The sequence below is a fragment of the Micromonospora sp. WMMD1076 genome (assembly GCF_029581475.1).
Lineage (GTDB): Bacteria > Actinomycetota > Actinomycetes > Mycobacteriales > Micromonosporaceae > Micromonospora > Micromonospora aurantiaca.
In genome coordinates this window covers 665,001-895,137 of record NZ_CP120862.1, presented here as the reverse complement: position 1 = coordinate 895,137, position 230,137 = coordinate 665,001, and the positions used below count along the sequence as shown (strand labels likewise).

At 72.1% G+C, this 230,137-nt stretch carries 207 protein-coding genes, 5 tRNA genes and 1 pseudogene (2 of these 213 only partly in view); 80 read left to right on the top strand and 133 right to left on the bottom strand.

All coding sequences use genetic code 11. The features are described from left to right. Positions 1-1,351: the 5' portion of an MFS transporter gene (locus O7622_RS04400; RefSeq protein WP_282311970.1), read on the bottom strand. The gene continues 26 nt to the left of window position 1, outside the view; only the first 1,351 of its 1,377 coding nucleotides appear in the window; it begins with the start codon at positions 1,349-1,351; its stop codon lies beyond the left edge, outside the window. A gap of 55 nt (positions 1,352-1,406) precedes the next feature. Then, positions 1,407-1,706 (bottom strand): hypothetical protein, encoded by a 300-nt coding sequence (locus O7622_RS04395; protein ID WP_282311969.1) that lies wholly within the window; start codon positions 1,704-1,706, stop codon positions 1,407-1,409. 115 nt (positions 1,707-1,821) lie between these two features. On the opposite strand from O7622_RS04395, the gene O7622_RS04390 reads away from it, so the two are divergent. Continuing rightward, positions 1,822-6,315: a cation-translocating P-type ATPase gene (locus tag O7622_RS04390; protein WP_282311968.1), complete on the top strand. Its 4,494-nt coding sequence runs from the start codon at positions 1,822-1,824 to the stop codon at positions 6,313-6,315. On the opposite strand, the gene O7622_RS04385 is transcribed toward O7622_RS04390, so the two are convergent. Both O7622_RS04385 and O7622_RS04380 read right to left on the bottom strand, forming a co-directional pair. Next, positions 6,312-7,259: an L-threonylcarbamoyladenylate synthase gene (locus O7622_RS04385; protein ID WP_282314034.1), complete on the bottom strand. Its 948-nt coding sequence runs from the start codon at positions 7,257-7,259 to the stop codon at positions 6,312-6,314. The genes O7622_RS04390 and O7622_RS04385 overlap by 4 nt on opposite strands. A gap of 90 nt (positions 7,260-7,349) precedes the next feature. Next, positions 7,350-7,940 (bottom strand): helix-turn-helix domain-containing protein, encoded by a 591-nt coding sequence (locus O7622_RS04380; RefSeq protein ID WP_282311967.1) that lies wholly within the window; start codon positions 7,938-7,940, stop codon positions 7,350-7,352. A 65-nt stretch (positions 7,941-8,005) separates the two neighbouring features. Here O7622_RS04380 and O7622_RS04375 point away from each other — a divergent pair, with 65 nt between their 5' ends. Continuing rightward, positions 8,006-8,596: a dienelactone hydrolase family protein gene (locus tag O7622_RS04375; RefSeq protein ID WP_282311966.1), complete on the top strand. Its 591-nt coding sequence runs from the start codon at positions 8,006-8,008 to the stop codon at positions 8,594-8,596. Between the two features lie 60 nt (positions 8,597-8,656). On the opposite strand, the gene O7622_RS04370 is transcribed toward O7622_RS04375, so the two are convergent. Continuing rightward, on the bottom strand, positions 8,657-9,043 hold the full coding sequence (locus O7622_RS04370) for a VOC family protein (RefSeq protein ID WP_282311965.1): 387 nt from the start codon (positions 9,041-9,043) through the stop codon (positions 8,657-8,659). Then, a complete protein-coding gene (locus tag O7622_RS04365; protein ID WP_282311964.1) occupies positions 9,040-9,345 on the bottom strand; it encodes a metalloregulator ArsR/SmtB family transcription factor in 306 nt (101 codons plus the stop codon). The genes O7622_RS04370 and O7622_RS04365 overlap by 4 nt, the downstream gene beginning before the upstream one ends. A 49-nt stretch (positions 9,346-9,394) precedes the next feature. Here O7622_RS04365 and O7622_RS04360 point away from each other — a divergent pair, with 49 nt between their 5' ends. Further along, positions 9,395-10,015 carry an AAA family ATPase gene (locus O7622_RS04360; protein ID WP_282311963.1) on the top strand — a complete coding sequence of 207 codons (621 nt, stop codon included), beginning with the start codon at positions 9,395-9,397 and terminating at the stop codon, positions 10,013-10,015. Between the two features lie 73 nt (positions 10,016-10,088). Continuing rightward, entirely contained in the window at positions 10,089-10,454 is a 366-nt protein-coding gene (locus tag O7622_RS04355) for a hypothetical protein (RefSeq protein WP_282311962.1), read from the top strand. A gap of 117 nt (positions 10,455-10,571) precedes the next feature. Here O7622_RS04355 and O7622_RS04350 read toward each other — a convergent pair whose 3' ends face one another. From O7622_RS04350 to O7622_RS04310, 9 genes are all read right to left on the bottom strand, one after another. Next, complete coding sequence (locus O7622_RS04350) at positions 10,572-10,988, bottom strand: type II toxin-antitoxin system VapC family toxin (RefSeq protein ID WP_282311961.1); 417 nt, start codon at positions 10,986-10,988, stop codon at positions 10,572-10,574. Further along, entirely contained in the window at positions 10,970-11,221 is a 252-nt protein-coding gene (locus O7622_RS04345) for a hypothetical protein (protein ID WP_282311960.1), read from the bottom strand. Before O7622_RS04345 ends, O7622_RS04350 begins: the two co-directional genes overlap by 19 nt. A 1,351-nt stretch (positions 11,222-12,572) precedes the next feature. Continuing rightward, positions 12,573-14,078 carry an ISL3 family transposase gene (locus O7622_RS04340; RefSeq protein WP_282314033.1) on the bottom strand — a complete coding sequence of 502 codons (1,506 nt, stop codon included), beginning with the start codon at positions 14,076-14,078 and terminating at the stop codon, positions 12,573-12,575. 156 nt (positions 14,079-14,234) lie between these two features. Continuing rightward, entirely contained in the window at positions 14,235-15,173 is a 939-nt protein-coding gene (locus O7622_RS04335; protein ID WP_282311959.1) for an NAD-dependent epimerase/dehydratase family protein, read from the bottom strand. A 44-nt stretch (positions 15,174-15,217) separates the two neighbouring features. Next, a complete protein-coding gene (locus tag O7622_RS04330) occupies positions 15,218-15,904 on the bottom strand; it encodes a type 1 glutamine amidotransferase domain-containing protein (RefSeq protein WP_282311958.1) in 687 nt (228 codons plus the stop codon). Next, the gene (locus O7622_RS04325; protein ID WP_282311957.1) at positions 15,901-16,500 is read right to left on the bottom strand and encodes a TetR/AcrR family transcriptional regulator; all 600 of its coding nucleotides are present in this window, start codon (positions 16,498-16,500) and stop codon (positions 15,901-15,903) included. The genes O7622_RS04330 and O7622_RS04325 overlap by 4 nt, the downstream gene beginning before the upstream one ends. 634 nt (positions 16,501-17,134) lie before the next feature. After that, positions 17,135-17,902 (bottom strand): glucose 1-dehydrogenase, encoded by a 768-nt coding sequence (locus tag O7622_RS04320; RefSeq protein ID WP_282311956.1) that lies wholly within the window; start codon positions 17,900-17,902, stop codon positions 17,135-17,137. Positions 17,903-17,933: 31 nt separating this feature from the next. Continuing rightward, positions 17,934-18,290, bottom strand: a complete 357-nt coding sequence (locus tag O7622_RS04315) for a cyclophilin-like fold protein (RefSeq protein ID WP_282311955.1) — start codon at positions 18,288-18,290, stop codon at positions 17,934-17,936. 223 nt (positions 18,291-18,513) lie between these two features. After that, complete coding sequence (locus O7622_RS04310; RefSeq protein ID WP_282311954.1) at positions 18,514-19,533, bottom strand: zinc-dependent alcohol dehydrogenase family protein; 1,020 nt, start codon at positions 19,531-19,533, stop codon at positions 18,514-18,516. 149 nt (positions 19,534-19,682) lie between these two features. On the opposite strand from O7622_RS04310, the gene O7622_RS04305 reads away from it, so the two are divergent. Next, positions 19,683-20,573: a helix-turn-helix transcriptional regulator gene (locus O7622_RS04305; RefSeq protein WP_282311953.1), complete on the top strand. Its 891-nt coding sequence runs from the start codon at positions 19,683-19,685 to the stop codon at positions 20,571-20,573. Next, positions 20,573-20,983, top strand: coding sequence for a cupin domain-containing protein (locus O7622_RS04300; protein ID WP_282311952.1), 411 nt, complete (start codon positions 20,573-20,575; stop codon positions 20,981-20,983). The genes O7622_RS04305 and O7622_RS04300 overlap by 1 nt, the downstream gene beginning before the upstream one ends. Before the next feature lie 152 nt (positions 20,984-21,135). On the opposite strand, the gene O7622_RS04295 is transcribed toward O7622_RS04300, so the two are convergent. From O7622_RS04295 to gyrB, 6 genes are all read right to left on the bottom strand, one after another. Further along, positions 21,136-21,211, bottom strand: a tRNA-Ala gene (locus O7622_RS04295). Positions 21,212-21,221: 10 nt separating this feature from the next. After that, positions 21,222-21,350 (bottom strand): DLW-39 family protein, encoded by a 129-nt coding sequence (locus tag O7622_RS04290; RefSeq protein ID WP_013283222.1) that lies wholly within the window; start codon positions 21,348-21,350, stop codon positions 21,222-21,224. A gap of 43 nt (positions 21,351-21,393) precedes the next feature. Next, positions 21,394-21,467 (bottom strand) — tRNA-Ile (locus tag O7622_RS04285). Positions 21,468-21,611: 144 nt separating this feature from the next. Next, positions 21,612-22,538, bottom strand: a complete 927-nt coding sequence (locus tag O7622_RS04280) for a DUF3566 domain-containing protein (protein ID WP_282311951.1) — start codon at positions 22,536-22,538, stop codon at positions 21,612-21,614. Between the two features lie 3 nt (positions 22,539-22,541). After that, positions 22,542-26,318, bottom strand: a complete 3,777-nt coding sequence (gyrA, locus tag O7622_RS04275) for an intein-containing DNA gyrase subunit A (RefSeq protein ID WP_282311950.1) — start codon at positions 26,316-26,318, stop codon at positions 22,542-22,544. A gap of 131 nt (positions 26,319-26,449) precedes the next feature. Continuing rightward, on the bottom strand, positions 26,450-28,396 hold the full coding sequence (gyrB, locus tag O7622_RS04270) for a DNA topoisomerase (ATP-hydrolyzing) subunit B (protein ID WP_282311949.1): 1,947 nt from the start codon (positions 28,394-28,396) through the stop codon (positions 26,450-26,452). Between the two features lie 547 nt (positions 28,397-28,943). On the opposite strand from gyrB, the gene O7622_RS04265 reads away from it, so the two are divergent. Next, the gene (locus O7622_RS04265) at positions 28,944-29,498 is read left to right on the top strand and encodes a hypothetical protein (RefSeq protein ID WP_282311948.1); all 555 of its coding nucleotides are present in this window, start codon (positions 28,944-28,946) and stop codon (positions 29,496-29,498) included. On the opposite strand, the gene O7622_RS04260 is transcribed toward O7622_RS04265, so the two are convergent. After that, positions 29,483-29,986: a MarR family transcriptional regulator gene (locus O7622_RS04260; RefSeq protein WP_282311947.1), complete on the bottom strand. Its 504-nt coding sequence runs from the start codon at positions 29,984-29,986 to the stop codon at positions 29,483-29,485. The genes O7622_RS04265 and O7622_RS04260 overlap by 16 nt on opposite strands. 82 nt (positions 29,987-30,068) lie before the next feature. On the opposite strand from O7622_RS04260, the gene O7622_RS04255 reads away from it, so the two are divergent. Continuing rightward, the gene (locus tag O7622_RS04255) at positions 30,069-30,308 is read left to right on the top strand and encodes a hypothetical protein (RefSeq protein ID WP_216927903.1); all 240 of its coding nucleotides are present in this window, start codon (positions 30,069-30,071) and stop codon (positions 30,306-30,308) included. Here the strand turns inward: O7622_RS04255 and O7622_RS04250 are convergent. The 5 genes from O7622_RS04250 to dnaA form a co-directional block, all read right to left on the bottom strand. Further along, the gene (locus O7622_RS04250) at positions 30,299-30,805 is read right to left on the bottom strand and encodes a DciA family protein (RefSeq protein WP_282314032.1); all 507 of its coding nucleotides are present in this window, start codon (positions 30,803-30,805) and stop codon (positions 30,299-30,301) included. The two genes, O7622_RS04255 and O7622_RS04250, sit on opposite strands and share 10 nt — an antisense overlap. An 88-nt stretch (positions 30,806-30,893) precedes the next feature. Then, on the bottom strand, positions 30,894-32,027 hold the full coding sequence (gene recF, locus O7622_RS04245; protein WP_282311946.1) for a DNA replication/repair protein RecF: 1,134 nt from the start codon (positions 32,025-32,027) through the stop codon (positions 30,894-30,896). A gap of 16 nt (positions 32,028-32,043) precedes the next feature. Further along, positions 32,044-32,916 (bottom strand): phosphogluconate dehydrogenase (NAD(+)-dependent, decarboxylating), encoded by an 873-nt coding sequence (gnd, locus tag O7622_RS04240; protein WP_282311945.1) that lies wholly within the window; start codon positions 32,914-32,916, stop codon positions 32,044-32,046. Positions 32,917-32,955: 39 nt separating this feature from the next. Then, complete coding sequence (gene dnaN / locus O7622_RS04235; protein ID WP_282311944.1) at positions 32,956-34,089, bottom strand: DNA polymerase III subunit beta; 1,134 nt, start codon at positions 34,087-34,089, stop codon at positions 32,956-32,958. A 1,091-nt stretch (positions 34,090-35,180) separates the two neighbouring features. Further along, positions 35,181-37,004, bottom strand: a complete 1,824-nt coding sequence (gene dnaA, locus O7622_RS04230) for a chromosomal replication initiator protein DnaA (RefSeq protein ID WP_282311943.1) — start codon at positions 37,002-37,004, stop codon at positions 35,181-35,183. A 594-nt stretch (positions 37,005-37,598) separates the two neighbouring features. Here dnaA and rpmH point away from each other — a divergent pair. The 9 genes from rpmH (at position 37,599) to O7622_RS04185 (ending at position 46,368) form a co-directional block, all read left to right on the top strand. Next, positions 37,599-37,736, top strand: a complete 138-nt coding sequence (gene rpmH, locus O7622_RS04225) for a 50S ribosomal protein L34 (RefSeq protein WP_013289388.1) — start codon at positions 37,599-37,601, stop codon at positions 37,734-37,736. Between the two features lie 34 nt (positions 37,737-37,770). Continuing rightward, the gene (rnpA, locus tag O7622_RS04220; protein WP_282311942.1) at positions 37,771-38,184 is read left to right on the top strand and encodes a ribonuclease P protein component; all 414 of its coding nucleotides are present in this window, start codon (positions 37,771-37,773) and stop codon (positions 38,182-38,184) included. Between the two features lie 44 nt (positions 38,185-38,228). Then, entirely contained in the window at positions 38,229-38,468 is a 240-nt protein-coding gene (gene yidD, locus O7622_RS04215; RefSeq protein WP_282311941.1) for a membrane protein insertion efficiency factor YidD, read from the top strand. After that, positions 38,469-39,470: a membrane protein insertase YidC gene (yidC, locus tag O7622_RS04210; RefSeq protein ID WP_282311940.1), complete on the top strand. Its 1,002-nt coding sequence runs from the start codon at positions 38,469-38,471 to the stop codon at positions 39,468-39,470. A 210-nt stretch (positions 39,471-39,680) separates the two neighbouring features. Then, positions 39,681-40,271, top strand: coding sequence for a R3H domain-containing nucleic acid-binding protein (locus O7622_RS04205; protein ID WP_013289385.1), 591 nt, complete (start codon positions 39,681-39,683; stop codon positions 40,269-40,271). Between the two features lie 380 nt (positions 40,272-40,651). After that, positions 40,652-41,365: a 16S rRNA (guanine(527)-N(7))-methyltransferase RsmG gene (gene rsmG, locus O7622_RS04200; RefSeq protein ID WP_282314031.1), complete on the top strand. Its 714-nt coding sequence runs from the start codon at positions 40,652-40,654 to the stop codon at positions 41,363-41,365. 245 nt (positions 41,366-41,610) lie between these two features. Further along, a complete protein-coding gene (locus O7622_RS04195; RefSeq protein ID WP_282311939.1) occupies positions 41,611-42,948 on the top strand; it encodes an AAA family ATPase in 1,338 nt (445 codons plus the stop codon). Positions 42,949-42,975: 27 nt separating this feature from the next. Then, positions 42,976-44,016, top strand: coding sequence for a ParB/RepB/Spo0J family partition protein (locus O7622_RS04190; protein ID WP_282311938.1), 1,041 nt, complete (start codon positions 42,976-42,978; stop codon positions 44,014-44,016). Between the two features lie 1,482 nt (positions 44,017-45,498). Further along, positions 45,499-46,368, top strand: a complete 870-nt coding sequence (locus O7622_RS04185) for a hypothetical protein (RefSeq protein WP_282311937.1) — start codon at positions 45,499-45,501, stop codon at positions 46,366-46,368. Between the two features lie 2 nt (positions 46,369-46,370). Here O7622_RS04185 and O7622_RS04180 read toward each other — a convergent pair whose 3' ends face one another. Both O7622_RS04180 and O7622_RS04175 read right to left on the bottom strand, forming a co-directional pair. Then, complete coding sequence (locus O7622_RS04180; protein WP_282311936.1) at positions 46,371-47,369, bottom strand: D-alanine--D-alanine ligase; 999 nt, start codon at positions 47,367-47,369, stop codon at positions 46,371-46,373. 7 nt (positions 47,370-47,376) lie between these two features. Beyond that, the gene (locus O7622_RS04175; protein WP_282311935.1) at positions 47,377-48,690 is read right to left on the bottom strand and encodes a PLP-dependent aminotransferase family protein; all 1,314 of its coding nucleotides are present in this window, start codon (positions 48,688-48,690) and stop codon (positions 47,377-47,379) included. Positions 48,691-48,973: 283 nt separating this feature from the next. On the opposite strand from O7622_RS04175, the gene O7622_RS04170 reads away from it, so the two are divergent. Beyond that, positions 48,974-49,639: a GNAT family N-acetyltransferase gene (locus O7622_RS04170; protein ID WP_282311934.1), complete on the top strand. Its 666-nt coding sequence runs from the start codon at positions 48,974-48,976 to the stop codon at positions 49,637-49,639. Positions 49,640-49,647: 8 nt separating this feature from the next. Here O7622_RS04170 and O7622_RS04165 read toward each other — a convergent pair whose 3' ends face one another. The 7 genes from O7622_RS04165 to murJ form a co-directional block, all read right to left on the bottom strand. Continuing rightward, positions 49,648-50,808, bottom strand: a complete 1,161-nt coding sequence (locus O7622_RS04165; RefSeq protein WP_282311933.1) for an N-acetylmuramoyl-L-alanine amidase — start codon at positions 50,806-50,808, stop codon at positions 49,648-49,650. A gap of 163 nt (positions 50,809-50,971) precedes the next feature. Further along, entirely contained in the window at positions 50,972-51,295 is a 324-nt protein-coding gene (trxA, locus tag O7622_RS04160) for a thioredoxin (protein WP_282311932.1), read from the bottom strand. A 38-nt stretch (positions 51,296-51,333) separates the two neighbouring features. Continuing rightward, complete coding sequence (trxB, locus tag O7622_RS04155) at positions 51,334-52,287, bottom strand: thioredoxin-disulfide reductase (RefSeq protein ID WP_030269547.1); 954 nt, start codon at positions 52,285-52,287, stop codon at positions 51,334-51,336. 177 nt (positions 52,288-52,464) lie between these two features. Further along, a complete protein-coding gene (locus O7622_RS04150) occupies positions 52,465-53,406 on the bottom strand; it encodes a hypothetical protein (protein ID WP_282311931.1) in 942 nt (313 codons plus the stop codon). Next, positions 53,403-54,107, bottom strand: coding sequence for an RNA polymerase sigma factor SigM (gene sigM / locus O7622_RS04145; RefSeq protein WP_282311930.1), 705 nt, complete (start codon positions 54,105-54,107; stop codon positions 53,403-53,405). The genes O7622_RS04150 and sigM overlap by 4 nt, the downstream gene beginning before the upstream one ends. Before the next feature lie 43 nt (positions 54,108-54,150). After that, a complete protein-coding gene (locus O7622_RS04140; RefSeq protein ID WP_282311929.1) occupies positions 54,151-55,761 on the bottom strand; it encodes a protein kinase family protein in 1,611 nt (536 codons plus the stop codon). A 409-nt stretch (positions 55,762-56,170) separates the two neighbouring features. After that, positions 56,171-57,919 (bottom strand): murein biosynthesis integral membrane protein MurJ, encoded by a 1,749-nt coding sequence (gene murJ / locus O7622_RS04135; protein ID WP_282311928.1) that lies wholly within the window; start codon positions 57,917-57,919, stop codon positions 56,171-56,173. Between the two features lie 132 nt (positions 57,920-58,051). Here murJ and O7622_RS04130 point away from each other — a divergent pair, with 132 nt between their 5' ends. Beyond that, complete coding sequence (locus O7622_RS04130) at positions 58,052-59,512, top strand: CCA tRNA nucleotidyltransferase (RefSeq protein ID WP_282311927.1); 1,461 nt, start codon at positions 58,052-58,054, stop codon at positions 59,510-59,512. Between the two features lie 175 nt (positions 59,513-59,687). Continuing rightward, a complete protein-coding gene (locus tag O7622_RS04125) occupies positions 59,688-61,724 on the top strand; it encodes a S8 family serine peptidase (RefSeq protein WP_282311926.1) in 2,037 nt (678 codons plus the stop codon). 57 nt (positions 61,725-61,781) lie between these two features. On the opposite strand, the gene O7622_RS04120 is transcribed toward O7622_RS04125, so the two are convergent. Together O7622_RS04120 and O7622_RS04115 are read right to left on the bottom strand one after the other, a co-directional pair. Then, complete coding sequence (locus tag O7622_RS04120) at positions 61,782-63,290, bottom strand: flotillin family protein (RefSeq protein ID WP_282311925.1); 1,509 nt, start codon at positions 63,288-63,290, stop codon at positions 61,782-61,784. A 25-nt stretch (positions 63,291-63,315) separates the two neighbouring features. Continuing rightward, positions 63,316-63,858, bottom strand: a complete 543-nt coding sequence (locus O7622_RS04115) for an NfeD family protein (RefSeq protein WP_282311924.1) — start codon at positions 63,856-63,858, stop codon at positions 63,316-63,318. A gap of 82 nt (positions 63,859-63,940) precedes the next feature. On the opposite strand from O7622_RS04115, the gene O7622_RS04110 reads away from it, so the two are divergent. Then, complete coding sequence (locus tag O7622_RS04110; protein ID WP_047892731.1) at positions 63,941-64,420, top strand: methylated-DNA--[protein]-cysteine S-methyltransferase; 480 nt, start codon at positions 63,941-63,943, stop codon at positions 64,418-64,420. Between the two features lie 65 nt (positions 64,421-64,485). Here O7622_RS04110 and O7622_RS04105 read toward each other — a convergent pair whose 3' ends face one another. Both O7622_RS04105 and O7622_RS04100 read right to left on the bottom strand, forming a co-directional pair. Continuing rightward, positions 64,486-65,565, bottom strand: coding sequence for an inositol-3-phosphate synthase (locus O7622_RS04105; RefSeq protein WP_013289364.1), 1,080 nt, complete (start codon positions 65,563-65,565; stop codon positions 64,486-64,488). 23 nt (positions 65,566-65,588) lie between these two features. After that, the gene (locus tag O7622_RS04100; RefSeq protein WP_013289363.1) at positions 65,589-66,227 is read right to left on the bottom strand and encodes a PadR family transcriptional regulator; all 639 of its coding nucleotides are present in this window, start codon (positions 66,225-66,227) and stop codon (positions 65,589-65,591) included. A gap of 174 nt (positions 66,228-66,401) precedes the next feature. On the opposite strand from O7622_RS04100, the gene O7622_RS04095 reads away from it, so the two are divergent. The 3 genes from O7622_RS04095 (at position 66,402) to O7622_RS04085 (ending at position 71,532) form a co-directional block, all read left to right on the top strand. Then, the gene (locus O7622_RS04095; protein ID WP_282311923.1) at positions 66,402-66,848 is read left to right on the top strand and encodes a DUF5318 domain-containing protein; all 447 of its coding nucleotides are present in this window, start codon (positions 66,402-66,404) and stop codon (positions 66,846-66,848) included. A gap of 194 nt (positions 66,849-67,042) precedes the next feature. After that, on the top strand, positions 67,043-69,865 hold the full coding sequence (locus O7622_RS04090) for a transglycosylase domain-containing protein (RefSeq protein ID WP_282311922.1): 2,823 nt from the start codon (positions 67,043-67,045) through the stop codon (positions 69,863-69,865). A gap of 122 nt (positions 69,866-69,987) precedes the next feature. Next, positions 69,988-71,532 carry a glycosyltransferase 87 family protein gene (locus tag O7622_RS04085; RefSeq protein ID WP_282311921.1) on the top strand — a complete coding sequence of 515 codons (1,545 nt, stop codon included), beginning with the start codon at positions 69,988-69,990 and terminating at the stop codon, positions 71,530-71,532. Between the two features lie 21 nt (positions 71,533-71,553). Here the strand turns inward: O7622_RS04085 and O7622_RS04080 are convergent, their stop codons facing one another. Both O7622_RS04080 and O7622_RS04075 read right to left on the bottom strand, forming a co-directional pair. Then, positions 71,554-73,617 carry a hypothetical protein gene (locus tag O7622_RS04080; RefSeq protein WP_282311920.1) on the bottom strand — a complete coding sequence of 688 codons (2,064 nt, stop codon included), beginning with the start codon at positions 73,615-73,617 and terminating at the stop codon, positions 71,554-71,556. After that, positions 73,614-74,396 (bottom strand): deoxyribonuclease IV, encoded by a 783-nt coding sequence (locus O7622_RS04075; RefSeq protein ID WP_282311919.1) that lies wholly within the window; start codon positions 74,394-74,396, stop codon positions 73,614-73,616. The genes O7622_RS04080 and O7622_RS04075 overlap by 4 nt, the downstream gene beginning before the upstream one ends. A 651-nt stretch (positions 74,397-75,047) precedes the next feature. On the opposite strand from O7622_RS04075, the gene rpsF reads away from it, so the two are divergent. From rpsF to rplI, 4 genes are all read left to right on the top strand, one after another. Next, a complete protein-coding gene (rpsF, locus tag O7622_RS04070; protein WP_013289357.1) occupies positions 75,048-75,338 on the top strand; it encodes a 30S ribosomal protein S6 in 291 nt (96 codons plus the stop codon). 81 nt (positions 75,339-75,419) lie between these two features. Next, positions 75,420-75,947, top strand: a complete 528-nt coding sequence (locus tag O7622_RS04065; RefSeq protein WP_018788497.1) for a single-stranded DNA-binding protein — start codon at positions 75,420-75,422, stop codon at positions 75,945-75,947. Positions 75,948-75,988: 41 nt separating this feature from the next. Continuing rightward, positions 75,989-76,228, top strand: a complete 240-nt coding sequence (gene rpsR / locus O7622_RS04060; protein WP_013289355.1) for a 30S ribosomal protein S18 — start codon at positions 75,989-75,991, stop codon at positions 76,226-76,228. A gap of 14 nt (positions 76,229-76,242) precedes the next feature. Then, complete coding sequence (gene rplI, locus O7622_RS04055) at positions 76,243-76,689, top strand: 50S ribosomal protein L9 (protein WP_013289354.1); 447 nt, start codon at positions 76,243-76,245, stop codon at positions 76,687-76,689. 66 nt (positions 76,690-76,755) lie between these two features. Here the strand turns inward: rplI and O7622_RS04050 are convergent, their stop codons facing one another. Beyond that, positions 76,756-77,583, bottom strand: coding sequence for a hypothetical protein (locus O7622_RS04050; protein ID WP_282311918.1), 828 nt, complete (start codon positions 77,581-77,583; stop codon positions 76,756-76,758). Positions 77,584-78,815: 1,232 nt separating this feature from the next. On the opposite strand from O7622_RS04050, the gene dnaB reads away from it, so the two are divergent. After that, positions 78,816-81,635 carry a replicative DNA helicase gene (gene dnaB, locus O7622_RS04045; RefSeq protein ID WP_282311917.1) on the top strand — a complete coding sequence of 940 codons (2,820 nt, stop codon included), beginning with the start codon at positions 78,816-78,818 and terminating at the stop codon, positions 81,633-81,635. A 267-nt stretch (positions 81,636-81,902) separates the two neighbouring features. Here dnaB and O7622_RS04040 read toward each other — a convergent pair whose 3' ends face one another. The 5 genes from O7622_RS04040 to O7622_RS04020 all read right to left on the bottom strand — a co-directional run bounded on the left by O7622_RS04040 (position 81,903) and on the right by O7622_RS04020 (position 87,572). Further along, entirely contained in the window at positions 81,903-82,583 is a 681-nt protein-coding gene (locus tag O7622_RS04040; RefSeq protein WP_282311916.1) for a maleylpyruvate isomerase N-terminal domain-containing protein, read from the bottom strand. A gap of 94 nt (positions 82,584-82,677) precedes the next feature. Beyond that, on the bottom strand, positions 82,678-83,070 hold the full coding sequence (locus O7622_RS04035) for a zf-TFIIB domain-containing protein (RefSeq protein WP_282311915.1): 393 nt from the start codon (positions 83,068-83,070) through the stop codon (positions 82,678-82,680). A gap of 23 nt (positions 83,071-83,093) precedes the next feature. Further along, the gene (locus tag O7622_RS04030) at positions 83,094-83,726 is read right to left on the bottom strand and encodes a phosphoribosyltransferase (protein ID WP_282311914.1); all 633 of its coding nucleotides are present in this window, start codon (positions 83,724-83,726) and stop codon (positions 83,094-83,096) included. Beyond that, positions 83,723-85,066, bottom strand: coding sequence for a glycosyltransferase 87 family protein (locus O7622_RS04025; RefSeq protein ID WP_282311913.1), 1,344 nt, complete (start codon positions 85,064-85,066; stop codon positions 83,723-83,725). The genes O7622_RS04030 and O7622_RS04025 overlap by 4 nt, the downstream gene beginning before the upstream one ends. Positions 85,067-85,106: 40 nt before the next feature. Then, positions 85,107-87,572 carry a bifunctional diguanylate cyclase/phosphodiesterase gene (locus tag O7622_RS04020; protein ID WP_282311912.1) on the bottom strand — a complete coding sequence of 822 codons (2,466 nt, stop codon included), beginning with the start codon at positions 87,570-87,572 and terminating at the stop codon, positions 85,107-85,109. Positions 87,573-88,231: 659 nt separating this feature from the next. On the opposite strand from O7622_RS04020, the gene O7622_RS04015 reads away from it, so the two are divergent. The 5 genes from O7622_RS04015 (at position 88,232) to O7622_RS03995 (ending at position 94,188) form a co-directional block, all read left to right on the top strand. Beyond that, positions 88,232-91,237, top strand: a complete 3,006-nt coding sequence (locus O7622_RS04015) for a tetratricopeptide repeat protein (protein WP_282311911.1) — start codon at positions 88,232-88,234, stop codon at positions 91,235-91,237. A 234-nt stretch (positions 91,238-91,471) separates the two neighbouring features. Beyond that, a complete protein-coding gene (moaC, locus tag O7622_RS04010) occupies positions 91,472-91,963 on the top strand; it encodes a cyclic pyranopterin monophosphate synthase MoaC (protein ID WP_282311910.1) in 492 nt (163 codons plus the stop codon). Further along, on the top strand, positions 91,960-92,430 hold the full coding sequence (locus O7622_RS04005) for a MogA/MoaB family molybdenum cofactor biosynthesis protein (protein ID WP_282311909.1): 471 nt from the start codon (positions 91,960-91,962) through the stop codon (positions 92,428-92,430). The genes moaC and O7622_RS04005 overlap by 4 nt, the downstream gene beginning before the upstream one ends. Before the next feature lie 37 nt (positions 92,431-92,467). After that, complete coding sequence (locus tag O7622_RS04000; RefSeq protein WP_282311908.1) at positions 92,468-93,727, top strand: molybdopterin molybdotransferase MoeA; 1,260 nt, start codon at positions 92,468-92,470, stop codon at positions 93,725-93,727. A 35-nt stretch (positions 93,728-93,762) separates the two neighbouring features. Continuing rightward, positions 93,763-94,188 (top strand): molybdenum cofactor biosynthesis protein MoaE, encoded by a 426-nt coding sequence (locus O7622_RS03995; RefSeq protein ID WP_282314030.1) that lies wholly within the window; start codon positions 93,763-93,765, stop codon positions 94,186-94,188. Between the two features lie 4 nt (positions 94,189-94,192). Here O7622_RS03995 and O7622_RS03990 read toward each other — a convergent pair whose 3' ends face one another. Next, a complete protein-coding gene (locus tag O7622_RS03990; protein ID WP_282311907.1) occupies positions 94,193-95,617 on the bottom strand; it encodes a glycosyltransferase 87 family protein in 1,425 nt (474 codons plus the stop codon). 194 nt (positions 95,618-95,811) lie between these two features. Next, a complete protein-coding gene (locus tag O7622_RS03985; protein WP_282311906.1) occupies positions 95,812-96,357 on the bottom strand; it encodes a DoxX family protein in 546 nt (181 codons plus the stop codon). Positions 96,358-96,492: 135 nt separating this feature from the next. Between O7622_RS03985 and O7622_RS03980 the strand changes: the two genes are divergently transcribed. Continuing rightward, positions 96,493-97,038 carry an N-acetyltransferase gene (locus tag O7622_RS03980; protein WP_282311905.1) on the top strand — a complete coding sequence of 182 codons (546 nt, stop codon included), beginning with the start codon at positions 96,493-96,495 and terminating at the stop codon, positions 97,036-97,038. Between the two features lie 33 nt (positions 97,039-97,071). Here O7622_RS03980 and O7622_RS03975 read toward each other — a convergent pair whose 3' ends face one another. Further along, a complete protein-coding gene (locus tag O7622_RS03975) occupies positions 97,072-98,307 on the bottom strand; it encodes an ATP-binding protein (protein WP_041784376.1) in 1,236 nt (411 codons plus the stop codon). Positions 98,308-98,450: 143 nt separating this feature from the next. Next, the gene (locus O7622_RS03970; RefSeq protein ID WP_282311904.1) at positions 98,451-99,275 is read right to left on the bottom strand and encodes a flagellar basal body protein FliL; all 825 of its coding nucleotides are present in this window, start codon (positions 99,273-99,275) and stop codon (positions 98,451-98,453) included. An 85-nt stretch (positions 99,276-99,360) separates the two neighbouring features. On the opposite strand from O7622_RS03970, the gene O7622_RS03965 reads away from it, so the two are divergent. Together O7622_RS03965 and O7622_RS03960 are read left to right on the top strand one after the other, a co-directional pair. Next, the gene (locus tag O7622_RS03965) at positions 99,361-100,368 is read left to right on the top strand and encodes an EamA family transporter (RefSeq protein WP_282311903.1); all 1,008 of its coding nucleotides are present in this window, start codon (positions 99,361-99,363) and stop codon (positions 100,366-100,368) included. Positions 100,369-100,378: 10 nt separating this feature from the next. After that, entirely contained in the window at positions 100,379-101,014 is a 636-nt protein-coding gene (locus O7622_RS03960) for an A24 family peptidase (RefSeq protein ID WP_282311902.1), read from the top strand. A gap of 30 nt (positions 101,015-101,044) precedes the next feature. Here the strand turns inward: O7622_RS03960 and O7622_RS03955 are convergent, their stop codons facing one another. From O7622_RS03955 to O7622_RS03935, 5 genes are all read right to left on the bottom strand, one after another. Then, complete coding sequence (locus O7622_RS03955; protein ID WP_282311901.1) at positions 101,045-104,230, bottom strand: UvrD-helicase domain-containing protein; 3,186 nt, start codon at positions 104,228-104,230, stop codon at positions 101,045-101,047. Positions 104,231-104,324: 94 nt separating this feature from the next. Next, the gene (locus tag O7622_RS03950; protein WP_282311900.1) at positions 104,325-105,596 is read right to left on the bottom strand and encodes a metallophosphoesterase; all 1,272 of its coding nucleotides are present in this window, start codon (positions 105,594-105,596) and stop codon (positions 104,325-104,327) included. An 11-nt stretch (positions 105,597-105,607) separates the two neighbouring features. After that, positions 105,608-105,853 (bottom strand): MoaD/ThiS family protein, encoded by a 246-nt coding sequence (locus O7622_RS03945; protein ID WP_030499453.1) that lies wholly within the window; start codon positions 105,851-105,853, stop codon positions 105,608-105,610. Between the two features lie 2 nt (positions 105,854-105,855). Beyond that, positions 105,856-106,872: a GTP 3',8-cyclase MoaA gene (gene moaA / locus O7622_RS03940; RefSeq protein ID WP_282311899.1), complete on the bottom strand. Its 1,017-nt coding sequence runs from the start codon at positions 106,870-106,872 to the stop codon at positions 105,856-105,858. Continuing rightward, positions 106,869-107,783: a fructosamine kinase family protein gene (locus tag O7622_RS03935; protein ID WP_282311898.1), complete on the bottom strand. Its 915-nt coding sequence runs from the start codon at positions 107,781-107,783 to the stop codon at positions 106,869-106,871. The genes moaA and O7622_RS03935 overlap by 4 nt, the downstream gene beginning before the upstream one ends. Positions 107,784-107,935: 152 nt before the next feature. Between O7622_RS03935 and O7622_RS03930 the strand changes: the two genes are divergently transcribed. Further along, complete coding sequence (locus O7622_RS03930; RefSeq protein WP_282311897.1) at positions 107,936-109,186, top strand: DUF4192 domain-containing protein; 1,251 nt, start codon at positions 107,936-107,938, stop codon at positions 109,184-109,186. A 46-nt stretch (positions 109,187-109,232) separates the two neighbouring features. Here the strand turns inward: O7622_RS03930 and fdhD are convergent, their stop codons facing one another. Next, on the bottom strand, positions 109,233-110,087 hold the full coding sequence (gene fdhD, locus O7622_RS03925; RefSeq protein WP_282311896.1) for a formate dehydrogenase accessory sulfurtransferase FdhD: 855 nt from the start codon (positions 110,085-110,087) through the stop codon (positions 109,233-109,235). Between the two features lie 284 nt (positions 110,088-110,371). On the opposite strand from fdhD, the gene O7622_RS03920 reads away from it, so the two are divergent. From O7622_RS03920 to O7622_RS03910, 3 genes are all read left to right on the top strand, one after another. After that, positions 110,372-111,139, top strand: coding sequence for an NTP transferase domain-containing protein (locus O7622_RS03920; protein WP_282311895.1), 768 nt, complete (start codon positions 110,372-110,374; stop codon positions 111,137-111,139). Further along, a complete protein-coding gene (locus O7622_RS03915; RefSeq protein ID WP_013289326.1) occupies positions 111,136-111,393 on the top strand; it encodes a DUF6457 domain-containing protein in 258 nt (85 codons plus the stop codon). The genes O7622_RS03920 and O7622_RS03915 overlap by 4 nt, the downstream gene beginning before the upstream one ends. Positions 111,394-111,458: 65 nt before the next feature. Beyond that, positions 111,459-112,640, top strand: a complete 1,182-nt coding sequence (locus tag O7622_RS03910) for a hypothetical protein (RefSeq protein ID WP_282311894.1) — start codon at positions 111,459-111,461, stop codon at positions 112,638-112,640. A gap of 7 nt (positions 112,641-112,647) precedes the next feature. Here the strand turns inward: O7622_RS03910 and O7622_RS03905 are convergent, their stop codons facing one another. Beyond that, positions 112,648-113,604, bottom strand: a complete 957-nt coding sequence (locus O7622_RS03905) for a zinc-binding dehydrogenase (RefSeq protein ID WP_282311893.1) — start codon at positions 113,602-113,604, stop codon at positions 112,648-112,650. 61 nt (positions 113,605-113,665) lie between these two features. Continuing rightward, the gene (locus O7622_RS03900; protein ID WP_026268389.1) at positions 113,666-114,124 is read right to left on the bottom strand and encodes an Lrp/AsnC family transcriptional regulator; all 459 of its coding nucleotides are present in this window, start codon (positions 114,122-114,124) and stop codon (positions 113,666-113,668) included. Between the two features lie 59 nt (positions 114,125-114,183). Here O7622_RS03900 and ddaH point away from each other — a divergent pair, with 59 nt between their 5' ends. Then, positions 114,184-115,017, top strand: coding sequence for a dimethylargininase (gene ddaH / locus O7622_RS03895; protein WP_282311892.1), 834 nt, complete (start codon positions 114,184-114,186; stop codon positions 115,015-115,017). A 79-nt stretch (positions 115,018-115,096) separates the two neighbouring features. Here the strand turns inward: ddaH and O7622_RS03890 are convergent, their stop codons facing one another. After that, complete coding sequence (locus tag O7622_RS03890) at positions 115,097-116,317, bottom strand: ABC transporter substrate-binding protein (protein ID WP_282311891.1); 1,221 nt, start codon at positions 116,315-116,317, stop codon at positions 115,097-115,099. A gap of 48 nt (positions 116,318-116,365) precedes the next feature. After that, entirely contained in the window at positions 116,366-117,193 is an 828-nt protein-coding gene (locus tag O7622_RS03885) for an alpha/beta hydrolase (RefSeq protein ID WP_282311890.1), read from the bottom strand. A 58-nt stretch (positions 117,194-117,251) separates the two neighbouring features. Here O7622_RS03885 and O7622_RS03880 point away from each other — a divergent pair, with 58 nt between their 5' ends. After that, the gene (locus O7622_RS03880) at positions 117,252-117,839 is read left to right on the top strand and encodes a bacterial proteasome activator family protein (protein WP_282311889.1); all 588 of its coding nucleotides are present in this window, start codon (positions 117,252-117,254) and stop codon (positions 117,837-117,839) included. 34 nt (positions 117,840-117,873) lie between these two features. On the opposite strand, the gene O7622_RS03875 is transcribed toward O7622_RS03880, so the two are convergent. The 3 genes from O7622_RS03875 to O7622_RS03865 all read right to left on the bottom strand — a co-directional run bounded on the left by O7622_RS03875 (position 117,874) and on the right by O7622_RS03865 (position 120,352). Continuing rightward, positions 117,874-118,629 carry an HAD family hydrolase gene (locus O7622_RS03875; protein WP_282311888.1) on the bottom strand — a complete coding sequence of 252 codons (756 nt, stop codon included), beginning with the start codon at positions 118,627-118,629 and terminating at the stop codon, positions 117,874-117,876. Then, a complete protein-coding gene (locus O7622_RS03870; protein WP_282311887.1) occupies positions 118,629-119,450 on the bottom strand; it encodes an HAD family hydrolase in 822 nt (273 codons plus the stop codon). The genes O7622_RS03875 and O7622_RS03870 overlap by 1 nt, the downstream gene beginning before the upstream one ends. Positions 119,451-119,617: 167 nt before the next feature. Further along, positions 119,618-120,352, bottom strand: coding sequence for a hypothetical protein (locus tag O7622_RS03865; protein WP_282311886.1), 735 nt, complete (start codon positions 120,350-120,352; stop codon positions 119,618-119,620). A 118-nt stretch (positions 120,353-120,470) separates the two neighbouring features. On the opposite strand from O7622_RS03865, the gene O7622_RS03860 reads away from it, so the two are divergent. From O7622_RS03860 to O7622_RS03850, 3 genes are all read left to right on the top strand, one after another. Further along, on the top strand, positions 120,471-120,899 hold the full coding sequence (locus O7622_RS03860; protein WP_282311885.1) for an OsmC family protein: 429 nt from the start codon (positions 120,471-120,473) through the stop codon (positions 120,897-120,899). 88 nt (positions 120,900-120,987) lie between these two features. Then, the gene (locus O7622_RS03855; RefSeq protein ID WP_282314029.1) at positions 120,988-121,332 is read left to right on the top strand and encodes a metallopeptidase family protein; all 345 of its coding nucleotides are present in this window, start codon (positions 120,988-120,990) and stop codon (positions 121,330-121,332) included. A 98-nt stretch (positions 121,333-121,430) separates the two neighbouring features. Further along, positions 121,431-122,150 (top strand): AIM24 family protein, encoded by a 720-nt coding sequence (locus O7622_RS03850; protein ID WP_120572570.1) that lies wholly within the window; start codon positions 121,431-121,433, stop codon positions 122,148-122,150. A gap of 43 nt (positions 122,151-122,193) precedes the next feature. Here O7622_RS03850 and pheA read toward each other — a convergent pair whose 3' ends face one another. The 4 genes from pheA to O7622_RS03830 form a co-directional block, all read right to left on the bottom strand. Beyond that, positions 122,194-123,150, bottom strand: a complete 957-nt coding sequence (gene pheA / locus O7622_RS03845; protein WP_282311884.1) for a prephenate dehydratase — start codon at positions 123,148-123,150, stop codon at positions 122,194-122,196. Between the two features lie 10 nt (positions 123,151-123,160). After that, complete coding sequence (locus O7622_RS03840) at positions 123,161-123,679, bottom strand: hypothetical protein (RefSeq protein ID WP_282311883.1); 519 nt, start codon at positions 123,677-123,679, stop codon at positions 123,161-123,163. A 101-nt stretch (positions 123,680-123,780) separates the two neighbouring features. Next, complete coding sequence (locus O7622_RS03835; RefSeq protein ID WP_282311882.1) at positions 123,781-124,230, bottom strand: hypothetical protein; 450 nt, start codon at positions 124,228-124,230, stop codon at positions 123,781-123,783. Positions 124,231-124,373: 143 nt separating this feature from the next. Next, complete coding sequence (locus O7622_RS03830) at positions 124,374-125,111, bottom strand: hypothetical protein (RefSeq protein WP_282311881.1); 738 nt, start codon at positions 125,109-125,111, stop codon at positions 124,374-124,376. Between the two features lie 162 nt (positions 125,112-125,273). On the opposite strand from O7622_RS03830, the gene O7622_RS03825 reads away from it, so the two are divergent. Then, positions 125,274-126,488: an arginine deiminase gene (locus O7622_RS03825; RefSeq protein ID WP_282311880.1), complete on the top strand. Its 1,215-nt coding sequence runs from the start codon at positions 125,274-125,276 to the stop codon at positions 126,486-126,488. Positions 126,489-126,497: 9 nt separating this feature from the next. On the opposite strand, the gene O7622_RS03820 is transcribed toward O7622_RS03825, so the two are convergent. The 12 genes from O7622_RS03820 to O7622_RS03765 all read right to left on the bottom strand — a co-directional run bounded on the left by O7622_RS03820 (position 126,498) and on the right by O7622_RS03765 (position 138,405). Further along, positions 126,498-127,382 (bottom strand): DUF5926 family protein, encoded by an 885-nt coding sequence (locus O7622_RS03820; protein WP_282311879.1) that lies wholly within the window; start codon positions 127,380-127,382, stop codon positions 126,498-126,500. A gap of 86 nt (positions 127,383-127,468) precedes the next feature. Next, the gene (locus O7622_RS03815; protein ID WP_282311878.1) at positions 127,469-127,918 is read right to left on the bottom strand and encodes an ATP-binding protein; all 450 of its coding nucleotides are present in this window, start codon (positions 127,916-127,918) and stop codon (positions 127,469-127,471) included. 31 nt (positions 127,919-127,949) lie between these two features. Next, complete coding sequence (locus O7622_RS03810) at positions 127,950-129,404, bottom strand: PAS domain-containing sensor histidine kinase (protein ID WP_282311877.1); 1,455 nt, start codon at positions 129,402-129,404, stop codon at positions 127,950-127,952. A 76-nt stretch (positions 129,405-129,480) separates the two neighbouring features. Then, complete coding sequence (locus tag O7622_RS03805; protein ID WP_282311876.1) at positions 129,481-130,272, bottom strand: glycerophosphodiester phosphodiesterase family protein; 792 nt, start codon at positions 130,270-130,272, stop codon at positions 129,481-129,483. Positions 130,273-130,287: 15 nt separating this feature from the next. Further along, entirely contained in the window at positions 130,288-130,623 is a 336-nt protein-coding gene (locus tag O7622_RS03800) for a rhodanese-like domain-containing protein (RefSeq protein ID WP_282311875.1), read from the bottom strand. A 28-nt stretch (positions 130,624-130,651) separates the two neighbouring features. Continuing rightward, positions 130,652-131,587 (bottom strand): LCP family protein, encoded by a 936-nt coding sequence (locus O7622_RS03795; protein ID WP_282314028.1) that lies wholly within the window; start codon positions 131,585-131,587, stop codon positions 130,652-130,654. 179 nt (positions 131,588-131,766) lie between these two features. Then, entirely contained in the window at positions 131,767-132,981 is a 1,215-nt protein-coding gene (locus O7622_RS03790) for an LCP family protein (protein ID WP_282311874.1), read from the bottom strand. Between the two features lie 203 nt (positions 132,982-133,184). Further along, positions 133,185-134,432, bottom strand: coding sequence for an LCP family protein (locus O7622_RS03785; RefSeq protein WP_282311873.1), 1,248 nt, complete (start codon positions 134,430-134,432; stop codon positions 133,185-133,187). A gap of 73 nt (positions 134,433-134,505) precedes the next feature. After that, positions 134,506-135,483: an NAD-dependent epimerase/dehydratase family protein gene (locus O7622_RS03780; protein ID WP_282311872.1), complete on the bottom strand. Its 978-nt coding sequence runs from the start codon at positions 135,481-135,483 to the stop codon at positions 134,506-134,508. 67 nt (positions 135,484-135,550) lie between these two features. Further along, positions 135,551-137,224, bottom strand: coding sequence for a cation acetate symporter (locus O7622_RS03775; protein ID WP_282311871.1), 1,674 nt, complete (start codon positions 137,222-137,224; stop codon positions 135,551-135,553). Next, positions 137,202-137,570 (bottom strand): DUF485 domain-containing protein, encoded by a 369-nt coding sequence (locus tag O7622_RS03770; RefSeq protein ID WP_013289297.1) that lies wholly within the window; start codon positions 137,568-137,570, stop codon positions 137,202-137,204. Before O7622_RS03770 ends, O7622_RS03775 begins: the two co-directional genes overlap by 23 nt. A 238-nt stretch (positions 137,571-137,808) precedes the next feature. Continuing rightward, positions 137,809-138,405 (bottom strand): flavin reductase family protein, encoded by a 597-nt coding sequence (locus O7622_RS03765; protein ID WP_348774050.1) that lies wholly within the window; start codon positions 138,403-138,405, stop codon positions 137,809-137,811. Between O7622_RS03765 and O7622_RS03760 the strand changes: the two genes are divergently transcribed. Beyond that, entirely contained in the window at positions 138,395-138,652 is a 258-nt protein-coding gene (locus tag O7622_RS03760; protein ID WP_282311869.1) for a hypothetical protein, read from the top strand. The genes O7622_RS03765 and O7622_RS03760 overlap by 11 nt on opposite strands. A gap of 21 nt (positions 138,653-138,673) precedes the next feature. Here the strand turns inward: O7622_RS03760 and O7622_RS03755 are convergent, their stop codons facing one another. The 10 genes from O7622_RS03755 to O7622_RS03710 all read right to left on the bottom strand — a co-directional run bounded on the left by O7622_RS03755 (position 138,674) and on the right by O7622_RS03710 (position 148,997). Then, positions 138,674-139,165, bottom strand: a complete 492-nt coding sequence (locus O7622_RS03755; protein WP_282311868.1) for an SRPBCC family protein — start codon at positions 139,163-139,165, stop codon at positions 138,674-138,676. Next, entirely contained in the window at positions 139,165-140,859 is a 1,695-nt protein-coding gene (locus tag O7622_RS03750; RefSeq protein WP_282311867.1) for an ABC transporter permease, read from the bottom strand. Before O7622_RS03750 ends, O7622_RS03755 begins: the two co-directional genes overlap by 1 nt. After that, positions 140,844-141,608, bottom strand: coding sequence for an ABC transporter ATP-binding protein (locus O7622_RS03745; protein WP_013289292.1), 765 nt, complete (start codon positions 141,606-141,608; stop codon positions 140,844-140,846). Before O7622_RS03745 ends, O7622_RS03750 begins: the two co-directional genes overlap by 16 nt. Before the next feature lie 82 nt (positions 141,609-141,690). Continuing rightward, positions 141,691-143,331 carry a cation acetate symporter gene (locus O7622_RS03740; protein WP_282311866.1) on the bottom strand — a complete coding sequence of 547 codons (1,641 nt, stop codon included), beginning with the start codon at positions 143,329-143,331 and terminating at the stop codon, positions 141,691-141,693. Then, positions 143,331-143,681 (bottom strand): hypothetical protein, encoded by a 351-nt coding sequence (locus tag O7622_RS03735; RefSeq protein ID WP_282314027.1) that lies wholly within the window; start codon positions 143,679-143,681, stop codon positions 143,331-143,333. Before O7622_RS03735 ends, O7622_RS03740 begins: the two co-directional genes overlap by 1 nt. A gap of 262 nt (positions 143,682-143,943) precedes the next feature. Next, a complete protein-coding gene (locus tag O7622_RS03730) occupies positions 143,944-144,060 on the bottom strand; it encodes a DUF5701 family protein (RefSeq protein WP_282311865.1) in 117 nt (38 codons plus the stop codon). A gap of 222 nt (positions 144,061-144,282) precedes the next feature. Then, positions 144,283-145,050 (bottom strand): LytTR family DNA-binding domain-containing protein, encoded by a 768-nt coding sequence (locus tag O7622_RS03725; protein WP_013289288.1) that lies wholly within the window; start codon positions 145,048-145,050, stop codon positions 144,283-144,285. Further along, positions 145,047-146,270, bottom strand: coding sequence for a histidine kinase (locus tag O7622_RS03720; RefSeq protein ID WP_282311864.1), 1,224 nt, complete (start codon positions 146,268-146,270; stop codon positions 145,047-145,049). Before O7622_RS03720 ends, O7622_RS03725 begins: the two co-directional genes overlap by 4 nt. A gap of 33 nt (positions 146,271-146,303) precedes the next feature. Then, on the bottom strand, positions 146,304-147,812 hold the full coding sequence (locus O7622_RS03715) for a sugar transferase (RefSeq protein ID WP_282311863.1): 1,509 nt from the start codon (positions 147,810-147,812) through the stop codon (positions 146,304-146,306). Positions 147,813-148,136: 324 nt separating this feature from the next. Continuing rightward, positions 148,137-148,997 (bottom strand): DNA-formamidopyrimidine glycosylase family protein, encoded by an 861-nt coding sequence (locus O7622_RS03710; RefSeq protein WP_282311862.1) that lies wholly within the window; start codon positions 148,995-148,997, stop codon positions 148,137-148,139. 24 nt (positions 148,998-149,021) lie between these two features. Between O7622_RS03710 and O7622_RS03705 the strand changes: the two genes are divergently transcribed. Continuing rightward, entirely contained in the window at positions 149,022-150,290 is a 1,269-nt protein-coding gene (locus tag O7622_RS03705) for a glycosyltransferase family 4 protein (RefSeq protein WP_282311861.1), read from the top strand. Between the two features lie 58 nt (positions 150,291-150,348). Here O7622_RS03705 and O7622_RS03700 read toward each other — a convergent pair whose 3' ends face one another. From O7622_RS03700 to O7622_RS03685, 4 genes are all read right to left on the bottom strand, one after another. Next, positions 150,349-151,071: a CDP-alcohol phosphatidyltransferase family protein gene (locus tag O7622_RS03700; protein WP_282311860.1), complete on the bottom strand. Its 723-nt coding sequence runs from the start codon at positions 151,069-151,071 to the stop codon at positions 150,349-150,351. Next, positions 151,046-152,113, bottom strand: coding sequence for an iron-containing alcohol dehydrogenase family protein (locus O7622_RS03695; protein WP_282311859.1), 1,068 nt, complete (start codon positions 152,111-152,113; stop codon positions 151,046-151,048). The genes O7622_RS03700 and O7622_RS03695 overlap by 26 nt, the downstream gene beginning before the upstream one ends. Beyond that, positions 152,101-152,832, bottom strand: a complete 732-nt coding sequence (locus O7622_RS03690) for a phosphocholine cytidylyltransferase family protein (RefSeq protein ID WP_282314026.1) — start codon at positions 152,830-152,832, stop codon at positions 152,101-152,103. Before O7622_RS03690 ends, O7622_RS03695 begins: the two co-directional genes overlap by 13 nt. 70 nt (positions 152,833-152,902) lie before the next feature. After that, a complete protein-coding gene (locus tag O7622_RS03685) occupies positions 152,903-153,358 on the bottom strand; it encodes an NUDIX domain-containing protein (RefSeq protein ID WP_282311858.1) in 456 nt (151 codons plus the stop codon). A gap of 112 nt (positions 153,359-153,470) precedes the next feature. Here O7622_RS03685 and O7622_RS03680 point away from each other — a divergent pair, with 112 nt between their 5' ends. Continuing rightward, positions 153,471-153,863 carry a CBS domain-containing protein gene (locus O7622_RS03680; RefSeq protein WP_013289279.1) on the top strand — a complete coding sequence of 131 codons (393 nt, stop codon included), beginning with the start codon at positions 153,471-153,473 and terminating at the stop codon, positions 153,861-153,863. Between the two features lie 99 nt (positions 153,864-153,962). Here the strand turns inward: O7622_RS03680 and O7622_RS03675 are convergent, their stop codons facing one another. The 9 genes from O7622_RS03675 to O7622_RS03635 all read right to left on the bottom strand — a co-directional run bounded on the left by O7622_RS03675 (position 153,963) and on the right by O7622_RS03635 (position 167,372). After that, the gene (locus O7622_RS03675; RefSeq protein WP_348774049.1) at positions 153,963-157,049 is read right to left on the bottom strand and encodes a malectin domain-containing carbohydrate-binding protein; all 3,087 of its coding nucleotides are present in this window, start codon (positions 157,047-157,049) and stop codon (positions 153,963-153,965) included. 187 nt (positions 157,050-157,236) lie between these two features. Further along, the gene (locus O7622_RS03670) at positions 157,237-158,280 is read right to left on the bottom strand and encodes a glycosyl hydrolase (RefSeq protein WP_282311856.1); all 1,044 of its coding nucleotides are present in this window, start codon (positions 158,278-158,280) and stop codon (positions 157,237-157,239) included. Positions 158,281-158,430: 150 nt separating this feature from the next. Then, on the bottom strand, positions 158,431-159,360 hold the full coding sequence (locus O7622_RS03665) for a sulfotransferase (protein WP_282311855.1): 930 nt from the start codon (positions 159,358-159,360) through the stop codon (positions 158,431-158,433). Positions 159,361-159,388: 28 nt separating this feature from the next. Next, positions 159,389-161,002, bottom strand: a complete 1,614-nt coding sequence (locus tag O7622_RS03660) for an oligosaccharide flippase family protein (RefSeq protein WP_282311854.1) — start codon at positions 161,000-161,002, stop codon at positions 159,389-159,391. Then, the gene (locus tag O7622_RS03655; RefSeq protein WP_282311853.1) at positions 160,969-161,832 is read right to left on the bottom strand and encodes a sulfotransferase; all 864 of its coding nucleotides are present in this window, start codon (positions 161,830-161,832) and stop codon (positions 160,969-160,971) included. The genes O7622_RS03660 and O7622_RS03655 overlap by 34 nt, the downstream gene beginning before the upstream one ends. A 17-nt stretch (positions 161,833-161,849) precedes the next feature. Beyond that, positions 161,850-163,055 (bottom strand): hypothetical protein, encoded by a 1,206-nt coding sequence (locus tag O7622_RS03650; protein WP_282311852.1) that lies wholly within the window; start codon positions 163,053-163,055, stop codon positions 161,850-161,852. Further along, positions 163,055-164,539 carry an O-antigen ligase family protein gene (locus O7622_RS03645; RefSeq protein WP_282311851.1) on the bottom strand — a complete coding sequence of 495 codons (1,485 nt, stop codon included), beginning with the start codon at positions 164,537-164,539 and terminating at the stop codon, positions 163,055-163,057. Before O7622_RS03645 ends, O7622_RS03650 begins: the two co-directional genes overlap by 1 nt. Next, positions 164,536-165,543: a DUF3048 domain-containing protein gene (locus O7622_RS03640; protein WP_282311850.1), complete on the bottom strand. Its 1,008-nt coding sequence runs from the start codon at positions 165,541-165,543 to the stop codon at positions 164,536-164,538. The genes O7622_RS03645 and O7622_RS03640 overlap by 4 nt, the downstream gene beginning before the upstream one ends. After that, positions 165,540-167,372 (bottom strand): Wzz/FepE/Etk N-terminal domain-containing protein, encoded by a 1,833-nt coding sequence (locus O7622_RS03635; RefSeq protein ID WP_282311849.1) that lies wholly within the window; start codon positions 167,370-167,372, stop codon positions 165,540-165,542. Before O7622_RS03635 ends, O7622_RS03640 begins: the two co-directional genes overlap by 4 nt. A gap of 500 nt (positions 167,373-167,872) precedes the next feature. Here O7622_RS03635 and O7622_RS03630 point away from each other — a divergent pair, with 500 nt between their 5' ends. The 4 genes from O7622_RS03630 to O7622_RS03615 are packed head-to-tail and all read left to right on the top strand — an operon-like array spanning position 167,873 to position 170,839. Next, positions 167,873-168,349, top strand: a complete 477-nt coding sequence (locus tag O7622_RS03630) for a polysaccharide biosynthesis protein (RefSeq protein WP_013289269.1) — start codon at positions 167,873-167,875, stop codon at positions 168,347-168,349. Then, entirely contained in the window at positions 168,349-168,930 is a 582-nt protein-coding gene (locus O7622_RS03625) for a glycosyltransferase (RefSeq protein WP_282311848.1), read from the top strand. The genes O7622_RS03630 and O7622_RS03625 overlap by 1 nt, the downstream gene beginning before the upstream one ends. Continuing rightward, positions 168,927-169,928 carry a sulfotransferase gene (locus tag O7622_RS03620; protein WP_282311847.1) on the top strand — a complete coding sequence of 334 codons (1,002 nt, stop codon included), beginning with the start codon at positions 168,927-168,929 and terminating at the stop codon, positions 169,926-169,928. Before O7622_RS03625 ends, O7622_RS03620 begins: the two co-directional genes overlap by 4 nt. Then, positions 169,925-170,839: a glycosyltransferase family 2 protein gene (locus O7622_RS03615; protein ID WP_282311846.1), complete on the top strand. Its 915-nt coding sequence runs from the start codon at positions 169,925-169,927 to the stop codon at positions 170,837-170,839. Before O7622_RS03620 ends, O7622_RS03615 begins: the two co-directional genes overlap by 4 nt. 60 nt (positions 170,840-170,899) lie before the next feature. Here O7622_RS03615 and O7622_RS03610 read toward each other — a convergent pair whose 3' ends face one another. Together O7622_RS03610 and O7622_RS03605 are read right to left on the bottom strand one after the other, a co-directional pair. Then, complete coding sequence (locus O7622_RS03610; protein WP_282311845.1) at positions 170,900-172,534, bottom strand: hypothetical protein; 1,635 nt, start codon at positions 172,532-172,534, stop codon at positions 170,900-170,902. 101 nt (positions 172,535-172,635) lie between these two features. Further along, complete coding sequence (locus O7622_RS03605) at positions 172,636-173,514, bottom strand: 3'(2'),5'-bisphosphate nucleotidase CysQ (RefSeq protein WP_282311844.1); 879 nt, start codon at positions 173,512-173,514, stop codon at positions 172,636-172,638. A 198-nt stretch (positions 173,515-173,712) separates the two neighbouring features. Here O7622_RS03605 and O7622_RS03600 point away from each other — a divergent pair, with 198 nt between their 5' ends. Further along, on the top strand, positions 173,713-174,807 hold the full coding sequence (locus tag O7622_RS03600; RefSeq protein ID WP_282311843.1) for a PLP-dependent aminotransferase family protein: 1,095 nt from the start codon (positions 173,713-173,715) through the stop codon (positions 174,805-174,807). Between the two features lie 335 nt (positions 174,808-175,142). Next, positions 175,143-176,291, top strand: a complete 1,149-nt coding sequence (corA, locus tag O7622_RS03595; RefSeq protein ID WP_282311842.1) for a magnesium/cobalt transporter CorA — start codon at positions 175,143-175,145, stop codon at positions 176,289-176,291. A gap of 72 nt (positions 176,292-176,363) precedes the next feature. On the opposite strand, the gene O7622_RS03590 is transcribed toward corA, so the two are convergent. After that, positions 176,364-177,203, bottom strand: coding sequence for a hypothetical protein (locus O7622_RS03590; protein ID WP_282311841.1), 840 nt, complete (start codon positions 177,201-177,203; stop codon positions 176,364-176,366). An 84-nt stretch (positions 177,204-177,287) separates the two neighbouring features. On the opposite strand from O7622_RS03590, the gene O7622_RS03585 reads away from it, so the two are divergent. Beyond that, complete coding sequence (locus tag O7622_RS03585; RefSeq protein ID WP_091413296.1) at positions 177,288-177,818, top strand: peptidylprolyl isomerase; 531 nt, start codon at positions 177,288-177,290, stop codon at positions 177,816-177,818. Between the two features lie 25 nt (positions 177,819-177,843). Further along, entirely contained in the window at positions 177,844-178,785 is a 942-nt protein-coding gene (locus O7622_RS03580; RefSeq protein ID WP_282311840.1) for a rhomboid family intramembrane serine protease, read from the top strand. A gap of 3 nt (positions 178,786-178,788) precedes the next feature. On the opposite strand, the gene O7622_RS03575 is transcribed toward O7622_RS03580, so the two are convergent. Further along, positions 178,789-179,220 (bottom strand): PH domain-containing protein, encoded by a 432-nt coding sequence (locus tag O7622_RS03575; RefSeq protein ID WP_282311839.1) that lies wholly within the window; start codon positions 179,218-179,220, stop codon positions 178,789-178,791. Positions 179,221-179,319: 99 nt separating this feature from the next. Between O7622_RS03575 and O7622_RS03570 the strand changes: the two genes are divergently transcribed. The 6 genes from O7622_RS03570 (at position 179,320) to O7622_RS03545 (ending at position 184,742) form a co-directional block, all read left to right on the top strand. Then, positions 179,320-180,492 (top strand): acetyl-CoA C-acyltransferase, encoded by a 1,173-nt coding sequence (locus O7622_RS03570; protein ID WP_282311838.1) that lies wholly within the window; start codon positions 179,320-179,322, stop codon positions 180,490-180,492. Between the two features lie 108 nt (positions 180,493-180,600). Further along, the gene (locus O7622_RS03565) at positions 180,601-181,113 is read left to right on the top strand and encodes a hypothetical protein (RefSeq protein WP_282311837.1); all 513 of its coding nucleotides are present in this window, start codon (positions 180,601-180,603) and stop codon (positions 181,111-181,113) included. Between the two features lie 68 nt (positions 181,114-181,181). Next, the gene (locus O7622_RS03560; RefSeq protein ID WP_282311836.1) at positions 181,182-181,865 is read left to right on the top strand and encodes a response regulator transcription factor; all 684 of its coding nucleotides are present in this window, start codon (positions 181,182-181,184) and stop codon (positions 181,863-181,865) included. Positions 181,866-181,881: 16 nt separating this feature from the next. Then, on the top strand, positions 181,882-183,306 hold the full coding sequence (locus O7622_RS03555; RefSeq protein WP_282314025.1) for a HAMP domain-containing sensor histidine kinase: 1,425 nt from the start codon (positions 181,882-181,884) through the stop codon (positions 183,304-183,306). 58 nt (positions 183,307-183,364) lie between these two features. Further along, positions 183,365-183,952, top strand: coding sequence for a hypothetical protein (locus O7622_RS03550; RefSeq protein ID WP_282311835.1), 588 nt, complete (start codon positions 183,365-183,367; stop codon positions 183,950-183,952). Between the two features lie 79 nt (positions 183,953-184,031). Next, complete coding sequence (locus O7622_RS03545; protein WP_013477461.1) at positions 184,032-184,742, top strand: glycosyltransferase family 2 protein; 711 nt, start codon at positions 184,032-184,034, stop codon at positions 184,740-184,742. A 70-nt stretch (positions 184,743-184,812) separates the two neighbouring features. Here the strand turns inward: O7622_RS03545 and O7622_RS03540 are convergent, their stop codons facing one another. Both O7622_RS03540 and O7622_RS03535 read right to left on the bottom strand, forming a co-directional pair. After that, complete coding sequence (locus O7622_RS03540) at positions 184,813-185,688, bottom strand: transketolase (RefSeq protein ID WP_282314024.1); 876 nt, start codon at positions 185,686-185,688, stop codon at positions 184,813-184,815. Positions 185,689-185,702: 14 nt separating this feature from the next. Beyond that, complete coding sequence (locus tag O7622_RS03535) at positions 185,703-186,386, bottom strand: transketolase (RefSeq protein WP_282311834.1); 684 nt, start codon at positions 186,384-186,386, stop codon at positions 185,703-185,705. A gap of 46 nt (positions 186,387-186,432) precedes the next feature. Between O7622_RS03535 and soxR the strand changes: the two genes are divergently transcribed. Next, positions 186,433-186,885 carry a redox-sensitive transcriptional activator SoxR gene (gene soxR / locus O7622_RS03530; RefSeq protein ID WP_282311833.1) on the top strand — a complete coding sequence of 151 codons (453 nt, stop codon included), beginning with the start codon at positions 186,433-186,435 and terminating at the stop codon, positions 186,883-186,885. Between the two features lie 3 nt (positions 186,886-186,888). Here soxR and O7622_RS03525 read toward each other — a convergent pair whose 3' ends face one another. Further along, a complete protein-coding gene (locus O7622_RS03525) occupies positions 186,889-187,863 on the bottom strand; it encodes an NAD(P)H-quinone oxidoreductase (protein ID WP_282311832.1) in 975 nt (324 codons plus the stop codon). A gap of 143 nt (positions 187,864-188,006) precedes the next feature. Here O7622_RS03525 and O7622_RS03520 point away from each other — a divergent pair. Together O7622_RS03520 and O7622_RS03515 are read left to right on the top strand one after the other, a co-directional pair. Continuing rightward, a tRNA-Ser gene (locus tag O7622_RS03520) sits at positions 188,007-188,093 on the top strand. Positions 188,094-188,268: 175 nt separating this feature from the next. After that, positions 188,269-188,802 carry a YbhB/YbcL family Raf kinase inhibitor-like protein gene (locus O7622_RS03515; RefSeq protein WP_282311831.1) on the top strand — a complete coding sequence of 178 codons (534 nt, stop codon included), beginning with the start codon at positions 188,269-188,271 and terminating at the stop codon, positions 188,800-188,802. A gap of 53 nt (positions 188,803-188,855) precedes the next feature. On the opposite strand, the gene O7622_RS03510 is transcribed toward O7622_RS03515, so the two are convergent. Continuing rightward, positions 188,856-189,560 carry a class I SAM-dependent methyltransferase gene (locus O7622_RS03510; protein WP_013289245.1) on the bottom strand — a complete coding sequence of 235 codons (705 nt, stop codon included), beginning with the start codon at positions 189,558-189,560 and terminating at the stop codon, positions 188,856-188,858. A 208-nt stretch (positions 189,561-189,768) separates the two neighbouring features. Between O7622_RS03510 and O7622_RS03505 the strand changes: the two genes are divergently transcribed. Next, complete coding sequence (locus tag O7622_RS03505; protein ID WP_282311830.1) at positions 189,769-191,547, top strand: hypothetical protein; 1,779 nt, start codon at positions 189,769-189,771, stop codon at positions 191,545-191,547. A 4-nt stretch (positions 191,548-191,551) separates the two neighbouring features. Here O7622_RS03505 and O7622_RS03500 read toward each other — a convergent pair whose 3' ends face one another. Next, positions 191,552-192,334: a hypothetical protein gene (locus O7622_RS03500; RefSeq protein WP_282311829.1), complete on the bottom strand. Its 783-nt coding sequence runs from the start codon at positions 192,332-192,334 to the stop codon at positions 191,552-191,554. A 266-nt stretch (positions 192,335-192,600) separates the two neighbouring features. On the opposite strand from O7622_RS03500, the gene O7622_RS03495 reads away from it, so the two are divergent. Next, positions 192,601-194,133, top strand: coding sequence for a peptide deformylase (locus O7622_RS03495; RefSeq protein ID WP_282311828.1), 1,533 nt, complete (start codon positions 192,601-192,603; stop codon positions 194,131-194,133). Positions 194,134-194,201: 68 nt separating this feature from the next. Here the strand turns inward: O7622_RS03495 and O7622_RS03490 are convergent, their stop codons facing one another. Further along, positions 194,202-195,323, bottom strand: a complete 1,122-nt coding sequence (locus tag O7622_RS03490; protein WP_282311827.1) for a globin domain-containing protein — start codon at positions 195,321-195,323, stop codon at positions 194,202-194,204. Positions 195,324-195,445: 122 nt separating this feature from the next. Between O7622_RS03490 and O7622_RS03485 the strand changes: the two genes are divergently transcribed. Beyond that, entirely contained in the window at positions 195,446-196,219 is a 774-nt protein-coding gene (locus O7622_RS03485) for a CPBP family intramembrane glutamic endopeptidase (RefSeq protein WP_282311826.1), read from the top strand. Positions 196,220-196,315: 96 nt separating this feature from the next. Here O7622_RS03485 and O7622_RS03480 read toward each other — a convergent pair whose 3' ends face one another. Then, positions 196,316-196,918: a hypothetical protein gene (locus O7622_RS03480; RefSeq protein WP_282311825.1), complete on the bottom strand. Its 603-nt coding sequence runs from the start codon at positions 196,916-196,918 to the stop codon at positions 196,316-196,318. 55 nt (positions 196,919-196,973) lie between these two features. On the opposite strand from O7622_RS03480, the gene O7622_RS03475 reads away from it, so the two are divergent. The 3 genes from O7622_RS03475 (at position 196,974) to O7622_RS03465 (ending at position 198,500) form a co-directional block, all read left to right on the top strand. Then, on the top strand, positions 196,974-197,603 hold the full coding sequence (locus O7622_RS03475) for a hypothetical protein (RefSeq protein ID WP_282311824.1): 630 nt from the start codon (positions 196,974-196,976) through the stop codon (positions 197,601-197,603). 697 nt (positions 197,604-198,300) lie between these two features. Then, positions 198,301-198,391 (top strand) — tRNA-Ser (locus O7622_RS03470). Between the two features lie 36 nt (positions 198,392-198,427). Beyond that, positions 198,428-198,500 (top strand) — tRNA-Arg (locus O7622_RS03465). Positions 198,501-198,901: 401 nt separating this feature from the next. On the opposite strand, the gene O7622_RS03460 is transcribed toward O7622_RS03465, so the two are convergent. Then, on the bottom strand, positions 198,902-199,666 hold the full coding sequence (locus O7622_RS03460; RefSeq protein WP_282311823.1) for an alpha/beta hydrolase: 765 nt from the start codon (positions 199,664-199,666) through the stop codon (positions 198,902-198,904). A gap of 131 nt (positions 199,667-199,797) precedes the next feature. Here O7622_RS03460 and O7622_RS03455 point away from each other — a divergent pair. Next, positions 199,798-200,001, top strand: a pseudogene (locus O7622_RS03455) (DNA cytosine methyltransferase); the annotation flags it as partial. 249 nt (positions 200,002-200,250) lie between these two features. Beyond that, positions 200,251-201,318, top strand: coding sequence for an IS110 family transposase (locus tag O7622_RS03450; protein ID WP_282311822.1), 1,068 nt, complete (start codon positions 200,251-200,253; stop codon positions 201,316-201,318). A 24-nt stretch (positions 201,319-201,342) separates the two neighbouring features. On the opposite strand, the gene O7622_RS03445 is transcribed toward O7622_RS03450, so the two are convergent. Continuing rightward, entirely contained in the window at positions 201,343-201,885 is a 543-nt protein-coding gene (locus O7622_RS03445; protein ID WP_282311821.1) for a hypothetical protein, read from the bottom strand. Positions 201,886-201,974: 89 nt separating this feature from the next. Here O7622_RS03445 and O7622_RS03440 point away from each other — a divergent pair, with 89 nt between their 5' ends. Then, the gene (locus tag O7622_RS03440) at positions 201,975-202,562 is read left to right on the top strand and encodes a DNA cytosine methyltransferase (protein ID WP_282311820.1); all 588 of its coding nucleotides are present in this window, start codon (positions 201,975-201,977) and stop codon (positions 202,560-202,562) included. A 342-nt stretch (positions 202,563-202,904) separates the two neighbouring features. On the opposite strand, the gene O7622_RS03435 is transcribed toward O7622_RS03440, so the two are convergent. Both O7622_RS03435 and O7622_RS03430 read right to left on the bottom strand, forming a co-directional pair. Beyond that, on the bottom strand, positions 202,905-204,194 hold the full coding sequence (locus O7622_RS03435; protein WP_282311819.1) for a peptidoglycan DD-metalloendopeptidase family protein: 1,290 nt from the start codon (positions 204,192-204,194) through the stop codon (positions 202,905-202,907). Between the two features lie 412 nt (positions 204,195-204,606). Further along, positions 204,607-205,104, bottom strand: a complete 498-nt coding sequence (locus O7622_RS03430; protein WP_282311818.1) for a hypothetical protein — start codon at positions 205,102-205,104, stop codon at positions 204,607-204,609. Between the two features lie 439 nt (positions 205,105-205,543). Between O7622_RS03430 and O7622_RS03425 the strand changes: the two genes are divergently transcribed. Next, a complete protein-coding gene (locus O7622_RS03425; RefSeq protein ID WP_348774068.1) occupies positions 205,544-205,735 on the top strand; it encodes a helix-turn-helix domain-containing protein in 192 nt (63 codons plus the stop codon). A gap of 41 nt (positions 205,736-205,776) precedes the next feature. Here O7622_RS03425 and O7622_RS03420 read toward each other — a convergent pair whose 3' ends face one another. The 4 genes from O7622_RS03420 to O7622_RS03405 all read right to left on the bottom strand — a co-directional run bounded on the left by O7622_RS03420 (position 205,777) and on the right by O7622_RS03405 (position 208,732). Continuing rightward, positions 205,777-206,481 carry an excalibur calcium-binding domain-containing protein gene (locus tag O7622_RS03420; protein ID WP_282311817.1) on the bottom strand — a complete coding sequence of 235 codons (705 nt, stop codon included), beginning with the start codon at positions 206,479-206,481 and terminating at the stop codon, positions 205,777-205,779. 175 nt (positions 206,482-206,656) lie between these two features. Continuing rightward, on the bottom strand, positions 206,657-207,649 hold the full coding sequence (locus O7622_RS03415) for a P1 family peptidase (RefSeq protein WP_282314022.1): 993 nt from the start codon (positions 207,647-207,649) through the stop codon (positions 206,657-206,659). Positions 207,650-207,696: 47 nt separating this feature from the next. Next, positions 207,697-208,038 (bottom strand): DUF1330 domain-containing protein, encoded by a 342-nt coding sequence (locus tag O7622_RS03410; RefSeq protein WP_282311816.1) that lies wholly within the window; start codon positions 208,036-208,038, stop codon positions 207,697-207,699. 85 nt (positions 208,039-208,123) lie between these two features. Then, on the bottom strand, positions 208,124-208,732 hold the full coding sequence (locus O7622_RS03405) for a class I SAM-dependent methyltransferase (protein WP_282311815.1): 609 nt from the start codon (positions 208,730-208,732) through the stop codon (positions 208,124-208,126). Between the two features lie 166 nt (positions 208,733-208,898). On the opposite strand from O7622_RS03405, the gene O7622_RS03400 reads away from it, so the two are divergent. Together O7622_RS03400 and O7622_RS03395 are read left to right on the top strand one after the other, a co-directional pair. Beyond that, on the top strand, positions 208,899-212,402 hold the full coding sequence (locus O7622_RS03400) for an AAA family ATPase (protein ID WP_282311814.1): 3,504 nt from the start codon (positions 208,899-208,901) through the stop codon (positions 212,400-212,402). A gap of 41 nt (positions 212,403-212,443) precedes the next feature. Next, on the top strand, positions 212,444-213,364 hold the full coding sequence (locus O7622_RS03395) for an alpha/beta hydrolase (RefSeq protein ID WP_121684372.1): 921 nt from the start codon (positions 212,444-212,446) through the stop codon (positions 213,362-213,364). On the opposite strand, the gene fxsT is transcribed toward O7622_RS03395, so the two are convergent. From fxsT to O7622_RS03360, 7 genes are all read right to left on the bottom strand, one after another. Continuing rightward, entirely contained in the window at positions 213,342-217,277 is a 3,936-nt protein-coding gene (fxsT, locus tag O7622_RS03390; protein ID WP_282311813.1) for an FxSxx-COOH system tetratricopeptide repeat protein, read from the bottom strand. The genes O7622_RS03395 and fxsT overlap by 23 nt on opposite strands. Beyond that, entirely contained in the window at positions 217,274-218,464 is a 1,191-nt protein-coding gene (locus O7622_RS03385) for a TIR-like protein FxsC (RefSeq protein WP_282311812.1), read from the bottom strand. Before O7622_RS03385 ends, fxsT begins: the two co-directional genes overlap by 4 nt. Positions 218,465-218,593: 129 nt before the next feature. Beyond that, a complete protein-coding gene (locus O7622_RS03380) occupies positions 218,594-219,406 on the bottom strand; it encodes an AAC(3) family N-acetyltransferase (RefSeq protein ID WP_282311811.1) in 813 nt (270 codons plus the stop codon). Beyond that, positions 219,394-221,700 carry an FxsB family cyclophane-forming radical SAM/SPASM peptide maturase gene (locus tag O7622_RS03375; protein ID WP_282311810.1) on the bottom strand — a complete coding sequence of 769 codons (2,307 nt, stop codon included), beginning with the start codon at positions 221,698-221,700 and terminating at the stop codon, positions 219,394-219,396. Before O7622_RS03375 ends, O7622_RS03380 begins: the two co-directional genes overlap by 13 nt. Before the next feature lie 6 nt (positions 221,701-221,706). After that, on the bottom strand, positions 221,707-221,880 hold the full coding sequence (locus tag O7622_RS03370; protein WP_013289092.1) for a hypothetical protein: 174 nt from the start codon (positions 221,878-221,880) through the stop codon (positions 221,707-221,709). Between the two features lie 273 nt (positions 221,881-222,153). Next, on the bottom strand, positions 222,154-224,415 hold the full coding sequence (locus tag O7622_RS03365) for a hypothetical protein (protein ID WP_282311809.1): 2,262 nt from the start codon (positions 224,413-224,415) through the stop codon (positions 222,154-222,156). A gap of 10 nt (positions 224,416-224,425) precedes the next feature. Continuing rightward, positions 224,426-226,471 carry a hypothetical protein gene (locus O7622_RS03360; protein ID WP_282311808.1) on the bottom strand — a complete coding sequence of 682 codons (2,046 nt, stop codon included), beginning with the start codon at positions 226,469-226,471 and terminating at the stop codon, positions 224,426-224,428. A gap of 250 nt (positions 226,472-226,721) precedes the next feature. Between O7622_RS03360 and O7622_RS03355 the strand changes: the two genes are divergently transcribed. Beyond that, positions 226,722-227,015 carry a DUF4287 domain-containing protein gene (locus O7622_RS03355; protein ID WP_282311807.1) on the top strand — a complete coding sequence of 98 codons (294 nt, stop codon included), beginning with the start codon at positions 226,722-226,724 and terminating at the stop codon, positions 227,013-227,015. A 144-nt stretch (positions 227,016-227,159) separates the two neighbouring features. Here the strand turns inward: O7622_RS03355 and O7622_RS03350 are convergent, their stop codons facing one another. From O7622_RS03350 to O7622_RS03340, 3 genes are all read right to left on the bottom strand, one after another. Beyond that, entirely contained in the window at positions 227,160-227,681 is a 522-nt protein-coding gene (locus O7622_RS03350; RefSeq protein ID WP_282311806.1) for an alpha/beta hydrolase, read from the bottom strand. A 70-nt stretch (positions 227,682-227,751) separates the two neighbouring features. Then, entirely contained in the window at positions 227,752-229,470 is a 1,719-nt protein-coding gene (argS, locus tag O7622_RS03345) for an arginine--tRNA ligase (protein ID WP_282311805.1), read from the bottom strand. Between the two features lie 433 nt (positions 229,471-229,903). Further along, on the bottom strand, positions 229,904-230,137 hold the 3' portion of the coding sequence (locus O7622_RS03340; protein ID WP_282311804.1) for a PRC-barrel domain-containing protein. Its footprint extends 210 nt past the window's final position; 234 of the gene's 444 nt are visible here — the last part of the coding sequence; its start codon lies beyond the right edge, outside the window — the gene reads right to left on this strand; its stop codon occupies positions 229,904-229,906.

Below are 230,137 nucleotides of genomic sequence, written 5' to 3'. Positions count from 1 at the left end.
GGCCGGCCAGCAGCAGACCCAGCAGGCCGCAGGCGGCTGCCACGGCCAGCGTGGCCGCGAAGCCGGCCGGGCCGGGGGACGCGCCGGCGGCCAGGACCGCGCCCGTGAGCGCTAGCACGGTGGCGGCGGCGAGCGAGTCGCCCAGTTGCAGCGCGGAGCTGTTGCGGCCCTGCTCGGCCGGGGCGGACTGCTCCAGGGTGAGCACCGACAGCGACGGATAGAGCAGGCCCATGCCCAGCCCGGCCACCGACCAGCTCAGCACGGCCGGCAGCACCGGCAGTCCGGGCACCAGCGCCGACGCCACGCCCGCCGTACCGATCGTGATGCAGGCCAGCCCGGCCCGGGGCAGCGTCGCCGCCGAGCGGGGTGAGCCGATCCGCCCCTGGATCCACGAGCCCACCGACCAGGACAGCGCCCCGACGGTCAGCACCAGGCCGGCGCCGGTGGGCGAGAAGCCGCGCTCCCGGGACAGCATCAGCGGTATCACCACCTCGGCGGCCACGAACGCGGCCGACGCCAGCGCGCGCAGGCCGATCACCGTCGGCAGTCCCCGCGCCGCGCGCAGGAACCCGGCCGGCAGCAGGTGCGGTACGCAGACGAACAGCCCGGCCAGCGCCCCGGCGATCAGGACGGCGGCGAGCACGCCGCGCTGCTGCCCCCCGTAGTGCAGCAGTGCGGCGCTCGCCCCCGCCCCGCAGGCCCAGCCGATCCGGGCCAGGGCGCCCGCCGGCGGCCGGGTCGCCACGGTGGCGGTCAGCGCCCGCAGGCCCGGCTGGACCAGCAGCGCCGCCGGGATCGCCACCGCCGGCACCGCGAGGAACACCCACCGCCAGCCCAGATGTTCCACGATCAGTCCGGCCAGCGCCGGGCCGACCAGCGACGGCACCACCCACGCCGCGGCGAACGCGGCGAAGATCCGCCGCCGCAACTGCTCCGGGTACGCCCGACCGACGACCACGTAGAGCGCCACCGAGACCAGTCCGGAGCCGAAGCCCTGCACCACCCGCCCGACGACCAGCACCTCCATGGTCGTGGCGGCGCCGGCCACCACCAGCCCGCCGACGAACCAGACGACCCCGTGCCACATGGCCGGGCGCGGCCCGCGCGCGTCGCACCAGATGCCGGAGGCGACCATCGCCACCACGCCGGAGGCGAACGGGCCGCCGAACGCCAGCGCGTACAGGCCGAGCCCGTCGAGGCTGCGCGCCACGGTCGGCATGGCGGTGCCGACAGCCAGCGCCTCGAACGCGAGCAGGGACACCAGGGCGACGCTGCCCACCGTCATCGCCCGCAGGCGCGGCGACCACAGGTCGAGAGGATCTGCGGCCGGTGCGGCGATGATGGTCGTCATGGGCACAAGCCTGTGACCTCAACCCCGGTTGAGGTCAATTGTGTGCCGGGTCTCGTCAGGCGGTCTCCAGTGCCTCGCCCATACCCTGGACCAGGCCGGAGAAGTGCTGATCGGCCAGTACGTGGCCAGCCGTGATGACCAGCGCGAGCGGCCACTCGATCACCTGCAGCGCGGCCAGCACCCCGATACCGCCGTAGTAGGCCAGCTTGTCCGGCGGAGGCACGGCCACCTCGCCCAGCAGCGGAACCTCCACCCGGCGGCAGTAGGCCCGAACCAGCTCCCGCGATCCGCTGAGGTGTCGTGTCAGCGTGCTCATCCTGCCTCCTCGGTTGCGACGGCATCGACCCGACGGCATTCCACCGCCCCTGGCGTCCATGCCCCGGGTGGTGGGGAAACTTCCCATCGTCCGAGGGGCATAACGGACGTCACGCCGGGAAGTCGGGCCACCGGGACGAAACCGGGAGGGCGACATGGCGTACGGGTTCGCCGGTCTCCTGCTGTCGCCGGCAGCCTTACCGGGCACGGTGGCGCGGGTTGCTCGTACCGTCGGTGCGAACCTGCCCGGCCCACCCGTACCTCCTGCCGTCGCGCAGGCCACCGGAAGCCTGGGCGCGGCGGCCGGCCGGCTGGCCCGCCTCACCGGGCTGACCAGCCGCCGGGTGTGGTCCCAGGACGGCCGCCACCACATCGAGGTGCACGGCGTCTGCCAGGACGGCGGTGACCGGCTCGCCCGCCAGGTCGAGGCGGCGCTGGAGTCGATGCCGGGGGTGGACTGGGCTCGGGTGAACGCGCCGTCCGGCCGGGTGGTGGTGGCGACCGGGGAACCGGCGCCGAGACTGCGCGACCTGATCGCCACGGTGGCGCGCGTCGAGCGGACCTGCCCGTACGAGCCGGACCCGGAGATCGAGCCGCCGCAGCCGCCCGAGGACGGCCCGCGCACCGCCCGGACGTTCGGCGCGCTGCTGTCCGACGTGCTCGGGCTGGGCATCTCCGCGGCCACCCGGGTCCTGCCGCTCACCCCCATTCCCGCCGAGGTCGCCGGGCTGCTCGGCGCTGTCGACCTGCACCCGAAGCTGCACGCGCTGGCCGGTCTGGGCATCCGCGCCGATCCGCGCGCCGAGGTGCTGTTCCCGCTGGCCGAGGCCGTGGTGCAGGGCCTCACCGGCGGCTGGGCCGGCATCGTGCTGGACGGCGCGCAGCGCGTGGTGCAGTGGGGCGAGGGCGCCGCGCAACTGGCCGCGTGGCGACGGGCCGAACCGCACCTGACCGGTGACCCGGAGCGGGCTGTGGCCCGGGTGCCGGATGGCGAGCGCCCCTGCCCGGTGCCGGACGGTCAGCCCGAGCGGTACACCAAGCGGGTGCTCCCGGCCGGTGCGGTCGCCGGGGCGGCGGCGCTGCCGGTGCTGGGGCCGAAGCGCGCCGCCGCGCTGGCGCTGTCCTCGCTGCCGAAGGCGCCCGGCTCCGGCCGCGAGGGGTACGGCGCCCAGCTCGGCCGGATGCTCGCAAGGCGCGGCGTGATCGCGATGGACCGCAGCGTGCTGCGGGAGCTGGACCGGATCGACACGGTGGTGCTCGACGCGGCGGTGCTCGGCTCGGACCGGGGCGTCCTGGCCGACCTCGCGCCGCTGGCCGACGCCGACACCGGGCAGGTCGCCGCCCGGGCGTTCGCGTTGTTCGACCCGGCCGAGCCGGACGCGGTACGCGCCGCCGAGGGCTGGCGGATCGGCCCGCTGGACCGGCTCGGCGCCGACGATCCCGGCGACACCCCGGACAGCGCCCGGCTGCGCGCCGACTGTGGACGGCTGCTCGGGCTGGCCGAGAACGGCCGGCTCGCCGCCGTACTGCGGGTCGAGCCGGAGCCCGCGCCGGGCGTGGACGCGCTGGCGTCGGCCGCCCGGCAGTCGGGCCTGCGGCTCGTGGTCGGCGGCGCGGACGACGGCCGGTACGACTTCGCCGACCAGCTCGTACCCGGTGGTTCCCGGCTCGCCGACGCGGTGCACGACCTGCAACGCGAGGGCGCCGTGGTGATGGTGGTCTCCGGTGAGCGGTCGGCACTCGCCGCCTCGGACTGCGGCCTCGGCGTGTACGGCCCGGACGACCTGCCGCCCTGGGGGGCGCACCTGCTGGTCGGTGACGACCTGCGGGTACCGGCCCTGCTCGTGGACGCCGCCGGGGTGGCCCGGCGGATGACCGAGCAGAACGTCCGGATCGCGATGGCCGGCGGCGGGCTCGGCGCGCTCGCCGCGTTCACCGCCGACCGGCGACGGCTGCCCCGCCCGACCCTGGCCGCGGTGAACGGCGCGGCGGCGCTCGCGTTCGCGCACGGCGTGTTCCGGGCGCACCGGCTGCCGGACCGGACCGGCGCACCGATGCCCGCGCTCACCGCCTGGCATCTGATGCCGACGCAGACCGTCCTGGACCAGCTCGCCACCGGCCCGTCCGGGCTCGCCGAGGAGGAGGCGGCTCGCCGCCGGCGCGTCGAGGTCGGCGACGAGCACGGCCCGGCCGGGCTGCTCCGCGCGTTCGTGGAGGAGCTGTCCAACCCGCTCACCCCCGTGCTGGCCGCCGGTGCGGCGCTCTCCGCCGCGTTCGGCTCGCTCGTCGACGCGGCACTGGTCGGCGGTGTGGTGGGCGGTTCGGCGCTGGTCGGCGCCGTGCACCAGCGCAACACCGAACGGTCCCTGGCCGAGCTGCTGTCCCGTTCGGCGGTCACCGCCCGGGTGCTGCGCGACGGCGCCGAGCGGGTGGTGCCCGCCGAGGAGCTGGTACGCGGCGACGTGATCACGGTCAGCTCCGGGGACGCCGTACCGGCCGACTGCCGGGTGCTGACGAGCGACGGGCTGGAGGCGGACGAGTCGTCACTGACCGGCGAGTCGCTGCCGGTGGCGAAGAGTCCGGAACCGGTGGTCGCGGCGGCCATCGCCGAACGGCACTCGATGCTGTTCGAGGGCACCACTGTGGCCGCCGGGCACGGCACCGCAGTGGTGGTGGCCACCGGTGCGGAGACCGAGGCCGGACGGAGCCTCGCGATGGCCCGGCAGGCCCCGCCCGCCAGTGGCGTGGAGGCGCGGCTCGGCAGGTTGACAAGCAGCGCCGTACCCCTTGCGGCCGCCTCGGCGATCGCGGTCGCAGGCGCGGGGCTGCTTCGGGGCGTACCCCTTGCCGAAACGGCGGCGACCGCCGCGAACCTGGCCGTGGCGTCGGTGCCGGAAGGGCTGCCGTTCCTGGTCAGCGCCGCGCAGCTGGCGGCGGCGCGGCGGCTGGCCGAGCACGGCGCCCTGGTCCGCAACCCCCGGACCATCGAGGCGCTGGGCCGGGTCGACGTGCTCTGCTTCGACAAGACCGGCACGCTCACCGAGGGGAAGTTGCTGCTGGCGGGCGTGGGTACGGGCGACGGCCGGTACGCCGTGCTGGACGAACTCGACGAGCAGCTCCGGTCGACGCTGGCCGCCGCCGTGCGGGCCACCCCGGCTGCGGCCGATCCGGACGAGTTGCCGCAGCAGACCGACCGGGCGGTACGCCACGGCGCGGACGCCGCCGGGGTGACCGAGCGGACCGGTGCGGCGGAGTGGACCGCCACGGCCGGGCTGCCGTTCGAGCCGTCCCGGGGCTACAGCGCCACCGTCGGCCGGGCCGCCGACGGGCTGCTGCTGAGCGTGAAGGGCGCCCCCGAGTCGGTGCTGCCGCGCTGCGCGTCCCGGCGCACCGCCGAGGGTGACCGGCCGCTTGACGCGGCCGGACGCGAGGAGGTGCAGGCCATGCTGGCCGGGCGGGCCGGTGCCGGGCATCGCATCCTCGCCGTGGCCGAGTGCCCGGTCTCCACCGAGCAGGTGAGCGACGAGCAGGTCGACGGGCTGGTCTTCGTGGGTTTCCTGACGCTCGCCGACGGGGTGCGGGACAGCGCCCGGCCGGCGGTGGCCCGGATCCGGGCGGCGGGCGTGCACACCGTCATGATCACCGGCGACCATCCGGCCACGGCCGAGGCGATCGCCGCCACGATCAGCCCGGACGACGGCGGGCAGCGCGTGGTCACCGCCACCGACCTGGACCGGCTGGACGACGCCGCGCTCGCCGAGCGTCTGATGGCCACCGACGTGGTGGCGCGCTGCACGCCCGCCCACAAGGTACGGATCATCCAGGCGTTGCAGCGCCAGGACCGGACCGTCGCGATGACCGGTGACGGCGCCAACGACGCGCCCGCGATCCGGCTCGCCGACGTCGGCATCGCGCTCGGCCAGCGCGGCACTCCCGCCGCCCGCGCGGCCGCCGACCTGGTGGTCACCGACGACCGGCTGGAGACGATCATCGCCACGCTCGTCGAGGGACGGGCCATGTGGTCGTCGGTGCGGCACGCGCTGAGCATCCTGGTCGGCGGCAACCTCGGCGAGATCGCGTTCAGCGTGCTGACCGCCGCCGCGACCGGCCGGTCCGCGCTGACCGGCCGGCAACTCCTGCTGGTCAACCTGCTCACCGACCTGGCACCCGCGCTCGCCATCGCGGTCCGCCCGCCCGCCGACGACAGCGCCGACCATCTGCTGCGGGAAGGGCCGGACTCGTCGCTCGGCGTGACCATGACCCGGGAGATCGGGCTGCGCGCGGCGTCGACCACGCTGGGCGCGACCGCCGGTTGGACCATCGCCAGGTGGACCGGCACCCAGCGGCGCGCCAGCACCGTCGCGCTCGCCTCGCTGATCGGCACCCAGCTTGGGCAGACGGTGCTGGCCGGCGGCACCAGCCCCAGCGTGCTCGCCGCCACCGCCGCGTCGGTGGGCGTGCTCGTGGCTGTGGTGCAGACGCCGGGCGTCAGCCAGTTCTTCGGCTGCACCCCGCTCGGCCCGGTGGGCTGGACCATCGCCACCGGGTCGGCGCTCGGCGCGACGTTCGCCAACGGTGCGCTGACCAAGCTGGTCGACCGCCTGCCGCAGCCCGGTTCGCAGGAGCGACCCGACGCGGACCGGTCCTAGTGCCAGGTGGCGGCGGCCCGGCGCAGCCGATCGTTGATCGCGCGGCCCACGCCGGTCTCCGGCACCGGCTCGGCGACGATCTCGGTAACCCCGGCCGCGTCGAGCCGGTGCAGCGCGTCGAACAGACGCGCCGCCGCCGCCGTCACGTCGCCGTCGGGCGACAGCACCTCCACCGCGGCCCAGTCGCCGTCCGCCGGTGGCTCCCGGAAGGCCAGGAACCCCCGCCGGCCGCCGCCGGGCTCGGCCGCCGTGCCCAACCGCAACGGGGTACGCGGAGCGTAGTGCGCGGCGAGCGTCCCGGGCGCGACCGGCTGACCGGAGCTGCCCTGGCGCACCTCGACCGGGCCGACCGCCTCGACGATCGCCTCCACGGGCAGCGCGCCCAGCCGCAGCACCACCGGCCGCTCACCGCGCGCGTCCACGATCGTCGACTCGATCCCGCACCGGGTGGGCCCACCGTCGAGCACCACGTCCACCGCGCCGCCCAGCCCGGCCACCACGTGCTCGGCTCGGGTGGGGCTGAGCTGGCCGAACCGGTTCGCGCTCGGCGCCGCCACCGGCACGCCGGCCGCCGCGATCAGCGCCCGCGCCGACGGCTCGTCCGGTACGCGTACCGCCATCGTGTCCAGGCCGGAGGTGACGATCGGCGGGATGATCTCCGGCCGGTCCACGATCAGGGTGAGCGGGCCGGGCCAGAAGCGCTTCGCCAGCTCGGCCACCGCCGCGGGCACCTCGCCCACCAGCGCGGCCAGGTCGGCGGCGTCGGCCAGGTGGCTGATCAGCGGGTCGAAGCTGGGCCGGGCCTTCGCCTCGAAGATCCGGGCGGCGGCCCGGGCGTCGAGCGCGTTGGCGCCCAGCCCGTAGACCGTCTCGGTGGGGAAGGCGACCAGCCCGCCGGCACGCAGGACGGCGGCTGCCTCGTCGATGCCGCGTTCGGCCGGCAGGACGCGCGGGGATCCGGTGCTCACGCTTCCGACGCTAGCCTGCCCGGCTCGTCGTCCCGGCAAGACCCTGCCGTCCGGGGTGGTGGGGCGTCAGTCGCGCGGGTCGGTGGCGGGGTCCGTGCCCGGAAGCGTGGGCGCATCGGTGGGGTAGAGGCCGGCGGCGAAGCCGTACACCTGGTCCCCGGCGCGGGGAATCTGCGCGAACCGCCGGGCCAGCGCCTGCACCTCCGCCCAGAACTCGCGGACGTCCTCGATCGGGATGCGCGCGTGCACGAGCGTGCACCGCAACTCGTCGGCGGCGTGTGCGGCTGCCGCTTCGGCGGCCGCCTCGGCGAGCCCGTTGATCCGGGACACCACGTGCTTGTCCTCCGCCCGGCTGAGCGCGCCGACGTAGTAGGTGCGGGCCACCCGCCCGTAGAACCGCTCCTCGATGGCGCGTACCCGCCGGGTCCGCACCACGCGCAGCAGACCGGCGTCGGCCAGTTGGTTCACGTGGTACGCCACGCTGCTCTTCGGCCGGTCGACGGCGCGGGCCATCTCGTTGACGGTGGCGGCGCGCTCCAGGAGCAGTTCGAGCAGCGTGCTCCGCAGCGGGTCGGCGAGCGCACGCAACTGCTCCGGAGCGGTGACCACGAGCAGGTCGTCGAGGTCGTAGTCCGGGACTCGCTCATTGACCGACATTTCTCGACCGTTCTAAGATTCTGGTTCGTTCGATAACTCTGGTCTGACAACTCAGGAGTGTAGTGATGGCCGAGATCGTGCTCTTCCACCACGTTCAAGGGCTCACGGACGGGGTCCGCGCCCTCGCCGATGCCCTGCGGTCCGGCGGGCACACCGTCCACGTCCCCGACCTCTTCGACGGCGAACGGCCGGCCACCCTCGAGGACGGCGCCGCGCTGGTCAAGCGGATCGGCGGCGAGGTCCTCGGGCAGCGCGCCGACGCGTTCGTCGCCGACCTGCCCGCCGGCCTCGTCTACGCGGGCGTCTCCTGGGGCGCCGCCATCGCCCAGCGGCACGCCCAGACCCGGGCCGGCGCGCGGGCCGCCCTGCTCTACGAGGCATGCCTGCCGGTGACCGGCGAGTGGGCGATCGGCCCCTGGCCCGACGGGGTGGCGGTGCAGGTGCACGGAATGGAGCAGGACCCGTTCTTCGGGCTTGAAGGCGACGTGGACGCCGCCCGCGAGCTGGTGTCGATCGTCGGTCCCGAACGCGGCGAGCTGTACGTCTACCCCGGCGACCGGCACCTGTTCACCGACAGCTCGCTGCCCTCGTACGACGCCGAGGCGACCGCGCTGGTGGTGAGCCGCAGCCGCGAGTTGCTCGACCGGCTCGGCTGACGCCTACCCGTCACCGCGCAGCCGCGCCACACCGCCGGCGGTCCGGCCACTGTCGACCCGCTACCGGTACTGTGCGATCTGGATCAGGTTGCCACAGGTGTCGTCGAACACCGCTGTGCTCACCGGACCCATGTCGACCGGCTCCTGGGTGAACAGCACGCCGAGGCCCCGCAGCCGGTCGTGCTCGGCGGCCACGTCGTCCACCGCGAACTGCGTCAGCGGGATCCCGTCGTCCGCGAGTGCCTCCTTGAACGCCTTGGCGGCCGGGTGCGCGTCGGGTTCCAGCAGCAGCTCCACGCCGTCCGGGGCGTCCGGCGAGACCACTGTCAGCCAGCGGTACTCGCCGGTCGGCACGTCTGTCTTCTTCACGAAGCCCAGCACCTCGGTGTAGAAGCGCAGGGCCTTGTCCTGGTCGTCGACGTACACGCTGGTGAGGTTGATTCTCATTGGTTCTCCTGGGTGGGTGCGTCGGACCTGAGCCATCGCTCGGTGATGGACCGCAGCGGCCGGGTGTCGAGGTGGTGGAACTTGTAGCGGCCCTGCCGCCGCGTGACGATCAGGCCGGCGGCCTCCAGGACGTCGAGGTGCTGGGAGATCGCCTGCCGGGACGAACCGACCTGGTGCTTCGTGGCCAGCCGGCCGCAGATCTCGAACAGGGTCTGACCGTCGCGCTCGGTCAGCTCGTCGAGGATCAGGCGGCGGGTGGGATCGGCCAGCGCCTGGTACAGATCGCCCACGTCACCCACCATATGCAAGTAGCCGCTTGCCTATCAAGGCCATCTGCCAACGGAGGACGTCATGCCCGGATACATCCTCACCGGCGCTCCCGGCTCCGGTAAGACCGCGATCCTGCGCCACCTGGAGATCGACGGCCATCCCGTCGTGGAGGAGGCGGCGACCGACGTGATCGCGCTGCACCAGGCGCTCGGCCGGCCCGAACCGTGGTGCGAGCCGGACTTCGCCGAGCAGGTGCTGGATCTCCAGCGGAAGCGTCGGCGGCGGGCCGAAGCGCACGCCGCAGCCGTCGTCTTCCACGACCGCTCACCCGTCTGCACCCTCGCGCTGTGCCGCCACCTCGGGTCGACGCCGCCGTCCGCGCTGCTCGACGAGATCGAGGGCATGACGGCGGCGGAGCCCCGCCACTACGAGCGGACCGTCTTCTTCGTACGGAATCAGGGCTTCGTCGAGGCGACAGCCGCCCGCCGGATCAGCTTCGAGGAGTCACTCGTCTTCGAACGGATCCACGAACTGACGTACCGCGAGGCGGGATTCGACCTGGTCGAGGTGCCGGCGGGACCGCTCGCGACGCGGGTGGCCGCGATAAAGCAGGCGGTCGAGGCCGACATGCGGAACCGCCGCCGGCCTCGGCGAGCGAGGGCCGTCGAGCTGCTTCGCGAAGAAACCCGTTGTCGTAGCTAGTGCCGCCCGCCGACCATGACCGCCGTGAGCCGAAGCCTCCGTACGGACCCTCGCCCCCGCCAGGCACTCCGGCGTGCTCCCCGGCTCGACCGGCTGCGGCTGGGCGTGGTACGGGTTGCGCGGCGTCGAGCTGCGACAGACGGAGGACTTCCGGCCCGGATTCGTCCTCTACGGCAGGACCAGGGTGCCGGGCGAGATCGTCCTCTACGAGCAACCGCTACCGGAGGCCGCGCGGTTGCGGGACTTCATCCGGTTCGACGTTCTGCTGCACGAGCTGGGGCATCACGTGCTCCAACATCGCAGCCGGAAGGTCGACCGTGTGCAACGCCGATCAGATCATGAACGGTTCGCCGAAGCCTTCGCCGATCGATGGAAGCCGACTGCCCAGGCCGCACTCGACTCAGCAGCATCGACAGCCGCTGGTGAACAGGCGAAATGATGTGGTGGGCCGGAGGCACCACCTTGCGAACCACATCGCCACGATCGTCGGTGAGCCGCTTCCACTCAGGGCGGCCGGCCCAAGGGCGTCAAGACGATGATTCTCGGGCGGCCACTGTCAGGACGCGGCGAGAAGTCGGATCTCGCAACGGACGCCGCTGGCCTTGGCGAGCCGACCATCACCTGTCACGAGTGGGCAGGCCATCAACTCCGCCGCCGCGACATAAGCCGCGTCGTACGCGGTGACATTGCCTCGCAACTGCCACATCCGGTCAAGCAGCAGGGCGACGCCAACCTCATCGATGACCAACGAGGGCAGGGTGTCGACCGCTTCCTGTGCCCGAGCGAGGCCCAGCCTCCCTCCGAGGACCTTGCCTCTGATCACGGACATGACCTCGACCAGAAGATGACTCGGCGCGGCCCAGTGTGGATCTCCGGTCAGTTCCGCCCGTGCCGCATCGCCGACCGGCCCGTCGTCGACCAGAGCGTCGGCCAGAACCGACGCATCCAGGACGATCACGCGGCGCTCCCCCACGGCCCGCGCTCCCGCTGGTCATTCAACTCGGCGGCGCTCTCCCCCGGCAGTGAGCGAGCACCGTCCGATCGGCCGGCGAAGCGATCAAGGGCTGCCGTGTTCCGCAGCCGTCGAGCCTGCGTCTCCACCAACTCCAGCAGGTACGCCTGGAGTGACTGCCCGCGCGCCTTGGCCTGGGCCGCCAAGGCGTCTCGCACTTCCTCCGGCACATCCCGAATCTGGAGAGCAACCATGCATTCATTATGCATGCACCATCGGTCCCGCACCAGAAAAGACTCGAACCCTCGATCAACCGGCTCGCATGGCGATTGCGCCCACAGCCAGGAGCCGCAGGTCAGGCCCCTGGTGTCAGGGCAGTGGATGCCTACAGCCGTGTAACTCCTCCTGCCGAAGATCGAAGCACTCGACCGGCGCATCGTCCAACAGGGGCCGGTGGACAAGCCTCGGGACACCCTATGAACGCCGGTGGACAAGCGTGTGCCTGACGTGTGGGCAGCCTCTGGGTACCGACTTTCACCGACTCATCCGAGGTGCTTTCGGAGCTGCCGCTGACGATTCGCCGACGAAGGATGACGACCGTCGATCGGCTAACTCAGACGAGGGTGGCGAAGGTGCCCCGTGACCTGCACGGGAGTTGAGTGGACCCGATGTGGCACTACCCGAACCGCATTCACCCTGTTCAGGGGCCGATCGTGACGGTTTCAGCGGTACGCCGACGCGCCTGACCGTCAACTCGCTACCCGCCGCCCACCGCAGCGCCGCCCGGCTGCCGCGCGATCCGCGTACAGCCTCGGCACTGCGGTCAGCGACCCTCCCATCCACCACTCGTCCGGGTACGGTGCGAAGCTCGCTCCCAGCGAGACCAGGACAACGGCCGCAGAGCCCGGCGAACCGTCGATCGCACGCTTTTTGCTCACATGCCGAGGTGAGCGTCCCGTGCAGTCGGTCTGCCGTGTCGCCGCCTTACGCGGTTCGGACGAGCCATATCAAACACCGCGTGGCGTTCTGCCCGAGTCCTTGGGACAGCCGACATGAACGAAGTGGCCGCTGCCCGGCAGCAGGGGTATGTGACGCCTAACCTGACCAACCAGCTCAGCGACGGCCGTCCTCCGCAGCGCCGTCGGACGGATCCAATCCGCGAAGAGCCCCGGCGCTGCGGCCCCGGCCACCCGACCACCACTGATGGATCATGACGGCAACGGCGGTGACCGCCTGCTGGCGATTCTCCGCCGACAGGGGTGCCGCCCTCGGCTCTCGCACCACCACGACCGGTGTGCGGCGCTTCGCTCCCGACATGACCAGAACAACGACCGCGCGGCCACGCAGGAACGAGACCCCGTTCCGCCAAAGCAGGCCCACGCCGACTCGCCACCGGCGCTTCGCATCGACACAGAGCCTGACGCCGACACCTTCGACTAAGTAGCGTCGTCGAACTCATCGTTAGAAATGATGATCAATTCACCATTCGCTGAGAACAGCTTGACCTGGCTGCGCCAAGCTCTCATCGCTGGGTCGTCTCGCGTCGGTACCGGGTCTGTGGATCTAAAGGCCCTGTCTCACTTTCGGTGGTGACGGAGGGTGCTGTTATCCGAGGAGGATGCGGTGGCGGAGCAGGGTGAAGCCTGCTCTTGCGTGCATTTGACGTGCGATTCGTTTGGTCTTGGTGTTGACGCCTTCGGTGGGGCCGTTGCTGTAGGGGAGCGTGAGCGCGGCGTTCACGGCGTCGCGGTCGCGTTCCAGGCCTCTGGTGAAGGCGTGCAGGTGAGGTAGATCGACTGCGCGAACCCGCAGGATCCAGTGCGAGAGCCGGTCGGTGTTTGTGGGCTGAGGCGTCAGGAACTCGGCGAAGCGTCCGACAGCCGCGGCGAGGTGGGTCATCTCTGGGCAGGCTGCGGTGAGTCGTGCCAGTAGATCTTGGTGCTCGGGTTTGAGGTTGTCGGGCCTGGTGAGGATCATCCGGGCGAGGCGGCGTGGGGAGATGTGGCTGCGGTCGGTGTCCGCGCGGCCTTGGTTGATGTACTTGTGCAGGAGGTTGAGACAGCCGGTGAAGCCGAGGGTCTTGATCTCTTCGAAGAGGTGCTTGACGCCGACGCCGGGGTCCTCGGCTCGACGTTTGCGTAGGTGTTCGCGATAGGGGTCGACGAGGCTGGCACGGTATTTGGGGACCCGGAGCATCCGCTCGGGCCGGTCGGCTCGCGCGTAGCGCTTGATGGTGTTCAGGGCCAACTGCAGGCGGCGGGCGCACTCCAGCAGACCCACGCCCTGGTCGAGGAGGTCATGGACCTGGTGCCAGCGTTGCTGGGTCGTCTGCGCGCGGGGGCCGTCATAGATGGGTGCGTCCAGGACGGGGGCCCAGCAGGTGCTGTGCGCCTTCACCTCGCTGAGGGCGGCTTCACAGAGGTTGTGCCAAAGGTGCCACCGGTCTGCGACCTGCACCGCGCCGGGCAGAGCGCGGCGGATGGCCTCGGCGTAGGTCGCCGAGCCGTCACGGCATACGACCTCAACGCCGGGATGTGCGCGCAACCACGCTTCGAGGGTGTCGGCGGTGCGGTCGGGTAGCACGTCGATCCGCTCATGGGACTCGGCGTCGATCACCACGGTGGCGTAGCGGTGCCGCCGGCGTAGAGCGAAATCGTCAACGCCGATCACCCGAGGTGTCCGCTCATTGGGCAGCGGGATGCGCAGCAGGGCGCGTAGGGCCGTGTGACGGGACAGGCCCATGGCGAGGATCGCCAGCAGACGTGACCCTGCCCGGCCCGCCAACTCTTTGACGACGGCTTTGACCTGCCTGTTCAAACGGGCTGTGCGGCGCTGGTATCGCTCCAGCACCCCGGGCACCTGTTCACGGAAGGTATGGCGGCAGCCGCGCGTGGGGCACACCAGACGCCGCACCCGCACACGGACCACCACCCGGCGCCCGTCGACCGGAACGTCGGCGACCGTCCGCCAGTGATAGCCGTGCACCCGTTCGGACGAGGCCCCGCACCTCGGGCAGACCGCGGTGTCACGCGGCGTCCGGGCCCGCACCACGATCCGCTCATCCTCGTCGGCCACGTCCTCGACGACCAGCGGGGACAGCCCCGAGAACACCGTCTGGACAAGTCTGTTGACATCCTCCACATAGGAGCAACGACACTCGCCACCCTCCGTCACCACCGAAAGTGAGACAGGGCCCTTAGCGCGACAGGCCCTCGGTACCGTGCCGCGACAGAGGTTCGCATGACGGTGAGGGCGCGATGACCGAGTTCATGACGCCGAATGTTGCTGGGCGTCGAGGAGGCGCAGGATTCCTTCCCGGTAGGTCGTGACGGGGAAGTCGGGGAAGCGTGTTGTGAACTTCGAGGAGTCGAAGATGTTGTCCTGCCGGTAGCGGGGCAACAGTTCTCCCGCTTCCCTGGCCGCTGGATTGATGAGCCCGCCGATCGTGAACGCCCACCGGGGGACGGTCGTGTACGGAATCTTTCGCCCGGTGGTGTGCGAGGCGATGTCGATCATGGCCTGGTAGGTGAGGCGGTTCGGGTCGATGGGAAGGTGCCAGGTCTGCTGGTAGGCGTCGGAGGTGTTGCCGATGAGGGCCATGGCTCGGCTGGCGTCTGGTGTCCAGATTAGGCTGCGCAGGGTGTGGGCGCTCACGGGCACGATCGGCCGCTTGTGCTGCCTGACGCGGTCGAAGACCGCCGTGTTGGTGAGGCTTTGGGTTTTGCGGGGGCCGTAGAACTCGGGGGCTCGGCAGATCACCGCGTCGATCGTGCCCGCGTCGATCTCGTCCAGCAGTGTCGTTGCGATCTGGGCCCGCACCGTGGCCTTGCGTCCCACCGGATCGAACGCCGTGTCCTCGGTCTGGGGCGTCGAGGTGCGCGGGTACATGTAGGTGTTGTCGAAGAACACCAGCCTGCTGCTGTGCTTGCGGCAGGCGGTGATCGTGTTCGCCATCATGGTCGGGAACCGCTGTTCCCAGAGCCGGGAGTACATCGGCAGGCCGACGGTGAGGTAGACGATGTCGCTGCCCGCCACCGCCATGTCGGTTGCCTCGGCGTTCATGAGGTCGGCGGACACGACCTGGTCATTGTCGTGCACCTTGCGGGGTGTCCGGCTCACCAGGCGGATGTCGTCGGTGAAGTTGCGGCGCAGTTCGCGGGCGAGTTCCTCGGCGATCTGGCCGCCCGATCCGAGCAGCGTCTGCATTTGGTTGTCGCCCTCCGGGGTCGAAATGGGGTCGTGTCGGCGGGTCAGAGCAACGCCGCGACCTTGGTCGCGGTCTCTTTGGCTGAGCCGGGGTTCTGGCCGGTGACGAGCCGGCCGTCGACCACCGTGTTGGAGACGAACGGCAGCAGGGCCTTGGAGTAGCGTGCGCCGCGCTCCTGTATCCGTTCCTCGACGTTGTAGGGAACGAGTTTGTCGACGCGGGCGAGGACTTCCTCGCGCCAGGAGAACCCAGTGAGGTCGCGGCCGGCGACGAGGTAGTCGCCGTTGGCGAGCGTGGTGTCGAGCAGGCCGCAGTAGCCGTGGCAGACCGCGCCCACGACGCCGCCGCGCTCGAAGATTTCGCCGGTGATCCGCTGGAGCCCGGCACTGCCAGGGAAGTCGAACATCACCGCATGGCCGCCGGTGAAGTAGATCGCGTCGTAGCCGGCCGAGTCGATCTGCTCGGCGCTGGCGGTGTCGTCCAGCAGCGCCATGCGGGCGGGGTCCTCATGCCACGCCTTGGCTGACTTGTCGTAGTTCGGGAACTTCAGTGACCGCGGTTCCAGCGGAGACTTCCCACCTGCCGGGCTCACGATCGTCTGCTCGAACCCGCGCCCGGCGAAGATGTCGTAGGCGTGCGTCAGCTCCGACAGCCACAACCCGGTCGGGTGCGACGGGTCGGCGTCGTAGTGGTCGACGTTGGTGACCACGATCAGGATGCGCGTGCTCATGAGTCCTCGATTCTGGCCTCGGTGAGAGGCGGGAAAACGGCGGCGAACGTCGAGCGCACGCGCTCGTCGATGACGGTTTGATCGGTGTTGGTGAGTTTGCCGTCAAGGTGGAGAAACGCCAGGCCGTGAGCGAGCGACCATCCGGCCGTGGCAAGGGCAACAGGCTCCGACGCCGGGAAGAGCTCGGCCATGACGGTGGCGAGATAGTCGTGCAGGGCACCGGCGGCACGCACGCGCTCGTTGTGCTGGTCATCACAGGCCTGCCCGAACATGAGCCGGAACAGCGCCGGCCGACGCAGCGCGAAGCGCACATACCCCACAGCGAGTTCGCTCACCTCGGCAGCGGACGTCGGGGGCTGCTTACCCGCGGTGAGGTCGCTCATCAGCTCCTGCAGCCCATGAACGGCCAGCGCCGACCCCAGCGCCTCCCGATCGGGGAAGTGCCGGTACGGGGCGCCCGTCGACACGCCAGCACGGCGGGCCACCGCGCGCAACGAGAACGACTCGCCCTCCTCCAGCATCTGCAACGCGGCAAGCACCAACGTCGCTCGCAGATCCCCGTGGTGATAGCCGGGCCTGGCCGAATCTGCACCCATCAACAACTCCACACTTAAGTAAGCGCTGCTTACATTACCAGGAGGGAGTCGCCCAGATGCCACGTTCCATGACGCCATCCTGATCTGCCGCAATCCGTTCGCTACCGGCCGTCACCGCTTGCCGCGTCGGTCCAGTGCACGCCAGGGTCCGAGGGCAAGGTGCGTTGCCAGCTCTAGCAGAGTCTCCATGGCTCATTGACGCAGTCGGCCTCCGCCGCCGGTACAGCACGGGATCTGAGTGCCGCTCCGGACCGTTGGCGCGGGCCGTTCCCAATCCGCCGACATAGCTGGTCCCGCCGACGAACTTGTCTTGTGGCAGTCCACTATCACTGCATAAACACGGCGGCTCTGCCGCGAACACGACGTATGCCAGGTCCACGCACATATTGCCAAAGCGGTTCGGGTACCGCCCAAACGAGTTCGCGTTTTCGCAGGTCACATACCGTTGGTGGACCGGATATGGCACAACCCGAACCGCATTCACGCTGTTCAGGGACCAATCGTGACCCTGCCAGCAGTACGCCGTCGCCTGTCCTGACCGGCTCACGGTGGTCAGCCGCCGGAGGGTAGCCGGACGAACCCGCTCTGCGGACGGCATCGGCGCGGACCACGTCGGGGCTGTTGCCGATCTGCCTTACTGCGCGGTGTATCCGCCGTCCACGGGGAGGGCGACGCCGACGACGAAGCTGGCGCCGGGGCTGCACAGCCAGAGCACGGTGGAGGCGATTTCGTCGGGTCGACCGAAGCGGCCGATGGGCTGGTTGGCCAGTGCCGCGGCGGTGTCCAGTTCACCCTTGGCGATCATGGCCGTGACCATGGGGGTTTCGAAGGTCCCGGGGCAGATGGCGTTGATCCGGATGCCGCGCGGCGCGTATTGCAGGGCCGCGCTGCTGGTGAGTCCGAGCACGCCGTGTTTGGACGCGTGATCGGCGGCGCGTCCGGGTAGGCCGACGAGGCCGCCGAGGGAGGAGCAGTTGACGATGGCGCCGCTGCCTTGCTCGCGCATCTGGCGCAGTTCGTGTTTCATGCAGGCCCAGACTCCGCGCAGGTTGACGGCGTTGACGCGGTCGAAGGTGTCGGCGGGTTCATCGGCGGCGTCGGAGGGTGGGGCCTGGATGCCGGCGTTGTTGAACGCCATGTCGAGCCGGCCGTAAGCCGCGACGGTCTGGTCGATGAGGGCGGCGACCTGCTGCTCGTCGGCGACGTCGCACCGGATGCCGAGAGCTTCGTGCCCACCCGCCCTCAACCGTTCGGCGGCGGCCTGCAGCGGTTCGTCGTTGATGTCGGCGAGGACGACCGTGGCTCCGGCGTCGGCGAATGCCTGCGTGGTGGCCAATCCCATGCCGGAACTGGCGCCGGTGACCAGGGCAACCTGGCCGGTGAAGTCATAGGTGGGGTTCATGATGTCTCCGGATGAGGCGGGCCGGGTGGGCTTAGGCGCGTGGCTCGACGATGGCGGTGACGGCGCCGTCCAGATCGGCGATGCGGGCGGCAGCGTCCCCGTCGAGGCGGCCGAGGATGACGATGCCGGGGAAGTACGACTGATCGCCGTAGTAGAAGACGAGATCGTTGCCGGGTGCGTAGTACCCGACATCGCCGACGCCGGGGTCCGCACCCTCTGGCTGGCCGTCAAGGGACAACGGCGCGGGCAGCGGGCCGGTCTTCTCCACGGAGCCGTGGTCGACCATCTCAACGGTCAACGGCAGTTGGGTGAGGAGGTCGCGGCCGGCAGCGCTGTCGAAGATCGTCGCCTGGAAGCGTTGCTCGTCGATGGTGATCTGTATTCTCATCGGTTCTCCCCGGGGCGCGGCTGTGCCGCTCGGTGGTGCCGTGTACGGGCCGGTGCGGCCGGGCGAGGTCGCGAGTGCTCCGCCGCCGGGTTCGCTGGGCTCACCACTGCCGCAGCCGGCGAGGGTCAGGCCGAGGACCGCCGAAAGGGCTGCAGGCAGCGCAGCGCGGACCGTCGCGCGTGAGGCCGACATGTCAACTCCAGAGTGTCGGGTTCGGCGCTCGTCAGAGCGTGAGCAGGACCTTGGTGGCGGTGCGCTGGTCCATCGCTTGGTAGCCCTCGGCGGCCCGGTCCAGGGGCAGGATGAGGTCGAAGACCTTGCCGGGGTCGATGGCGCGGTTCCAGATCAGCTGGATCAGCTCGGGCAGGAATCGCCGGACCGGAGCCGGTCCGCCGTGCAGGTGCACGCCAGACATGAACAGCTCGTCGCCGGGGATTGCGACGTCGTGGGACACCCCGACGAACCCGACGTGGCCACCGGGACGGGTTGAGTGGATGGCCTGCATCATCGCCTCCTGGGTCCCGACGGCCTCGATCACGCTGTGCGCGCCCAGACCGCCGGTCAGCTCCTTGACCTTCTCGACGCCGGCGTCGCCGCGTTCGGTGACGATGTCGGTGGCGCCGAACTCCCGGGCCAGCGCCTGCCGGTCGGCGTGGCGGCTGAACGCGATGATGCGCTCGGCGCCGAGCTGCCGGGCGGCCAGGGTCGCGAGGAGGCCGACCGCGCCGTCGCCGACGACTGCGACAGCCTTGCCGGGCCCCACTTCCGCGGCGACGGCCGCGAACCAGCCGGTGCCGAGCACGTCTGAGGCGGCCATCAGCGACGGGATCAGCTCGGGTTCCGGCTGGCCGGGCGTGGCGACGAGAGTGCCGTCGGCGAGCGGGATGCGGGCCAGCTCCGACTGGGTACCGATGGTGCCCATCAGGACCCGGTGCACGCAGTACGCCTGATAGCCGGCCCGGCAGATCTCGCAGGTGTTGTCGGACGCCCAGAACGAACCGACCACAAAGTCGCCGGGCTTGATGGTGCGAACCTCGGACCCGACCTGCTCGACGACACCGGCGTACTCGTGGCCCATCACCTGGTGCTCGACCGGCTCGGCACCGCGGTACGGCCACAGGTCGCTGCCGCAGATACACGTCGCGGCCAGGCGGATGATCGCGTCGGTCGGCTCGACGATCGTGGGATCCTCGCGCTGCTCGACCCGCACATCTCCGGGCTTGTACAAGACGACTCCACGCATGGTGGTGTGCTCCGTTCACGTCGATCGGTGCGGCCCTGCAGGACCCACGGCATCCAGTCAACGTGCCCGCCCGAGCGGGAAGAAGTCCCTGTGCGTGGGTGTACTGACAGGGCACCCCTCGCCCGCGACGCCCGGCCTAGGCTCGGGCTGTGGACAACCGATCCGAGGTGCGCGACTTCCTGACCACCCGCCGCGCCCGCCTGACGCCCGAGCAGGTCGGCCTGCCGACGGCCGGCAGCCGCCGCGTCCCGGGGCTTCGGCGCAGCGAGGTCGCCGCCCTTGCCGGACTGAGCGTGGAATACTACGCGCGGCTCGAACGCGGCCAGATCTCCGGGGCATCGTCCAGCGTGCTGGAGTCCCTGGCCCGGGCGCTGCAGCTCGACGACACCGAACGCGCCCACCTCTACGACCTGGCCCGCGCCGCCGACGGCATCCCGACCTCCGGGCGGCCCCGGCGCCGAACGGCCACCAAGGCCGCTGCCCGCCTCAGCCTGCGATGGGCGCTGGAGGCCATCACTGACGGCGTCGCGTTCGTGCGCGACACCCAGCAGAACCTGCTCGCCACCAACGCGCTCGGCCGCGCGTTCTACGCACCGGTGATCGGCGACGGCGGCCGCCCGCCGAACCTGGCCCGGTTCCAATTCCTCGACCCGGCATCCCGCGACTTCTACCCCGACTGGGACCGGTTCGCCGCGATGTGCGTCGGCGTCATTCGCGCTGAGGCGGGCCGCGACCCACACGACCGCGGCCTGCAAGACCTCGTCGGCGAACTCTCCACCCGCAGCGAGGACTTCCGCCGACTCTGGGCCGACCACAACGTCCGAACCCACGGCACCGGCTCCAAACGCTTCCACCACCCCGTCGTGGGCGACCTCACGCTCGCCTACGAGGAACTCGCGATCACCGCCGAACCCGGCCTGGTGCTCCTCGTCTACACCGCCGAACCCGGATCGCCGTCCGCCGAACGCCTGCGTCTGCTCGCGTCCTGGGCGGCGACCGTCATCGACACCGCAGCAGTCAGCGAACCCGAGGCAACCTGATGCAGATCAGCCGCAGTTCCATCGCCACCGTCAAGGGACCCGCCGACTGGTTCACCGGCGACGTCTACATCGACGCCGTCGCCGCCGCACCCCCGCCCTCGCGCGTCACCGCGAACCTGGTCCACTTCATGCCCGGCGCCCGCACCCATTGGCACCGCCACCCCCTGGGCCAGACCGTCTTCGTCACCGAAGGTGTCGGGCTATGCCAGCGCCGCGGCGGACCCGTCGAGGTCATCCGCCCGGGCGACCGCGTCCTGTTCGAAGCCGACGAGGAACACTGGCACGGCGCCGCACCCGACCGGCTCATGGTCCACCTCGCCGTCAACGAAGCCGACGACCAGCACGACCTGGTCCACTGGCTCGAACCCGTCACCGACGGCGAATACGCAGGAGCTCGCACCAACCCGTAAGAACGGCACTACTTCTTAGAACGCTCGGCCCGTCACCCACCAAGCACGACCTCTTCATGAAGATAGGCGCGTTCACCCAGGTCACGGCATATCCGCCAAGGCGGTTCGCGTACCGCCCGGTCGCCTTCACGTTTTCCCAGGTCACACGCGGTTGGTGGAGCCCAGGGGACTCGAACCCCTAACCCCTGCCTTGCAAAGGCAGTGCTCTGCCAGTTGAGCTAGGGCCCCGTGACGGCGTTCAGCGCAGGTCGGGCGCCGTGGTCGCCTCGTGCCACAGGGCGCGCTCGTCGTTCGAGGCCTTGACCTTCTTGGCCACGACGGCGGCCACACCGACGATGCCGGCCAGGATCAGGAGCTTCTTGAACATGTGCTTGACCCCTAGCGCTCGACTGACGTCGGACGATGTGCGGTGGGGCTAGCTGGAATCGAACCAGCGACCTCAGAGTTATCAGCTCTGCGCTCTAACCGACTGAGCTATAGCCCCGCGTAGCGACGAGCTAGGTTAACCCATCGCCGCCACCGTACCCAAATCGGGGTGTCCGTGGCGGAAGCGCCCGCGCCACCTCGAACCTACCCGGACGCACGACGCCGGGGCGACCGCTTTACGCGGTGCCCCGGCGCCGGTCGATCAGTCCCGCTCGGCGAGCGTCAGCTCGATCCCGCCGACCAGGTCGGCGCAGACGTTGTAGACGAACGCGCTGAGCGTGGCCAGCGCGGTGAACAGCACGACGTTCACCAGGCCGATCAGCGCCGACGTCAGGATCACGCCCTTGGCGGTGATCCGGAAGCCGCCGCCACCCTGGCCGCCGCCGGCGTTCACCAGGTCGGTGAGGCTGTCGTTGACGCTCTTGAACACACCCATGGCGTCCAGCGCCAGGTAGAGCACCGACGTCGCCACGACGACCACGATGAAGAGCACCACCGACACCGCGAAGGCGAACTTCATCACCGACCACGGGTCGATCCGCTTCAGGTTCAGCCGGGCCCGTCGCGGTCCGCGCGACGCGGCCGAGCTGACCGAGGTACGCGCGGCGCGTACCGCCTCACCCACGCGCGCGGCACCGACGGCTGCCGCGCCGCTGATGCCCGGCGGCAGGCCGCCGCCGTTGGCGGGCCGGGCCTGGACGCTCGCGGCGCCGCTCGGGCGCGAGCCGTCGGGCGACGCCTTCGGGGCGGTGCCCAGGCCGGCGCCGATCCGCGGCTGCGTGCCGGTCGTCCCGGTGGAGGCCCGGCCGGTGGCAGGCGGGGTCTTGATCGGCTGGGTGCTCGTGGCGTTCGCGGGCTTGGCGGCCGGAGCGGCCAGACCGTCGGCCGACGTCGGCGCGTCGACCTTGGTCTCGGCCGAGTCCCGGGAACCGGAGTCCTCGGCCGGCTTGTCCGGAGGCGGGGCCATGCCGGGAGCCCGGGTGAACTTCGGGGCAGGCGCGTCGGCGGGAACCGTGGCCCGGCCCACAGCCGCGCGGCCGGTCGCTGGTGTGCCGCCCTGCGCGGCCTCCTCCTCGACCGGAGTGGCCGAGGTCCCCTTGTTCCCCGACTTCGCCTGTGTCTCCGTCATCAACTAGTCCTGTTCGTCAGGCTCGTCGGCATTGCGAGCAATCGCCACGATAGTCACGCCGTCCGGGAGGTCCATCAGCTTGACCCCCATTGTGTTCCGGTCACGCGTACGGCGTACAGGCTTCACCGGAGTCCGGATGACGCCGCCGTTGCTCGTGATGGCGAACAGCTCGTCCTCCGGATCGATCACGACCGCGCCGACCAGGCCACCGCGTCGCTCGGTGATCTTCGCGGTCAGCACGCCCTTACCTCCCCGGCCCTGGACCGGGTATTCCTCGATCGGGGTACGTTTCGCGTAACCCCCGTTCGTCGCGACCAGAACGTCCAGACCCTCTCGCACCACCTCGACGGCGAGCAACTCGTCCTCGCCGCTGAAGCGCATGCCGATCACCCCGGAAGTGGCCCGCCCCATCGGGCGCAGCGCCTCGTCGGTGGCGTTGAAGCGAATCGCCTGGGCGTTCTTCGACACGAGCAGCAGGTCGTCCTCCGGAGCGACCAGTACCGCACCGACCAGCTCGTCCTCATCGCGCAGGTTGATCGCGATGATGCCGCCGGAACGGTTGGAGTCGAACTCCTCGAGCCGCGTCTTCTTCACCAGGCCGTTCTTCGTGGCCAGTACCAGGTAGGGGGCCACCTGGTAGTTCGGGATTTCAATGATCTGCGCGATCTGCTCGTCGGGCTGGAACGCGAGCAGGTTGGCCACGTGCTGGCCCTTGGCCACCCTACTGGCCTCGGGAAGCTCGTACGCCTTCGCCCGGTAGACCCGACCCTTGTTCGTGAAGAACAGGATCCAGTCGTGGGTAGAGCATACGAAGAAGTGGCTGACGATGTCGTCCTGGCGGAGCGTCGCCCCGCTGACGCCCTTCCCGCCACGCCGCTGCGACCGGTAGAGATCGACCTTGGTCCGCTTCGCGTACCCGGTGCGGGTGATCGTCACCACCACGTCCTCGCGGGCGATGAGGTCCTCCATCGAGACCTCGCCGTCGAACGGGACGATCTTCGTACGCCGGTCGTCACCCCACTTCGCGACGATCTCACCCAGCTCCTCCGAGACGATCCGCCGCTGCCGCTCCGGCTTGGCCAGGATGTCCTTGAGGTCGGCGATCTCCACTTCGAGCTTCGCCAGGTCGTCCAGGATCCGCTGCCGCTCCAGGGCGGCCAGCCGGCGCAGCTGCATGTCCAGGATCGCTGTCGCCTGGACCTCGTCGATGTCCAGCAGCCGGATCAGGCCCTGCCGTGCGTCCTCCACAGTGGGCGAGCGCCGGATCAGGGCGATCACCTCGTCCAGCGCGTCCAGCGCCTTGGACAGACCGCGCAGGATGTGCGCCCGCTCCTCGGCCTTGCGCAGCCGGAACGCGGTCCGCCGCCGGATCACCTCGATCTGGTGCTCGACGTAGTAGCGGATGAACTGGGCCAGGTTGAGCGTGCGCGGCACGCCGTCGACGAGCGCCAGCATGTTGGCGCCGAACGTCTCCTGGAGCTGGGTGTGCTTGTAGAGGTTGTTCAGCACCACCTTGGCGACCGCGTCGCGCTTGAGCACGAGCACGATCCGCATACCGGTACGCCCGGAGGACTCGTCGCGGATGTCGGCGATGCCGGCGAGCTTGCCCTCCTTGATCAGCTCGGCGATGCGCTCGGCGAGGTTGTCCGGGTTGACCTGGTAGGGCAGCTCGCTGACGACGAGCGCCGGCCGGCCCCGCTTGTCCTCCTCGACCTCGACCACGGCACGCATGCGGATCGAGCCGCGCCCGGTCCGGTACGCGTCCTGGATGGCCGCCTGACCGACGATCAGGCCGTGGGTCGGGAAGTCCGGGCCCTTGACGATCTCCAGAAGGGCTTCCAGCGTGGTGGCCTCGTCGGCCTCCGGGTGCTCCAGGCACCACTGCACGGCCGCGCCGATCTCGCGCAGGTTGTGCGGCGGGATCTTGGTGGCCATGCCGACCGCGATGCCCTCGGAACCGTTGATCAGCAGGTTCGGGATCCGCGACGGCAGGATGGTGGGCTCCTTGGCCCGGCCGTCGTAGTTGTCCTGCAGGTCGACGGTGTCCTCGTCGATGTCCCGCAGCATCTCCATCGCCAGCGGGTCTAGCTTGCACTCGGTGTTGTGGCTGACGAAACCGTCGGAGACGAACGAGTGGTCCTCGGTGTCCACCCGGATGCTGTAGACCGGCTGCACACCGGCGTCCGTGACGTCGGTCACCTCGGCGTAGTAGAAGCGGCCGTCGACGAGCGGTTCGACCACGTCGAGGATGCCCGGCTCGGTGATCCGGGCGGCGATCTCGTCGCGGTCCCGCTCCCAGCGCTCGATCCGGTCCACGTTGTGCCGGCGCAGCCAGTCACGCTCGGTCCAGCGGTTCGCGCCGTGCTCGCGGACGAAGTCACCGACGAACGGCACGTGGTCGCCGGGGAGCGCGGTGCTGCTCGCCGGCACCTGGGCCAGCTCGGATTCCAGCTTGGCCTGCTTGCGGCCGAGGAATCCGACGTGAGCGGCGAAGATCCGGGCGTCCCGCCGGTTGGTGACGACGACCTTGATCTCGCCGTCGTACCGGCACTGCCGGCTGACCACGCCGAACTCCAGCAGCAGTTGCTGCACCTCGCGGGCCAACCGCTCGCTACGGGTCGAGTAGGAGACCTGGATGGTGTGGCGGGGCAGCAGCGACGACGAGCCGTCGCCCTCGAACAGCGCCTGAAGGAAGGCCCGCTTGACCGCGGCCGGTCCGCGCCAGACGAACTCCGGCACGAACTTGTCGGCGCTCCGCGCGCCCACCATCTCGCCGAGCACGCTCGCCCGCAGCGCGGAGAGGTTCTGTACATCGAGTTCGTGCAGCGTGCTGCCGGAGGCGATGACCCGCTCGGCGACGTACCGGGGGCCACCGACCGCGAGGTCATAGGCGGTGAGGACCCGGACGAAGAACTCCCGGTCCACGTTGTTGAAGCCGGCCCGCTGCTCGGACACCCACCCCTCGGACACGAACGCGCCCGCGAGCACGGCTGCCTCGATGTGCTCCAGCATCGGGTAGCCGATCTCGTCCGGCACGGTGCGCTGGAGGGCCACCCGGTCGCCCGGGGCGACCTCGGCGAGCAGCTTCCACAGCAGGGTCGGCACACCGGCCACGTTCACCAGGCAGAGCACCGGGTGGTTGTGGGTGCCGGTCAGCTCGTACCCCTCACGGGTGCGCAACCGCAGCGTGGGATGCTCGCCTGAGTGGAAGAACCTGCTGGCACGGACCAGATCACCGTTGCGGTCACGGACCTTGAGGTCGACGTCGGTCTCGCTGCTCGGCGCGGCGTCCGGCACGATGTCGCCGATCCGGACGGTGCCGTCGACGGTACGAACCCGGACATCTGCCGCAAGGCAGTACCTCATGGCCGCAGCCGGATCATTTCCCGGCGAGCCGAAGTTGCCGTTGCCGTCGACCAGCGGGTAGCGCAGCGACCACGGCTGCGCCATCCGGACCAGCGCGTCGTAGATGGCCGAGTCGCCGTGCGGGTGGAACTGGCCCATCACGTCGCCGACGACGCGGGAGCACTTCACGTACCCGCGGTCCGGCCGGTAGCCGGAGTCGAACATGGCGTAGAGGATCTTGCGGTGGACCGGCTTGAGCCCGTCCCGGACGTCCGGCAGGGCCCGCCCGACGATGACGCTCATCGCGTAGTCGAGGTACGAGCGCTGCATCTCGACCTCGAGGCCGACCGGCTCGATCCGGTCGTGCTGGACGACCGCCGCCAGGGGTTCCGGGGTCTCCGGCTCGTTCGGGGTGGACTCGGGAGTATCGGTCACTGTTAACCCTTATCAGACTCAGAGTCGTGGTCTCGCTGTGGATAACGGCTGTGGAAAGCGGCCAGGCTGTGGATAACTCTGTGGACTACCGGGCCGGCCGGTGGATCGCCGGCCGACCCGGGGCGAGTCCGTCAGATGTCCAGGAACCGCACGTCCTTGGCGTTGCGCTGGATGAACGACCGGCGAGCCTCGACGTCCTCGCCCATCAGGACGCTGAACAGCTCGTCCGCGGTGGCGGCGTCGTCGAGCGTGACCTGGCGCAGCGTACGCGTGGCCGGGTTCATCGTGGTCTCCCACAGCTCGGGGTAGTTCATCTCGCCGAGACCCTTGAACCGCTGGATGTCGTCCGGGCGGGCGTTGGGCTTCTTCTGCTGACGCAGTGCGATCAGCCCGTCGCGTTCCCGGTCCGAGTACGCGTACTGGGCGTCGTCGCCCTTCTTGTTCCACTTGATCTTGTAGAGCGGCGGGGCGGCCAGGTAGACGTGCCCCAGCTCGACCAGCGGCCGCATGAACCGGAACAGCAGCGTGAGCAGCAGCGTCTGGATGTGCTGGCCGTCGACGTCGGCGTCGGCCATCAGCACGATCTTGTGGTAGCGCAGCTTCTCGATGTCGAAGTCGTCGTGGATGCCGGTGCCGAGCGCGGTGATCAGCGCCTGCACCTCGTTGTTCTTCAGCACCCGGTCGATGCGGGCCTTCTCCACGTTGAGGATCTTGCCGCGGATCGGCAGGATCGCCTGTGTACGCGGGTCGCGGCCCTGCTTGGCCGAGCCGCCGGCCGAGTCGCCCTCGACGATGAAGACCTCGGACTCGCGCGGGTCGGTGGACTGGCAGTCGGCCAGCTTGCCGGGCATCGAGCCGGACTCCAGCAGCGACTTGCGCCGGGCGAGCTTGCGCGCCTGCTGGGCGGCGATCCGGGCCCGGGCCGCCTGGGAGGCCTTCTGAATGATGATCTTCGCCTCGGCCGGGTTGCGGTCGAACCAGTCGACGAGCGACTCGTTGCAGACCCGCTGCACGAAGCCCTTGACCGGGGTGTTGCCCAGCTTGGTCTTGGTCTGTCCCTCGAACTGCGGGTCGGTGAGCTTGACCGAGATGATCGCGGCCAGGCCCTCGCGGATGTCCTCACCGGAGAGGCGCTCGTCGCCCTTGAGCAGCTTCTTCTCGGCGCCGTAGCGGTTGACGACGCTCGTCAGCGCGGCCCGGAAGCCCTCCTCGTGGGTGCCGCCCTCGTGGGTGTTGATGTTGTTGGCGAAGGTGTAGACCGACTCGCCGTACGACTCGTTCCACTGCATGGCGATCTCGACCGACATGCCCGTCTCCTCGGCGCCGAACTCGACCACCGTCTTGTGGATCGGGCTCTTGGAGGCGTTGAGGTGCCGGACGAAGTCGGCGATGCCGCCCTCGTAGTGGAAGGTGACCTCGCGGGTCTTGCCGTCCTCGTCCTCCGGCACCCGCTCGTCGAGCAGGTGGATGGTGAGGCCCCGGGTGAGGAAGGCCATCTCCTGGAGGCGCCGGTAGATCGTGTGGAAGTCGAAGTCGACGGTCTCGAAGACGTCCGGGTCGGGCCAGAAGGAGACAGCCGAACCGGTGCGGTCGGTCGCCTCGCCCTTCTCCAGCGGCGTCGGCTTGGAGTGGTCGTACCGCTGGCGCCAGACGAAGCCGTCCTTGTGGATCTCCACGGCCATCCTGGTGGACAGCGCGTTCACCACGGAGACGCCGACGCCGTGCAGGCCGCCGGAGACGGCGTACGCCTTGCCGTCGAACTTGCCGCCCGCGTGCAGCACGGTAAGGGCGACCTCGACACCCGGCTTCTTCAGCTTGGGGTGCAGGTCGACCGGGAAGCCACGGCCGTTGTCGGTCACCCGGACACCGCCGTCGGCCAGCAGCACCACGTCGATGGTGTCGCAGTGCCCGGCCAGCGCCTCGTCCACCGCGTTGTCGACGACCTCCCACACCAGGTGGTGCAGACCGCGCTCGCCGGTGGACCCGATGTACATACCGGGCCGCTTCCGGACCGCTTCCAGGCCTTCGAGAACGGTGATGGACTCGGCACCGTACTTCTTGTTGTCCTCCGCTGCCACGCTCGGCCACTTTCTCGCACCGGCCGCGCGTGGGCGCGGGGCGCGGGTTCGGCGGACAGGACGCGACGTCGGCGCGCATGGACCGCCCCTGGGATCGCCAGGCTCGGATCATGCACGCCGGGCGCCGCGGTTGCCCGCGGATCGCGATCGGCTCGGACCCGATGCGGGACTATGATCGAGGGCTCATGCGGGCCCCGGTCCGTCGCTCCGTCTCGGGTCTTTCGTCTCGCCCTCAATCTTACTGTGCGGAGCCGACCAAACCGCCACTCGGCACCCTCTCCGAGGCGGCTGAGAATGCCGTAGCCGGACGAACCGCGTCGCCCACGACTCCCCCTACACGCCATTGGGGCGGTACCGCGCCACCGGCCACCGTGAGCCACGACGGTCATCCGACCGGTGATCGGCGGCTGCCCCGACCGGGGGTCGCGGCCGGGCCCGGCGTGCCGTAGCTTTTGCGGCGCCGCCGTTGCGGTCTTGATCTTTTGCGCCCGGAACCGGGACGATCGTCGGAGATGGTCCGAAAACGCTTGGTGAGAGGTGACGCCAGATGGGGCTGGACAACGTCGCGGTGCACTGGCCGCGGACCGGCCGCTTCTACGATCCGGTCGCGCCGGCTGAGTTCGTGGACTTCGGCGAGATCGTGGACATGCCCCGGATCTCCGCGCCGACCGCGGCGCTCGCCGAGCTGATCGCGAAGACCGGCACGGTACGCGCGACCGCGTACACCGAGTTGGTCGACCTGATCCTCGGGCTGGAGAATGTGCTCTACGCCACGGAGAACGCGGTCGAGGACGAGGACCCGGTGATCGACCCGGACGGCTGCTCCTGGATCGCCGAGGGCGTGGAGAAGTTCGTCACACGGCACCGGCCGTACGGCGAGCCGGTCACGTTCGAGTCGGTGAGCGAGGTGCTGCGCGCGTTGCTCGGCGACGGGCGGCTGGCCGAGCAGCAGCTCCGCTGGCTCGACAGCCGGCTCGACCGGCTGCGGGACGAGAGCGGCGATCCGCCGCAGTGGAACTTCACCTGCGCCGAGCTGAGTGTGCTGGCGGCCTTCTACCGGCGCTGCGCGGAGCGGGGCTTCGCGGTCTACGCCGACGCCTGACCGGGCGCACCGGCCGGGCGGGGCCCGTGCGAACCCGCCGTGGTGGCCCGGTTGGCTGCCGCGATCACCTCGGTCAGTGCCGTGTGCAGGTGCCGCAGGTCGGCCGGCGGCAGGCCGAGGCGCTGCACGATGGCCGGCGGGATCCGCTCGGCCTGCGCCCGCAGCGCCTGCCCTTCGGCGGTGAGGGAGACGGCCAGGCTGCGCTCGTCGGCGGCGTCGCGTTCCCGCCGGATGTAGCCGGCCGCCTCCAGCCGCTTGAGCAGCGGTGACAACGTGCCCGGGTCGAGCTGGAGCAGCCGGCTCAGCTCCCGCCCGGACAGCGGCGCGTGCTGCCAGAGCGCCAGCATGACCAGGTATTGCGGGTGGGTGAGCCCCATCGGTTCCAGCAACGGCCGGTAGACAGCGACGACGCCGCGGGCGGCGACTGAGAGCGCGAAGCAGACCTGCTGCTCCAGCGCCAGGGGGTCCTCCTCGATGCCGTCGATCACTGGTGTCCTCCTCGTCGTCGTTGCGATGGTAGCAATGATTGGTGTACCAATGGTTTGTACACAAAACAGGGAGGGCGGCGGGATGAGCGACGACGAGCAGGTGGGCGACGCCTCCGGCAAGGGCGGCCGCCTGTTGGGCTGGGTGTTCCGCAACCTCGCCGGCCCGTCTCAGGTGCAGGGCGCGGTGCAGGGCGGCTCGCAACTGGCCCGCGAGGCCTGGAAGCAGGACCTGGAGCGCCGCAAGCAGTGGAGCCGCGAGCAGCGCGAACTCAAGCGCGCCCGGCGGGAGGCGCGGCGTTCGGGCGGTGTCGGTCAGCCGTAGGTGTCGCGAGGGCCGCGCCCGCGTACCCGTCGGGGACCGCGCGACCACGACGGCGCCGCCGGCCCGTGGATGTGCAGCTTGCGCACCACGTTGTGGCCCACCTCGCGGGCGATCTGCTGCAACAGCGAGCCCGCCAGCAGGCGCAACTGGGTCGCCCACGCCGTCGAACGCGCCTCCACGGTCAGCTCGCCGTCCTCCAGCTTGACCGGGCGGCTGTGCTGCGCGACCTCCGGGCCGACCACCTTCTCCCACGCGCCGAACACCGTCGCCTCGGCCGCCGGCCGCTGCCAGCCGCGCGCCTTCATCAGCTTGTCCAGCACCGCGCCGAGCGGCTGCGGGTCGCGCGGATCCGGACCCGGGCCGGAGTAGCCGCGCAGCCGCTTCTCGCCGTCGCCGCGGACCGCGCCGCGCCGCCGCGGCGCCGCCGCCTGCCGCCGGGCCTTCGCCGCGTCGAGCACCGCCCGGGCCAGTTCCGGCCCGCTCGTGCCCTCCGGCAGGTTCGCGGCCGGCTCACCGTCCGCGGGCTTTCCCGGGGTACGCGCGTCGCGTCCCGGCCCGAGCCGCGCGGGCGGGAGCTGCACCTCGTCATCCGGCACGTCGCACCGTCCCCTCGCCCACCGCGTACCGGGTGCCACGCAGCGTCGCCGGCACGTCGTCGTCCACGGCACAGGTGACGAGAAGCTGGCTCGCGCCGCCGACCAGCTCGGCCAGCCGTTCCCGCCGGCCGGTGTCCAGCTCGGCGAAGACGTCGTCGAGCACCAGCACCGGCTCGATCCCGTCGGCGCGCAGCAGGTCGTACCCGGCCAGCCGCAACGCCAGCGCGTACGACCAGGACTCGCCGTGGCTCGCGTACCCCTTGGCGGGCAGCGGGCCGAGCGTCAGCGCCAGGTCGTCGCGGTGCGGGCCGACGAGCGTGGTGCCGCGCTCGATCTCGGCGGCCCGGTTCGCGGTGAGCGCGGCGGCGAGCGCCTCCGCCAGCGCCGCGCGGTCGGCACCGGGTTCGGGCAGCTCCACCGAGGGCCGGTACGCGATGCCGGCCGCGCCGCGGCCGGCCGCCACCGCGTCGTACGCCTTCGCCACGTGCGGGGTGAGCGCGGCCACCAGTTCCAGGCGGCCGGCGAGCAGGTCCGCGCCGTGCTGCGCCAGATGCGCGTCCCACACGGCCAGCGTCGACAGGTCACCGCCGCGTGTGCCACCGGTCTTGCGAGCGAGGTACGACGTACGCAGCAGCGCGTTGCGTTGCTTGACCACACGCTCGTAGTCGGCGCGGACACCGGCGTAGCGGGGCTGGCGGGTGACCAGCAGGTCGTCCAGGTAGCGGCGGCGTTCGGCCGGGTCGCCGCGGACCAGCTCCAGATCCTCCGGCGCGAACAGCACCAGGCGCAGCACGCCGAGCACGTCCCGGGCGCGCCGGGCCGGGGACCGGCCGAGCCGGGCCCGGTTGGCCTTGCCCGGCACGATCTCCAGCTCGATCAGCAGTTCCCGGCCCTCGTGCACCACGGCGCAGCGGATCACCGCCGAGGCGGCGCCCATCCGCACCAGCGGGGCGTCGGTGGCGACCCGGTGCGAATCCAGGGTCGCCACGTAACCCAGCGCCTCGACCAGGTTGGTCTTGCCGACGCCGTTCGCGCCGACGAGCACGTTCGGCCCCGGCTCCAGGTCGACGCCGACGCGCTCGTACGAGCGGAAGTCGACCAGTTCGAGCCGGCGGACGTACACAGCCCGTGGATACCGGTCAGCGCTTGTGGACGGCGTGGCCGCCGAACTGCTGGCGCAGCGCGGCGACGGCCTTCATCGCGGGCGAGTCGTCCTGCCGCGAGGCGAACCGGGCGAACAGCGACGCGGTGATGACGTTGAGCGGCACGGCGAGCCGGACCGCCTCGTCCACGGTCCAGCGGCCCTCGCCGGTGTCCTCGGTGTAGCCGCTCAGCTCGGCCAGCTCCGGGTCCTCGTCGAGTGCCCGGTCCAGCAGGTCGAGCAGCCAGGAGCGCACGACGGTGCCCTCGCGCCACGACTTGAACACGCCGGGGACGTTCGTCACCAGCTCCGATGCCGCGAGCAGCTCGTAGCCCTCGGCGTACGCGTGCATCAGGCCGTACTCGATGCCGTTGTGCACCATCTTGGCGTAGTGGCCGGCACCGACCGGGCCGGCGTGCACGAAGCCGAACTCGCCCTCGGGCTTGAGCGCCTCGAAGATCGGCATGAGGCGCTCGACGTGCTCCTGCGCGCCGCCGACCATCAGCGCGTACCCGTTCTGCCGGCCCCAGACGCCGCCGGAGACGCCGACGTCGATGTAGCCGATGCCCTGCTCGTTCAGCCGCTCGGCGCGCGAGGCGTCGTCGCTGAACCGGGAGTTGCCGCCGTCGATGATGATGTCGCCCTCGCCGAGCACACCGGCGAGCTCGTCGATGGTGGCGTCGGTGACGCCGGCGGGAACCATGACCCAGACCGCGCGGGGCGACTGGAGCTTCTCGGCAAGCTCGGCCAGGCTCGCGGCGTCGCTGATCTCCGGGTTGTGGTCGTAGCCGACCACCTCGTGCCCGGCGGCGCGCAACCGCTCCCGCATGTTGCCGCCCATGCGGCCGAGTCCTACCAGGCCGAGCTGCATCTGCTCCTACCTCCGTACGTCAGGGTCGTGCTGCTGCGATCAGCGGGACACGCGGATCGGCATGATGAGGTACCGGTACCCCGGGATGACGTCGCCATCCTCGCCTGCCGGGGAGATGACCGCGGGCTTGAACGCGTCGACGAACCGGAGCAGGGCGTGCTGCGCGCCCAGGTTGGCCAGGCCGTCGATGAGATACTGCGGGTTGAACCCGATGGTCAGCGGCTCGCCGCTGAAGGCGGCCTCCATGGCCTCGCTGGCCCGGGCCTCCTCGGTCCCGCCCGCCTCGACCACGAGACCGTCGGCGCTGAAGCTGAGGAGCACCGGGGTGGTGCGCTCGGCGACCAGCGCAACGCGCTTGACCACCTCGATGAGCGCGGCGACGGCGACGCGGGCCTCGGCATTGTGGTCGGCCGGGAACAGCGAGCGCACCGGCGGGTAGTTGGCGCCGTCGAGCAGCCGGCTGGTGGTCCGGCGGGTGCCGCCGGAGAAACCAATCATGCCTTCACCGGCACCGCCGGAGGAGAGCGCCATGGTGACGTGGCCGCCGAGCGGGCCGAGCGCCTTCGCGGTGTCGTGCAGCGTACGGGCCGGCACCAGCGCGTTGAGGCTGATCTCCGGGTCGTCCGGGTTCCACTCCATCTCGCGCAGCGCGAGGCGGTAGCGGTCGGTCGCCAGCATGGCCATCGTGCTGCCGCTCAGCTCGATCCGCACACCGGTCATCATCGGCAGCGTCTCGTCGCGGCCGGCGGCCACCGCCACCTGGGCCACGGCGGAGGCGAAGGCGGCGGCGTCGACGGTGCCGGCGCTCTCCGGCATCTCCGGCAGCGTCGGGTAGTCCTCCACCGGCATGGTGGGCAGCGTGAACCGGGCACTGCCGCAGACCAGTTCGAGGTGGGCGCCGACGGCGGCGATGTCCACCGGCTTGGCCGGCAGGGCCTTGGTGATCTCGGCGAGCAGGCGGCCGGAGACCAGCGCGGCGCCGTCCGCGTCTCCCTGCACCTCGACCGTCACCTGGCTGGAGACCTCGTAGTCGAAGCCGGAGACCTGGAGGTTGCCGTCGGTGACGCGGAGCATCACCCCGGCCAGCACCGGTACGGAGGGTCGGTTGGGCAGGCTCTTGGCGGTCCACGCGACCGCCTCGGCGAGCGCGTCGCGCTCCACTCGGAACTTCATCAATGCCTCCGCGTCGACGTCAGCGACAACTCTCTCATGCCGACCGCTGCCACCCGTCCCGCCCGACCGTGCGGGTACCCATCGCACCTTAAGGCGCTGGGGCATCGGCTGTGCGCCCGACCCCGTGGATCCAGGTGCCCCGGGCGACTGCCGACGGCAGTGCTCCGGCCCGATCCACAGGAAGTCCAACGGTGATGATTGGTTTTTGTTGTTTAGAAGAGATAACTCATCGTCTTCATCGCACCTGTGCAAACTGTGGAGAACCGGCGTCCTCGCAGGTCAGACACCTTATCCACAGGTGGGTTGGCTGGGGATAACCAGGGGTGAAACTCGTGTCCCGGTCCACAGCCCTCGCCGGCCGCCGGGTTTTCCACGGCTGTCCACCGGTTTTCCACCGGTAATCCACCGGTCTTCTCCCCAGCGCTGTGGACAGCGCCGACAGGGTCGAGAGCCGTCATCCCCAGAACCTTCAACAGCCCGCCCACAGGCAAACCGTCGTCTGGGGACAACGTGGTCGTCATCCCCAGGCATCCACAGCGTTGTCCCCAGGAGTTGTCCACAGTCTGTGGGTAACCGGCCGAGTGCGAAGCGTGGTTTTCCACTGCCTGTGACACAGGGGCTGTGGACAACGGGTACGAGCTGTGGACGAGCACACGACAGATCCTGGGCCCTCCACCGGGTCGAGGGTCAACATTTCCCCGCTGTCGGCTACTTGCCACCCGCCCGAGCCCACCCCCACTCGGGCTGATCATGAAGTTGGCGGCATCTGGCGTCCGGTTTGTCGCCGCTAACCTCATGATCGACGCGAACGGTCGGCCGACGCGAACGGTCGGCCGACGAGGACGGGACCGTGGCGGTGGGCGGTTGGTGTGGCGCCGATGAGGGCACGCCTGGGGCGTGATGCTCGGCTCTGGCGAGAATCCTGGTGGGAAACGGCCGCTATCAGGGCGCCACGATCTGCGGGGATGTTCGCGCGTCCGTCGCTCCTTGTCGACCAAGGAGTTCGGGGCAGGAAGGGCGTGTCTCCCCGACACGAACTCCTTCGTCACCGCTGGAGCAGCCGGGTGGCGGGAGCAGCGGGGGCGGGGCGGTCAGGTGTTCTGCTTGATGCGGTTGGTCAGCTCGGCGATCTGGTTGTAGAGCGAGCGCCGCTCCGCCATCTGCTGACGGATCTTGCGGTCCGCGTGCATCACCGTCGTGTGGTCCCGGCCGCCGAACGCCTGCCCGATCCGGGGCAGCGACAGGTCGGTCAGCTCGCGGCACAGGTACATGGCCACCTGACGCGCGTTCACCAGCACCCGGGAGCGGGAGTGGCCGCGCAGGTCCTCCAGGCTCACGCCGAAGTAGTCGGCCGTGGACACCATGATCTGGTCCGCGGTGATCTCCGGGCCGGCGCCGTCCGGGATGAAGTCCCGCAGCACCTCCTCGGCCAGCGACAGCTCGACCGAGGATCGGGTGAGGCTGGCGAAGGCGGTGACCCGGATCAGCGCCCCCTCCAGTTCACGGATCGAGTTCGAGACCCGGGACGCGATGAACTCCAGCACGTCCGGCGGGGCGAACAGCCGCTCCTGCGCCGCCTTCTTCTGCAGGATCGCGATCCGCGTCTCCAGGTCCGGCGGCTGGATGTCGGCGAGCAGGCCCCACTCGAACCGCGTACGCAGCCGGTCTTCGAGGGTCGCCAGCTGCTTCGGCGAGCGGTCGGAAGTGATCACGATCTGCTTGTTGGCGTTGTGCAGCGTGTTGAAGGTGTGGAAGAACTCCTCCTGGGTCCGCTCCCGGTTCTCCAGGAACTGGATGTCGTCGATCAGGAGGATGTCCACGTCCCGGTAGCGGCGCTGGAACGCGCTCGTCTTGTCGTCGCGCAGCGAGTTGATGAAGTCGTTCGTGAACTCCTCGGTCGAGACGTACCGGACCGAGCGTGCGTTGCCGAGCGTCGTGGCGTAGTGCCCGATGGCGTGCAGCAGGTGGGTCTTGCCCAGCCCGGAGCTGCCGTAGATGAACAGCGGGTTGTACGCCTTCGCCGGCGACTCGGCCACCGCCACGCTCGCCGCGTGTGCGAACCGGTTGGACGAGCCGATGACGAACGTCTCGAACATGTACTTCGGGTTGAGCCGGTTGCCGCCGCTCTCCGTACCGCCGGGGAGCCTGCGGTCGGCCTGGCCGCCGGGGCGGTGGTGGTCGGCGCCACCACGGCCGGGGCCGTTGTCGGTGGCGCCGTCGCGGGGCAGGCCGCGCATCGGCGCGGGGTCGGCGGCCGGGCTCTCCCGGTAGCGGGGCTCGTATCCGCCGGCGTCTGGTACGGGCGGCTCGATGCGGGTGCGCTCGTCGAACGCGCGGCGTTCGGGCGCGGTGCGCACCGGCTCGGCGAACGCGGCGCTGAAGAGAGTGTCCTGCGCGTCTCGGCCCGCCGGGATCAGGTGCGGGCGGCCGCCGTCGGCGGTCCGCTGGCGTGGCGCCGGTTCGTCGAGCGGCTGCTCCGGGCGCGGTTCGGCGTACCCGGACTCGGCGTACCCGGGTTCCGGGCGCGGCGACGGGAAGGCCGGGGCGGACGCGGGCGGGCCGGGCTGGTCGAACCCGGGCAGCGGGGCGGCGTCGTGCTCGGGCAGCTCCGGGCCGGTGCGGTAGACGGTGCCGGCCGGGCGGGCGCCCGGGTCCTCGGAGACCCGCACGGTGACGGCCACCTGGATCGGCCGGCCGAGCCGGCGGCTCAACGCCTCGGTGATGGCCGGGCGGAGCCGGGACTCGATCACGTCCCGGGTGAAGGCGTCCGGCACCGAGAGCAGCGCGGTGTCCTCGACGATCGCCCGAAGCCGGGTGAGCCGGAGGTACGCCCGTTGCTGCGCGGAGATGATCTCGTCGGCGAGTTCGTCGGTGGTCGCCGTCCACACCGCGGCGAGGTCGGTCGCTCCGGTCACCGTCGTGCCACCCCCTCGCCTGCTCCTTCTCACGCCCGCCCGGACGGCTGACCGGTCGTCATCCACAAGTTATCCACAGCCTGTGTACCGACCGATTGTGGCCGCCCACCGGACGCGGGTCGGACCTGCCCCCCTCGATCCAGGGAGGCGTTGAAGCGGGTTCACCGTGCCGAACGATTCAACAGCGTGTCCGGTCTTGCCGATCGGCGACAAACCCCGGACCCCCGACAAACCTCGGACCCCCGACGCCGACCGCAATCGCGCACGCTAACAGCGCGGACCCCACAGCATCAACCGGCGACACTCTGACGACCTTGGCAACATCAGTGAAAAGCGCCCCTTCGGTCGCCCTTGCCCGCAGGTCGGACGCCCGAGTGTGACGTTTGACGGTCATTGCGCCCCTGCGTAGGCTGGAGCGGCTGCTCTCTCGCCCTCTGCTAGGGTGATTGATGCTTGCTGTCCGTGGCTGTCACCCCGCATCGCCGGGGAGCGTGTCACGGCAGCGCCGATCGGAGGTCACCGGCAGGTGATCTGGACCAGCACACGACCCCGGGCGATCCGCCGCGCGGGGCGTACGACAACGGAGAGCCTGACGTGAGCAAGCGCACCTACCAGCCGAACAACCGCCGGCGCGCGAAGACCCACGGCTTCCGGCTGCGCATGCGCACCCGTGCCGGCCGCGCCATCATCTCGACCCGTCGCTCCAAGGGCCGCGCCCGCCTGTCGGCCTGACGCCGACAGGTCCGGTCCGGGGACGTGGGCAGTCGTGCTGGCCGCCGCGCAACGACTGCGGCGCAGTAACGACTTCGCCGCAGCGGTTCGCGGTGGCCGACGCGTCGGCCGCGGCGCCGTCGTGGTCCACCTGACCCTCCCCGAGCCGATCGGCACCACCGCGACACTCCCGCCGGAGCCGGCGCGAAGCAGCGGTGCGGAGACCTCCGCACCGAGCCGCGCCGGCTTCGTCGTGTCCAAGGCCGTCGGCGGCGCTGTGGTCCGCAACAAGGTCCGCCGACGGCTCCGGCACCTGGTCCGCGAGCGGCTGGCCGAGCTGCCCGCCGGCACCACCCTCGTGGTACGCGCGCTGCCCGCATCGGCCGACGCGACGTACACCCGGCTCGGGGCCGACCTGGACGCGGCCATCGCCGCCGCGCGGGCCCCCCGGGGACGGCGGTCGCGGTGAGCGGCCCGACGACGGCGACTCCGTCGCCCACAACCGGTGCCCGCATGCTGCTGGCGCCCATCATCGCGTACCGTCGGTGGATAAGTCCGGCGCTGCCGGCCCGCTGCCGGTTCTACCCGTCGTGCAGTGCCTACGCCGTCGAGGCGGTGTCCCGGCACGGTGCGCTGCGGGGATCCTGGCTGACGGTCCGTCGGCTGTCGCGCTGCCACCCCTTCCACCCTGGTGGACACGACCCGGTTCCGGAGCCGGGCGACCGCCGCCGTTCCGACGTGACTGGAGCCTGAGTGTTTAGTCTCGACTGGATCTACTACGCGATTTCGTGGATCCTGCTGACCTGGCACTCGGCCTGGGACGCCATCGGAGTTCCGGTCGGGGCCGTGATCGGTACGAACTGGGCCTGGATCCTCGCCATCGTCTTCCTGGTGGTGACGGTCCGGGTGATCCTGTTCCCGGTCTTCGTCAAGCAGATCAAGTCGCAGCGTGCCATGCAGGCGCTCCAGCCGAAGGTCAAGGAGCTCCAGGAGAAGCACAAGGGTGACCGGGAGACGCTCCAGAAGGAGATGATGGAGCTCTATCGGAAGGAAAAGGCCAACCCGCTCATGGGCTGCCTTCCGATGTTCCTCCAGATCCCGGTCTTCCTGGGCCTGTTCCACACGCTGCGCCGCCTCAGCCCCGACAACCAGGGCAAGACCCTGTACGGCTGGACCGTCGACCAGTTCAACAGCGCCTCCAACGCGACGCTGTTCACCGCGCCGATCTCCGGCAAGTTCGGCTCCACGGCCGAGGAACTGAGCCGGCTGGGCGCGAACACCGGCACGGTCAAGGTGGTCGCCGGCATCCTGGTGCTCATCATGATCGCCACCACCTATCTGACCAGCCGTCAGATGATCCTCAAGACCGGGTGGGCCGAGGATCCGCAGCAGCGCATGGTGCAGCGGCTGATGCTCTACGGCATCCCGCTGTCGCTGCTGATCTCGGGCGCGATCTTCCCGATCGGTGTGATCATCTACTGGGTCACCAACAACCTCTTCACCCTCGGCCAGCAGCAGTGGGTGCTGCGGAAGTTCCCGCCGCCGCCGACCGCGAAGAGCACCAGCGCCGCCAAGAGCACGGGCGGCAAGAGCCCGATGCAGCCGGCCAAGACCGGTGGCCTGTTCGGCCGCAAGGCGGCCCAGCCGCCGGCGAAGGCTCCGGCCGTCGCGCCGAAGGTGGCCGGCCCGAAGCCGGGCGCCAAGCCGGTCAACCCGAAGAAGGGTGGCAGCAAGCCCGCCAAGCGACAGGGCTGAGCCCACAGGGCCACCGTCGCGACGTCGGCGGTGGCCCGTTCCGGCCGCGTGCTGCCATCCGAGGAGTCGGCGCCGGGCCGGAATCGCCGCGCGGAGCGCGGACACGGGCGAAACTGGCCCGTACAGACGTGCCCGAGGGCACCCGGCGACCCTCCCGCCGGCCCCGGGAGACCAGCGGACCCCCGACGGTCCGGCCGAGCGAGTACGGAGATGAGACCCGTGACCGAGACCAGCATCCCCAGCGCCGACCAGTCCCTGGACGAGGAGACCCCCGTTACCGCCGCCACCGAGACCGAGGACGCCGCGGGCGAGGCCCGGGAGAAGAAGGCCCCGGCCGACAGCGACCTGTTCCGGCAGAGCGAGATCGCCGCCGACTACGTCGAGGGTCTGCTGGACATCCTCGACTACGACGGCGACATCGACGAGCTGGTCTCCGGCGGCCGCCCCGTCGTCGAGGTCGTCGGCGGCCGACTCCAGAACCTGGTCGGCCAGCGCGGCGCGACACTGGAGGCGCTCCAGGAGCTGACCCGGCTGGCCGTGTTCCGTCAGACCGGCACTCCGAGCCGGCTGCTGCTCGACGTCGGCGGCTACCGGGCCGCCCGGCGTAAGGAACTGGCCGCCGTGGCGAAGAACGCGGTCGAGAAGGTCAAGGAGCACGGCGAGCCGGTGCGCCTGGAGCCGATGTCGGCGTTCGAGCGCAAGTGCGTGCACGACGTGGTGAACGCGATGAGCGGGGTGGAGAGCGAGTCCGAGGGCGTCGAGCCCAACCGCCGCATCGTCGTCCGGCCGGTGGCGGACTGAGGTCCGTGATCTCCGACGAGACGACGGCAGGAGCCGTGACCGGCCCGGGCGGTACGCCGCCCGGGCCGTCGGCTGTGCGCCCCGACAACACAGCCGACCCGGTCTTCTCCGATGACGACGGGCCGGCCGACCCGGCGTACCCGGGAAGGGCCGTGACCGACCCCGGCGAGCCCGCCTTCTCCGGCGAGCCGGCGGTGGTGACCGGGATCGAGCCCGCCGACCCGGCGGTGGACGTGACACCCGCCTTCTCCGGTGAGCAGGCGGCGGACATGACGCCGACCGACCCGGCCGCGGTGGCCGACCCGGTCTTCGCGGAGCCGTCGGCGGACGCACCGTCCCTCGTGGACAGTGACGCCGCGCCCGATCCGGCCTCGGCGACGCTGCCCCCCGAACTGGCGGAGGCCGCCCGCGCGTTGTTCGGTGACCGGCTCGACCTGGCCGCCGCGTACGCCGAACTGCTCGCCACCGACGGCGTGGTGCGCGGCCTGATCGGCCCCCGCGAGACGCCGCGCCTGTGGGAGCGGCACCTGCTCAACTGTGCGGTGGTGGCGGAACGGATCCCGGATGGTGCCAGCGTGATCGACGTCGGCTCCGGCGCCGGGCTCCCAGGTCTGGTGCTGGCGATCGCGCGTCCCGACCTCACCGTGACGCTCGTCGAGCCGCTCGCCCGGCGGACCGCCTTCCTGATCGAGGCGGTACAGCGTCTCGGCCTGACCCGGGACGTCCGTGTGTTCCGTGGGCGGGCTGAGGAGGCGGCGGCCGGCTCGCGTGATCGGCAACCGCTGAGCGCCGACATCGTGACGGCCCGCGCGGTGGCGCCGCTGGACCGGCTCGCCTCCTGGTGTCTGCCGCTCGTGGCTCCCGGCGGCCGGCTCGTAGCGCTCAAGGGCGCATCGGCGGCCGACGAGATCACCGAGCACGCCGAGGCCGTGATCCGCCTTGGCGGTGGGACGCCGGAACTGCATCGCTGCGGCGAAGGGGTGATCGAACCCCCGGCGACTGCGGTCGAGGTGGTTCGGGAGCGAGTGGTCAACCCGCGCCGTCCGAAGAAGCCGAAGCGGTCGCGTGGCGGTCGCCGCCGCGGCGACCGTTGAGCCGGTACGCCATTCCACCCGCCCGATCCGGTCGTTGGACCGGTGGGCGTGACGCGATCGATCGCAACCCGACATGGACCCACCGCGCCCGTCGGCCGTAGGCTGACCGCGCGTCGATAGTGTGGAACGGCGGTGCCGGGCGGCACCCGAACCCGACGGTTCCCGCCGAGCCGACGGCGCCGTGCGAGGCGCGGGCGCGATTCGACGGGTGCGGACCGACCATCCGGAGCGGGTAGGGATGACAGGTGCATGACGACGGCAGGTACGACGATCCACGGTTGACCGGACCAGGAGGCGAGCCCTCCGCCGACCCCGTTTCACGTGAAACCAACTACCAGGAGTGGACGGTGAACGAGTCCGGCGAACCGTCCTCCCCGTACCCGGCTCAGCCGTCCAAGCGACGGGAGTCGTCGACCGGCGGGCCCGTGCGTCCCGTGTCGTCCGTGCCGGCGAACGTACCGCCGGCACGCGACCCGCTCGACCCGGCCGACGGTCCGGTGAACGCACCGACCCCGCGCCCGCCCGTGGTGCGGGCGAACGCCGTGGTACCCACCCGCTACGAACCCCAGCCGCCCGTCTCGGCCGTGCCGTTCCAGGCCGTCCCCGAGGTCGCAGTGGCGCCGTCCGACACGCCACAAGCGGACGGGTACGGGGACGAGGCAGACGCCAGCACGTACGTTTCACGTGAAACCCCGACGCGCGAAGAGGATGATCCACCGTTGGCTATGGAGGCGATGCGCGCCGTGCAGATCCTGAATCCCAGTGGCGAGGTCACCATGCCGCGCCCCGACCGGACCCGGGTGATGTGCGTCGCCAACCAGAAGGGCGGCGTGGGTAAGACGACCACCACCGTGAACCTCGCAGTGGCGCTCGCGCTGCACGGCAACCGGGTGCTCGTGGTCGACCTTGACCCCCAGGGAAACGCCTCCACCGGTCTGAACGTGCCGCACCACACGGGCGTGCCCGACGTGTACGACTGCCTGATCGACAGCGTGCCGCTGGAGGAGGTGGCCCAGGCGGTCGAGGGCATTCCGAACCTGTGGTGCGTACCGGCCACGATCGACCTGGCCGGCGCCGAGATCGAGCTGGTCTCGGTGGTGGCCCGGGAGTCGCGGCTGGCGCGGGCCATCGCCGCGTACCCGGGTCACTTCGACTACGTCTTCATAGACTGTCCGCCGTCGCTCGGCCTGCTCACAGTCAACGCGCTCGTGGCCGCGCAGGAGGTGCTGATCCCGATCCAGTGTGAGTACTACGCGCTGGAGGGCCTCAACCAGCTGATCAACAACATCAACCTGGTTCGTCAGCACCTCAACCCGAAGCTCGAAGTCTCCACGATCCTGCTCACCATGTACGACAGGCGTACCCGGCTGGCCGACGCGGTGGAGCAGGACGTCCGGAACCACTTCGGCGACAAGGTGCTCCAGGCCGTCATCCCCCGCAACGTGCGTGTCTCCGAGGCACCGAGCTACGGCCAGTCGGTGATGACCTACGATCCCGGTTCGCGGGGGGCCACGAGCTACTTCGAGGCCGCCCAGGAGATCGCGGAACGAGGCGTCAAGGAGCCGGTGAGCCGGAATGCGTAGTGCGGAGATGTCGCTGGGAGGCGTCGCATGAAGAACCGTCCCCGCGGCGGACTGGGCCGAGGGCTCGGCGCCCTCATCCCCACCGGCCCGGTACCGGGCGCCGAACCGGCCGCCGTCGAGCCGGAGTCGTCGGCCACCGCCGCGTCGCCGTCGGCTCCGGTCGCCGGCGCGACCGCTGCCATCACCGGCGGCGTCGGGAGCACCCCGTTTCCGGCCGTCGAGCCCGAGCCCCAGCTGAGCCCGGTGCCCGGCGCCCGCTTCGCGGAGATCCCGGTCGACGCGATCGTGCCGAACCCGAAGCAGCCCCGGCACGTCTTCGACGAGGAGGCGCTGGAGGAACTGAAGACCTCGATCCAGGAGGTCGGCTTCCTCCAGCCGATCGTGGTTCGCCAGCTCGACCCCGAGAAGTTCGAACTCGTGATGGGTGAGCGGCGCTGGCGTGCCGCCCAAGCGGTCGGCCGGGAGACCATCCCCGCCATCGTCCGGGACACCAAGGACGACGCGATGCTCCGGGACGCGCTCCTGGAGAACATCCACCGCGCCAACCTCAACCCGCTCGAAGAGGCAGCGGCGTACCAGCAACTGCTGGAGGAGTTCGGTGCCACGCACGAGGAACTGGCCCGGCGAATCGGCCGCAGCCGCCCGCAGATCTCCAACACCATCAGGCTGATGAACCTGCCGCCCGCCGTGCAGCGCCGGGTCGCCGCCGGTGTCCTGTCTGCCGGCCACGCCCGGGCACTGCTCAGCCTGGACAGTGCCGAAGCGCAGGAGGCGCTCGCGGAGCGGATCGTCCGCGAGGGCATCACCGTCCGCGGCGCCGAGGAACTGGTGCACCTGGCGCTCGCCGAGGAGCCGGCGAAGACCGCCGCCGCCAAGCGTCGGCCGAAGCCGCACGCCCCGGCGCTCACCGATCTCGCGGACCGGCTCTCGGACCGGTTCGACACCCGGGTGAAGGTCGACATCGGCCGCAGCAAGGGCAAGATCACGATCGAGTTCGCCACCGTCGACGACCTGGAGCGGATCGTCGGCATCATCGGCGTGGGCGAGGACGGGCAGCCCGAGGCGTAGCCCGCTCCTCCGGTCTGATGATCCGGCCGCACCACCCGACGAGGGGGTGCGGCCGGATCTGCATCTGGGGCTTGCTTTCGCTGCCGCACCTGCGGAGTCGAGATGGGCAGTCCGCTTTCTGATCGCGTCGAGGTCGGTCGGCTACCGCTCGTCACCCGTGGTTTCACGTGAAACGGGGAGCGCGGCTGAGGCGTGTGGCGCTCACCTCGCGGGTCTCCGCGGAACGTGCTCGGAGGCATGCCGTTTTCGATCGGCCATCCGAGTAGGCGCTCGACGTCAGACGAGCCGGTTACGACCGGTCCGTAGCGAGGGGAATCTGTGGTTCGGAGGCTGGCCTCAGCGGTGGGAGCCGATACCGGCTGGTCCGTAGCGATGGAGCGGTCGGCCCGGGCAGTGTCGGAATTCGTCCCTTGATGGCTGGCTCGTTCCGGCCGCCCGGCCGCCCGGCCGCCCGGCCGCCCGGTCGCCGGCCACGGACTCACCGCGAGCCGACTCTGAGGCGGAAGAACCACCTGAGTCTGGCGTGAGGAGTCCGGACCAACGCAACGGGCGAGTCGTGAGGCCGAACAGCTCAGTGGGCAGCCGAACGGCACTGGCCCCGGCTTCCGGATCGACGCGGCTGGTCCTGGCGCGTCGATCCGGCGCTACCCCGGGATGGGCGGTGGGACCGACTCACTGGGCCAGGTCGCGGTGAGCCCGGCCCACCCGGTCGTGTGAGCCGGAGGAACGGGCGCTGCCGGCGACCTCGACAGCGGGCTCGCCCGAGCCGTGCACGGCGGGCACCGAACCATCGAGCCGTGCACGGCGGGCACCGAACCATCGAGCCGTGCACGACGACTTGGACCATCGGCCCGGGCACGATGAGTCTTGTCGCCCACACGAGCGCGGTGAGACGGCGAGCCGTTTCACGTGAAACGGCAGCACCCACTTCCGTTCGCCGCAGAGCTACGCCGAGTACAAAGGATGACGCGTGGCGCTCGTCGGCATGACGGCTGAGCGGTAGTCCTCACTCGAATCCTCGCGGTCGATCCCTCAAGAACGCCACCGCCTCCGGCGCGGCGGGCCGCTTCTCGGCCCCTCAGCCGGTGCGCTCCCGATCACCCGCCCGTCTGTCGGCCAGTCCGACGAAGCAGTCTCCGGGAGACGGCCGCGCGCACCGAGCCCGGCGGCTCGCGTCGAGGAGAGCGGCGCCCCCGCCGTTTCACGTGAAACACGTACGAGAAGAAAGCCGTCGGCACCCGGTGCGGATCGGTCACCGGATCGTTGGAAGAACGGGTCCAGACACACCCCGAGTTATCCACAGCGGTTGTCCACAGGTCCTCCCCGTTTCACGTGAAACGAAGCGAGGAAACCCTTGCTGAGCAGTGCATGACGCGCTGTGCTGGTGATCTCGGCAGCCTGTGGACAACGCGGTGGACAACCGGTGTGCGGCCAGTGGAACAGGTAGGGACAGGCGTCGCCAACTCGGTTAGGGTCAGCGTCGTGCCGGACACCCCTCCCTCAGTTCCCGACTTCACCCAGTGGCCGTCCTTCCCCTTCGAGGGCGATCTCCGCGTCAAGCAACTCGACGAGCCCGTACCGTTCGAACCTCCCCGCCGCGGCGAGGCGGACCGGGAGTGCACCGCCTGCAACGCGCCCGACGAGGCGTACATCTGGGTCGGTGAGCGGTGGCGCGTCCGCGCCATGGACCGGCCCACCGGCCTGCCGATGGTCCTGATCCTGGAGTCCCGTTCCCACCTGGATCTGGGCGACCTGCCGAACCTGCTCGCCGCCGAGCTGGGCGTGATGACCGTCCGCCTGGAGCGGGCCGTCCGCTCGCTCGACGGGGTGGCCCGCGTGCATGTGAACCGGTGGGGCGACGGGTCGGCGCACCTGCACCTGTGGTTCCTGGCCCGGCCGTACGGGCGACTGCAACTGCGGGGCACGTTCCTGTCGCTGTGGGACTCGATCCTGCCGCCGATCTCCGAGGAGAAGTGGCGGGAGAATCTGGCCATGGTGGCCGCGTGGCTCGCCGAGTTCGGCGGCCGTCCGTTGGCCGAGCCGCCGCGCATCCACTGGCAGGCACCGTCGAGTCTCTCCCCGACCTCGCCCGCGAACGCCGCTGAGGAGCCCGAGGACGAGGCCGTGTCGGTGATCGAGGCAGCGGACGAGATTCCCGAGTCCGACGCGGCAGCGGACCTCTCAGACCCCTCGGCGGGCCCGTCGGAGCCCGACCCGGCACCGCGGACCGGCCCGGCGCCGGAAAACGCCGGGGACAGCGCGCCGAGCAGCGTCCCGGACAGTGAAGACGAGGACGAGGACGAGGCCGGGCCGGACGACCGGCCGGACGCAGCGCGTACCCGGGAGGGCTGAGGTCAGCGACGCCGTGCGGCGGCCCGGGTCACGAGTGCGCCGAGGACCCGGCCGAAGTCCAGCCCGGCCGCCTGGATCGCCAGCGGCAGGAGCGACGTCTCGGTCATGCCCGGGGAGACGTTGACCTCCAGCACGTGCGGGACGCCGCCGGCGTCGACGATCAGGTCGACCCGGGACACGTCGCGCAGGCCGAGCGCGGTGTGCGCGGCGAGCGCCACCTCGGTCACCCGGGCGGTCGTCGCGGCGTCGAGCCGGGCCGGCGCGTGCCAGGTGGTACGCCCCGCGGTGTAGCGGGCCGCGTAGTCGTAGACGCCGTTGCGCGGCACGATCTCGACCGGGGGCAGGGCCTGCGGCCCCTTGCCGAGGTCGAGCACGGAGACCGCCACGTCCATCCCGGGGACGTAGCGCTCCACGAGCGCGGTCTGGTCGTACGCGAAACAACCCACCATCGCGGCCGGCAGCGACGCCGCCTCCCGGACCACGGCGGCGCCCAGTCCGGAACCGCCCTGCGCCGGCTTGACCATCAGCGGCAGCCCGAGACGGTCGACGATCCGGTCCAGGACGGCCACCGCCCCCAGCTCGGAGAAACGGTCGTGCGGCAGCGCCACCCAGTCGGGTGTGGGGATACCCGCCTCGCGCAGCACCGCCTTGGCGGACGGCTTGTCCCAGGCGAGGCGCGACGACCGGGCGTCACAGCCGACGTAGGGCACGTCCCAGAGGTCGAGTACGCCGCGCAGCGAGCCGTCCTCGCCGGTGGCGCCGTGCAGGGCGATCACCACGGCGTCCGGCGGGTCGGCGGTCAGGGCGGGCAGCAACGCCACGTCGGCGTCGCGCAGTTCCGCGTCGACGCCGACGGCGCGTAGCGCGTCGAGCACCCGGCGGCCCGACCGCAGTGAGACGTCCCGCTCGTAGGAGAGGCCGCCCGCGAGCACGAGAACGTGCAGCTCGTCGTCGGCGGCGGATCCGGTCACGGGAGGCGGTGCGGCGGGGCTGTCGGACATGCGGGCATCATGCCAAGTCGGGACCGGGCGCGTCCGAGCCGCCCTGGCGACGGCGGGGTCCGGCGCCGCCCACCGCGCCGAACACCTTGCGCATCGCGATCTCCTGCTCCATCACCCCGGCGAGCCGGCGGACGCCTTCGCGGATCCGCTCCGGCGTCGGGAAGGAGAAGTTGAGCCGCATGTTCCCGGTGCCGGTGCCGTCGGCGTAGAAGCCGGTCCCCGGCACGTACGCGACGCGGGCGGCCACGGCGCGCGGCATCATCGCCTTGGAGTCGAGCCCGTCCGGCAGCGTCGCCCAGACGAACAGGCCGCCGCGCGGTGTGGTCCAGGTGGTGCCCTCCGGCATCAGGTCGGCCATCGCGTCGAGCAACGCGTCCCGGCGCTCGCGGTAGACCTCGCGGTAGACCTTGAGCTGCTGCCGCCAGGGCATGGTGCCGAGGTACGTCGAGACGGCCGACTGCGCGTAGGCGCTCGGGCACAGGATCTGCGCCTCGCTGGCGATGACCAGCTTGTCGCGGACCGCGTGCGGGGCCAGGATCCAGCCCACCCGCAGGCCCGGCGCGAACGTCTTGGAGAACGTGCTCAGGTAGAAGACCCCGTCGCGCCGCCGGGCCCGCATCGGCCTGGGCGCCTCGCCTTCGAAACCGAGCTGACCGTACGGGTCGTCCTCCACCACGAGCAGCCCGGCGCGCTCGCAGATGTCGAGCACCCGTTCGCGCCGCTCCTCGCTCAGCGTCACACCGGCGGGGTTCTGGTAGGTGGGGATGGTGTAGAGGAACTTCACCCGCCGGCCGGCCCGGGCCAGGTCGGCGATGGCCACCTCCAGCGCCTCCGGGATGAGCCCCTCGTCGTCCATCGGCACGTGGGCCACCTGGGCCTGGGCGGCCTGGAACACCCCGAGCGCGCCGACGTACGTCGGGCCCTCGGCGAGCACCACGTCACCCGGGTCCAGGAAGAGGCGGGCCACCAGGTCGAGGGCCTGCTGGCCGCCGACCGTCACCACCACGTCCTCCGGTGAGGCGCCGCAGGAGGCGTCGATCCCGGACAGGGACATCACCTCGCAGATCCGCTCGCGCAGCTCGGGGGTGCCCTGGCCGATGCCGTACTGGAGGGTGGTGGCGCCGTGGTCGGAGCCGAGCCGGCCGAGCATCTCGCCGACCGCGTCGAGCGGCAGCGCCGCGATGTAGGGGGCCCCACCGGCGAGCGAGACGACCTCCGGCCGGCTGGCCACCGCGAAGAGTGCCCGGATCTCCGAGGCGGTCATTCCGCGGACGCGCCGGGCGTACCGGTCGGTGTAGTCGTCGAGCGTCGTGCCGGTCATGGACATCACCTCGATCGGGTGTCGGCGGGGCTGCCGCCCGGTGTGGTACCCGCGATGCCGACATCCATTGGCGGCGGGGGGCCGGTTGGTCGATCGTAGTCCCCGGTGACGGTCGCGGCACCGGCCGTGTGGACACGTCCACATCCCGGACCCGCCGTCGGCCGTCCGGGCGGGGGTTCGTCCGTTCATTCCCGCACCGCCGGACGGGGGCGTACGATCGCTCGTCGGGAGCAGGAGGGCGCGGGACTCACCGGCGCTCCGAGCCTAGTGGTGGGGTGCGCTCATGTCGCGACGTCTGGTCAGCCTGACCCTGGACACGCTGGAGGACCTGCCTCGATCCTGCCGGAGCTGCGTCTACTGGGAGCTGGATCCGGTCTCCGCCGAGCGGGCCTGCGCGGCAGGCGACCCGGGTCTGGAGAAGGAGGCGTGGGTCTCCCAGACGCTGCTGGAGTGGGGCTCCTGCGGCAAGCTCGTCTACGTCGACGGCATGCCGGCCGGTTTCGTCATGTACGCCCCACCGGCGTACGTTCCGCGCTCGATGGCGTTTCCCACCTCGCCGGTCTCGGCGGACGCGGCGCTGCTGATGACGGCGCACGTGGTGCCCGCCTTCGCCGACGGCGGCCTGGGCCGGATCCTGGTGCAGGGCGTGGCCCGCGACCTGACCAAGCGCGGCATCAAGGCGATCGAGGCGTTCGGCGACGCCAAGTTCGGCGACGACGCGGACGACCCGGCCCGCGCGTGCGTGGCACCCGCCGACTTCTTCCTCTCGGTGGGCTTCAAGACGGTCCGGCCGCACCCGCGCTACCCCCGGCTGCGGCTGGAGCTGCGGACGGCGCTGAGCTGGAAGTCGGACGTCGAGTACGCGCTGGAGAAGCTGCTCGGCTCGATGAGCCCGGAGACGCTGCTGCGGCCGGTCCGCCCGGCGCCCGCCACCCGCTCGACAAGCTGAGTCGCGGCTCAGTCGACGACGGTGCCGGCGGCCACGATCGCCCGCAGTTCGCTCACGTCGATCGAGCCGGTCGGCACGTCCCGCTCGATCGGCAGGTACATCCGCTGCACGCCGGCCACGATGGCCTCGACCACCAGGTCCCGGAAGCGTGGGTCGACGAGCCGCGCCCGGTCGTCCGGTGAGGTGAGGTAGCCGACCTCGACGCGTACCGCCGGCATCCGGGTGAGCCGGAGCAGTTCCCAGGCCTTGGCGTGGGTACGGCAGTCGCGCAGCCCGGTGCGGGCCACGATCTCCCGCTGCACGAGCCCGGCCAGGCGCTCGCCGGTCGCCGACGTGACGCCGTTGTCGGTGCCGTAGTGGTAGGTGGCCACGCCCTCGGCCTCCGGGTTGGCGTGCCCGTCGGTGTGCAGCGAGATGAACACGTCGGCGCCGAGGGAGTTGGCGAGCTGGGCCCGGTCCGCGTCCGGCAGGCAGTCGCCGGGCGACGGGCCCCGGGTGAGCTGCACCCGTACGCCGGCGGCGGCGAGCCGCCCCTCCAGCCGGCTGGCGAGGTCGTGCGCGAGGTCCGCCTCGCTCCAGCGCAGCGTGCCGTCGGGCACCACCACGCCCGGGTCGGTGCCGCCGTGCCCCGGGTCGATCACCACGGTCCGCCCGACGAGCGCCGGACCGGCCTGCCGGATGGCGTCGGACTCGCGCAGCCACTGCGGGCGCCCGCCGACCACCTTGCGGCCGAGGCGGCGCAGCGCGTTGACGGTGTGCGGCCCGCACGAGCCGTCCGGTTTCAGGCGCATCTCCCGCTGGAACTGCGCCACCGCACGGGAGGTGCGGATGCCGTAGATGGCATCGGCGCGGCCCACGTCGTACCCCATCTCCAGCAGGCGTTCCTGGAGCGAGCGGACGTCCTCGCCGGTCAGCGGCTCGGGTACGGCGTGGTAGAGCGCGCGGGCGCCGAACCGCCAGCGGGCCGCGTCGAGCGCCCGCCACGTCTCGGCACCGACCCGCCCGTCGACGCTGAGGCCGCGGGACTGCTGGAAGGCCCGTACCGCGCGTTCGGTCTGGGCGTCGTAGTCGTCGCCCGCGGCCTCGGCGGGGAGAAGTTCCAGGCCGGCGAGGACGGTACGGATCTCGGCCACCGCCGGTCCCTGGTCACCGGGTCGGATCGGACGCACGACGACCCCCTCTGCACGGACGTTGGCGGACCGGAACTCCGACGGATGCTTACGGAGCGTACCGTGGCCGATACCCGACGGGTTCGCGTTCATGCAGGTCGGAAAAGCCGGAACCCCCGCCACCGGGACGCGGTGACGGGGGTTCCGGCGGTGTCGGTACGGCTCAGAGCGCCGACTCGATGAGCTTGACCAGCTCACCCTTCGGCTTGGCGCCGGCGATGGACTGCACCGGCTGGCCGTTCTTGAAGATGGTCAGCGTCGGCACCGACATGACCCGGTAGGTGCGAGCCGTCTCCGGGTTCTCGTCGATGTTGAGCTTGACGATGGTGACCTGGTCCTTCATCTCGCCGGCGATCTCCTCCAGCAGCGGCGAGACCTTGCGGCAGGGGCCGCACCACTCCGCCCAGAAGTCGACCAGCACCGGCTTGTCGGACTGCAGCACGTCACTGACGAAGCTGGCGTCCGTGACCGCCTTGGTTGCTCCCACTATGAACTCTCCTCCTCCGAACCTTGCTCGTGGAACTCTCAGCCCTGGATGGTGGCGATGAACCGCTCGGCGTCCAGCGCGGCGGCGCAGCCGGTGCCGGCCGCCGTGATGGCCTGCCGGTAGGTGTGGTCGACGAGGTCGCCCGCCGCGAACACACCGGGCACGCTGGTACGGGTGCTGGGGGCCTGCACCTTCACGTACCCCTCGTCGTCCAGCTCGACCTGACCGCGGAACAGCTCGCTGCGCGGGTCGTGCCCGATGGCCACGAACACGCCCGTGACGTCGAGCACCTTGCTCTCGCCGGTGTGCACGTTGCGCACCCGTACGCCGTTGACCTTGCCGTCGTCGCCGAGGATCTCCTCGACCACGGAGTTCCACTCGACCTTGATCTTCTCGTTCCCGAGCGCCCGGTCCGCCATGATCTTGCTGGCGCGGAACGAGTCGCGGCGGTGGATGATCGTCACCGACTCGGCGAAGCGGGTGAGGAAGCTCGCCTCCTCCATCGCCGAGTCGCCGCCGCCGACCACCACGATGTGCTGGTTGCGGAAGAAGAAGCCGTCACAGGTGGCGCAGGACGACACGCCGTGGCCGAGGTATTCCTGCTCGCCCGGCACACCCAGCGGACGCCAGGCCGAACCGGTGGAGAGGATGACGGCGTGGGCGCGGTACGCGGTCTCGCCCACCCACACCGTGCTCACCGCGTCGGAGCCGATCTCGCCGGTGTCCTTCAGCTCGACCCGCGTCACGTCGTCGGTGAGGAACTCGGCGCCGAAGCGCTCGGCCTGCTTGCGCATGTTGTCCATCAGCTCGGGGCCGAGGATGCCGTCCGCGAAGCCGGGGAAGTTCTCCACCTCGGTGGTGGTCATCAGCGCACCACCCGACTGCACGCCCTCGATCACCAGGGGCTTCAGGTTGGCGCGGGCGGCGTAGACCGCCGCCGTGTAGCCGGCCGGACCGGAGCCGATGATGATCAGGTTGCGGACCTCGTCCACTGCCGTCTCCCGATGTGTGTGTTCGTCACCGGCCGCACCGATGTCGATCCCGAGTGCCGACGGCTCTGGGGGCGCCGGCGCCTGACTTGCAGAACGTCATCGTACGAAGCGGGGATTCCCGAGCCGGTCATCCGGTGGGTCAGGTCACGTGGCGGGACAAGCGTCGTGACCGCGTTTTCACCCTACCCGCGTCCGGAACCGCGTGTCCGCGCCGGACCCGGGTACCCCGCACTCCGGCCCGCTCACCCAGCCCCAGCGGGCGCCGCCCGCGTCCGCGAACGTCACCACGAGCGCCGGTGCGCCCTGGAAGCGGGCGTAGTCGACCATGTCCACGGTGAGCGGCCCGGCACCGTGCTCGGCCCCGATCGCGGTGAGGCACGCGGTGAGCGTCTCCGGCCGGGTCAGCCGGTCCAGCCCGCCGAGGGCGCTGAGGCGCTGATCCTCGCGGAACAGGGGCGTCTCCGCGCCGTCCTTCGCCGCGCCGGACGGACCGGCCATGTCTCCCGGGATCGACTTCGTTCCGGCGGACGCCCGGCCACCGGCGAGGCGTTCCGGTGTCCAGTCGGTGCCGCTGCGCACTGCTGGTCCGGTGGTCCGGTACAGCGCGCCGGCCATCGGCGCCGCCTCCCGGGCCGCCTGGTCGGCCGTACCGCCGTCGCCCGGGTCGGCCATCCGGCCGACACCGAGCCCCACCGCGGCGACCGAGGCCGCGGCCAGCGCCACCGGCCCGGCGATGCGGGCCCAGCGCCGGGGACGTCGACCGGGGCCGCTGTGCCGGTCGGGACGGGGTGCCGTGCCGGGTGGCCGGCTCGCGCCGCCGGGCTGCGCCGGCACGAGCGGCGTACCGTCGCGCAGCGCGGGGCCGGCCCCGGCGAGCGCCGCGGTGATCCGGTCGGCCACCGCCTGCGGCATCTCCGGCGCGGGGGCCGCGGCCCAGCCGGCCAGGTCGGCGCCGACCAGGTCGACCGCGTCGGCGAGATTCTCGTACGCGGCACGCCACGTCGGGTCCTGCTCGACCAGCCGTGCCACCGTCGCCTGCTCGGGGGTGCCGTCCAGCGCCCCGCCGAGGTAGTCGGCGAGCAGGTCGTGGTCGACCTCGCTGAACTCCCGGGAAGTCACGGCTCCTCCTGGCTGACGGCCTGACGGGACGCTCCCGACGAGGATCCGACGCCCTCGGGGCGTCTGCGGTTCCCGGAGGTGAGCCGCGGCACGTCGGCGGCCGGGGCGTCACCGCCGGTCCGCAGGTGCCCGAGCAGCACGGCGAGGCGGGCCCGGCCTCTGGCGCACCGGCTCTTCACAGTGCCCTCGGCGACCCCGAGCATGGCGGCGACCTCGGCCACCGGGTAGCCCTGCACGTCGACCAGCACCAGCGCGGCCCGCTGCTCCGCGGGCAGCGCCGCGAGCGCCTGCCGGACCACCAGCGCGGTGTCGTGGTCGCGGGCCGGCGCGGCCGGTTCCGCACCACCGGTGTGCCGGCCCGGTTCGCCGTCGGTGTGCACGCCGTCGGGCAGCGGGACGGTGGCGTGGGCCTGCCGCCTCCGGATCCGGTCCAGGCAGGCGTTCACCACGATGCGGTGCAGCCAGGTGGTGACCGCCGAGTCGCCCCGAAACCGGGCTGCCGCGCGGTGCGCCGACAGCATGGCGTCCTGGAGGGCGTCGGCGGCCTCCTCGCGGTCGCCGATCGTCCGCAGCGCGACCGCCCAGAGGCGGTCCCGGTGCCGTTGGAACAGCTCGGTGAAGGCGTCCCGGTCGCCCGCCGCGTGTGCCCGGAGCAGTTCCAGGTCGGAGCGGCCGGGCTGCGCGCCGTCGTGTTCCGCCATCACCACATCCGGCGGAGGTGGCGTGGCAGGGACGGCGGCCGGGTCACGAGCCCTGGACCACGATCTCCTGGACGCCGAGCTTCCAGCTGTTGCCGCTGTCCTTCGCCGGCAGCTTGGTGATCCAGAACAGCAGGTACTGGTACTTCTGGTCCGGCTCGAAGGCGTTGAAGATCATCTTGGTGCCGCCGTCCTCGTTCGCCGGCCCGATCAGTGTCGAGTAGGCGTTGACGAGCTGCTTGTCGCCGGAGGAGCTGGACGGGAAGTCGCCTCGGGCGCCGGTACGCAGCTCCACGGTGGCACCGGTGGCCGAAAGCGTCGCCTCCAGCTGCTTGACCGTGTGCGGGGCGCCCAGGTCGATCCAGACACCCATGCCCTTCTTGAGGCCGCCGAACTTGCCGTTGTTGCGGTAGCTGTTGGTCTCCCAGCCCTCGTCGTCGTTTCCGTCGATCACCTTCTCGGCGTTGCGCACCTCGGCGCGGTCGCCGTCCGGGTCGATGATCCGTACGTCCTGGATGGTGAGCTTGCGGACCTGCGCGGCGGGCTCGGCGCCGCCCCCGGTGGCCGGCGCGCTGTTCGACGGCTGGGCGACCGGCTCCTTGTCGCCGTCGTCGCCACCACCGAGCGCGTTGATGCCGATGAGCAGCCCGACCAGGGCGACCGCCAGCAGGCCGGCGATGCCGATGGCGACCTTGCGACCGCCGGCCGCGGCCAGCGGTGAGGGTTCCTCGCCGGGCTCGGCGGTGAAACGCAGCGGGCCGGCCTGCTCCAGGAACTGCTCGTCGGCGGGGATGTCGAGCCGGCTCAGCTCGGCGGCCAGCACGTCCGACGACGGCGCGGGGATCTCCGGGTCGAGCAGGTCCATGGTGAGGTCGTCGAGGTAGGCCGGCACACCGGCGCGCATCTGCCGGGGCGCGGCGATGGCGCCGCCCGCGTCCCGGACGGCGTCCGGCAGGGCGGCGCGGCCGTGCCCGGCGGTGGCGCCGTGCAGCGGAGCCTCGCCGTGCGGCCAGTGCCCGGTCAGGGCGAAGTAGAGCACCCCGCCGACCGCGCGCAGGTCGTTCTCCTGGCTGTCCGCGCCGTCGGTACGCGCGTCGGCGAGCACCACGCGGCCGTCGTCGCTGATCATGACGGTGCCGGGGTGGAGGTTGCCGTGCACCATGCCGGTGGCGTGCACGGCGGCGAGGGCGCTCGCGACGGCGTTGCCGATCGCGGTGGCCCGGACCGGGTCCAGCGGCCCGTCGGCGGCGACCAGTTCGCGCAGCGACTGCCCGTCGACCCACTCGCGGACCACGTAGGCCCGGTCGTCCTCGTCGATCGCGTCGTAGACGCCGACCAGGTTCGGGTGGATGACGCGGCTCGCGGCGACCGCCGCCTGAAGCATCTCGGTGGCGGAGTCGCCACCCGGGTAGCGGAGGACCACGGCGACGGGACGGCGGAGCACCACGTCGACACCGCGCCAGACCAGCCGGCCCGCGCTGTCGTTGTTGATGTGCTCGACCAGTTCGTACCGCTCCGCGAGCAGCTCACCGACAGTGGGAGCACCGAAGGTCACGACCGCAGGAGAGGTCTCCTCCGCTTCCTGACCCTCGCCGACCTGGGTCACCCGTCCTCCCTCGGTGATCGCGTCGATCGATGGACCCGTGCTGCTGGGCATGTGGCTTCCCGCTCTGCCTTCGGTGGAACGGCCGCGGTGTCGACACCCGCGTCGATCCCGGTCGTACCCGTCGAGAGCGACCTTACCCGGGATGCCCGGTTCTCCGACATGTCATCTTCCCGCTGTGACCGGCCGGAAGGCCAGTCGCCACGGGCCCCGGCCGGGTCGCCCGCCCACCCGGCGGGCGAGCCGGACACGCACCGCCAATCTAGAGGTTGGCGGCAACGAGGCGGCACAGGGGCGTACCGGAGTGGTGACGGGGAGGTTTTCCCCGCCCCGGCCTGCGCTCCCTCGTCCGTACGGTTGGTTGTCCACAGGCCGAGAGGCCCATTGGACGGCGGAATTCCAAGTTATCCACAGCCGTATCCCCAGCCTGGTGATCCTCGTTGACCGTCGGTCACCGAGGGGGTCAACGCCCGAGGCGCCGCCGGACCATCCCGACCACCTCGGTGATCTCGCCGATCCGCAGCACCATGGCGAGCCCGAGATAGGTCGCGCCGATCGCCGCGCCGCCGATCACCAGCTGGACCGCCGCGGTGAGCCAGCTCAGGCTCGCCGGGTCGCCGGGGAGCACGGCCACCACGAGCACGCCGACGAGCGCGGCGCCGAGCGCCGCCACGACCACCCGGCCGAGCGTCCGCATGATCCCGCCCAGCCCGATCCGGCCCACCCGGGGCCGCAGCAGCATCGCCGAGATGATCGCCGCCGCCAGGTACGACACGGCGTTGCCGAGCATCATCCCGGCGGCCGCGAACGTGTTCGAGAAGAGCAGGAACAGGCCGACCTGGAGCAGAACGCGCAGCGCCACCACCGGGATGTTGACCAGAGCCGGGGTACGGGTGTCCGGCAGCGCGTAGAACGCGAAGGTGAAGAGCTGGCTCACCGCGAACGGCACCAGGCCCAGCGCCGCCACGAGCAGCACGGTCGAGGTGGCCACCGCGTTGTCGCCGGTGAACGCGCCGTACCGGAAGACCACCACCGAGATCGGGGCGGCCAGCACCGCGTAGCAGACCGCGATGGGTGCGAGCACCGCGGTGACCATCCGGGTGCCCCGGGCCAGGTCGGCGGTGACGTCGTGGAACCGGTTCTCGGCCGCCGCCGCGCTCATCCGGGGCATCAGCGCCGTGATGATCGAGACCGCGATGATGCCGTGCGCCATCATCAGCAGCAGGAAGACGTTGTTGTAGATCAGCAGGCCGGCGTTCTCGCCGTCCCCGCCGGTGGCCCGGTTGAGCAGGTTGACCACCACGAAGAGGCCGAGCTGGTTGACCGCGACGTAGCAGAACATCCAGGCGCCGAGCCGGGCCAGCTCGCGCAGCCCCAGCTCGCGGAAGTCGAATCGTGCCTTCCACCGGAAGCCGACCTTGCGCAGCGCGGGCAGCAGTCCGATCGCCTGCACCGCCACGCCCAGCAGCGTGCCGCCGCCGACCAGCAGGATCCGGTCCCAGCCCACCTCACCGGGCCGCAGGCCGGTCGCGCCGAAGACGACGATGTACAGCCCGAACGTGCCGATGGAGACGAGGTTGTTGAGGATCGGCGCCCACATCGGGGCGGCGAAGTGCCCCCGGGTGTTCAGCACCGCGGCGATCAGCGCGCTGATGCCGGTGAAGAACAGCATCGGCAGCATCAGGTACGAGAGCCGGGTGACGAGCGTGGTGTACGCCGGGTCGTCGCCGCCGGCCGCGTACACGGCGGTCAGCACCGGAGCCAGCAGCACCGCGATCAGCGCGGTCGCTGCGAGCGCCAGCACCGCGAGGGTGAGCAGGCGCTGAGCGTACGCCTCGCCCCGGTCCGCGTCGATCTTGCGACGGCGGACCAGCACCGGAACCAGGACGCTCGTCAGCACGCCGCCGAGCAGGAACTCGTACACCTGGTTGGGCAGGAACTGGGCGGTGGTGAACGCGTCGCCGACCATGGTGCCGAGCGCGGCACCGATCATCAGGTTGCGGATGAAGCCCGTACCCCGGCTCACCAGGCTGCCGATGGCCATCACCGCGCTGTTCGCCGCGGCGCTGGTCTCGGCGACCACCTCCTGCGGCGGCGCGACCGCCTCGACGCCGGGCTGGTTCAGCGGCTCGGCGGAGATGAAGGTGGCGCCGTCGTCCGGCGGCAGGCCGCCGCCGTGCGCGTTCGCGCTGCGGTAGAGCCCGCCGCTCATCTGCCAGCCTCCAGGGGGTACGTGGCGACCGGGCCCGGCCGGCCCCGCTCAACCGGAACCTTAGTCAACCCGGGCCTGTTACCCGCGCCCGGCGCGGTCGATCCACCTCCGGCCCGATAGGCTGGCGATCCCATGTCCGAAGCCTCCGCCTCCCACGCCGCCGACCGCCGCGAACTGACCGCCGCTCAGCGCAACGCCGTCGCCGAACTGCTCCGAGTCTCACCGGTCGCCGACGAGCTGGGCCGGCGCTTCGCCCAGGCCGGTCACGAACTGCACCTGGTGGGCGGTTCCGTCCGCGACGCGCTGCTCGGGCGGCTCGGCAACGACCTCGACTTCTGCACCGACGCCCACCCGGACGAGACCATCAAGGTCATCCGCGGCTGGGCCGAGTCGATCTGGGAGACCGGACGCGAGTTCGGCACCATCGCCTGCCAGCGCGACGGCCTCAACCTGGAGATCACCACGTTCCGCGCGGAGGTCTACGACCAGGTCAGCCGCAACCCGGTGGTGCAGTACGGCACCAGCCTGACCGAAGACCTCAAGCGCCGCGACTTCACAGTCAACGCGATGGCGGTCAGTCTTCCCGACCACCGGTTCACCGACCCGTACGGCGGACTGGCCGATCTGGCCGCCAAGATCATTCGTACCCCGGGAACGCCGCAGGAGTCGTTCCGCGACGACCCGCTGCGGATGCTGCGCGCGGCCCGGTTCGCCGCCCAGCTCCGCTTCGCGGTCCACCCGGACGTCCGTGCGGCGATGACCGAGATGGCCGGCGACCTGGACCGGATCACCGCCGAGCGGATCCGGGACGAGTTCACCAAGCTCCTCTGCGGTGCCGACCCGATCACCGGGCTGCGCCTGCTCGTCGACACCGGGCTGGCCGAGCGCTTCCTGCCCGAGCTGACCGGGCTGAAGCTCACCATCGATGAGCACGCCCAGCACAAGGACGTCTACGAGCACACGCTCACGGTGGTCAGCAACGCCATGTCGATGGAGTCCGAGGGCTGCGACTTCGTGCTGCGGATGGCCGCGCTCATGCACGACGTCGGCAAGCCGGCCACCAAGGCGGTCGGCGGGGACGGCCGGGTGAGCTTCCACCACCACGAGGTGGTCGGTGCCCGGCTGACCAAGAACCGGATGAAGGCGCTGCGCTACTCCAAGGAGATCACCTCCCAGGTGGTCAAGCTGGTCGGGCTGCACCTGCGCTTCTACGGGTACGGCCGGGGCGAGTGGACCGACTCGGCGGTACGCCGGTACGTCACCGACGCCGGTGACCTGCTGTCCCGGCTGCACAAGCTGACCCGCTCCGACTGCACCACCCGCAACCGGCGCAAGGCCGCCCAGCTCGCAGCCGACTACGACGCGCTGGAGGAGCGGATCGCCCGGATCGCCGCCGAGGAGGACCTGGCCCGGGTCCGGCCCGACCTGGACGGCAACGCGATCATGGAGCTGCTCGGCGTACCGCCGGGGCCGGTGGTCGGCCGCGCCTGGCAGCACCTGAAGGAGCTGCGGCTGGAACGCGGGCCGCTGGACCGCGACGAGGCCGAGGCGGAGCTGCTGCGCTGGGCGCGCGACGAGGGCATCACCGGCTGAGACAGGCGCCGGGATCTGACGACGATACGCCAGCGTGTCGACCGAACGGTTGACCCGTTCCGGTCGATGCCTCCGGCATGATGAGTCCTCGCCAGCCACCGAATCGACAGATGTGGCTGTTCTGATTCATCCGCCCGTCCGATCCGGACGGTCGCCGGACACGGGGAGACAATTCGTGACACGTCGTGGCGGCTTGCGCCGCTCCGCGCTCGTGGGGCTCGCTCTCACCAGCGCCACCTCCATCCTCTGCGCCACCGTCGCCGGGCCGGCCCTCGCCGACCCGAAGCGACAGTCGGTCCGTGGCGCCGGCACGGCCGAGGCGGTGCCCGGCCGCTACATCGTGGTCCTCAAGAAGGGCAAGACCACCCCGGCCAAGGTGAAGTCCGCCGCGTCCGCGCTGGCCGGCGAGCACGGCGGCACCGTCCGCCGCGTCTTCGGCAAGGCGCTGAACGGCTACTCGGCCACCATGGACCCCCGGCAGGCCGCGCGGCTCGCCGCCGACCCGGACGTCGAGTACGTCCAGCAGGTCCAGCGCTGGAGCACCACCGGCACCCAGACCACCCCGCCGTGGGGCCTCGACCGCATCGACCAGCTCAAGACCCGGACCGACGGCAAGTACACCTACCCGTCGACCGGCGCCGGGGTGACCGCATACGTGATCGACACCGGCATCGACATCGACCACCAGGACTTCGGGGGGCGCGCCCGCAACGGCTACGACGCGGTCGAGCAGGACGACGTCGCGCAGGACTGCGACGGGCACGGCACGCACGTGGCGGGCACGATCGGCGGTACGACGTACGGCGTCGCGAAGGCCGTCGACCTGGTCGCCGTCCGGGTCCTCGACTGCTCCGGCCAGGGCGACACCGAGCAGGTGATCGCCGGCATCGAGTGGGTCACCACGAACGCCACCGGGCCGTCCGTGGCGAACATGAGCCTCGGCGTCGACCGCGTCGACCAAGCGGTGAACGACGCGGTCGCCCGCTCGATCGCCTCCGGCATCACCTACGCGGTCGCGGCCGGCAACAGCATGCAGGACGCCTGCGGCTCCTCGCCGGCGAGCGTGCCCGCCGCCATCACCGTCGGCGCCACCGACCGGGTCGACATGCGCGCCTGGTTCTCCAACTACGGCCGCTGTCTGGACCTGTTCGCCCCCGGCACCGGCGTCGTCTCGGCCAAGGCCGGCACCAGCGCCGGATCGGAGTCGATGAACGGCACCTCGATGGCGTCCCCGCACGTGGCGGGCGCCGCCGCGCTGCTGCTGGAGGAGCACCCGGGCTGGTCGCCGCAGCAGGTGCGCGACTCGGTCGTGACCACCGGCATCGGCGGCGCGGTGCACGACATCATGGGCTCCACCGACCGGCTCCTGCACATCGGCTCGGCCGTGACGGCCCGCGGCTCGTACGGGCTCAAGGCCCGGGTCAACGGCCGCTACGTCACCGCGGAGAGCGCCGGCGCGAAGCCGCTGATCGCCCGCGGCACCTCGATCGGCCCCTGGGAGAAGTACGACGTGGTCGACGCCGGCGGGGGCATGTTCGGCCTGCGGGCGCGGGTCACGAACAAGTTCGTCACGGCGGAGAGCGCCGGGGCGAAGCCGCTGATCGCCCGCTCGGCCACCATCGGCGCGTGGGAGAAGTTCCAGATCGTCGACAACACCGACGGCACGATCAGCCTGAAGGCGGCGATCAACGGCAAGTACGTCACCGCGCCGAGCGCCAGCTCCCCGCTGATCGCGAGCAAGACCGCGATCGGCACCGCCGAGAAGTTCGACTTCGACGCCCCGGCGCCCCTCGTGAGCATCAAGTCGGTGGCAAGTGGCAAGTTCGTGACGGCGGAGAGCGCCGGGACGAAGCCGCTGATCGCCCGCTCGGCGACCGTCGGCGCCTGGGAGAAGTACGAGCTGGTGAACGTCGGTGACGGCTTCGGCACCTTCGGCCTGAAGGCCCAGATCAACGGCAAGTTCGTCACGGCGGAGAGCGCCGGGGCGAAGCCGCTGATCGCCCGGGGCGCCTCGATCGGCGCGTGGGAGGGGATGTCGTTCCTCGACTACAACGCCGACGGCTCGGTCTACCTGTACGCGAACATCAACGAGAAGGCGGTCACCGCCGGCAGCGCCGGCACCAGCCAGCTCATCGCCAGCCGGACCATCGACTGGAACAGCCCGACCCTCGGCCTGGGCGCCGGCGAGAAGTTCGTCGTCGCCGTGCTCTGATCCGTACCACAGCACGACGCCCGCCGGCTCCCCGAGGGGAACCGGCGGGCGTCGTCGTCACGGGGTGACGGTGCTGCCGTCCACAGTGGTCTTGCCGTTGTGCTGGGCGCTGCTGCCCAGCCGCGCCAGCAGCCCGGCCAGGTCGATGCCGGTCAGGTCGCTGCCGAGCTGGAGGCCCTGGGCGACGTTGCCGGCCACCGACTTGGTCAGCGAGGACGCGCCGTCGGTGGAGATCACCGTCATCTTGTCGATCGCGCCGATCGGGGCGCTCGCCGCGCCGACCACCTCGGGCAGCACCTTGACCAGCAGGTCCAGGACGGCCGCCTCGCCGTACGCGGCGAACGCCTCGGCCTTGCGGGCCATCGCGTCGGCCTCGGCCTGACCCTTGGCGAGGATGGCCGCGGCCTCGGCCTGGCCCTCCCGCTCGACCGCCTCGGCGATCGCGGAACGACGGCGCTGCTCGGCCTCACCCTCCTTGGCGCCCTCGATCGCGTTCGCCTCGGCCAGCGCGGCCCGGCGGGCCCGCTCGCCCTCACCGGTGAGGCGGGCCTGCTCGGCGGAGGCCTGCGCAGCGGCGATCGTGGCCTGCCGTTGCGCGTCGGCGTTGAGCACCGCCGCGTTGCGGTTCGCCTCGGCCTCCTGCTCCACCTTGTACCGGGCGGCGTCGGCCGGCTTGCGCACCTCGGTGTCGAGCTGGCGCTGCTTCAGCTCGGCGTTGCGCTCGGCCACCTTCTGCTGCTCGGAAAGGATCGCCTGGTCCCGCTCGGCCTGCGCGAGCGGACCGGCCGCCGCCGACTTCGCCTTCGCCGCGTCGATCTCGGCCTGGATGCCGGCCTGCTTGAGCGCCAGGTTCCGGTTCGCCTCGGCGATCGCCTCCTCGGCGAGCAGCCGCTCCTGCTCGGCCTGCTGGCGGGCCCGCGCCTCGGCGATGGCCGCGTCCTTGAGCACGCGGGCCGCCTCCGGCCGCCCCAGGTCCTGGAGGTAGGAGCCCTCGGCCAGGATGTCCTGGAGCTGGAAGGTGTCCAGCACCAGGCCCTGGTTGGTCATCGAGTGCTCGGCCTCCTCGGCGACCGCGCTGGCGAACGCCGCCCGGTCCCGGATGATCTCCTCGACGGTGAGCCGCCCGACGATCGAGCGGAGCGCGCCGGCCAGCACCTCGCGGGTGAAGTTGTCGATCTCCTCCTGCTGGTTCAGGAAGCGCTGGGCGGCGGCGCGGATCGCGTCCTCGGTGCCGCCGACCTTGACGATCGCAACGCCGTGCAGCTCGGTGCGGATGCCCTGCTTGCTCACCGCGCCGCGGATGCTGACGTCGATCCGGCGGCTGGACAGGTCGAGCGACTGGAGCTTCTGCACCACCGGCAGCACGAACACCGAGGCGCCGAGCACGACCTTCTGCCCGGACATGTCGGTGGCCCGGCCGCCGTCGGCGGTCTGGGTGGTGCGGCCCTTGCGGCCGGTGACGATGAACGCCTGGTTCGGCCCGGCCACCTTGATCCGGGACAACACGAAGAGGACGAGGACGACGGCGAGGAGGACCGCGCCGCCGATGGCGACGAGCAGGGGCATGAGGGTTCCCGTCTGTGTGGTGGTGTCAGTAGGTCTCGACGTGCACGCTGGTCTCGCTGAGTGCTTCGACCACGAAGATCCGGGTGCCGACCGGGATCGGCCCGTCGGCGCGGGCGTTGAGCTTCACCGGCTGGCCGGCGAGGCGTACCCGCACCTCGCCGTAGCCGCCGCTGGGGATCGGCGTCACCACCAGGCCGATCGCGCCGGCCAGGTGGTCGCGGGTGGGTGTGGCGTCGGTGCGCATGTTGCGGGCCGCGCGGCTCAGCCGCGCCGCCAGCCAGCCGGTGGGCACGGCCGCGAGCGCGCCGCCGGCCACCGCCGCCGCGATCATTCCGGGGGTACGACCCCCGAGCAACTCGTTGACGATCGCGCCGCCGAAACCGAACGCCCCGGTGAACCCGGCGGCCGCCTCCAGCGACACCGGCCCGTCGACGTCCGGCTGACCGAGGTGGAGCACTCCCGAGCCGAGCAGGGCGAGGGTCAGCACGCCGACACCGATCCCGCCGATGATCAGGAAGATGAGCGTCCCGGTGGCCATGACCTGCACGGTATCGACGCCGTGCAACATCGACTTCGCTCAGCGGTCGTCCAGCCCGCCCTCAGAGAGCCGGTCGGGGGAGAATGTCGGCGTGGGAGCGACAATGGGTGCCATGCGCTGGACCGTGCTCGACTCCCCGATCGGTGAGTTCTCCGTCGGCACCGACGACGACGCGGTGCGCGGCGCGCACTTCGGCCGGGTGGACGGGGCGGCAGACGAACCCGGCGACGCGGTGGCCCGGCTGGCGGTGGCGGAGCTGCGGGCGTACTTCGCCGGTGAACTGACCGAGTTCACAGTGCCGGTGTCGGCACCCCGGGGCTCGGAGTTCGAGCGCGCCGTGTGGCGGGAGATGACCCGCATCCCGTACGGGGAGACGAAGACCTACGGCGAGGTGGCGAAGGCGGTCGGTGATCCCGGCGGCGCCCGGGCGGTCGGGGTGGCCTGCAACCGCAATCCGGTGCCGGTGATCGTGCCCTGTCACCGGATCGTCGGTGCGGGCGGCAAGCTGGTCGGCTTCGGCGGCGGGCTGCCGCGCAAGGTGACGCTGCTGGAGCTGGAGGCGTCGGTGGCGCTGCGGCGCGCCTGGTCCTGACGTACGCGAAGAAGGAAGGCCGGGTCCGCGCGGACCCGGCCTTCCTTCTTGTGCGTGTCAGCGCGTCAGCGCTCGATCTCGCCGGCGATGAACGCCTCGACGGCGGCGTGCGCGTCGTGGTCGGCGTACTGCTCCGGCGGGGACTTCATGAAGTACGAGGAGGCGGAGAGGATCGGGCCACCGATCTTCCGGTCCAGCGCGATCTTCGCGGCGCGGACGGCGTCGATGATGACACCGGCCGAGTTCGGCGAGTCCCACACCTCGAGCTTCAGCTCCGCGTTGAGCGGGGTGTCACCGAAGGAGCGGCCCTCCAGGCGGATGTACGCCCACTTGCGGTCGTCGAGCCACGGCACGTGGTCGGACGGGCCGATGTGCACGTCGCTCTTGCTCATCTCGTGCGGGATCTGGGAGGTCACCGACTGGGTCTTCGAGATCTTCTTCGAGACCAGGCGGTTGCGCTCCAGCATGTTCATGAAGTCCATGTTGCCGCCGAAGTTGAGCTGGTACGTGCGCAGCAGCTCGACCCCGCGGTCCTCGAAGAGCTTCGCCAGGGCGCGGTGCACGATGGTGGCACCGACCTGGCTCTTGATGTCGTCGCCGACGATCGGCAGGCCGGCGTCGGTGAACTTCTTCGCCCACTCCGGGTCGGAGGCGATGAAGACCGGCAGAGCGTTCACGAACGCGCAGCCGGCGTCGATCGCGGCCTGGGCGTAGAACTTGTCGGCCTCCTCGGAACCCACCGGGAGGTAGGAGACGACCACGTCGACCTGCGCGTCGCGCAGCGCCTGCGCCACGTCGACCGGCTTGGCGTCCGACTCCTCGACGATCTCGCGGTAATACTGGCCGAGACCGTCGAAGGTCGGGCCGCGCTGCACGGTGACGCCGGTCGGCGGCACGTCGCACAGCTTGATCGTGTTGTTCTCGCTGGCGACGATCGCCTCCGCGAGGTCCATGCCCACCTTCTTGGCGTCCACGTCGAACGCCGCGACGAACTTCACGTCCGAGACGTGGTAGTCGCCGAAGGTGACGTGCATGAGACCCGGGACGCGGTCGTTCGGGTCGGCGTTCCGGTAGTACTCCACGCCCTGTACGAGGGACGAGGCGCAGTTACCCACACCGACGATGGCGACGCGGACGGAGCCCATAGCGTCTGCCTCCTTCTTCTTCATCACGGCCGCTCTTTCCTGGACGTTCCAGGCGTGGGCGGGCTGTCGTTGTCTCCTCGGCCACCGGCCGTCCCGGGTCGCGGGTCGGCGGGGGCCCGGCCGGAGCGCTCGTTGGCGATGAGCTCCTCCAGCCAGCGGACCTCGCGCTCACAGGCGTCAAGCCCGTGGCGCTGCAGTTCCAGGGTGTACGCGTCGAGGCGCTCGGCTGCCCGGCCGAGCACGTCACGAAGACCTTCGCGACGTTCCTCGATCTTGCGGCGACGACCTTCCAGGATCCGGAGCCGGGTGGCCTGGTCGGTCCGGGCGAAGAACGCGAAGTGCACGCCGAAGCCCGTGTCGTCGTACGTCTCGGGTCCAGCCTGCGCTATGAGCTGGGCGAAGCGTTCCTTGCCCTCCGCGGTAATGGTGTAGACCACCCGACCGCGTCGGCTGGTCAGCGCGGGAACCTCCTCGGCGGTCGCGGGTGTCTCGGCGGCTTCGGCGATCCATCCGGCCGCCTGCAGCCGACGCAGGGTCGGGTAGAGCGAGCCGTAGCTGATCGCCGCCCGGATGGCACCGAGCTTGGCGGTCAGCTCCTTGCGCAGCTCGTAGCCGTGCATCGACGCCTCCTGCAGGAGGCCGAGGATGGCAAGCTCGAGCACGGGCCATCCCCTCTTTCCCCCTGCGCGGAGCGCTAACCACCGCGATGTATCGAACCGATACATCGCACGTTAGCGGAGAGGTGAGGGTGGGGCAAACCCCTGCTTACGCGACGCGGTCCTCACGCATCGTGACCATGGTCGCCTGGGTTCGCCGGAGCGCGTACCCTTTGCCGCATGCGTACGCAGCGCCAGGTCGTCGACTACTCGCTCCAGAAGCGGGCTGTGCTGCGTGAACTGCTCGCCGGGCGGATCGGCACGTACGACGTCTGCGACGCCTCGCCGTACCTGAAGAACGCTGCTCGCTTCCACGGCGAGCCGACCGAGCACCGCTGCCCGATCTGCCGCAGCGAGAACCTGATCCACGTCCACTACATTTACGGTGACGAACTCAAGCAGTCGGCCGGCCAGGCGCGTACCCGGGCCGAGTTGCCCGTCCTGGCCATGACGCTGCGTGAGTTCCAGGTGTTCGTGGTGGAGGTCTGCCCCGGCTGCGACTGGAACCATCTCGTCGAGCAGTTCCTGCTCGGCCGGGACGGTCTCGCGGGCGAGGCGGAGGACGCGGACGAGTCGGTCGCGGCCAACGGCTCCACCCCTCGGCGAAGGCGAGAGGCGCAACGGTGAACGCGGCTGTCCCGAGCGCTGCCGGCCCATTCCCAGGGCGGCAGGAGCGACAGCCTTTAAGCGTAAATGGTCCGAATAGGTCGGATTTGACGGGCGCGCGCCGGTACCACCGGCGGGTAACGTCCCGTGTTCCAGCTCACGGCAACCCGGTGGCGGCGCCCCCGCGCCCCACCGCGACCGGCAGGGTGTGAGGAATGAACTACGGCGATCCCAGTTCTTCGCGTGGGCGGGCCCAGATCCCGGGCCCGAACGGCGACCCCGGTTCCGAAGGGAGCCGGGGCGGGAACGGTTGGTCCGGCGCGGCTGAGGGCGGCGCCTCGGCGCGCGCCTCCGCGACACCGTACGGCGCGGGCGGCCGGGCCTCGGTCGGCGGCGCCGCACCGGCGCCGCGCGGGGCGGCAGGCTCGGCCTCGGTCGGCCGGGCCGGCGCGGGCCGCGCCTCGGTGCCGGTGTCGCCGGCGCCCGGCGTCTCCGGACGCGCGGGCGCCGGGCGGGCGTCGGTACCGGTCTCCCCGGCCGCTCCGGCCGGACGCGCCTCGGTGGGCGCGGCGAGCGTCGGCGCGGCCGGCGTCGGCGGGCGTGCGAGCGTGGGCGCACGCGCGAGCGTCGGCGCGGCGGGGGTCGGTGGCCGGGCCCGGGTGCCCGGCGCCTCCGGCGGCGGTCCCGGTGGTCCCGGCGGTCCGGCCGGCCCCGGCCGGCGTGGCCGCGGCGAGGACCCGGCGCGGGCGAAGAAGCGCCGCCGGATCAACATCCTGATCGCCGGCTTCGCCGTGTTCATCATGCTCGCCGGCATCGGCGTGGTGAGCTTCACCTGGTACTCCACCAAGGTGGTGCTCCCGGAGGACACCATTCCGCCGCTGTCCACCACCATCTACGACTCGGGTGGCACGGCGATCGCCCGGATCGGCGACCAGAACCGCCAGCTCGTCACCATCGAGCAGATCCCGGAGCACGTCCAGCACGCGGTCGCCGCGGCGGAGGACCGGAACTTCTACAAGCACTCCGGTGTGGACTACAAGGGCATCGCCCGGGCCGCGTGGAACAACCTCACCGGCGGCGACAAGCAGGGCGCTTCGACCATCACCCAGCAGTACGCGCGCAACGCGTTCGAGAACCTGAACCAGGACACGTACGGCCGCAAGGTGAAGGAGGCGATCCTCGCCTCCAAGCTGAACGACAAGTACGACAAGCGCGTGATCATGCAGCACTACCTGAACGTCATCTACTTCGGCCGCGGCGCGTACGGCATCCAGGCGGCGGCGCGGACCTACTTCGGCAAGGACGTCAAGAGCCTCACAGTGGCCGAGGCCGCGGTGCTGGCCGCACTGATCAAGCAGCCGGAGCCGAGCGCCACCCACCAGGGCTACGACCCGGCGATCAACCAGGCGGCCGCGCTGGACCGGTGGAACTACGTGATCAACGGCATGATCACGGAGAAGTGGCTGGACGCGCCGAACACGCCGCAGCACCCCACCGAGTACCCGAAGAACATCGCGAAGCCGACGAAGAACAGCGGCGGCGGCTTCGGCATCAACACCCCGTACGGCAACATCGTCAACTACGTCTCGCAGGAACTGCGCGAGATGAACCTCTGCACCGACAACGAGGCCGAGGCGACCGAGAAGAAGCCGCTGTGCGCCAAGGCGCTGAGCCGGGGTGGCTACAAGATCACCACGACGATCAACCGGAAGATGCAGGAGGCGGCTCTCGCCGCGGCCCAGCGGGCCAAGAAGGGCTCCGAACTCGCCGGCCAGCCGTCGAACCTGATGGCCGCCGTGGTGGCCATCGACCCGAAGACCGGCCGGGTGCTGGCCTACTACGGCGGCGACAACGGCACCGGCACCGACTACGCCGGGAAGAACGTCGACAACGGCGTGGTGAGCGGCGGTCACTCGCCGGGTTCGAGCTTCAAGATCTACACGCTCGCCGCCGCGCTCAAGGAAGGCATCTCGCTCAAGTCCCGGTGGAAGGGCACGGCGTTCACGCCGAAGGGCACCAAGTTCAAGGTCAGTAACGCCGGCGCGGACACGGTCAAATGCGGTGACTCCTGCACGCTCGAACAGTCGACGCTGAAGTCGCTGAACGTGCCGTTCTACTACATCACCGAGCAGATCGGCCCGGACAAGGTGCTCGACATGGCCAAGCAGGCCGGGGTCACCACGATGTGGCAGACCGACACCAACCCGGCCAAGGCGCACGACCTGACCAAGGCCGACCCGAAGGACCTGGCTCCGTCGCCGTTCTTCCACGTCCTCGGCTACGGCCAGTACCCGATCACGGTGCTCGACCACGCCAACGGCGTCGCCACGTTCGCCAACCAGGGCGTCTACCACAAGGCGCACTTCGTGCGGAAGGTGGAGAAGCAGAACCCGGACACCGGCAAGTGGGACCTGGTCGGCGGGGAGAAGCTCAAGGGGCAGCAGCGGATCGACAAGGACATCGTCGCCGACGTGACGTCCGTGCTGAAGCAGTACCCGGGCCAGATCAACAAGCGCCTCGAAGAGGGCCGGCAGGTCGCCGAGAAGACCGGCACCTGGGAACTCGGCGACAAGACCACCCGCAACGGTGACGCCTGGATGATCGGCTACACGCCGCAGCTCGCCACCGCCGTCTGGGTCGGCAACGTCAAGGACCGCAAGGCGATCAAGTACAAGGACGGCCGGGACATCAGTGGTGCCCGGATGCCCGGTGACATCTTCCAGCGCTTCATGAACGACGCGCTCAAGGGCAAGGACAAGGAGGAGTTCCCGCCGGCGGCGAACGTCGGCGAGGACGACACCGGCAACGGCGAGGCCCCGCCGCCGACCAACGAGCCCGGCCAGCCGGGCGGCCCGAACTGCGACCCGCTGGGCCTGTTCTGCCCCGGCGGCAACAACCCCGGCGGTGGTGACCAGGGTGGTGGTGACCAGGGTGGAACGCCAGGCGGGGGCGGGCTCCCCGGTGGCGGCGGGCGCCCCGGTGGCGGCGGTGGCGGCGGTGGGCTGCTGCCGAGCACACCACCGACACGGCAGAACTGACGCGTACCACCTGACGGCGGCGGCCGGACCCGAGCGGTCCGGCCGCCGCCGCGTTTCGCGTACCGGAATTTCTCCGCGTGCGACGGGACGGCGACCCCCGGTGTACGGCAGGATGCCTCTCCATGAGCACCCAGTCGCCCGCAGGCATCGATGAGCCCGGCGCGTCCGAGGCGGCGCCACGATCCGCCGAGACGGTGGACCACCCGTCCCGCTCGGACTGGTTCGTCCGGGGCGCCTCCGGTCTGATCGGCGGGCCGCTCGGCGACCACGCCGCCGCCCTGGACCGGCCCGCCGGCCGGGAGAGCCGGTTCTGGACCGCCGGCCGGATCGTCCTCGCCCTGGTGTGCCTCACGCTGGCCCTGCACTGGGTGCAGAAGTCGCCCTGCCAGGACGGCGCCTGGCAGAACAACATCCAGTACACCCGGATGTGCTACACGGACGTGCTGGCGCTCTACTACGCCGAAGGGCTCAACGAGGGCAAGGTGCCCTACGCCGACCACCCGGTGGAGTACCCGGTGCTGACCGGTTACTTCATGGGCGCGCTCGGCCTGCCGGTGCACGCCCTCGGGGCCGACAACCCCGCCATCAACCAGGGGCAGTGGTTCTACAACCTGAACGCGCTGGTGCTCGGCGCGCTCGCGGTCGCCACCGTCGCCGTGATCCTCAGCCTGCGCCGACGACGACCCTGGGACGCCGCGTTGTTCGCGCTCTCCCCGGCGCTGGTGCTCACCGCCACCGTCAACTGGGATCTGCTCGCCATCGGCCTGGCCGCGTTCGGCCTGCTGGCCTGGGCGCGCGCCCGCCCCGACCGGTACGCGCTGCTGCTGCCCGGACTGGCCGGCGTCCTCATCGGACTGGGCGGCGCGGCCAAGATGTGGCCGCTGTTCATCCTCGGCCCGATCCTGGTCCTCGCGCTGCGCGCCGGGAAACTGCTGGCCGGGATCGTCGCCACGGCGACCGCGCTGGTGACGCTCGTGGCCGTGAACCTGCCGGTGGCGATCCCGTACCGGGAGAACTGGGAACGCTTCTTCGACCTGAACACCACGCGCCCGATCGACTGGGGCACGCTCTGGTACATCGGTCGCTACCTGGACGGCCGGATCAGCCCGTCCTCACCCGGCCAGCTCGGGCCGTTCGAGTGGCTCAACGCCAACATCCCCACCCTCAACTGGCTGTCGTACCTGCTCTTCGGCCTGGCCTGCCTCGGCGTGGCCGGGCTGGCGCTGCTGGCGCCGCGCCGCCCCCGGCTGGCCCAGCTCGCCTTCCTTGTGGTCGCCGCGTTCCTCATCTTCAGCAAGGTGTGGTCCCAGCAGTTCGTGCTCTGGCTGCTGCCGCTCGCGGTGCTCGCCCGGCCGCGCTGGGGTGCGTTCCTGGCCTGGCAGGTCGCCGAGGTCTGCTACTTCGCCGCGTTCTACGGCGAACTGCTCGGCACGGCCATGTCCCGGCCGGTCTTCCCCGAGGGCGTCTTCGTGCTGGCGTCGAGCCTGCGCCTGATCACCGTGGCGGTGCTCTGCGGGTTCGTGATCCGGGACATCCTGCGGCCCGAACTGGACGTCGTCCGGCACACGTACGCCGACGACCCGGACGGCGGGGTGCTCGACGGCGCGCCCGACGCGCCCTGGCATCAGCGCTGGCGGGCGCGCGCCGCCGAACCCGTTCCGGTGTGACCGAGACGGTCGTGTTCCGGTCTACAGCCGGAACACGACCGCCTCGCCGACCTGCTCCCGCGTCACGCCCAGCGCGTCGACCGGCCGGTCGAGCATCCCCTCCCACGGGGTGCCCTCCAGCTCGTCGCGCAACACCACAATGTTCTTCACGCCGATCTGCCGCAGGTAGTCGACGCTCGCGTAGTCCGGGAAGCTGACAGTCGCCTCGCGGATCCGGGCCTGCGAGCGCGGCGTGAAACCGCTGCCGCCGTTGACCATCGGCTGGAACCGGTCGGTGGACCAGAGCATCACCGGCTGGTCCAGGTTCTGGCTGCTCGGCAGCACCAGCATCGGGCCGTCCACAGTCCGCATCGCCGCCGGCTGCCGCGGCACCACCGGCTGCGGCGTCGCGTTCAGCCCCTCCACGAGCACCAGCGCCAGCGGCAGCAGCGTGGCCAGGCGCAGCCACGGACCCGGCCACGGCGGCACCCGCTCGGCGGCCAGCTCGCGTACCCGCATGCAGAACGCCGTGACCGCGCCTGCCGCGAGCAGACCCAGCAGCAGCGTGGCCCAGAGCATCATCCGGCCCGGCGTGCGCAGCCCGCTCCAGCCCGGCAGGTAGTCGAACAACGGCACGTAGGTGAACCGGCCGCCGAAGAACCGGGTGCCCATCGCCAGCGCCATCGCCACGAGCACCCCGGCCAGCAGGAAGATCCGGTGCCGGACCCGCCAGACCGAGAAGAACAGACCACCGGCGGCGAGCGCGTAGAGCACGAAGCCCGGCAGCAGCGTCATCTCCGGATGCCAGGGCAGCACGGCACGGGCGCCCTCGTGCAGCCCGCCCCAGACCCGGGACTCGGCCGGCGCGGTGAAGAACCCGCTCGCCGGTGGCGAGTAGAGCCCGATGTCGCCGAGCGTCCGTTCCGCGTTCGGGTGCAGCTCGGCCACCTTGAAGTACGGCACCGCCAGCGCCGCGCCCACAGCGGCGAAGGCGAGCCCGCCGACCACGTCGGCCAGGAACAGCCGCCGCCCGAACGGACGCTTCACCCGGCGCCGCCGCACGAACCACAGCACCACCGCGACCAGAACGATCCCGGCCAGCATGTACGCGAACGGCAGCCCGATACCGAACCCCAGGCTGAGCTGCCACGCGGCCACCAGCCACCCGGCGAACGCCCAGCCCGCGTGCCGGCGGCGCGGCCGGTAGCCGTACCGCAGTGACCAGCCGTGGCCCCGGGCCAGCATGGCCAGCGCCAGCGGGATGCCGCCGTTGGAGAGGATGTGCAGGTGCCCCGCCTGGGCCAGCAGCCACGGCGCGTAGGCGAAGCTCGCCCCGGCCACCGCGCCGCCGATGCGGCCCGCGCCGAGCTGCCGGGCCAGCGCGTACGCGCCGAACGCGGCGAGCGCGTGCGCCAGCACGAACATGATGTTGTAGCGCAGCACGGCGTGCTCCGGACCGACTCCGATCAGGCCCGCCGGGGCGTACCCGAGGAGCGTGTCGGAGAACGCGAAGCTCCAGTTCTCCGGATAGAACGTGTTCGCGTGCCACAGCATCGCCGGGTCGGTCCGCAGGATGTGGCCGGACCACGCCATCTGCCACGCCTGCAGGCTCGGATCCCAGTAGTCCTGCGGCAGCGTGTGCCGCGGATAGCGCAACGTGGGCCAGGTCATCGCCGCGGCCAGCGCCAGTGCGGCGACGGCGGCGAGCGTCCACTCGTGCACCAGGAACCGGCCGACCGCGCGGACGGCCCGGCGGGCCCGGCCGAGCACCGGCTCCGGCGCGGGCCCGAACGCGGACCAGGGATCGGCGGCCTTGTCGTCGGCCGTACCCGTTGTGTTCCCGTCTCCGGCGCTGGCCCTGTCGGCTGCGGCGTCTCCGCCGTCACCGCCGCCAAGGGCGTCGCCCTTGGCGGCGGCCTCGTCCCGGGCCTCGGCCTTCTTCCCGGCGGTGTGGTCCGTGCCGGATCCGCCCCCGGCGGTCCCACCCTCGCCGGGCGGGGCCGTCCCGGTCGCGTCGTCCGGCCGGTCCGGTGCGGCCGCGTCGCCGTCCGGACGGGGCTCGGCGCCGGACCGGCGACCGGTCGTTCCGGACTGCTCGGTCGTCACGCCGCAGCGCCCAACTGTCCGCGCAGGAACGCGATGTCGGCGGTCTGGCCCTCGACGCCGCCGGGGGTCTCGACGATCACCGGTGCGCCGGCCGCGCGGATCACCGCCACCAGCAGCTCCGGGTCGATGGTGCCGCCGGTCAGGTTGTCGTGCCGGTCCTGGCCGGAGTTGAACGCGCCCTTGGAGTTGTTCGCGTGGATCAGGTCGATCCGGCCGGTGATCGCCTTCACCCGGTCGACCAGGCCCAGCAGTTCCTCGCCGCCCGCGTACGCGTGGCAGGTGTCGAGGCAGAAGCCCACCTCGTGGTCGCCGAGCGCGTCCCAGAGCCGGGCCAGCGAGTCGAGGTGCCGGGCGCAGGCGTTGTCACCGCCGGCGGTGTTCTCGATCAGCACCGGCAGCGGGAAACCGCCGGAGTCCGCCGCGTACGCGAAGGTCTTGCGCCAGTTGTCGAAGCCGACGGCGACGTCGTGGCCGGCGTTGACGTGGCCGCCGTGCACGATCAGCCCTTTGGCCCCGACGTCCGCCGCGGCGGACGCGTGGGCGAGCAGCAGCTTACGGCTGGGAATGCGGATCCGGTTGTTGAGCGTGGCCACATTGATCACATATGGCGCGTGCACGTAGAGGTCGACGTCGGCGGAACGCAGGTGCTCGGCGTCCTCGCGCGGCTTCGGGGCCTTCCAGCCCTGCGGGTCGGCCAGGAAGAACTGGGCCGCCTCGGCCTGCCGGGCGGCCGCCTCGGCCAGCGGGTCGGTCGGGTCGACGTGGGCTCCGATTCGCATGCAGGTTCGCATGCAGGGCAGCCTACGTCGCGCCTGCGACGGCCGGCGCGCTCGCGGGAGGCGCACGGCGGGTCGGAGCGCGTCACCACCCGGCCTGGCGGTCGTTGTCCGAGATGGGATCGATGGTCGACGCTCCGCCCGCACGTGGTCCACAGCACGGACGGGCGAGGGTGGACCCCCGGAAACGGGACGCCCCGCCGTGCGGCCCGGCACTGCGGGGCGGGATCCGCTCGTCATCCCGGTACGGGAGGCAGCAGGAGGACCAATTCCTCCATTTACCCCAAGTGGTGACGAGAGCCATTGTATGGTCAGACCAGGTGACAACACGATAAAGCTCCGCGGGGCGTCTTCGATCCAACCTCATCGGTGTGGTCGTTCCTCCCCAGGTCCCACCCAAGGAATGCGGACGGGACGCCCCGCGGTCCCGTGGACAGGGGCCCACCTCCGGCGAGCCGGAGGTGGGCCCCTGTCGCCGCCCCCCGGCACACCGGGGCCACCGGCCCGGCCAGGCCATGATCGTCCGGACCGGCTATCCTGGTCCGGTTGTCCGCGTGTCCGGCCGGGTTCCCCCGGCAGCGGCGCGGGCAACGACGCACGACCTCCTGCCACGGAAGGACCGTGGCCGCTTAGCCCACAGGAGGTGAGCACGTCTTGCGTCATTACGAAGTCATGGTGATCCTCGACCCCAGCCTCGAGGAGCGCACCGTCGCCCCGTCGCTCGACACGTACCTGAACGTGATCCGGACCGCGGGTGGCTCGGTGGAGAAGACCGACGTGTGGGGCCGCCGGCGCCTCGCGTACGAGATCAACAAGAAGGCCGAGGGCATCTACGCCGTCATCGACCTCCAGGCGACGCCGGAGGCCGTTGGCGAGCTGGACCGTCAGCTCCGACTCAACGAGTCGGTGCTGCGCACCAAGGTCATCCGCCCGGAGATGCGCTGAGCATCTAGACCCGGCACGTCCGGATCACAAGCCTCATCCACGCTGTCGTACGGCTCTGAGAGCCTGACGGCACAAAGATGAGTGCGCGAGGAGATGGTCATGGCAGGAGACACCACCATCACGGTCATCGGCAACCTGACCGATGACCCCGAGTTGCGATTCACCCCCTCCGGCGCGGCGGTCGCCAAGTTCCGGGTCGCTTCGACGCCCCGCTTCATGGACAAGGCATCCGGCGAGTGGAAGGACGGCGAGCCGCTGTTCCTCTCGTGCACGGTATGGCGCCAGGCCGCCGAGAACGTCGCCGAGTCGCTGCAACGCGGCGCTCGCGTGATCGTGTCCGGCCGACTGCGCCAGCGGTCGTACGAGACCCGTGAGGGTGAGAAGCGCACCGTCATCGAGCTGGAGGTCGACGAGATCGGCCCGTCGCTGCGCTACGCCACGGCGAAGGTGCAGAAGATGTCCCGCTCCGGTGGCGGTGGCGGCGGCTTCGGTGGTGGTGGCGGCCAGGGCGGCGGCGGAGGCAACTTCGACGACCCCTGGGCATCTGCTGCCCCCGCCCCCTCCCGCGGTGGTTCGGGCGGAAACTTCGACGAGGAGCCTCCGTTCTAATGGCGCCGAGCGCCCGCGATCGCAAACCAGGAGCACGAGCAATGGCTAAGGCTGCGGCACTTCGCAAGCCGAAGAAGAAGGTGAACCCGCTCGACAAGGACGGGATCACCTACATCGATTACAAGGACACCGCGCTGCTGCGCAAGTTCATCTCCGACCGCGGCAAGATCCGCGCTCGACGGGTGACCGGCGTGACCTCGCAGCAGCAGCGGCAGATCGCCCGTGCGGTCAAGAACGCCCGCGAGATGGCGCTCCTGCCGTACACGGCCACGACCCGCTGAGAGGAGGCACGGACATGAAGATCATCCTCACTCAGGAGGTGTCCGGCCTCGGCTCTCCGGGCGACATCGTCGAGGTGAAGGACGGCTTCGGCCGTAACTACCTGCTGCCGCAGGGCTTCGCGATCGCCTGGACCAAGGGCGCGGAGAAGCAGGTCACTGTCATCAAGCGGGCCCGCTCGGCCCGCGAGATCCGCGACCTGGGCCACGCCACCGAGGTCAAGACCCAGATCGAGGGTCTGAAGGTCAACCTGAAGGCCCGCGCCGGCGACGGCGGGCGGCTCTTCGGCTCGGTCACCCCGGCCGAGATCGTCGACGCCGTCAAGGCCGCCGGCGGCCCGACCCTGGACCGCCGCCGGCTGGAGCTGCCCGGCCACATCAAGGCGCTCGGCTCCTACCCGGTCAGCATCCGGCTGCACCCCGAGGTGACCGCCAAGTTCGACCTGAACGTGGTCAAGGGCTGACACCCGAAGCACGACGCGAAAGGCCCGCACCGGTCGCCGGTGCGGGCCTTTCCGCATCCCCGCCGCTCAGCCGAGCGGATTGCCGGTCACCGCGCTGATCACCACGGTGGACAGCCCACCACCCACCACCGCGGCGGCCAGCGCCACTGTCGCCGACCGCCACGTCGTCCCGACCTGCCGCAGCAGCACCGCCACCACCAGACTGCTCACCATCGCCAACCCGAACCGCGGCGCCGCCGACACCAACGACTCCAGCGCGTGCGCACGCGGTGAATCACAACCACCGCCGGTGATGTCCGTGACGCACCCCGCCGGCGGCTGACCGCTCAGGAACAGCAGACCGACCACGAGCAGCACCGCCGGAACCAGATAGCAGGCCGCCGTGTAGACCAGCGGCCGCAACGGACCACCCGGATCCGGGTCCAGCAGGTCGTCCTCCAGCCGGCGACCCCACGAACCGCCGCCGATCGTCTCCACCCGACGCCGCAACGTCGACGAAGCCGGCTCCACCGGGCGACGACGAGGCGCGGAACGCGGACGCGGCGCCGAGTACGCCACAGCGGGCGAGCGCGGAGCCGTCGACGGCGTCTCCATCCACCGGGGGTCGTCACCGGAGAGCCGGGTACCCGACCAGAACGCCTCGGCCCGCGCCGGCGACGCCCAGCCCTCCCGCACCGGCGGCGCCGAACGGTCCCACGGATCGGCCTCCGCGTACCTGTCGTCGGTGTCCCGCACCGGCTCCAGGAAACCGGTGTCGGTGAACCGGTCCCACTCACCCGTGTGCTCCGTACGGTCCCACCGGCTCGCCGCCCGCTCCCCGCGGCTCGCGGGCACCGGCCGGTCCCAGGCGTGCACGCCCGACGCGTCCCACGGATCGACGGCGGGCGGCTCCACCGGCTCATGCTCGGCGCTCCGGCGGCGCTGCCACGGATCCGGCGCCGGCCACGACCGCGCCGGCTCCGATGGCGTCGCCCGTGACCAGGCCGGCTCCGACTCGGACGCCGTCGGCCGTCCCCAGGCCGGCTCCGACTCCGCTGCCGCCGACGCCGACCGGCCAGCGTCCGACGCCGCCGGCCACGCGGCATCCGTTCCCGAGCGGGACCACGCGCCGTCCGAGGCAGCCGGCCGCGACCAGGCGGAGTCCGACCCCGCCGGCGGCCAGGAGGACGCCGACGCCGACCGGCGACGCCGACCCGCCGGCCGTTCACCATCCGATCCGGCCAGCCCCTCGCTCGCACTCGCCGGCTCCGGGAACCCGGACCAGGTCACCTGCGGCCGGCGCGTCACCGCCCGGCGCGGACGACTCCGGGGTGCCGCCCCCGACACCGGCTCGTCGTCCTCGTCCGCCCGCCGGTTGCCCACGTACCCCCGCTCCTGCGGGGCGTCCATCGTCCACTCGGCGGTGTGGTCCGACAACGGACCCGCACCGATCGCGCGCAGATCCCGCCGGCCGGCGCCTGAGGCCGGCGGCTCCACCTCGTCGTCGGGCGCGGCATGCCGCCCGCCGCCGTCCGCGCGACTCACCCCGGACTCCAGGGCCCAACGGGGAAGGTACGTCTCCACCGGCTCGTCCTGGCCGCGCTCGATCGCCCGCCGCCGGCTCGCCGTGCGGTAGCCCTCCGGCGCGTACGAGTCGACCCGGCGCCGCCCGGCGGGCTCGTCCCAGGAACCGCTCGGCCGTCGCTCGCGCGGGCTGTCCTCCCCGCTTCCCCAGTCCCGGTGTCTCACGGCCGGAGCGTGACCTCTCTCAACCCGAAAGTAAACCCGCTGTCCCAGGTGTCGCCGTTCGCAGCGATAGTACGGGACGAACGACGACAAAGCTTGGCCGGAAATCTTCCGTCCACAGGGTGGGGATAGGGAAAGCCCAGGTCAGAGGCGATAAGCCCGGAATTTCCCATCACTTTTCCACATCCCTGTGCACACCCTGCGCACATGCCTGCCCCCAGGCGTCCACAGGTTGTCCCGAGGCTCATCCACCGGCCTTGTTGAGCGGCTGACCTCGGGTTCCGTATCGTTGTCCCCCGACCGCCGGGCGATGACCCCCCGATCGACCGGAGGGTCGGCGGAGAGTTGTCATACCCCGGCGATAGAGCTGGACCCGATCCGACGCAGCGAGGGGGGAACCCGTGTCGGTCACCGACGAGACACGCGCGGAGCGGACCGGGGGATCATCGCCCGAGCCGCCGCCACGCGATGCGGCGTTCGAGAAGACACCACCCCAGGACGTCGCCGCCGAGCAGTGCGTACTCGGCGGCATGCTGCTGTCCAAGGACGCCATCGCGGACGTCGTGGAGATCCTGAAGACCAACGACTTCTACCGCCCGGTCCACGCCACCATCTTCGACGCGATCCTGGACATCTACGGGCGCGGCGAACCCGCCGACCCGATCACCGTGGCGGCCGCGCTCGCCGACTCCGGCGACCTCGCCCGGATCGGCGGCGCCCCCTACCTGCACACGCTGATCGCCAGCGTGCCGACCGCCGCGAACGCCGCGTACTACGCCCGGATCGTCGGCGAACGGGCGGTGCTGCGCCGGCTGGTCGAGGCCGGCACCCGGATCGTGCAGCTCGGCTACGGCACCGGCCCGAGCGGCAGCCGCGACGTCGACGACATCGTCGACCTCGCCCAGCAGGCCGTCTACGAGATCACCGAGAAGCGCGTCAGCGAGGACTTCGCCGTCCTGGCCGACATGCTCCAGCCGACGCTCGACGAGATCGAGGCGGTCGGCGCCCAGGGCGGGGTGATGACCGGTGTGCCGACCGGGTTCACCGACCTCGATCGCACGCTCAACGGCCTGCACGCCGGCCAGCTCATCATCGTGGCCGGTCGGCCCGGTCTCGGTAAGGCGCTCGCACTCGACACCCCGCTGCCCACCCCACGGGGCTGGACCACCATGGGTGAGGTGTGCGTCGGCGAGCAGCTCCTCGCCGCGGACGGCACCCCGACGACGATCACCAACGTCTTCGACGTGATGTACGACCGCCCCTGCTACGAGGTCGAGTTCTCCGACGGAAGCGTCATCGTGGCGGACGCCGAGCACCTGTGGAAGACCACCACTCGGGCCGGCCGACGCCAGCCGGAGGCACGCCGGCGGCACCATTGGGCCGAGCCGGCGTCGGCGAAGGTGCGGGCGGCCGAGGTGACCGCATCCGCCGAACCGCACCGCCTGGTCACTCTCGCCGAAACCCTGGACCAGGTCGGCCCGGAATTCCGCAACGTGCTTCACGCCGTGGCGCGGACGGTGGGTTCCGACGGCCGGGTCGCCCGCCCGGTGACCCGGGCCGGCAAGACACACAACTGGACGGCTCCGGGCTACCCGGTGGGCGCGTTGATCTCCGGCCTCCGCGCACGCGCGGAACGACCGGTCAACGCCGGTAGCCGCGCCGAGCATGACGGGATCGTCACGACGGCACAGATCGCGGCCACGCTACGTACCGAGACGGCCGACCGCCGTCTCAACCACGCCGTGCGGAACTGCGCGCCGCTCCGACTTCCGGAACGCGACCTGGCCGTCCCGCCGTACACCCTCGGGGTGTGGCTCGGCGACGGGCACACCGGGGCCAGCCGCTTCACCACCGCGGACGCGGAGATGCTCGACCTCGTGGCCCAGGACGGCTTCCTGGTACGCCCGAGCGGGCCCATGGTCTACAGCGTGCATCTGCCCACGCCGGCCAGGAGGATGGATCGCACCTGCGTCGACTGCGGCGGCTCCACCCGTGCCCTGCGGGAGAGCCTCGGAACCCGCCGCTGCGCCGAGTGCCATGAGCGGAACGGCTCCTTCCTGGCCCTGCTCCGCCGGGTCGGGGTGGCCTACGACAGGCACATTCCGGACGACTATCTACGCGCCTCCGAAACCCAGCGCCGGGCGTTGCTCGCTGGTCTCATGGACACCGACGGCACGGTGGCGCCGACCGGTGACCTGCAGTACACGTCCACCTCGCGGCGCTTGGTCGACGGCGTGCGGGAACTCGTCGTCGGCCTGGGCTATCGGTGCACCAGGACCGAGCGCAAGGTGCGCGGCCGTACCGAGGAATCGTCGATCGCGTACACGCTGGACTTCTCCACCCCGGACACGGTCTTCCGGCTGGACCGGAAGCGGACCGTCCATGCAGCGCGGCGCCGGACGTTCTCGGACGTCCGCTCCCACTCGCGGTTCATCGTGGACGTCCGTCCGGTGCCGAGCGTTCCGGTGCGCTGTGTGACTGTCGACAATCCCGACCATCTGTATCTGGCGGGCCGTTCGATGATCCCGACGCACAACAGCACGGCGAGTATGGACTTCGCCCGAAATGCGGCCATTCGCGCCAACCAGGCGTCGGCAATCTTCTCGCTGGAAATGAGCAAGGTCGAGATCGTCATGCGACTCCTCTCGGCCGAGGCGCGCGTGCCGCTGCACGTCCTACGCAGCGGCCAGCTTTCCGACGACGACTGGACCAAGCTGGCCCGCTGCATGGGGGAGATCAGCGAGGCGCCGCTCTTCGTGGACGACACGCCGAGCATGAACCTCATGGAGATCCGGGCGAAGGCGCGGCGGCTCAAGCAGAAGCACGACCTGAAACTGATCGTCGTCGACTATCTCCAGCTGATGACCTCGCCGAAGCGCACCGAGAGCCGGCAGCAGGAGGTCGCGGACCTGTCGCGTGGCCTGAAGCTGCTGGCGAAGGAGGTCGAGTGCCCGGTGATCGCGGTGAGTCAGCTGAACCGTGGCCCCGAGCAGCGGACCGACAAGCGTCCGCAATTGTCCGACTTGCGCGAATCTGGGTCTATTGAGCAAGATGCGGACGTTGTCATCCTTTTGCATCGCGACGACTACTACGACAAGGAGTCACCGCGAGCGGGCGAGGCGGACTTCATCATCGCCAAGCACCGGAATGGGCCGACGGACACGGTGACGGTGGCGGCCCAGCTGCACCTGTCGCGCTTCGTGGACATGGCGATCGTGTGACCGCCGCCGGTGGGCGCCGGCCGACTCCCTCCGAATGCGAGGAGATCGTCGGCTGCGCGTCCACCGCCATCGGCGCCCCGAGCACTGGTTCGCTCACCCAGTTCAGGGTGGTGGGACGGCATCTTCACGGTGGGGACCACATGCGGGCCCGGCGGAGAGAACAGCGAGGTTGCTCTACGAGGATGCTGTGTCGGCTCTGGCCCGTAAGGCGGAGATCGCCGCACGCATGATCGCGCGGCAGCGCGGAGCAGCCTGACCCGAGTGGCGTCAGCCGAGGAGCGGGAACCAGCCGGCGGCCTCACCCAACTCCAGCCGGTCCCGGTCGGTGAGCGGCACCCGCCCGGCGGCCTTCAGCAGGTAGTCGTGGTCGTCCCAGCCGGCCGGCCGTACCGCGTCGTCGCTGAGCAGGCCGTCCATCGTGGTCACCGCGACCCGCGTCGGGTCCGCCGCCGGCCGCGGCGCGTCCGGCAGGTCCACCACCAGGTCCAGGTGATGGATGACCGCCTCGGTGGTCAGGGTGGCGAGCAGATGGGGTACGCGCAGCACATGACCCTGCGTGGTCACGCACCCGTCGGGGTCGGCCGCGGTGGCCGCGCGGACGGCGGCGGGCGCGGTGTCGGCCCAGACGCGTACCACTCCTGTCGGCCGGTCGAAGGCGGCTGCGGAGCGGCGTGCCCACCAGGCGTGCCCGGCGCTCGCGTCGTCGTCGCCGGGGGTGAACGCGCGCCAGTAGCTGACGTCGTCCACGTCGGCCGGTCCGGGTGCGGGGGTGGCCAGGGCGACGAGTGCGCGCTGGGCGTCGCAGAGCACGTGGAAGAGCAGGTCGGCGACGACCCAGCCACGGCACCGGGTGGGCCGTTGCAGGCCGGCGTCGTCGAGCGGGGTGACCACGGCGGTGATGCCGTCGTACGCCTGGGCCAGCGCCTCGTGCTGCCGGATCGGGCTCATGTCGTGCAGCCTGCCACGGTGCGGCGGGTGCGGCACGGCGACGAGCGCGCCGGGTCGATGCGGTGCACCGGCCCGGCGTGCGCGTGCTCGGCGGTCAGTCGAACAGTTCGCCGAGGAAGCCGTGCTTCTTCTTCCGCCGGTAGTGGCCGTGGTAGCCGTAGTGCTGCTGCTGACCGTGGCCGTACGCAGGCTGCGCGTAGCCGTGGCCGGGCGGCGGCGGAGGAGGGGGCGGGGGGACGGCGCCGTAGCCGGGTTGGTGCGGCGCGGCGGTGGGCGGGGGCGGTGGCGGGTAGCCGGCACCGGACGGCGCGGGCTGCTGCGGGGCGCCGCCGTGCTGCCGGTTCCAGTTGGCCTCGGCATCGAACAGCTTTTCCAGCTCGCCGCGGTCGAGGAAGATGCCCCGGCATTCGCCGCACTGGTCGATGACTACTCCGCTGCGCTCGTACTGGCGCATTTCTCCGCGGCACTTGGGACAGGTCATCTGCATGACAACGACGGTACCGGGTGTTTTCACGCAGTGGCGGTCAGCGCCTGCGTGACCTCGTCGTCGGAGACCTCGTGGAAGTCCTCGTAGTACGCGCCGACGGCGGCGAAGTTGTGCGGGAGTTGGCAGCTCACGACCGTGTCGGCGTCGGCGGCGAGCATGTCGTACGCCTGCTCGGAACCGACCGGGACGGCGACCAGGACGCGGGCGGCGCCGAGGTGCCGGGCGACCTGGACGGCGACGCGGGCGGTGGCGCCGGTGGCGAGTCCGTCGTCCACGATGACGGCGGTGCGCCCGGTGAGGTCGAGCGGTGGGCGGCCGCCGCGGTAGCGCTGTTCGCGGCGTTCCAGTTCGGCCTGTTCGCGGCGGCGGACCTGGGCGCTGTCGTTCTCGCTGATCCGGACGGCGACCATCTCGTTGAGGACCTGTACGCCGCCGGGCCCGAGCGCGCCGTACGCGACCTCGGGTGCCCAGGGCACGCCGAGCTTGCGGACGACGAGGACGTCCAGTGGTGCGCCGAGCCGCTCGGCGACCACCCGGGCGACGGGTACGCCGCCGCGGACCAGGCCGAGGACGATGACGTCGGGCCGGCCGGCGAGGTCGGTGAGTCGTTCGGCGAGTTCGCGTCCCGCCTCGGCCCGGTCGCGGTAGGTGGTCATCCCTCAGGTGTACGCCTTCCGGCCGGATCGCGCGGGGCGGTTGCCGGGAATGCCGCCCTGTCGTCCGGTCGGGTGAGCGCCAGCGCGGGGGCGAGGACGAGCAGGGCTGCCGGGTAGAGCAGGTACCCGAAGCGGGTGGAGGGCATCAGCAGGATCGCGGCGAGCAGCCCGTACCCGCAGATGAGGGCCGTGGCGGCGGCGGTGCGGGGCGGACGGCGCAGCAGTCGGACGGCGATGGCGAGTCCGGCGGCGACGAGCAGCGCGGCGGCGACGGCGCGGCCCGCGGGGAGTGTCTCGGCGACGAGGTGCCCGGGGAACGGCGACTGGGCGGGGCTGGTGACGAGGCCGTGGCCGAGCGGGAAGCGCAGTACGTTCTCGACGAGAGCGTCGCGGTCGACGAGAAGTACCGGGACCAGCGCGAGGACGGGCAGGCCGATGGCGCCGAGGGCGGTGCGGGTCGCGGACCTGCGGGTCGCGGCCCAGCAGATCAGCACGACGGCGACCGGCCAGGCGAAGAGTTTCAGGGCGCCGGCGGCGCCGACCGCGAGGCCGGCCCGGCCGGGTCGTCCGGCGGCGGCGAGCGCGAGGGCGAGCAGGCAGAGCGCGAGTACGGGGAGGTCGTCGCCGCCGGTGGCGAGGGTGAGCGCGCAGACGGGCAGGACGGTGGCGGCCTGGACGGCGCGCAGCACGGCGGCGTCGCGGCGGGGTGCGGCCGGGCCGCCGCTGGCGCGCAGCGTGGCGACGAGGGTGACGAGGGTGAGTGCGGTGACCACGGCGAACCAGACGCGGGAGTCGGTCCACCAGGCGTCCACGGCGGCTCGGGGCAGCCCGAACAGTGCCATGCCGGGCTGGTAGGGGGTGTAGCCGAGGAGTTGCTCGCCGGGGGGCAGGGCGGCGATGGCGTCGGGTCCGAGGTAGGGGGTGCCGTGTTCGGCGAGGCGGGCGCCGGCGTGTTCGACGACGATCACCTCCTCCTGGGCGCGGTCGGTGCGTCCGCCGGCGCGTTCGACGCTCTGCGTGACGATCGGCAGGAGCGCGGTGGCGGCCCAGGTGAGGCCGGCGACGGCCCAGCGTGCGGGCAGGCCGGCCAGGGGTGTGCCGGCGTCGCGGCGGCGGGCGAGCAACTGGGTGGTCGCGGCGAGCGTGGCGAGGGCGTACCCGATGGTGGCGACGGTGCCCCAGGCACGGTGCGGCGGCAGCGTGGAGGTGGCGGCGGTGATCGCGGCGAAGACGGTGGCGGCGGCGTAGAGGCCCAGGTCGAGGGCGAGGCCGCCGGCGGCGGTGTCGATTGCCGACCAGCGGCGGGAGACGGGGGTTGCCGGGTCGGCGTGGGCGGTCACGCGGGCCAGTGTGGCAGACCGGCGGGGTGCCCCGGCCGGGTCAGGGTTGCCGGGCGTCGGTGGCGGCGGGGGGTGCCGGGCGGGTGCGGCCGGTGCGGCGGCCGGGGAGGCGGATGACGGCGCCGGCGTCGTGCAGGGCGGGTGCGAGCGCGCCGGTCCGGCCGCCGTGGCCGCGTTGGAGGGCGGCGAGCAGCGCGGCGGCGGGCAGTGGCCGGGCGAACAGGTGGCCCTGCCCGGCGGCGCAGCCGAGTTCCCAGAGCGCGCGGCGTTGCGGTTCGCTCTCCACGCCTTCGGCGACGACTGTGAGGTCGAGGCTGCGGCCGAGGTCGAGGGTGGAGCGGATGACGGCGGCGGCTTCGGGCGCGGTCTCCATGGCGCCGACGAAGCTGCGGTCGATCTTCAGTTCGTGTACGGGGATGCGGGAGAGCAGGGAGAGCGACGAGTATCCGGTGCCGAAGTCGTCGAGTGCGAGCCGGACACCGGAGTCACGCAGTCGGCTGAGGACGCGGTCGACCACGTCGAGCTGGCTGAGCGTGAGCGTCTCGGTCAGTTCCAGGACGAGCCGGTCCGGCGGCAGGTCGTGGGCGCGCAGCCGGGCCAGCACCGCGCCGGGGAAGCGGGCGTCGAGCAGGCTGCGCGGGGACACGTTCACCGAGACGGGCAGGTCGAAGCCGGCGTCGCGCCAGGAGCCGGCGGCGATGAGCGCCTGGTCGAGGATCGCCTCGGCGAACGCGGGGAGCAGCCCGGAGCGTTCCACCGCTTCGAGGAACCGCAGTGGGTCGATGAGCCCGTGGGTGGGGTGGTGCCAGCGGGCCAGGGCCTCCGCGCCGATCACCTGGCCGCTCGCCAGGTCGACGATGGGCTGGAAGTTGACAGTGAACTCGTGGTCGGCGACGGCGCGGGGCAGTTCGCCGCCGAGGGTGAGCCGGCTCAGGTCGGCGGTGTCGCGGGCCGGTGCGTACGTGGCGACGCGTTGGCCGGCGCGTTTGGCCTGGTACATGGCCACGTCGGCGCGGCGCAGCAGTTCCGGCATGCCGCCGGTGGCGGGGGCGACGGCGATGCCGCCGCTGGCTTCCACGCTGATCCGCATGCCGTCGAGGTCGAGCGGGTCGTGCAGCGCGGCGAGCAGGGACTCGGCGCGGTGGGCGGCGACTGCCGGGGCGGGCAGGCCGCGCAGGAGTACGGCGAACTCGTCGCCGCCGAGCCGGGCGACCAGGTCGTCGGGGCGGGCCGCTCCGCGCAGTCGTTCGGCGACCTGGATCAGCACCTGGTCACCGGCGCCGTGCCCGAGGGTGTCGTTGACTTCCTTGAAGTGGTTGAGGTCGATCAGCACCAGGGCGGTGACGCCGTCGGCGTGCCGTGTGGTGAGCTGGGCGCTGCCCTCGTCGAGCAGGTGCCGCCGGTTGGACAGGCCGGTGAGGGCGTCGTGGGTGGCGGCGTAGGCGTGGTCCTCGGCGATGCGGGCGAGTTCGGCGTACGCCTGGGCGTTGCGGACCGCGGTGCAGAGGGCGGAGGCGAAGGTACGCAGGGTGTACTGCTCGCGTTCGGAGAGCTCGACCGGTCCGGCGAACCGCAGCCGCAGCACGCCGACGTCGTCGGTGCGGTCGTGGCCCTCGAGCACGACCGGCATGATCTGACCGTCGACGGCGCTGGGCCGGGGGGCTGTTCCGTCGTACGCGATGTCCGTGCCGTTGCCCCGGATGGTGCGTCCGCCGTCGCGCAGCTCGATCTCGACCTCGTCGGCGGAGAAGAGTTCGCTGGCCTCGGTGACCGCTGTGGTGAGCACCTGGTCCAGGTCGACCACGTTGAGGGCGTCGGTGGCGCGGGCCAGGCGTTGCCACGCCTGCTGCTCGGTGCGGGTGCGGATCCGGGCGGAGTAGGCCAGATGCAGGCTGAGGACGAGCGGTGGCACGGCGAGCAGCAATCGGGGGTCTGCCCGCAGGATGAGTACGGTGCTGACGGCCACCAGGAAACGCAGGCCGAATCCGGCTATCCGCAGGTCGAGGTCGTCGCGGAACTGCTGGAGGATCGGCGTGCGGGAGGCGAGCGCGATGACCGGGATCGCGAGGACGTCGTCGAGAACCGCGGCCACCAGGTAGACGAACCCCAGCAGCAGGACGATGCCGAGTGGCTCCCGAGGCGGCCAGGCGCTTCCCAGCAACAGGGTGGCGACAGTGGCTCCGCCGGCCACCAGGGTGTGCTTCGCGATGGCGAATGCCACCTTGATGGGTGCCAGGCGGGTGACTGAGCCGCACGCCACGCCGATCCCGGTGGCCAGGACGACCCACGAGGGGGGAGCGACGGCGAGGCCGATGACGATCGCGGTCTCGACCCAGGCGAAGTAGAAGGTGGTGGAGCGGATCCGCAGACGGGTCTTGATGACGGTGGCCAGCGTCACTGTGACGACGAGTGCGGTGACGGTGACGAAGTCACGCGCGGAGTCGGGGTGTTGTGTACGGGCGGAGTAGATCGCGGTGAGGGCGACGATCGTCGCCCCCGCGACCAACGCGTAGACGATCCCGCGCAGGTGTGGGTCGACAGCCGTTCGGCTTTCCGTGGTTCGGCTCAACCCGCGTCACCCGCCGCTCACCGTCGGTATGCGATGAGCGGCAGCCTACCGCTTCACCCGGGTCCGAGAAACTCATCCCCATTCGGTGCTGCGCATTGTGCTGCCCTCCTCGAATATCGCTCCGGGGCGGAATGGTCACGGACTGAAGTCGTTGCTTCGATCCGCTGCCGGCCATTGCCGTCGGCTGCCCTATGCCTTCTTGGTGCGTTTCTGCGCCTTGCTGACTGAGGGCAGGTTAGGGGATATTCGAGTGGGTCTGGAAGAATTAATGTCGGTATGCGCAATATAAGTAACTATTGCAGCTTATATGACTTTCTGTCCATAGCCTGCTCGCGCAGCGAAGCCAGGCTGTCTCCTTTGGGTACCCGCGCCGTCGCTGAATGCATCGAATAGCGCGAGACCACTCAGTCCGTTAGTAGCGTCGTCTTGGCGGCGAACCATTACAACCGTGCTTCGGGCCACTCCGGCAGCCGTGTCGGACGAGGGTCGGCGGCCGGCCGTCCGCCCGGCGTCTGAGCCGGGGCGGCGCCTCTGTGACGAATCGATTACGCTGTCGCTCCGGTGGGCAGGTTGCCGACCGAGGCTGGAACAGCAGCGTGGAAATCCGGGTACTCGGGGGTCTGGCGGTGCGGCTCGGCGCCGTGGACCTTCCGCTTGGAACCCCCAAGCAGCAGTTGGTGTTCGCGCTACTCGTCGTACGGGCCAACCAGTTGGTCACGCTGCACGACCTGGTGGACGAGCTGTGGCCGGACGCGCCACCTCGGTCGGCTGTCGCAAACGTCCGGACCTACGCCGCCAATCTGCGCCGGAGTCTCGACTCGGGTGCGGGCGACGCGCCGAGGATCGTCCGGGAACCGGGCGGTTACCGACTCCTCGTCGATGGAAATTTGATCGATATTCATCGATTGAACTTGCATTTGCGTCGTGCCCGGGATCTGATGCGCGATGGGCAGGCCGCGCAAGCGGTCCCGCTGCTCGTTGAGGTGGTCGGCGCGGCGGCCCCGCTGCTCGCCGGCTTGGCGCTGGGGCTGGCGCTCGCCGTTCAGCGCGAGGTCGTGAGTGAGGAACGCCAGGCGGCGCTGGAACTGTTGACGGAGGCGTATCTCAGCCTCGGACGCCCCGAATCAGCGGTGTCGTTACTGCGTGACCACGTCTCGCATCAGCCGCTGCGCGAGCGGGCGCAGTGTCTTCTGGTGCGCGCGCTCATCCAGGCGGGCGACCCGGGAGGCGCCCTCGCCGTCTACCGCGCCACTCGCGAGGCGTTGTCCGACCAGCTCGGGGTGCCACCGAGCGCGGAGATGGAGCGACTTCGTATGGTCGCAACCCGGGCCCGACGCCGGATTCCGGAATCGGCGCACGAGGTGGAAACGATCCGGAGTGCTGCGCATAAGCGCAATTGGTTGCCCCGGACAGTGATGGATTTCGTCGGCCGGGAGGAAATGGTCGATCGATTGTTGCGCGAAGTGCGCGAGGCACCCGGGTCCGGTCCGACGATCCGGGTGATCGACGGCATGGCGGGCTGCGGCAAGACAACTCTCGCCCTGCACGTGGCCTCCCGGTCGGCCGAGCGCTTCCCCGACGGGCAACTCTTCGTCGACCTTCGGGGACACAGCGTGCGAACCCGGATGCGGCCCACTGTCGCCTTGGACACGCTGCTTCGTCAACTGGGTGTGCCGACCGGCCGGATACCGCTGGAACTGCCCGACCAGCAGGAGATGTGGCGGCGCGAACTGGCCGCGCGTTCGGTGCTGGTGGTGCTCGACAACGCCGCCGACAGCCGGCAGGTCGAGCCGCTGCTACCCGTCTCCGGATCGGCCGTCGTCCTCGTCACCAGCCGGCGGCGCCTGCTGGCACTCACCGAACGACCGCCGGTGTCCCTCGCCGTCCTCTCCGAGGCCGAGGCGCTCGAACTGCTCGCCACCCTTATCGGGAGCGGCCGGGTGGCGGCCGAGCCGGAGGCCGCGCGACAACTGGTCGGCACCTGCGGCTGCCTACCGCTCGCCGTCAGATTGGCCGGCACCCGGCTGGCACATCGGCCCGACTGGCGGATCTCCGACCTCGTCGGCAGATTGAGCCACCGGTCGATGTTCCTCCCCGGTCTACGTGCCGAGGCGCGCAGCGTGATGGAGGCGTTCGCCGAGTCGTACGAGCCGCTCGACGAGGCGTGCAGGAAAGCCTTCCGATCCTTCGGGCTGGCGGCCGGAAACCACCTCGATACCGCCATGGTCGCCGCCCTCACCGACCTGCCCCTGCGGGACGCGGCGGACGTCCTCGACGAACTGGTGGACCGCCACCTCGTGCAGGAGACCTCGGCCGGCCGGTATCGCCTGCACGACCTGATGAGGCGTTACGCCGCCGAACTGGCCCGGCAGGGGGACGAGTCGACGACCGGGCGACCGGCGATCCGGAACCTGCTGGATCACGTGTTGCACTCTGTGGTGCGGGCGTCCGCGTCGATCGAGGACGGCCGGGTGCTCGCGCAGCACCTGCGGCTCGGAGAACCGCTCCGACCGGATCTGCTCGCCGGACGCGTCGACCGCGACCTGGACTGGCTGGAGGAGCAGCGGCCGAACCTGGACGCGTTCATCCGGCAGGCGGCTGACGAGGGTCATGAGCCGATGGCGTGGCGGCTGGCTCGCGCCAGTTGGCGGTTCTTCTACATCCGCGGCTACTTCGACGACATCTCGGCCACGAACGGGGTGGGTCTCGTCGCGGCGCAGCGGTGCGGGGACCGGCACGCCGTGGCCCTCATGCACAACTATCTCGCCTCGGCGTGCGTACGCACCGGCGCCTACCAGGACGCCTCCGCGCACCTGCACGAGGTCGTGTCGATCCTCACCGGGCTCGGCGACGAACCGGGCGCACAGCGGGCGCGGTTCAACCTCGGTGCCGTGCACTGGCAGACCGGGCGACTCCACCAGTCGCTCGAAGCCAGCCGCGAGACACTGCGCAGCCATGTGCTGGACACCCTTCCGGTCCTGCCCAACCTGGGCCTCACGCTTCGCTACCTCGGCCGTTATGACGAGTCGATGGCGGTTCACCGGCTCCATCTCTTCGTCGCCCGTATCAAGCACGACCTGTTCCACATGTCGAACGCACTGGGGCATCTCGGTGGCCTCAGATACCGCCTGGGGCAGAACGCCGCGGCGGAGCGCCTGCTCCGAGCCTCGCTCGCGCTCCGGGACCGCACCGGCAACGGCTTCGCCCGCGCCGAGACGCTCAGCGACCTCGCCGGCACCTACCGGCAACTCGGCCGCTACGAGGACGCGCTGCGGCACCACGAGGCGGCCATCGAGGCCGCCGCCGCCTCCGGGGAGCGGGATGTCCAGGCGCAGGCACGTAATGAGCTGGCCGTCACCCTGGGCGTCACGGGGAGGGCCGACGAGGCCGTGGTCGTCTTCGAAGAAGCGCTTGCCATCGCCACCCGGATCGGCCACCCGTACGAGCAGGCCCGCGCCCTCGACGGCCTGGCCGGACATCTGGCGGAGAAGCAGCCGACCGAAGCGCGACGCTACCGGCAGCGCGCGTTGGCGATCTTCGAGCGGATGGGTGCGCCCGAGCGCCACGACCTGCGCCGACAGCTCGCCGAGACGCCCGCCTGAATCGGCTTATCGATTTCTTATCGCGGCGTTCGTTAGCGTCCCGGGCATCGGCCACGGGGAGGGTTCACCGCCAGAGCGGACCCGGCCGGACGAGGCCCCCACCGTCAGTTCCCCCCAGCGAATCGGCGGTGGGCAGGTGAGGGAGGAGCGTCGTGCACGGCACCCGGCGCGACGCTCCTCCCCGCCGCAGGCCGGGGCACCCGCGGCGTCGTACCCGGCGGATAGGGTCGGGCCGTGACCGAACCCGCGCAGCTCACCCACGTCGACCCGGCCGGTGCGGCCCGGATGGTCGACGTCTCCGCCAAGCCGGTCTCGGGCCGGCTCGCGGTCGCCGCCGGCCGCCTCCGCACCACCGCCGAGGTGGTGGACCTGCTGCGCCGCGACGGCCTGCCCAAGGGCGACGCGCTCGCCGTCGGCCGGCTGGCCGGCATCATGGGCGCCAAGCGCACACCCGACCTGATCCCGCTCTGCCACCCGATCGCGCTGCACGGCGTCACAGTCGACCTCGACCTCACGGCCGACACGGTGGAGATCACCGCCACCGCGAAGACGGCCGACCGCACGGGCGTGGAGATGGAGGCGCTGACAGCGGTGGCGGTCGCCGGGCTGGCGTTGGTCGACATGGTGAAGGCGGTCGACCCGGCCGCCTCGGTGGACGCCGTCCGGGTGCTCCGCAAGGAGGGCGGCAAGACCGGCGAGTGGGTCCGGCCGGAGGATCGGCCGTGATCCGGGCCCGGGTGATCGTGGCCTCCAACCGGGCCGCCGCCGGGGTCTACGAGGACACCAGCGGCCCGCTGCTCGTGACCGGGCTGCGCGAGCTGGGGTGCGAGGTCGATGCTCCGGTGGTGGTGCCGGACGGCGAACCGGTCGGCGACGCCCTGCGCGTGGCCCGCGCCGACGGCGTCGACGTGGTGCTGACCAGCGGTGGCACCGGCATCACCCCGACCGATCGCACGCCCGACGTGACGCGTGCGCTGCTCGACTACGAGATCCCCGGCATCGCCGAGGCGATCCGCGCGCACAGCCGCGACACCGTGCCGACGGCCGCGTTGTCCCGCGGGCTGGCCGGGGTGTCCGGCCGGACGCTCGTGGTCAACCTGCCCGGCTCGCGGGGCGGCGCCCGGGACGGCCTGGCCGTGCTCGGCCCGATCCTGCGGCACGCCGTCGACCAGCTTCGCGGCGGCGACCACTGAACCCGCGCGGCAGGTGCCCCGGCGTTAGGCTCGCCGGATGAGCACGGAAACCGAAGCCGCCGCGGCCGAGGCGGGCACGCCACCGCCGGCCGGGTGGGAGGAGGCCCGCTCCCGGGTGTACGCGGTGGGCCTGTCCGCCGCGCTCCCCGCTGTCGCCCGTCCGCTGGCCGACGCCGACGGGCACACCCTGGCCGAGCCGCTGACCACACGTACCGACCTGCCGGCGTTCCCCACCTCTAGCGTGGACGGCTGGGCGGTGCGCGGCCCGGGGCCGTGGCGGGTGGTCGGGCGGGTGCTCGCCGGGCAGACCGCACCTCTGCTGGAGGCCGACGGCAGCACCGTGGAGATCGCGACCGGCGCGATGGTCCCCGATGGCACGACGACGATCCTGCGGATCGAGGAGTCGACGCGTACGGCGGACGGCCTGGTGGCCGGCACGCCCCGCCCGGCGCCGGAGTGGCGGGAGCCGGGCGAGGAGGCGTCCCTCGGGGAGGAACTGCTGCCCGCCGGCACGCCGGTGGACCCGGCGGTGATCGGCCTGGCCGCCTCCTGCGGGCTCGATGCGCTGCGGGTCCGCCGCGCACCCCGGGCGGCGCTGCTGGTCTTCGGCGACGAACTGCTCACCTCCGGTCCGCCCGGCGCGGGCCGGGTCCGTGACGCGCTCGGCCCGTCGGTGCCGGCCTGGCTGCGCCGCTACGGCTGTCAGGTGCGCGCGGCCGACGTGGTCGGGCCGGTCGCCGACACGCTGCCCGCGCACGTGGCGGCGGTGCGGGGCGCGCTCGCCAACGCCGATCTGGTCTGCACCACCGGCGGCACCATGCACGGCCCGGTCGACCACCTGCACCCGACGCTGGAGGCGCTCGGCGCCGACTACGTGGTGAACACCGTGGCGGTGCGTCCCGGTTTCCCGATGCTGCTCGCGCGGCTGGTGGACGGCGACGGGCGGGTGCGGTTCGTGGTCGGTCTGCCCGGCAACCCGCAGTCGGCCGTGGTGGCGCTGGTGTCGCTCGTCGCGCCCCTGCTCGCCGGTCTCACCGGCCGGCAGATGCCGGTGCTCCCGCACGTGACACTGGCCGAGCCGATTCCGGGGCGCGGCGACTACACCCATCTGGCGCTGGCCCGCTGGGACCGGGTCGCCGGCACGGCGTACCCGGTGCGGCACGTCGGCTCGGCGATGCTGCGCGGCCTGGCCGGCGCGGACGGGTTCGCGGTGATCCGGCCCGGCACCAGCGGCGCGGCCGGTGACCGCGTGCCGTTCGTGCCGCTGCCACTGACCCCCGGAGAGCGGTCCGGGTGAGCGCGACGGACGAACCGACGGGAGACGTCGTGACAGTGGACGCAGACGTGGTGCTCGGCGCGGTGACCGACCGGCCGCTCGACCTGGCCGAACACGAGGCGGCAGTCGCCGACCGCCGGGCCGGTGCGGTGGTGTCCTTCCAGGGCGTGGTCCGCGACCACGACCACGGGCGGGGGGTCACCCGGCTGGAGTACGAGGGTCACCCCACCGCCGAGGCGGTGCTGCGCGAGGTGGCGGCCGAGGTGGCGGCCGACCCGCAGGTGTACGCGGTGGCGGTGTCGCACCGGATCGGCCCGCTGGAGATCGGGGACGTGGCACTGGTGGCGGCGGTCAGCACGGCGCACCGCGCGGCCGCGTTCGCCGCCTGCGCCCGGCTGGTCGACGAGGTCAAGGCGCGGCTGCCGATCTGGAAGCGGCAGGTCTTCGACGACGGCACCGAGGAGTGGGTGAACTGCCCCTGAGGGCTCAGCGCCGGACGGCGAGCGCGGCGGTGCGGCCCAGCCGCTCGTGGTAGAACGCCGGCTCGGCGCCGGGACGCCACGGCAGCGCCGCGACGAGCACGATCAGCGCGATGGCCAGGGAGTTCTCCATGAGCGCGCCGAACAGGCCGTCCTGGTAGTGGGACACCTCGGGGAGCTGGTGCTCGTACGGCCAGATCGGTGAGATCAGGAACAGCAGGTAGAGCCCGAGCGCGCCGACGCCGTGGCGCAGGCCGGTCAACGTCGGGTACCAGATCGGTGGGCGCAGCGCCGGCACGCCGTTGGCCGAGGGGCCGCCGGTGCCGCGCGGGGGCAGGCCGCGGCTGGCTTCGCGGCGGCGTACCGCGGCGTCGGCCAGCACGATGATCGCCGGGATGACCCAGATCAGGTGGTGCGACCAGGAGATCGGGCTGACCACGTTGGCGGTGAGACCGACCAGCGTGAACGCGGTCAGCTCGTCGCCGTCGGCGCGGGCGCTCATCGCCCGGGACAGGCCCAGCGCCAGGATCAGCACCGAGAACGCCAGCCAGAGCAGGCCGGGCGTCTCGATCGAGTCGTAGAGCCGCGCCAGCAGACCGGCGAGGGACTGGTTGGCGGTCATGTCCGCCGCGCCGACCCGCTCGGTCTGCCAGAGCACGCCGGTGAAGTACGCGTGGGACTCCTCACCGAGCACGCCGAACGTCGCGATGGTCACGCCGATCGTGGTGCCCACAGCGGTGAACGCGGCCCGCCACTGCCGGGTGAGCATCAGGTAGGCCACGAACAGCGCCGGGGTGAGCTTGACCGCTGTGGCGAGCCCGATGCCCACACCGGCCCAGGCGCCGCTGTAGACGAACCGGGCCAGCGGCGAATCGGCCGTCTCGTAGTGGGTGCCCCGCTTGGCCCGCCATCGCAGGCCCACCAGGTCCGCCATGATCAGCGCGAACAGCAGCAGGTTGACCTGCCCGTAGCCGAGCGTCTCGCGGGACGGTTCGATGGCGACGGCGAGCGGGGTGGCGATGCCGACGGTGAACCAGAGCGGCCAGGCGAGCCGGTCCACGATGGGGCGTAGCAGCGCCGCGAGGACGACGGCGAGCGCGCCGATGCTGGCGAGCGCGTTGACGAAGCCGGCGCCGTCGATCGGCAGCCACGACATCGGCAGCATCACCAGGGCGGCGAACGGGGGGTAGGTGAAGCCCAACGTGGTCGAGGGCGCGACGAAGTCGTACAGCTCGTTGCCGCCGGCCCACCACAGCACCGCGCCGTGGTAGATCTTCATGTCGAAGAAGTTGTACGGCCGTCCGAAGGCGCCGATGGCGAGCCACGCGGCGTACGACACGGCGGCCACGACGCCGAGACGCACGACGATCCGGCGGTCGACGCGGGAGGTCGGGGCGAGGCGATTGGTCCGTCTACCGACTGTCGCCGGCATGGCGTGGCCACCCCCGTACCAAGCTCGTCGTACCCGTCCAGGTCCAGAACGGAGCCTCACGTTGCTGCCTCCCGCGTTACGCGACCGTGTCCGATCCCACACGTGTTTTTGACATTTCCACCGCGTTAACGGGTCTCGGACGGTTCAGGTGATTGGTGGCCTTGCGGGGGTGGTAGGCCGTACGGAGTGCCTGGTCAGCCGGGCATGCGGCGGGCGGTCGCCGCGGAGCGTACGGCGATCCTCGCCTCGCGGCGAGCCGTGCGGACCGCGCGCTTGACCGACCGGCGCGAGTGGTCGATCCGGTGGCCGGCGCGCCAGCGCAGGCCCGGCTTGCCCTCGGTGTCGGCGGCGGCGAGGAGGAGGCCGCCGAGCAGGCCGAGGTTCTTCAGGAAGTGGATCTGGTTGTTGTTGCGCGCGGCCGGGTCGTCGTTGTTCCAGAAGGCGTGCCCGGCGGCGGTGGTCGGGATCAGCGTGCCCGCGAGCACCAGCGCGGCCGGACGGGTGAACCGGCCGGTGGCGAGCATCAGGCCGCCGACCAGCTGGGTGGCGGCGTTGGCCCGGATCAGCGAGACCGTGTCGGTGGGGATGCGGGGGTGCACGTTCTGGATCAGCGGGGCGACCTTCCCGGTGACCGGTTCCGCGGCCTGCACCAGGCGTTCCGGGTTGCGCAGGTTGCGGGCGCCGCTGACCACGAAGATGCCGCTCAACATGACTCGGGCGAGGGAGCGCACGGGCTTCATGGCTCAGTCTTACCCCGTCGGGGGCGTCGTCATCCCCGCAACACACGAAAGGTATCGGCCGACGTGGACGTCCGAACGGTATCGATTTCAGCGACTGTCGCGGATGGACCGGTCGCGTTCGGTAAGGTCGCGCGGGTGACGACGCTGCGACTGCGCCCGGAGGGCCCCGCCGACGAGGCGCCGGTGGCCCGGGTGCTGGCCGCCGCCTTCGCCCGCCCCGACGTGGCCACCCCACCGGAGGTCGGCCTGGTCGAGGAGCTGCGGCACAGCCCGGCGTGGATCCCGGAGCTGGCCATGGTCGCCGAGTACGGCGGCGAGGTGGTGGCGTACGCGCTGCTCACACGCGTCGGTGTCCGCACCGAACGCGGCACCTGGCCGGCGCTGGCCCTGGGGCCGGTGGCGGTGGCGCGGCACCGGCAGCGGCTGGGGCACGGCACGGCGGCTGTGCAGGCGGCGCTGGACGCCGCGACCGAGCTGGGCGAGCGGCTGGTGGTGGTGCTGGGCGACCCGGCCTACTACCGGCGGTTCGGGTTCGGTCCGGCGGACCGGCTGGGCCTGACCAGTCCCTGGTCCGGGCTGGGGGAGCCGTGGCAGGCGCTGGTGCTGCCGCCGTCGGCGAGCGGCGAGCCGCCACCGCCGTCCGGCGAGGTGGTCTTCCCGCCACCGTGGTCGCGGGTCTGAGCGGCGGGGCCCGGACCCGCGCGGCCCGAGCGGTCAGGCGGGCTGGGTACGCAGGTAGCGGCCGAAGTGCGGCACTGTGAACGCCACGGTCCCGCGCTCGCCGGAGTAGATCAGCCCCTTCTTGATCAGCGCGTCACGCGCCGGGGACAGGCTGGCCGGTTTTCGGCCGAGCGCGCGGGCGATCTCTGCGGTCGGCACCGCCGCGTCCATGTCGTCCCGGCCGCCCTCCTCGCCGTCCACCAGCGCCAGCGTCGCCATCGCGCGCATGTACTCGCGTTCGGCCGGCGTGGCCCGTTCGAACCGGGAGCCGAAGAATCCCACCGCCAGTTCGGCCTCCGCCTCGGGCGCGGCGACCCGGACGTCCGCCGCGGTGATCGGGGAGCGGGGCGCGTGGTCCCAGGTGGCCTTGCCGTACGCCTGGACGAAGTAGGGATAGCCGCCGGACTTCTCGTAGAGCAGGTCGAGCGCCTTCTGCTCGTACTCGACCTCCTCCCGCTCGGCCGGCGCGCAGAGCGCCTGGTCGGCGGCGATCCGGTCGAGCCGGTCGATGCGCTGGTAGCGGTAGAGCCGCTCGGAGTAGGACTTGGCCGCGCTGAGGACTGCGGGCAGGTGCGGCAGGCCCGCGCCCACGACGATGAGCGGCGCGCCGAGCTGGGACAGCTCGTGGCAGGCGGCGCAGAGCGCGGAGACGTCCTCGGCGCCGACGTCCTGCATCTCGTCGATGAAGATCGCGATGCCGGTGCCGACGTCGGTGGCGACCGCCGCCGCGTCGCTGAGCAGTTCCACCAGGTCGATCTCGATGTCGCCGGAGTCGGCGCGGCCGCTGCTCGCCGGTACGTCGATGCCGGGCTGCCAGCGGTCGCGCAGTTTGGGTGCCGCGCCGCCCCGCCCGGTGGGGGTGGAGCGTTGCGCGAACGCCTTGAGGACGCCGAGGAACGCGTCGATCCGGTCCGGTGCGCGGTGCCGGGGCGCCAGCTCGCGGACGGCCATGTGCAGCGCGGCGGCGATCGGGCGGCGCAGCGACTGGTCCGGCCGGGCCTCGATCTTGCCGGTGCCCCAGAGGTGGTTGATCGCCTCGGACCGCAGTGTGTTGAGCAGGACCGTCTTGCCGACTCCCCGCAGGCCGGTGAGCATCAGGCTGCGTTCGGGGCGACCGCGGGCGATCCGTTCCAGGACCACGTCGAAGACGTCCAGCTCCCGCCCCCGCCCGGCGAGTTCGGGCGGGCGCTGGCCGGCGCCCGGTGCGTACGGGTTGCGGACCGGATCCACGAATCGCACAATATCGGGTTCTCTAGCGACCAGGCTAGATGCGCGTAGAGGCGGCTACCGCGTGTCGGCCTCGACATAAAACTAGGGCTGTCTAGCACCCACGCTAGACAGCCCTAGTTTTGGTTACCGACCCGTTGACAGGGTCAGCGGCGCTTCAGGCAGAGCACGAAGTCGAGCGTGTCCAGCTCGCTGTCGAAGAAGTACCAGTCGGTGTAACCGGTCACCTTCCCGCACTTAGCCTCCGCGTCCTTCTTGCCGCTCGTCGCGCCGTCGATGCGGCGCAGCACCTCGTACGTCTTCGGGGCACAGTCGGCGATCACGAGTTTCGGCTGGCCGCCGCCACCCTCGTTGGCGACGCACTGGCCCGCCTTGACGAAACGCGGATCGGTCGAGGAGGCCGGGGCCGCCGTCGTGGGCGTCGTGTCAGCCGGTTCGCTCGGCGGCGCCTCGCTCGGGTCCGCGGCCGGCGCGGTGGCAGCGGTCGTGCCGCCGGTCGGGGTCTGCTTGTCCCGGCCCAGCATCCAGTACGCCCCGGCGCCGCCCAGCAGCAGCACGGCCAGCACGATCACCACCACCACCAGCAGCGGGCCCTTCCCGCGCTTCGTCGGCGTCGGCTCGGCGTAGGGCGGATGACCACCGCCGTACTGCGGCCCGGCATAGGGGTCACCCGGATGGCCCTGCTGCGGGGACCAGGCCGGACCCGGCTCGAAGCGCTGCGTCGGCGGACCGTACTGATCGGCCGGCGGGCCGTAGCGGTCGGCGGGCCCGTGCTGCTGGGTGGGCGGCCCGTACTGGTCGGGCGGGCCGTACGGCCGCGCGCCCGGCGGGCCGTACTGCGGGTCGGGCTGCGGGGCGTAACGCGGGTCGCCCTGCGGGGCGTAGCGGGGATCGGGCTGCGGGGCGTAGCCGTCGTCGGGCCGTCCCCAGGGGTCGGGAGAGCCGCCACCCGGTGGACCGAAGTTCGACATGAACGCCTCCTGCGTACGCCAGTGCTGAGAGGCCGGCCACCAACTGGGGACGCCGACGCCGTGGTCACCGTAGCGTGGTCCCACGATGAGCTCACGCCCCACGAGTGCGACGAACGTAGTCGATTCCGCGACGCCGCCGGCCCGCACCGCGCTGATCTGGACCGCCCTCGTGCTGGTCTACCTGCTCTGGGGCTCGACCTACCTGGGCATCCGGGTCGCTGTCGAATCCCTGCCGCCACTGATCTCCGCGGCGATGCGGTTCGCCGCCGCCGCGGTGGTGCTCGCCGTGGTACTGCGCCTGCGGCGCGGACCCGGCGCGTTGCGGGTGCCCGCACGACGCGTCGGTTCCGCCGCGCTCGTCGGTGTGCTGCTGCTGGCCGGCGGCAACGGCCTGGTGGTGCTCGCCGAGTCCGGCCCGCCCGGGACCGCCGTACCGTCCGGTGTGGCGGCGCTGCTCGTCGCCACCGTGCCGCTGCTCGTGGTCCTGCTGCGGACGGCAGGCGGGGACCGGCCGCGACAGTGGACGTTCCTCGGAGTGGCACTCGGCTTCGCCGGCCTCGTCCTGCTCGTGCTGCCCCGCGACGGGGTGGACGGCGTGCCGGTGGCCGGCGCGCTGACTGTGGTCGCCGCGGCGGCGAGCTGGTCGGTCGGCTCGTACCTGTCCGGGAAGATCCGGATGCCCGCCGACCCGTTCGTGGCCACCGTCTACGAGATGGTCGCGGGCGCGGCGGTGCTCGCGCTCGTCGGCGTGGCCCGTGGCGAGCTGCGCGGCTTCTCCTTCGCCGACGTGACCGGGCGGTCGTGGGCGGCGATGGCCTACCTGATGGTGGCCGGTTCGCTGGTCGCCTTCACCGCGTACGTCTGGCTGCTCGCCCACGCGCCGATCTCCCTGGTCTCCACGTACGCGTACGTGAACCCGGTGGTCGCTGTGGCACTGGGTGCGTTGTTCGTCGCGGAACCGATCACGTCGCAGGTGCTGATGGGCGGCGCGGTCATCGTGGTCGGCGTGGCGGTGGTGGTGAGCACCGAGCGTCCGCGCCGGTCCCCGCCACCAGCCGTCGACGGGACAGCCGGGGAGCCTGCCCGGCGGTAGCGTCCGGCCCGTGTCGGCGCTGCTGATGGCGGGGGTCGCGCTGCTGGGCGCGGCGGCCGGGTGGGCGGCGGTCCCGGCCGGGCGGTCGTTCTGCGCCGACCGGATCGCCGGACGGCACGCACCGAGCCGGGGCGTCCTCACCCTCGTCGGCGTCGTGGTGTTCGGCGGGCTCGCCGCCGCCCGGGGCGCCGACCCGGTGCTGCCCGCGCTGCTGCTGGTCGCCGCCGCCGGGCTGGTCCTCGCGGTCACCGACCTGACCGCGCTGCGGCTGCCCGACCCGCTCGTCGGCCTGGTCGCGGTCGGCGGCGGGCTCGGCCTCACCGCGGCCACTGCGGCCACCGGCGACCCGCGCCGCCTGGCCGTCGCGGTGGCCGGCGCCACGCTCTCCTTCATCGGGTACGCGCTGCTGGCGTTGCTGCCCCGCGCCCGGCTCGGCTTCGGCGACGTGAAGCTCGCCGCCGCGCTCGGGCTGCCGCTGGGCTGGCTCGGCTGGCCGGCGCTGCGGCTCGGGCTGCTCCTGCCGCACGTGCTCGCCGGAGTCACGGTGCTCGTCCTGCTCGCCGCCGGCCGGGTACGCCGGGACACGCCGGTGCCGTTCGGCCCGGCCCTGCTCGGCGGCGCGTGGCTCGCCGCCGTCCTCGGCTGACCTGCACGGTCGGCCGCGCGCTGCGGGCGGTCAGATCAGACGGAGCTGGTGGTCCTTCGGACGGCGGGGCTCGGTCGCGTCCAGACGCTCGAACAGCGCCGGGTCGATCACGTCGAGGAACGGCGACGGGCGGGTGTCGCGTTCCGCGCCGTGCCGGGCGCGGCGGCCCGCGTGGCTCACGTAGAGCCGGTCCTGTGCCCGGGTCAGCCCGACGAAGAACAGCCGCCGCTCCTCGGCCACCGCGTCGTCGTCCGGCTCGGAGCCGGGCCAGCGCAGCGGCAGCAGCCCGTCCTCGGCGCCGACCAGGAACACCACCGGGAACTCCAGTCCCTTCGCGGCGTGCAGCGTGAGCAGCGTGACCGCCTCGGCGCGCGGGTCCAGCGCGTCCACCTCCGCGCCGGTGGCGAGCTGGTTGAGGAACAGGTCGAGGTCGTCGCCGCAGCGCCGGGCCAGCGGGGTGAGCAGGTCCACCGCCGTGCGGACGTCCTCGGGGCGTACCGCGCCGGAACCGTCCAGCGTCGGCACGGCGAAGCGCTCGGCCAGGATCTGCCCGGCCTGGCGTACCCGGGCGGCGAGCGAACCGTCCAGACCGGTGTGGCGCAGCTCGCGGGCGATCGCGGGCACGCCGGGACGGTCGCGCAGCCGGTCGTGCGAGCGCTTCTGCACCGGGATGTTCGCCCGGGCCAGCGCGTCCACGATCGGCGCGGCCTGCGCGTCGGTCCGGTAGAGCACCGCGATGTCGGAGAAGGACAGCGAGGTGGCCCGCCCGTCGATCCGCCCCGAGTCGAGCGAGCGGTGGGATAGACCGCCGACCAGCTCGTCCACGGTACGGGCCACGAAGTCGGCCTCGTCGTAGGCGGAACTCGCCGCGTACCGGCCGACCAGCGGCGCCTCCGGGTCGAGCCGGGCCGGGTCGAGACGACGGCCGCGCACCAGCGACGACGGCGCGATGGCCTGCGCGGCGGCGGCCAGGATCGGTGCCGAGGAGCGGTAGTTGCGGTTCAGCCGGACCAGCCGGGCGTCGGTGAAGTCCTGCGAGAAGCGCAGGAAGTAGCCCACGTCTGCGCCCCGGAACGAGTAGATCGCCTGGTCCGGGTCGCCGATCGCGCACAGGTTGCCGTCCGGCGGGCTGAGCAGGCGCAGCAGCTCGTACTGCACCGCGTCGACGTCCTGGTACTCGTCGACGAAGATCCACTTCCACCGCTCGCGGTACTCGCGGACCAGCTTCCGGTCACCCTTCAGCAGGGCCACCGGCAGCGTCAGCAGCTCGTCCAGGTCGACCAGGTCCCGCTTGCGCAGCAGCGCCACGTACCGCTCGTCGTCGTCACCGGCCTCGGCGCGCGCCGCCGTCCGGTCCGCGTCGTCGGCGATCCGGAAGGCCGCCGGCAGCCCGGCCGCCGCCGCGTTCTCCCGCAGCACGGTCAGGCCGAGCGAGTGGAACGTGCCGACAGTGACGTCCTCGGCGACCGGGCCGAGCAGCCCGTCCAGCCGGTGCCGCAACTCCTCGGCCGCCCGCCGGGTGAACGTGATCGCCAGGCACTGATCGGGGAAGACGTTCAGCTCCGCGCACAGGTACGCGATCCGGTGGGTGAGCGTCCGGGTCTTGCCGGTACCCGGACCGGCCACGATCAGCAGCGGGCCACCCGGCGCCGACGCGGCCACCCGCTGCATCGCGTCCAGCCGGTCGAGCAGGCCGGTGCCGACCTCCTCCATCCCGGCGAGCATCGGCTCGAACGGCTCGTGCGGAGACGGCGGCGGCGCGATCGGGGGCGCTGCAAGCGGCGTCCGCTTCGGCTCCGGCCGGGCCGCCGCCGGGCGCTTGGCCCTCGGCTTCGGCGCCGACTCCACCGGCCGCCGCTGCGCGGGCACCGGTACGTCGAACAGCGTCTCCTGCCCGGCCCGGCCACCCGCAGCGCCCAGTTCCGCCGGGTCGAACAGCGTGATCACGCCGTACTCCCCGTCGTAGCCCGGCACCCGGCGCACGTCGCCGCGGCGCAGCCGGCCGATGCCCTCCGCGAGCAGCTCGCCGCCGACCCGGCCGATCTCCTCGATCGGGGTACGCGTCAGGATCTCCAGCTCCGGGCCGAGCGCGGCGACCAGCTCGTTGAGCTTGCCCTCGACCTTCTTCGACCGCGCGCCGACCCGGTTCAGCTCGCCCAGGATCTCGGCCAGCGGCACCAGATGGGTCACCTCGCGCGCGTGCGCCGGTCGGTGCCCCATCGGCCGGTCCGCCAGCTCCTCGGCCCGGCTGAGTACGCCCACGGTCAGCGGCTTGCCGCACTCCGGGCAGCGCCCGCCCGCCTCGCGGGTCCGCTCCGGCGACCAGTTCACGCCGCACAGGCGGTGCCCGTCGGCGTGGTACTTGCCCTCCTCCGGGAAGAACTCCACGGTGCCCGCGAGCCCGTCGCCGGTACGCAGCGCCTCGCGGATGGCGAAGTAGTCGCGGGCGGCGGTCAGGACCGTCGCCTCCCGGGCCAGCGCGGGCGGCGAGTGCGCGTCCGAGTTCGACACCAGCTGGTAGCGGTCCAGGCTGCCGACCCGCCAGTTCATCTCCGGGTCGGACGACAGGCCGGTCTCCACAGCGAAGATGTGCTCGGCCAGGTCGGCGTAGCAGTCGGCGATCGCGTCGAAGCCGGACTTCGAGCCGAGCGCGGAGAACCACGGCGTCCAGATGTGCGCGGGCACCAGGTAGCCGTCCGGGCTCGCCTCCAGCGTGATCTCCAGCAGGTCGCGGGAGTCCAGCCCGAGGATCGGCCGGCCGTCCGAGCCGAGGTTGCCGATCCGGCCCAGCGCGGTGTTGAACCGGGCCACCGCGTCCAGGTCCGGCAGGTAGATCAGGTGGTGCACCTTGCGCGTCCGGTCGTCGCGCTTGTAGATCGTGGAGATCTCCACGCTCAGCATGAACCGGACCGGGTCGGCCTCCGCCTCACTGGCCAGCCGGGGCGGCAACCGCCGGGCGACGTCCCGCTCCGCCTCGGGCGAGAGCCGGTACAGGCCCGGCTCGGCCGGGTGCAGCGTCTCCCGCAGGTGGTCGTACCAGGCGGGATGGGTGAAGTCGCCGGTGCCGAGCACGCCGATGCCCTTGCGCCGGGCCCACCAGGCCAGGTTCGGCAGGGTCAGGTCGCGGCTGCACGCGCGGGAGTACTTCGAGTGGATGTGCAGATCCGCGACGTACGGCGGGAGGCCACCGGGGGGTGCGGCGCTGAACGGAGGCACGCCGCATCCTGTCACGTCCGGTCCCCCGCCCGCCCGTCGCCACGCGTACGGGTGACCTGAGCAATGCGGTGCTGGACTCGGCGGCTCATGCACGCTATTGAGAGCGCAGCTCGACGAGCGTCACCTGGGGAGGCGCGCCCACCCGCACCGGCGGGCCCCAGAAGCCGGCGCCGTTCGTGACGTAGACCTTCGTGCCGTCGATCTCGCCGAGACCGGAGACCACCGGCTGTTCGAGCTTCACCGCCAGGTTGAACGGCACCATCTGGCCGCCGTGGGTGTGTCCGGACAGCTGGAGGTCGACGCCGAACGTCGCCGCCTCCTGTGCGGCCACCGGCTGGTGTGCCAGCAACACCACCGGCCGGCTCGGGTCGCGGTCGCCGAGAGCGGCGGCGTAGTCGGCGGGTGCGGCCACCCCGGTGCCGGCGGCGCTCACGTCGTTCACACCGGCGAGGTCAAGCACGCCGCCCCGGGCCTGGATCTCCTGCCGCTCGTTCTGGAGCACCCGCAGGCCGAGCCGGTCGACCTCGCGGACCCACTCCTCGACGCCCGAGTAGTATTCGTGGTTGCCGGTGACGAAGAAGCTGCCGTACCGGGACCGCAGGCCACGCAGCGGCTCAGCGGCGGAGCCAAGCTCGGCCACCGTGCCGTCGACCAGGTCACCGACCACCGCGACCAGGTCGGCGTCCATCCGGTTGATCATCGCGACGATCCGCTCGGTGTGCGCCCGACCGCGCAACGGCCCGAGGTGGATGTCGGAGACGGTGGCGATGCGCAGTCCGTCCATGCTGCGGGGCAGCTTGGCCAGCGGGATCTGCACCCGGTCGAGCTGCGGCGGACCCATCGCGGTGCGGACGCCGTACCCGGTGACACCGGCGGCGGTGAGCCCGGCGAAGATCGCCGCCCCGCGTGCGAGCAGCAGCCGCCGGGAGGGATCGTGGTCCGGCGCGTCGGTGCCGGCGGGCGGCGCGTCGGTGCTGTCGACGGGCGGCGGCGTCGCACCCTCCGCCGTCGCCGCGCCGACGAGTGCGGGCTCCGGCCCCGGGCCGGCGGCGACCGCCGAGCGGGCCCGCCGGCGCAGCACGAGCCGGACCACGGCGGTCGGCACTTCGAGCACCAGCAGCAGCACCAGCAGGTAGAACATGAGCGCGACCCAGACGTAACCGGGCCAGGCCAGCCAGTACCAGCCGCCGCGGGTGCCGGCCATGGTCACCGGTACGAGCACCGCCAGCGCCGCGATCGTCACTCCACCGGCCCGGCGCCACCGCCCGGGGCGCGTGGTGTCCCGGACCAGCCGCTTCCACAGGTAGAAGTGGATCAGGCCGATCACGAGCACGACGAAGCCCAGGAATGTCGCAATGGCCAGCACGTGCGCCCCCCTCAGCCGCCCGCGAAGGGCGGCAGCACGTCCACCGTCACCCCGGCCGGCAACAGTGCCCGTCGATCATGACAGGCCACGCCGTCGACCAGGAAACTCGCCGCCTTCAGCACCACCGCGAGGCGTTCGCCGTGCCGGGCGGCCAGTTCATCGAGGAGTTCGTCCAGGGACCGGCCCGCGGATGCGGTCTCCTCGGGGCGTCCGGCGGCCGCGCGGGCACCGGCGAAGTAGCGGACTGTGAGCTCCACCCTCAGCCTCCGATGGCCGACATCGAGCGGGCGGGCTGGAGGAACGCCGGGTCGTCGATGCCGTGCCCGGGCCGCTTGGCCCACATCGCGGCGCGCCAGCGGCGAACCAGCTCCTCGTCGTCCGCGCCGGCGCGCAACGCGCCGCGCAGGTCCGACTCCTCGGTGGCGAACAGGCAGTTGCGCACCTGGCCGTCGGCGGTGAGCCGGGTGCGGTCGCAGTCGCCGCAGAACGGCCGGGTCACGCTGGCGATCACCCCGACCCGGGCCGGCCCGCCGTCCACCAGCCACGTCTCGGCCGGTGCCGCACCGCGCTCGGACGGGTCCGGCGTCAACGCGAACGCGGCGTGCAGGGAGGCCAGGATCTCGTCGGCGGTGACCATGGTCGAGCGGTCCCAGCCGTGCTGGGCGTCGAGCGGCATCTGCTCGATGAACCGCAGCTCGTAGCCGTGCGCGAGCGCGAACCGGAGCAGCGCGGGCGCCTCGTCGTCGTTCGTGCCGCGCATGAGCACCGAGTTGATCTTCACCGGGGTCAGCCCGGCTTCCGCGGCCCCGGCCAGCCCGGCGAGCACGTCGGCGAGCCGGTCACGGCGGGTCAGCGCGGTGAACCGGTCCCGGTCCAGCGTGTCGAGCGAGACGTTGACGCGGTCCAGCCCGGCGGCACGCAGCGCCGGTGCCATGCGGGCCAGGCCGATGCCGTTGGTGGTCAGCGAGATGCGCGGCCGGGGCGTGAGCGCGGCGACCGCCGCCACGATGCCGGGCAGGCCCGGCCGGATGAGCGGCTCACCGCCGGTGAAGCGCACCTCGGTGATGCCGAGCCGGGTCACCGCGACACCCACCAGCCGGACGATCTCGTCGTCGGTGAGCAGTTGCGGACCGGACAGCCAGGGCAGGCCCTCCGCCGGCATGCAGTAGGTGCAGCGCAGGTTGCACTTGTCGGTGAGCGAGACCCGCAGGTCCCGGGCGACACGGCCGTACCGGTCGGCGAGGACGCCGTCGGTCGTCGTCCGGGGGGTGCTCATCGGTCGACCGTAGCGCGGTCGGGCCCCCGGAGGGCGGCCCGGGCGGTGGAGCGGACCACGTCCGCGTACGCCGCGCCGAAGGTCGCGGTGTGCACGAGCAGCAGATGCAACTGGTGCAGCGGTACACGTTCCCGCCACCCGTCGGCGAGCGGCCACGCCTCCCGGTAGGCGGCCGTGATCCGGTCCAGGTGCGGCGGACCGCCGAACAGCGCGAGCTGCGCCAGGTCGGTCTCGCGGTGGCCGCCGTGCGCGGCCGGGTCGACCAGCCAGACCCGGCCGTCGGCACCCCAGAGCAGGTTGCCGGGCCAGAGATCGCTGTGCAGCCGGGCCGGCTGCTCGTCACCGCCGAACTCGCCGATCCGCTCGACGACCTGCTCGACGAGCGCCGCCCCGGCGCCGTCGAGCGCGCCGCCGTCGACCGACATGCGCAGGTAGGGCAGCAGGCGGCGACGGGCGAACCAGTCCGGCCAGGGGCCGGGGTCGGGCGTGTTGTCCTGTGGCAGCGCGCCGATGAACCCCTTCCAGTCCGCGCCGAACGCGGGCGCCCCGGCGTGGTGCAGCCCGGCCAGGTCGCGGCCGAACGCCTCCGCGGCCTCCGGCGTCGGCTCGCCGGGCTCCACCCAGTCGAGCGCCAGCAGGCCGGGCAACGCGACGAGCACATCCGGTACGGGCACCGGGCCGGCCTCGCGCAGCCAGCGCAGCCCGGCCGCCTCGGTGGCGAAGAAGCCCTCCGGCAGCGGCCGCGCGGCCCGTTCCGGCCAGGTCTTGGCGAACACCGAGTGCCCGTCGTCGAGCGTCAGCCGGGAGGCGGCGCAGATGCCACCGCCGGAGACCGGGGTCTCCCGGATCCGCTGGTGGGTCAGGAAGGTCGGCAGGTGCTCCGGGTGTGCCCGCAGGTACGCCAGGTCCATGTGCGCAAGGTAGCCGGTACCCCGGACATCCGTTTGCCGAGCGGCACCGCCGGTCGCCGCTGACCTGGACCGATACGCTCCGTATCTGTGGACGGACCGCGTGTCGTCCACAGGGGCGGACGCGGTGACGCGCGACCGCCCATGCTCCCGGCATGAACTCCACCGAGCCAGCGCGCCTCTCCGTCCGCTCGCCGGCCGACATGGTCGCGGCCGTGCCCTACCTGCTCGGCTTCCATCCCGCCGACAGCGTGGTGGTGGTTGCGGTACGCGGCCGCCACGTCGTCTTCGCCGCCCGTGGCGACCTGCCCGCGCCGGGTGCCGACCCCGGTCCGGCGGCCCGGCACCTGATGCAGGTGGTGGCCCGGCAGGACGCCGACGCCGCCACTGTCGTCGGCTACGGTCCGGCCGCCCGGGTGACAGGCGTCGTGGACGCGATCGGCGACGCGCTGACCGCCGCCGGGCTGGAGGTGCTCGACGCGCTGCGGGTCACCGAGGGCCGCTGGTTCTCGTACCTCTGCGTCGAGCCGTCCTGCTGCCCGCCCGAGGGCACCCCGTACGACCCGGCCGCCAGCCAGGTCAGCGCGGCGGCTGTGTTCGCCGGTCAGGTCGCGCTGCCCGACCGGGCCGCGCTCGCGGCGCAGGTGTCCCCGCTCGACGGGCCGGTCCGGCTCGCCATGCGCCGGGCCACCGGTCGGGCCCGCCTCCGCCTGGCCGCGCTCACCGGACGGCAGTCCGCACCGTCGGCGGAAAGCCCGGTAGGCGGCGTGCCGGCCGACGGCTCCGGGCCGCACGCGGAGTCCTCGGTTCCGGACGACGGCTCCCGGCCGGGCGGGGCCTCCCCGGTTTCGGCCGACGGTCCCGGGCCGGGCGGGGAGCCGCTGGTCTCGGCAGACAGTCCCGGGTCGGACGGGCGGTCGCCGGTTGCGGACGTCGGTGCCGGACCGGGTGGGGAGCCGCGGGCCGTGCGGACGGCGGGCACGGCCGCTGTGCGCGCCGCGTTCCGCCGGCAGCGGCGCGGTGAGCGGCTGGACGACGACGAGGTGGCCTGGCTGACAGTGCTCCTCGCCCACGTCGCGGTACGCGATCACGCCTGGTCCCGCACCGACGGCCGGGACGAGGACATCAGCCTCTGGACGGACGTGCTGCGACGCGCCGAGCCGGATCTGATCGCCGCGCCGGGCTGCCTGCTCGCATTCGCCGCCTGGCGCTCGGGGCACGGGGCACTGGCCGCTGTCGCCCTGGAACGGGTGTTGTCCGCCCACCCCGGCTACTCGCTCGCGGTGCTGCTCGACGAGGTGCTCCGGCGCGGCGTCGCCCCGTCCGCGCTGGACGGCCGGGGCGGCCGGGGCGGTTCGAACGACGGCGCGGTGCTGCGGCGCCGCCGACGCCGTCCACGCGGGTGAGCGCTCACGCGCCTGCCGGCCGGCCACGTTCGCGATGCCGGTGCCGTCAGCCGCCGACGCGCGCCGCGCCGGTGTAGACGTTCATGGTCGGCCCGCGCAGGAAGCCGACCAGCGTCATCCCGGCCTCCTCGGCCAGCTCGACCGCGAGCGTGCTCGGCGCGGACACCGCCGCGAGCAGCGGCACGCCCGCCATCCACGCCTTCTGAGTCAGTTCGAAGCTGGCCCGTCCGGAGACCAGCAGCACGTGCCCGGTCAGCGGCAGCAGCCCTTCCCGGGTGGCCCAGCCGAGCACCTTGTCCACCGCGTTGTGCCGCCCGACGTCCTCGCGCAGCACGACAAGCTCCCCGGCGGGGGTGAACAGGCCGGCGGCGTGCAGGCCGCCGGTGCGATCGAAGGCGCGCTGCGCGGCGCGCAGCCGGTCCGGCAGCCCGGCCAGCAGGTCGGCGGTGACCACCAGTGGGTCGTCCCGCACCGCGAACTGCGAGCGGGTGCGCACCGAGTCGATGCTCGCCTTGCCGCACACGCCGCACGAGCTGGTGGTGTAGAAGTTGCGCGACGGGTCGGTGACGGGCTCCGGCACACCGGGCGAGAGCACCACGTCGACCACGTTGTACGTGTTCGGGGTCTCCGCCCCGGCGCAGAGCTGCGCGGTGTGCACGTCCTCCGCCGACCGGATCAGCCCCTCGGTGAGCAGGAAGCCGATCGCCAGGTCCAGATCGTCGCCGGGCGTACGCATCGTCACCGCCAGCGGCCGGCGCCGGCCCGGGCCGGCCGTGCCGACGCGGATCTCCAGCGGCTCCTCCACGGCGAGGGTGTCCTGCCGCCGGATCCGCCCCCGGCCGTGCCCGGCCGCGTCGAGGTCGATCCGCAGCACACCACGCCGATCCGTCGCCCGTCCCATGTCGCCATCCTCCCCGGGCGCCCCGCCGCCCACACATCGCCCCAGCTCTTCCGCCCCCACCCACCCCGGCCCCCGGCCCCCGGCCGCCCCCACCCACCCCGGCCGGCCAATGCCGACCAAGGCCCGATGATCGCCACCAGTTCGGCGAAGTGGTGGTGTCGGAGGGCCTTGGATGCCACCACTCCGGCGAGAAGCAGTCGATCAACGTCGGAAAACCGCCGAACAACGCCGGGCGACGGCCCGGGCCGGGACGCGGCGGTCGTGGCTGTGGCTACTGTGAGGCGGTGACGGGGTACGCGGCGATCGTGCTCGCCGGTGGCGCGGCCCGGCGGATGGGTGGCGTGGACAAGCCGGCCCGCGCGGTCGGCGGCCGGTCGATGCTGCACCGGGTGCTGGCCGCCGTTGCCGACGCGGACCAGCGGATCGTGGTCGGTTCGTCCGGCCCGGTGCCCGAGGGAGTCCGGACCACCCGGGAGGAGCCGCCCGGGGGCGGGCCGGTGGCCGCCACGGCGGCCGGGCTGGCGCTGCTCGATTCCGGTACGACGACTGTCGCCCTGCTCGCCGCCGACCTGCCGCTGCTCACCGCCGCAGCGGTGACCGAGCTGCGACGCGCGCTCGACGCCCCGGTCGTCGACCGCCCCCGCGACGACCCGCCGCCCGTGCGGGACGACCCGTCGCGGGTGCGGGACGACCCGCCGCCCGTGCGCGACGACCTGCCGCCCGCGCTCGACGGCCCGTCCGCCGGGCCGGCAGACGCTCAGACCGCCGTCCGACCCGACGTGCTCGACGGACGGACACCAGCGCTCGCCTGCTGGGTGGACGGGAACGGGCGACGCCAGCACCTCTGCGCGATCTGGCGGGTACCGGCCCTGCGGGCCGCCCTCGACCGGCTCGCCGCGACGCGGGGCGGCTCGCTCGACGGGGCGCCGGTACGCGGGCTGCTGACCGGCCTCGTCGTACGGGAGGTCTCCTGGTCCGGCTCGGGGCCGCCGCCGTGGTTCGACTGCGACACTGACGAGGACGTACGCCAGGCGGAGGAGTGGACGAGATGACGGTGCTGGACGACTGGGTCACGGCGGTCTGCGCCGAACTGGACCTGGACCCGGCGGGGGTGCCCGTGCCGACAGTGCTCGACGTGGCCCGGGACGTGGCGCACCAGGTGGTCCGGCCGGGTGCGCCGGTGACCGCGTACCTGCTGGGGCTGGCGGTGGGGCGCGGCGCGGACCCGGCCGCGGCGGCCGAGCGGCTCAGTGCGCTGGCCGGTTCCTGGCCGGTGGACCTGGGTGGTTCCACACCTGAGGATTAGTGCCTCGCGCGGGATTCGGTCCCCTTCGCGCCTGGGTAGGGTGGCGGGAACGGACGGAGGCGATCATGACGGCAGACCACCCCTCGGAGCCGGTCGACGAGCCTGCCGGCGGCGCGCCGGAGCACCACGCCACCGGCGCGACGTCGGCGCATCGAGCCACCGGCGTTACGCCGGCGCACCAGGCCACCGGCGGTACGCCGGAGCACCACGAGTCGATCCTGCTCGACGAGCCGACCACCGCTGATCTGCGGGCCAAGGTCACCGAGGCCTGGCGGGAGTTCGCGCGGGCGCTCGCCGACCGGCTGCGCGGGCTGCCCTCCGGCGGGCACCTGGAGGTCACGCTCGACCCGACCGCCTCGGGCACCGGGGACGCCGTCTACTCGGTGAGCGTGGACGCGGGCGAGGAGGGGCGTCTCTCGGCTCGCGCGGTCGGGAACGCCACGCTGCCGCAGGGCTACCGGCTGGACCGCGCGGCGGTGGCCGACATGGTGGCGCTCGGCTGGTCGCCGCCGGGTGTGGTGCCGGGTTCCGGTGAGCAGTTCGGGCTGGACTGCGGCACCGACGAGGCGACCCGGCTGGCCGCCGTGCTGTCCCGGACGCTGCGGGACGTCTACGGCGCCCCGCACCCGGCCTTCCTCGTCTACCTGGTGCACGACGTCGAGGGCGAGGCGCTCCCAGTGGAACCGCTGGGTACCGCGCGCAGCGAGTTCGGCCCGGACCGCGACGTCGAGGCCGACCTGGACGAGGCGCTGGCCGCGGCGGCGGCCGCCCAGTCGGGCGAGAACGACGTGCTGGCCCTGGAGGAGCGGGTCCGCACTGTCGTGTCGACCATGTTGAAGTCCGCGTCCGACCAGCTCCAGGTCGACTCCGACGGTGACATCAACATCCGGGCCGGCTCGGCCATGGTCTTCGTCCGGGTGCGCGACAACCCGCCGCTCGTGGACGTCTTCTCGCCGGTGCTGACCGAGGTCGAGCCGACCGAGCGTCTCTACGTGAAGCTCTCGGAGCTGACCAACCGGATGCCGATCGGCCGGCTCTACTGCGCCGACGACACGGTGTGGGCCTCGATCCCGGTGTTCGGCCGCAACTTCCAGCCCACCCACCTGATGCTCGCGGTGCAGGTGATGACCGGTCTCGCCGACGAGCTGGACGACCGCCTGCACGGCGAGTTCGGCGGCAAGCGCTTCTTCGGCGAGGGCGACAAGCCCGCCCGGGCCGAGGAGCACCGCACCGGCATGTACCTCTGAGCGCTGCTCAGCGTACGTCGAGCAGGGTCTTGCCCAGGGTTTCCCGGGCCTCGATCGCGGCGTGCGCGGCGGCGGCCCGTTCCAGCGGGAAGCGCTGCCCGATCAGCGGTCGCAGCCGCCCGGCCGCGCCCTCGGCGAGCGCCGCCTCGGTGAGGGCGCGCAGCTCGTCGGGGCCGGGCCGGGGGCTCAGCAGCGTCACCCCGCGTGCGGCTGCCGACTCGGCGGGGACGTCCGCCCAGGCACCGCCGGCCAACCCGAAGCTGACCATCCGCCCGCCGAGGTCCAGCAGGTCGAACGCCTCCCGGGCGAGCGGTCCGCCCACGCCGTCGAACACCACGTCGACGGCGCCCACGGCGTCCCGGACCCGGTCGGTCCAGCCCGCCTGCCGGTAGTCGACGGCCACGTCGAGACCGGCGGCGCGGAGCACGTCCACCTTGCGGGAGCCGCCGGCGGCGCCCACCACCGTCGCCCCGGCGGCCGCCGCCAGCTGCGTGAGCAGCGACCCGACGCCACCGGCCGCGGCCTCGACCAGAACCCGGTCACCCGGCCGCAGCCCGGCCGCCCGCGCCAGCATCAGGGCGGTGCGGCCGTCGGCCATCAGCGCCACCGCCGTGTCGAGCGCCAGACCCGTGGGTACGGGGACCGGCGCGCCCTGGTCGACCACGACGCGCTCGGCGTACCCGCCGGTGCCGCCGGTGGCGGTGACCACGACGCGGCCGGCGAGCGCCGGGTCGGCACCCGGTCCCAGCGCGGTGATAGTGCCGCCGACCCCGTTACCGGGGATCACCGGCAGTTCGGCGCCGAACGGCCCGAAGCCGCTGGCCCGGAACATCGTCTCGACGAACGTGATGTTCGCGTGTGCCACGCCGACGAGCACCTGGCCCGGTCCGGGTGCCGGGTCGGGTGCCGTCCCCGGCATGAGCACCTCCGGTCCGCCGAACTCCCGCAGCCACACCGCACGCATACCGCCCCCTCGCGTTCCGCCGGTCACCGGTGTCAGTGCACGACATGAAGCGAGGTTGAGGTCAAGGCGTGGACGGGCCGACGCCGGGGGACTCGACCAGCCGGGAGAGCACGATGGTGCTGCGCGACGAGGTGACGAACGACTCGGCGCGCAGCCGTTCCAGCGCCTCCTCCAGGTGGGCGATGTCCGCGGCGCGCAGGTGCACGAGCGCGTCCGCCTCGCCGGAGACGGTGTACGCGCCGACCACCTCGGGGTGGCGGCGGGCGGCGGCGCCGATCTGTGCCGGGGTGGTCCGGCCGGCGCAGAACAGCTCGACGAACGCCTCGGTGGTCCAGCCGACCGCGGCCGGGTCGACGACGGCGGTGAATCCCCTGATCACCCCGGCGGATCGGAGGCGGTCGACGCGTCGCTTGACGGCGGGGGCGGAGAGTGACACCCGGCTGCCGATGTCCGCGTACGAGGCACGAGCATCCGCGACGAGTAACGCAATGATTCGTTGGTCAACCGCGTCTATCTGCAACGTTCCGCTCCCGGGAAGCAACACTTGTGGCTGTTACCAAAGTTGTACCGTACCTACTCTTGGTGACCGTGAACCAGCAGCGCGTCTCGCGAAAGCGGACATATCTCATATGCTCGCCCGAACACTTCACGGTCGAGTACGCGATCAACCCGTGGATGGACGTGACCACGCCGGTCGACACCGGCCTGGCCGTCAAGCAGTGGGACCGGCTGCGGGAGACGCTCGTCGGGCTGGGCCACGAGGTGCACCTGCTGACTCCCGAGGCGGGCCTGCCGGACATGGTCTACGCGGCCAACGGCGCCTTCGTGGTCGACGGCACCGTCTACGGCGCCCGGTTCAAGCACGAGCAGCGGTCCGCCGAGGCCGCCGCGCACCGGACGTTCTACGAGGAGCAGGGCTGGCGGTTCATCGCGCCGAGCGAGACGAACGAGGGTGAGGGCGACTTCGCGTACCTGCCGGAGGCGCACGGCGGCCTGATCCTCGCCGGGTACGGCTTCCGGACCGAGCCGGCCGCGCACGCCGAGGCGCAGGAGGCGCTCGGGCGGCCGGTGGTCTCGCTGCACCTGGTCGACCCGCGCTTCTACCACCTCGACGTCGCGCTGGCCTCGATCGACGACGAGAACGTCGTCTACTACCCGGGGGCCTTCTCCGCCGCCAGCCAGAGGGTGCTGGCCCAGCTCTTCCCGGACGCGATCGTCGCGGACGACGAGGACGCGCTGGCGTTCGGCCTGAACCTGGTCAGCGACGGGCTCAACGTGGTGCTGAACAGCGAGGCGACCCGGCTCGCCGGCAAGCTGAAGGCGGCCGGCTACCACCCGGTCCCGGTGGAGCTGGCCGAGCTGAAGAAGGGCGGTGGCAGCGTGAAGTGCTGCATCGCCGAGCTGCGGCACTGAGCCACGCCACGCCACGGCGCGAAGCGCGAAGGGCGGCCTCCCGGTGGGGAGACCGCCCTTGCGCGTGTACGAGGGCCTGTCAGCCCAGCGTCGCCAGCTCGTTGATCACGACGTTGGAGAGCAACCGGCCGTCGGTCTGCACCCGGCGCAGATACCACTTCTGCTGCGGGGTACGGGTCTGGTTGAACTGCCAGGTGCCGCGCGGGCTGTCCACCTGGCCGACCTTGCCGAGCGCCAGGTTGACCTGCTGCGGCGAAGGGTTCGACCCGGCCAGCCGGATCGCCTTGTCCAGCACCAGCGCGGCGTCGTAGGAGGCCATCGCGTACGTGGTGGGCGCCGAGTTGAACGTCTTCCGGTACGCGGAGGCGAAGATCCGGTTCGCGGTGTTGTTGAGGTCGGCCGAGTAGTTGAGCGCGGTCTCGATGCCGTACGTCTGGATCAGCTTGCGCTCGCGGCCCTTCTCCCCGTCGTCGAGCTGGTCGAGCGCGGTGCCCTCGGTGAGGAATCCGGGGGCGTAGATCGGCCCCCGGTAGCCTTGGGCGTAGAGCTGCTTGACGAACTGCACGGCCTGCGCCCCGGAGTAGTGGCAGAAGACCGCGTCCGGGTTGCGCCCGAGCGCCTTGCGGATCGGCCCGGAGTAGAGCGACCGGGAGGGGTTGGGGTCGTCGTCGGTGAAGATCGGGTCCTCGGTGAGCCGGCGGCCCCGCTCGTACGTGCGCCGCAGCCCTTCGATGACGTCCTGGCTGCCCGGGCCGCGGGTGCCGAAGATGGCGATCCGGCTCGACGCGTCCAGCTTCTGGCGCAGGTACTCGCCGAGCGCCTCACCGGGCTCGGTCAGCACGTACGACGTGCGCCAGATGTAGACGACGCCCTGGAGCGTCGCCGGGGAGGCGTTGGAGCCCAGCAGGGGCACCCGGGCCTCCTCGACCGCGTCCTTGATGCCGGTCATCACGGTCGGGCTGACCACGCCGGTGAGCGCGAGCACGCCTTCCTTGAGCAGCCGGTCGACGGCGGCCTTGCCGGTGGCGGCGGTGTCGCCCTCCTCGGCGGTCACGAGCGTGACCGGATGGCCGGCGATCTGCTGACCGCGCATGCCGAGGAAGAGCTGGAAGCCGTTGGTGATCTCGTCGCCGATGGCCTTGTTCGCCCCGCTGCCGGGCACGATCAGCCCGACTTTGATCGGGCTGCCGGATCCGGTCTGCTCCCCGGTGTCGTCCCCGGATCCGCAACCCGCCGCCAGTCCGGTGGTACCCAGCGCGGCCAGCAGTTGCAGCGCCCGCCTGCGGTTCATCTGTGCCACCGATTTCCTTCCCGACGGGGTGGCCATGGTGCACACCCCTTCGGCGTTCTACCTGCTTGGCGACGCTGCGTCAATGCCCGGAAGATCATCGTGAAGCGACCGCAACGCCTCGACGACCTGGGGCCATGCGGTGGAGTCCGGCGCGATCAGTCCGAAATGCTCGCATTCGGGCAGCTCAACGAGCGTGGCAGCGCCTCCGGCGGCCCTGTCCGCCGCCACCCAGGACCGGCTGGCAGCGATCGGGACCTGGCCATCTTGACCGCCGTGAATGACTACTGTACGTGATCGGATGGGTACCAACGCCGATGGATCCACTGCCGCGTACCGGTCCGGCACGTCGTCCGGGCCGCCGCCCAGCAGCGCGGCCACCGCCCCGCCGTCCAGGTCCAGCCGGTACGCCTGCGCGAGGTCGGCCACCGGCGCCAGCGCGAGCACCCCGCCGACCGTCTCCGGGGCGTGCGCGGCCACGTACAGGGCCAGGTGCCCGCCCGCGGAGTGACCGACCAGGATCGGCGGTACGGGCGCCACCCGGCCGGGCAGCGCGGCGGCGGCGAGTTCCGGCAGCGCGGCGATCCCGGCGCGGACGTCGGTCAGCGTGTGCGGCCAGCCTCCGCCCGGCCGGCCGGTCCGCCGGTACTCGATCTGCGCGACCGGGTGGCCGAGCGCGGCCAGCGCCGCCGCCATCGGGCCGGTGTGGGCCCTGTCGTACTCCGCCCGCCAGAAGCCGCCGTGCACCACGACCACGAGCGGCCGGGGCGGCCCGTCGCCGGCCGGGAGGCGCAGGTCGGCGCACTGGTCCGGGTGGTCGCCGTAGGAGACCGTGGCATCCGGGGGCGGGGACGGGCGGGTCAGCACCTCGCGCGGGTCGGAGAGCATGCGGCGACGGTAGCGTCCCGGAGGTCCGGCCGCGTGCACATGGTCGGCGTGGGTAAAGATGGGTGCCATGACCGAAGCGCACTCCGCCGGACACGACGACGAACAGGGCAACGATGGCATCCCCGGCACCGTGGTGGTGGTCGGGCCGGACGGCCGCCCGGTCGGCACGGTGCAGACCGACGAGGGCAAAGGCGAGGACCCGACCCGTCTGGTCGAGCAGCCGGCCAAGGTGATGCGGATCGGCAGCATGATCAAGCAGCTGCTGGAGGAGGTGAAGGCGGCGCCGCTCGACGACGCGAGCCGGCACCGGATGCGGGAGATCCACGAGCGCTCGATCGTCGAGTTGAAGGAGGGCCTCGCCCCCGAGCTGCGCGAGGAGCTGGAGCGGATCTCGCTGCCGTTCACCGAGCAGCAGGCGCCGAGCGAGGGCGAGCTGCGGATCGCGCACGCCCAGCTGGTGGGCTGGCTGGAAGGGCTGTTCCACGGCATCCAGGCCGCGCTGGTGGCCCAGCAGATGGCCGCCCGCGTCCAGCTGGAGCAGATGCGTTCCGGCCGCCAGGCGCTGCCGAGCGGCCCGGGCGGCGTGATGCCGGGCATGCCCGGGATGCCCGGCGGCGAGGGCCACGCTCCCGGCCAGTACCTGTGACAGCCGGCCGGGGCGTGTCACGCGCCCCGGCCGGTCAGTCCAGCTCGAAGACCTTCTCCAGGTACGCGGCGACGCCGTCCTCGGTGTTCGGCCCGGTGACCTCGGGTGCGATCTCCCGTACGGCCGGATGGGCGTTGGCGACGGCCACCGCCCGTCCGGCCCAGGCCAGCATCGGCACGTCGTTGGGCATGTCGCCGAAGGCCACCACGTCCCGCTCGTTGACGCCGAGCCGCTCCGCGTACCAGGCCAGGCCGGCCGCCTTCGTCACGCCTGCGGCCGAGATCTCGATCAGCCCGCTGTACGACGAGTGGGTCGCCTCAGCCAGCCCCTCCAGCGCGCCCGCCACCACCCGCACGAAGACGTCCGGATCCTGCTCACCGGCCCGCGCCAGCAGCTTCACCGCGGGCGCGGCCAGCAACTCCTCCGGCGACTCGACGGCCCGGATGGCGTCGAGGTCGGCGTCCCAGCGCAGCGGGTAGTGCACCTCGGCGCGCAGCCGCCGGGCCACCTCCGCCAGCAGTTCCGGGGCGAGCGGGTCGGCCCGCAGCACCTGGTCGGCGTCCGGGTCGTACACCACGGCGCCGTTGGCGCAGATCGCCGGCAGCGGCGCGGCGAGCTGCTCGTACACCATGGGGAGCCAGCGGATCGGACGGCCGGTGACCAGGACCACCGGGGTGCCGGCGGCGGCGATGCGGGCCAGCACCGCTGCGGTACGCGGGCTGAGCGTCCGGTCGTCGCGTAGCAGCGTGCCGTCGATGTCGGAGGCGACGAGCCGAGGTGGATCTTCCATCACCGGGAGAGTAGCCGGTCCAGGTAGACCGCGACCCCGTCGTCGTCGTTGCGCAGGGTGATCTCGTCCGCCGCGGCGCGCACCTCCGGGTGGGCGTTCGCCACCGCCACCCGCGCCCATCCCGCCCAGTCGAACATCGGCAGGTCGTTCGGCTGGTCGCCGAAGACCAGCACGTCGGCCGGGTCCACGCCGAGCCGTTCGGCGACGACGCTGAGCCCGCTGGCCTTGTCGGTGCGGGGCGGGCAGATCTCGACGAAGCCGAGCCCGGCCTGGGTGAGCGTGGCCACGTCCGGCGGCACGATCGCCCGCGCGGCCGTCAGCAGCTCGTCCACGTGGTGGTCGGCGGTCCGGGCGAACGCCTTGATCACGTCGCAGGACAGGCATTCGACCCGGCTGCGCGCCTCGAACCGGTCCGGGTAGGGCCAGCTCGGGTGGTAGTCGCCCCACAGCGGCGCGTCGTGCTCGTCCGACGCCTCGACCATCACCGTGAGCGGGCCGACCGCCGCCTCCAGGTCGGTGAGGATGCGGGCCAGCACCTCGCCGGGCAGCCGTTCGTCCCGCAGCACCAGGGGCCCCTCCGGGTCGCTCTGGTCCACCACCCGGCCGCCGCCGGCCATCACCAGGAAGTCGGCGGCCCGGATGTCGTTACGGGTGAGTTCGGTCAGGCGCGGTCCGCGGCCGGTCGCGCCGACCACCGGGATCCCGGCGGACCGCACCCGGTCCAGCACCCGATGGGTGTACGCGGAGACGGTCTCGTCGCTGCGGACGAGCGTGCCGTCGAGGTCGGTGGCGATCAGCTTGGGCAGTCCCGGGCGGGTCATGGTTCCTCCTTCGCCCGCCGCCGTCACGCCGGCCGACCAGGTCCTCGGTGCCGCGACCATGGGACGGCGGGCAGCAACCGTATCTCGCGGAACGGGCGGCAACCACGGCTTTCCGGCGAATCGGCGGCAAAGCTGCGGTGGCCGCCGGACGCGCTGCCGGACCTCGTTCAGTACGCCCGGTCGGGGCCGGCGAACGGCACCGTGGGCTGCACCGTCAGATCCGCCGGGGCCGGGGGCACGTCGTCCTCGTCCGCCCGGCGGCGGCGCTCGGGCCGGTCGTCGTCCGGTTCCCCGTCGGTGGGCGTCCCGCCGGCCGCCCGGCCGGCCAGGTGCAGCGCGGCCGCCAGCAGTGCGACAGCGACGAACGCGCTGACCAGGCCGCGTCCGTGCTCGACCTGAAGGCGCTGCTCGCTGACGAAGAACAGGATGCGCCGGGCCAGCTGTTCGAGGGAGGCGGCGGTCGCGACCAGCACCCCGAGCACGCCCGCCGCGAGACCCAGCCCGGCCAGCCGGGCGTGCTGCCGCACCGCCGGGGCACCGCGCAGCGCCAGCCCCACCGCCACCGACAGCCCGAGCAGGCCCACCAGGTACGCCGTACCGAGCCCGCCGATCTCGGAGATGCCGCTGGTCAGCCGGGCGGGAGCGTCGTCGCCCCGGGTCTCGGCCGGCACCGTGATCGCCAGCCACTCACCGATCAGCGAGGCGAGCGCGGCCACCGCGCCGAGCCCGGTGAGCACGGGCGGCAGACGGCGGTCCCGGCCCAGCGCGGCGAGCGAGCGCGCGGCCCGGCCGGACGACTCCGGCTCGGTGTCGCCCCACTCGACGATCGTGGTGTCGTCGGACCTGTCGTCCTGCACGGGGATTCGCTTGTCCTGCCGGGGAACGGGGAGATCCTGCGCCATGGCCACCCTTCCCGTACGCGGGCCTGCGTCGAATCATGGCACAGCCCGCTCCCGCCGGACCGGATCGCGACCCCGGGGTCCGGTGCGGGGCGGCGCGCTTTCGGTTAGCGTCGGTGCCATGCCTATCCGTACCGCATCCGCTCGCTGGCAGGGCAACCTCACCGAGGGGTCCGGCACCGTCCGCACCGGCAAGGGCGGCCTGTCCGGCAACTACTCCTTCAAGTCGCGCTTCCAGGAGGGCGAGGGCACCAACCCCGAGGAGCTGATCGGCGCCGCGCACGCCGGCTGCTTCTCGATGGCCCTCTCCAAGCAGCTCGCCGACGCCGGCGCCCAGGAGACGGCGGTGGAGACCACCGCCAAGGTGCACTTCGACAAGACCGACGCCGGTATGACAGTGACCCGCATCGACCTGGAGACCGTGGGCCAGGTTCCGGGCATCGACCAGGCCGAGTTCACCAAGCTCGCCGAGGCGGCCAAGGAGAACTGCCCGATCTCCCGGCTGCTGTCGCCGGGCGCGCAGATCACGCTGAACGCCCGTCTGGCCTGACATCGCGTACGGCACGGCGGGGGTGTCCTGCGGACGCCCTCGCCGTGCGGTGTGCCCGATCCGGAGGGAGTGACCGGGCCGCGTGGCCGTGGAGATGAGCCGGAACCGGTTCGAGGAACTGGTCGGTGAGGCGCTCGACGAGGTGCCCGAGGAACTGCTCGGGTTGATGAGCAACGTGGTCATCCTGGTGGAGGACGACCCGCCGCCGGGCGAGGACCTGCTCGGCCTGTACGAGGGGCACGCGCTCACCTCTCGCGGCTGGGACTACTCCGGCGTGCTGCCCGACCGCATCCTGATCTACCGCAATCCGATCCTGGCGATCTGCGACACCGACGACGACGTCGTCGACGAGGTGGCGGTGACAGTGGTGCACGAGATCGCCCACCACTTCGGCATCGACGACGAGCGCCTGCACGCCCTGGGCTGGGGCTGACCGGCCTCCGGCGCGTCCCCGCCCGGCTGATCCCGGCGGTTGCGCCGGTCCCCTAACCTGCGGGTCAGGCAGATCCTGATGCAGGAGGAAAAAAACCCATGCGCAGCGCGCTGTTCTCCGCGGAGAACCTTGAGAAGGAGTCCCAGCAGCCGGGCATGCGGTTGCAGAACTCCAAGATGCTGAAGATCGAGCTGAACGGCGAGGCGATGGCCCGGGTCGGGTCGATGGTCGCCTACCAGGGGCAGGTGCAGTTCCAGGCCCTCGGATCAGGCGGCATCGGCAAGTTCATCAAGCAGCGGCTCACCGGTGAGGGAGTGCCGCTGATGAAGGTCTCCGGGCGCGGCGACGTCTTCCTCGCCGACTTCGCCAAGGACGTGCACGTCATCGACCTGGAGCCGGGCGACGCGCTGTCCATCAACGGCTCCAGCGTGCTGGCGTTCGACTCGACGCTCCAGTACGACATCAAGATGGTCGGCGGCGCCGGTTTCGCGTCCTCGTCCGGCCTGTTCAACTGCGTCTTCACCGGCCACGGCCGGATCGCCGTCACCACCAAGGGCACCCCTGTGGTGCTCAACGTGGACGCGCCGACGTACGTCGACCCGCAGGCGGCGGTCTGCTGGTCGGCGAACCTCCAGACCGGCTACCACCGCGCCGAGCAGCTCGGCCTGGGCACGTTGCTCGGCCGCAGCACCGGTGAGGCGTTCACGATGAGCTTCGCCGGTCAGGGCTTCGTCGTGGTCCAGCCCTCGGAGGAGCCTCCGGTGGCCGGCAGCGGCTCCCAGCAGCAGGGCGGCGTCCTCGGCGGCCTGCTGCAGTGACGGCCCGGTGCCCGGGGCTTCCGCCGAGGTCGCCCCGGGCCGGTCAGCTCAGCTCGCCGGCCCGCAGCCGGGACACCCAGGCCGCCGCGTCGGCGTAGTCGGCGTCGGTGAGCCCGGCCGGCGCCGGCGTCTGCTGGTCACCCGCCGCCGTGCTCCAGCGGTGCCGGGGGTACGACCCCAGGAACCGCACGTCGGCGCAGACCCGGCGCAGCCCCTGCAACGCCTCGCCGAGGCGTACGTCGGCCACGTGCCCGGCGCAGTCCAGGAAGAACACGTAACGGCCGAGCGCCTCGCCGGTCGGGCGGGACTCGATCCGGGTCATGTTCACGCCGCGCACCGCCAACTCCATCAGCACCGCCAGCAGCGCACCCACCCGGTCGTGCGCGAGGCACACCGCGAGCGAGGTCAGGTCGTCGCCGGTGGGCGGCGGGGGCGGACCGGGGCGGGACACCAGCGCGAACCGGGTGACCGCGTCCGGGTGGTCGGCGATCTTGTCAGCCAGCACCGCCAGCCGGTGCCGGGTCGCGCCGATCGGGGCGCAGACGGCGGCGTCGTACTCGCCGCTCGCCGCACCGGCCGCCGCGGCGCCGTTGGAGAGCACGTCGACCACTGTGGCGTCGGGTAGGTGCTCCCGCAGCCACCCCCGGCACTGGGTGGACGCCTGCGGGTGGGCCGCGACGGAGCGGACGTCGGACAACGTGGTGCCGGTGTGGGCGGCCAGCACGAACTCCACCGGCAGGACCACCTCGCGGGTGATCACCAGCGGGTCGCCCTCGACCAGTTCGTCGAGCGTCACCCCGACCGCGCCGCCGATGGAGTTCTCCAGCGGCACCAGAGCCGCGTCCGCCTCCCCGGCCCGTACCGCGTCGAGCGCCTCGCCGACGCTGCGGGCGGGTGTGCGGTCCCCGCGCTCGGCGGCGGGCACTGTTCGCAGGGCCTGTTCGGCGAAGGTGCCCTCGGGGCCCAGGTAGACGAAGCGGGTCGGCGGTGTTCCCGGCATGCCGACCAGCCTACGCACCCGGCGTGCCGTCGCAGGCCAGGGTACGGATGCCTACCGGCGCCACGGTCCGTACCTCGACGCCGCACACGTCCGTGCCGGCGGTGACCAGCCTCGGCGTGCCGCCCTCGCCGCGCGTGACCACCTGCAACTCCTCGTGCCCGGTGACCGTCAGCACGGTGTACTGCCAGCCCTCGGCGCAGAGTGGACCGGTCGACACGGTGACCCGGACGTCGCGGGGCAGTACGCCGGCGGATCCGCGCAGCAGCGCGACGATCCGGTCGCCGGAGGGCCGCCCCCGGCAGGGCGCCGCGGACGCCGGTACGGACGGGGAGAGCGTGGGCGGGAGGACGGACGCCGGTGGGGCCGACGTCGCGCTCGGGCTGGGCGTGGCGGACGCCGACGGGACCGGGACGGGCGTGGCGGCGGGTGGCGCACGCAGCTCGGGCGGGGTGCCGCAGGCGGCGAGGGCGAGCAGCGTCAGCAGCGCCAGCGGGCGGTGGCGGCGTCGGGGGCGTGGGGTGCGGGGCACGGGGGCGTCCTCGGCATCGAGGGATGTCGTCGTGTAGCGGGGCCGAGGTCATCGTAGGAGGATGACCGGCCCGGGTGAAGGGCGCCGGGTCTCCTCGCGGGTCAGACCGCGGAGAGGAAGGTGAGCGAGCCGGCCACCGCGCCGTCGGTGAGCACCGGCGTGGAGATGGCGTCGACCGTCCGGCCGGCGTCGGAGCCGGGCCCCTGAACCCGCAGCAGGCCGCGGGCGAGCCGCTCGGAGTGCAGCGCGAGCAGTGGCGGGATCTTGTCGGTCTCCTGCTCGGTCAGCTCGCTCGGGCTCGCCGTGAAGTCGACCAGGCGCAGGCCGCCCTCCAGCAGCGGCAGACCGATCACGTCCTCCGGGGCGCCCAGGCAGAGCAGGTCGCAGCCGGACGAGGAGATCGCCACGACGGTGGTGCCGGCGTCGATCAGCAGGCACGGCTCGGCGGCCCGGGAGACCATGCCGGACCACTGCCCGAAGTTGTCGGACTCCTGCTCGGCGGATGCCGCGGGCGCGAACACTTCCGAGAGTGAGAGTTCGACGTGGGCCACCGCGCCTCCTATGTACACCGACGGTCTGTCCACGCTAGCCGGTCGGTGCGGCGGAAGCATCGGCTGCCGGGCGGCCGGCGACGGCGCGGACCGACGGAACCAGTCGGGACGGTGCCGTGGGCCGCGTGGCGTCGCCGGAGACGTTACCGGCGGGCGGCCTGCTTGTCAGCGGCCGTTCGGCCCTCGTCATACCACCGGTAGTCGGCGGTTGGACGGTACGTGCCGTTGAACCACGTCGCCGGCGCCTGCGCGACGCGGGAGAGCTTCTCGGCGGTGGCCGGGCTGATCCGGTTCCCACCGGCCACGAGCAGGCGGTCCAGCTCGCGGTGGGTGGCCATGAGGCAGTCCTTCGGCAGGCCGTAGACGCTGATCACCCCGGAGCCGACGAACGTCAGCACCGGGGTCACCGGGATCGGCAGGCCGACCGCGTCGGAGAGGGCCTTGCTGGCCCGCTTGGCGTCCCGGCGCGCCTCCGCCACGTACGGCGGGCGCTTGCCGTTGATCTGGACCACGTCTCCGGCCACGAGCACGCGGGCCCGGCCGTGGTCGGCGATGGTGACAGCGAACAGACCGCTCGGGCCGATGGCCAGGAACCCGGCCCGGTCGTCACGGCCGCTGTCGAGCAGCATGTCCGCCGGGTCCGTCCGGGGCCACTCGATGACGTGCCACGCGGGACCGAGATGGTCGAGTTGGCCCAGGGCGCGGGCCCCTGCCGCTTCCAACCGGCGGGCCCCCCGCTCCGCCCGGCGACGCCGGGCCCACTCCAATGGAGTCGGTCGGGCCGGCTCGAGCACCGAGGTGGGCTCGACCCGGGAGTGCGGCACCGTGCGGGGCGGCAGTGCCCTGCTCGGTACGGCTCGACGAGCGGGAAAGACAGTCATCGCGACCTCCGGCAAAAGGTCTCTCGAAGTTATGTCTCCACTACCCTACGTTGCGCCCCCCGGGGCTCGGCAAGTTGGACCGCCGGAGTGAGTGTGGATGAATGCCATATTCATCCGCACTTCTTTTCCGGATGGTGCGCAAGCCTGCCCTAGGCTGCGGGAGTGACCCACTATGTGGACAGCGAAGTCGCCCGCCTCGGGACGGTGCTGCTGCACCGCCCGGGACCGGAACTGGCCCGCCTCACCCCGCGGAACAACGACAGTCTCCTCTTCGACGCCATCCCGTGGGTGGGACGCGCGCAGGAGGAGCACGACGCGTTCGCGGCGGCGCTGCGGTCCCGCGGGGTCGAGGTGCTCTACCTGGCCGACCTGCTGGTCGAGACGCTCGCCGTGGCGGACGCCCGGGCCGGGCTGACCGACCAGGTGCTGCGGTCCCGCCGGCTCGGCCATACGCTGCGCCGCCGGGTCGCCGACCATCTGGCGTACCTCGACCCGGCCGGACTGGCCGACGTGCTCACAGCCGGGCTCGCCCACGAGGAACTGCGGATCGGCGCCGACCGCCCCGGCGGTCTGGTCTGGACGCTCATGGACCGGCACGACTTCGTCATCGACCCGCTGCCCAACCTGCTGTTCACCCGCGACTCGTCGGTCTGGATCGGCGACCGGGTCGGTGTGACCAGCCTGGCCATGCCGGCCCGGCGGCGGGAGACCACGCTCACCGACGCGATCTACCGCTACCACCCGCGTTTCGTCGGCACCGAGTTCGTCTACCAGCCCCGGCTGGAGCACCTGGAGGGCGGCGACGTGCTGCTGCTCGCGCCGGGCGTGCTCGCCGTCGGCGTCGGCGAACGCACCACCCCGGCCGGCGCGGAACGGCTGGCCCGGCAGGTGTTCGCGGCCGGGCTGGCGCACACCATCCTGGTGGTGCCGATCGCACAGGAGCGCGCCACCATGCACCTGGACACGATCTGCACCATGGTCGACGTCGACGCCGTGCTGATGTACGCGAACGTCGCCGACCAGATGTCCGCGTACACGGTCATCGCCGGCGCGGACGGCGACGACCTGCGGGTCGACGGGCCGGCGCCGTTCCTGCGGGCCGCCGCCGACGCGATGGACCTCGACCAGCTCCGGGTGATCGACACCGGCCTCGACCCGGTCACCGCCGAACGCGAGCAGTGGGACGACGGCAACAACACGCTCGCGATCGCGCCCCGGCTGTGCGTCGGCTACGAGCGCAACGTGGAGACCAACGCGCAACTGGAACGGGCCGGCATCGAGGTGATCGCCATCGCCGGGTCGGAGCTGGGCTCCGGGCGGGGCGGCCCGCGCTGCATGTCCTGCCCGCTGGTGCGGGAGAAGGGCGGGGCCGCCTGACCGGAGACGTCAGCGCAGCGTCAGCTGGCGGCCGAGCAGGCCCTGGCGGGCCCGGCGGCCGGCCGCGTCGAGCGGCTCCCGCTCCGCGACCGCCTCGGCGTAGCGCTTGGCGAACTCCGCCACCGGCGCCTCCCACTCGGCGGCCGGGGTGTCCTCCGGCAGGTCCCAGACCGGCGCCAGGCGCCCGTGCGCCCGGAACATGCCCGCGAACTTCGTGTCGTCGCCGAGCGTCAGCGCGCCCGCCGCGGCGAGCCGGGACAGCGCGTCCAGCGCGGCGTCCTCGTCCTCCGGCAGGACCAGGCGCACGTGGGCCTTCTCCGGCACCTGGCACCAGTACGCAGCCGGCGCGGCGGCCAGCTTGACGGTCGGGTAGATCGCCGAGTTGGCCCGCTCCAGGGACGCCTGGACGTTCGGGTCGTCGGCGGCGCCCGGGTCGAGCCAGAAGTCGAACCCGTCGTGCATGCTGATCTCCAGCGGGCCGTCGACCAGGATGTCCTGGAGGCGGGGGCCCGGCCCGGGCAGCGGCGGCACGCTCACCTGGCCGCCCGGCTCGGTGCGCAGCGCGGAGATCAGCGCGTCGGCCAGGTCACGGGAGACGTCGCCGGACTGCTGGTGCCGCTGCAGGCCGATGAAGACCCGCCCGTCCGGCTTGGTCATCGCCGGGGCGGCCATCGGCAGCACGGTGGCCAGCGTGACCGGCCGGTCGCCGTACTCCTCGATCAGTTCCGGGGTCAGCCGCAGCGGCGCGGACGCGGCCGGGACCAGCTCGCGCAGGGCGATCCACTCCGGCTCGTCGGCGAGGCCCTCGAACGGCCGGGGCACGAAGACGTCGCGCACCTTCTCCCGCTTCGGGGTGGCCTCGACGCCCCGCTGGTTCTTCCGACGCTTGCTCATGCGCCCGCTCCGCTCCGCTCGCTCATGGCGAGACAGCCTAGATGCCGGGTCTCGGCGGTGGGGGCGGGACCCGCCCGCCGCGTCGGTCAGCCGGCCGCGACCAGGTCCGTCCGCTGCGCCGGGACCGGGTCGAACCGCGCCCACACGCTCTGGCCCAGGCCGTCGCGCTCCACGCCCCAGCCGCTGGCCAGCCCGGCGACGATGTGCAGCCCGCGCCCGTCCGCCGCGTCCGGCGAGGCGGTACGCATGCACGGCCCGGCGCCTGATCCGCCGTCGGTGACCCGGAGTTCGACGCTCGGCCCCTGCCCGGTCGGGCGCAGCCGCCAGGCGACCCGCACCACACCGCCGGGCAGCGCGTCGGCGTGCCGGACCGCGTTGCCGACCAGTTCGGCGAGGACCGCGACCAGGTCGGCCACCAGGACCGGGGGTACGACACCGGTCAGCTCGTCGGCGAGCCGGTGCCGGGCCAGCCGCGCGCCGGTGGCGTCGTGGGGCACCACCACGCACCACGACCGTTCGGCCGGACCAGTCGACACGTCGTTCCTTCCCCGCCCGTGAGCGCCCCGGTCAACCCCGGGGCAGCCGCACCTCTGCGACCGTACCGCCACCGGCTCTCGGCCGAAGGGATACCCATCCATTCTGCTGTTCAACGATCTGGCGGACGAGATAGAGACCGAGCCCCGCGCCGGGATACCGGCGGCGGTCGCCGGACTCCCCCTGCCAGAACCGGTCGAAGGCCCGCTCCACATGTTCCGGCCGGATCCCGATGCCCCGGTCGGCGACCCGGAACGAGACGGTCCGCTCGTTCGCCTCGGCGGTGATCTCGATCGGCGTGTCCGGCAGCGAGTACTTCCCGGCGTTGGTGCCCAGTTCGGTGAGCACCGTGGCGAGGCTGTGCCGGTCGCCGAGCGCCTTGGGCAGGTCGGCGGGCAGGTCGAGCACGACCCGGTGCCGGACGTCCGCCGGCAGGTCGGCCACCGCCGCCCGCAGCGCGTCGACCAGGTCGAACGGCGCGGCCGGTTCACCACCGGGGCGGTTCTCGGTGGCGGCGGTCAGCAGCCGGTCGACCAGGCGGGCCAGTTCGTTCGCGCGCTGGCCGATGATCCGGGCGGCCTGCCTCCGGTCGCCGTCGCTCAGCGAGTCCCAGTGGTCGGTGAGCGTGTCCGCGTACCCCTTGATCACGGTGACCGGGGTACGCAGCTCGTGGCTGGTCACCGCGACGAACAGGTCCCGGTCGTGGTCGCGCCGCTGCTGGTCGGTGGTGTCGCGGAAGGAGACCACCCGCAGCGCGTTCGGGCCGGGCAGCTCGCCGGAGGTGATCCGCAGCCAGCGGCCGTCCGGCAGCCGGTGGTCGAGCACCTGGCCGGGCGGCGGCAGCGGGAACGGCAGCGGCCGGCTCAGCGCCTCCTCCGCCAGCCGGCCGGTCACCTGGACCGCGGCCGGGTTCCAGAGCCGGACCCGCCCGTCCCGGTCCACCACGGCGAGTCCGTCGGCGAGCGCCGCCACGACCGGGCCGTCGCCGTGTACGGGCAGGCCGGTCTGGTCGCCGTACATGTGGGCGATGCACGCGGCGATGTAACCGATGACGGCACGTTGCGAGGGTTGCAGCTGCTCACCCAGCGGGTAGAGCGCGTGCAGGCTGCCGACTGTCAGCCCGCCGACCTCGGCACGTGACACGATCATCCGGCAGAGGCCCCGGCCGGCGACCTCGTCGGCGAGCGCGCCCGGGATCGCGTCGACCCGGACCTCCCGCACCGGCGGGCCGGCGAGCAGGCAGACGGTGGCGGGGTCGGTGGCGGGCAGCGGGCGGCCGAGGACGAACTCGGCGCTGCCGGTCGCCGCGATCACCCGTCCCCCGGCCGGGGTGAACTCCACGAAGACCAGACCGGCGGCGCCGACCGCCGGTTCGACCTCGCGGAGCAGGCGGGTGAGCACGGCGAGACCGGACTCGCCCGAGTTGATCATGTTGATCACTGCGGTGTGGCCGGCGATGAAGGCGGGGTAGTCGGTTCGCTCCGGCATGTCCCGAGTGTGCCGCGCCGTCCGCGTCGTGGACACCCCTGGCCGGTCGGTCGTCCCCGGTACCGATCGACGGGACTCACCGGCCCAACCGGGCCAGCGCGTGGGCCGGCCGGTCCGTGATCACCCCGTCCACGCCGGCTTCGAGCACGAGTTCCAGGTCCTCCGGCTCGTTGACGGTCCAGACGTACACCGAGTTGCCGGCGGCGCGCAGCGCGGGCACCAGCCGCGGGCGGGCCCGGACGAGGTCCACACCCGGGCCGGCGATCCGGCTGCCGAACGGCAGCCGGCCCAGCGGCAGCAGGCGCGGCAGGACCTCCAGCAGCAGCACAGTGGGCAGCGCCGGGGCGAGTTCCCGGACCCGGCGTACGGCGAGCGGCGAGAACGACATCACCGTCACCTGGACGGGATGGTCCGGGCGGGGCTCGGCCAGCCCGTGCCGGCGCAGCATCTCGACCAGGCGGCGCTCGACCTCGCCCCGGTAGCGGGACGGGTGCTTGGTCTCGATCAGCAGCCGGACCGGCCGCCCGGCGGCCAGCACCGCGTCGAGCAGCCGCTCCAGCGTGAGCAGCCGGGTGTGCGACTCGTCAAGGGGCACGTCGTCCTCGGCGAGCGTCGCGGCCCGGTGCCAGGAGCCGAAGTCCAGCGCCTCCAGCTCGGCGAGAGTCCGCGCGCTGACCAGCCCGTGGCCGTTGCTGGTGCGGTCCAGCCGGCGGTCGTGCACGCAGACCAGGTGCCCGTCGCGGGTCAGCCGGACGTCGCACTCCAGCCCGTCCGCGCCCTCGTCCAGGGCGCGCAGGTAGGCGGCGAGAGTGTGCTCCGGCAGGTCGTACGAGGCGCCGCGATGGGCGAAGACCAGGGGGACGGTCATGGCCGTGTCACCGGCTCAGGCGACCCGGCCCGGCTGCCCGTCGTCGGTGACCACCGGACGGCCCGCGGCGGCCCAGTCGCCCATCCCGCCGTCGACGTTGCGGACCTGGTCCCAGCCGTTGCGCATGAGGTAGCCGACCACCTGGGCGGAGCGGCCGCCGGAGCGGCAGATCACCGCCACGTCGCGGTCCTGCGGGATCTCGGCGATCCGGGCGGGCAGCTCGGTCATCGGCAGGTGGTGGGCGGCCGGCGCGTGGCCGGCGGCCCACTCGTCGTCCTCGCGGACGTCGAGCAGGTAGACGTCGTCGGGCACGGCCGACGCGGGCATGCTGGGTAGTGAGGCTCCGAACACGGTCACCAAGCCTAGCCGCCCGCGGCGCTCACAGCCGGTTGACCCAGCGCGGGTTGGCGCCGGCCCACTCCGGCACGCGCGTGTCGCGCAGCGCGCCGAACAGCCCGGTACCGCCGTCGTCCAGCACCACGTACGAGACGCCGTCGATGGTCTGCGGGTAGGAGGGCACCTGGACTCCGCGCAGGGCGTCCGCGGGCAGGCCGCGCAGCGCGAACAACAGCTCGTCCAGGGGTACGCCGTTGGTGTCCACGGTCAGCGCCCCGCCGGCCGCGCGCAGCACCCGGTCCAGCTTGACCGGGTCGCTGCGCAGCCGCGTCTCGCCCGCCCGGTCGAGCACCGCCCGCAGCATCTGCTGCTGGTGCCGCTGCCTGTCGAAGTCGCCACCGGGCAGGTCGTAGCGCTGCCGCACGTAGTCGAGCGTCCGCCCGCCGTCCATCTGCTGGCAGCCGGCGTCGAACTGGTGCCGGGTGTGGATCGAGCGCACCGGCGTGTCCACGCACATCCGGATGCCGCCGAGCTGGTCGATCACCTGCTTGAAGCCGGAGAAGTCGACGAGTGCGGCGCCGTCGAAGCGGATCCCGGTGAGCCGGCTCAGGGTGGTGCTGAGCAGCCGCGCGCCGCCCTCACCGCCGCCGCCGTGCTCGTACGCGGCGTTGACCTTGTCCTGGCCGCCGGGGAAGCCGGGCGCCGCGGGGAGCGCCACCAGCAGGTCACGCGGCACGGAGATCAGGTACGCCTGCCGCATCCCGGCCGGTACGTGCACGATCAGGATGCTGTCGGAGCGCTGGTCCTCCGGGTTCGCGCCGGGCCGGTGGTCGGAGCCGATCAGCAGGTAGTTGAGCGCGCCGTCCAGGTCTGTCCGCTTGTTGCGGGCGGCCGGGTCGAGCAGTTGCTCCTTCGCCACCGTGCGGTCGTAGCGCGAGGTGAGCCAGTGCAGCCCGGCGACGCCGAGCGTGGCGAGCAGGACCAGGACGAGCCCGGTGCCGAGCAGGAACCGGGCCCAGCGGGCGGGTCCACCCCGCCCGCGTCGGTTCCGTGCTGGCCTGGACGTGACGATCCCCCCGTAGCCGCGACATGAGACCCGCTCACGTCAGGCTACGGGGGGATCGGCCGACCGGTATCGCTTTCGCGCAGGTCAGCAGGTCATTTACGGGTGGAGAGGACGTCCGGGTTGTTCACCACGAAGTCGGCCAGCTTGTCGTTCTTGACCGCCTGGAACATGTCCATCGTCGTCTCGTTGAACGTCTCCCGGCCGTTGCCGTTGCCGGCGAAGGTGCCGCCGTTGGTCCGCAGCGTGACCAGGTCGTTCCCGTTGAGGTTCTTGAGCGTGAAGATGAAGTCGGCGATCGGCACGCCGCCGGTGTCCAGGACGAACGCCTTGCCGGCCGCCTTCATCAGCGAGTTCAGCTTGATCGGGTTGGTGAGCATGCCGCCCTCGGTGGCCTTCTTGGCCATCGCCTTGATCAGCTGCTGCTGGTTCTGCTGCCTGTCGTAGTCGCTGTTCGGCAGGCCGTAGCGCTGGCGGGAGTAGTCGAGCGCCTCCCAGCCCTCCATCTCCCGGCAGCCCTTCTTGTGCACCACTGCCTTGTACGGCTTGCCGGTCTTCTTCGCGTCGGCGTTCCACATCGGCTTGCCGTCGACGTACGACATGTGGTGCGACCTGACCTCGTGGCTGACGCAGATCCGCACCGAGCCGAGCGCGTCGATCACGCTCTTGAAGCCGCCGAAGTTGATGATCGCGGCCCCGTCGAAGCCGATGCCGGTCATCGACTTGATCGTCTTGGCCATCAACTGGGCGCCGCCCTCCCAGCCGCCGCCGTTCTGGGCGCCGTGGAAGAAGGCCGCGTTGATCTTGTCGGTGCCGCCCTTGTATCCACTTTCCTCGAACGCCGGGATACGCGCCTCGGTGTCCCGGGGGATCGAGATCAGGTAAGCCTGGTCGTGGCTGGCCGGGATGTGCAGGATGATGATCGTGTCCGACCGGACGTCGTCGGCGGCCCAGCGGGCCCGCGCGTCCACGCCGAGCAGCAGCATGTCGATCGGACCTTCCAGGCTGCTGCCGCCCTCGGCCTCGGTCTTGCCCGCCTCGCCGAGCAGGTTGCGCTGGGCGATGTTGTTGGTGGCCTGGCCGATGACCGCCTTGCTGCCGACGATCGCCACGCCACTTGTCACCATCAGCACCGCGCCGAGCACCAGTGTGAGCTTGGCCCAGAGCGGGTCCTTGCGCTTGGTGCGCTTCTTCTTGCCACCGCCGGGACCGCGACCGCCGGAACCGGGCTGTGAGGGGATGACCGGAGGAACCCGCCCGGATGATCCGGGTGCCGGTGACTGCGGGCGACGGCTGGTCTGGACCGACATGCGTGCTCCAGCTCGGTGATCGGGGGCGGGACCACTTTACGTATCTGTTCCCGTTCTCGCGACCTCGTAGGGTCGCAATTCCCGTCAATACCGGCCAACATCTTCGGGTTGTGGCCGAACGGGCAGGGGTAAGGAGCCGGTCGGCGGTTGGCCTCCGTGTTGGCGAGGTCCTAGCGCGCGAGACCGGTCATGTCGTGCCGGCGTCAGCCGCCCGCGTTGTCGCCCGAACCCTTCTGGTTGGCCTGCATCCACTCGGCCATCCGGTCCGCGGCGATGGCCTTGTACATCGCCAGCGCCTTCTCCCGGTCGGAGACCACCACCGACTGGCCGTCGATGGTCTGGCCGCCCAGGTGCGGGCTGGTGACGAACGTCAGGTTCTCGCCCCGCAGGCTGCGGAACTGCACTGCCATGTCGGTCAACGAGAATCCCTGGTCGACCGTGACGGCGGCGGTCACCGCCTTGAGGAAGTCGTTCAGCTTCTTCGGGTTGGTGAGCGTCCCGGTGCTGGCCGCCTTGTCCATCAGCGCCTTCAGGAACTCCTGCTGGTGCCGCATCCGGGCGAAGTCGCCGTCCGGGAACTGCTTGCGCTGCCGGACCCAGTCCAGCGCCTCGGCGCCGTTCATGTGGTTCACACCCTTGGTGAACGTCCGGTACGGCTTGTGGATCGAGGTGATGGTCCGCTCCACCTTGAGGTCGACCCCGCCCAGCGCGTCGGTGACCTCCTTGAAACCGCCGAAGTCGATGGCCATGACGTGGTCGATCCGTACGTCGGTGAAGCACTCCACGGTCTTCACCGCGAGCGGCAGGCCGCCGAACGCGAACGCCGCGTTGATCTTGTTGCGCGAGCCGGAGTCGCAGGACGCGCCGGCGCTCTCCGGGATCGGCACGTACAGGTCACGCGGTACCGAGACCAGGTAGGCGCTCTTGTGGTCCGCCGGGATGTGCATGACGATCACGGTGTCCGCGCGCCACTTGCCGGAGCCGTCGACAGGGGCGTCCGGATCCCGCGAGTCACTGCCCACGAGCAGGATGTTGAACGCGCCCTCGACCTGCTTGGCCGGCCGCCCACCGGTGATCCCGGCGAACGGATCGGTACGCGCCAGGTCGTCGTCCAGGTTGCGGGCGTAGAACCACGCGCCGAGGCCGCCGAGCAGCGCCAGCACGAGCACGGCGACACCCGCCACCAGGCCGATGCGCCCCCAGCGCGGCCGGGGGCCACGCCGCCCCGATCCGCCCGGACCGCCGCCGCCCGGACCACCGGGCCCGGTCGGCCCGGCCGGGCCGCCGGGACCGCCCGAGCGGGGCGCCTCGTCGTGTGCGGGGTACCACCTGGTTTCCGAGGGCCGGGCGCGCCCGGTGGCGGCCCGGCCGGAGCCGGGAATCGAGGCGCGGCCCGCGCCCCGGCTCAGGTGTCGGGGGATCGGGGCGCCGGCAGACGAGGTCGCTGACATGTAACCGAGGGTAGGTCGGCCGGGCCACCGACGCCCTCGTACGCGCGCCGATGTCAGCCGCGCCCCTGGCGGTTCAGTACCCGAGACGCCCGCGGAAGTACTCGATCGTGCGTCGGAGGCCGTCTTCGGGCGTGACGCTCGGCTCGTATCCGAGCAGTTCGCGGGCGAGGGTCAGGTCCGGGCGGCGCATCTCCGGGTCGTCCGAGGCGCGAGTGATGTAGCTCACCTCAGACGTGCTTCCGGCGAGTGACACGATCGTCTCGGCCAGTTGCCGCATCGACATCTCGTGCTCGGTGCCGCAGTTGATCGGCCCGGTCTCGGTCGAGTCGAGCAGCAGCAGGATGCCGCGCACCAGGTCGTCGACGTAACAGATCGACCGGGTCTGGTTGCCGGTGCCGTGCACGGTGATCGGCTCGCCGCGCAGCGCCTGGGAGATGAACGTCGGGATGGCCCGGCCGTCGTCCGGGCGCATCCGCGGGCCGTACGTGTTGAAGATCCGCACGATCGCGGTATCGGTGCCCCGGCTCCGGTGGTAGGCCATGGTGGCCGCCTCGGAGAAGCGCTTCGCCTCGTCGTAGACGCTCCGGATGCCGATCGGGTTGACGTTGCCCCAGTACGTCTCCCGCTGCGGGTGCTCCTTCGGGTCGCCGTACGCCTCGGAGGTGGAGGCCATCAGGAACCGCGCGCCGTCGTCGGTGGCCCGCTCCAGCAGAGCCAGCGTGGCCACCGAGCCGACCCGGAGGATCTCCACCGGCAGCTTCTCGAAGTCGGTGGGGCTGGCCGGGGACGCCATGTGCAGGATCGCGTCGAACCGCTCGGCCAGCGCCGGGTGCTGCGGCAGGCCGTCGGAGACGTCCGCCTCGACGAGCGTGAAGGTCGGCTTGTCCAGCAGGTGGGCCACGTTGTCCTTGGACCCGGTGACGAAGTTGTCCAGCACCACGACGGTGCAGCCGCGCTCGACGAGCCGGTCGACCAGGTGGGACGGTACGAAACCGGCGCCGCCGGTGACGAGGATGCGGTGTCCGGTACCGAAGCGGGGAGCGACCTTCATGGCGGTCAGCCTATACACGCGCGGCGGGGCCCCCGCGTAAGGCAGGGGCCCCGCTCGACCGTGGTGATCAGTGCGCGCCGGCTCCGGTGAGCGAGCGCACCTCCAGCTCCGCGTACTTCTCCTCGTCGCTCTCCTTGGACAGGATCGTGCCGAGCCAGCCGCACAGGAAGCCGAACGGGATCGAGATGATGCCCGGGTTCGACAGCGGGAACCACTGCCAGTCGTGGTCGGGGAACATCGCCGTCGGCGCGCCGGAGACGACCGGCGAGAAGAAGACGAGCACCACGGCGGCGAGCAGGCCGCCGTAGATCGCCCAGACCGCGCCCGAGGTGTTGAACCGCTTCCAGAACAGGCTGTAGAGGATCGCCGGCAGGTTGCCCGACGCGGCGACCGCGAACGCCAGCGCGACCAGGAACGCCACGTTCAGGTTCTGCGCGTAGATCGACAGGACGATCGAGACCGCGCCGATCACCAGCGCGGAGATGCGGGCGACAGCCACCTCCTGCCGTTCCGACGCCTGCCCGTTCTTCACCACGTTGGCGTAGAAGTCGTGCGCCAGGCTCGACGACGACGCCAGGGTGAGCCCGGCTACCACAGCGAGGATCGTGGCGAACGCGACCGCTGCGATGATCGCCAGCAGTGTCGCGCCGCCCAGGTCCCCGCCGAGGAACTGCTCCCCCAGCTTCTCGGCGAGCTGTGGCGCCGCGGTGTTGCCCGCCTTGTCCTGCGCGGTGATCTCCGACCCGCCGACGATCGCCGCCGCGCCGAAGCCGAGCGCCAGGGTGAGCAGGTAGAACGTGCCGATGATGCCGATCGCCCAGAGCACGCTCTTCCGGGCCGCCCGCGCGGTCGGCACGGTGTAGAAGCGGATCAGGATGTGCGGCAGGCCGGCCGTGCCGAGGACCAGCGCGATGCCCAGCGAGAGCAGGTCCATCTTGCTGTAGAACGTCTTCAGCGCGTCGCCGGGTGTCTCCACGCCGTAGCGCAACCCGGGTTCGAGGAACGCCGCTCCCTTGCCCGAGGCGCTGGCCGCGTCGCCGAGCAGTGAGGACAGGTTGAACTTGTACTTGGCGAGCACCAGCAGCGTCATCGCCAGCGCGCCGCCCATCAGCAGGAACGCCTTGACGATCTGGACGTACGTGGTGCCCTTCATGCCGCCGACCGTCACGTAGATGATCATCAGGGCGCCGACCATGATGATGGTGGCGACCTTGGCGGTGTCGGCGTCCATGCCGAGGAACGTGGTGCCCGGCTTGATGCCGAGCAGCAGGGCGACGAGCGCGCCGGCACCGACCATCTGGGCCAGCAGGTAGAAGATCGACACGGTGATGGTGGAGACCGCCGCCGCGGTCCGGACCGGCCGCTGCCGCATCCGGAACGCCAGGACGTCCGCCATCGTGTACCGGCCGGAGTTGCGCAGCAGCTCGGCCACGAGCAGCAGCGCCACCAGCCAGGCGACCAGGAAGCCGATCGAGTAGAGGAAGCCGTCGTAGCCGTAGAGCGCGATGATGCCGGCGATGCCCAGGAAGGACGCCGCCGACATGTAGTCGCCGCCGATCGCCATGCCGTTCTGGAAGCCGGAGAAGGACCGGCCGCCGGCGTAGAAGTCGGTGGCGGTCTTTGTCTGCCGGCTGGCCCAGACGGTGATCGCCAGCGTGATCGCCACGAAGACCAGGAACAGCGTGATGGTGAGGTTCCGGGCGGTGGTGCTGCCCGCCTCAGCCGCGAGGACCGTGTTCATGGGTCACCTCCCCCATCTCGTCGCGGATCCGGTCGGCGACCGGGTCGATCCGGCGGCTGGCGAACCGCGAGTAGAACCAGGCGATGAGGAACGTGGAGACGAACTGGAGCAGGCCGAAGACCAGGGCGACGTTGATGTTGCCGATCAGCTTCGTGCCCATGAATCCCCGCGCGTACGCGGAGAGGATGACGTAGAGCGCGTACCACAGGAAGAACGCGACGGTCATCGGGAAGACGAAGCCGCGCAGCGTGCGCCGCAACCCGGCGAACTCGTCCGACCGCTGGACGGCGAGGTACCGTTCCGCCGCCGACTCGGCGGGTGCGGACGCGGGTGTGTCCGTGGACATCTGTGGATCACCACCTTCGCAAGGCGTGGGGGAGTTTCGCGCACGGTAGAGAGCGCGCTCCCGGCCCGGGAAGGCTCCGCCGCCGGGCGGCGAACGGCTGCGCCGAACGGCACCCCCACTGCGCCCAGTGACCCATGTCACTCCGCTAACCGGTCGCCCCACCCCGTCGATCATGAGGTTGACGGCGACAAATCGGACGTCGATCTCGGTCAACCTCATGATCGACGGAGCAGGCAGGTCAGCCGGGGAGGTCGTGGTAGCGGCCCCGGTAGTGCAGCAACGGGGGTGTGTCCCGGGGCAGGTCCACCGACTCGATGGTGGCCTCGACCAGCAGGCCCCAGCCGTACTCGCGGGCGGTGTCCAGGCGGCAGCCCGCCCACCCGCCGGCGTCGGCGGGCACCGGGCCGTACGGCGTCTCGGTCCAGGCGTCGAGCGCGAACAGGCCGCCGGGCGACGGGAACAGGCCGGCGAAGCGGTCGGCGAGCTGCCGGTGCTGCGGGCCCAGCGGGGCCACCGCGAACCGTCCCGCCTCCTCGACGGCCGCCCACAGGTCCGACTCCGCGTCGACCAGGCCGAGTAGCCGGTCCGGCTCGCCCTCGGCGACCAGCGTGGAGGAGACGGTCAGCCCGGCCGGGCCGGGCGCGGTCCAGAGTGTCACCGGGGCGGCCAGCCGCCCGCGCAGCCGGCGTACCGGCGAGCGTTGTGCGGCCGGCGCCGCGAACGGATCGGTGGAGTGGATCTGCGCGCCCGGCTCTGGATTCACGTGAAACATTGTGCCGCCCGCCACCGGGCGAGGTTCGACGGAACGCCCTACCCTGCCGGGCATGAATCTCATCCCCCCGCAGCAGCTCGCCCAGGACCGGGTCGTCGCCGCCGATGCCATCCTCGGCGGCCAGGTCGACCTGCGTGCCTATCCACACCGGCACCTGCTGGTCAGGGCGAACAACACCTGGGGCCGCAGGGCGTACCAGCCGCTGATGGAGGCGGTCGAGCACCTGTCCAACTACGGCTGGGAGCTGGTCACCATGACCACCGTCGGCGACGGCCACCACGTCTACGCGGCGATGCGCCGCACCGCATGACGGCGGCCCGAGACGCGCGGATCAGTCGTCGGCGAGCAACCGGCGGGCGGCGGCCAGCACCTCCGGGTCGGCGCAGCCGGCCGCGTACCCGGCGATCCGGCGCCGGATGTCGCGCCCGAGCAACCACTCCCCGATCCGCTCGGCGACCGGGCGCAGGAACGCCGGCCGGCAGCGGAAGTTGTACCGCCACGTCGCGACCGTGGTGCCGGGCTCCGGGCCGGGCGCGAAGCGCCAGCCGCCGCCGAACCGCTCGAAGAACCACGGTCCGCGCACCATCTTCATGCCGACGTTCGTCGGCGGTGACCAGGAGACGTACTCGCTGACCATGACCAGGCCGTGCCGGGAGCGGGTGAACGTCTGCACACCCCGCCCGGGCCGCGTCGCGCCGTCGACGAAGTGCTGCTCGCGAACGAACGGATCCCAGCGGTACCGCACCGGGGCGGTGGTCTGGGAGACGGCGAACGCCAGCTCCGGCGGAACCGGGACGGTGGTGACCGCTTCGACGACAGGCATCAGCGCCTCGGGGTGACGTTCGCGAGCAGCTCCGGCTGCCGGTGATCGAGTGTGTCCCCGGCCATGTACGCGCCGAGCAGTGCCGCGCCGCCGCCGTACGCCAGCCCGACCGGCAGCGCCAGCCAGAGCCACACGTCGCCGAGCAGCGCGGCGGCCACCACGAACGGCACCGCCACCACCGCCGCGCCGATCATGGAGACCAGGGTGAGCAGGCCCTTGGTGAATCCCGCGCCGCTGTTCAGGGCGAACGGGTTGCTCGACTCGGGCAGCGAGTAGGCGCCGAGCACGGAGACGAACGCGTTGATCGCCAGCCCGCAGCCGTACGCGGCGAACAACGCGCCACCCATGACGCCGAGCCAGCCGGGCCGGCCGAGGATGACGGCCAGCGCGACCGCGATCACAACGAGCATCGGCACCACGTAGATCGAGAACGCGGCCATCCGCGCCCGCAGCTCCACCCGCCCGGGCACACCGGCGACCAGGTTCGCGGCGTACGAGCTGCCGTCGAAGCCGAACTGGTTGGCGAGCGTCAACGACGCGAGCGCCCCGACGAGGATCATGGTGAGGCTGACCAGCGCCGGCGACGAGTCGGCGGTGGCCTGGTCGAACGCTGCGCCGCCCTCGGACAGGAAGGCGGGGCCGCCGAGGTTGACCATCAGCGGCACGAACACACCGACCACCGCGACGGTGATCAGGTTGGCCCGTCGCCGGGCGTCCCGCCACCAGTAGCGGCACTCGCGGGCGACGAGCGCGCCGAACCGGTCCCGCCCGGCCCAGCCCACCACGCGGGGAAAGAGCTGCGCGACCGCGCCGCCGGCCACGCCGCGCGGCGTCCGCGCGGGGCCGCTGCTCGCGGTGCCCACCATCGCCGACTCCAGCGACCGGGACCACCACGACAGGAGTACGCCGAGCGTCGCGAGCGCGATCAGCAGCTTCACCACCGCGGCGCCGGCCCGTCCCTCCGCCACGTCGACACCGGCGGTCCACGGTGCGCCGAACGGCGTCCAGCCGACCACCCGGGCCACACCGTCGAGCCGGTCCCAGTCGGTCTGCCGCACCGCGGCGAGCACCAGCAGCTGCAACGGCCCGAGCAGCGCGGCCAGCACCGCGAGCAGCACGGCGGCCAGGTCGCGAACCCGGCGGGAACGCAGCATCGCCGCGAACGCGCTGGTCAGGGCGCGGGCACCGGCCAGGCAGACGAGCAGCCCGAGGACCACGCCGAGCGCGCCGACCAGGCCGGCCACCCATCCACCGAGCGCGCCAGCGGTGACCACCAGCCCGGCCGCCGTGATCGCCGTCGCCAGGGCCGGCACGCTGACCAGGGCGGCGGCGAGCAGACCGGTGACCAGGGTGCGGCGGGACAGCGGCAGCAGCGCGAACCGGGCCGGGTCGAGCGTCTCGTCCACGCCGAAGAAGACGAGCGGCAGGAGCAGCCAGCCGAGTGTCAGCACGCCACCGCCGAACGCGGCGATCATCAGCGCGTACCGGGACTCGCCGGCCAGCCCCGGCGCGGCGAGCAGGAAGAACCCGACGGCGGCGAACCAGAGCCCGAACAGCAGGCCGAGGACGAACAGCGCGACCCGCCAGGTCTGGCCCCGGAAGTTGTTGCCGAGCACCCGCAGCTTGAGCCGGACGAAGTGCCAGGGCGACACGCGCCGGGCCGGACGCTCGGGGACGGTCACCGGGACAGCCACGACAACTCCTCGCCGGTCGCGGTCCGGCCGCCGACCACCTCCACGAAGACGTCCTCCAGCGACCGGTCGCCGCGCACCTCGGCCAGCGTGCCCACCCGCTTGATCCGGCCCTCGGCCAGGATCGCCACGTGGGAGCAGAGCCGCTCGACCACCTCCATCACGTGGCTGGAGAAGATCACCGTGCCGCCGCCGCCGACGTACCGGTGCAGGATGTCGCGGATCAGCGCCGCCGAGACCGGGTCGACGGCCTCGAACGGCTCGTCCAGCACCAGCAGGCGCGGGCCGTGCAGCAGCGCGCAGGCCAGCCCGATCTTCTTCTTCATGCCCGCCGAGTAGTCGACCACCAGCGTGCGGCCGGCGTCGGAGAGCGCGAGCACGTCGAGCAGCTCCGCCGCCCGCTGGTCGACCACCGCCGGGTCCATGCCGCGCAGCAGACCGTGGTACGCCAGCAGCTCCGCCCCGCTCAGCCGGTCGAAGAGGCGTACGCCGTCGGGCATCACACCGAGCAGGCTCTTGGCTCGGACCGGGTCGGCCCAGACGTCGTACCCGAGCACCCGCGCCTCACCGGCGTCGGGCCGCAGCAGGCCGACGGCCATGGAGAGGGTGGTGGTCTTGCCCGCTCCGTTCGGGCCGAGCAGGCCGTAGAACGAGCCGGTCGGCACGGCGAGGTCGACGCCCGCCACCGCGACCTTGGTGTCGAAGCGCTTGGCCAGACCACGAAGGGAGAGCGCGGGGTGCTGATCGGTCATGTTCCGACCGTATCGGGCTCCGGCCAGCGGCTGCTCGGGCGGCAGGATGATCTCGCGTCATCCCTGAGGGTTACGGGTCGGGTCACAGGCGCAGCGACTCCGGCGTGTGCAGGCGGAGCATGGTGGCGCCGACGTCGCGGGGCAGCCGTCGCCGGCTGGCCGTCGACACCACCACCATGACGGTGAACGCCAGCGGCACCGTCCACGCGGCCGGCTGGGTGGTGAGCGTCGCCGGCCACCCGGTCAGCGGCGGGCCGAGCACGGTGAGCAGCACCGCCCCGACCGCCGCGCCGCCGCCGACCAGCACTCCGGCGGCGGCACCCAGGTCGGTCAGGCCGCGCCACCAGATGCCGAGCACCAGCAGCGGGCAGAAGCTCGACGCGGCCACCGCGAACGCCAGCCCCACCACCTGTGACACGTCCAGCCCGGAGACGTTCAGCGAGAGCACCGCCGGCACCCCACCGGCGATCACCGTGGCGAGCCGGAAGCCGCGTACCGAGCCGCGCCCCAGCACGTCCGTCGAGATCACCCCGGCCACGCTGGTGAGCAGGCCGGACGAGGTGGACAGGAACGCCGCGAACGCGCCGGCCGCGACGAGCGCGGCGAGCAACCGGCCGGTGGTGCCGTCGCCGAGCGCGGCACCGGGCAGCAGCACCACCACCGCGTCGGTCTGGCCGCTCACCAGCAGTTGCGGGGTGTAGATGCGACCCAGCACGCCGTACACGGTGGGCAGCAGGTAGAAGACGCCGACGAGCGCCAGCACCACCAGCGTGGTGCGGCGGGCGGCGGCACCGTCGGGGTTGGTGTAGAAGCGGACCAGCACGTGCGGCAGGCCCATGGTGCCGAGGAACGTGGCCAGGATCAGCGAGTACGTGGCGAACAGCCCTCTGTCGTCCTCGCCCGCGGTGTCCGGCAGCAGCCATTCGGTGGCGCCGGTCGCCGCGCCGGACACCTCCGGCACCGGGTCACCGGCGGCGAACTCCAGGCGGTCGCCGGGGCGTACCTCCCGGACGTCGCCGCCGGGCAGGGTGAGCGTCGCGCGGTGCTCGACCACGACAGTGGTCGCGGTCCGGAACGTCGGCCCGTCGGGCGGGGTCACCGCCGGGCGGGCGTCGGCCTGCCACTGCAACGCCAGGAAGATCGCGGGTACGGCGAGTGCGGTGAGCTTCAGCCAGTACTGGAACGCCTGCACGAAGGTGATCGCCCGCATGCCGCCCAGCGCCACGTTCGCGGTCACCACAACGGCGACGAGCAGCGCGCCGAGCGGGTACGGCGAGCCGGTGAGCGTGGCGAGCGTCAGCCCGGCGCCCTGCAACTGCGGCACCAGGTACAGCCAGCCGATGAAGATCACGAAGACGGTGGCGAGCGTGCGCAGCCGACGGGAACCGAGCCGCACCTCGCAGAAGTCGGGCAGCGTGAACGCGCCGGAGCGGCGCAGCGGCGCGGCCACGAACAGCAGCAGGGCGAGGTATCCGGCGGCGAAGCCGACCGGGTACCAGAGCACGTCCACGCCGTACTTGAGGATCAGCCCGGCGACGCCGAGAAAGCTCGCCGCCGACAGGTACTCCCCGCCGATCGCGGCGGCGTTCCAGGTCGGGCTGACCGCCCGGGACGCGACCAGGAAGTCCGAGGTGGTCCGGGCCAGCCGCAGCCCGTAGAAGCCGATGCCGACGGTGACCAGGGTGACGGCGACGATCGCCGGGACCACGTAGCCGTTGGACATCAGCGTTCCGGCCGTCGGATCAGGTCGACGAAGTCCTGCTCGTTGCGTTCGGCCAGCCGCACGTACGCCCAGCCGACGACGATCAGGAACGGGAAGGACACGACGCCGAGCAGCAGCCACGGCAGGTTGACCCCGAGCACCGTGACGCGGCCGACAGTGGGCGCGATGGCGAACAGCCAGGGCAGGCCGCCGAGCCCGATCAGCACCAGCAGGCTGAGCCGTAGCGCGAGGGAGAGCTGGGCGCGCATCAGCCCCTGTACGAGCGTCTCGCCGACAGGGGTCTGCTGGGTCAGCTCGGAGCGGGTGCGGTCGGCCGGGTCGCCCGTCCGGGTGACCTCGGCCAGCACGATCCGGGTCCGCTTCGGCGCGGCGGCCGCCGCCGGCCCGCCGCCTGGCTCGCGGAGCGGTGTGGACGCGCGCGGGCCGGGAACCGGGGCGGCCTCGGCGGGCCGCCCCGAAGGATGCTGTTCCTCGGCTCCGGTCACCCCCGGCAGTCTCGCCTGCTCAGCGGGAATGTCAAGAGCACGGTTCCGAGCCCTGTGCACAACCTGTGGATAACGCTTCACGGTTGTGGATAACCCGGTGGATGGCGGGGAGTCGTTGTGGACGACCTCAGCTCAGCCCCACCCGTACCGGGTTCGCGGTCGCCGAGCCGAGCCAGGTGTGCGGGTTGCCGAACCAGCACCACCCGAGCTTCGGCGCGCCCTGGCTGATCCAGAGCGCCGGCACCCGCCGGTGGCACCGGCACCAGCTCCCGCGTGGTCACCAGCAGGAACGGCACCCGGGCGTCGGTGGGGCCGGCCAGCGCCGGGTAGCCGAGCTGCACGAGGCGGTCGAGCTGGCTGTCGAAATTCGGTAGCGGCGTCGAAGCGGTCGTCGGACATGCGGTCCCACACCCTGTCGTACGGTGTGCCGTACATCGCACGCCAGCGCTCTCGACGCCCCCGATCCTCAGCGACTCCAGTCCTGTTTCGCGGCGCGGACCAGCTTGTCCTTCAGCTCCCGCGTGTGCCGGCGGCTCACCGGCAGCTCGGATCCGTCGATCACCACCACGTAACCGGAGTTGACCAGCCGCAGCTCGGCGATGAGCCGCAGTTGCACCAGATACGACCGGTGGATCCGGACGAACCCGGCATCGGCCCAGCGCTCGGCCAGCGTCGCCAGCGACACCCGGACCAGGTGCGACCCCTCCGCCGTGTGCAGCCGCGCGTAGTCGCCCTGCGCCTCCACCCACCGCACCGCCGAGCGCGGCAGCATCCGCGTGGTGCCGGCCAGCTCGATCGGGATGGTCGGATCCTCCTCCGCCCGGGCCAGCGCGGCCGGATGCGACGGCACCACCCGGGAGCCGATCACCCGGCGCAGCGACTCGGCCAGCCGCTCGGCGCGTACCGGCTTGCGCACGTAGTCGGTGGCGCCCAGGTCGAACGCGTCCACCGCGCCGTCGTCGTACGCGGTGACGAACACGATCGCCGGCGGCCGGGCGAACCGGCGCAGCACCCGGGCCAGCTCCATGCCGTCCAGCCCCGGCATCCGGATGTCGAGGAACACCACGTCCACGTCGTCGTCGCGCAGCACGCGCAGCGCCTCGGTCGCGTCCCCGGCCGTGTGCAGCCGGGCCACCCGGGGGTCGGCGCGCAGGTGGTACGCCAGCTCGTCGAGCGCGGGCGGCTCGTCGTCCACCGCAAGCACCCGGAGGAACCCGGTGCCGGTGACGGTCATGACGACGCCCGGACGCCGGGGTGGAACTTCGGCACGCGCATGCTGACCTTCGTACCCGAACCCAGGCCGGTCTCCACGACCAGGCCGAACCCGTCCCCGAAGACCGAACGGAGCCGTTCGTCGACGTTCGAGAGGCCGACGTGCTGCCCCGGGTCGTCGGCCGGGTCGCCGGCCGCGCCGGACACCTCGGCGATGCCGGCGGTCAGCGTCGTCGGATCCATCCCCACCCCGTCGTCCTCCACCGTGATGTGACACTCCGCGCCCGCGTCCCGGGCCTCGATGCTCACCATGCCGGTGCCCGGCTTGCGGGACAACCCGTGGCGGACGGCGTTCTCCACCAGCGGCTGGAGGCAGAGGAACGGCAACGTCACCGGCAGCACCTCCGGCGCGATCTGGAGGCGTACCTGGAGCCGCTCGCCGAAACGCGCCCGCTCGATGGTCAGGTAGCGGTCGATCGAGCGCAGTTCCTCGGCGAGCGTGGTGAACTCGCCGTGCGCCCGGAACGAGTAGCGGGTGAACTCGGCGAACTCCAGGATCAGCTCCCGCGCCCGCTCCGGGTCGGTGCGCACGAACGAACCGATCGCGGTCAGCGCGTTGTAGATGAAGTGCGGGCTGATCTGGGCGCGCAGCGCGCGTACCTCGGCCCGCGCCAGCCGCTCCCGCGACGACTCCAGCTCGGCCAGCGCGAGCTGGTCACCCGCCCAGTGCGCGGTCTCCAGCGTCGCCTGCACCAGACCCGGGGCCGGGCGCTCGTCGGCCACCGCCACCAGCGCCCCGACCACCCGCCCGTCCGCGCGCAGCGGCGCCACCACCGCGCCGCGTACCGGGCAGTCGACCAGGTCACAACGCAGCTCCGACTCGCCCAGCACCGTGGAGCGCCCGCTGTCGGCCGCCCGCCGGGCCGCCGCGACCAGTTGGTCGCCGTGGTGCGCGCCCTGCCCGTCGACCGCGAGCAACGCGTCCCGGTCCGCCAGCGCCAGCCCGGCCGCGCCCACGAGGGCCCGCAGATGGCGTACGGCCTTCGCCGCGTCCGCCGCGGTCAGGCCGGCGCGCAGCGGCTCGGCGGCGAGCCCCGCGGTGTGCAGCACCTCGTACGTGGCCCGCTGCGTGGCGGTGGCGATGCCCTGCCGGCCGCGCAGCCGCAGCACCGCCCAGAGCGCCGCGGCCAACGCGGTGACCAGCGAGACGACGGCGAAGACGGCGGAGAGGTTGCCACCCACGCAGCGATCCTGCCGGGTGCCGGCCCGGTAGCGCTAGTACGCGCCCTTGCGGGCCAGCACGACGCCGACGGTCCGCCACAGGATGCTCAGGTCGTACGCCAGCGACCAGTTGTCGACGTAGTAGAGGTCGAGCCGGACCGCCTCGTCCCAGGACAGGTCGGAGCGGCCGGAGACCTGCCACAGACCGGTCATGCCCGGCCGGACCAGCAGCCGGCGCCGGACGTCGCCGAGGAAGTCGCCGTCGTCGGCGGGCAGCGGGCGCGGGCCGACGAGCGACATCTCGCCCCAGAGCACGTTGATCAGCTGGGGCAGCTCGTCCAGCGACGTGGCACGCAGGAAGCGGCCCACCGGGAAGACCCGGGGGTCCTGCTTCATCTTGAACAGCATGCCGTCGGTCTCGTTCCGGTCGACCAGGCCGGCCAGCCGCTCCTCGGCGTCCACGTACATGGTCCGGAACTTCCAGACCCGGAACGTCCGCCCCTCGTGCCCCACCCGGGGCTGGCGGAAGAAGACCGGCCCGGGGTCGGAGATCCGGATCGCGACGGCGATGGCGAGGAAGAGCGGGGCCAGCAGCAGCAGGCCCAGCCCGGCGGCGACCCGGTCCATCAGGTTCTTGGCCAGCAGCGCCGGCCCGGACAGGGTCGGCTCCTCGACGTGCAGCAGCGGCAGTCCCTCGATCGGGCGGATGTGCACCCGGGGGCCGGCGATGTCGGTGAGCTGGGGCGCGACCACCAGGTCGACGCCGGAGCCCTCCAGCTGCCAGGCCAGCCGGCGCAGCTCGCCCGGCTCGGCGCTGGCCGAGCCGCAGACCGCGATCGTGTCGCCGCCGACCTCCCGGACCAGGGCCAGGACGTCCCGGCCCGCGTACACCGGCACCGGGGTTTCCAGGCCACGCGCGGCGGCGTACCCGTCGGTGAGGTGGATGGCCACCGGCACCAGGCCGACGGACGGGTTCCGGGTGACTGTGGTGTAGACCTCCAGGCACTCCGGAAGCGTGCCGACGAGCACCATCCGGTGCCCGGCGTGGCCGGCGCGGCGGCGCAGCGCGTGCAGGCAGGCCCGGGCGATCATGCGGCCGAGCAGGATCAGCAACATCGCGCCGAGCAGCGCGAAGCCGACCGTCCACCGGGACAGGGAGTAGGTCTTCGTCGCGAAGGCGATGAACGAGACCGCCGCCGCCACCGCGACGCCGGCCCGGATCACCCGCTTGAACTCGTCCGGGCCGAGCCCCAGGTAGCGCCGGTCGTAGGCCCGGTTGCCCCAGAGGAAGAGCAGCCAGCCGAGCGGCAGGAGCACGAACGCCACGGTGTAGAACCATGCCTGCGGCGAGTTGCGGAAGCCGGAGTCGGCCTGCTCGAAGATCTGCACGGCCAGGAAGCTGGCCAGGGCGGCCGCGCCGAAGTCGAGCAGCAGCAGGAACGCGATGTAGGGCCGGTGCCACCGGGACACCCGGCGCCGGGCTCGGGCCCACGCCGACCGGGGTACGCCGTTGTGCGACGGCGGAGTCGGCGGCTGGATCTCAAAGCTGTCGACGTGCCGCACGCTCTTGCTCCGGCCTCTGTCGGTTACCGGGCGCTGGAGGCTTGTCGTCACCTCAACCCATGTCCTCCCGCATGACCCGCGTCCTCACTCGGCGTGAGGGCCCGGGTCGCTCACCGTCCCAGTCTCCCACGCGGGCCCGACCTGGACCGGCCCCCGCGAGGAAGCCGTTCCGCTGGTGCTCGGTGAGATCTGGCCGGCTCCGAATCAGTTGTGAAGCCGGGGACCGAGCCACTATACCGATGGATGACGGCTCGGGTAGAGGGGCGGACCGGACCTTCGGTGATCGCGGGTCGATTCCGCTCGGTAACCGGCGAATCCGGTTACTCACCGTACGAGACGGGACAACCTTCGGTCAGCCAGCGGCTTGCCTCCGGTCTGACAGGTGGGGCAGTACTGGAGGCTCGAATCGGCGAACGAGACCTCCCGCACGGTGTCGCCACAGACCGGACACGGCAGCCCCTTGCGGGCGTGCACCTTGAGGCCCGAACGCTTCTCGCCCTTCAGCTCCGCGGCCCGCTGCCCCATCGACCGGCGTACCGCGTCGCCGAGCACCGTCCGCGTCGCCGCGTGCAGACCGGCGAGCTGGTCGTCGGTGAGCCGGTCGGTGATCGCGAACGGCGAGAGCCGCGCCGCGTGCAGGATCTCGTCCGAGTACGCGTTTCCCACCCCGGCGAGCACCGACTGGTCGGTCAGCACGCCCTTCACCTGACCCCGGCGGCTGCGCAACCGTTCGGCGAACGTCGGCAGGTCCGCCTCCAGCGCGTCCGGCCCGAGCTTCGCCACGCCCGGCACCTGCGCCGGGTCGGTGACCAGGTAGGCGGCCAGCTTCTTCTGGGTGCCGGCCTCGGTCAGGTCGAAGCCGGAGCCGTCGTCGAGGCGTACCCGCACCGCGATCGGGCCCTTGCCGGGCCGCAGCGGGGTCGCCGCCGGAAACGCCTCCCGGTAGTGCAGCCAGCCCGCCCGGGCCAGGTGGACCACCAGGTGCAGACCGTCGTCGAACCGGACGTCAAGGAACTTGCCGTACCGGCCGGCGCCGGTGACGGTACGGCCGGCGACCGCGCTCGGCGGCGGATCGTACGTCTTCAGGGCGCTGATCGCGGCGACCTCGAACCGCTCGACGCGGCGGCCCACCGCACGCTCGCGCAGGTAACCGGCGAGCGCTTCCACCTCCGGAAGTTCGGGCACGGTACAACGGTAGCCTTCTTTCCCGTGAGAATCGTGGTGGCGCACAACCGGTACCGGGAAGCCCAGCCCTCCGGCGAGAACACCATCGTCGACGCGGAGATCGCCCAGCTCACCGCCGCCGGCGTCGAGGTGCTGCCGTTCCTGCGCAGCTCGGACGAGATCCCGTCGATGTCCAAGCCGGCCAAGGCGCTGCTGCCGATCTCGCCGATCTGGGCGCCGAAGGCCCAGCACGACCTCGACCGCCTGCTCACCGCGCACCGGCCGGACGTGTTGCACCTGCACAACCCGTACCCCCTGCTCTCGCCCTGGGTGGTGCGGACCGCGCACAAGCGCGGCGTGCCGGTGGTGCAGACGGTGCACAACTACCGGCAGGTCTGCTCCTCTGGCCTCTACTTCCGCGACGGCGTGATCTGCCAGGACTGCCGGGGGCGGACGCTGGGCGTACCGGCGATCGTGCACCGCTGCTACCGCAACTCCCGGGTGCAGAGCGCGCTGATGGCGACCACGCTCGCCGTGCACCGCCCCACCTGGAAGTCGGTGGACCGGTACATCGCGCTCACCACGGCGGTCGCTGATCATCTGCGCGACTACGGCATCCCGGACGAGCGGATCGTGGTCAAGCCGAACGCCGTGCCCGATCCGGGCACCCCGGCGCCGTCCGGGAACGGTTTCCTCTTCATGGGCCGGCTCAGCCCCGAGAAGGGCCTCGATCTGCTGCTCGCGGCGTGGCGCCGGCACCCGGTGGGCGCGCTCGGCCCGCTGCGCATCGCCGGTGACGGCGAGCTGCGTCCGCTCGCCGAGGCGGCCGCCGCCGAGCGGCCCGACGTGCTCTACCTGGGTCAGCTCGACCGTTCCGGGGTACGCGCGGCGCTGGCCGACAGTTCCGTGGTGCTGGCCACCTCCACCTGGCACGACGTGCTGCCCACGGTGATCATCGAGGCGCTGGCGGCCGGGCGGCCGGTGCTCGGCACCGCGCTCGGCGGCATCCCGTACCTGGTGGGCGCGGACGGTCCGCGTGAGCCCGCGGGTACCGGCCCGGCCGAGGTGGCCACAGCGGCCCCGGGCCACGGGCGGGTCGCGTTGCCGTCAGGGGTGCAGCGCGGCGAGGCCGGCTGGGTGGTGGCGCCCGAGGTGGACGTGCTCGCCGCCGCGCTGCCGCTGGCCGCCGCCGAGGCGGGGACGCTCGCCGGTCCGGCCCGGTCCCGCTACGAGCGCACCTTCCACCCCGACGTGATCACGAAGCGCCTGATCGACATCTACACCGGCCTGGCCGGAGGCCGTTCCGCGCGCTGACCGAGGTGTTAGCAGGGGGCCCTTTCAATGCACGAGGCGTTAAAGAAGGGGCCCTTCCTTACCGCAGGGAGGCGCGGGCGGAGAAGGCGATGCTGGCCAGCAGGAAGCCGCCGTTGACGACGGTGGACGCGACCATCAGCCAGAGCGCCAGCACGGGCGCGAAGGCCAGCACCAGGCCGGCCAGGAAGATCACCGCGCCGTAGTCGCGGACCAGCTTGACCAGGCGTACCGGGAGCGAGGTCGAGGTGACCATGCTCGCCGCGTTCGGCCCGGACTGCATCACCGAGGTCACCAGGTTGACCATCCAGGTACCCGCGAAGACCGCCACCAGCCAGACCGGCGTGGACGGGCGCTGCGCCACGGCTGTCGCGCCGATGGCGGCCACCAGGGCGATCTGGGCGGCCACGTCGCAGAGCACGTCGACCCGGGCACCGGCCGCGCTGCCCTGACCGGTCACCCGGGCGAGCTGCCCGTCGGCGCAGTCCAGCGCGTACGCGATCTGCCACGCGACGAGCGCGACCAGCCCGACCACCCAGGCCGGTACGGTGCCGGCGGCCACGTCGTCGGCGAGCGCCACCACAGTTACCGAGGCGGCCAGCCCCAGCACCAGGTTGGCGAGCGTCAGCGCGGTCGGGCGCAACCCGAGGCGCTGCGCGGCCAGCGCGAAGGCCGCCCCGATCCACTGGCTGATCGACTCGCTGAACAGGCCGCCTCCCCGGTTGACCCGGTGGAAGTCGGCGACGGTGGGACGGGGCTCAGCCGATGTGGTCGCGGAGGGCACCGGCGTAGTCTGCCAGCCGCTCCCGTGTCTCGGTAGCGGACATCGCGAGGTGTTCGAGGATGGTGTAGCGGTCCGGCCGGGTGGCCGGCGCGAACTGCACCGCCTCGACGAACTGGTCGTCGGTCAGCTCGACCTCGGCGGGCAGCCGGGGCAGCCCGTGCCGGGTCAGGCAGGCCGTCATCTCGGCGAACCGGCGCTCGTCGCCGCGCAGGTACGTGCAGAACAGCGCACCGAGCCCGGCCAGTTCGCCGTGCGAGGCGGTGCCGGGGAACAGCGCGTCGATCGCGTGCATGATCTCGTGGCAGCCGCCGCTGCACGGCCGGCTGGTGCCCTCGATCGCCATTGCGAGTCCACTGGAGATCAGTGCGTCGGCGAGCACCGTGACGAAGCCGTCGTCGCTCATGTCGCCCGGGTGGTTGAGCACCGCCTCGGCGCCGGCGCGCGACAGCGAGGCGGCCAGCCCGTCGACCCGCTCACCGCGTACCCGCCGGGCCAGTTCCCAGTCCGCCAGCGCGCTGATGTTGCTGACCACGTCGCCGACGCCGGCCCGGTTGTGCCGCTCCGGCCCGGCCTCCACGAAGTCCAGGTCGACGATCACGGCGATCGGGATGTGCACACCGTAGGACCCCTTCAGGCCCTCGGTGATCAGGCTCGCCACCGGGGAGGCGATGCCGTCGTTGGCGAGGCTCGTCGCCACCGACACCATCGGCAGCCCGCGCCGGGTCGCCGCGTACTTGGCCACGTCGATCGTCTTGCCGCCGCCGATGCCGACCACCGCGTCATACGACCGGGTGCGCAGCTTCGCCCCCAGGTCGTCGGCGGCGTCGAGCGTCCCCCCGGCCACCGTGAACACGTCGGCCGAGCGCAGCGACGGCCGGATCAGCTCGGCGATCCGTTCGCCCTGCCCCGGCCCGACCACCACGGCGACGTCGCCACCGGCCGAGATCCGCCCGTCGGAGAGGATCGCCGCCAGGTCGGCCACCGCACCCCGCCGCACGTCGATGTGCAGCGGGGTGAGGACGCTGCGGGCTAGTAGCGGCACGCGATCTCCCGCGCCCGGGCCAGATCGGCGTGGTTGTCGACCTCGACCCAGGAGACGTCACCGATCGGGGCCGCCCGCACCTCGCCGCCGCGCTCGGCGAACTCCTGGTAGCCGTCCTCGTAGTAGAGGTTCGGGTCGCGTCGCCAGGTCGCCTCCAGTGCGTCCGCGAGCGGCGCGGCCACCTGCGGCTCGATGAGCGTCGCGCCGATGTACTCGCCGTACGCCTCGCCCGGGTCCATCAGCTTGGTGATGCGGGTGAGCTGGCCGGCGGCGTCGAAGGTGGTCTTCATCTCCTCCTCGGCCAGCGGCTTGAGCGTGTCCACGGCGAGCAGGATGCCCGGTCCGCGCTCGGCCAGCAGCGTCTTCTCCACGCTCACCGGGTGCACGGTGTCGCCGTTGACCAGCAGCACCCCCCGGGAGAAGTGCTCACGCGCCAGCCAGAGCGAGTACGCGTTGTTCCACTCCTCGGCCTTGTTGTTGTGGACCAGGGTGATCGTGACGCCGTACTTCCCCTCCAGGGCGGCCTGGCGCTGCCGCACCGCGTCGGCCGCGTAGCCGACCACGATCACGACCTCGTTCAGCCCCACCTCGGCGAGGTTGCGCAGCGCGATGTCGAGGATGGTGGTCTCCCCGTCGACAGGCACCAGGGCCTTGGGCAGGGTGTCGGTGTACGGCCGCAGCCGGCGCCCCGCACCTGCGGCGAGCACCATCCCGATCATGCCGACACGCTCCTCTTCTCGACCCGATTCCACCCGGCGAGGATATCGCCGGGCACCGACCGGCAGTGGTTCAGCCCGTCAGCCCGATCGAGCGCAGCGCCGCGAAGCCGTCCTCCGCGATCCGCCGGATCATTCCGTCGTTGACGTCCCGGTGCTCGTCGAGCAGCGCGATCTCCGACTCCGCAAGCCAGCGGAACTCGGTGTGCTTGCCGGCTTCCAGCCGGGGCCGGCTCAGGTCGCCGTCCACCCGGACCAGGAAGTCGGTCTCCACCCGGGTCAGCCCGTCGTCGGCGGTGTACCGGTATTCGCCGACCAGGCCGAGCACGTGCGACAGGGCCCAGCCGGTCTCCTCGGTGACCTCCCGGCGCAGCGCGTCGTCGATCTCCTCGCCCGGTTCTAGGTGGCCGCCGACGATGTCCCAGCAGTTCGGGAAGAGGCGTCGTTCGGAGGATCGGCGTTGGATGAAGATGCGGCCGTCGTCGTCGACGATCAGCGCGCCGGCGCAGCGGAGGGGCTCGGTGGGCACCCTCCGACAGTAGCCATCAGTGCCGTCCGGAGCGATGCCCGTTCTTGTCCCGGTACGCATCGATGGCCCACCATGTCCGTACTCAGTCGCCGTCCCACAGGGGTGATGTGTGATGCAGGTACGGGAAGCGATGTCCAGCGAGGTACTGGTGGTCGGGCCGGAGCACACGCTCCGACAGGCGGCCCGGATGATGTCGGCCCGCGGTGTCGGGTCGGCGGTCGTGATCGACCCGGACTCCGAGGGGGTCGGGATCATGACCGAACGCGATGTGCTGAAGGCGATCGGCGCCGGGCTCGACCCGGATGTCGAGCGCACCGGGGCACACCTGACCTGGGACGTCGTCTACGCCGGCCCGGACTGGACGGTCGAGGAGGCAGCCGCGGCGATGGCCCGGGGCGGGTTCCGTCACCTGGTCGTGCTCGACGGGCGGGAAGTGGCGGGAGTGATCTCGGTACGGGACCTGATGCGGGTCTGGGCGGGCGAGCACGCGCCGACCCGTACCTGATCCGGCCCGGCGCGATCGGCGCCGGAGAAAGGGCGATGGCCCGGCCGATATCGGCCGGGCCATCGTCGTATCTGTTCCGTCTCGGTCGTGCCCGCCCCGTCAGGGGCCGACGAAGACCGAGGTGCCGCGCCAGTCCACGTCGTCGACGCCCGGACCGCTGCGCACCGAGGCGGAGCCGGTCGGCACGCCGTCGGACCACGCCATCGAGGACAGGTTGCCGGTGCTCCGGGAGACGACGTAGAGCGTGTCGCCGTCCAGGAACAGGCCGCCCGCGTCGGTGAAGGCCGTGGTGCCGGTGACCGTGTTGCGCTCGGCGCCGACGGTGCCGGTGTCCGGCGAGAACCCGCGCCAGAACAGCGTGCTCTGACCGGCCAGCGAGTAGTAGATCCGGCCGCTCTTGTAGAACATCGCTGTCACGTTCGGCAGCTCCGCGGAGAAGTTGCCGGTCATGCCGGCGTACGTGGAGCCCTCCGGCGCGGAGCCGGTGACGACCAGGTCCCACTTGGCGTCGTGGTACGGGTCCAGCTTCTTCGGGGTGCCGAACTCGCTGCCGTCGAACGAGCGCTTGTAGAGGTCGCCGCCGACGCCGTAGAACAGGTCACCACCGACCCAGAAGGCGCCCTTGACGGCCGACCAGCGGGTGTTGTCCGGGTTCGGCACCGACATCGCGTTGCCGGCCGAGGTCGCACCGTCGTACGTGCGCTTGGTGATGCTGTCGACGGTGGTGGCCGGCGGCACCGGGGGCAGCTTGACGATCTCGATGCCCTGCACCAGCGGGTTCTCCAGGACGCGACCGAAGTCGATGTCGATGTTGCCGTCGCTGGTGACCGGGAACGCGCGCATGGTGCCCCGGTTGGTGGCGCCGATCGCGGCGATCGGGTCGAAGTTGCTCAGCTTGACCACACCGTCGATCGTCACGTTGAACTTGCGCTTGCCGGCGGTGGCGGTGCCGGCCCAGCGGTTCGCCAGGTAGAGCCGCACCTGCACCGGCGTGCCGGCCGGGACCGGGAAGTCCCACTGCATGTCCGGCGCGGGCGACTCGTCCCACCGCTCCGCGTTGAACAGCTCGACCGGGGTGCCCGGCGGCACCGTGCCGTCGAGCGACGCGTTGGTGGTGTAGCTGGTCACCTGGTTGCCGGCGTTGTGGTAGGTGCTCGGCGCGGCGGCGGTGTCCGCGGCCCAGGCCGGGCCGCTCGGCGCGGCCAGCTGGTCGCCGCCCGCGTTGACCCGGTAGAGCACGTCGGAGGCGTCCGGCGTGGGCGCGGTCTTGACGATCTCGATGCCGTGCAGCAGCGGGTTCTGGAGCACCCGGCCGAAGTCGATGTCGACCACGCCGTCGCTGACCACCGAGATGGACTGCATGGTGCCGCGGTCGGTCCCGCCCGCGGCGACGACCGGGTCGAAGTCGTTCAGCTTGAGCACGCCGTCGATGCTGACGTCGAACTTGCGGGCGCCCGGCTTGCTCGTGCCGGACCAGCGGTTGGCCATGTAGATCCGGACGTCGACCCGGGTGCCGGCCGCGACCGGGATGTCCCACTGCATGTCCGGCGCGGTCGCCTCGTCCCACCGCTCGGTGTTGAACAGCGTGGCCGGCGTGCTCGCCGGCACGGTGGGGTCGAACGTCGCGTTCGTGGTGTAGCTGGTGACCTGGTTGCCCGTGTTGTGGTACGGGCTGGGCTCGGTGGCGCTGTCGGCGGCCCAGTCCGGCCCGCCGTCGGTCGCCGGGATGGCCGGACCACCGGCGTTGACCCGGTAGAGCACCTCGGTCTGCGCCGCGCGGCCGGCCTGGTAGACGTTGCCCGGCAGGCCCTTGGTGCTGGTCGAGTGCGGGGTGCTGCCCCCGTCCAGCGGGAAGAAGGCGATCCGCTTGCGCTGGTAGTCGAAGTTGCCGATGTACTCCTGGTCGCTGCCGAGCCAGAGGCCCTCCTGGGTCACCAGCATCTCGGTGACGCCGTAGCCGCGCGGGTGGCGGCCCGGGTTCCAGGACAGCGGCAGGCCGCTCACCGGGTCGAGCGCGGCGATGCTGGCCCGCGGCACCGCGCCCGGTCCGGCCTTGTCGCGGGCGAGCGGGTTGTTCGACCAGCGGAAGTGGCCGCCGACGTAGATGGCCTTCTCGCTGATGCCGACCGAGAGGAACGTGTCGCCGCCGCTGAAGTTCGTCCAGGTCGGCTTCTGGCCGGCGCCGGTGGCGGAGGTCTCCCAGCGGGCGGCGGAGTCGCAGAGCGTGCCCGGGTACGACGCGCCGGTGGTGACCACCACGAAGTACTTGCTGTCCGGGGAGAACTGGACGTCGCGCACCCACGAGTCGAACGCGGTGTACTTGCAGGCCGCGGAGTAGCCGTCGGTGTTCCAGTCGGCGACGGTCGCGGAGCTCCCGCCCAGGTTGATCCGCACGATCTGGTCGTGCACGACGCCGTCGGCCTTCTTGAAGTTGCCGATCACCACGAGGTGCTTGCCGTCGGGGGAGACGGAGAGCTTCTCCGTACCGACACCGGCCGAGGCACCGTTGTTGGTCGGGGTCCAGTTGTGGTTCTCGGTCAGCGCCACGGTGAGGTACTCGTCCACCGCGCCGGTGGTCGGGTTCAGCGAGGCCAGCCCGTTGCGGTTGATCGTCGCGGTCGCCGTGGTGAAGATGCCGCCGACCAGCAGGTGACCGTCGACGAGCGCGATGTCGTTCACCGTGCCGTTGAACGCCGGGCCCTTGAACCCCTCGACGGGGGTGCCGTCGGCGACGTTCAGCAGCACCAGCTTGCGGAAGTTCTTGTCACCGACCTTGTTGAACTTGCCGGCGACGTACACCGTGCCGGGGGTCGGCCCGGCGATGATCGCGGTGACGTCGTTGTCCAGCACCGGCGCGAACGCGTTGTCGATCTTGCCGGTCGCCTTGTCGAAGGCGAGCAGTCCGCGGCGGTCGACCGGGGTGGGTGAGGAGCCCCGGTTCTGCGCGCTGGTGAACGAGCCGCCGACGATCACCTTGCTACCGGCGTCGTGGATGGCCACGACGTTGCCGTCGTTGATGTTCGGCGTCTTGTCCGAGGGCACCTCGCCGACCGTCGTGCTGTGGTCGGGCGCGGGCGCCGTGGCCGGCGCGGCGAGCGCCGGCACCGGTGTGAACAAGGTGGCGATGCCGAGCACGGCAGCGCCGAAGGCGGACACCGAGCGGTGTCTCAGGATCGAGGAAGCCACAGGCTACTCCGGGGGGAAACGTCGGAGGCGCTGCGATCGTGGTCGGTGCCGACATGAGGCGGGACGTCACCCGACCGACCGCAGACGTGAGAGCAATACCTTCTCGCATTCGGCCGTCGCCCGTCCACCCGGGTTGGGCCTTTTGACCGAGGAAACGCTCCGGGGCACACGAAAAGACGAGCGACGATCACCCGGTGGACACGGAGGGTGTTCCTGAGAAAACACTCAGGTCGGGCATCGGCGGCTGGAAGTACGGATCGGTCGCCATCTCCCGGAAGACCTGTTCGCTCTCCGGGTCGTTGCCGAAGGTGCTGTCGTAGATGGGCTTCTCCGTCTGCCGGGCCGCGAAGTAGACCGCCGCCTTGATCTGCGGGTGCTTCTTCATGTACGGCCCGACCTCGCGCATCCAGTCGGCCCGCTGGCTCGGCCGCCCGTCCTGGGTCAGGCCGTACTCGCCGATGATGACCGGCCGCGGGTGCTTCTTGGCGAACGCCATGAAGTGGTCCATCCGATTGGAGAAGCTGTTCCACTCCGGACTGGGATAGACGTCCGCGCAGAGCCAGTCGACCTGGTCGTCGCCCGGGTAGTAGGCGGCGGCCCGGCGCTGCGGCTCGGCGAAACCGTCCGCGTGCGGGCACCACACCCACCCGGCGTTGGTGACGCCCATCTCGGTGAAGATGCCGCGGACGTGCTTCCAGGCGGCGACGTAGTCCTCCGGTGAGTGCATGCTCGCGGCCAGGTTCGGCCGGTCCATCTCCCACCGGTAGCGCAGCAGCACCGGAACGCCGAACTCCTTGACGTCCTTCGCGCGTTCCCGGATCAGCGCGTCGTAGACGCCGCTGACCGTGGACCGGGTGTCGGTGCCCTGCCACGAGATCATCTGGAGCTTGCCCCGGGACTGGAACAACTTCTCGGTGGCGCTCGGGAACGGTTCGTTCCACTCGTGGAACATGTGCGCGATGGCGAGTTTGCCGCCGGCCGCCTGGTTGAACGCGTCGAACGCCGCGGCCCGCCCGCTGGCGTTGTGGTACTGCGGCTTGACCCAGGTGCCGAGCCAGGCCCCCTTCGCCGGCGGCTCCGGACCGCGCCCGGTGGTGCGGACCGGAGCGGTCCGCGGTGTCACGGTCGGCGGGGGCGGCACCGCCGTCGCCGACTCGTCGGATCGCTCCGAGCCGATGTCACAGGCCGCCACGGCCGGCGCCAGGAAGGCCAGGCCCAGCACGGCAGCCATCGTCAGTCGTAACCGTCGCACCACCGCAACCTCAACCTCTCCCCAGGACGGTCGCCGGCCACGGTATGGGGGCCATGACGGATCCGCGTGGGCGGAGAGGCACGCCGGGCCTGGCGGGCGACCCCTGGCACTCTACCTGTGACGCGGCGCTCAGGCGGGGTAGCCGAGTCGCGTCAGCAGCAGCCCGGCCTGAGCCATCACGTCGTCCAGATCATTTTCGGTCAGTCGCTGCCGCCAGCGGCCCACCGAACCCGGCCGCGCCTTGGCGAAGCGGGCGTGCAGCGCCTCCCGTCCGGCCGGGTCACCGACCTCCAGGAAGTCGGCCACGACCTCGGCCGCCTCGGCCGGGCGGGTGACGACGTCCTCGTACCGCAGGTGCCGCACCCGATCCGCGGGCAGCTCGGCGAGCTGGGTGAGCGCGCTGCTGGTGAACCGCCGCCACATCCAGGCCGACCGGCTCAGGTCGGAGACCTGCGTGAACTCGTCGCGCCGCTCCGGCTCCACCCAGAACCGGGGCGCGGCGCCCCACGGCGTACCGCCCCGGCCGCTGCGACCGGTACCGGTGGACGCGGCGTTCAGCCAGGGCTGCTCGGCGTGCGACACCGCCACGTCCCGCCCGTCCCGGTAGACGTGCAGGAAGACCGCATCCGGGAAGACCTCGGTCAGGAACGGCACGATGAAGCAGTTCTCCGGGTCCTTCTCGGCGAACCGCAGCCCGCCGTGCCCGGACGCGGCGAGCAGCGCGCCGTAGTAGCCGCGGAAGTAGCGGGCGGCCCGCTGCGGCGTCCAGCTTCCCTCGTAGACACAGCGGGCGACAGCCTTGGTCAGGCGCGGTTCGAAGTGGTACGACACGTCCGGCAGCGCGCCGACGCAACTGCCGAGGAACGTGGTGCCGGAGCGCGGGGCGCCCAGGATGAAGATCGGACGCTCGACCTTCAGCGTGAGCCGGCGGCCGCCCCCGTCGACCGGCCGTTCCAGCTCGCGGCGTTCCTTGCGGTCCGCCAGGAGACCGACCGCGGCGAGCTTCGCGGCCTTCACGGTGGACAGGCCGGAGTGCGGAGCGGGGGAGTCGCTTGTCATCGAAGGTCCCATCGGTGCGCAGGATCGGTCAGGACTGGGCGGCCGGGTCCGCCCCGGCCCGGTTACGGCCGCGGCGGAGGGCGCGCAGCGCGTCGAGGTGCAGGGTGCGCCGCCAGCGCCAGACGCCCGCCGCGTACGCGACCAGCCCGGCGACCGTCACCAGCGCGAGCACCGGCGAACCGGCGCCGAGCAGTGTCGCCACGCCGAGCGGCAGACCCAGCGTGACCACCGCCAGCGCCATCGCGGCCCGGGTACCGGCGCCGAACGGGTGCAGCCGCATCGACCACCAGAGCTGGGTCAGCGGCACCAGGTTGGTGACCAGGATGGAGACGGTCCAGGCCAGAGCCGCGCCGAGGATGCCGTACCGCGGGATGAGCACCAGATTGCCGACGACGTTGAGCACGGTGCCGGTCATCGCGTTGTAGAACGTCCACGCGGTGCGCCCGGCCATGTTGAGCACCATGTCGACCATGCCGCAGCCGGTCGCCAGCAGCATGGCCAGCGCCAGCAGCACCACGACCCGGCGGCCGTCGCCGTACCCGGATCCGAACAGTGCGAGCATCGGCGTGGCGAACGCCGCGAAGATCAGGTACGCGGGCCAGGAGAGCAGCACGAGCCAGCCGGTGGCGGCCTGGTAGAGCTGGCGCGCCTCGGCCCGGTCGTCGCGGGCGAACGCGGCGGCCAGCCGGTGCTGCACCGAGCTGGACAGCGCGACGCTGGAGAGCTGACCCAGAGCCAGGAACCGGGTCGCGGCCGTGTAGATCGCCGCGTCCGCCGGGCCGCGCAGCGCGCTGAGCAGCACGATGTCCAGCCGCTGCACCACGATCGCGGCCAGGCTGCTGATCGCGCGGGGCCCGGTGAACCGCCAGAACGGCCCGGCCAGCTCGCGTGCCGGCACCGGCCGGGTCACCTGCCGCCCGGCCCGGCCGACCAGCCGGCTCAGCCAGAACAGCGCGACCGCCGCCGCGATCAGGTACGGCACCACCCAGGCCAGCGGCAGCGCGACGGTGGCGGACATGCCGAGCCAGGCGGCCACCGCCACACCCAGGAACTGCGCCAGCGTGCGGCCGAGCCGCTCGACGGTCAGCAGCGGGCGCATCTGGCCGAAGCCGCGGCAGGCGGCGAGCGCGTAGTCGTTCAGCGCGGCCAGCGGCACGAACGCCAGCAGGATGCGCAGCGCGGTCACCGCCTCCGGCCCGGCCTCCGGCATGGTGGCCCGGGCCAGCGCCGGTGCGGCCAGCCAGCCGGCCAGCCCGAGCAGCGTGCCGACCACGAGCACCGGCAGCAACCCGACCAGGATGGTGCCCCGGATCTGGTCGCGGCGGTCGAGCGTGCGCTGGCGGCTGACGAAGTAGACGGTGCCGACGTCGGTGCCGAGCCGGGCCGCCGACGCGGCGATCATGAACGCGCTGGTGGCGGCGAAGAACATGCCCGCCTCGCGGACCGACCAACCGCGGGCGATGACGATGTTCAGGCCGAAGCCGGCGACCGCGGCCAGCCCGACCCCGACCAGGTTGGCGAAGCCCTGCCGGGCCGCGCCGCCCAAGCCCCCGCCCGGCCCGGGGGGCGGTGCGGTGAGCGTCGGGGTGCCGCCGGCGTCCGCCCGCGTCACCGCCGCCACGACGGCACGCGTCCCCACCACGTCGCCAGCCGCTCGTCGTACGGCGCGAAGTGGTCCTCCAGTCGGGTCCGCAGCTCCGCCGACATGGGCGAACGGGAGCGCGAGTTGTGCTTGCCGAACGCGATGTCCGCCCAGCGGGGCAGCCCGAGGAAGTCGCAGACCGCGTCGAAGGAGGGACGCGGGTCGGCGAAGAAGTCGTCGCTGTCGATGACGTGCATCCGGTCCCGGCCGACGAGCGCCTCCAGGCGCTCCAACTGCTCGATGTAGCGGCCGCGGGCCAGGTACGCGTTGTGCTGGAGGTGCTCGCTGGCGTACGACGCGGAACTGATCATCCGCTCCCGCTCACCGGCCGTACGCGACTCCTCCAGCGCGAGCGCCCGCTCGAAGTCCGCCTCGGTCTCGTAGCCCCGGGCCAGCTCGTGCGAGTGCGCCGAGTAGGCGCGCTCCACCGGGTCACGGAGCAGCACCAGCAGCTTCACCGAGGGCAGGTCACGGGCGATCCGCTGCCCGGCCAGCGGGTGGAACATGTAGTACGGGCTGGACTCGCCGGTGATCCCGCGTACCCCGATCTGGGCCCTCACCGCCTCGGCCTTGCCGGTGGTGGGGAAGTGCCCGAGGTACCAGCTCATCCCCCGGTGGTAGTCCATGTCGAAGTAGTGCACGCCCTTGTGGTAAGCGGGCGGCAGCACACCGGGATGCTGCGAGAGCGTCTTGAACAGCGAGGTGGTGCCGCAGCGCTGCGCCCCCACGATCAGGAATCCCGGCACCATCCGCGAACCGGCGGTCAACCGGCCCACAGTCCGGCTCACCGACTTCACCGCGCGGAGCGCCTGCTCCTTGGCCAGCGTCACGTCCCCACTCCTCACTCTCACCCGGCCCGGCGGGCCAGGTGTTCCTCGACGGCGGGCAGCAGCCAGGTGTCGACGTGCCCCAGTCGCGCACCCGCCTCCGCCTGCCGGTCCCGCAGGTAGCGCGCCGCCAGCTCCACCAGGTAGAGCACGGCGACCAGCTCGGCGCCCCCGCCGGTCTGGTCGAACGGCGCCAGGGTGCGCCCGGCGCCGGCGATCAGCGCCCGGGCCGCCTCGACCGGTTCCACCCCGTCGTGGCTCATCGCGCCCTGCACCGCCAGATGCAGCGCGTCGTACCCGGCCGGCACGTCCGCCTCGAACCGTTCCCAGTCCCAGACCAGCACCCGGCCGTCGGCGAGCACCGCGCTGTTGCCGCCGTTCCAGTCCCCGTGCCAGGCGCCGAAGGCCACCACCGGGTCGGCGTCCGCGACGGACTTCAGCGCCGCGCGCAGCCGCCCGGCCTCCGGCCGGGGCCCGAGCGCGTCCACCGCGGCGGTGAGCCGGGCCGCGTGCCCGCTGGCCGCCCACGACTGCCGGCGTACGCCGAGACAGCCGGCGACAGCCACCATCGCGGCGCGTTCGGCCGCCTCCGTGGCGGCCGGGGCGGCCCGGGGCAGCCGCACCGGCAGCGCCTCCTGCACCAGCAGTGCGTGGCCGTGCCAGTCGCCGTGATGGCGTACCCCGGCCAGCACCACCGGGCCGAGCGGCACCTCGGCGAGGCGGCGCAGCGCGTCCGCCTCCGCGTGCACCAGCGCGCGGGTCAGCGGGTCGACGCCGAGCTTGGCGTACCCGAGGGCCCGGCCGTCCCGGGCGAGCAGTTGCAGCACCGGCTTGCGGTTCGCCCGGGCCGGCCCGATGTGCAGGCTCACCAGCGCCGGCTCGCCGAGCACCTCGGTCAGGTACGCGTCCAGCCCGCCGCCGTCCACCACCAGCCGATCGCGGAACACCAGCGGACCCAGCCCGAGCCGGAACGCCGTGGACAGCCCTTGCCGGACCAGCTTGGCCTTGCGGCCGACCGCCTCGGTGGAGTGCCGGACCGCGCTCGCCGCCGCCCGGCCCGAGCCGGTCGGCACGAGCAGCCGGGGGCGGGACGCCGAGGGCACCACCGCCCAGCCGGCGCCGCCGCGCCGCAGGCCGGGCTCGGCCGGCGCGGGCCAGATCAGCCCGGCCAGTTCACCGAGGTACGCGGCACGGCCGTCGCCGTCCGGGGGTACGCGGAACACCATCAGTGGCCACCGGTCTTTTCCAGTCGGGCCCGCAGCCCGGCGATCGTGCCCTGGGGTGGCGCCGGCGCGAGCGACCGGCGTATCCGGTCGTTGCGGGCCAGCAGGGCGACAGTGATCAGGGCGTAGGCGAGTGTCGCTTCCATCGCACCGTAGGTGAACTGGAAGAACAGCATGAGGATGAGCACGAGCGTGCCGGCGATGCCGACCGCGCTGTGGTCCCGGCGGTAGCGCCAGATGCAGTAGATGAAGAAGGCGTTGTAGCAGACGGCGCCGACCCAGCCCTGCCCGACGAGCAGCGCCCAGACCTGGCCGTTGCTGCCCAGTTCCCGGTTACCGCACTGCTTGCAGTCCTCGGACTTGCCGATGGCGATGGACCGGTTGCTGCCGATCAGCGCCCGGTTGCCGCCGTACCCGAGGATCGGCGAGTGGTTGGCCGCGGCGACCGCGCCCTGGGACAGCGTGGTCCGGATGTCGTCGCTGTGCCCGTTCTGGAGGCGTTCGTCGAAGGTGCGGCCGAGCGGTGTGGCGACGATCAGCACCCCGATCAGCCCGACCGCCAGGGCGAGCCCGCCGAGCACCACCATCCGTCCGCGCAGCGCGAGCCGCAGCGCGACGTACGCGGCGGCGATGCCGAGACCGATCCACAGGCCGCGGTTCAGCGAGTAGACGATCGGGAAGATCGCGGCCAGGGCGATCGCCACGCCCGCGGTACGGCGCATCGGCTTGCCCAGCACCACCCAGCCGACGATCAGCCAGACCAGCAGGATGGCGGTGTTCTGGCCCCACGAGTTCGTGTAGGTGAACGGCGCGGACGGGCGGGGCGAGCTGGCCTCCCCCTCGATCACCTGCTGCACCTGGGCGAACTTGATCTCCATGAGCGAGGTGACGTACGGGTGACCGGCGATCGACTGGGGCAGGACGAAGCGCAGCGGCGCGACGAACGTGAGGTTCGGGAACAGCGAGCCGATCCAGCCGCCCAGCACCACGACCACGCCCATGAACCCGAACAGTCGGACCATCCGGCGCTGGGACAGCTCCCGCTCCCGCAGGTTGTAGACGTAGAGCATGGTCACCGTCATGGCGACGTAGTTGGCGAGCCGGATGCCCCAGCCGATGTACTTGCCGCTGCCGCCGGGGGGCAGCGTGTTCGGCGCGGTGAGGTCGAGGGTGAGCACGGACAGGAACACCCAGAGCAGCAGGACCATCCAGATCCCGAAGCCGGGCGGCACCCGGATCGGGCCCCGCTTGCGCATCTGCACCACCATCGGCACCGCGAAGATGACGAAGACGAAGCTCGACACGCCGAGCACCCACCACAGCGGGTACAGCAGGAAGACCGAGATCAGCGGCCATGCCGTCGGCAGCCGCCACGACCAGCTCTCCGGCCGTACCGTCACCGGCCGCAGGCGGTTCCCGTCCGGCGGCGACACCGCCCCGACCGGAACCGTCCCGCGCGCGGTGCGGGGCGGGGTGGCGGTGCTCATTTCACGGTGACCTTGGCGGTGGTCGGCGCGTAGATCACCCACGCGTTGCCGGGCTGGGGGTGCAGGAGATCGCCGCCGGTGTCGGCGAGCGTGCAGACCATGCCCAGGCCGGGCTTGCGCCACCGGCCGTTCGCGCTGTTCGGCCCGGACACCGCCAGCACCGCGCCCTCACCGAAGACGTTCGCCGAGGGCAGCGAGCGCGGAGACGGGTTGCGGACGTCCAGCGTGCGGTACTCCATCGTCAGCACGATGACGGAGGCGGCGGTCACGGTGACCTTGCCGACATTGCCGGCCCAGACGGACTTCGCCTGGTCGTACCGCCAGACCATCGGCGGGCCGCCGGAGACGGTGACGGTGAGTTCGGTGGCCGGCGCGAGGTCGCGGACGGCGAGCGCGTCGCCCTCTCCGGCGTGGTCGATCGGCGGGGTGGGCGGCTGGCCGCCCTTCGGGGCGGCCTTGAGCAGCGCGGCGGTCGACGTGTAGTCGCCGGAGAAGACCTTGCTGTCGTCGCCGGGCGTCACGCCGTCGAGGTCGGAGTTCTCGAACTGGGTGAGGAAGCCGGTGGGGCCGCCGTCGTAGCCGACGAACGGGCGTAGCACCGCGAGCGACCGGATGTCGACCGGCCGGATCTCGGTGACCGGGCCGATCTTGGTGGCGTCCCTGGAGTGGAACACCGCGGTCAGGTGCAGCGTGTCGGACTCGGCGAACTCGGCGTAGACCAGGTCGGCGGCGTCCAGGCCGGCCGGGGTGGTCGCGGGGCTCACCCGCAGCGGCACGGCGACCGCCTGGCGGGTGGCAGCAGCCGGGGTGCTCACCGGCGCGCCGGTCAGCGGGCCCGTGGGCAGCGTCGGCGAGGCACTGGCCGATGACGGCGAGGCGGTGACGTCGCCCGGGTCCACCACCGGGACCTTGCCCGGCTTGGGCTCGGGTTCGCTGCATCCGGTCCCGACGCCGAGGACGACGGCGGGGGCGATGGCGGCGCGGAGCATCTGCCGGCGGTTCACCCCAGGTCCTCGCCGGAGTCGAGCGCGTAGCTGCGGCCGTCGCCGTCACCCCGGGAGCGGTACGTGCCACCGGTGCCGTTGAGCGGCACCGGCTTGCCCGGCATGCCCTGGTTGCCGGGGTTCGGCGGCGGGGTGGCCTTGCCCGGTGCCGGCTTGGCCGTGCCGGGGCGGGAGGACTGCATACGCGGCAGCACCATCGTCGACTCGGCGGACGGGCCGGGGCTCGGCCGGGGCTTGGGCCGGTTGGCCGGGGCCGTCGGCGCGCTCGACCCGGCCGAGGTGCCGGAGCCGCCCGGGGACGCCGGCCGCACGGCGTCGGCCGCCGGGGCGGGCAGGCGCGGGGCCAGCACGGCGCCGATCACCGGTGCGTTCACCTGCTCGAACTGCTGCAACGCGGCGGTGATCTCGCCGCTACGGGTCTTGCCCGCCTCGGCCACCATGATCACGGCGTCGACGTACCGGCCCAGGGCCTGGGCCTCCACGGCGAACGTGGGCTGCGCGGTCTCGATGATCACGTGGTCGAAGCGCGCGGACAGCTCGTGCATGATCTCCAGCAGACCGGCGACCGGCAGCTCGACCTCCGCGTCCAGGTCGCCCGGCACCAGCACCCGGAGCTGGCCCAGCCCCGGCACCGGCGCGAGCGCCTTGAGCGGGGGTACGTCGCGGCGCAGCACCGACGCCAGGTTGTGCCGCCCCTCGGCCACGCCGGTGATGGCGCCCACAGTCGAGTCGGGCTTGGTGGTGATCAGTGCGACCTGCTGGCCGGTACGGGCGTACGCGGCGGCGAGGTTGGCGGCGACGAACCCGGCGGCGGAGCCGGCCGAGGCGTCGCAGAGCAGCAGCTGGCGGCCGCGTCCGCCCTGTGCCGGTTCGGGCACGGCGGACAGCAGCACGTTGCGCAGCCGGCCCAGCTCGCGGGACACCCGGTGCGTGGCCGGCAGGACGGAGAGCGAGGGCGTGCGGACCGGCAGCTCCACGAGCAGCGGCAGACCGACCCGGTCCGAGATGTCACGGCCGCGCCGGATCCGGGTGTCGAGCCGGTCCAGCACGAGCGCCAGCACGATGCCGAGCAGCAGGCCCGCGCCCATGCCGCTGGCGAGGTTGAGCGTGCGGTTCGGTGAGCTGGGCGAGTCGGGAAGACGGGCGTCGGAGATGATCTCGCCGGGGTCGGAGCCGGCCGAGACCAGCGGGCTGAGCCGGTTGTTCAGGCCGGTGATCTGGCTGGTGAGAAGGCTCCGTTCGGCCTCGGCCCGCTCCCGCTCGGGCGAGTTCGACGGCGCCGCCGCGATCCGCCCGGCGACGGCACTGAGCTGCTTCTGCAGCTCGGCGATCTGCTGCTTGAGCGCGGTCGTCTCGTTCTCCAGCGCCTTCTGCGCGGTGGCCTTGCGCAGGTCCAGATACGCCTGGGCGAACGCGTGCGAGCCCGACTGGGCGCCCTCGGGGCTGTTCCCCTCGTACGCCACCTGGAGGATCTGGCTGTTCGGCGGCACCTTGACGGTCACCGACTTGACGAGCTGGTCGGCACCGGTGTCGACCTTCATCAGCGCCTTGGCCCGCTCGGCCACGACCAGCGAGCGGACCACCTGGGCCTCGGTGTCGAGGTTGACCTTGGCGTTGGGGTTGCTCTCCGCGCCCGAGCCGAGCGGGCGCACCAGCAGCGAGGTGGTCGAGGTGTAGCGCGCCTCCTGGATCTGGTTCAGCGCCAGCCCACCACCGAGACCGAGGGCCGCGGCGAGCAGCAGGATCCACCAGCGGCGGCGCAGCCAGCCCAGGTAGGCCATCAGGGCAAGACCGTCGGCGTCGCTCTCGGCCAAATGGGGTGAGGGCATCAGAGTCTGTCGCTCCCTTTCGACCGAGCCGGGCAGTCCACGGCACAGCTGGACCTGACCGTGGCCTTGAGTGTCCCCGATCCGAACGACGAGGGAAAGTCTGCTCACGTTCCGGTAAGCCTGCCCGGGTGTGGGCAGCCCGCGTAGAAATGGCCGATCGGCGCTGACCATTCGGCGGGTTTCCCGGTGTCGGGCCCGACCTGTCCCCGGATAAGCCGGCGTCGCCGACGGCTCTCGTGCGGAGCGGTGACGGAATCCTGACACATCTCACTTTCTTCCGGTGGCCCGCCCCGGCGGCGCGGGGCGAACCGGGCTGACCTGGACGGTGGCCGGCCGGTGGGCATCCCGGTGACGGGAATCGAGAGGTGAGCCGACCGGCGCGTCAGGATCCGTCCAATGGCCCCTTCAGTTGCCCAGGGGCGCGCCAGTAGGTTGTCAGGACGCGTCCGAGGGGCTTTCACGAAAATCCGGACGCGTCATCCGCGTACGGGAGGAAGTCTGTGGTGAGCGGGTCAACCGAGGACTCGGGGCAGGTCCTGCTGGTGGGTTCCAGTGGCGGGCACCTGGCCCAGCTCCTGGCCCTGGAACCGTGGTACCGGGATCGGCGCCGCGCATGGGTCACGTTCGACACCCCCGACGCGCGCTCGCTACTCGCCGGTGAGGACGTGGTCTGGGCGCACCACCCCACCACACGCAACGTCAAGAACCTGGTACGCAACGCGTTCCTCGCGCTGAAGGTGATCCGGCGGCGCCAGGTCGACGCCGTGGTCACCACCGGCGCCGGGGTCGCCCTGCCGTTCGTGGTGGCGGCCCGCATGCGTAAGATCCCGACGGTCTACATCGAGGTGTACGACCGGATCGACAGCGCGACGCTCACCGCCCGGCTCTGCCGTCCGTTCCTCTCCGCGATGCTCGTGCAGTGGGACGAGCAGCGCCGGATGTACCCGGAGGCGACCGTCGTGGGGAACCTCCTCTGATGGCGCACATCCCGCAGCAACGGGACCGGCGTGCCGCGGCGCCGTACGTGCTGGTCGTGGTCGGCACCGACGTGCACCGCTTCGACCGGCTGGTCGGCTGGCTGGAGCGCTGGCACGCGGCCCGGCCCGAGGTCCGGCTGGTCCTCCAGTACGGCCACAGCCGCACCCCGGCCCTGCCCGAGGCCACCCCGTTCCTCGGCCACGAGGAGCTCCAGCGGGCGATGGCGGAGGCGACGCTCGTGGTCAGCCACGGTGGCCCGGCCACCATCACCGAGGCCCGGCGCAACGGCCACCTGCCGATCGTGGTGCCCCGCGACCCGTCGCACGACGAGCACGTCGACAACCACCAGCAGCTGTTCTCCCGTCGTCTGGGCGCGGCCGGGATGGTGCGGCTGTGCGAGTCCGAGGCCGAGCTGCTCGCCGCCCTGGAAGAAGGGCTGGCCGACCCGGGCCGGTTCGTCCTGGCCGCCGACCCGGGCCGTCCGGACCCGCGCGCCGAGGCGGTCGCCCGCGTCGGCGCGGTGATCGACGAGCTGGTGGCCCGGCGGGTACGACAACGAGCCGTCGGGCGTCGCGGATGAGCGCCCCGGATCCGGCGACGCCGCGGGTCCTCTTCGTCGGCGGCCTCGGCCGCAGCGGCTCCACGCTGCTGGAGCTGCTGCTGGCGCAGAGCGCCGACGTGTGTGCCGTCGGTGAGGTGGTGCACCTGTGGGAGCGGGCGCTCGGCGCCGACGAGCGGTGCGGCTGCGGTGAGCGGTTCACCGCCTGCCCGTTCTGGCGGCAGGTCGGCGACCAGGCGTTCGGCGGCTGGGCCGCTGTCGGCCGGGACGACGTGCTGGCGCTCAAGGACCGCGTCGACCGGACCCGGCACATCCCCCGGCTGGCGAAGGAGGCGCTCCCGCCGGAGCAACTGGCCGACGTCCGCCGCTACGCCGACCTGTACACCCGGATCTACCGGTCCGCGCTGTCGGTGACCGGCGCCCGGGTGGTGGTGGACTCCAGCAAGCACGCCTCGCTCGCCTTCGCCCTGCGCTGGGCCGAGGGGCTGGACCTGCGGGTGCTGCACCTGGTCCGGGACAGCCGGGCGGTGGCGTACTCGTGGGGCAAGCAGGTGCGCCGCCCCGAGGTCGTCGACGGCGAGGACTTCATGCCGACCTTCTCACCGTTCGAGGTGAGCAAGCTGTGGACCGCGCAGAACGCCGCGTTCCACCTGCTCGCCTCCCGGGCGAAGGTGCTGCGGCTGCGCTACGAGGACTTCACCGCCGACCCGGCCGGCACGGTACGCCGGGTGCGGGACTTCGCCGGTCTGCCGGACGACCCGGCGGCGCTGCGCATCCTGTCCGGAGCCGACGAGACCGGCGCGGCACCCGAGCCGGCCGCGCCGTTCCGCGCGCACAGCGTCGCCGGCAACCCGCTGCGGTTCAGCGGCGGGCCGTTGACGGTGCGCCGGGACGAGGCGTGGCGGGACCGCCTGCCGCGCCGCAGCCGTGCCGTGGTCAGCCTGGCCACGCTTCCCCTGCGGGTCCGCTACGGCTATCTGGGCCAGCGGGGATCCGACGAGTCCGTGGAGAGAGCATGAGTGGGCCGAGCATCTCGGTCGTCGTACCGACGCGGGACCGTCCGGAGCTGCTGCGTGCGGCGCTCGACGCGATCCTCAGCCAGGCGCACCCGGGCCTGATCGAGGCGATCGTGGTCTACGACCAGTCCGAGCCGGACCGGTCGCTGGAGACCGACCGGGGTGACCGGCGGATCCGGGTGATCACGAATACCCGTACCGCAGGGCTGGCCGGCGCGCGCAACACCGGCATCGAGGCGGCCAGCGGCGACTGGGTGGCGTTCTGCGACGACGACGACGAGTGGCTGCCCGGCAAGCTGGCCGCCCAGTTCGGGGCGCTCGACGCACACCCGGACGGCGCGCTGGTGAGCTGCGGCATCCGGGTCAGCTACGACGACCGTACGGTGGACCGTTCGCTGGACCGGGCCCGGATCTCGCTGGAGGCGCTGCTGCGCGACCGGCTCACCGAGCTGCACCCGTCCACGTTCCTGATCCGCCGGGCCGCGCTGCTCGACGCGATCGGGCTGGTGGACGAGCAGATCCCGGGCAGCTACGCGGAGGACTACGAGTTCCTGCTCCGCGCCGCCCGGTACGCCCCGCTGGTGAACGTGGAGAGCCCGTACGTGCTGGTCCGCTGGCACAAGCGGTCCTACTTCGCGCAGCGCTGGGAGACCATCTCGACCGCGTTGCAGTGGCTGCTGCGCCGCTACCCGGAGTTCGCCACGGTGCCGCACGGCGAGGCGCGGGTGGCCGGGCAGATCGCGTTCGCGCAGGCCGCGATGGGCAACCGGCGCGACGCGGTCCGCTGGGCCCGGCGCACGCTGGCCCGCAACCCGAAGGAGCCGCGCGCCTACCTGGCGCTGGCGGTGGCGAGCCGGGCGGTGCAGGCCGACCGGGTGCTGCGCACGCTGCACAAGCGCGGCCGGGGCATCTGAGCCGTACGCGAAACGGGCGGGTGACCGAGGTCGCCCGCCCGTTGTCGTACGATCATCCGGTCAGGCCGCGCAGAAGGACTTCCAGGCCTGGATGCTCGGCTGGTCGAGCAGCCGGAAGTCGCCCTGGCTGACCGTCTGGTTGTAGTACGCCACGAACTCCGGCCGCTGGCCGTTGAGGAAGCCGGTCATCGACCGGATCCAGGCCGCCCGGCCGGTGCCCGGGTCACCCGGGACCAGGTCGCTGCCGGTCTCCGCGACGCCCCACGGCTTGCCGAGCGCCTTCGACTTGCTGATCATCGCGCCGTAGATCTCCTGCGGTGGGGCGTACCGCTTCCACTTGGCGCCCCAGTTGTAGCAGTCCCAACCGAGCGCCTCGATCACGTCGCCACCCGGGTAGAACGCGTCGAAGCTGCGCCCGGACTTCGGGTCGAGCGTCCAGCACATCAGGATCAGCGTGTTGACCAGCTTCGGGTTGCCCGTGCGGTCGGCCAGGCCGGCGATCCGCTTCCACGCCGTCCGGTACGCCGCCGTGCTGAACGCGCCGCGCTCGACGTCGTCCTCCGGCTCGTGGAAGTACGACCAGTAGACGTTGTGCTCGCGCGGGATCGACGCGAACCAGGAGGTCAGGCGGGAGTCGAACTTGCCGGTGTTCACCTCCTGCGGCGACGCTTTGAACGACACCACCACGGTCCGGTCCACCACGTCGGCACGGCTGCCGGACCAGGCCGGCGGCAGGCCGGGGAAGAAGATCCGCGCCATCCGCAGCTTGCCGAAGGTCCGGTCGGACCGGGCCAGCGCCTGGCCGAACGTCTCTCCGTTCTGCACACCGATCGAGGCGCCGGGCAACGTCAGTCGCGTACCGGAGAAGGCCGGCCCGGCGTCCGCGGAGGCCGACGGACGCGCCGAGGGCTTGCCGCCGAGACCCTGGTCGGCGCTCGGCGCCGCGCCCGGGGTGCCGGGCGTGCCTGGGCCCATCGAGGTCGCCGGCCCGACCGAGCCGGGTGTCCCGCCGGCCTGCCGGTCCGCCGAGTCGGGTCGCAACGTGGCCACCGCGACTCCGCTGCCGGCCACGGCCAGGGCCACCGCTGCCGCGATGGCGACCCGCCAGCGCCGGCGGGAGCCGCCGGACGACGGCACGGGGGCCGGGGCGAGCGGCGGCGCGGGCGGCCGGCCCGGCCCGTCGGCGGCCGGTCCGTGCGGAACGTCCACCGGGGGCGGTCCGGTCAGCGTGGCGGTCGCCGTGGTGCCCGCACCCCAGCCCGCCTCGCCCGCCGGTCCGGCCCCGCCGGGCTCGTCGTGCGGTGCCCAGCCGGGGTGGCCGACCGCCGCCGGCCCGGCCTGCGCGGCCCAGGCATCGTCGTGCGGCTCACCCTGCGGCCAGGCGGCGTCGCCGTGGCCCGCCGGCCCGTGCTGCGGCCAGGGGCCGTCCTGCTCCGGCGCCCAGCCGTTCGTCGTGCCGGGAGCGGCGTCCCAGCCGACCGGGTCGTGCCCGGGCCCGTCGTGGCGACCGGCGTCGGGCCGGTCGCGCTCGGGCCAGGGCAGGTCACCGCCCGGCCGGGCGGGTGGTGGCGGTGGCGCGCTCCCGGCCTCCGGCCAGGGCAGCGAAGGGCCGCCCACCTGACGCGGAATGTCCTGACCCGGCCACAGGCCGGTCGGCTGCCCGAAGGCATTGTGCGGCTCTCGGTCGGCCGGCATGACCCTCCCTGGCTGTCGGCGGCCCGTGGTCGGGGCTCAGATCGCCACGCATACCTGCCCGACGATAACCCTCATCCACCTGGCCGTACGTACCGTGACACTCAGCCGAACGCCTCACCCTGGTCACCGGTGACGGTCGAAGCGGGCATCTCGACACCGGTCCGGGCGATGGCGTCGAGCAACTGGTCGGCCAGTTCGGGCCGGCAGACCAGCAGATCGGGCAGCCGCGGGTCGGCCCGGTTGTAGCGCAGCGGCGAACCGTCGATCCGCGACGCGTGCATGCCCGCACCGAGCGCCACGGCGACCGGGGCGGCACTGTCCCACTCGTACTGACCGCCCGCGTGGACGTACGCGTCGACCTCGCCGGTCACCACCGCGCAGACCTTCACACCGGCCGAACCCATCGGCACGGCGGTGGCGCCGAGCATCTCGACCAGCTCGCCCACGAACGCCGGCGGGCGGCTGCGGCTCACCGCGATCCGGATCGGCCCTTCGGACGCCTTCGGCTGCGGGCAGGTGGTACCGAGCACGAGCGGCGTACCGTCCACTGTGGTCCGAGCCGGCATGCCCACGGCGCCGGCGACCAGGGCGCCGTCGGGGGCGGCGGAGCGCTGCCAGAGCGCCACGTGCACCGCCCAGTCGTCCCGCCCCTCCTCGGAGAACTCACGAGTGCCGTCCAGCGGGTCGATGATCCAGACCCGGTCCGCCTCGTGCCGGGGCGCGCGCTCGCCGTCCGCCCACGCGCGGCGCGAGTCGGCCTCCTCCTCGGAGAGCACCGCGTCGGCCGGCCGCAGCCGGGCCAGCGCCGCCGTCATCAGCTCGTGCGACGCGCGGTCGCCGGCGTCCTTGAGCGCCTTCGGGTCGGCGAAGCCCTGCCGGTCCCGCAGCGCGGTGAGCGCCCTGCCGGCCTCGGTCGCCAGCCACTGCGCGAACCGCTGGTCGTCGAGCCGTCCCGCCTCGTCCTCGGTCACGAGCCCCATCCCTTGTTCTCCCGGGTCTGCCGCGACCCGTCATCCTTCGGCGTCCGGTCGGACCGGCGCCAGCGTCCGTCGGATCGTAGACAGTCGCGAGGCGGTCTCGGATCCCCCGGACGCACCGGTGACCCGGCCGCCCGCCCGCATGTTGAACTTCGCGTGTATCGCGGTCGGACCCGCCGGGCCAGGCCCTAGGCTCTGCGCATGACCGCCGAGCAGCTGATCTCGTTCGCCCGTGGCGCGCCTTCGCTGGACATCGTCGATGTCGAGGGGCTCAAGGCCGCCGCCGTCCGCGCCTTCGACGCCGACCCCGCCGGGGTCACCGCGTACGGCACCTCCGTCGGCTACCCGCCCTTGCGGAAGTGGATCGCCGAGAAGCACGGTGTCGAGGCCGACCAGGTGCTGATCACCAACGGCTCGTTGCAGGCCGACGCGTTCCTCTTCGACCACCTGCTCCGCCGGGGCGACGCGGTGGTGGTCGAGCGCCCGACGTACGACCGCACGCTGCTCAACCTCAAGCAGATGGGCGGCGAGGTGCACGGCGTGACGATCCAGCCGGACGGCCTGGACACCGCCGAGCTGCGCAAGCTGCTGGAGTCCGGGGTGCGGCCGCGGCTGGCGCACGTGATTCCCAACTACCAGAACCCGGCCGGTGTGACCCTCTCCCTGGAGAAGCGTCGTGAGCTGCTGGACCTGGCCGCCGAGTACGACTTCACGATCTTCGAGGACGACCCGTACGCCGACATCCGGTTCCGGGGCGAGCCGCTGCCCTCGATGCTGTCGATGGACACCCGGGGCGTGGTGGTACACGCCTCCAGCTTCACCAAGACGGTCTGCCCGGGCGTACGGGTCGGCTACCTGGTCGGCCCGGCCGAGCTGACCGCGGCGATCGCGAAGCGGGCCACCAACCTCTACATCTCGCCCGGCATGGTGGCCCAGGCGATCGTGCACCAGTTCTGCGTCTCCGGCGCGATCGACGAGTCGATCCGGACGGTCCGCTCGGCCCTCGGTGAGCGGGCGGCGGTGCTGGCCGAGTCGCTGCGGCGGCACATCCCGGAAGCCCGGTTCGTGGAGCCGGACGGCGGCTACTTCCTCTGGGTGGAGCTGCCCGAGGACGTCGAGGTCGACCGGCTCGCCCCGGCCGCCGCCGAGCGCGGCGTGGCGGTGGTGAAGGGCAGCGACTTCATGGTCGACGGCGGCCGGCACGCGCTGCGCCTGGCGTACTCGGCGGTGACAGCGGACCGGATCGACGAGGGTGTGCGGCGTCTCGCCGAGGCGATGGCCGCCGTGCGCGGCTGATTTCTGTCGGGTTTCTGACAAAAAGGCCCTGCTGGCCGGTTCGGCTCTCCCGCTGAACCGGCCGACAGCCCACAATGCTGCGAGTGCCGCTCACCTTCTGCCGGTGACCAGCCCGCACGCCGGACGACCGGCCGGGCCGGCGGCACGCCAGCATCACTCCCGCCCCCAAGGGGTGCCGGGTGGGCCGTGTCGCCCCTCACCCCCCTGACGCGGCCCGGCCCGCCCGGCGCCGCCGCGTGACGCCCGTCGCAACCGCCAGTCCCCCGCGCCCGCGCTGCGCTTCCCGCCGGTCGGCGTAACCTGCAAGCCGCAGCTCCAGGGGAAGGGGGCGAGAGATGACGGACCGGGTGGCACGCGACCGAACCGCCGGCACCGACGGCAGCCGGGCCCTGCGCCCCCGCGCCTGGTCGGCCCCGGTACGCGCGATGTCCCGCATCCTCAACGCCGACGGCTCCCCGCGTACGGCCCAGCCGGCCGGCCCGGAGCGCAGCGGCATCGTCGACTGCGGGCTGTACGTCGACGGCGAGCGCCGCCCCGGCCACCCCCGGTACGCCGAGGCCCTGGCCGCCGCCCGGCAGGAGCGGGACGGCTTCGTCTGGCTCGGCCTGCACGAGCCGGACCTGGCCGAGATGACCGAGATCGCCGCCACCTTCGGCCTGCACGAGCTGGCTGTGGAGGACGCGGTCAAGGCCCAGCAGCGCCCGAAGCTGGAGCACTTCGGCGAGATCGTCTTCCTGGTGCTGCGCACCGCCCGCTACTGCGAGCACGCCGAGCTGACCGAGAACTCCGAGGTGGTGGAGACCGGCCAGGTGATGCTCTTCATCGGGCCGCACTTCGTGATCAGCGTGCGGCACGGCGACGCCTGCCGGCTGGCACCGGTGCGCGCCGACCTGGAGGCGAAGCGGGACCTGCTGCGGCACGGCCCGTGGGCGGTCGCGTACGCGATCACCGACCGCGTGGTGGACCTCTACCTGGAGGTGGCCGACCGGCTGGAGGACGACCTCGACGTGCTGGAGGCGGACGTCTTCGACCGGCAGAGCAGCGGCCGGATCCAGCGGATCTACCAGATGAAGCGGGAGCTGGTCGAGTTCAAGCGGGCGGTGGCGCCGCTGCAGCGCCCGCTGATGACGCTCACCGCGCAGGTCAACCGCGCGGTGCCGCAGGAGGTGCGGCGCTACTTCCGCGACGTGCAGGACCACCTCAGCCGCACCGTCGAGCAGGTGAACTCCTACGACGACCTGCTGAACTCGATCCTCCAGGCCCGGCTGGCCCAGGTCACAGTCGACCAGAACAACGACATGCGCAAGATCGCCGCCTGGGCCGCGATCGGTGCGGTGTGGACGGCGATCGCCGGCATCTACGGCATGAACTTCGACAACATGCCCGAGCTGAAATGGACGTACGGCTATCCGGGCGTCTGGGCGCTGATGCTCGCGGCGTCCTTCACGCTGTACCGCCTGTTCCGCCGCAACGGCTGGCTGTAGCCGCCTCGAACACGCGGAAGCGCCGGCCACGCGGGGTGTCCCGCGTGCCGGCGCTGATCCGACGGTACGAGGTCAGCGGCGACCGCCGGCCTTCGCGGCGTTCTTGCCGGCCTGCACGGCCTTGGTGATGTCGTCGGCCGGGCGGCCGGAGGCATCCCGGGCGCCCTCGGCCACGGAGGGGACCTGGTCGTTCGGGTGGATCACCGGCTGGCTGCCGGAGGTGGCGGTCGACGCGCTGCTGCCCTTGGCCACCGCCGAGGAACCGGCGCCGGTCGGGCCGGCCTGCGTCACCTTGGCGCTCGCGTCCGGGGTCTCCACCACGATCGTGTCCACGTCCTCCCGCATCGGCTCCAGCTTGTCGCGACCGGTCGCGCCGAGCGTGCCGGCCGGGTCGAGCGTGCCGGTCGGGTCGTACTCGGCCCACTCCTGCTGCTCGCGGCGACGACGCATCGCCATCGCACCGGCCAGGCCGGCGACGGTGCCGACCACCAGCAGACCCGCGGTCATGCCCCGCGACCTGCGCTGCTTCTTCTTTCCGGCCTTCATGTTCTTCGCCTTCTTCGTCATCGCGGACTGCTTCGCGGCCAGCACCTTGCGGCCGCTCGACGCCTTGCCGGCGGCCTCGACCCGGGCGTTGCGCACGGCCAGCAGCACCGGCGCGAGCGCCGCGGCGGTCGACGCGAGCCCGCTGGACGCGCGGTCCCGGACCAGGACCGCGGTCGGCGCGACGGCGACCCGGGCTGCCTGGACCCGCGGGCCGACAGTGGCGCCGGCACCCTTCGCCGCGTGCGTGGCGGCCTGCCTCAGGTGACCGATGCCCTGGTTCAACTCGACCCTCGCGAGCTGGCCCTGGGTCTTTCGCCGCCCGATTCCAAACACGGTCCCACCTCCTGGGAGTTGTTCCTTCGTCATCCTCCACCTTCGAATGCCTCCGCATGGCCAGATCGGGCACATGGGAGGATCCGCAAGGAACTGAACTACGAGTGAGGAGTACCCGTGGCCGAGGCTGTCTACGCCACCCTGCACACCAACGCCGGCCCGATCCGGCTGGAGCTCTTCCCGAACCACGCGCCGAAGACCGTCCGCAACTTCGTGGAGCTGGCCGAGGGCACCCGGGAGTACATCGACCCGCGCACCGGTCAGCCGGGCAGCGGGCCGTACTACGACGGCACCGTCTCGCACCGCGTGATCAGCGGTTTCATGATTCAGATGGGCGACCCGACCGGCACCGGACGCGGTGGCCCGGGCTACAAGTTCGCCGACGAGTTCCACCCCGAACTGCGCTTCGACCGGCCGTACCTGCTGGCGATGGCGAACGCCGGGCCGGGCACCAACGGCTCGCAGTTCTTCATCACGGTGTCGCCCACGCCACACCTGAACAACCGGCACACCATCTTCGGTCAGGTGGCCGACGAGCAGTCCGTGAAGGTGGTCGACTCGATCGCCAACACCCCGACCGGCCCGAGCGACAGGCCGATCCAGGACGTGGTGATCGAGCGGGTCGAGATCGAGCACAAGCAGTCCTGAGCGGCACGCGGGTACCTTTGCTCGCATGACTGAGCGCTCCGGCCAGCCAGGCGACGCCACCGGGGGTCCGGTGCCGACCACTCCGGTCTGCTACCGGCACCCCGGCCGGGAGACATACATCCGGTGCACCCGGTGCGACCGGCCGATCTGCACCGAGTGCATGCGGGACGCCTCCGTCGGTCACCAGTGCCCGGAGTGCGTCGCCGAGGGCCGGCGCAGCGTGCGGCCGGCGCGTACCGCCTTCGGTGGCGGTGCCGCCGGCCGCCGGGGCAACGTCACGAAGGCGCTGATCGCGCTGAACGTGGTGATGATGCTGCTGTCCATCCTCTCGGCCCGCAGCGGGACCGCCGTGGCCGGCGGCGGTCTGGGCGGCCTGATGGGCAACGGGACGCCGCTCACCGAGTGGGGGGCGGTGCTCGGCCTGGCGCGCTTCCCCGACGACACCATCGGCGGGGTGGCCGACGGCCAGTGGTACCGCCTGGTCACCGCCATGTTCCTGCACTACGGCGTGCTGCACCTGCTGCTGAACATGTGGGCGCTCTGGGTGCTCGGCCGGACGCTGGAGGCGGTGCTCGGGCCGCTGCGTTTCCTGGCGCTCTATCTGCTCGCCGGGCTGGGCGGCAACGTCGCGGCCTACCTGTTCACCGAGCCGAACCGGTTCACCGCGGGCGCATCGACGGCCGTCTTCGGACTGTTCGCCGCGATCTTCGTGATCATGCGCCGGCTCGGCCGGGACACCTCGGCGATCGTCCCGATCCTGGTGATCAACCTGATCTTCACGTTCACCGTGCCGAGCATCTCGGTGGCCGGGCACCTCGGCGGTCTCGTGGCCGGCGCGCTGGTGGCGCTGGTCCTGGCGTACGCCCCACGGTCGCGGCGGACCCTGTTCCAGGTCGCGGGCGGCGCGATCGTGCTGGTCGCGCTGATCGGCCTGACGCTCGTCCGCACCGCCGCACTGCTCGGCTGAGCCTCAGCGCGCGGGGCGGGCCTCGTCCAGTGCCGCGGCCACCTCGTCCAGCGGGGCGTCCAGGTCACGGTGGCCGAACAGGTGCAGCGACTCCCCGGCGTCGATCTCCAGCGTCTCGGCGGTGATCCCGCGCCGGCTGCGCCGCTCCAGGCGGACCGCCTCCACCGCGTCCCACGGCAACCGGCGCCGCCCGGCGAATCCCCGCAGCACGGTGAGCCCGTCCGGGTCGACGGCGAGGCGGACCGGCGCGACCACGTCGCGCAGCGCCCATCCGAGCAGACCGGCGGCGGCCAGCCCGGCGAGCGCCGGACGGACCGGATCACCGCCGGCGAAGACCAGCCCCAGAGCCAGCAGCGCGAGCGCACCGACCGCCTTGATCGCCGGCACCTCGCGCGGCACCCGCCACTGCCGGACCGGCGGCGACTGTGGATCCATCCGCCCAGCATGCCAGCCGTCCCGGCCGTACGCCCGGGGAGGACGGCCGGTCCGGTCAGCACGTAGTATCGGGGCAAGCGAGGTTACCGGGGAGTAGACATGAGTGACGCGGTCATCGTCGGCGCGGTACGGACCCCGGTCGGGCGGCGCAAGGGCAGCCTCGCCGGAGTGCACCCGGTCGACCTCTCGGCGCACGTGCTGCGCGCGCTCGCCGAGCGCACCGGTATCGACCCGGGCCAGGTCGACGACGTGGTGTGGGGCTGCGTGTCGCAGGTCGGCGAGCAGTCCTGGAACGTGGCCCGCAACGCCGTGCTCGCCGCGGGCTGGCCGGAGTCGGTACCGGGCACCACGCTCGACCGCCAGTGCGGGTCGAGCCAGCAGGCACTGCACTTCGCCGCCGCGACGGTCCTCTCCGGCCAGGCCGACCTGGTCGTGGCCGGTGGCGTCGAGTCGATGACCCGGGTGCCGATGGGTTCCAGCGTCGCCGGCGGCATGCCGTTCAGCGCGGCGATCCTGGAGCGCTACCGCGGCGTCGAGGGCGTCGCGGAGGACTCGCCGCTGCCGTTCAACCAGGGCGTCGGGGCCGAGCTGATCGCGCAGCGGTGGCGCTTCTCGCGTACCCAGCTCGACGAGTTCGCGCTCGCCAGCCACGAGAAGGCGGCCGCCGCGCAGGACGCGGGCGCGTTCGAGGCGGAGCTGGCGCCGGTGGCGCTCGCCGACGGCGGCAAGTTCTCCGCCGACGAGGGCATCCGCCGCGACACCTCGCTGGCGAAGCTGGGCGAGCTGGTCACCCCGTTCCGCGCCGACGGCGTGGTCACCGCCGGGTCCGCGTCGCAGATCTCCGACGGCGCCGCCGCGCTCGCGGTCACCACCGCCGAGTGGGCCAGCCGGCACGGCCTGCGCCCGCTGGCCCGGGTGCACACCGCAGTGGTCGCCGCCGACGACCCGGTCACCATGCTCACCGCGCCGATCCCGGCCACCGCGAAGGCGCTGCGCCGCGCGGGGCTGGGCATCGAGGAGATCGGGGTGTACGAGGTGAACGAGGCGTTCGCCCCGGTGCCGCTGGCGTGGCTGGCCGAGACCGAGGCGGACCCGGAGCGGCTCAACCCGCGGGGCGGCGCGATCGCGCTCGGTCACCCGCTCGGCGGCTCCGGCGCGCGGATCATGACCACGATGCTCCAGCACATGCGGGACAACGGCATCCGCTACGGCCTCCAGACCATGTGCGAGGGCGGCGGCATGGCCAACGCCACGATCGTCGAGCTGCTCTGATCCGACCGCCCGCCGGTGTCGCACCGCTGGTGCGACTTGCACGTGTGGAAGTTCCAGAAATCGGACGTGACCCATATCACCCCTGGTCATCGGCTCGTTGGACCCGGCATGGACGTGTTCTCGCGAACGTTCCTTCCGGCCGCCGCCGAGACCGGCTTGGCGACCCAGACCGTCACCCGGCACATGCCGGTGTTCCGCCGGTGCGTCGGCTCCGGCGACGCGACCATCCTGGTCACCCGGTGCAGCCGCCCGGACGACCCGGTGGGCGGCGACTACCTGATGCTCCTCACCCACCGGCGGCTGGTGGTCACCCGGCAGACCCGGGTGCTGCACCGGCTGCGCCTGCACCTCAACACCGAACTGCGCGAGCTGAGCAACGTGACGTGGAGCCCCGACGCCCGCGCGCACAGCGTGGAGCTGGCGGCCACCGCGATCGACGGGGTACGCGAGCGTTTCGTCCTGCGTACCCACCACCCGAAGCAGGTGTGGCAGCTCGACGCGCTGCTCAACCACGCCTTCCGGACCCGCCTGCGTACGCCCGCCGAGCGGGTGGTGGCGACCATCGGCGAGTCGCCGGCGGGCGCCCGGCCGACGGTGATGCGGCCCGCCCCGGCCCGCTGACGTGCTCCTTACCTGATCCGAACATTCCCTGACCGGCCGGGCGGTCGCGGGTGGGTCATCATGAGCCGGTGACCACCGCCGCCCCGCCCGGGCTCGTCCTCGTGGTGGAGGACGAGCCGGCCATCGCCGACCTGGTCCGGCTCTACCTGACCCGGGACGGGTTCGGCGTACACCTGGAACGTGACGGCGAGGCCGGGCTGGCCGCCGCGCGGCGCCTGCGACCGGTGGCCTGTGTGCTCGACATCGCGCTGCCCGGCCTGGCCGGCACCGAGATCTGCCGCCGCCTGCGCGCGGCGGGCGACTGGACGCCTGTCATCTTCCTCACCGCCCGCGACGACGAGGTGGACCGCGTCGTCGGGCTGGAACTGGGCGCCGACGACTACGTCACCAAGCCGTTCAGCCCGCGCGAGCTGCTCGCGCGGCTGCGGGCCGTTCTGCGTCGCACCGCCGGTGTGCCCCCCGAGCAGCCCCGCACGCTCGGCACCGTCACACTCGACCCGGCCCGCCGGACGGTGATGGCCGGCGGTACGACGGTGCACCTCACCTCCACCGAGTTCGACCTGCTCGCGCACCTGATGGCGCGTCCCGGCCGGGTGTTCACCAGGGAGGAGCTGCTCGCGGGCGTGTGGGGATACGCCGCGCACGCCGGCACCCGGACCGTTGACGTGCACGTGGCGCAGGTCCGGGCCAAACTCGGCCCGGACAGCGTGATCCGTACCCATCGAGGCGTCGGGTACGCCGCCGATGCCTGAGCCGCCCACAGTGCCGATGCCGTCCACAGTGCCGATTTCGCCCACCGGTCCGGCCCGCAGCGGCCGCCGCCCCGGGCGGACGCTCACCGCCCGCGCCGTGCTCGCCACCTGCGCGGTGGCGCTGGTGTCGGTGCTCGTCACCGCGCTGGTCGCGGTGCCCCTGGCGGTACGCGGCGCGGAGCGCCGGGACCAGGCGGCGCTCGCCGCCCAGGCCCGGCTCGCCGCCGACGTGCTCCGGGTGCGGCCGGTACGCCAGCGCGACGGCGCCGGGGACCGGCTCATCCGGCAGCTGCGCCAGCAGCAGATCGGCGTGTACGTGATCCGGGACGGCCGGGCCGACCGGCCGGGCCTGCCCCGACCGCTGGTGACGCGGGTGGCCGGCGGCGAGAACGTCTCCGGCCGGCGGCTGGTCGAGGGGCAACGCCGGCTGGTCGAGGCGCGGTCGCTACCAGGCGGGGACGGGGTGGTGCTGACCCGGGCACGGAGCGCCGCGCCCTGGCGGCAGGTGTTGCGCGGGCTCTGGCTGCCCCTGCTCGCCGGACTCGCCGCCGGGGTGGCCGCCGGACTGCTGCTCGCCCGCCGGCTGGCCCGGCCGATCCGTACCGCAGCCACCGCCGCCGCCCGGCTGCGCGCCGGGGACCGGGCGGTCCGGGTGCCGGTCGAGCCGCCCGACGAGGTGGCCGACCTGGCGCACGCGCTCAACGGCCTGGCCGCCGCGCTCGCCACGAGCGAGGGGCGGCAGCGCGAGTTCCTGCTCTCCGTCTCGCACGAGTTGCGGACCCCGCTGACCGCCATCCGCGGCTACGCCGAGGCGCTGGCCGACGGCGTGATCGAGGCCGACGCCGTGCCGGCGACCGGCCGGACCGTGCTCGCCGAGGCCGAACACCTGGACCGGCTGGTCCGCGACCTGCTGGCGCTGGCCCGGCTGGAGGCGGTCGACTTCCCCCTGGAACCGGTGCCGGTCGACCTGGCCGGGCTCGCCGCCGACGCGGAGCGCGCCTGGTCCGGCCGGTGCGCGGCGCTCGGGGTGCCGTTCCGGCTGGAGACGCCGGGTGTGCCGGTGCCGGCGTACACCGATCCGGGCCGGATCCGGCAGGTGGTGGACGGGCTGCTGGAGAACGCGCTGCGGGTCGTACCTCCAGGGGCGCCGGTGGTGCTCGCGGTCCGGGCCGCCGGCCCGGCCGGCGGCGGGGTGCTGGAGGTCCGCGACGGCGGACCCGGCTTCACCGACGACGACCTGAGGGTGGCGTTCGAGCGGGGCGCGCTGCACGAGCGGTACCGGGGGGTGCGCAAGGTGGGCAGCGGGCTGGGCCTGGCGCTCGCCGCCGGGCTGGTCCGCCGGCTGGGCGGGGACATCGCCGCCGGGCACGCCCCGGAGGGCGGAGCCGCCTTCACCGTCCGGGTGCCGCCGGATCCTTACGCGGCCCGAACATCGGCTTGACCGTCCCCTCGCGTCGGTGCGGAACGCTCGGGTCGTCACCGCGAGGAGAGGACCACAGATGAGACGTCAGCGAATCGTCACCGGCGCCACCGCACTGCTCGCCGCCGCGGCGCTCGGGCTCGCCGGGTGCGGCGTGAGCCGCCCCGGCGCGGCGCCGGACGACGCGGTCGAGGTGAGCGCCGCCCTGGGCGTGGACGGCCAGGCGCTCGCCGCGCTCGGCGTCGACGCCGACGAGCTGGACGTGGACCCGGTCGCCGCCCCGGCACCCTCCGGCACGCCGCAGGCCGGGCCGGACGGCAAGGGCGAGCGGGCGAAGGACGGGCACAAGCGGCACCGCGCCCGGGTGCTGCTGCGGCGCAACACGCTGCACGGCGAGGCGGTCGTGCGGACCAGGGACGGCGGTACGAAGACAGTCGCGGTCCAGCGCGGCGAGGTGACCGCGATCGACGACAGGTCGATGACCGTGAAGTCCACCGACGGCTTCACCGCGACGTGGACGTTCGGCGAGAGACTGCGGGTGGTCGAGCGACGGACCGCGATCCGATCGACCGACATCAAGATCGGTACGACGGTCGGGGTGGCCGGCGCGAAGGACGGCGACAAGAGCGTGGCCCGGCTCGTGGTGGTGCCACTTCGCCAGGAATAGGGTGCCTGGGCTGTCGTGACCTGAGCAATGTGCCAGGCTACGCTATGCCCCGACCTGCCATCGCCTCCGTGGAGATTCCGTGAAGCTCTCGATCCTCATGCCGGTCTACAACGAGGAAGAACGTATCGCGGATGCCCTCAAGCAGGCATTGGCAGTCGACTACCCCTGCGAGATCGAGCTCGTCGTCGTGGACGACGGCAGCCGGGACGGCACCGGTGAGATCCTCGGCCGCGTGGACGACGCCCGGCTGCGGGTGATCACTCACCAGCGCAACGCCGGCAAGGGTGCGGCCATCAAGACGGCTGTCGACAGTGCCGAGGGCGAGTACATGGTCATCCTCGACGCCGACCTGGAGTACGACCCGCAGGACATCCCGCGTCTGCTGGAGCCGGTGCTCGACGGCCGGGCGACCGTCGTCTACGGCAACCGGACCTTCGGCAGCCACAGCTCGTACAGCTTCTGGTACGTGATGGGCAACAAGGGCGTCACGCTCGCCGCGAACGTGCTCTACAACTCCTACATCGGCGACCTGGAGACCTGCTTCAAGCTGATGCCGCTGGAGCTGTACCGCTCGCTCCAGGTCCGCTCCCGCGGCTTCGGCATGGAGGCGGAGGTCACCGGCAAGCTGCTGCGCCGCCGCATCCGCCCGTACGAGGTGCCGATCAGCTACCGGGCGCGGGGCCGCGAGGAGGGCAAGAAGATCACCTGGAAGGACGGCGTCGAGGCGATCTGGATCCTGGCCCGCGAGCGCGCCCGCCGCCGCCCGGCCGGTCCCGCCGCCGCGCACTGAGCCCGAACCGACGGAACCCCGCGACTCCGGCACGAGCCGAGGTCGTGGCGTTCCGCCGTGTCCGGGCCGCTCAGGTGAGGAACGCGTCGACCGAGCGGCGCAGCCCCGCGGCGTCCAGGCCGTGCCAGCGTTCGTGGTCCTCGGCGCTGCCGTAGCGGCGCAGGTCCTTGCGGCCCACCCCGAGCGCGAGCAGCCGGTGCGGCCGGTCGGCGAGCGCCTCCGACACCACCCGCGTCGAGGTGCCCGCCAGGTACGGCTCGACCAGGATCACCTCGGTCGCGGCGAGCGCCCGCAGCCCGGCCGTGTCGAACGGTCGTGGCCGGTGGGTGTAGGCCACGGTGACCGGCCGGTCGGCGACCGCGGCCACCGCCGCGTCCAGCACCGGACCTACGGCCACCAGCAGCGGCGCGCCCGGCCCGGCGTCGCGCACCACGTGCAGGTCGCCCGCCTGCGGGTACGCCCGCGCGTTGGTCCGGACGGACAACCGCAGGTACGCCGAGTCCTGCCCGCACACCACGTCGCGCAGCAGCGGCCGGACCTCGTCCGGGTGCCCCGGCACGTGCACGGTCCAGCCGTCGAGCGTGTCCAGCAACGCGACGTCCGCCGGCCCGAGGTGGGTGCGTCCCGCCGCCGCCCGGTCGTACGAGCCGCCGATGCCGACGAGCACCGCGCCGACGTCCTGGTGGTCGAGGTCCAGCTTGATCTGCTCGTACGCCCGCTCGACCAGGAACGGGGCGTAACTGTGCACGACCGGCCGCTGCCCGGTCAGCGCCAGCCCACCGGCGACCCCGATCATCAACTGTTCCCGGATCCCCACGTTGATCACCCGGTCCGGGTACCGGGCGGCGGCCGGCTCGAACGCGGCGGCGGAGATGTCGGCGAGCACGACTGTCGTGCGCGGATCGGCGAGCACCTCCTCGGTGCTGGTGACGAACGCGTCCCGCATGGTGTCGGCCATCGTCACTCCCCGTCCGTGACGACCGCGACGACGACGTGCGGCCGGTGGTCGTCGTGCCCGGTGAGGGCGGCGTGCAGGGCGTCGTGGTCGCGCCCGTCGACTGTGGCGGCGCTCCACCCGTTCACAGTGAACCGGCTCGCCGCGCCGCCCGGCCAGCCGTACGTGGCCGAGCGGTTGTCCAGCACGACCGCTGTGAGGTTGCCCAGCCCGGTCGCGCCCGCGTACGCGATCGCCTCGTGGTTGGAGCCCTCGTCCAGTTCGGCGTCGCCGAGCAGCACGTACACCCGGGGTCCGGTGCGGCCCTGGGCCCGCAGCCCGAGCGCGGTGCCCACGCCCAGCCCGAGCCCGTGGCCCAGTGAACCGGAACCGATCTCCACCCCCGGCACGAGCGTGCGGTCCGGGTGGTCGCCGAGCCGGCTCGCCGGGCCGCCCTGGTCGTCCAGCCACTCGGCCGGCAGGAAGCCGCGGGCGGCGAGCAGCGCGTAGTACCCGGCGACCGCGTGGCCCTTGGAGAGCAGGAAGCGGTCCCGGCCCGGGTCGGCGACGGTGGCCGGGGTGATCCGGAGCACCCGGTCGTAGAGCACCTGGAGCACGTCGAGCGTCGAGTACACGTTGGCGCCGAACTCGCGTCCGGCGCGTACCCGGTCCAGGAACGCGCCCAGGTCGGTGGCGGTGGTCGTCGTCATACCGATAGCCTCGGACTTGAAGCGAACTTCAACTCAAGGCCATGTGATGCACGAAGCAACACTGACCATCGGGCAACTCGCCGACCGCAGTGGTGTCGCCCCTTCGGCGCTGCGCTACTACGAGCGGCTCGGCCTGATCCACGCCGCCCGCACCGGCGGGAACCAGCGCCGCTACGCCCGTACCGAGCTGCGCCGGGTCGCGTTCATCCGGATCTCTCAGCAGGTGGGTGTGTCGCTGGACGAGATCCGGGCGGCGCTCGACTCGCTGCCGTCGGGGCGCACGCCCACGCCCGACGACTGGGCCGCGCTGTCCCGCGCCTGGCGGGACCGGCTGGACGAGCGGATCCGGCTGCTCGGCAAGCTCCGCGACGACCTGGACGGCTGCATCGGCTGCGGCTGCCTGTCCTTGCAGCGCTGCACGCTCTACAACCCGGCGGACTCGCTCGCCGCCGAAGGCCCCGGCCCGCGCCTCATGCTCCCGCGCCCCGGCCAGGGCTGACCCTCACCGGACCAGCAGCACCTTGCCCAGGTGGTCGTTGGTCTCCACCAGGCGGTGCGCGGCGGCGGCGTCGGCCATGTCCACCCGGGCGTGCACCACCGGCCGGATCCGGCCCGCCTCCACCAGGGGCCACACCTGCTCGCGTACACCCCGGACGATCGCCGCCTTCCCCTCCACCGGGCGGGACCGCAGCGCGGTCGCGTGCACCGCCGCCCGCTTCGCCAGCAGCATCCCCAGGTCGAGTTCGCCCTTGCGCCCGCCCTGCATGCCGATCACCACGAGCCGCCCGCCGGTCGCCAGCGCCGCCACGTTCCGGGGCAGGTAGGAGGCGCCCATGATGTCCAGGATCACGTCGGCGCCCCGGCCGTCGGTGACCCGGCGTACCTCGTCGACGAAGTCCTGCTCGCGGTAGTCGATCGTGTGCGCGGCGCCCAGCTCGCGCAGCCGCGCGTGCTTGGCCGAGCGGGCGGTCACCACCACCGTCGCGCCGAGCGCCGCGCCGATCTGGATCGCGAACGTGCCGATCCCGCTGCCGCCGCCGTGCACCAGCAGCGTGTCGCCCTCGGCCAGCCGGGCCAGGTCCACCACGTTCGACCAGACCGTGCACGCCGCCTCCGGCAGCGCCGCCGCGTCGACCAGGTCCACCCCGGCCGGCACCGGCAGCAACTGCCCGGCCGGCACGGCGACCTGCTCGGCGTACCCGCCGCCGGCGAGCAGTGCGCAGACCTCCTGACCCACCGACCAGCCGGTCACGCCGGGACCGAGCGCCCGCACCGTCCCCGAACACTCCAGACCGGGGTACGCGGACGCGCCCGGCGGCGGCGGGTAGTGCCCCTGCCGCTGCAACAGGTCGGCCCGGTTCACAGCGCTGGCCCGCACTTCGACGACCACCTCACCGGGGCCGGGCTCCGGATCCGGCACGTGGGTCCAGACGAGCGCCTCGGGTCCGCCGGGTTCCGTGATCGTGACTGCGCGCATGACTCAGTCTTACCCGATCTGCCCATCGGTCCACGTGGGGGCGAGGACCTTCGTCACCGTTTCCTCCGGTGGGACGGCGGCTTGCCCGGTACGGGGTTCGTGGCACACTGGTCCCCGGTCGCGCACCCCTCGGGGGCGTACCGGGAGGGTTCGCCTAGTGGCCGATGGCGCTGGTCTTGAAAACCGGTAAGGCAGCGATGTCTTCGTGGGTTCGAATCCCACACCCTCCGCCCACTCCGACCCAGCCATCGGCCGGTCGCGGCTGGGCGCGCACCACCGGGCGGGTGGCGCGGAATCCGGACGGGCTGGACCTGGATCAACGAGATGGTGCGCCGACAGCACGGTGGCGCGGACAACGGGGTATGAAGGGCGCAGGACATTCGCGTACCCGGAAGGACCGTTTCGATGACCCTGGAACGACCGATCGCCCCGGACCCGTACGAGCTGCTGCCGACGGTGCCGTCGTTCGACCTGACCAGCGACGACGTGCACAACGGCGAGCCGATGGACGCGCGGTACGCGCACGGCAGTACCGGCGGCGAGAACGTCTCACCGCAGCTGTCCTGGTCGGGCTTCCCGGCCGAGACCAAGAGCTTCGTGGTCACGTGCTTCGACCCGGACGCCCCGACCGGCAGCGGCTTCTGGCACTGGGTGCTGGTGAACCTGCCCGCGTCCGTCACCGAGCTGCCCACCGGCGTGCGTGAGGCCGACCTGGACGGCGCGTTCAGCTTCCGCAACGACTACGGCGACACCGGCTACGGGGGCGCGGCGCCGCCGGCCGGGGACCGCCCGCACCGGTACGTGTTCGCTGTGCACGCGGTGGACGTGGACCGCCTCGACATCCCGGCCGGGGCCAGCCCGGCCTTCGTCGGCTTCAACCTGGCGTTCCACACCCTGGCCCGGGCGGTCATCCGCCCGACGTACCAGATCAAGGAGTGAGGTGTAAGGAAGGGCCCCTTGTTAACAGACGTCTGTTAACAAGGGGCCCTTCCTTACACGCGGGCGACGGCGAAGACGGACTGGCCGAACGGCGGCCGGACGCGCTGCTCGGCGGCCTTGGTGACCGGCAGCACGAGCGTGTCGTAGACCTTCACCATCGGGCCCTCCTTCGGCATCAGCCGGAAGACCTTGGTGGCCATGAAGTAGCCGATCAGGCCGAGCGCGTTGGCGTAGTGGATCCGCTCGACGGTGAGGCCCGCCTCGGTCATCGCCGCGGCGAGCGTCTTCTTCGTGTAGCGGCGGACGTGGCCGGTGGCGATGTCGGCGGGGCTCATGGCGAACTGGAACGCCGGCACGATGATGACCACGGCGCCGCCGGGGCGGACCAGATCCCGCATGCTCCGCAGCGCGCCCACGTGGTCGTCGATGTGCTCCAGCACGTTGTACGAGACGGCCGCGCTGTAGTCGCCGCGCTCGTGGTGCGGGAGCAGCATCTGCCGGACCTCGACGCCCGGGTGGTCCGACAGCCGCTCCTTGAGCTGGATCAGCCGGTCCGGGTCGGCCTCGGTGGCGGTGATCCGGGGTGCGTACGCGGCCCAGGCGGAGGCGTAGTCACCGAGGCCACTGCCGATCTCGATCGGGTTGTCACCGAGGTAGGGCACCGCCAGCTCGACGAACCACTGCCGGTGGTTGACAGCCGTCGCCAGGCCTTCGAGCACCTCGGACTGGACGCGCTGATCCCCAGTGATTTCTGCCATGCGTCGATTCCTCACGATATGACTGACCCGCGCCTGGACCGTCAGAGTCAACCACCTGGATGGCTGATGGGGAAATCGGGGGACGGAGGGGGGTCGAATTGTGATCCGGAGGGATGCCTGTTCGGCGGTCGGCGAACTCGGTACATAGTACGTGATTCCGCGGAACATTGCATGGGCCCGTCATACCCTGACTACGCTCTGAAATGCCATGACTACTCCGGAAAGCGACGCGAGTGCGGCCAAATCGGGGCGGGGTGGGCGGATCGACGCGCTCGCCGTGCTCAGCTTCGTGCTGCTCGCGTTCTGGGTCACCGCCCGGCTCTGGGTCGATCCGCGTAATGGTGTCCGGGACAATCGGACAGATCAGGCGCAATTCGAATGGATGATGGCGCATGGTGCACGCGTAGTCACTGATTTCGCCTATCCGTTCACCTCGGACCGGATGAATGTGCCGGATGTCGTCAATCTCATGGCCAATACGTCCGTATTATCCGTTTCGCTGCCGCTGACCCCGATAACGCTCTGGGCGGGCCCGCGCTGGTCCTTCCTGATTTTCCTCACTCTCGGGCTCGCCGCCACCGGCGTGTCCTGGTATTTCCTGCTCTCCCGAGTTGTCGTGAAGTCCCGCGGTCCGGCCTGGCTGGGTGCCGCCTTCTGCGCGTTCGCGCCGGCGATGATCTCGCACGCCAACTCGCACCCCAACATCGTCAGCCAGTACGTGGTGCCGCTGATCATCTGGCGGACGCTGCGCCTGGCCGAACCCGGCCGGTGGCTGCGCAACGGCGTCCTGCTCGGCCTGGTGATCGTCTGGCAGGCGTTCCTCAACCTGGAGATCCTGCTGATGACCGCCATCGGGCTCGGCGTGGTGGTGCTCGCGCTCGTGCTCGGCCGTCCCGCGCTGCGCTCGGCGGCCCGCCCGTTCGCCGCCGGGCTCGGGGTCGCCGCGGTGGTCGCCGGGGCGCTGCTCGCGTACCCGCTCTGGGTCCAGTTCTTCGGCCCCGGGGCGTACAGCGGGCTCTCCACACTGATCCGGGGCTACTCCACCGACCTCGCCGCGTACGTGGCCTGGTCGCGGGAGTCGGTCGCGGGCGACGCCCGGGGCAGCGAACCGCTCGTGAAGAACGCCACCGAGGAGAACGCGTTCTTCGGCTGGCCGCTGGTGATCCTGGTGATCGCGCTGGTCTGGTGGCTGCGCCGCAACGCCGTGGTGCTCGGGCTGGCAGCGGTCGGGCTCGTGTTCGCGCTCTTCTCGCTCGGCCGGGAGATCCGCTACGACGGGCGGGACACCGGCATCCCCGGCCCCTGGGCGGCGCTGGAGAACCTGCCGGTCCTGCACTCGGTGGTGCCCACCCGCTGGTCGCTCGCGCTCACCCCGATCATCGGCGTGCTGCTCGCGTTCGGCGCCGACCGGGCCCGGCGGCTCGCCGTACGGCACCCGGACGCACGCGACCAGATCCGGTTCGCCACCGTCACAGTGCTCGCCATGGCGCTGCTGCCGATCCTGCCCACCCCGCTGCCCGCGAAGCGCCTCGACCCCACTCCGGCGTTCGTCACCTCCGGCGCCTGGCGTCCCTACGTCGCCGGCGGGCGGAGCATCGTCACGCTGCCGCTGCCCGACACCACGTACGCGGTCCCGCTGCGCTGGTCCGCCGAGACCCGGCTGGACATGCCGCTGGCCCGCGGCTACTTCCTCTATCCGGACACCCGCCCCGGCGGGGACCGGATCGCCCTCTTCACCGCGCCGCCGCGTCCCACCAGCACGTTCTTCGAGACGGTACGGCGCACCGACGCGGTCCCGCCGATCACCCCGCAGGACCGGGTGGCCGCCGTCGACGACCTGCGCTACTGGCGGGCCGGCGCGGTGCTCCTCGACCCGCGGCTGCCGCAGGCCGAGGCGTTGCGCCGGGCGATGACCGAGCTGAGCGGGGTCACGCCGAGGCGTACCGGAGGGGTCTGGTTGTGGGACGTCCGGCCGCTGGTCGGGTGAGCGGTCAGCCCTGGCGGACGCAGCAGCCCTGGCACACCTTGGGCCGGGGCAGCGTGAACGCCAGGCAGCAGGTGCGCCGCTGCACAGTCGGCTCGCCGGCCGGGCCGGGCACCAGCTCGACCAGGTCGCTCAGGTCGAGCGCGTCGAGCAGCGTGCCGACCGTCGCCGTGGACGAGCCGGGCAGCGCGTCCGCCGCGCGGAGGATGCCGTGCGCGATGCCGGAGGCCACCGAGCCGAGCAGCGTACGGGCACCGATCCGGACCTCGCCCTGGATGGCGGTGACCAGCGGCGCGAAGTGCGCGTCGAGCAGGGACGCGCGCAGCGCGCCGAGCAGCGCGGCCTCGTCCGGCACCACCACCACATCCGGCGCGCCGGCCAGCGCCAGCGGGTCGCCGGGCAGCACTGCCACCGGGGTCGACGCGCGCAGTCCCAGCGTGAGTAGCTGGTGGTGGTCCTCGAAGTGCACGAGCACGTGGGCCGGGTCGAGCAGCGGCACCCGGCGGGCCGACGCCCAGCCGAGCACCGCCGGCAGCGCGGTCCAGTAGCTGTACGACTTCCAGGCCAGCGCGGCGCAGGCGTGCGGGGTGCCACCCCAGCGGCGGCCGGCGGCGGTCAGGAACTCGGGAAGCAGCGCGCCGTCGATCAGCCGGGCGGCCGGGGACCAGCGGTCCAGCTCGTCGCGGACCAGCAGGCCGGGCGCGAGGCCGGGCAGGTCGTCGGTGCCGAACATGGCGCGCAGGGTCGCGGACACCGGGGCGAACGGGGTGGCGGCTTCGCGCCCCGGCATCACCGCAGTCACCTGGCCGTCCCCTGTCCTGTCGCCCTGTCGGCCGGCACGTGCCGTCGACCCAAGCTAAGGCTAGCCTAACCACCCTCCCGGCGGGAGGGAATGGCGTGACCGAGACGGAAAACGCCGCCGGGAAACCGGCGGCAGACGACGCAATGATCGATGTACGTCGCTGAAAAGTCAAGGTGAGTGTCGAATACGAGGCAGTTTCCGTACACGTTCGGCCACTCAACGTGAAAATGGTCTTCCCGCGTACGAGGAAGCTGATGACGATCTCACCGATCGAGCGTGCCGCGGACTCGTTCGCGGCCGAACTCGCCCGGCACCGGACCGGCCGAGGGCTGTCCAAGAAGCAACTGGCCACGATGATGGGCTTCGACCCGTCCTACGTCAGCCACGTCGAAGGGCGCCGGCACCGGCCCACCGAGGACTTCGCCCGCCGGGCCGAGGCCGTCCTGGAGGCCAGCGGCGCGATCTGGCAGCGCTTCCGGGAGTACGACGAGCTGCGGCACGGCCGGGCCGGCGTGGCACACCGCGACCCACCCGTGCCCGGCCAGTGGCTGCCCCCGGGGACCGGCCTCGTGGTGGAGCGGGAGATGGCCACGCTCACCCACACCGGTGACGGCTACCACTGCGCGATCCGGCGGGAGCTGTACAACGCGGGCACCGAACCGGTCACCCGCTACCTGGTCCGGGTCGCCGTCGACCGCTACCCCAACGACCCCGGCCGCTCCAACCGGCACCACCGGGAACACCCGCTGACCTTCGCCGAGCTGCAGCTCACCGCGTACCGGGACGACGGCAACGGACGCGAGCCGATGCACTGGCGGGCCAAGCACGACCGGGACGCGTTCAAGGAGATCTGGCTGCTGTTCGAGAACGACGAGGGACGCTTCCCGCTCTACCCCGGCGACCGGGTCACCATCGAGTACGCGTACCGCGTCGGCCGGGACAAGTGGGGCCCCTGGTTCCAGCGGGCCGTACGCCTGCCCACCCGGCACCTGGCGGTGCGGCTCGACCTGCCCGCGGACCTCGACCCCAAGGTGTGGGGCGCGGAGACCTCGCTGTCGGCGGAGGAGGGGCCGCTGCGTACCCCGATCCAGCGTTCGGTGGACGGCGGCCGGGTGGTCTTCGACTGGGGGACCGACGACCCGCCGCTGAACGCCCGCTACCGGATGCAGTGGCGGTTCCGCAGCCCCGAGCCGGACGCCGAACCGGACAGCGCGCCCACCGGCGGCGCCCGGGTGCGGGCCAGCGACCGGATGCGGGCCGTGGGCATCGTGCAGCGCGGCGACGACCTGCTGCGGCAGCGGGCCCGCCAGTTCGACCTGCCGGCCGACGAAGCGCACGCCCGGCAGGTGATCGACCGGCTCGCCGCGATGCTGGTCCGCCTGGACGAGCTGCACCCGTTCAGCAAGGGCGTCGGCCTCGCCGCGCCCCAGCTCGGCATCGGCTGGTCCGCCGCGCTCGTGCGCCCGGCCGACCGGGCGGCCGACCCGGTGGTGCTGCTCAACCCCCGGGTGGTGGACGCCGCCGCCGAGACCGACGAGCAGTACGAGGGCTGCCTGTCCTTCTTCGACCACCGCGGCCTGGTGCCCCGGCCGCTGCGCATCGACGTGGAACACGCCCTGTGGGACGGCAGCCGGGTGATCACGTCCTACGAGTACGCGATGGCGCGGCTGGTCGCACACGAGATCGACCACCTGGAGGGGCGGCTGTACGTCGACCGGATGGCGCCCGGCGTGCCGCTCGTACCCGTGGAGGAGTACCGCGAGACCGGCACCCCCTGGCGTTACTGAGAAACGGGGGGCCGGGTCGCGTGCCCCAGGGGGCGGGGGCACGCGACCCGGCTCGGGGGGAGCAAGGTTCAGAGGTTGCCGAACGTGTCGTACCGGATGTGGTCGGGCGGGACGTCGTCGGCGGCGAGCGCCCGCAGGGTGGCCCGGACCATGGCGGCCGAGCCGGAGACGTAGCAGTCGTGCGTGGTCCACGGGCCGTACCGGGTGACCACGTCGGAGACGTCACCGAGTTCGCCGCCGAAGTCCGGGTCCTCGCTGCACGCCGGGGTCACCGACAACCACGGGTGGGACGCGACGAGATCCTCCAGGCCGGGCAGCCCGTACAACTCGTCCGGGCGGCGCGCGCCGTAGAAGACATGCACCCAGCGGGTCCGGTTGACCCGGGTCAGCTCCTCCACGAGCGCCTTGATCGGCGCCAGGCCGACCCCTCCGGCCACGCAGAGCACGTCCCGGGTGGACTCCGGCTCCAACGTCATCGAACCCATCGGCGCGGCCACCCGCAGCAGGTCACCCGGCTTGGTACGGCGCACCAGCGCGCCGGACACCCAACCGGCCGCACCCGGTGGCGTCCGGACGTGGAACTCCAGCACGTTCTCCTCGTTCGGCGCGTTCGCCACCGAGTACGTCCGCCACACCCGCGGGTGGTAGCGGGGCACCTCCACGCTCACGTACTGGCCGGCCCGCCACGGCAGCGGATCCTGGAGCGCGCGGACGGTCAGCACCGCCGTGTCCGGGCCGTGCCGCTCGTGGGTCAGCACCTCGGCATGCCAGTACGGCGGGTTCTCGTCCGCCTCCGCGCCGGCCAGCATCCGCTCGCTGATGCCGGCGTACGCCTCCCGCCACGCCTGGTCGTACTCCAGGTTCCAGCCGTCCCCGGCGGTGCTGCGCAGCGCGTCGAGCAGCGCGACGCCCATCGTCGCGTAGTGCTCGGCCGACACGTGGTACTTGCGGTGGTCCCGGCCCAGCGCGCGTAGGTACTCGTCGAAGCTCTCCGGGTCGCCCACCGTCTGGGTGGCCGTGACGATGGCCTCCAGGATGCGGTCCCCCTGGCCGTTCATCTGCACCGGGAAGAGCTTGCGCAGCTCCGGGTCGAGGAGGAACAACCGGGCGTAGAAGTGACCGCTGAGCCGCTCCCGGTGCTCCTCGACCAGGGTCCAGCTCTCCTTCAGCAGCCGCGCGAAGTTCTCCACAGGGGCACGCTCCTTCTCCGTACGGGCGGATCGGCCCGCATAGAATGTCCACGGAGCGTGTACGCCGGTCGCACAGACTGTGCGACCGTCCGGTCCGGTCGCCGAAGTGCTTTCATGGTCCGGTGACGGTTGACGAGCTGGCCCGTCCGGTCTCCCGCCGGATGCTGGGCACCGAGACGCTGCTCGTGCTCGGTCTGTCCCTCGGCCAGTCGGCCGTGTACGCGCTCGTCTCGCTGATCGCGAAGCTGACCGCGACCGGTGGACTGTCCAAGCAGACCGCCGCCCTCAACACCTCCGCGTCGGCCCGGCCGTACCTCGACCTCACGTACCAGTTGCTCGGGATCGTCTTCGCGCTGCTGCCGGTGCTGCTCGCCGTACACCTGCTGGCGCGCGACCCCGGCGACCCGGCACGGACGCTCGGCGTCGACTTCCGCCGGCCCGGCTCGGACCTGGCCCGGGGTGCCGGCCTGACCGCGCTCATCGGCCTGCCCGGGCTGGCGCTGTTCTGGGCGGCGGCGCAGCTCGGCGTCAACGCCACGCTGGTCCCGGCCGCGCTGCCGGACCTCTGGTGGACGGTGCCGGTGCTGATCCTCGCCGCCGTGCAGAACGCCGTGCTGGAGGAGGTCATCGTGGTCGGCTACCTGATCACCCGGCTGCGGCAGCTCGACTGGCGGATCGGCGCGGTGCTCGCCACGAGCGCGCTGCTGCGCGGCTCGTACCACCTCTACCAGGGCTTCGGCGCGTTCGTCGGCAACGCCGTGATGGGCGTGATCTTCGGGCTGTTCTACCTGCGCACCCGCCGGGTCGCCCCGCTGATCGTCGCGCACACGCTGCTCGACATCGTGGCGTTCGTCGGCTACGCGATGCTGCCCCGGTCCTGGTTCGACTGGCTCTGACCGCGCCGGCCCGGCGCGCGTTCCGTCCGCCGCCAGGTCGGGGAAGTGGCGGCATCGGCCCCGCCTGACCGCGCCAACTCGCCGAACTGGTGTCGATCACGCCCGATACCGGGCGACCGCCCGCGCGGCAAGTCGCTCCGCGGCTGCCGTACCGCCGACCGCCGCCGCCAGCGCCGCCGCGCCCGGCAGCAACCGGGCGGCCAACCGCAGCCCGAGCCAGCCGCCCGCCTGCGCCGCCACCGGCGTCGCCAGCCGCCAGGCCGCCTCCGCCACCCGCCCCCACAGACCCTCCGCCGGAGCGTCGGCCGCACGGGCCGCCGCCAGCGCCGCCCGCGCCGTGCCGTCGTCCGGGTGCACCAACGTGAGCACCAGCAGCTCGGCCGCCCGATCCGGATGCGCCGGATCCCGCCCGTACGCCGCCGCCAGATGCAGCACCAGGTTCGCCTGCGTCCACAGCACCGTCGCCAGCTCCGCGACCGGCGCGAACAACCCGGCGCCCGCCGCCAGCGCCCCACCCGTACCGGCCATCCGCACGAACCGCCGCGTCGCCAGCCGGGCCACCCCGTCGGCGTCCGCCTCCGGGTAGGCCCGCCGGACCTGCTCCACCCAGGCCGCGGCCCGCGGCCCGAGCGCGTCGACCGCCGCCAGGGCCAGCAGCTCCGGCGCGAACCCGGGGTGGTCGCGCAGCTGCGGCCCCACCGCCCGCCAGCCCTCCAGCGGGGTACGGGCGACGGGTTGCCCGGACGCCCGCGCGATGACGGCCGACGTCGTTGCCGGGCCGTGCGTCGTCTCGTCGGACTGCTCCGCGTGGGGTGTCGTGGTGTCGGCGGCGGTGACCTCGGTCTGTGGCGCTTCGTGTTCTGCGGTCTGCGTGGCCTGCTGTGCGGTCGGCGGCTCCGGGGTCGGTGCGGCGATGGGTGCCGAGGGCTCGGCCGGGCTCGCCTCTGCCGAACTCGCCGTTGCCCGGCTCGTTGTTGCCGGGCTCGCCGTTGCCGAACTTGCCTTTGCCGGGCTCGCCTTTGCCGAACTTGCCGTTGCCGGGCTTGCCGTTGCCGGGCTTGCCGTTGCTGGGCTCGCCTTCACCGTCGCTTGGGCGGACTTCGTGGTCCGGCGGGTCCGTCCGGGCGGAGGTGCGGTGACGGGCCTTTCCGCCGTGACCGGCTCGGTGCCGTCGGGCTGCCGTTCGGTGGGTGTGGGCTCCGTCGCGGTGATCGGCGTCTCTTGTTTCGGGGCCGAGGCTTTCCGAGTGGCCTTCTTGACCGCCGGGGCCGCCTTCTTCGCGACCGGGGCGGCCTTCTTGGCAGCGGGCGCGCGGCGTGTCCGTTTCGGCGCCTCTGCCCCGGCCGGTGGTGCCCCAGGCGCTGTTGGACGCTCGATAGCTTGATCCTCTTCCGCTGTGACGGGCCTCTCATCCGTCGAGGACGTGCCCTCCCTGGCGCGCGGCGGAGGCGTCGAGGCTTCCGGCTGGGGCTCGCGCACCGCCGGAGCCGGCTCTCCGCCTCCCGAGGGCGGCTCGGGAGTGTCATGAGCGCCAGATCGGGCAGCAGGTGGACGCTGCTCGGCGCCGGCCTGTTCCGCGCCAGTCGCACCTGAGGGAGTCGTGGACGTCCCCGAGGCGGTCTGTTCCTTCGGCGGCGTACCCGGGCCGTTGGCGGAAGCCTCCGGCGCTGCGTGCTCGCCGGGCGTACCCGGATCGGCAGGTGAGGGATCGGCGGCCGGGCGCGGGCGCGGTGCCGGCGGTGCGTCGGCGGCGGCCGGCGTCGGCGGCTGGAAGACGACAGTGGGCGCCGCCCGGCGCGGACGCCGGGGCGGCGGTGTGTCGCTCGTCGCGTTCTCCGCGGCGGCGTCCGGTGCCGGTGGGTTGAACGTCGGTCGTGGGGAGCGGCTCCGCCGGGCCTTGGGGGCGGGCTCGCGACGGGGCGGATCGCTCGGCGGCTGCTCCTGCATATCGATGGAGCGTAGCCGTGGGCGTGATCTGGCACACGACGAAAACGCGGTCGGGGCGGCCGGTCCGATAGTCGCTTTGCCCCGGGCGGGTACGGACCTGTATCCTCGGGCGCGGTGACCTCGTGGGTCACCAGGGAGACTTCGCCTAGTCTGGTCTATGGCGCCGCACTGCTAATGCGGTTGGGGTCTTAAAGCCCCTCCCGGGTTCGAATCCCGGAGTCTCCGCGCGAAAGCCGGTTGTGTAGACTGGCCGAGCACCAGGCGCCCGTAGCTCAATGGATAGAGCATCTGACTACGGATCAGAAGGTTAGGGGTTCGAGTCCCTTCGGGCGCACAAGATCATGAGGGGTCTGACCTGCCATAATGGCAGTCAGGCCCCTCATTGCATCTGTCCCTTGTGGTCGGTTGGGTGCTCGGTGGGTGCTCGTGCGACGAGCGTCCCTCACGTCCGGCCCGGTCCGGTGAGCGGCTCGTGCGTCCGCCTGGGTTCTGATCATGATTCGCTTGCCCGCCGACGAGGCCCGGTGCTGAGGTGCGGCGGGTGTGCACTCGCCGCCACTGGCTGGGCCTGGTCGCGGTCGGGTTGGGTGATGTTCCCGTCACGTTGAATGTCGTGCCCGTAATACGACGAGATCACCCGCCTACGCCAGATGGTGACCGACCGGCGGGCTCCGGCAACTCACCCGGCTGTCGACGTCATAGCGCCCGTCCCGCAAATCATCGCAAACAACCAGTTCAGCAGGATCCAGACAGAAAGGCACTGACAGCGCTGGCGAACTGCGCTTGAACATCCTGATGCACAACGTGACCGGCAGGCAACTCGGCAAGACGGGCCTTACCGGCGCGACGGAGGATCATCTCGCGAGCGTGGTCGGCCGCCAGTTCATCGCTGCGCGTTCCACGGATCAGGAGGGTAGGGCAGGTTACCGATACCCAGTCCGTCCAGTGATCACCGTTGAGTGCTTTCTGGGACGCCACTGTGTCGTCAATGTCGAACGAGAAGCCCCAGCCGTCCCCCGACCGGCGGAATGAACACTCCAGATAGGGAGCGGTCGCGCCCAGGGCCGAGACCAGCGCCTGGCGAGACGGCGCGTGACGGGGAAGGCTCGTCGTGAACGACCAGTCGGAGTCCACGACCGCGCCGATGTCCTCGACGATCAGCGCGGTGACCCAGTCCGCATACCGACCGGCGTACTGGTACGCGTTCACTCCGCCCAGTGAATGGCCCAGCACCGCCACAGGGCCGACTCCCAGATGCCGGTGAAAGGCGGCGACATCAACAACATAGTCGTCCCGGTCATAACTTTCGGCACGGTCGGACTCTCCGTGCCCACGCTGGTCGAGCGCGATCACACGCCACTGCGGTGCCAGCGTCTCAGCCAGCGGCGCGAATGCCAACGCTTCGTTGTAGTGCCCGTGCAATGCCAGAAGTGGAGTACCCGGACCGCCAAAGTCCAGATACGAAAGCCTTCGACCACCAACCATGAAGAACCCACGCATGACCTGGGATGTTAACCCCGCAGTTGACCATGGTCAGCACGGGCAGGGTTCGCGACGCACGCTGACAGGGATCGCAGAAGAGTCCTGGTGGCGCATCGAGACGAGATCGGCAGTGTCGACGCGCTCGCGGCCGGCTCACCTGGTACGCCGAGACCGACCGGCACGCCGCTGCCGTCTGCGCCCACCACTGGCCCGCCGTGCCGAACCTCGGCGACATCCGCGCCGTCGACTGGACCCGCGTCGAGCCTGTCGACATCCTCACCGCCGGTTTCCCCTGCCTCAATGACACGCTGGGTGGGCCGTCTTCGGGCGGTGCCGACGCGGTAGCGGGCTGACTCATTCCCGTGCTGTCGTCCCGTGCGGCGCTGGGCGGGTCGGTCCGCCGCCGTGGTAGATACGCCACGGTGGCGGGCTGACTCGCTTCCGTGTTGTCGCCCTGCGGGGTTGACGAGGTCTTGTCATGTCGTCCGCCGCCGTGTCGACCTGCCGGCGTGACTTGATTGGAGCTTGGTCCCGATCCCCGATTGAGGCATGTCCGCCGGCCGGTTCCCCTCTTGCCGTCATGACCTAGGAGTTCAGCAGAAGTGATCGTTCTTGGTGTCGACCCTCACAAGGACCTGCTGGTCGTTGTCGCGGTGGACAGCAACGGCCGTCAACTCGATGTGACGTCCGCCCCGGCCCGGCCGCGCGGGGTGAAGTCCCTGCTGCGGTGGGCTCGGCAGTACGGCGAACGACTGTGGGCCGTCGAGGACGTCCGGCATGTCGCCGGCGGCCTGATGCGGGGCCTGCTTGCGGCCGGTGAGTCGGCGGTGTGGGTGCCGACGCAGTTGACAGCCCGCTACCGGCGCCTCGGTCGGGGCCAGGGTAAGAGCGACCCTATCGACGCTCTCGCCGCTGCCCGCGCCGCGCTGCGAGAGGACCTGCCGGCGGCCCGGCCGGAGGACGAGTCACGCGTGGTCAAGATGCTGCTCGACCACCGCGAGGACCTCGTGGGTGAGATGGTGCGCATGTGCTCGCGGCTGCGGTGGCTGCTGCACGACCTGGACCCGGACTTCGCCGAGACGATTCCAGCCCGCAAGCTGCACAAGCGCCGCTGGGTGACGCATGTACGCGACTACCTCGCCGCGCAGGCGGGCAGTGTGGGTCTGTCCATCGCTGCGGAACTGCTCGACCGGGTCGAGGAACTGGCCCGGCGGGCCGATCAGCTCGAACGGGAACTCCACGAGTTGATGAAGGACCAGGCACCGCAGTTACTGGCGCTACCGGGGTGCGGGCCGCTGTCCGCGGCCAGGATCGTGGCGGAGACCGGCGACGTGCGCCGGTTCCACTCCAGTGCCGCGTTCGCCATGCACACCGGCACCGCACCAATCCCGGCATCGTCCGGGGCGACACACCGGCATCGGCTTAACCGGGGCGGCAACCGGCGTCTCAACGCCGCCGTGCACCGCATCGCGATCACCCAGGCCCGCGTCGACGACAGAGCCCGCCGCTACCTGGACAACCGCAAGGCGATGGGCAACAGCCGCACCGAGGCGATCCGCGCCCTCAAACGCCACCTCGCCCGACACGTCTACGGACTCCTGCACACCGCCAAGCGACTGTCGAGCGGAATCCCCATCTCGGGAGTGGACGGACTGCCAGCTACGGCCTGAACACCCCTGTACCGGCGTTAGTGCTTAGCCACGGCGCCGCGGTCCCCACCAGGGCAGGATCGGAGGAAGATCCCGCAGCGGATTCTTGGGAGGCTTCGGCATCGGTGCCTCGCCATCGTCGCCGTCCCACCGTCGACCGTACTGATCGGGCAGGTTCCCCCAGCCCCAGTATGGCGTCGGCTCCGTCGGGACGAACCCGAGCTGATCCAGCGGATCGATCCGCTGCTCATCGACCGTGCACAGGTGCGCCCAGTCATCACCCATGTCGAAGACGTAAGCCAGATGTTCACCCGGCGCGAGCCGGCTCAGCTTGGTCTTGTCGCTGTCGACCGCATCGTCCGGGGCCTCTTCCCAGACCCGGAAGGAGCAGATCGAAGTCTCGTCGGCGAGGGTGAACATGCGCAGGTGTGCCAGGTCCCATCGGCCGAACGCATCGTCGATCGCCGCGCCGAGCTGCTCAAATGTATGCGTCCGCGCAGCGGCGAAGATCCGCCCCGGGCGAGGCCAGAAGTCCTCGCCACGGCCGGACACCAACTCAACCCGTATCGACAACCACGTCCGCGCCACTGCACCGCCTCCGTCACCAACTGCGCCAAGGACGCTACCGGCAGCACCGCCCTCGGAGGCCACCAGGGGCCCGAAGCCCAACCTTGACATTGGAGCGACAGGACATCTCGAACGCCGGCAAACGCGCCGGGATCGGCGGTGCGCACTCCAGCCTGTGGAGCGCCGTCGCCGACGCCGCTCGCGCACTTCGACCGCCGCTCGTGTTCGTGGAGAACGTTGCCGCGCCCCTGCGGCGAGGCTTCGACGTCGTCGAAGCCGACCTGGCCGCGATCGGGTACGACACGAGCTGGACGTGCCTACGCGCATCCGGATCGAACAAGTCCCCGTCGGCCGGAGCGGCGCGCCGGCCGAGCCTGGCCAGCATCGCCGGGCAACTCCTGCCCATCTCGACCGCCGGGGGCGGCACCGGCTACATGAGCGGCAGCAACCGCGACACCTGGCGGCCGACGCTGGAGTCCGCCGTCCGCGGCTACCAACCACACCCCGGCGGCAGACCCACAGACGTCCAGCCGCTGCCCACCCCGCGGGCCAGCGACACCGGCACCCCCGGACGCAGAGCGGGAGCCGGGCGGAACTGGTACCGGGTCGCCGATACCGCCACCTGGGTAGGGTGCTCCACCCAGGTCGCCGTATCCGGGTCGGAGACGCCGCTCGGCCAGGGCACCGCGCGGTCATAGCCTGCTGCTGGTCGCCTGCTGACGTCTCTGGTCATCCCCGGTCGACACCGCCGTGCGGGAGCTCACCCCCGGATGCCGTCACGCCCCTGGTCGTGGCGGCTCGATAGCCGCCAGCCTGCGGCGCAGCGGGGCCAGATGAAGCCTGACGGGTAGGACCCGCTGCATACCGTGCGAGGGTCTCCTGGGCGCAGCCTTCGACGGCGGTGGCAGGTGAGGCCGGAGTATGCGAATCCGCCTTGGTCGCAGGCCCTGCCGCACGGCAGGGCCTGCATCTCCAACGTGTGGCGGCTCGACCGGTGCATCCTGACTGCCATTCGGGCCGGCCCGCCGAGGCACGTGCTCTTACATCACATGCTTGAAGGTCGACCAGCCGTGCCCGAGCTTGACGGGTGCGCCGAGGCCGGCGCCGCTGTGCGGGTAGTACCAGAGGTACCCGGAATCGTCGACACCCAGAACGTCCGCGGCGCCATCGCCACTGAAGTCAGAAGCCATCACGTGCTTGAAGGTCGACCAGCCGTGCCCGAGCTTGACGGGTGCGCCGAGGCCGGTGCCGCTGTGCGGGTAGTACCAGAGGTACCCGGAGCCGTCGACGCCGAGGATGTCCGCGGCACCGTCACCGCTCCAGTCGGCCGCCATCACGTGCTTGAAGGTCGACCAGCCGTGCCCGAGCTTGACGGGTGCGCCGAGGCCGGTGCCGCTGTGCGGGTAGTACCAGAGGTACCCGGAGCCGTCGACGCCGAGGATGTCCGCGGCACCGTCACCGCTCCAGTCGGCCGCCATGACATGCTTGAAGGCCGACCAGCCGTGCCCGAGCTGGGTGTAGTTGGACAGCTTCTGTTTGTTGTTCGGGTAGTACCAGAGGTACCCGGAGCCGTCGACGCCGAGGATGTCCGCGGCACCGTCACCACTCCAGTCGGCCGCCATCACGTGCTTGAAGGCCGACCAGCCGTGCCCGAGCTGGGTGTAGTCGGACAGCTTCTGTTTGTTGTTCGGGTAATACCGCAGCATGCCCGAGTCGTCGACACCCAGAACGTCGGCGGCACCGTCACCGCTGAAGTCGGACACTCGTTCTCCGTCGGCTCCAGGAGGGCGGGTGGACAGGCGGTTCTGGCTCACCGGTCGGCTGCCGGTGGGATAGCTGGTGCCGACCTCCACGGAGTTGGCGATCTCGCGGCTGATCTGAGAATTGCAGTAAACGATGTTCCAGTGTAGATGCGGCCCGGTCGCATTCCCGGTCGCGCCGGACGTACCGATTTGCTGGCCCTGCGCGATTCGTTGTCCTCGGTTGACGATCGTGGCGCTGAGGTGGGCATACTGGGAGCATCGGTTGTTGCCGTGATCTATCAGCGCGATGATGCCGCCACCGGCACTCCAACCCTCAAAATAGACGGTGCCGTCCGCCGATGCCACGATCGGGGTACCTTGCGGCATGGCGAAATCGACGGCGTGCCGGTTGTAGTCGTCGTTGTGAGAGAAGCCGCTTCCGGGAGTTTGGGTGACGGTGAACGCGTTTCCAGCTCCGTAGGGCAGCTTGAATGGCGCGCCACTGCCGGCATGCGCATAATTTTGAGGTGCCACAAATGCAAGCCCGGCGACAAGCGCGGCCAAGCTGACTACGATCCTGCGGTTCAAATCGACCTCCTTGAAAGGATCTCAAAATTCGGTGAAGGCGTTGCCTGGCGAGGTGGGTGCGGGTGTCACCTCGCGTGGATGGGGCTGTGAAGACGGGCGACGCCGATCGGGTCGCACGAGGTGCGCGTTCCGGCTGAGCCGGTTGCCCCGCCCACGATCGTCACGCCAGCCGACCCACGACACCTGAGCAAGCCAAGAAATGGTCCTCATCGGCGTCCCGGCAGGTCGGCGAGGCACTCCGGCGATGCGGACCGGCGCGGTGCCGCCACAGCGGGGCGCGGGCTCACGGCCGGGATCAGGCCGAAGGCCGCGAGCGCCGCCAGGCCGAACGGCGCACGACATCGCGGCGTCCCGGTCGTTCGAAGTGCGCTCTCGGCAGCCATCGAAAGATGGTAGATGATCGATGAAAGTTTTAGTACTCCAGCCGCACCTGATGGAGTTGGAGTCTTCGCTGGTAGTGGGCTGTTCTGGCTCGGTGCTGGTGTCGTCGTCGCCATCGCGACCATCGATGGATGTAGTCGAAGGGTCGGGTGGTGGTGATCAGGTGTGCCAGGAGACGTCGGACCTCGCCGAGGGTGAGGGGAATGAGGCCGTCATCGGATTCGGTGCCATTTTTGGCCTGCGCGGCGGTGATGGCGAGGTAGGCGTGGGCGCACAGAACAGGTGTTATGTGCCGGTACCAGGCGTCGTACCGATGCACCTGATAGTGATCCAAACCGACCTCGGTCTTCGCGGTCTGGAAGCATTTCTCGATCGTCCACCGAGTCCCGGCTACGCGGATCAGATCCTCGTCGAGGGTTCCTACGGGGCCGAAGGACAGGTAGTAGGCCAGATCCGTGGGGTCGGTGATGCCGCGGCGAATCAACAGCCAGTGACCGTGTCCGTCGACCGTACCGGGCAGGGAGGCCACGGCCCAGTCGTAGAGCCGCGGTCCTTTAGCGCCATCGCCGCAACTGCGCCGCTTCCACACCGGGCCGGCGCGTTCGCGGCGAGGACATCAGGACGGGAATTGCCTACCGTGGTGGGGATCCGCTGGTTGCGGGGCACGGCCAAGACGTAACCGATGCGCTGTTGCTGCAGCCAGGCCCGGAACTTGGAGTCCTGTCGGTATGCCTCGTCGGCGGTGACCCACCTTGCCGACAGGCCGGCGGTGATGGCACATTCGAGCATCCGCAGGCCCAGCGCGGGCTTCGTCGCGAAACCGACGGTCGCGGCGATGCCGGCTTCGGTGCGGCGGACGAGGTCGTCGCACCAGCCGCGGGACAGATACAACTCCCGGTCGATCAGCGGGTGGACGCGAGGCGGCCACCGCGTGATCGTCTGTACGTCGCGGGCACAACTTCGCGGCTCTGCGACGACTGGAACGCAACGGCATCCTCGAACGTCACGTCGTGGCGACGCGCCCGGTCGCGGTCGAGTATCGGATCACGCCGCTGGGCAAGACGCTGCGCGCGCCGGTCGACGTGCTTCTCGAATGGGCGGACGCCCACATGGCGCAGATCGAGCACGCCCGACGGGCATTCGACGCCGAGCTGGAGTGACAACCGGGGCGGCACCGCACGGTCCGCCCCGGCGTCGCGTGTCACTCGCAGACCGTGCCGTCGTTGTCCCGGTCGATGTACCAGTAGTACTCAGGATCCTTGCCCTGCCTGTACGGGCCGTACCCGTTCGCGTTCGCCTCCTTGCAGGTGCCGAAGCGCGGGTCGTTGCCGCCGCCGCCCGAACTGCCGCCGCCGGTGCTTCCGCCGCCGGAGTCGCCGTTGCCGCCGCCCGGCTCACAGGCCTCGCCGTCGAGGTCGCGATCCAGCCCGGTCCGGTATCCAGGCTGGCCGCGCAGTAGCGGCGCCTTGCCGGCTGCGCGTACGGCATCGCAGTTCTTGTAGTAGACGGCGGGCTTCGTGGTCTTGCGCGGAGTCGGCTTCGGCGCGGGCTTCGCGGTGGTCGGTGCGGCCGTGGTGGGTGACGGCGGCGGCTCGGGCGACACGGTGCTGACCTCGGGCGCGGGGGCCGTGGTGGTGGGCGCCGCCACGGTCGGCACCTCCTGGGCGACCGCCTTGTCCGGTGTCTTGTCCGGTTCGGTGGCGGGGCCGCCGGCGACGCCGATGCCGAGCAGCCCGCCGCAGCAGGTGAGGACCGCGATGCCGCTGACGAGGAGCACCTTGATCGCCGCGGGCTGGCGGCTCCACCACGACGGCCGTGGCGGTGGCGCGAACGGCATGCCGGGCTGATGGGGCGGTGGCGGCGGGCCCTGCCCGTGCCACGGGTTCGGGGGAGGGTGTTCGGTCACAGCGGGCAGTGTGGAGCGATGCGTTCGCACGGGAGTGTCGCCGAGCCGACAGACCGGCCCGTACCGGCGCGATAAGCGACGAAGTGGTGGGCGGCTGCCGGAACATCGGCATCCATGCTGCGGATGATCGGACTCGGCCCGTCGCCGAACGGCCGACGGCGAGAGGCGCAGTGGATCAGGCGTACGGCCGGGCCGTGAGCCGTCCCGCCGCCGCCAGCCGCTCGACGGCGGCCCGGTGGGGAACCGCGTGACTGGTACGGCCGCCCACGCCGGTAGTGGTGACGGCGGTGAACAGCGAGTTGAGCAGCGCCTCCTCCACCGCGTCCAGCACGGCGGCGAAGACCGGATCGATCGCGCCGTCCGGGATCGGCTGCTGATCCGACGTGGTGAACGCGATCGCGTAGTCGCCGCTCGTGTTGCTGAACGACGCACCCACCCGGGCCATCGCGAACACCGCCCGACGGGCGAGCCGCCGGAGCTGGCGCGCGTCCAGCGGTACGTCGGTCGCCACCACGATCATGCACGAGTTGCCCGGTGGTTCGGTCCGGTCGGCGGCCGGGACCAGCTCGTCGACCGGTAGCGGCACGCCGAGCGCGGTGAGGACGCCACCGAAGTTGGACTGGACCAGTGCGCCGACCGTGCGCGTGTGACCGGCGGCCTGGACCGTGCGGGACGAGGTGCCGATGCCCGCCTTGTAGCCGAGGGCGGTGGTGCCGGTACCGGCACCGACGCAGCCTTCGGCGGGGAGTCCGCCGGTCGCCCCCGCGACGGCGGCCAGGACGTGGGCCTCGGTGATCGGGCGGCGGCGGATGTCCGACAGGTGCCCGTCGTTCGTCTCACCGACCAGCGGGTTGAACGACAGCCCGTCCGGCCGTCGCTCCATCAGGTGCCCGAGCAGCGCGTCCGCCGCCCGGAACACCGACAGCGTGGCGGTCAGCACGACCGGGGATTCCAGTACGCCGAGTTCGTCCACCTGGGTCGAGCCGACGAGCTTTCCGTGGCCGTTGCCGGCGTACACCGCGGCGGGCAGCGTCCACCGTCCGGGGCCGAGCCCGCTCGGCACGATCGCTGTCACGCCGGTGTGCAGGTCGGCGCCGTCGTCGACGGTGGTGTGGCCGACCAGGACGCCGGGGACGTCGGTGATCGCGTTGTGCGTCCCGGTGGGCAGCGGCCCGACGTCGATCCCCAGGTCGCGGGCGCGCCGACCGGACCGGCTCAGGCCGCCGCCGCCCGGATCGCCTGCGCGAAGCCGGTCGGGGAGTAGTCGTCGGGGACGCCTTCGACCAGGATGATGTCGCCCTCGATGTGCCGCGAGCGCAGCGGTGCGATCTCCTGGTAGGCGGGCGAGTCCCACCACGCCCGCGCCTCGGCGATCCCGGGGAAGCCGAGCATCACGACGCCGCCGGGCCAGCTTCCCTCCCGGACCTCGTGCGGCGTCGCGTGCACGAGGAAACGGCCGCCGTGCGGGGCGAGGGTGGCCGGAAGACGCTCGATGTACTCGGCGATGTCCCGGTGCGGGGCGGCGTCCTGGAGGTGGGCGATGGCGTACGCGGGCATGCTGTCCTTCCGGCCGTCGGGCTCTGAACGCCAATCCTGGCACAGCGGTCAGCACGCTTTCTCGCCCGGTGACGATGGTGGGCGCTCAGGCCCCGGACGCGACGGCCGCGACGGCGGCGTGCGGCCGGTGGGCGTCGTCGTCCAGGCGCGTCAGGCGCTCGACCTCCGCGAACCCCGCCCGCCGCAGCCGCGCGGAGAACTCGTCCACCGGCCAGCGGTACGCGGTGGCGACCTTGTGCTCGAAGGCACCCATCTCGTCGCCGACGAAGATGCCGGCCACGAGCGGTCCACCCGGCACGATCGCGCGGCGGAACTCCGCCAGCACGCCGTCGAGATCCGGTGGCGGGAGGTGGATCAGCGAGTACCAGGCGAGGATCCCGGCGACGGAGTGGTCGGGGACGGCGAGGTCGTCCAGTGACCCGAGCCGGTACGCGCAGTCCGGATGCGTCGCCCGCGCGTGCGCGACGAACTCGGGAACCATGTCGATCCCGGTGGCGTCGACGCCCAGCGAACGCAGGTGGCCGGTGAGGTGGCCCGGTCCGCATCCCAGGTCGAGCACCGGGCCGGTCCGGACGGTCAGGTGGCGGCCGATGAGGGCGAGGTCGTCCCCATGGACCTGGCCGGTGGTGCCGAACAGTTCGATGTAGAGCGGCGCGACCGCGCCGTACGCCTGCCGTACCCGTGCGTTGTCCACCCGTCGACCATAGAGGCCGCACGCCTTGGCCGCATTTACCGGATGAATGAGATGAATGAATGGAAAAGTCGTCGCAAAGCTTCCGCCCGGTGAGGAATCGATAGCTTTCCGTCACTGAAGTTTCTATCCTTGAAGAATCCCGATCGCCAGCAGCGGAAGGGGCGGCATGCCACGCCGTTCGAGCCTCAGCTATCGAGATGCGTTACGACTGCTGGCCCCGGGCAGCACGCGCATCACCCAGACCGACAAGGTCGTCAGCGCGGGAATCCTCGGTGCCGGGGCGCTCACTCAAGGCGCGGCGCTCGCTTTGCTCGGCCCGAAGAACGCGCTCATGCAGCTCGTCCGGGACGCCACCGGAAACCAGGCCGGCCGCATCCGGACAACCGGCGGGAGGTCGTATTACGAGCTGCTGGAGGCCAGCCACACCGTGCTGGCGCTCTCCGCGTTCTTCGACGGTTTCCGCGACGAGGTCGGGCCGGGTTTCGACCGGCTGGAACTGACCGACGAGGAGAAGGTCGGCATGGTGCCGGCCGAGCGGCGCCACCACACGCTTCCGCAGGAGATCGACGGCGGCTACTTCCCGCTGCCCTCGTCCGTGCACGGCATGGACGACACCCGCCGGGACGTCGAGGCCGCCTACGTCAAGCTGTACGACGCGACGATCGCGTTCTGCGAGGGCCTGGCCGCCTGGCCGTCGGTGCGACGCGGGCTCGACCTCACGTCGATGCGCTCCCGCGTGGTGGGCCGGGCCATGTGGCACTACGAGGACCGCTTCGACCGGCTCGCCGCTGACCTCCCCGAGTTCGGGTTCCGGATGATCCGGCAGGCGATCGAGCACAACCTGATCGACAACCGGACGCTGACCACCGAGGTCTCGGCCCGGCTGGACGCGCTGGCGCAGCTCTACCGCAACCTCGCCGAGCTGTCCGGCCCGGTGGCCGCCGACCGGCCCGACCTGCTCCGCGAATCACTGGACCGGCTCACCGGCTCGCTCGCGGCGGTGTTCCGGCAGCCGCTGCTGCGGATCAAGGACGTCGACTTCCACCTGCGTCTGCCGAATGTGGACAGCGGCTTCATCAGCCCCGACTTCCGGGCCGCCGAGTACGGCAAGCACACGTCACCGGAGCGGGAACACTGGTGGGAGGACCAGCCGCGCCGGGGTGACCTCGTCGGGTTCCTCTCCGAGTACCTGACCGACCCGGCGAGCCTGCACCGTCCGCTGCTGCTGCTCGGCCAGCCGGGCGCCGGCAAGACGTTGCTGACCCGGGTGATCGCGGCCCGGCTGCCGGCGAGCCGGTTCACCGCGATAGTGGTGCCGCTGCGGCGGATGTCCGGGGACTCGTCGCCGACCGAGCAGATCGAGGCGGCGATCGAGCAGGTGATGGACGAGCGCATCCGCTGGGCGGACCTGCGCCGGGCCACCCAGCACACCACGGTCGTGGTGATCTTCGACGGGTTCGACGAACTCGTGCAGGTCACCGGCACGGCCCACTCGCAGTACATCGACCGGGTGGCCGAGTTCCAGGAGGCCCAGTGGGATCTGGGCTACTCGGTCATCCCGATCATCACGTCCCGGATCCTGGTGATGGACCGCGCCAGCGTGCCGCAGGGCACCGTGCTGGTCCGGCTGGAGGACCTGACCGACGCCCAGGTGACGGCCTGGCTGGCCGCCGTCAACGCGGCGAACGAGGACCGCCCCGGCTACCGCCGGCTGTCCGCCCGGGAACTGCTGTCGCACGGCGAGCTGGCCCGCCAGCCGCTGCTGCTCACGCTGCTGGCGATCTACTACAACGAGCACTGGGCCGACCGCCGTCCCGGCGTCACCATCTCCCGGTCCGACCTGTTCACCGGCCTGCTCACCGCGTTCATCAGGCGGCAGGTGAGCGAGAAGGCGCCGACCGCCCTTCCGCCCCACGAGCGGGAGGCCCGCGAGCACCAGCTCCGGCGCGACCTGGCGATCACCGCGTTCGCCATGTTCAACCGCAACCGGGAACTGGTGAACCGGGCCGCGCTCCGCCTCGACCTGGACTGCTTCGGCTCCGGGCCCGGAGACGGCTCACGGTTCGAACTCGGCGACGTGCTCGGCCCGGAACAACTGGTCACCGCCGCGTTCTTCGTGGTGTACGGCCCGGACGACGTGCAGGGCGAGGACGCCCGGCGCACGTACGAGTTCCTGCACACCACGATCGGCGACTTCCTGATCGCCGAGTACGTCATCGGAGCGCTGCGGAGCCTGGCCGAGCTGCGGCGGCACACCCGCAGCCCGGCCGGCTTCGGCTACCAGCTGGACACCGGCCAGTTCCGCGCGCTGCTCTCCCACCAGCCGCTGGTGAAGCGGGAGGCGGTGGTCGGCTTCGCCCGCGAGCTCAGTTCCCGCCACCCGGAGGAGCGGGACGGGATCGTGGAGACCATCGCCGGCCTGCTGGCCGAGGCCCGGCAGCGGACCAACCTGGCCGGCGTGGACGGCTACCGGCCCGCGCCGTACGACCCGGTGCGGCTGCTCGCCGCGTACACCGCGAACCTGGTCGCGCTCGCCGCGCTGGTGTCGCCGGACGGCGTACGCCACACCGACCTGATGGACGAGGCGACCTGGGTGTCGACGGTCCGGCTGTGGCGGGCGGGACTGGACGAGAAGGGCCAGCTCGCGATGATCAGTTGGCTCGGCCGGGACGCCGACGGCCGGATCATCGCCGAGCGGCGGCGCGAAGGCCGGGGGGAGACGGTGAACGTGGCCGCCGAGGAGGCGCGGCTGCTCGGTGACATCACCACCTACGGCCAGTTGCAGGCGGGCGCGCGGACGTGGCGCGGCCAGCAGCCGGACAGCTTCGAGGCCGGCCGGTTCCACGCCGACCTGGTGTCGCTGGCCACCCGCCGCTGGCCGGTGCCGTCCCTGCACCAGCTCATCCTGTACGACGAGCGCAGCTACCGGCGGCTGTGGGCGCGTGCCGTCGAGTCACCGGAGGCGGTGTCCAGCACGAGCGCCACGGTCCTGCTGGAGTGCCTCGCCGAGGACGGCGCACAGTTGCCGCGCGAGGTGGTGTGCGGGCTGACCCGGGTGGCGCTGAGCCGCCTGCCCGACTCGCCGACCGCGCCGCCCGAGCTGATCATCTCGTGCCCGTACCTGATCGACGAGTTCCCGGAACTGGTCGACTCGCTCGGCACGACCGACGACCACGCGGTGCTGCACGCGCTGATCCTGCGGCACGGGCTCCACCGGCTGCCGCAGCGGTACGTGCCCCGGGTCCGTCGGGTGCTCGCCGACATCGAGGACCGGCTCGCGGAGCTGCCGCTGGAGGACGGCGTGGTGTCGGCCGAGATGGCCGAGCAGTTCGCCGCCGCCCGGGTCGACAACCGCACCGCGCTGTGGCTGCTGATGGCGTTGAGCGAGTACGCCGAACTGGCCTGGCCGAAGATCCCGCCGAGGACGATGCACGCCCTGCTCGCGCACCGGCTGCCGGACGAGTTCCTCGACGAGGCGAGCCTGTGCCGGCTGCTCCTGGACTACCTGCGGGCCTACGACCGGGTGCCGGCCGAGGTCTCGCTGGCGTCCGCCCTCGACACGCTGCGCGTCCTCGCCGCGTCCGACCCGTCCGCCGGCCGGTCCAACCGGTCCGACCGGACCGGCCCGTCCGATCACACCGGCCAGATCCCGGCCGCCGGGGCGGTCTGACCACGCCACCCGTACCGCCACCACCCGTTCGGAGGCCCCGATTGGCACACTCGCCCCGGCACCGAGAGCACATCGTCCGAACGGGAAGGAGGAACCTGGCGGTCGACATCGCCGGGGCGGAACGCGGCTGGCCGGTCTTCCTGATGCACGGCACACCCGGCAGCCGCAACGGTCCACGGCCACGGTCCATCGTGCTGCACCGGCTGGGCGTACGGCTGATCTCGTACGACCGGCCGGGTTACGGCGGTTCCAGCCGGCTGCCCGGCCGCCGGGTCGCGGACGCCGCCGCGGACGTCGCGGCCATCGCCGACGACCTGGGCCTGGACGGGTTCTCTGTGGTCGGGCGCTCCGGCGGTGGCCCGCACGCCCTGGCCTGCGCCGCGCTGCTGCCGGATCGGGTCCGGCGGACCGCCGTCCTGGTCGGTCTCGCCCCGGCCGGTGCGGCCGGGCTGGACTGGTTCGGCGGCATGACCGACGCCAACGTGCGGGACTACGGCGCCGCCGAGCGCGACGTGCCGGTGCTCGCCGAGCAGTTGCGGCTGCGGGCCGAGCGGACCATGGACGACCCGGGCTCGCTGCTCGCGCTGCTGGTCGAGCAGATGACCGAGGCCGACCGCCGGGTGGTGGCCGGCGTGCCGATCCGCCGGCAGCTCACCGACGCCTACGCCGAGGCGCTGCGCCAGGGGCCGCACGGCTGGATCGACGACGTGCTCGCGCTGCGCGCCGACTGGGGCATCACGCTCACGGACATCCGGATGCCGGTCCGGCTGTGGCACGGCGCGGACGACAACTTCGCCCCGGCCAGCCACACCCGCTGGCTGGCCGAGCAGATCCCCGGCGCGCAACTGCACGTCCAGCCGCGCAGCGCGCACTTCGGCGCGGTGGAGGTGCTGCCGGAGATCCTCGCCTGGCTGGCCGACCCGCTGGAACGGACCGCCGTCAGATCGGATGCGGGTCGATGATGCGCCGCTGCAACCGGCCCTCCCGGGCGGCCTCCACGGCCGGGTGGTTCTCGCCCAGCCGGTAGGACAGTTCACGGGTGACCGCCTCCAGCTCCGCGCGCCGGCCGCTGTCCACCCGCTCCTGCATCACCACCAGGTTCGCCCGGCAGCGCAGCGCGTTCGTGTGGTCGCGGCCGAGGATCCGGACCAGCCCGTCGTGCGCACGCCGCAGCAGGCTCAGGGCCTCCACGTCCGCGGCCTCCCGGCCTTCCGGCGGGTCGGGCTGTTCGGCGATGCAGATGCCCTGGTTCATCCAGCCGGAGAGCGGGTACGGGTGCCCGCTGCCCAGCACGCCCGCGAGCGAGTCGGCGGACCGGCCGGCGAGCTGCCGGGCCTCGGCGAAGTCCCCGGCGCGGCGGGCCACCATGGCGAGGTTGACCATGCAGACCAGCGTCAGCGGGTGCGCCGGACCGAGGTTGCGCTGGTAGATGCGGTGCACCTCGGTGAGTTCCCGGCTGGCGCGCTGGAACAGGTCGACGGTGAGCAGGTTGATCGACAGGCTCAGCCGGCAGGTGAGCGTCTCCGGGTTGTCCGGCCCGAACCGCTCGTTCAGCAGCTCGTAGGCGGCTTCGAGGAGCTTGCCCGCCTCGACCGCGTGCCCGGCCGCGCGCATCGACACCGCCAGGTTCGTCTGCGTCCGCAGGGTGATCAGGTGTTCGGCCCCGGCCGTGTGCAGCAGGTCCCGGTGGACGCTGCGCAGCCGGGTGACCGACTGCTCGAAGTCGCCCGCGTCGCGCATGTCGATGCCGACGTACGCGGAGGAGGCGAGCGTGTCCGGGTGGTTCTCCCCGAGGATCGCGCGGCGCCCGGCCAGCACCATCTCGTCGTTCTTGCGGGCCTCCCGGAAGTCGCCCATCAGGCGCTGCGTGCTGGCGAGGTTGTTGAGCGCGGCGAGCGTACGCGGGTGCTCCTCGGTGAAGTTCCGCTTCCACGCGTTGAACGTGATCTCGTCCAGGCGCAGCGCTTCGCTGTACATGCCCATGCCGCGCAGGTCGCGGGCGAGCCCGCCGGCGGTCATCAGCGTGTGCGGGTGGTCCTCGCCGAGCAGGTCCCGCTGGGCCGCCAGCACCTCCTCGTCCAGCGCCCGGGACTCGGTGAACTGCCCGAGGAAGGCGAGGATGTTGGCGAGGTTGAACTGGAGGTGCAGCAACTGCCGGCGCAGGTCGTCGCGCGCCCGCGGGTCGGTCTCCTCCGCCAGCATCTGCTCCCAGGTCTGCGCGACCTCCTGCCCGAGCCGCCGGCCGGTCTCCAGGTCGCCGCGCAACTGGAGGTAGCGGACCCGGTCGATCATCAGCGCGCGCACCTCCACCTTGCGGCTCAGCGGCGCCTTGGAGGCCTCCAGGTGCGGCCAGATGACCCGGAACCGCGGCCAGCCGTCGGGGTCGTCGACCTCGCCCTCGGGCCGGGCGGCGGCGAGCACCAGGTGGACCTGCTGGCGGGCCTCGTCGAGTTCCGCCTCCGTCATCCGGGACCGGACGGCGTGCTGGAGCAGGCGGTGCATGAGCACCAGGCCGCCCCGGCCCCGCTCGCCGCCGGCCGGGTTCTCGGCCCGCAGGTCGACCCGCACCAGGGCGAGCCGGTTGGCCTGCTGCACCAGTTGCTGGCGGACCAGCCGCTCCTTGGCCTGCGGGTGGAACGGCACGAGCGCCTCGGCGAATTCGTCGCTGTAGACCAGGTCGGCGGAGATCTCCGGCGCGAACACCGAGCAGAGTTGCAGCACCCGGTAGGCCGCCGGATTGCGGGTCCGCAGGTGGTTGAGCGACAGCTCCCAGGTCGCCTCCACGGAGACGTTGCTGTTCGGCTCCATCACCGCGCCCGGCCCGAACTTGGCGATCTCGTTGAGGTAGCTGTCGACCGAGTGGCCGGTGTCGGCGAGCCAGGCCGCGGCGGCTGTGACAGCGATCGGCAGGTCGCCGAGCAGGGCGGCGATCCGGTCGGCCTGGTCGACGCGCATGGTCGGCACCCGTTCGGTGAGGTGCTGGATGCTCTCCGCGCGCTTGAACACGTCGACCTGAACGGTGGTGGCCCGCTCGACCCACTGCAGGTTCCGGGACGTGATCAGGACGTGACCCTTGCCGTCCGGCACGTACGGCAGGACGCCCTCGACCTCGTCCGCGTTGTCCATGATCAGCAGCCAGCGGAGGTCGGTGCGGCGCAGCGCCTGGAGCACCAGCCGGGCGTTCTCCCGGTTCGAGTCCGACGACGGTACGCCCAGGTAGGGCGCGAGGTCGCCGATGGCCGACTCGATGAACGGCACCTGGTCGGCGTCGATCCACCACACCATGTCGTACGCGGCGCGGTAGCGGTGGGCGTACTCCAGCGCGAGCTGGCTCTTGCCGATGCCGCCCATGCCCTGCAACGCCACCGGCCCGGTGCCGGAGAGCACCACCTTCGGGCTGCTGCGCAGCAGCGTCCGCAGCTCGCGCAGGTCGGCCTCCCGGCCGGTGAAGCGCTTGTTGCGGCCCGGCACCTCGAACACCGTGTTGTCGCGGCCGGGGAACCGGGGACCGGTCGGCAGTTCCAGGTCGGCCGGCACGCCCTCCCGGCCGACCAGGCGCAGGATCCGCGCGGCGGCGGTCCGGGCCTCCAGGCCGGCCACCGAGACGGTGTGCGCCGCGGGCACGTTCGCCAGGCGCCGCACGTCCGCGACGTAGACCACGAGCGGCACCTGGTCGGGCGAGCGGTCCGGCGCGGCGAGCACCGCCTCCTCGGTGGCGTTGGACTCGGAGACGATGATCAGCTCCCGGGCCGTCCGGGGCGTCTCGTCCTCGGCGAACCACGGGTCGGTCACCCGGACGTCGGCCGAGACCAGCAGGTGACCGATCCACTCCGCCCACACCCGGTCGTACGGGGCGTGCCGGAGCAGGATCTCGTTCTCCACCGAGTTGGAGGTGCGGGTGAACCGGGCGTTGACCCGCTCGCGTACCGGGCTGCTCATCGGCGGCAGCGACTCCACCTCGCCCCGGGTGATCTCCCGGGCCAGCACCTCGTACGCGGACAGCAGCGACCCGTTGACGCCGGGCTGGTCGGCGAACGTGGCGAGCAGTTCCTCGTACGCGTAGAACGCCTGGTAGGGCACCTGCATCCGGGCCCAGTACCGGTCCCGTTCGGCCTCGCTCATCCCGCTCGGCAGACCGCTGAAGCGCTGCCGCGCCACCGCCCGCCCGGTGTCCGCCTTGACCTTCTCCGCCGGGTCGATCCGCATCGGCACGGGCAGCACCCGGATCCGCCGCGACCCGTAGCGGTGCTCGACCAGCCGTGCCACCTTGGCCGCGCCGGTGATGCCCTGCTCGCTGAGGGTGAAGCAGGTGACCAGCACGTCCGGTAGCTGGATGGTGCAGATGTCGGCCACGTCGGAGAAGCCGGTGCGGCTGTCGATCAGCACGTAGTCGTAGTTGCGCTTCATGTCGGCGCGCAGCGCGTCGAAGAAGTAGCCGCCGCCCTGCCGCTCGTAGAACTCGTCCCAGTTCATCCCGGCGAGCGCGCCCGCGTAGTCGTTGTTCTGCTGGCCCGCGCCGAGGAAGTCCAGCGTCCCGTCACCGGGGAAGTTGGACCAGTTCAGCGAGAACGAGTACTTGTGCACGCGGGCGTACTGCTCGTGCCAGCGGTCGTCGCCCTTGTCCTGCTTGGTGGCGGTCGCCCACTCGTACTCCCGGATCAGGTCGATCACCCCGCCGGTGCTCTCCAGCGCGTCCCGGTCGATGAACGGCGCGAAGAAGCGCGACAGGCCGGGGGACTCCAGGTCCCAGTCGACGGCCAGCACCCGCTTGCCGTTGGCGGCGAGGATCCAGGCGACGTTCGCCAGCGCCATCGTCCGGCCGGTGCCGCCCTTGTAGGAGTAGAAGGTGACGACCTGTCCCTCGCGTCGGGTCATGTGTCCACTCCCTCGTCGGGCGGCGGGTTCTCCCAGAGCCGGGGTTTGCTGATCGGCCGTCCCGGCGGCGGGTAGGCCGGTCTCGCCTCCAGATAGCGGCGGCGCATCCGGTCGACCAGGCCGTGGATCCCGGCCCGCCAGTCGTCGTAAGTGGTGATCGCCAGTGGGCGTGCCGCGGCCGGGAAGATCTCGATGGCCCGGTCGAGCAGCACCGCCGCGTGGGAACGGCGGCCGGGTGCCGAGTCCTCGATGATCACCACGACGCCCACCCAGCGGTGCAGCGAGGCGACGGCCGCGCGGACGGCCTCCGCACCGTCCGGCGTATCGACCACCCGAGGATCGATCATGAGTACGCCCGGGCAGCCCCGGAACAGCCCGGCGTCCGGTACGAAGTCGCGGACGTCGATCGGCATCCGCAGCCGCTGCACCGCGTCGGTCACGTCGTCGACCACCGGCGGCCGGTCGCGGAACGGGCGCCACCGGCCGGCGTGCGTGTCGGACCGCCCGTTGAGCCGTCCCGGGTCGGCCGGTTCCTCGGGCGCTATCACCACCGCCCGGAACGGCACCTCGCTGGTCGGGGACGACGGCAGGTCGGTCGGCCCGGTCGGCGGCTCGGCCGGTTGCAGCGGCGTCTGCTCGGCGGTGTCGACGATGTGCTGGGCGAGCCGGCCCAGCACCTCCTTGTAGGCGTGCTGGAACTTCTGGAGCCGGCAGAGCGCGCTCATGCCGTTCGCGGCGTACGCGTCCACGTCGGCGGCCATCGCCACCGCCCGGGCCTGGTCCGGCGCGTGCACCGCGGCGGGCGACGGGATCCACAGGACCGGCAGGATGTTGTCGCCGTCGGCCGGCCGGCCGGCCCGGATCAGCCGTTGCCGGAACCACTCCCGTTCCCGGCGCGAGTCGTCCCGGTTGAGGTAGTCCGGCGAGTACAACGGCACGAACACCTCGGCCTCGGCCAGCGCGGTGCGTCTTCGTTCCGTCCGGTCCTCCGGCGGCCGCACCATGAAGTCGGCGAAACCCTGCCGGCGTAACCGGTCGCCGGGCCGGCCGTCGATCGCCAGGTTGAGATCGTGGTAGAAGCGGCGGACCCAGTGGTCGCCCGGGGTGCGGTCGTTGTGTGTCGGCGGGGGGACGTAGCTGAGGAAGAAATAGGGCGGGCCCGGCAGCGCGGGCCGCTCAGAGGTCACGACGGCACGACCGTTCCACGGGAAGTGCGCCTGACCCCCAACCGGTAATGATCACGCGCTGCTCCCCAGTCGACACGATGCGGCGTCTATCGATCAGGGTAGAGAGGTTGCGCCCGGGTTACCAGGCCCTCACCGTCCGATGTGGGCATCCATCCAGGCCGCCGCGACGCGTACCGCGCCGGAGATCGGCAGCAGCCGGGCCGGTGCGTCCCCCACCGTCCCGTGCCGGGTGAACGCCGCCCGGTCGAGTTCCGCGCCGATCGCGGGAAAAGGGGCCGCATCCAGGTGCGGAGCCTCGAAGTCCAGCCGTTCCCGGCGGCCGTCGCGCAGCACGTAGCAGCGGTACGGACGACGCGGCGCCGGCCGGCGGGACCGGTACTCGGCGAGGTGCAGCGCCGTGCATGTCGCATAGCCGACACCGAGCAGCAGCGTCCGGGCGCCGGCCGCCTCCAGGGCCGCGAGCGGGGACCGCTCCCCGAGGTGGGAGTCCAGGTCGTGGACGCGCATCAGCTCCTGCGCCCGCGGCCCCCACGCGCTGAACGACGTCTGCGGGTGCCGGCTGCGGACCGCGCCGGGCAGCCTCCGTACGTGCTCGGCGAACGCGCCGACCCCGAACGACGGCGTGACGGCCGGGTCGAAGCCGGGCATCCGGTCCTCGTACGCCAGGCGTTCCTCGTCGGTCAGCCCGGCGGTCGCGGCACGGTACGCGGCGCTGCTCACCGAGTTGTCAGGGGTCTGTGCCGGAACCACGACGGTGCCGGACGGACCGACGGCGGCCCGCAGCGCCGCAGCCAGGGTGCCCGCCCCGCCGTCGACAGGCCCGAGCGCGCGCAGGGAGCAGTGCACGAGCACCACGTCACCGGGGCCGAGCCCGAGCGCGCGCAGGTCGGCGGCGAGCGTGCCGGCCCGGTACGCGGTCCGGGCGGCGGTCACGACGGCCACCCGGACATCGAACGCGCGACCTGCCGGACCAGCCGCGAGCCCGCCGGGGTGAGCGCGTCCGCCCGTTGCAGCGCGCCGATCGCCTCGGCCGTCCAGTCGCGATACCGGCGGTAGACCGCCTGCGCGCCGTCGACCTGGCGGCCGGCCCGGATCCGCCAGATGTCGGCCACCGCCGCGTGCGCGTAGATGCCGTGCAGGACGGCCTCGGCGGGCCGCGGGTCGGGCCGCCAGCCCACTGTGATGTCGGTCGGCCGCGTGCCGTCGACCAGGTCGCAGATGTCCAGCAGCGCGTTCATCTTGCTGTGCTGGAACTCGTGCACGAGCAGCACCGCGAGCGATCCGGCATCGGTCTCCGTGGCCGCGACACCGCCGAACGCCTGCCGCGCGGTCGACGCCTCGCTGACACCCGCGCCGCTGCGCCGCAGCGGCACCACGGCCCGCAGCCCGGCGCGCAACTCCTCGGCGTGGCCCGGCACCTCGTCCCGGATCGCCTGCCACGCCGCCGCGAACGTCTCGGCCCAGCGCGCGGCGCCCGCGTCGTCGAGCCGGTCACCGGCGGGCAGCCGGTGGCAGTCGCGGTGCGGGTCGCCGTCCTCCAGCAGGACGCTCACGTCCGGCGCGGTGAGCACGCGGGCCGGCCACCACCTCGGCGCGTCCCCGGGCGTCCCGGGCCGGACCGTGACCGTCACGTCCCCGGCGGTCACCCGCAGCGAACCCGGGCCGGTCTCGACCCGTGCGGCGCCGTCGCCCACCTCGGGCAGCAGGACCGTGCCCACCGTCGGCAGGTGCAGACGGCCGGATCGCACCGGTACGTCGAGGCGTACCGGCGTGCCGGCGTCGAGCGCGGCGGCGACGGCGAGCGCGGTCAGGTAGTCCGGTCCCTGCCGGGCGCCGGTGCCGGTGCCGGCGAGGCAGTCGACAGCCCACGCCCGCACGTAGGGATGGGCCGCGATCCGGGCGACGGACTCCGGCGCGCTGCGGTCGAGGGCGGTCAGCGCCTCCCAGCCGTCGGCTCCGGCCCCGCCGGCCGGCAGCCGGTCGGCCACCTCGGCGAGCAGCGCGCGGACGATGGCGATCTGCGCCTCGACGAGCCGGCCGATGGCGACCCGGTCGCCGGTCAGCGCCGCGAGGCGGTCGATGAAGTCGTCGGGCAGGCCGGCGTCGAGCCGGACGGATGCTGGTGGGTTCTCGTTCACGTGCACGATCAGCTCTTTCAGATCGGCGCAGTAGACACTCGGATGGTCGAAGTGCCCGGCGCCGTACCGGTGGGCGAAGAGTCCGCCGCCGCACTGGTCGACCACCGGGCACCGCCGGCACTCGTCGCTGAGCCCGGCCCGGCCGGAGCGGCGGCGGGCCAGGAGCGGGTCGGCCGCCACGTCGTCGGCCGCGTGCGAGAAGACGGTCATGCCGGTGGACGGCGCGCCGTCGTACGCGGTCTTGAGCGAGTCCGCCTGCTCCCACTCGCCGTCCGTCTCGATCACCGCCAGGTCGACCGGGTCGAGGCCGAGCCACTCGGTGCCGCTGGGCCCGCCCGCGGCGGTGGACAGCAGCGAGTCGAAGAGGCGGACGGAGACCGGCCGGCCGTCGGCCCGCCAGCGGTCGTAGACGGCACGCAGCCAGTCCGCGTACGCGGTGCCGCCGCCCGCCGGCCGCCACGGCGGGTCGTCCCAGGTGGCGTGCGGGAGCAGGAAGTCGATCCGCGGAGGCTCCTGGGCGAGCAGTGACTCGTAGACCGCGATCGGGTCGTTGCGCACGTCCACTGTGCACAGCAGGCCGGAGTAGATCCGCCGGTACGCCGGGCGGCGCAGCAGGGCGAGCGCGCGGAGCACCTGGTCGTAGCTGCCGGCACCGGACCGGAAGCGCCGGTGCCTGTCGTTGGCGGCCCGGTCGCCGTCGAGCGATACGCCGACCGCCACGTCGTGTTCGGCGAGCACGTCGCAGAGCCGCTCGGAGAGCAGGACGCCGTTGGTCTGCATGCCGAGCCGGAGCCGGGTGACCGGGCCGACGACTCGCCGGAGGTCCGCGAGCACCTCGCCCAGCCGCTCGGCGCCGAGCAGCAGCGGCTCCCCGCCGTGCAGGATGACAGTGACGTCCGGCAGGTCGTGGGCCACGGCGTGTTCGGCGATCCGCCCGGCCGCCGCCCGGAGCACCTCCGGCGTCATCCGTACCGGGCGGCGGCGCCAGCTCTGGTCGGCGTGTTCGTAGACGTAGCAGTGGTCGCACGCCAGGTCACACCTGGCGTGCACCTTGAGGACGAACTCGGTGAGCGCCGCGCGGGCGGGCCCCGGGGCCATCGGGGATCAGATGAACGACGAGAACTTCGCCGCCGGGATCCGGGTCTGATCGAGGTGAGCCGCCATCACCCGGCGCACGATGGGGGAGATGTCCGCGGCGGAGAGCCGGTCGAGCGGCTCCGCGCGGACCCTGCCCAGCGAGACCGGGGGCTCATCCTGGCGCAAGGGTGCGGTTGTCATGAGTCTTCCTTAGGTTCGTATACGCCGGCCGAGCACAGCGGCGACGGCCAACCTAGTGCCTCTGGGGGATCCAGCACCATCGACCCACCGGTGGGGAGACGGTTCTTTTTGGACGGTTCGCCGGCCGGCGCCGTCGTCGCCAGGGGGAGCGACCGTAAGGGATCAATTATGCGCCTTTTTGCCCATCTGGACCACGAATCGAAGTTCAGACTTTGCCAGAAATCGTCCACCCCGATCCCCTGGTCAGGCGAGGGATCGGGGTGGACGAGCGGCTCAGACGGCCGGGCCGCTCCCGGACGGTGCGCCGAGGTGGATGCCGACGTCGGCCGGCTCGGTCATCTGGTCGTATGCCCTGGTCCGCAGCCGGTTGGTCTGCACCTCGCCGTCGAGCAGCGCCGCCCGCAGCGCCTCCGCGTCGCCGATCTCCTTGGCGGTCACCGCGTCGGCCGCTGTCGTGGCCCCCTGCACCACCTCCAGGTGGGTGCCGTCGGTGGGCATCAACTCGGTCCACTTCGCCAGGCAGTACACCCGCTCCGGCACGTCCTGGCACTCGGTGGTCAGCTCGGGCATCTCGTCGCCGCTGCCGAGGTGGCCGGTCCGGTACGTCGTCAGCTCGTCCACGAACGCCGTCAGCTCGTGCTCCACCTGCGGCGCCAGGCTGGTCGCCACCACCTTGCCGAAGATCCACCGCAGCGCGGTCAGCTCCATGCCGGCCCGCACCGGCAGGTAGAGCTTCGCCCAGCTCGCGTTGACGAAGTCGCCGGGGTCGCGCTCCGGGGCGCGGGCGTCGCCGCCGGACCACCAGCCGGGGTACGCCACGAACGACGCGCGCTCCCAGTCGAAGACGCGGTGCCAGAAGTCGATCTCCCACGCCTCGTCCCGCACGCTGGCCGGGAAGTGCGCCTCCACGATCTGCGAGACCATCTCGTTCACCGGGGAGAACCCGGCCCGCAACCGCGCCTCGAACTCGTCCCCGGCCGTCTCCACCGCCGCCAGCGCCTCGTCGCGCCGGTCCTGCCACTCCTGGAGATCGGTCAGGTAGCCCGCGACGAGCGCGTTGTACGCCGCGTCGTCGGCGGTCTGGTCCACCACCGTCGGGGTACGCCGGAACCCGGCGGCGAGCTGCACGTCCGCGCCCGGACCGGCCAGCCAGCTCCGGGCGCCGACGTGCACGCGTACGCGCAGCACCGGCCGGCCGTCCGCCTCGGTGACCACCGGCACGCCCACCACCCGGGCGGCGATCGCCTCGGGCGGGCGGCGGGTGATCAGCGTGAGGTTCTGCCGGATCGTGTCGATGTCGCCGTCCCACTCCCAGCCGGCGTCGAACGCGACGTCGACGTCGTAGTCGGCGCTCATGTCACCGGTGAGTCCCCACTTGTCGAGCGTGACCACGGGCGAGTACACGACGCGCGTCTCCACCGCTGCGGGCGTGCCACGCGGCGGGCGCTCCGGCTTCACCGGCATCGGGGGCAGCGCGGCGACCGCGTTGTCGCGGATCCGCTTCCGCCCGTCGACGATCTTCTGCGCGAAGGCGAACGCCGGATCCTTGATCGTGGGGGCCCAGCAGACCCGTGCCCCGTACCGCTCGTGGGCCAGCTCCAGCCGTTGCAGCACCTTGAAGTAGTGCAGTGTGATCGGCGTGGCCCGGTTCGGGTTGCGGACGGTGCGCTTCGAGGAGGACTCCGTACCGGTCTCGCTGACCAGTTTGAAGTCGGTCTTGTGCTGGGTGCGGTAGCGCGCCGCGACCTTCGATGTGGCGGTCCGGCTGTCCTTGACCGCGCGGCGGCTCGTCTCCTGGCTCGCCGCGGTGACGCTGGTGGCGAAGCCGATCGTGTGGCTGGCGTTGAAGGTGCCCCAGACGCCGGTCGGGCTGGTGTACTGGCCGGTGTGGCTGGCGTTGAGCCCCCAGGTGTCGGTGAGCGACTTCTGCCGCTCGAAGCCCTCCTGGAGTTCCGTGGTGAGCGCGCTGGTCAGTTCGACGTCGGTCTGCTGTTCCGACTCGTTCTGCTCCTCCAGGGTCAGCTCGCGCTTCGTGTAGGTGCGCTGCTCCAGCACCGCCTCCTCGCCGGGGGCGAGCGCCAGCGCGTAGACGTGCTCGCCGAGCGCGAAGCCCACCGGCCGGATCCGGGTGCGGTCGAGGAACGCGATGCCCACGTCGGACTGGAGCAGCCCGGCGAGGAACTCCGTTTGCTGGTCGCCGAGGAGCGTCTGGCGTCGCGCCGGCGGCTCCCGGTACGACATGCCCGAGTCGACGCCGGGCAGCGCCTCGGTGGCGGCGTCCATCTCGTTGGCCTTCCACAGGTCGTGGAGGCCGAGTTCCTTGAGCAGGTGCGGCAGCCGGTCGCCGTCGAGCCCGCCGTAGCGGATCGCCTCGATCAGCGCCTGCTTGACGTAGAACGGCAGGATGGGCGTCTCGCCACCGCCGAAGGTGAGCCGGACCGGTACGAAGTAGTTGGAGTAGACGTACCGGTCGGAATGCGCGGTGCTGAAACCAAGCGTCGCCGGATCGGCGTCGGCGACGACGACTCTGCCCATCGGTGCTCCTCTACAGCGGCAGGTTGAACAGGGATTGCAGGCCCCGGTACGTCATCTCGTGCGAGGTGACGAAGAATCCGGGGAACAACTGGCTGAGGGCGGCCTGACGGAGGACCGTCTCGCGTACGGCGTGCGTGGTCAGTTCTTCGAGGCCGGCGACGACCTCCGCCGGGACGCCGCCCTTCGCGGCTCGCTGGTACGCCTCCGCGATCGCCTCCCAGCGACCGTCGAACGTCTCCCCGAGGTCGTCGGCGACGGTTCCCCAGGTCTTCTCGAAGCGCTCCAGCTTCGTCGAGGACGTCCAGTCGACGTTCGTGACGCGGGCCGCCTCGGGGTCGACGAGCAGCAGGTCGGAGCGGAGGTCCCCGACAGTGGTGGACACCTTCCACCGGAACCGTTCGGCGAGGTGGGTGGCGAGCGCCTTCTCCGCGCCGGTCGCGGCCGGGTTGCCGGTGAACCCGACGAGCCGCAGCAGCAGATCCCGGTCCGGGTGGCCGAGCAGCATCTGCGCGACAGTCTGGCGCAGCACCGCCTCGGAGCCGCGCAGCGCGGGCGCCAGCTCCGGGTGGGCCGCGCGGACCGCCTCGACCACAGTCGCAAGCGACTTCTCCGCGAACGGTTCCAGGCCCGGTGACCGGCCGGCGAGCTGCGCGACCTCGGCCGCCATCCGCCGGTGGACCTGCTGGCCGAGCCGCCACGGTTGCGCCTGCCCGGCCTTGCGCAACGCGCGGAACTCCTCGTACGCGGCGGTCTGGAGCGCCCCGTTGAACGCGGTGGTCAGCCGCTGCTCCAGTTGCCGGGCGATGGCGGCGCGCACGGCGGCGGCCCGGATGTCCCGGGGTGTCTTCGGCGGTTTCAGCTCACGCAGGTCCTCGACCCGCTTGATGATCTCGTCGAGCGCCTCGGTCAGCTCGGCGCGAGTCGCGGCCCGGCCGGCCGACGAGACCGTCTCCGACATGCTCGCCATCAGCACGGGCCGGCCGTCGAGGCTCACCAGCGCGCCGAGCCGGGTGCCCGCACCGGCGCCCGCGAACGCCTCGGCGTGCGCCGCCTGGTTGAACACGGTCAGTGTGAGTTCGGCGTCGACGAGCAGCACCCGGCCCTGCCGGAACAGCGCGTCGAGCACCTTCGGAGGGAAGAGCGTCCGCAGCACCGCGAGGCCCACCTGGGGCGTGGCGACGATCGCCGCCCGGCCGATCGCCACCAGCAGCGCGGCCGTCCGGGCGGTCAGCAGGCGCGCCTCCCGGGCGCCGGCGAGCAGCAGCGGCACGTACCGGACGGCGGCGCGCACCGCGACGCCGCCGAGCAGCCGGGCGAGCTGCACCAGGCCGGTGAGCACCTGGTAGAGGTCGCCGGCGACGCGCCCGAGCAGGCGGCCGGCGGCGAACGGGTCGAGGTCGTCCAGGTGCCGGGCGAACTGGGCCGCCCAGCCGCGCCACAACGCCAGCAGCCGGTCCGGAACTGTCGTCGGGTCCAGCGCGGCGACGATCCCGGCCAGCGCCTGGCGTACGACTGTGGCCTGGTCGGCGAGGCGCTGCACACCGGCGCGCGGGTCGACTGCGAGCACGATGAGCGTGGTGAACTGCTCCTGCTGGAGACGGCCGATCAACTGCACGAGCTTGCCGAGGTCGACCACCACCGTCGCGACGGACTCCCCGACGCCGACCGCGAAGCCGTCCAGGAACAGCTTCGGGTTGATCCCGTTCCAGGCCGCGTAGTGCCGCATCGCGTCGAGCAGCGCGGGATCGAGGCCGAGCAGGTAGCGGCGGAAGGAGCCGTCGGAGTCGACGTCGGAGGCGGCCAGGTCGAAGAACGCCTCGGCCAGCCGGAGCTTCGCGAGCATCGAGACCAGGTCCCAGACGTTGTCCGGCGTGATGCGGCCGGTCATCGCGGCCAGCACCCGCTCGCGGGTCATCGACCGCGTGGCGTGCGCGTCCATCCAGTACCTGACAGTCAGCGCGACGAACTCCACCCGTGGATCCTGGGTGCGTGCGCCGAAGACCGCGGCCCGGTCCTCGGCGGACACCCGCGGCACGCTGAACCAGTCCCGGATCATGACGGATTCGTTCGCCGGCTGCCCCAACTTCCCCACCACCCCTCCAGCCGTGTGCACTGTCGGGCCGCGCGGAGGGCGGCGGTAGTGCTGGGTCGAGAAGCTGACATGGCCCCACGGCGCTCTCCGGCGTCTCACCCGCGGCGATCGTTGCCCTGGAGGCAACGACGGTGGCCCGCTCCGTCGTTGATCGGCACTGTCCCGCCGGAGAGTGTGGAGGTCGTCACCACCTCCCGAGCGAAGGGTCGGACAGATGTCCTTCCAGGCGTACCTCGACGCGATCGAGGACAAGACCGGCAAGACCCCGCGCGTCCTGGTCGACGAGGCCAAGGAGCGCGGCTACGACGCCGCCGACGTGAAGGCCGCCGTGATCGTGGGCTGGCTGAAGGACGAGTACGGACTCGGCCGGGGACACGCGATGGCCCTGGTCCACGTGGTCAAGAACGGGCCGAAGATCAGCGCCAAGCACGTCGGCTCCACCGGATCCCACCGCGACGACAGCGACACGCTGTGGCTGGACGGCAGAGCCGCCCGAGCCTCCGCCTAGCGGCTGTGGACGGCGACGCCTACCGTTCGCCCCATGGGAGCGATCAAGCCGTGGCACCTGTCCGTTCTGATGCTCTGCTGCCTGCTGCCGCTCATCGCGGCAGTGGTGGCGGTGGTGTGGACGCGGCGGAGTCGCCGCTGACCGTCAGCGGCCGGCGACGAACTCCTCCACCGCGGTGCAGATCCGCCCGAGCGCCTCAGCCGAGGCCGCCAACGGTCCGGGCACCATCATCGAGTGGTCGGCGTCGGCGACCTCCACCACGTGCGGCGTGAGCCGGCGCGCCACCGCACCGTCCCAGACCCGGTCGCCGGTGCCGCCGGCCAGCAGGAACGGCGCGGTGGCCCGGCCCAGCGGCTCCCGTACCGCGGAGTTGGTCAGCAGCGGCGTCAGCCACACCGCCGGGATGCCCCGGTCGGCGGCGAGCGGCGCGGCGAAACTGCCGAGCGACTTGCCCACGAGCAGATCCACCCCGGCGTCGAGGACCGGATCCAACTGCTCGGCGACCCACTCCGGCGCGCTGTCGAGGCGCAGATCCCCCAGCGACCGCCAGGTCACCTCGTGCACCTCGAAACCGAGCCGGCGCAACGCCTCCCCGATGTAGACGAAGAGCGGTCCCCGGGTGTCGTAGCCCTGTCCCGGTGCGAGTACCGCGCGCCGATCCGCCATGGTCGCCTCCCTTGCGTTCGATCGATGCGTCACGCTAGCCGCCGCACGGGCTTCCGGTGACCCCTCGGCCTCACAGCCGTTCCGGGGTACGGATGCCGAGCAGGTCCAGGCCCTGCCGCAGCACCCGCCCGGTCAGGTCGCACAACACGAGTCGGCTCTCCCGCACCGGCTCCTCGGCCCGCAGCACCGGGCAGCGTTCGTAGAACGCGCTGAACGCGACCGCCAGCCGGTGCAGGTAGGCGGTCAGCCGGTGGAACTCCAACCCGCCCGCCACCTCCTCGACCACCGAGGCGAAGCCGACCAGCTCCACGGCGAGCGCCCGCTCGGCTGGCTCGGCGAGCGAGACCTCCGCGTCCGGCCGCGCCGCCGCGCCGGCTCGCCGGAAGATCGACCGGACCCGGGAGTACGCGTACTGGAGGTACGGTGCGGTGTTCCCGTCCAGCGACAGCATCCGCTCCCAGTCCAGCACGTAGTCCTTGTGCCGGTCGCCGGACAGGTCGGCGTACTTGATCGCGCCGACGCCCACCGCGCACCCCACCTCGGCGGCCTCCGACTCGCCCAGCTCCGGGTTGCGCTCCCGGGCCAGCGCGGTGGCCCGCTCCACCGCCTCGGTGAGCAGCCCGGCCAGCTTCACCGACCCGCCGGCCCGGCTGCGCAGCATCCGCCCGTCCGGACCGAGGATCGAGCCGAACCCGACGTGCTCGGCCCGCGCCGGTGCGGTGAGCCAGCCGGCCTGCACGGCGACCGCGAACACCATCTCGAAGTGCCGCCGCTGCGGAAGCCCGACCACGTAGAGCAGCCGGGTCGCGCCGAGCGCGCCGGTCCGGTGCCGCAGTGCGGCCAGGTCGGTGGCGGGGTAGCCGTAGCCGCCGTCGGACTTGCGCACGATCAGCGGCAGCGGCTCGCCGTCGCGCCCCACTGAACCGGGCGGGAACACGCAGTCCGCTCCGTCGCTGCGCCGCAGCAGTCCGAGCCGGTCCAGCTCCTCGACAGTCGGCGCGAGCTGGTCGTGGTAGCTGCTCTCGCCCCGGAAGTCGTCGCCGGACAGCGTCACGTCGAGCAGGTCGTACACGGTCAGGAAGTAGCCCTCCGACTGCGTCACCAGCAACCGCCACAGCCGCAGCGTCGCCGGGTCACCGCCCTGCAACGCCACCACCCGCTGCCGCGACCGCCCCCGGAACGCCTCGTCGTCGTCGAACTTCGCCCGCGCCGCCTTGTAGAACCCGTCCAGGTCACCCATCGACAGCTCCTGGGCCGCCCCGGCCTCGCCCAGGTCGAGCAGGTGCTCGATCAGCATGCCGAACGGCGTGCCCCAGTCGCCGAGGTGGTTGGCGCGCAGCACCCGGTGCCCCAGCCATTCCAGCGTCCGCGCCGCCGCGTCACCGATCACAGTCGAACGCAGGTGCCCGACGTGCATCTCCTTCGCCACGTTCGGCCCCGAGTAGTCGACCACCACGGTCTCCGGCTCCGCCACGGGCGGCACGCCGAGCCGCGGGTCGGCGGCCATCGCGGACACCAGCCCGCCGAGCGCGTGCCCGGCCACCGTGAGGTTCAGGAAACCCGGCCCGGACACCTCGACCGCCGCGCAGAGGTCGGCCAGCGCCGCGTGCTCCCGTACCTCCGCGGCGATCTCCCGCGGCGGGCGGCCGAGCCGCCGGGCCAGCCCCAGCGCCGCGTCGGACTGGAAGTCCGCGTGCTGCGAGCGCCGCACGGCCGGGTCCACCGGCCCGCCGGCCACCGCCGCGAACGCCGGCGCCAGCCGGTCGGCAAGCAACCTTTCAAGATCCATGGGTACGCCGATCTCGCTGTGGATCCGCCGCGCGGATCACCTGATGGGAACGCGACGGCGGAGCGAGGACGATCGATGACGACCGGCGGCTCGGTCCGCCGGTCGCAGGAGGAAAGGCTCAGCGCAGGCGGTAGCGGGACCGCCGGCGTCGCAGCGCGCCGAGCCGGACGTCGGAGGACGTCATCGGGTATGCGTGCGAGCTGGCCACGTCGGCAGCGTAACCGGCCGGTCCGGGGTCGGCGCAAGCGCGTACCCCGGACCGGCTCGTGGTCAGGCCGAGGTGGCGACCGCCTTGCGGTAGCGCCCGGCCAGGCGCCGCACCCGGGTGTACGCGCTGCTCAGGCCCATCGCCCGGCGTACCTCGACGAGCGTGCGGCGCACCGTCGCCGGGTCGTCGGAGAGCGCGATCGCGGGCTGCTGCGTCCTGCCGTGCTCACTGCTGTCGATAGCTTTCCGTGTAGTAGCTGCCGACCTGCTCCCGGTACTCGGGGTGCGCGAAGTGGTCCCTGTCGAACGCCGGCGACTCCTTCACCTGCTCCCGGGTGCGGTCCACGTGCACGACGCGGTCCAGGTGGTCGACCTGCGCCACAGTGCCGGCGGGCAGCAGCACCTTCTTGCCGAAGATCCACGGACCGGTGTCCACCACCAGGTACCGCGCGTCCGCGTC

Coding starts and splice junctions, on each gene's coding strand:
- O7622_RS04395 (WP_282311969.1), bottom strand. CDS start 1,706: ATGCCGTCGGGTCGATGCCGTCGCAACCGAGGAGGCAGGATGAGCACG.
- O7622_RS04390 (WP_282311968.1), top strand. CDS start 1,822: ATGGCGTACGGGTTCGCCGGTCTCCTGCTGTCGCCGGCAGCCTTACCG.
- O7622_RS04380 (WP_282311967.1), bottom strand. CDS start 7,940: ATGTCGGTCAATGAGCGAGTCCCGGACTACGACCTCGACGACCTGCTC.
- O7622_RS04375 (WP_282311966.1), top strand. CDS start 8,006: ATGGCCGAGATCGTGCTCTTCCACCACGTTCAAGGGCTCACGGACGGG.
- O7622_RS04370 (WP_282311965.1), bottom strand. CDS start 9,043: ATGAGAATCAACCTCACCAGCGTGTACGTCGACGACCAGGACAAGGCC.
- O7622_RS04365 (WP_282311964.1), bottom strand. CDS start 9,345: ATGGTGGGTGACGTGGGCGATCTGTACCAGGCGCTGGCCGATCCCACC.
- O7622_RS04360 (WP_282311963.1), top strand. CDS start 9,395: ATGCCCGGATACATCCTCACCGGCGCTCCCGGCTCCGGTAAGACCGCG.
- O7622_RS04345 (WP_282311960.1), bottom strand. CDS start 11,221: ATGGTTGCTCTCCAGATTCGGGATGTGCCGGAGGAAGTGCGAGACGCC.
- O7622_RS04335 (WP_282311959.1), bottom strand. CDS start 15,173: ATGCAGACGCTGCTCGGATCGGGCGGCCAGATCGCCGAGGAACTCGCC.
- O7622_RS04330 (WP_282311958.1), bottom strand. CDS start 15,904: ATGAGCACGCGCATCCTGATCGTGGTCACCAACGTCGACCACTACGAC.
- O7622_RS04325 (WP_282311957.1), bottom strand. CDS start 16,500: ATGGGTGCAGATTCGGCCAGGCCCGGCTATCACCACGGGGATCTGCGA.
- O7622_RS04320 (WP_282311956.1), bottom strand. CDS start 17,902: ATGAACCCCACCTATGACTTCACCGGCCAGGTTGCCCTGGTCACCGGC.
- O7622_RS04315 (WP_282311955.1), bottom strand. CDS start 18,290: ATGAGAATACAGATCACCATCGACGAGCAACGCTTCCAGGCGACGATC.
- O7622_RS04310 (WP_282311954.1), bottom strand. CDS start 19,533: ATGCGTGGAGTCGTCTTGTACAAGCCCGGAGATGTGCGGGTCGAGCAG.
- O7622_RS04300 (WP_282311952.1), top strand. CDS start 20,573: ATGCAGATCAGCCGCAGTTCCATCGCCACCGTCAAGGGACCCGCCGAC.
- O7622_RS04290 (WP_013283222.1), bottom strand. CDS start 21,350: ATGTTCAAGAAGCTCCTGATCCTGGCCGGCATCGTCGGTGTGGCCGCC.
- O7622_RS04280 (WP_282311951.1), bottom strand. CDS start 22,538: ATGACGGAGACACAGGCGAAGTCGGGGAACAAGGGGACCTCGGCCACT.
- O7622_RS04265 (WP_282311948.1), top strand. CDS start 28,944: ATGGGGCTGGACAACGTCGCGGTGCACTGGCCGCGGACCGGCCGCTTC.
- O7622_RS04255 (WP_216927903.1), top strand. CDS start 30,069: ATGAGCGACGACGAGCAGGTGGGCGACGCCTCCGGCAAGGGCGGCCGC.
- gnd (WP_282311945.1), bottom strand. CDS start 32,916: ATGCAGCTCGGCCTGGTAGGACTCGGCCGCATGGGCGGCAACATGCGG.
- dnaN (WP_282311944.1), bottom strand. CDS start 34,089: ATGAAGTTCCGAGTGGAGCGCGACGCGCTCGCCGAGGCGGTCGCGTGG.
- yidD (WP_282311941.1), top strand. CDS start 38,229: ATGCTGCTGGCGCCCATCATCGCGTACCGTCGGTGGATAAGTCCGGCG.
- O7622_RS04205 (WP_013289385.1), top strand. CDS start 39,681: ATGAGACCCGTGACCGAGACCAGCATCCCCAGCGCCGACCAGTCCCTG.
- O7622_RS04190 (WP_282311938.1), top strand. CDS start 42,976: ATGAAGAACCGTCCCCGCGGCGGACTGGGCCGAGGGCTCGGCGCCCTC.
- O7622_RS04180 (WP_282311936.1), bottom strand. CDS start 47,369: ATGTCCGACAGCCCCGCCGCACCGCCTCCCGTGACCGGATCCGCCGCC.
- O7622_RS04175 (WP_282311935.1), bottom strand. CDS start 48,690: ATGACCGGCACGACGCTCGACGACTACACCGACCGGTACGCCCGGCGC.
- O7622_RS04170 (WP_282311934.1), top strand. CDS start 48,974: ATGTCGCGACGTCTGGTCAGCCTGACCCTGGACACGCTGGAGGACCTG.
- sigM (WP_282311930.1), bottom strand. CDS start 54,107: ATGGCGGAACACGACGGCGCGCAGCCCGGCCGCTCCGACCTGGAACTG.
- O7622_RS04140 (WP_282311929.1), bottom strand. CDS start 55,761: ATGCCCAGCAGCACGGGTCCATCGATCGACGCGATCACCGAGGGAGGA.
- murJ (WP_282311928.1), bottom strand. CDS start 57,919: ATGAGCGGCGGGCTCTACCGCAGCGCGAACGCGCACGGCGGCGGCCTG.
- O7622_RS04130 (WP_282311927.1), top strand. CDS start 58,052: ATGTCCGAAGCCTCCGCCTCCCACGCCGCCGACCGCCGCGAACTGACC.
- O7622_RS04120 (WP_282311925.1), bottom strand. CDS start 63,290: ATGCCCCTGCTCGTCGCCATCGGCGGCGCGGTCCTCCTCGCCGTCGTC.
- O7622_RS04115 (WP_282311924.1), bottom strand. CDS start 63,858: ATGTTGCACGGCGTCGATACCGTGCAGGTCATGGCCACCGGGACGCTC.
- O7622_RS04110 (WP_047892731.1), top strand. CDS start 63,941: ATGCGCTGGACCGTGCTCGACTCCCCGATCGGTGAGTTCTCCGTCGGC.
- O7622_RS04105 (WP_013289364.1), bottom strand. CDS start 65,565: ATGGGCTCCGTCCGCGTCGCCATCGTCGGTGTGGGTAACTGCGCCTCG.
- O7622_RS04095 (WP_282311923.1), top strand. CDS start 66,402: ATGCGTACGCAGCGCCAGGTCGTCGACTACTCGCTCCAGAAGCGGGCT.
- O7622_RS04090 (WP_282311922.1), top strand. CDS start 67,043: ATGAACTACGGCGATCCCAGTTCTTCGCGTGGGCGGGCCCAGATCCCG.
- O7622_RS04085 (WP_282311921.1), top strand. CDS start 69,988: ATGAGCACCCAGTCGCCCGCAGGCATCGATGAGCCCGGCGCGTCCGAG.
- O7622_RS04075 (WP_282311919.1), bottom strand. CDS start 74,396: ATGCGAATCGGAGCCCACGTCGACCCGACCGACCCGCTGGCCGAGGCG.
- rpsR (WP_013289355.1), top strand. CDS start 75,989: ATGGCTAAGGCTGCGGCACTTCGCAAGCCGAAGAAGAAGGTGAACCCG.
- rplI (WP_013289354.1), top strand. CDS start 76,243: ATGAAGATCATCCTCACTCAGGAGGTGTCCGGCCTCGGCTCTCCGGGC.
- O7622_RS04040 (WP_282311916.1), bottom strand. CDS start 82,583: ATGAGCCCGATCCGGCAGCACGAGGCGCTGGCCCAGGCGTACGACGGC.
- O7622_RS04035 (WP_282311915.1), bottom strand. CDS start 83,070: ATGCAGATGACCTGTCCCAAGTGCCGCGGAGAAATGCGCCAGTACGAG.
- O7622_RS04030 (WP_282311914.1), bottom strand. CDS start 83,726: ATGACCACCTACCGCGACCGGGCCGAGGCGGGACGCGAACTCGCCGAA.
- O7622_RS04000 (WP_282311908.1), top strand. CDS start 92,468: ATGAGCACGGAAACCGAAGCCGCCGCGGCCGAGGCGGGCACGCCACCG.
- O7622_RS03990 (WP_282311907.1), bottom strand. CDS start 95,617: ATGCCGGCGACAGTCGGTAGACGGACCAATCGCCTCGCCCCGACCTCC.
- O7622_RS03985 (WP_282311906.1), bottom strand. CDS start 96,357: ATGAAGCCCGTGCGCTCCCTCGCCCGAGTCATGTTGAGCGGCATCTTC.
- O7622_RS03970 (WP_282311904.1), bottom strand. CDS start 99,275: ATGTCGAACTTCGGTCCACCGGGTGGCGGCTCTCCCGACCCCTGGGGA.
- O7622_RS03965 (WP_282311903.1), top strand. CDS start 99,361: ATGAGCTCACGCCCCACGAGTGCGACGAACGTAGTCGATTCCGCGACG.
- moaA (WP_282311899.1), bottom strand. CDS start 106,872: ATGAGCACCCCCCGGACGACGACCGACGGCGTCCTCGCCGACCGGTAC.
- O7622_RS03935 (WP_282311898.1), bottom strand. CDS start 107,783: ATGGACCTGGCGTACCTGCGGGCACACCCGGAGCACCTGCCGACCTTC.
- O7622_RS03930 (WP_282311897.1), top strand. CDS start 107,936: ATGAACTCCACCGAGCCAGCGCGCCTCTCCGTCCGCTCGCCGGCCGAC.
- fdhD (WP_282311896.1), bottom strand. CDS start 110,087: ATGGGACGGGCGACGGATCGGCGTGGTGTGCTGCGGATCGACCTCGAC.
- O7622_RS03915 (WP_013289326.1), top strand. CDS start 111,136: ATGACGGTGCTGGACGACTGGGTCACGGCGGTCTGCGCCGAACTGGAC.
- O7622_RS03910 (WP_282311894.1), top strand. CDS start 111,459: ATGACGGCAGACCACCCCTCGGAGCCGGTCGACGAGCCTGCCGGCGGC.
- O7622_RS03905 (WP_282311893.1), bottom strand. CDS start 113,604: ATGCGTGCGGTGTGGCTGCGGGAGTTCGGCGGACCGGAGGTGCTCATG.
- O7622_RS03885 (WP_282311890.1), bottom strand. CDS start 117,193: ATGCTCTCCGACCCGCGCGAGGTGCTGACCCGCCCGTCCCCGCCCCCG.
- O7622_RS03880 (WP_282311889.1), top strand. CDS start 117,252: ATGGGTGCCATGACCGAAGCGCACTCCGCCGGACACGACGACGAACAG.
- O7622_RS03875 (WP_282311888.1), bottom strand. CDS start 118,629: ATGGAAGATCCACCTCGGCTCGTCGCCTCCGACATCGACGGCACGCTG.
- O7622_RS03870 (WP_282311887.1), bottom strand. CDS start 119,450: ATGACCCGCCCGGGACTGCCCAAGCTGATCGCCACCGACCTCGACGGC.
- O7622_RS03865 (WP_282311886.1), bottom strand. CDS start 120,352: ATGGCGCAGGATCTCCCCGTTCCCCGGCAGGACAAGCGAATCCCCGTG.
- O7622_RS03860 (WP_282311885.1), top strand. CDS start 120,471: ATGCCTATCCGTACCGCATCCGCTCGCTGGCAGGGCAACCTCACCGAG.
- O7622_RS03850 (WP_120572570.1), top strand. CDS start 121,431: ATGCGCAGCGCGCTGTTCTCCGCGGAGAACCTTGAGAAGGAGTCCCAG.
- pheA (WP_282311884.1), bottom strand. CDS start 123,150: ATGCCGGGAACACCGCCGACCCGCTTCGTCTACCTGGGCCCCGAGGGC.
- O7622_RS03830 (WP_282311881.1), bottom strand. CDS start 125,111: ATGACTGTCTTTCCCGCTCGTCGAGCCGTACCGAGCAGGGCACTGCCG.
- O7622_RS03820 (WP_282311879.1), bottom strand. CDS start 127,382: ATGAGCAAGCGTCGGAAGAACCAGCGGGGCGTCGAGGCCACCCCGAAG.
- O7622_RS03810 (WP_282311877.1), bottom strand. CDS start 129,404: ATGCCGGAGCGAACCGACTACCCCGCCTTCATCGCCGGCCACACCGCA.
- O7622_RS03805 (WP_282311876.1), bottom strand. CDS start 130,272: ATGACCGTCCCCCTGGTCTTCGCCCATCGCGGCGCCTCGTACGACCTG.
- O7622_RS03790 (WP_282311874.1), bottom strand. CDS start 132,981: ATGTCGGTCCAGACCAGCCGTCGCCCGCAGTCACCGGCACCCGGATCA.
- O7622_RS03785 (WP_282311873.1), bottom strand. CDS start 134,432: ATGTCAGCGACCTCGTCTGCCGGCGCCCCGATCCCCCGACACCTGAGC.
- O7622_RS03780 (WP_282311872.1), bottom strand. CDS start 135,483: ATGAAGGTCGCTCCCCGCTTCGGTACCGGACACCGCATCCTCGTCACC.
- O7622_RS03775 (WP_282311871.1), bottom strand. CDS start 137,224: ATGAACACGGTCCTCGCGGCTGAGGCGGGCAGCACCACCGCCCGGAAC.
- O7622_RS03770 (WP_013289297.1), bottom strand. CDS start 137,570: ATGTCCACGGACACACCCGCGTCCGCACCCGCCGAGTCGGCGGCGGAA.
- O7622_RS03760 (WP_282311869.1), top strand. CDS start 138,395: ATGAATCTCATCCCCCCGCAGCAGCTCGCCCAGGACCGGGTCGTCGCC.
- O7622_RS03765 (WP_348774050.1), bottom strand. CDS start 138,405: ATGAGATTCATGCCCGGCAGGGTAGGGCGTTCCGTCGAACCTCGCCCG.
- O7622_RS03755 (WP_282311868.1), bottom strand. CDS start 139,165: ATGCCTGTCGTCGAAGCGGTCACCACCGTCCCGGTTCCGCCGGAGCTG.
- O7622_RS03745 (WP_013289292.1), bottom strand. CDS start 141,608: ATGACCGATCAGCACCCCGCGCTCTCCCTTCGTGGTCTGGCCAAGCGC.
- O7622_RS03740 (WP_282311866.1), bottom strand. CDS start 143,331: ATGTCCAACGGCTACGTGGTCCCGGCGATCGTCGCCGTCACCCTGGTC.
- O7622_RS03725 (WP_013289288.1), bottom strand. CDS start 145,050: ATGACCGTCACCGGCACCGGGTTCCTCCGGGTGCTTGCGGTGGACGAC.
- O7622_RS03690 (WP_282314026.1), bottom strand. CDS start 152,832: ATGATCGGGATGGTGCTCGCCGCAGGTGCGGGGCGCCGGCTGCGGCCG.
- O7622_RS03680 (WP_013289279.1), top strand. CDS start 153,471: ATGCAGGTACGGGAAGCGATGTCCAGCGAGGTACTGGTGGTCGGGCCG.
- O7622_RS03670 (WP_282311856.1), bottom strand. CDS start 158,280: ATGGCTGCCGTGCTGGGCCTGGCCTTCCTGGCGCCGGCCGTGGCGGCC.
- O7622_RS03665 (WP_282311855.1), bottom strand. CDS start 159,360: ATGACAAGCGACTCCCCCGCTCCGCACTCCGGCCTGTCCACCGTGAAG.
- O7622_RS03650 (WP_282311852.1), bottom strand. CDS start 163,055: ATGGTGTTCCGCGTACCCCCGGACGGCGACGGCCGTGCCGCGTACCTC.
- O7622_RS03645 (WP_282311851.1), bottom strand. CDS start 164,539: ATGAGCACCGCCACCCCGCCCCGCACCGCGCGCGGGACGGTTCCGGTC.
- O7622_RS03635 (WP_282311849.1), bottom strand. CDS start 167,372: ATGCCCTCACCCCATTTGGCCGAGAGCGACGCCGACGGTCTTGCCCTG.
- O7622_RS03625 (WP_282311848.1), top strand. CDS start 168,349: ATGGCGCACATCCCGCAGCAACGGGACCGGCGTGCCGCGGCGCCGTAC.
- O7622_RS03620 (WP_282311847.1), top strand. CDS start 168,927: ATGAGCGCCCCGGATCCGGCGACGCCGCGGGTCCTCTTCGTCGGCGGC.
- O7622_RS03615 (WP_282311846.1), top strand. CDS start 169,925: ATGAGTGGGCCGAGCATCTCGGTCGTCGTACCGACGCGGGACCGTCCG.
- O7622_RS03610 (WP_282311845.1), bottom strand. CDS start 172,534: ATGCCGGCCGACCGAGAGCCGCACAATGCCTTCGGGCAGCCGACCGGC.
- O7622_RS03605 (WP_282311844.1), bottom strand. CDS start 173,514: ATGGGGCTCGTGACCGAGGACGAGGCGGGACGGCTCGACGACCAGCGG.
- O7622_RS03600 (WP_282311843.1), top strand. CDS start 173,713: ATGACCGCCGAGCAGCTGATCTCGTTCGCCCGTGGCGCGCCTTCGCTG.
- corA (WP_282311842.1), top strand. CDS start 175,143: ATGACGGACCGGGTGGCACGCGACCGAACCGCCGGCACCGACGGCAGC.
- O7622_RS03590 (WP_282311841.1), bottom strand. CDS start 177,203: ATGACGAAGGAACAACTCCCAGGAGGTGGGACCGTGTTTGGAATCGGG.
- O7622_RS03580 (WP_282311840.1), top strand. CDS start 177,844: ATGACTGAGCGCTCCGGCCAGCCAGGCGACGCCACCGGGGGTCCGGTG.
- O7622_RS03575 (WP_282311839.1), bottom strand. CDS start 179,220: ATGGATCCACAGTCGCCGCCGGTCCGGCAGTGGCGGGTGCCGCGCGAG.
- O7622_RS03570 (WP_282311838.1), top strand. CDS start 179,320: ATGAGTGACGCGGTCATCGTCGGCGCGGTACGGACCCCGGTCGGGCGG.
- O7622_RS03565 (WP_282311837.1), top strand. CDS start 180,601: ATGGACGTGTTCTCGCGAACGTTCCTTCCGGCCGCCGCCGAGACCGGC.
- O7622_RS03555 (WP_282314025.1), top strand. CDS start 181,882: ATGCCGTCCACAGTGCCGATTTCGCCCACCGGTCCGGCCCGCAGCGGC.
- O7622_RS03550 (WP_282311835.1), top strand. CDS start 183,365: ATGAGACGTCAGCGAATCGTCACCGGCGCCACCGCACTGCTCGCCGCC.
- O7622_RS03540 (WP_282314024.1), bottom strand. CDS start 185,688: ATGCGGGACGCGTTCGTCACCAGCACCGAGGAGGTGCTCGCCGATCCG.
- O7622_RS03535 (WP_282311834.1), bottom strand. CDS start 186,386: ATGACGACGACCACCGCCACCGACCTGGGCGCGTTCCTGGACCGGGTA.
- soxR (WP_282311833.1), top strand. CDS start 186,433: ATGCACGAAGCAACACTGACCATCGGGCAACTCGCCGACCGCAGTGGT.
- O7622_RS03525 (WP_282311832.1), bottom strand. CDS start 187,863: ATGCGCGCAGTCACGATCACGGAACCCGGCGGACCCGAGGCGCTCGTC.
- O7622_RS03515 (WP_282311831.1), top strand. CDS start 188,269: ATGACCCTGGAACGACCGATCGCCCCGGACCCGTACGAGCTGCTGCCG.
- O7622_RS03510 (WP_013289245.1), bottom strand. CDS start 189,560: ATGGCAGAAATCACTGGGGATCAGCGCGTCCAGTCCGAGGTGCTCGAA.
- O7622_RS03505 (WP_282311830.1), top strand. CDS start 189,769: ATGACTACTCCGGAAAGCGACGCGAGTGCGGCCAAATCGGGGCGGGGT.
- O7622_RS03500 (WP_282311829.1), bottom strand. CDS start 192,334: ATGCCGGGGCGCGAAGCCGCCACCCCGTTCGCCCCGGTGTCCGCGACC.
- O7622_RS03495 (WP_282311828.1), top strand. CDS start 192,601: ATGACGATCTCACCGATCGAGCGTGCCGCGGACTCGTTCGCGGCCGAA.
- O7622_RS03475 (WP_282311824.1), top strand. CDS start 196,974: ATGACGGCCGACGTCGTTGCCGGGCCGTGCGTCGTCTCGTCGGACTGC.
- O7622_RS03460 (WP_282311823.1), bottom strand. CDS start 199,666: ATGCGTGGGTTCTTCATGGTTGGTGGTCGAAGGCTTTCGTATCTGGAC.
- O7622_RS03410 (WP_282311816.1), bottom strand. CDS start 208,038: ATGCCCGCGTACGCCATCGCCCACCTCCAGGACGCCGCCCCGCACCGG.
- O7622_RS03400 (WP_282311814.1), top strand. CDS start 208,899: ATGCCACGCCGTTCGAGCCTCAGCTATCGAGATGCGTTACGACTGCTG.
- fxsT (WP_282311813.1), bottom strand. CDS start 217,277: ATGACCCGACGCGAGGGACAGGTCGTCACCTTCTACTCCTACAAGGGC.
- O7622_RS03375 (WP_282311810.1), bottom strand. CDS start 221,700: ATGGCCCCGGGGCCCGCCCGCGCGGCGCTCACCGAGTTCGTCCTCAAG.
- O7622_RS03370 (WP_013289092.1), bottom strand. CDS start 221,880: ATGACAACCGCACCCTTGCGCCAGGATGAGCCCCCGGTCTCGCTGGGC.
- O7622_RS03365 (WP_282311809.1), bottom strand. CDS start 224,415: ATGGGCAGAGTCGTCGTCGCCGACGCCGATCCGGCGACGCTTGGTTTC.
- O7622_RS03360 (WP_282311808.1), bottom strand. CDS start 226,471: ATGATCCGGGACTGGTTCAGCGTGCCGCGGGTGTCCGCCGAGGACCGG.
- O7622_RS03355 (WP_282311807.1), top strand. CDS start 226,722: ATGTCCTTCCAGGCGTACCTCGACGCGATCGAGGACAAGACCGGCAAG.
- O7622_RS03350 (WP_282311806.1), bottom strand. CDS start 227,681: ATGGCGGATCGGCGCGCGGTACTCGCACCGGGACAGGGCTACGACACC.
- argS (WP_282311805.1), bottom strand. CDS start 229,470: ATGGATCTTGAAAGGTTGCTTGCCGACCGGCTGGCGCCGGCGTTCGCG.